Origin of the sequence: Emcibacter nanhaiensis, from assembly GCF_006385175.1 — a bacterium.
Lineage (GTDB): Bacteria > Pseudomonadota > Alphaproteobacteria > Sphingomonadales > Emcibacteraceae > Emcibacter > Emcibacter nanhaiensis.
Window position 1 is genome coordinate 1 of record NZ_VFIY01000006.1, and the last position, 230,686, is coordinate 230,686.

Annotated in this window: 207 protein-coding genes, 1 tRNA gene and 1 riboswitch (1 of these 209 cut by a window edge); of the genes, 157 read left to right on the top strand and 51 right to left on the bottom strand. The window is 56.4% G+C overall.

Annotation, left to right across the window (positions count from 1 at the left end):
• Nucleotide 1 precedes the first annotated feature (1 nt).
• The 28 genes from tuf (at nucleotide 2) to rplQ (ending at nucleotide 15,097) form a co-directional block, all read left to right on the top strand.
• Nucleotides 2–1,192 (top strand): elongation factor Tu, encoded by a 1,191-nt coding sequence (tuf, locus tag FIV46_RS07525; RefSeq protein WP_139937772.1) that lies wholly within the window; start codon nucleotides 2–4, stop codon nucleotides 1,190–1,192.
• 44 nt (nucleotides 1,193–1,236) lie between these two features.
• On the top strand, nucleotides 1,237–1,551 hold the full coding sequence (rpsJ, locus tag FIV46_RS07530) for a 30S ribosomal protein S10 (protein WP_139940487.1): 315 nt from the start codon (nucleotides 1,237–1,239) through the stop codon (nucleotides 1,549–1,551).
• Between the two features lie 5 nt (nucleotides 1,552–1,556).
• Entirely contained in the window at nucleotides 1,557–2,330 is a 774-nt protein-coding gene (gene rplC, locus FIV46_RS07535) for a 50S ribosomal protein L3 (RefSeq protein ID WP_139940082.1), read from the top strand.
• A gap of 6 nt (nucleotides 2,331–2,336) precedes the next feature.
• Entirely contained in the window at nucleotides 2,337–2,957 is a 621-nt protein-coding gene (rplD, locus tag FIV46_RS07540) for a 50S ribosomal protein L4 (protein WP_139940084.1), read from the top strand.
• The gene (locus FIV46_RS07545; RefSeq protein WP_139940086.1) at nucleotides 2,954–3,247 is read left to right on the top strand and encodes a 50S ribosomal protein L23; all 294 of its coding nucleotides are present in this window, start codon (nucleotides 2,954–2,956) and stop codon (nucleotides 3,245–3,247) included. The genes rplD and FIV46_RS07545 overlap by 4 nt, the downstream gene beginning before the upstream one ends.
• Nucleotides 3,248–3,249: 2 nt before the next feature.
• Complete coding sequence (rplB, locus tag FIV46_RS07550; RefSeq protein ID WP_139940088.1) at nucleotides 3,250–4,083, top strand: 50S ribosomal protein L2; 834 nt, start codon at nucleotides 3,250–3,252, stop codon at nucleotides 4,081–4,083.
• Nucleotides 4,084–4,095: 12 nt separating this feature from the next.
• Nucleotides 4,096–4,374 (top strand): 30S ribosomal protein S19, encoded by a 279-nt coding sequence (gene rpsS / locus FIV46_RS07555; RefSeq protein WP_139940090.1) that lies wholly within the window; start codon nucleotides 4,096–4,098, stop codon nucleotides 4,372–4,374.
• Nucleotides 4,375–4,379: 5 nt separating this feature from the next.
• Nucleotides 4,380–4,760 carry a 50S ribosomal protein L22 gene (gene rplV, locus FIV46_RS07560; protein WP_139940092.1) on the top strand — a complete coding sequence of 127 codons (381 nt, stop codon included), beginning with the start codon at nucleotides 4,380–4,382 and terminating at the stop codon, nucleotides 4,758–4,760.
• Nucleotides 4,760–5,461 (top strand): 30S ribosomal protein S3, encoded by a 702-nt coding sequence (gene rpsC / locus FIV46_RS07565; RefSeq protein ID WP_139940094.1) that lies wholly within the window; start codon nucleotides 4,760–4,762, stop codon nucleotides 5,459–5,461. The genes rplV and rpsC overlap by 1 nt, the downstream gene beginning before the upstream one ends.
• 19 nt (nucleotides 5,462–5,480) lie before the next feature.
• Entirely contained in the window at nucleotides 5,481–5,894 is a 414-nt protein-coding gene (rplP, locus tag FIV46_RS07570; protein ID WP_139940096.1) for a 50S ribosomal protein L16, read from the top strand.
• Nucleotides 5,895–5,906: 12 nt separating this feature from the next.
• A complete protein-coding gene (rpmC, locus tag FIV46_RS07575) occupies nucleotides 5,907–6,101 on the top strand; it encodes a 50S ribosomal protein L29 (RefSeq protein ID WP_139940098.1) in 195 nt (64 codons plus the stop codon).
• A gap of 18 nt (nucleotides 6,102–6,119) precedes the next feature.
• On the top strand, nucleotides 6,120–6,353 hold the full coding sequence (rpsQ, locus tag FIV46_RS07580) for a 30S ribosomal protein S17 (protein WP_139940100.1): 234 nt from the start codon (nucleotides 6,120–6,122) through the stop codon (nucleotides 6,351–6,353).
• Nucleotides 6,354–6,401: 48 nt separating this feature from the next.
• On the top strand, nucleotides 6,402–6,770 hold the full coding sequence (gene rplN, locus FIV46_RS07585) for a 50S ribosomal protein L14 (RefSeq protein ID WP_139940102.1): 369 nt from the start codon (nucleotides 6,402–6,404) through the stop codon (nucleotides 6,768–6,770).
• On the top strand, nucleotides 6,770–7,099 hold the full coding sequence (gene rplX, locus FIV46_RS07590) for a 50S ribosomal protein L24 (RefSeq protein ID WP_139940104.1): 330 nt from the start codon (nucleotides 6,770–6,772) through the stop codon (nucleotides 7,097–7,099). Before rplN ends, rplX begins: the two co-directional genes overlap by 1 nt.
• Entirely contained in the window at nucleotides 7,092–7,643 is a 552-nt protein-coding gene (gene rplE, locus FIV46_RS07595; RefSeq protein WP_139940106.1) for a 50S ribosomal protein L5, read from the top strand. Before rplX ends, rplE begins: the two co-directional genes overlap by 8 nt.
• A gap of 25 nt (nucleotides 7,644–7,668) precedes the next feature.
• Nucleotides 7,669–7,974 (top strand): 30S ribosomal protein S14, encoded by a 306-nt coding sequence (gene rpsN, locus FIV46_RS07600; protein WP_139940108.1) that lies wholly within the window; start codon nucleotides 7,669–7,671, stop codon nucleotides 7,972–7,974.
• A gap of 13 nt (nucleotides 7,975–7,987) precedes the next feature.
• Nucleotides 7,988–8,386 (top strand): 30S ribosomal protein S8, encoded by a 399-nt coding sequence (gene rpsH / locus FIV46_RS07605; protein WP_139940110.1) that lies wholly within the window; start codon nucleotides 7,988–7,990, stop codon nucleotides 8,384–8,386.
• Nucleotides 8,387–8,397: 11 nt separating this feature from the next.
• Nucleotides 8,398–8,931, top strand: coding sequence for a 50S ribosomal protein L6 (gene rplF, locus FIV46_RS07610; protein ID WP_139940112.1), 534 nt, complete (start codon nucleotides 8,398–8,400; stop codon nucleotides 8,929–8,931).
• A 12-nt stretch (nucleotides 8,932–8,943) separates the two neighbouring features.
• Nucleotides 8,944–9,309: a 50S ribosomal protein L18 gene (rplR, locus tag FIV46_RS07615; protein WP_139940114.1), complete on the top strand. Its 366-nt coding sequence runs from the start codon at nucleotides 8,944–8,946 to the stop codon at nucleotides 9,307–9,309.
• Nucleotides 9,310–9,324: 15 nt separating this feature from the next.
• Nucleotides 9,325–9,882 carry a 30S ribosomal protein S5 gene (gene rpsE / locus FIV46_RS07620; protein WP_139940116.1) on the top strand — a complete coding sequence of 186 codons (558 nt, stop codon included), beginning with the start codon at nucleotides 9,325–9,327 and terminating at the stop codon, nucleotides 9,880–9,882.
• A 6-nt stretch (nucleotides 9,883–9,888) separates the two neighbouring features.
• Nucleotides 9,889–10,080: a 50S ribosomal protein L30 gene (gene rpmD, locus FIV46_RS07625; protein ID WP_139940118.1), complete on the top strand. Its 192-nt coding sequence runs from the start codon at nucleotides 9,889–9,891 to the stop codon at nucleotides 10,078–10,080.
• A gap of 15 nt (nucleotides 10,081–10,095) precedes the next feature.
• On the top strand, nucleotides 10,096–10,575 hold the full coding sequence (rplO, locus tag FIV46_RS07630) for a 50S ribosomal protein L15 (RefSeq protein WP_139940120.1): 480 nt from the start codon (nucleotides 10,096–10,098) through the stop codon (nucleotides 10,573–10,575).
• Nucleotides 10,576–10,612: 37 nt separating this feature from the next.
• Nucleotides 10,613–11,947, top strand: coding sequence for a preprotein translocase subunit SecY (secY, locus tag FIV46_RS07635; protein WP_139940122.1), 1,335 nt, complete (start codon nucleotides 10,613–10,615; stop codon nucleotides 11,945–11,947).
• A complete protein-coding gene (locus FIV46_RS07640; protein WP_139940124.1) occupies nucleotides 11,944–12,594 on the top strand; it encodes an adenylate kinase in 651 nt (216 codons plus the stop codon). Before secY ends, FIV46_RS07640 begins: the two co-directional genes overlap by 4 nt.
• Before the next feature lie 125 nt (nucleotides 12,595–12,719).
• On the top strand, nucleotides 12,720–13,088 hold the full coding sequence (gene rpsM / locus FIV46_RS07645) for a 30S ribosomal protein S13 (protein WP_139940126.1): 369 nt from the start codon (nucleotides 12,720–12,722) through the stop codon (nucleotides 13,086–13,088).
• A gap of 12 nt (nucleotides 13,089–13,100) precedes the next feature.
• Nucleotides 13,101–13,487, top strand: coding sequence for a 30S ribosomal protein S11 (gene rpsK, locus FIV46_RS07650; RefSeq protein ID WP_139940128.1), 387 nt, complete (start codon nucleotides 13,101–13,103; stop codon nucleotides 13,485–13,487).
• Between the two features lie 73 nt (nucleotides 13,488–13,560).
• Nucleotides 13,561–14,577 carry a DNA-directed RNA polymerase subunit alpha gene (locus FIV46_RS07655; RefSeq protein ID WP_139940130.1) on the top strand — a complete coding sequence of 339 codons (1,017 nt, stop codon included), beginning with the start codon at nucleotides 13,561–13,563 and terminating at the stop codon, nucleotides 14,575–14,577.
• 61 nt (nucleotides 14,578–14,638) lie between these two features.
• Nucleotides 14,639–15,097, top strand: a complete 459-nt coding sequence (rplQ, locus tag FIV46_RS07660) for a 50S ribosomal protein L17 (RefSeq protein WP_139940132.1) — start codon at nucleotides 14,639–14,641, stop codon at nucleotides 15,095–15,097.
• Between the two features lie 55 nt (nucleotides 15,098–15,152).
• On the opposite strand, the gene FIV46_RS07665 is transcribed toward rplQ, so the two are convergent.
• The 3 genes from FIV46_RS07665 to FIV46_RS07675 are packed head-to-tail and all read right to left on the bottom strand — an operon-like array spanning nucleotide 15,153 to nucleotide 18,312.
• On the bottom strand, nucleotides 15,153–16,172 hold the full coding sequence (locus tag FIV46_RS07665) for a M14 family metallopeptidase (protein WP_219845989.1): 1,020 nt from the start codon (nucleotides 16,170–16,172) through the stop codon (nucleotides 15,153–15,155).
• Nucleotides 16,169–17,656, bottom strand: a complete 1,488-nt coding sequence (locus FIV46_RS07670; protein ID WP_139940136.1) for a glutamate-cysteine ligase family protein — start codon at nucleotides 17,654–17,656, stop codon at nucleotides 16,169–16,171. Before FIV46_RS07670 ends, FIV46_RS07665 begins: the two co-directional genes overlap by 4 nt.
• Before the next feature lie 11 nt (nucleotides 17,657–17,667).
• Entirely contained in the window at nucleotides 17,668–18,312 is a 645-nt protein-coding gene (locus FIV46_RS07675) for a trimeric intracellular cation channel family protein (protein ID WP_139940138.1), read from the bottom strand.
• A 168-nt stretch (nucleotides 18,313–18,480) separates the two neighbouring features.
• Between FIV46_RS07675 and FIV46_RS07680 the strand changes: the two genes are divergently transcribed.
• From FIV46_RS07680 to FIV46_RS07695, 4 genes are all read left to right on the top strand, one after another.
• Nucleotides 18,481–18,822: a 5-carboxymethyl-2-hydroxymuconate Delta-isomerase gene (locus FIV46_RS07680; RefSeq protein ID WP_139940140.1), complete on the top strand. Its 342-nt coding sequence runs from the start codon at nucleotides 18,481–18,483 to the stop codon at nucleotides 18,820–18,822.
• Nucleotides 18,823–18,852: 30 nt separating this feature from the next.
• A complete protein-coding gene (locus tag FIV46_RS07685) occupies nucleotides 18,853–20,289 on the top strand; it encodes a DegQ family serine endoprotease (protein ID WP_139940142.1) in 1,437 nt (478 codons plus the stop codon).
• Nucleotides 20,290–20,297: 8 nt separating this feature from the next.
• On the top strand, nucleotides 20,298–21,602 hold the full coding sequence (locus FIV46_RS07690; protein WP_139940144.1) for a replication-associated recombination protein A: 1,305 nt from the start codon (nucleotides 20,298–20,300) through the stop codon (nucleotides 21,600–21,602).
• Between the two features lie 83 nt (nucleotides 21,603–21,685).
• Nucleotides 21,686–22,384 (top strand): alpha/beta hydrolase, encoded by a 699-nt coding sequence (locus tag FIV46_RS07695; RefSeq protein ID WP_181163108.1) that lies wholly within the window; start codon nucleotides 21,686–21,688, stop codon nucleotides 22,382–22,384.
• On the opposite strand, the gene FIV46_RS07700 is transcribed toward FIV46_RS07695, so the two are convergent.
• A complete protein-coding gene (locus tag FIV46_RS07700) occupies nucleotides 22,372–23,565 on the bottom strand; it encodes an SAM-dependent methyltransferase (protein WP_139940147.1) in 1,194 nt (397 codons plus the stop codon). The genes FIV46_RS07695 and FIV46_RS07700 overlap by 13 nt on opposite strands.
• Nucleotides 23,566–23,652: 87 nt before the next feature.
• Between FIV46_RS07700 and FIV46_RS07705 the strand changes: the two genes are divergently transcribed.
• From FIV46_RS07705 to FIV46_RS07725, 5 genes are all read left to right on the top strand, one after another.
• On the top strand, nucleotides 23,653–24,531 hold the full coding sequence (locus FIV46_RS07705; RefSeq protein WP_139940149.1) for a hypothetical protein: 879 nt from the start codon (nucleotides 23,653–23,655) through the stop codon (nucleotides 24,529–24,531).
• A 73-nt stretch (nucleotides 24,532–24,604) separates the two neighbouring features.
• Nucleotides 24,605–24,985: a fluoride efflux transporter CrcB gene (gene crcB, locus FIV46_RS07710; RefSeq protein ID WP_139940151.1), complete on the top strand. Its 381-nt coding sequence runs from the start codon at nucleotides 24,605–24,607 to the stop codon at nucleotides 24,983–24,985.
• Nucleotides 24,986–24,991: 6 nt separating this feature from the next.
• A complete protein-coding gene (locus FIV46_RS07715; RefSeq protein ID WP_139940153.1) occupies nucleotides 24,992–25,990 on the top strand; it encodes an RluA family pseudouridine synthase in 999 nt (332 codons plus the stop codon).
• A complete protein-coding gene (locus FIV46_RS07720) occupies nucleotides 25,987–26,649 on the top strand; it encodes an HAD-IA family hydrolase (RefSeq protein WP_181163109.1) in 663 nt (220 codons plus the stop codon). The genes FIV46_RS07715 and FIV46_RS07720 overlap by 4 nt, the downstream gene beginning before the upstream one ends.
• A gap of 50 nt (nucleotides 26,650–26,699) precedes the next feature.
• A complete protein-coding gene (locus FIV46_RS07725) occupies nucleotides 26,700–27,392 on the top strand; it encodes an ATP12 family chaperone protein (RefSeq protein ID WP_139940157.1) in 693 nt (230 codons plus the stop codon).
• On the opposite strand, the gene nhaA is transcribed toward FIV46_RS07725, so the two are convergent.
• Nucleotides 27,389–28,579, bottom strand: a complete 1,191-nt coding sequence (gene nhaA / locus FIV46_RS07730) for a Na+/H+ antiporter NhaA (protein WP_219846029.1) — start codon at nucleotides 28,577–28,579, stop codon at nucleotides 27,389–27,391. The two genes, FIV46_RS07725 and nhaA, sit on opposite strands and share 4 nt — an antisense overlap.
• A 315-nt stretch (nucleotides 28,580–28,894) precedes the next feature.
• Here nhaA and FIV46_RS07735 point away from each other — a divergent pair, with 315 nt between their 5' ends.
• Nucleotides 28,895–30,418 (top strand): acyl-CoA carboxylase subunit beta, encoded by a 1,524-nt coding sequence (locus FIV46_RS07735; protein ID WP_139940159.1) that lies wholly within the window; start codon nucleotides 28,895–28,897, stop codon nucleotides 30,416–30,418.
• 20 nt (nucleotides 30,419–30,438) lie between these two features.
• Nucleotides 30,439–32,424: an acetyl-CoA carboxylase biotin carboxylase subunit gene (locus FIV46_RS07740; RefSeq protein ID WP_139940161.1), complete on the top strand. Its 1,986-nt coding sequence runs from the start codon at nucleotides 30,439–30,441 to the stop codon at nucleotides 32,422–32,424.
• Between the two features lie 70 nt (nucleotides 32,425–32,494).
• Here the strand turns inward: FIV46_RS07740 and FIV46_RS07745 are convergent, their stop codons facing one another.
• Nucleotides 32,495–33,190 (bottom strand): LPXTG cell wall anchor domain-containing protein, encoded by a 696-nt coding sequence (locus FIV46_RS07745; protein ID WP_139940163.1) that lies wholly within the window; start codon nucleotides 33,188–33,190, stop codon nucleotides 32,495–32,497.
• Between the two features lie 242 nt (nucleotides 33,191–33,432).
• On the opposite strand from FIV46_RS07745, the gene FIV46_RS07750 reads away from it, so the two are divergent.
• Nucleotides 33,433–33,744 carry an acylphosphatase gene (locus FIV46_RS07750; RefSeq protein ID WP_139940165.1) on the top strand — a complete coding sequence of 104 codons (312 nt, stop codon included), beginning with the start codon at nucleotides 33,433–33,435 and terminating at the stop codon, nucleotides 33,742–33,744.
• On the opposite strand, the gene lipB is transcribed toward FIV46_RS07750, so the two are convergent.
• Entirely contained in the window at nucleotides 33,745–34,428 is a 684-nt protein-coding gene (gene lipB, locus FIV46_RS07755) for a lipoyl(octanoyl) transferase LipB (RefSeq protein ID WP_139940491.1), read from the bottom strand.
• Between the two features lie 113 nt (nucleotides 34,429–34,541).
• Here lipB and FIV46_RS07760 point away from each other — a divergent pair, with 113 nt between their 5' ends.
• From FIV46_RS07760 to FIV46_RS07770, 3 genes are all read left to right on the top strand, one after another.
• Complete coding sequence (locus FIV46_RS07760; RefSeq protein ID WP_139940167.1) at nucleotides 34,542–34,781, top strand: FliM/FliN family flagellar motor switch protein; 240 nt, start codon at nucleotides 34,542–34,544, stop codon at nucleotides 34,779–34,781.
• A 175-nt stretch (nucleotides 34,782–34,956) separates the two neighbouring features.
• The gene (locus tag FIV46_RS07765; RefSeq protein WP_219845993.1) at nucleotides 34,957–35,682 is read left to right on the top strand and encodes a phosphoadenylyl-sulfate reductase; all 726 of its coding nucleotides are present in this window, start codon (nucleotides 34,957–34,959) and stop codon (nucleotides 35,680–35,682) included.
• Between the two features lie 97 nt (nucleotides 35,683–35,779).
• Nucleotides 35,780–35,867 (top strand) — tRNA-Leu (locus tag FIV46_RS07770).
• Between the two features lie 106 nt (nucleotides 35,868–35,973).
• Here FIV46_RS07770 and FIV46_RS07775 read toward each other — a convergent pair.
• Nucleotides 35,974–37,026: a LacI family DNA-binding transcriptional regulator gene (locus FIV46_RS07775; protein ID WP_139940169.1), complete on the bottom strand. Its 1,053-nt coding sequence runs from the start codon at nucleotides 37,024–37,026 to the stop codon at nucleotides 35,974–35,976.
• Between the two features lie 306 nt (nucleotides 37,027–37,332).
• Here FIV46_RS07775 and FIV46_RS07780 point away from each other — a divergent pair, with 306 nt between their 5' ends.
• The 3 genes from FIV46_RS07780 to FIV46_RS07790 all read left to right on the top strand — a co-directional run bounded on the left by FIV46_RS07780 (nucleotide 37,333) and on the right by FIV46_RS07790 (nucleotide 43,182).
• Nucleotides 37,333–39,534, top strand: a complete 2,202-nt coding sequence (locus tag FIV46_RS07780) for a TonB-dependent receptor (protein ID WP_181163110.1) — start codon at nucleotides 37,333–37,335, stop codon at nucleotides 39,532–39,534.
• A 270-nt stretch (nucleotides 39,535–39,804) separates the two neighbouring features.
• Nucleotides 39,805–42,768 carry a glycosyl hydrolase gene (locus tag FIV46_RS07785; RefSeq protein WP_181163111.1) on the top strand — a complete coding sequence of 988 codons (2,964 nt, stop codon included), beginning with the start codon at nucleotides 39,805–39,807 and terminating at the stop codon, nucleotides 42,766–42,768.
• Between the two features lie 45 nt (nucleotides 42,769–42,813).
• Nucleotides 42,814–43,182, top strand: coding sequence for an EF-hand domain-containing protein (locus tag FIV46_RS07790; protein WP_139940175.1), 369 nt, complete (start codon nucleotides 42,814–42,816; stop codon nucleotides 43,180–43,182).
• A 78-nt stretch (nucleotides 43,183–43,260) separates the two neighbouring features.
• On the opposite strand, the gene FIV46_RS07795 is transcribed toward FIV46_RS07790, so the two are convergent.
• The 4 genes from FIV46_RS07795 to FIV46_RS07810 all read right to left on the bottom strand — a co-directional run bounded on the left by FIV46_RS07795 (nucleotide 43,261) and on the right by FIV46_RS07810 (nucleotide 47,824).
• Nucleotides 43,261–43,809, bottom strand: a complete 549-nt coding sequence (locus FIV46_RS07795) for a PepSY-associated TM helix domain-containing protein (protein WP_139940177.1) — start codon at nucleotides 43,807–43,809, stop codon at nucleotides 43,261–43,263.
• A gap of 85 nt (nucleotides 43,810–43,894) precedes the next feature.
• Entirely contained in the window at nucleotides 43,895–44,323 is a 429-nt protein-coding gene (gene tnpA, locus FIV46_RS07800) for an IS200/IS605 family transposase (protein ID WP_139940180.1), read from the bottom strand.
• A 116-nt stretch (nucleotides 44,324–44,439) separates the two neighbouring features.
• Nucleotides 44,440–45,264, bottom strand: coding sequence for a nuclear transport factor 2 family protein (locus FIV46_RS07805; protein ID WP_219845995.1), 825 nt, complete (start codon nucleotides 45,262–45,264; stop codon nucleotides 44,440–44,442).
• Nucleotides 45,265–45,964: 700 nt separating this feature from the next.
• Nucleotides 45,965–47,824, bottom strand: a complete 1,860-nt coding sequence (locus FIV46_RS07810; protein WP_219845996.1) for a sigma-54-dependent Fis family transcriptional regulator — start codon at nucleotides 47,822–47,824, stop codon at nucleotides 45,965–45,967.
• 335 nt (nucleotides 47,825–48,159) lie between these two features.
• On the opposite strand from FIV46_RS07810, the gene FIV46_RS07815 reads away from it, so the two are divergent.
• The 10 genes from FIV46_RS07815 (at nucleotide 48,160) to FIV46_RS07860 (ending at nucleotide 59,531) form a co-directional block, all read left to right on the top strand.
• A complete protein-coding gene (locus FIV46_RS07815) occupies nucleotides 48,160–49,260 on the top strand; it encodes a WD40/YVTN/BNR-like repeat-containing protein (protein ID WP_139940182.1) in 1,101 nt (366 codons plus the stop codon).
• A 1-nt stretch (nucleotide 49,261) separates the two neighbouring features.
• Nucleotides 49,262–51,649: an efflux RND transporter permease subunit gene (locus tag FIV46_RS07820; protein WP_139940184.1), complete on the top strand. Its 2,388-nt coding sequence runs from the start codon at nucleotides 49,262–49,264 to the stop codon at nucleotides 51,647–51,649.
• A gap of 33 nt (nucleotides 51,650–51,682) precedes the next feature.
• Complete coding sequence (locus tag FIV46_RS07825) at nucleotides 51,683–53,533, top strand: DUF1302 family protein (RefSeq protein ID WP_139940185.1); 1,851 nt, start codon at nucleotides 51,683–51,685, stop codon at nucleotides 53,531–53,533.
• Nucleotides 53,534–53,554: 21 nt separating this feature from the next.
• Complete coding sequence (locus FIV46_RS07830; protein ID WP_139940187.1) at nucleotides 53,555–54,967, top strand: outer membrane lipoprotein-sorting protein; 1,413 nt, start codon at nucleotides 53,555–53,557, stop codon at nucleotides 54,965–54,967.
• A gap of 38 nt (nucleotides 54,968–55,005) precedes the next feature.
• Nucleotides 55,006–56,505 (top strand): aromatic/alkene/methane monooxygenase hydroxylase/oxygenase subunit alpha, encoded by a 1,500-nt coding sequence (locus FIV46_RS07835; protein WP_139940189.1) that lies wholly within the window; start codon nucleotides 55,006–55,008, stop codon nucleotides 56,503–56,505.
• Nucleotides 56,506–56,520: 15 nt separating this feature from the next.
• Nucleotides 56,521–56,775, top strand: a complete 255-nt coding sequence (locus tag FIV46_RS07840) for a toluene-4-monooxygenase system B family protein (RefSeq protein ID WP_139940191.1) — start codon at nucleotides 56,521–56,523, stop codon at nucleotides 56,773–56,775.
• A 25-nt stretch (nucleotides 56,776–56,800) separates the two neighbouring features.
• Nucleotides 56,801–57,136, top strand: a complete 336-nt coding sequence (locus FIV46_RS07845; protein WP_139940193.1) for a monooxygenase system ferredoxin subunit — start codon at nucleotides 56,801–56,803, stop codon at nucleotides 57,134–57,136.
• A 28-nt stretch (nucleotides 57,137–57,164) separates the two neighbouring features.
• Nucleotides 57,165–57,476, top strand: coding sequence for an MmoB/DmpM family protein (locus tag FIV46_RS07850; protein ID WP_139940195.1), 312 nt, complete (start codon nucleotides 57,165–57,167; stop codon nucleotides 57,474–57,476).
• 180 nt (nucleotides 57,477–57,656) lie between these two features.
• Nucleotides 57,657–58,496 (top strand): ferritin family protein, encoded by an 840-nt coding sequence (locus FIV46_RS07855; RefSeq protein WP_219846000.1) that lies wholly within the window; start codon nucleotides 57,657–57,659, stop codon nucleotides 58,494–58,496.
• A 30-nt stretch (nucleotides 58,497–58,526) separates the two neighbouring features.
• A complete protein-coding gene (locus FIV46_RS07860; protein ID WP_342780417.1) occupies nucleotides 58,527–59,531 on the top strand; it encodes a 2Fe-2S iron-sulfur cluster-binding protein in 1,005 nt (334 codons plus the stop codon).
• 536 nt (nucleotides 59,532–60,067) lie between these two features.
• Here the strand turns inward: FIV46_RS07860 and FIV46_RS18340 are convergent.
• Complete coding sequence (locus tag FIV46_RS18340; protein WP_281280509.1) at nucleotides 60,068–60,202, bottom strand: hypothetical protein; 135 nt, start codon at nucleotides 60,200–60,202, stop codon at nucleotides 60,068–60,070.
• 298 nt (nucleotides 60,203–60,500) lie between these two features.
• Nucleotides 60,501–60,699, top strand: a riboswitch (cobalamin riboswitch).
• A gap of 139 nt (nucleotides 60,700–60,838) precedes the next feature.
• Here FIV46_RS18340 and FIV46_RS07865 point away from each other — a divergent pair.
• From FIV46_RS07865 to cobO, 5 genes are read left to right on the top strand one after another with little or no spacing between them, the layout of a single operon-like run.
• On the top strand, nucleotides 60,839–62,689 hold the full coding sequence (locus FIV46_RS07865) for a TonB-dependent receptor plug domain-containing protein (protein WP_181163113.1): 1,851 nt from the start codon (nucleotides 60,839–60,841) through the stop codon (nucleotides 62,687–62,689).
• A 2-nt stretch (nucleotides 62,690–62,691) separates the two neighbouring features.
• A complete protein-coding gene (locus FIV46_RS07870) occupies nucleotides 62,692–63,564 on the top strand; it encodes an ABC transporter substrate-binding protein (protein WP_139940203.1) in 873 nt (290 codons plus the stop codon).
• Nucleotides 63,561–64,523: an adenosylcobinamide-phosphate synthase CbiB gene (gene cbiB / locus FIV46_RS07875; protein WP_139940205.1), complete on the top strand. Its 963-nt coding sequence runs from the start codon at nucleotides 63,561–63,563 to the stop codon at nucleotides 64,521–64,523. The genes FIV46_RS07870 and cbiB overlap by 4 nt, the downstream gene beginning before the upstream one ends.
• Entirely contained in the window at nucleotides 64,520–65,536 is a 1,017-nt protein-coding gene (locus FIV46_RS07880) for a threonine-phosphate decarboxylase (protein WP_139940207.1), read from the top strand. The genes cbiB and FIV46_RS07880 overlap by 4 nt, the downstream gene beginning before the upstream one ends.
• A gap of 3 nt (nucleotides 65,537–65,539) precedes the next feature.
• Nucleotides 65,540–66,151, top strand: coding sequence for a cob(I)yrinic acid a,c-diamide adenosyltransferase (gene cobO / locus FIV46_RS07885; RefSeq protein ID WP_139940209.1), 612 nt, complete (start codon nucleotides 65,540–65,542; stop codon nucleotides 66,149–66,151).
• On the opposite strand, the gene FIV46_RS07890 is transcribed toward cobO, so the two are convergent.
• From FIV46_RS07890 to cobU, 4 genes are read right to left on the bottom strand one after another with little or no spacing between them, the layout of a single operon-like run.
• Nucleotides 66,148–66,771: a histidine phosphatase family protein gene (locus FIV46_RS07890; RefSeq protein ID WP_139940211.1), complete on the bottom strand. Its 624-nt coding sequence runs from the start codon at nucleotides 66,769–66,771 to the stop codon at nucleotides 66,148–66,150. The genes cobO and FIV46_RS07890 overlap by 4 nt on opposite strands.
• On the bottom strand, nucleotides 66,768–67,568 hold the full coding sequence (gene cobS, locus FIV46_RS07895; RefSeq protein ID WP_139940213.1) for an adenosylcobinamide-GDP ribazoletransferase: 801 nt from the start codon (nucleotides 67,566–67,568) through the stop codon (nucleotides 66,768–66,770). Before cobS ends, FIV46_RS07890 begins: the two co-directional genes overlap by 4 nt.
• Nucleotides 67,565–68,590, bottom strand: coding sequence for a nicotinate-nucleotide--dimethylbenzimidazole phosphoribosyltransferase (gene cobT, locus FIV46_RS07900; RefSeq protein WP_219846001.1), 1,026 nt, complete (start codon nucleotides 68,588–68,590; stop codon nucleotides 67,565–67,567). Before cobT ends, cobS begins: the two co-directional genes overlap by 4 nt.
• Nucleotides 68,587–69,159 (bottom strand): bifunctional adenosylcobinamide kinase/adenosylcobinamide-phosphate guanylyltransferase, encoded by a 573-nt coding sequence (gene cobU, locus FIV46_RS07905; RefSeq protein WP_139940215.1) that lies wholly within the window; start codon nucleotides 69,157–69,159, stop codon nucleotides 68,587–68,589. Before cobU ends, cobT begins: the two co-directional genes overlap by 4 nt.
• Nucleotides 69,160–69,624: 465 nt before the next feature.
• On the opposite strand from cobU, the gene FIV46_RS07910 reads away from it, so the two are divergent.
• From FIV46_RS07910 to FIV46_RS07925, 4 genes are read left to right on the top strand one after another with little or no spacing between them, the layout of a single operon-like run.
• A complete protein-coding gene (locus FIV46_RS07910; protein WP_139940217.1) occupies nucleotides 69,625–71,553 on the top strand; it encodes a TonB-dependent receptor domain-containing protein in 1,929 nt (642 codons plus the stop codon).
• Between the two features lie 3 nt (nucleotides 71,554–71,556).
• The gene (cobN, locus tag FIV46_RS07915; RefSeq protein ID WP_139940219.1) at nucleotides 71,557–75,444 is read left to right on the top strand and encodes a cobaltochelatase subunit CobN; all 3,888 of its coding nucleotides are present in this window, start codon (nucleotides 71,557–71,559) and stop codon (nucleotides 75,442–75,444) included.
• Between the two features lie 27 nt (nucleotides 75,445–75,471).
• On the top strand, nucleotides 75,472–75,951 hold the full coding sequence (locus FIV46_RS07920; RefSeq protein WP_139940501.1) for a MotA/TolQ/ExbB proton channel family protein: 480 nt from the start codon (nucleotides 75,472–75,474) through the stop codon (nucleotides 75,949–75,951).
• On the top strand, nucleotides 75,951–76,268 hold the full coding sequence (locus tag FIV46_RS07925; protein WP_139940221.1) for a DUF2149 domain-containing protein: 318 nt from the start codon (nucleotides 75,951–75,953) through the stop codon (nucleotides 76,266–76,268). Before FIV46_RS07920 ends, FIV46_RS07925 begins: the two co-directional genes overlap by 1 nt.
• 209 nt (nucleotides 76,269–76,477) lie before the next feature.
• On the opposite strand, the gene FIV46_RS07930 is transcribed toward FIV46_RS07925, so the two are convergent.
• The 8 genes from FIV46_RS07930 to eat form a co-directional block, all read right to left on the bottom strand.
• A complete protein-coding gene (locus FIV46_RS07930; RefSeq protein ID WP_139940223.1) occupies nucleotides 76,478–76,801 on the bottom strand; it encodes a 2Fe-2S iron-sulfur cluster-binding protein in 324 nt (107 codons plus the stop codon).
• 46 nt (nucleotides 76,802–76,847) lie between these two features.
• A complete protein-coding gene (locus FIV46_RS07935; protein ID WP_139940225.1) occupies nucleotides 76,848–77,321 on the bottom strand; it encodes a hypothetical protein in 474 nt (157 codons plus the stop codon).
• Nucleotides 77,322–77,449: 128 nt separating this feature from the next.
• Nucleotides 77,450–78,367, bottom strand: a complete 918-nt coding sequence (locus FIV46_RS07940) for a sterol desaturase family protein (RefSeq protein WP_139940227.1) — start codon at nucleotides 78,365–78,367, stop codon at nucleotides 77,450–77,452.
• Nucleotides 78,368–78,488: 121 nt separating this feature from the next.
• Nucleotides 78,489–80,819: a TonB-dependent receptor gene (locus tag FIV46_RS07945; protein WP_181163114.1), complete on the bottom strand. Its 2,331-nt coding sequence runs from the start codon at nucleotides 80,817–80,819 to the stop codon at nucleotides 78,489–78,491.
• A gap of 260 nt (nucleotides 80,820–81,079) precedes the next feature.
• A complete protein-coding gene (locus FIV46_RS07950) occupies nucleotides 81,080–81,946 on the bottom strand; it encodes a phytanoyl-CoA dioxygenase family protein (protein ID WP_139940231.1) in 867 nt (288 codons plus the stop codon).
• A 74-nt stretch (nucleotides 81,947–82,020) separates the two neighbouring features.
• The gene (locus FIV46_RS07955; RefSeq protein WP_181163115.1) at nucleotides 82,021–82,800 is read right to left on the bottom strand and encodes a helix-turn-helix transcriptional regulator; all 780 of its coding nucleotides are present in this window, start codon (nucleotides 82,798–82,800) and stop codon (nucleotides 82,021–82,023) included.
• A gap of 32 nt (nucleotides 82,801–82,832) precedes the next feature.
• On the bottom strand, nucleotides 82,833–83,570 hold the full coding sequence (locus FIV46_RS07960) for a glutamine amidotransferase (RefSeq protein ID WP_139940234.1): 738 nt from the start codon (nucleotides 83,568–83,570) through the stop codon (nucleotides 82,833–82,835).
• Nucleotides 83,567–85,021, bottom strand: a complete 1,455-nt coding sequence (gene eat / locus FIV46_RS07965) for an ethanolamine permease (protein ID WP_139940236.1) — start codon at nucleotides 85,019–85,021, stop codon at nucleotides 83,567–83,569. Before eat ends, FIV46_RS07960 begins: the two co-directional genes overlap by 4 nt.
• Nucleotides 85,022–85,204: 183 nt before the next feature.
• On the opposite strand from eat, the gene FIV46_RS07970 reads away from it, so the two are divergent.
• From FIV46_RS07970 to FIV46_RS08025, 12 genes are all read left to right on the top strand, one after another.
• On the top strand, nucleotides 85,205–85,957 hold the full coding sequence (locus FIV46_RS07970) for an SDR family NAD(P)-dependent oxidoreductase (RefSeq protein ID WP_139940238.1): 753 nt from the start codon (nucleotides 85,205–85,207) through the stop codon (nucleotides 85,955–85,957).
• Between the two features lie 159 nt (nucleotides 85,958–86,116).
• Nucleotides 86,117–87,490, top strand: coding sequence for a glutamine synthetase family protein (locus FIV46_RS07975; RefSeq protein ID WP_139940240.1), 1,374 nt, complete (start codon nucleotides 86,117–86,119; stop codon nucleotides 87,488–87,490).
• Between the two features lie 12 nt (nucleotides 87,491–87,502).
• A complete protein-coding gene (locus FIV46_RS07980) occupies nucleotides 87,503–88,888 on the top strand; it encodes an aldehyde dehydrogenase family protein (protein WP_139940242.1) in 1,386 nt (461 codons plus the stop codon).
• Entirely contained in the window at nucleotides 88,888–89,712 is an 825-nt protein-coding gene (locus FIV46_RS07985; RefSeq protein ID WP_139940244.1) for an N-formylglutamate amidohydrolase, read from the top strand. Before FIV46_RS07980 ends, FIV46_RS07985 begins: the two co-directional genes overlap by 1 nt.
• 34 nt (nucleotides 89,713–89,746) lie before the next feature.
• A complete protein-coding gene (locus FIV46_RS07990) occupies nucleotides 89,747–90,331 on the top strand; it encodes a helix-turn-helix domain-containing protein (protein WP_139940246.1) in 585 nt (194 codons plus the stop codon).
• 369 nt (nucleotides 90,332–90,700) lie between these two features.
• The gene (locus FIV46_RS07995) at nucleotides 90,701–91,534 is read left to right on the top strand and encodes a phytanoyl-CoA dioxygenase family protein (protein ID WP_181163116.1); all 834 of its coding nucleotides are present in this window, start codon (nucleotides 90,701–90,703) and stop codon (nucleotides 91,532–91,534) included.
• A 15-nt stretch (nucleotides 91,535–91,549) separates the two neighbouring features.
• Nucleotides 91,550–92,167, top strand: a complete 618-nt coding sequence (locus FIV46_RS08000; RefSeq protein ID WP_139940250.1) for a glutathione S-transferase family protein — start codon at nucleotides 91,550–91,552, stop codon at nucleotides 92,165–92,167.
• A 32-nt stretch (nucleotides 92,168–92,199) separates the two neighbouring features.
• Nucleotides 92,200–92,601, top strand: coding sequence for a DUF6632 domain-containing protein (locus tag FIV46_RS08005; protein WP_139940252.1), 402 nt, complete (start codon nucleotides 92,200–92,202; stop codon nucleotides 92,599–92,601).
• Entirely contained in the window at nucleotides 92,598–94,085 is a 1,488-nt protein-coding gene (locus tag FIV46_RS08010) for an FAD-dependent oxidoreductase (protein WP_181163117.1), read from the top strand. The genes FIV46_RS08005 and FIV46_RS08010 overlap by 4 nt, the downstream gene beginning before the upstream one ends.
• Nucleotides 94,086–94,178: 93 nt before the next feature.
• Entirely contained in the window at nucleotides 94,179–94,958 is a 780-nt protein-coding gene (locus tag FIV46_RS08015; RefSeq protein WP_139940256.1) for a MerR family transcriptional regulator, read from the top strand.
• A gap of 496 nt (nucleotides 94,959–95,454) precedes the next feature.
• Nucleotides 95,455–97,833, top strand: coding sequence for a TonB-dependent receptor (locus FIV46_RS08020; protein WP_139940258.1), 2,379 nt, complete (start codon nucleotides 95,455–95,457; stop codon nucleotides 97,831–97,833).
• Between the two features lie 87 nt (nucleotides 97,834–97,920).
• Nucleotides 97,921–100,224 carry a molybdopterin-dependent oxidoreductase gene (locus FIV46_RS08025; RefSeq protein WP_139940260.1) on the top strand — a complete coding sequence of 768 codons (2,304 nt, stop codon included), beginning with the start codon at nucleotides 97,921–97,923 and terminating at the stop codon, nucleotides 100,222–100,224.
• Between the two features lie 96 nt (nucleotides 100,225–100,320).
• Here FIV46_RS08025 and FIV46_RS08030 read toward each other — a convergent pair whose 3' ends face one another.
• Both FIV46_RS08030 and FIV46_RS08035 read right to left on the bottom strand, forming a co-directional pair.
• A complete protein-coding gene (locus FIV46_RS08030) occupies nucleotides 100,321–101,097 on the bottom strand; it encodes a glucose 1-dehydrogenase (protein WP_139940262.1) in 777 nt (258 codons plus the stop codon).
• Nucleotides 101,098–101,110: 13 nt separating this feature from the next.
• Nucleotides 101,111–101,944 (bottom strand): alpha/beta fold hydrolase, encoded by an 834-nt coding sequence (locus FIV46_RS08035; protein WP_181163118.1) that lies wholly within the window; start codon nucleotides 101,942–101,944, stop codon nucleotides 101,111–101,113.
• A gap of 349 nt (nucleotides 101,945–102,293) precedes the next feature.
• Between FIV46_RS08035 and FIV46_RS08040 the strand changes: the two genes are divergently transcribed.
• The 14 genes from FIV46_RS08040 to FIV46_RS08105 all read left to right on the top strand — a co-directional run bounded on the left by FIV46_RS08040 (nucleotide 102,294) and on the right by FIV46_RS08105 (nucleotide 122,655).
• Nucleotides 102,294–102,872: a TetR/AcrR family transcriptional regulator gene (locus tag FIV46_RS08040; RefSeq protein ID WP_181163119.1), complete on the top strand. Its 579-nt coding sequence runs from the start codon at nucleotides 102,294–102,296 to the stop codon at nucleotides 102,870–102,872.
• Between the two features lie 61 nt (nucleotides 102,873–102,933).
• The gene (locus FIV46_RS08045) at nucleotides 102,934–104,967 is read left to right on the top strand and encodes a hydantoinase/oxoprolinase family protein (RefSeq protein WP_181163120.1); all 2,034 of its coding nucleotides are present in this window, start codon (nucleotides 102,934–102,936) and stop codon (nucleotides 104,965–104,967) included.
• 1 nt (nucleotide 104,968) lies between these two features.
• Nucleotides 104,969–105,307 carry an acetone carboxylase subunit gamma gene (locus FIV46_RS08050; protein WP_139940270.1) on the top strand — a complete coding sequence of 113 codons (339 nt, stop codon included), beginning with the start codon at nucleotides 104,969–104,971 and terminating at the stop codon, nucleotides 105,305–105,307.
• A 4-nt stretch (nucleotides 105,308–105,311) separates the two neighbouring features.
• Nucleotides 105,312–106,181, top strand: a complete 870-nt coding sequence (locus FIV46_RS08055; RefSeq protein WP_139940272.1) for a hypothetical protein — start codon at nucleotides 105,312–105,314, stop codon at nucleotides 106,179–106,181.
• Nucleotides 106,182–106,198: 17 nt separating this feature from the next.
• Entirely contained in the window at nucleotides 106,199–108,364 is a 2,166-nt protein-coding gene (locus FIV46_RS08060; RefSeq protein WP_139940274.1) for a hydantoinase/oxoprolinase family protein, read from the top strand.
• 19 nt (nucleotides 108,365–108,383) lie between these two features.
• The gene (locus FIV46_RS08065; protein WP_181163121.1) at nucleotides 108,384–110,471 is read left to right on the top strand and encodes a hydantoinase B/oxoprolinase family protein; all 2,088 of its coding nucleotides are present in this window, start codon (nucleotides 108,384–108,386) and stop codon (nucleotides 110,469–110,471) included.
• A 3-nt stretch (nucleotides 110,472–110,474) separates the two neighbouring features.
• Complete coding sequence (locus FIV46_RS08070) at nucleotides 110,475–112,049, top strand: ATP-dependent acyl-CoA ligase (protein WP_139940277.1); 1,575 nt, start codon at nucleotides 110,475–110,477, stop codon at nucleotides 112,047–112,049.
• Complete coding sequence (locus FIV46_RS08075) at nucleotides 112,046–112,462, top strand: Zn-ribbon domain-containing OB-fold protein (protein ID WP_139940279.1); 417 nt, start codon at nucleotides 112,046–112,048, stop codon at nucleotides 112,460–112,462. The genes FIV46_RS08070 and FIV46_RS08075 overlap by 4 nt, the downstream gene beginning before the upstream one ends.
• 4 nt (nucleotides 112,463–112,466) lie before the next feature.
• Nucleotides 112,467–113,606 carry a thiolase family protein gene (locus tag FIV46_RS08080; RefSeq protein WP_139940281.1) on the top strand — a complete coding sequence of 380 codons (1,140 nt, stop codon included), beginning with the start codon at nucleotides 112,467–112,469 and terminating at the stop codon, nucleotides 113,604–113,606.
• A 108-nt stretch (nucleotides 113,607–113,714) separates the two neighbouring features.
• The gene (locus tag FIV46_RS08085; RefSeq protein WP_181163122.1) at nucleotides 113,715–116,036 is read left to right on the top strand and encodes a TonB-dependent receptor; all 2,322 of its coding nucleotides are present in this window, start codon (nucleotides 113,715–113,717) and stop codon (nucleotides 116,034–116,036) included.
• A gap of 421 nt (nucleotides 116,037–116,457) precedes the next feature.
• Nucleotides 116,458–118,044 (top strand): hydantoinase/oxoprolinase N-terminal domain-containing protein, encoded by a 1,587-nt coding sequence (locus FIV46_RS08090; RefSeq protein ID WP_139940285.1) that lies wholly within the window; start codon nucleotides 116,458–116,460, stop codon nucleotides 118,042–118,044.
• Between the two features lie 6 nt (nucleotides 118,045–118,050).
• Nucleotides 118,051–119,139 carry an S-methyl thiohydantoin desulfurase family protein gene (locus FIV46_RS08095; protein ID WP_139940287.1) on the top strand — a complete coding sequence of 363 codons (1,089 nt, stop codon included), beginning with the start codon at nucleotides 118,051–118,053 and terminating at the stop codon, nucleotides 119,137–119,139.
• A 35-nt stretch (nucleotides 119,140–119,174) separates the two neighbouring features.
• On the top strand, nucleotides 119,175–121,316 hold the full coding sequence (locus tag FIV46_RS08100) for a TonB-dependent receptor (RefSeq protein ID WP_181163123.1): 2,142 nt from the start codon (nucleotides 119,175–119,177) through the stop codon (nucleotides 121,314–121,316).
• Between the two features lie 58 nt (nucleotides 121,317–121,374).
• On the top strand, nucleotides 121,375–122,655 hold the full coding sequence (locus FIV46_RS08105) for a purine-cytosine permease family protein (RefSeq protein ID WP_139940291.1): 1,281 nt from the start codon (nucleotides 121,375–121,377) through the stop codon (nucleotides 122,653–122,655).
• Here FIV46_RS08105 and FIV46_RS08110 read toward each other — a convergent pair.
• Both FIV46_RS08110 and FIV46_RS08115 read right to left on the bottom strand, forming a co-directional pair.
• A complete protein-coding gene (locus FIV46_RS08110; protein ID WP_181163124.1) occupies nucleotides 122,600–125,179 on the bottom strand; it encodes a LuxR C-terminal-related transcriptional regulator in 2,580 nt (859 codons plus the stop codon). The two genes, FIV46_RS08105 and FIV46_RS08110, sit on opposite strands and share 56 nt — an antisense overlap.
• A 241-nt stretch (nucleotides 125,180–125,420) precedes the next feature.
• Nucleotides 125,421–126,317 (bottom strand): LysR family transcriptional regulator, encoded by an 897-nt coding sequence (locus FIV46_RS08115; RefSeq protein ID WP_139940294.1) that lies wholly within the window; start codon nucleotides 126,315–126,317, stop codon nucleotides 125,421–125,423.
• 116 nt (nucleotides 126,318–126,433) lie between these two features.
• Between FIV46_RS08115 and kynA the strand changes: the two genes are divergently transcribed.
• From kynA to FIV46_RS08135, 4 genes are read left to right on the top strand one after another with little or no spacing between them, the layout of a single operon-like run.
• Nucleotides 126,434–127,273, top strand: coding sequence for a tryptophan 2,3-dioxygenase (gene kynA / locus FIV46_RS08120; protein WP_139940296.1), 840 nt, complete (start codon nucleotides 126,434–126,436; stop codon nucleotides 127,271–127,273).
• 8 nt (nucleotides 127,274–127,281) lie between these two features.
• The gene (kynB, locus tag FIV46_RS08125; RefSeq protein WP_139940299.1) at nucleotides 127,282–127,938 is read left to right on the top strand and encodes an arylformamidase; all 657 of its coding nucleotides are present in this window, start codon (nucleotides 127,282–127,284) and stop codon (nucleotides 127,936–127,938) included.
• Nucleotides 127,922–129,163: a kynureninase gene (gene kynU / locus FIV46_RS08130; RefSeq protein WP_139940301.1), complete on the top strand. Its 1,242-nt coding sequence runs from the start codon at nucleotides 127,922–127,924 to the stop codon at nucleotides 129,161–129,163. The genes kynB and kynU overlap by 17 nt, the downstream gene beginning before the upstream one ends.
• 52 nt (nucleotides 129,164–129,215) lie before the next feature.
• On the top strand, nucleotides 129,216–130,838 hold the full coding sequence (locus tag FIV46_RS08135; RefSeq protein ID WP_139940303.1) for a benzoate-CoA ligase family protein: 1,623 nt from the start codon (nucleotides 129,216–129,218) through the stop codon (nucleotides 130,836–130,838).
• Nucleotides 130,839–131,030: 192 nt separating this feature from the next.
• Here the strand turns inward: FIV46_RS08135 and FIV46_RS08140 are convergent, their stop codons facing one another.
• The 6 genes from FIV46_RS08140 to FIV46_RS08165 all read right to left on the bottom strand — a co-directional run bounded on the left by FIV46_RS08140 (nucleotide 131,031) and on the right by FIV46_RS08165 (nucleotide 138,018).
• The gene (locus FIV46_RS08140; RefSeq protein WP_139940305.1) at nucleotides 131,031–132,119 is read right to left on the bottom strand and encodes a hypothetical protein; all 1,089 of its coding nucleotides are present in this window, start codon (nucleotides 132,117–132,119) and stop codon (nucleotides 131,031–131,033) included.
• Nucleotides 132,120–132,127: 8 nt separating this feature from the next.
• Entirely contained in the window at nucleotides 132,128–132,778 is a 651-nt protein-coding gene (locus FIV46_RS08145; protein WP_219846005.1) for a C39 family peptidase, read from the bottom strand.
• Between the two features lie 392 nt (nucleotides 132,779–133,170).
• The gene (locus tag FIV46_RS08150) at nucleotides 133,171–133,605 is read right to left on the bottom strand and encodes a hypothetical protein (protein ID WP_139940309.1); all 435 of its coding nucleotides are present in this window, start codon (nucleotides 133,603–133,605) and stop codon (nucleotides 133,171–133,173) included.
• Nucleotides 133,606–133,711: 106 nt separating this feature from the next.
• On the bottom strand, nucleotides 133,712–134,779 hold the full coding sequence (locus tag FIV46_RS08155; protein WP_139940311.1) for a hypothetical protein: 1,068 nt from the start codon (nucleotides 134,777–134,779) through the stop codon (nucleotides 133,712–133,714).
• A gap of 628 nt (nucleotides 134,780–135,407) precedes the next feature.
• Entirely contained in the window at nucleotides 135,408–136,736 is a 1,329-nt protein-coding gene (locus FIV46_RS08160) for a transporter family protein (protein ID WP_139940313.1), read from the bottom strand.
• Between the two features lies 1 nt (nucleotide 136,737).
• Entirely contained in the window at nucleotides 136,738–138,018 is a 1,281-nt protein-coding gene (locus tag FIV46_RS08165) for a sigma-54 dependent transcriptional regulator (protein WP_139940315.1), read from the bottom strand.
• 897 nt (nucleotides 138,019–138,915) lie between these two features.
• Between FIV46_RS08165 and FIV46_RS08170 the strand changes: the two genes are divergently transcribed.
• The 5 genes from FIV46_RS08170 (at nucleotide 138,916) to FIV46_RS08190 (ending at nucleotide 148,650) form a co-directional block, all read left to right on the top strand.
• Nucleotides 138,916–141,663 (top strand): winged helix-turn-helix domain-containing protein, encoded by a 2,748-nt coding sequence (locus FIV46_RS08170; RefSeq protein ID WP_139940317.1) that lies wholly within the window; start codon nucleotides 138,916–138,918, stop codon nucleotides 141,661–141,663.
• A gap of 169 nt (nucleotides 141,664–141,832) precedes the next feature.
• Nucleotides 141,833–143,278: an amidase gene (locus tag FIV46_RS08175; protein WP_139940319.1), complete on the top strand. Its 1,446-nt coding sequence runs from the start codon at nucleotides 141,833–141,835 to the stop codon at nucleotides 143,276–143,278.
• Nucleotides 143,279–144,385 carry a class II histone deacetylase gene (locus tag FIV46_RS08180; protein ID WP_219846007.1) on the top strand — a complete coding sequence of 369 codons (1,107 nt, stop codon included), beginning with the start codon at nucleotides 143,279–143,281 and terminating at the stop codon, nucleotides 144,383–144,385.
• 43 nt (nucleotides 144,386–144,428) lie between these two features.
• Entirely contained in the window at nucleotides 144,429–146,855 is a 2,427-nt protein-coding gene (locus FIV46_RS08185; protein WP_139940321.1) for a TonB-dependent receptor, read from the top strand.
• Nucleotides 146,856–146,916: 61 nt separating this feature from the next.
• On the top strand, nucleotides 146,917–148,650 hold the full coding sequence (locus FIV46_RS08190; protein WP_181163125.1) for an amidohydrolase: 1,734 nt from the start codon (nucleotides 146,917–146,919) through the stop codon (nucleotides 148,648–148,650).
• A 155-nt stretch (nucleotides 148,651–148,805) separates the two neighbouring features.
• Here the strand turns inward: FIV46_RS08190 and FIV46_RS08195 are convergent, their stop codons facing one another.
• A complete protein-coding gene (locus tag FIV46_RS08195; protein WP_139940324.1) occupies nucleotides 148,806–149,663 on the bottom strand; it encodes a LysR family transcriptional regulator in 858 nt (285 codons plus the stop codon).
• A 111-nt stretch (nucleotides 149,664–149,774) separates the two neighbouring features.
• On the opposite strand from FIV46_RS08195, the gene FIV46_RS08200 reads away from it, so the two are divergent.
• Nucleotides 149,775–150,857 (top strand): aromatic ring-hydroxylating dioxygenase subunit alpha, encoded by a 1,083-nt coding sequence (locus FIV46_RS08200; RefSeq protein WP_139940326.1) that lies wholly within the window; start codon nucleotides 149,775–149,777, stop codon nucleotides 150,855–150,857.
• A gap of 9 nt (nucleotides 150,858–150,866) precedes the next feature.
• Here FIV46_RS08200 and FIV46_RS08205 read toward each other — a convergent pair whose 3' ends face one another.
• Nucleotides 150,867–151,649 carry an SDR family oxidoreductase gene (locus FIV46_RS08205; protein ID WP_139940328.1) on the bottom strand — a complete coding sequence of 261 codons (783 nt, stop codon included), beginning with the start codon at nucleotides 151,647–151,649 and terminating at the stop codon, nucleotides 150,867–150,869.
• 268 nt (nucleotides 151,650–151,917) lie between these two features.
• Here FIV46_RS08205 and FIV46_RS08210 point away from each other — a divergent pair, with 268 nt between their 5' ends.
• The 4 genes from FIV46_RS08210 (at nucleotide 151,918) to FIV46_RS08225 (ending at nucleotide 156,279) form a co-directional block, all read left to right on the top strand.
• The gene (locus tag FIV46_RS08210; protein WP_181163127.1) at nucleotides 151,918–152,409 is read left to right on the top strand and encodes an Lrp/AsnC family transcriptional regulator; all 492 of its coding nucleotides are present in this window, start codon (nucleotides 151,918–151,920) and stop codon (nucleotides 152,407–152,409) included.
• Nucleotides 152,406–152,882 carry an Lrp/AsnC family transcriptional regulator gene (locus tag FIV46_RS08215; RefSeq protein ID WP_181163128.1) on the top strand — a complete coding sequence of 159 codons (477 nt, stop codon included), beginning with the start codon at nucleotides 152,406–152,408 and terminating at the stop codon, nucleotides 152,880–152,882. Before FIV46_RS08210 ends, FIV46_RS08215 begins: the two co-directional genes overlap by 4 nt.
• Before the next feature lie 356 nt (nucleotides 152,883–153,238).
• Nucleotides 153,239–155,437, top strand: coding sequence for a TonB-dependent receptor (locus FIV46_RS08220; RefSeq protein ID WP_181163129.1), 2,199 nt, complete (start codon nucleotides 153,239–153,241; stop codon nucleotides 155,435–155,437).
• 83 nt (nucleotides 155,438–155,520) lie between these two features.
• Nucleotides 155,521–156,279, top strand: a complete 759-nt coding sequence (locus FIV46_RS08225; protein ID WP_219846009.1) for an SDR family NAD(P)-dependent oxidoreductase — start codon at nucleotides 155,521–155,523, stop codon at nucleotides 156,277–156,279.
• Nucleotides 156,280–156,282: 3 nt separating this feature from the next.
• On the opposite strand, the gene FIV46_RS08230 is transcribed toward FIV46_RS08225, so the two are convergent.
• Nucleotides 156,283–156,600 (bottom strand): 2Fe-2S iron-sulfur cluster-binding protein, encoded by a 318-nt coding sequence (locus FIV46_RS08230; RefSeq protein ID WP_139940338.1) that lies wholly within the window; start codon nucleotides 156,598–156,600, stop codon nucleotides 156,283–156,285.
• A gap of 195 nt (nucleotides 156,601–156,795) precedes the next feature.
• On the opposite strand from FIV46_RS08230, the gene FIV46_RS08235 reads away from it, so the two are divergent.
• The 22 genes from FIV46_RS08235 (at nucleotide 156,796) to FIV46_RS08340 (ending at nucleotide 178,202) form a co-directional block, all read left to right on the top strand.
• Nucleotides 156,796–158,358, top strand: coding sequence for a FadD3 family acyl-CoA ligase (locus FIV46_RS08235; RefSeq protein ID WP_139940340.1), 1,563 nt, complete (start codon nucleotides 156,796–156,798; stop codon nucleotides 158,356–158,358).
• Nucleotides 158,348–158,800: an Lrp/AsnC family transcriptional regulator gene (locus FIV46_RS08240; RefSeq protein ID WP_139940342.1), complete on the top strand. Its 453-nt coding sequence runs from the start codon at nucleotides 158,348–158,350 to the stop codon at nucleotides 158,798–158,800. Before FIV46_RS08235 ends, FIV46_RS08240 begins: the two co-directional genes overlap by 11 nt.
• A gap of 13 nt (nucleotides 158,801–158,813) precedes the next feature.
• On the top strand, nucleotides 158,814–159,281 hold the full coding sequence (locus FIV46_RS08245; RefSeq protein WP_139940344.1) for an Lrp/AsnC family transcriptional regulator: 468 nt from the start codon (nucleotides 158,814–158,816) through the stop codon (nucleotides 159,279–159,281).
• A gap of 146 nt (nucleotides 159,282–159,427) precedes the next feature.
• Nucleotides 159,428–160,621, top strand: coding sequence for an acyl-CoA dehydrogenase family protein (locus FIV46_RS08250; protein WP_139940346.1), 1,194 nt, complete (start codon nucleotides 159,428–159,430; stop codon nucleotides 160,619–160,621).
• Nucleotides 160,622–160,632: 11 nt separating this feature from the next.
• Nucleotides 160,633–161,475, top strand: a complete 843-nt coding sequence (locus FIV46_RS08255; protein WP_139940348.1) for an alpha/beta fold hydrolase — start codon at nucleotides 160,633–160,635, stop codon at nucleotides 161,473–161,475.
• 39 nt (nucleotides 161,476–161,514) lie between these two features.
• On the top strand, nucleotides 161,515–163,191 hold the full coding sequence (locus FIV46_RS08260; protein WP_181163130.1) for an FAD-binding protein: 1,677 nt from the start codon (nucleotides 161,515–161,517) through the stop codon (nucleotides 163,189–163,191).
• Between the two features lie 215 nt (nucleotides 163,192–163,406).
• Complete coding sequence (locus FIV46_RS08265) at nucleotides 163,407–164,306, top strand: VOC family protein (RefSeq protein WP_181163131.1); 900 nt, start codon at nucleotides 163,407–163,409, stop codon at nucleotides 164,304–164,306.
• A gap of 1 nt (nucleotide 164,307) precedes the next feature.
• Nucleotides 164,308–165,189 carry a CoA transferase subunit A gene (locus tag FIV46_RS08270; RefSeq protein ID WP_139940352.1) on the top strand — a complete coding sequence of 294 codons (882 nt, stop codon included), beginning with the start codon at nucleotides 164,308–164,310 and terminating at the stop codon, nucleotides 165,187–165,189.
• A gap of 24 nt (nucleotides 165,190–165,213) precedes the next feature.
• Nucleotides 165,214–166,002: a CoA-transferase subunit beta gene (locus FIV46_RS08275; protein ID WP_139940354.1), complete on the top strand. Its 789-nt coding sequence runs from the start codon at nucleotides 165,214–165,216 to the stop codon at nucleotides 166,000–166,002.
• Between the two features lies 1 nt (nucleotide 166,003).
• Nucleotides 166,004–166,909 carry an enoyl-CoA hydratase gene (locus FIV46_RS08280; RefSeq protein ID WP_139940356.1) on the top strand — a complete coding sequence of 302 codons (906 nt, stop codon included), beginning with the start codon at nucleotides 166,004–166,006 and terminating at the stop codon, nucleotides 166,907–166,909.
• Nucleotides 166,909–167,994, top strand: a complete 1,086-nt coding sequence (locus FIV46_RS08285) for an NAD(P)H-dependent flavin oxidoreductase (protein WP_139940358.1) — start codon at nucleotides 166,909–166,911, stop codon at nucleotides 167,992–167,994. The genes FIV46_RS08280 and FIV46_RS08285 overlap by 1 nt, the downstream gene beginning before the upstream one ends.
• Entirely contained in the window at nucleotides 167,984–168,733 is a 750-nt protein-coding gene (locus FIV46_RS08290) for an enoyl-CoA hydratase family protein (protein WP_139940360.1), read from the top strand. Before FIV46_RS08285 ends, FIV46_RS08290 begins: the two co-directional genes overlap by 11 nt.
• Nucleotides 168,734–168,735: 2 nt before the next feature.
• Nucleotides 168,736–169,896, top strand: coding sequence for an acyl-CoA dehydrogenase (locus FIV46_RS08295; protein ID WP_139940362.1), 1,161 nt, complete (start codon nucleotides 168,736–168,738; stop codon nucleotides 169,894–169,896).
• 4 nt (nucleotides 169,897–169,900) lie between these two features.
• Nucleotides 169,901–170,935 carry an acyl-CoA dehydrogenase family protein gene (locus tag FIV46_RS08300; protein ID WP_139940364.1) on the top strand — a complete coding sequence of 345 codons (1,035 nt, stop codon included), beginning with the start codon at nucleotides 169,901–169,903 and terminating at the stop codon, nucleotides 170,933–170,935.
• 17 nt (nucleotides 170,936–170,952) lie between these two features.
• Nucleotides 170,953–172,104 carry an acetyl-CoA C-acetyltransferase gene (locus FIV46_RS08305; protein ID WP_139940366.1) on the top strand — a complete coding sequence of 384 codons (1,152 nt, stop codon included), beginning with the start codon at nucleotides 170,953–170,955 and terminating at the stop codon, nucleotides 172,102–172,104.
• Between the two features lie 12 nt (nucleotides 172,105–172,116).
• Nucleotides 172,117–173,025, top strand: a complete 909-nt coding sequence (locus tag FIV46_RS08310; protein WP_139940368.1) for an SDR family oxidoreductase — start codon at nucleotides 172,117–172,119, stop codon at nucleotides 173,023–173,025.
• Nucleotides 173,026–173,028: 3 nt separating this feature from the next.
• Nucleotides 173,029–174,156 carry an acyl-CoA dehydrogenase family protein gene (locus FIV46_RS08315; protein ID WP_139940370.1) on the top strand — a complete coding sequence of 376 codons (1,128 nt, stop codon included), beginning with the start codon at nucleotides 173,029–173,031 and terminating at the stop codon, nucleotides 174,154–174,156.
• 16 nt (nucleotides 174,157–174,172) lie between these two features.
• On the top strand, nucleotides 174,173–175,360 hold the full coding sequence (locus FIV46_RS08320) for an acyl-CoA dehydrogenase family protein (protein ID WP_139940372.1): 1,188 nt from the start codon (nucleotides 174,173–174,175) through the stop codon (nucleotides 175,358–175,360).
• A gap of 10 nt (nucleotides 175,361–175,370) precedes the next feature.
• Nucleotides 175,371–176,150: an SDR family oxidoreductase gene (locus FIV46_RS08325; protein WP_139940374.1), complete on the top strand. Its 780-nt coding sequence runs from the start codon at nucleotides 175,371–175,373 to the stop codon at nucleotides 176,148–176,150.
• Nucleotides 176,151–176,160: 10 nt separating this feature from the next.
• Complete coding sequence (locus FIV46_RS08330; protein WP_139940376.1) at nucleotides 176,161–176,619, top strand: MaoC family dehydratase; 459 nt, start codon at nucleotides 176,161–176,163, stop codon at nucleotides 176,617–176,619.
• 4 nt (nucleotides 176,620–176,623) lie between these two features.
• A complete protein-coding gene (locus FIV46_RS08335) occupies nucleotides 176,624–177,010 on the top strand; it encodes a nuclear transport factor 2 family protein (RefSeq protein ID WP_219846011.1) in 387 nt (128 codons plus the stop codon).
• A 10-nt stretch (nucleotides 177,011–177,020) separates the two neighbouring features.
• Entirely contained in the window at nucleotides 177,021–178,202 is a 1,182-nt protein-coding gene (locus tag FIV46_RS08340; protein ID WP_139940378.1) for an acetyl-CoA C-acyltransferase, read from the top strand.
• Nucleotides 178,203–178,268: 66 nt separating this feature from the next.
• On the opposite strand, the gene FIV46_RS08345 is transcribed toward FIV46_RS08340, so the two are convergent.
• The 3 genes from FIV46_RS08345 to FIV46_RS08355 are packed head-to-tail and all read right to left on the bottom strand — an operon-like array spanning nucleotide 178,269 to nucleotide 181,833.
• Complete coding sequence (locus tag FIV46_RS08345) at nucleotides 178,269–179,240, bottom strand: aromatic ring-hydroxylating oxygenase subunit alpha (RefSeq protein ID WP_139940380.1); 972 nt, start codon at nucleotides 179,238–179,240, stop codon at nucleotides 178,269–178,271.
• Nucleotides 179,241–179,270: 30 nt separating this feature from the next.
• Nucleotides 179,271–180,137: an amidohydrolase family protein gene (locus tag FIV46_RS08350; RefSeq protein ID WP_139940382.1), complete on the bottom strand. Its 867-nt coding sequence runs from the start codon at nucleotides 180,135–180,137 to the stop codon at nucleotides 179,271–179,273.
• 13 nt (nucleotides 180,138–180,150) lie between these two features.
• Complete coding sequence (locus tag FIV46_RS08355; RefSeq protein WP_139940384.1) at nucleotides 180,151–181,833, bottom strand: class I adenylate-forming enzyme family protein; 1,683 nt, start codon at nucleotides 181,831–181,833, stop codon at nucleotides 180,151–180,153.
• Nucleotides 181,834–182,055: 222 nt separating this feature from the next.
• Here FIV46_RS08355 and FIV46_RS08360 point away from each other — a divergent pair, with 222 nt between their 5' ends.
• Nucleotides 182,056–183,267, top strand: a complete 1,212-nt coding sequence (locus FIV46_RS08360) for an NADH:flavin oxidoreductase (RefSeq protein WP_219846013.1) — start codon at nucleotides 182,056–182,058, stop codon at nucleotides 183,265–183,267.
• Here FIV46_RS08360 and FIV46_RS08365 read toward each other — a convergent pair.
• Nucleotides 183,246–184,901: an FAD-binding protein gene (locus FIV46_RS08365; protein ID WP_139940386.1), complete on the bottom strand. Its 1,656-nt coding sequence runs from the start codon at nucleotides 184,899–184,901 to the stop codon at nucleotides 183,246–183,248. The two genes, FIV46_RS08360 and FIV46_RS08365, sit on opposite strands and share 22 nt — an antisense overlap.
• A 125-nt stretch (nucleotides 184,902–185,026) precedes the next feature.
• Between FIV46_RS08365 and FIV46_RS08370 the strand changes: the two genes are divergently transcribed.
• Nucleotides 185,027–185,875, top strand: coding sequence for an SDR family NAD(P)-dependent oxidoreductase (locus FIV46_RS08370; protein ID WP_139940388.1), 849 nt, complete (start codon nucleotides 185,027–185,029; stop codon nucleotides 185,873–185,875).
• Between the two features lie 9 nt (nucleotides 185,876–185,884).
• Nucleotides 185,885–186,760: an SDR family NAD(P)-dependent oxidoreductase gene (locus FIV46_RS08375; RefSeq protein ID WP_139940390.1), complete on the top strand. Its 876-nt coding sequence runs from the start codon at nucleotides 185,885–185,887 to the stop codon at nucleotides 186,758–186,760.
• Nucleotides 186,761–186,762: 2 nt separating this feature from the next.
• Here FIV46_RS08375 and FIV46_RS08380 read toward each other — a convergent pair whose 3' ends face one another.
• Complete coding sequence (locus tag FIV46_RS08380) at nucleotides 186,763–188,130, bottom strand: nuclear transport factor 2 family protein (protein WP_139940392.1); 1,368 nt, start codon at nucleotides 188,128–188,130, stop codon at nucleotides 186,763–186,765.
• A gap of 810 nt (nucleotides 188,131–188,940) precedes the next feature.
• Between FIV46_RS08380 and FIV46_RS08385 the strand changes: the two genes are divergently transcribed.
• The 17 genes from FIV46_RS08385 (at nucleotide 188,941) to FIV46_RS08465 (ending at nucleotide 208,275) form a co-directional block, all read left to right on the top strand.
• Nucleotides 188,941–189,300, top strand: a complete 360-nt coding sequence (locus FIV46_RS08385) for an STAS domain-containing protein (protein WP_181163132.1) — start codon at nucleotides 188,941–188,943, stop codon at nucleotides 189,298–189,300.
• Entirely contained in the window at nucleotides 189,297–189,665 is a 369-nt protein-coding gene (locus FIV46_RS08390) for a response regulator (RefSeq protein WP_139940395.1), read from the top strand. The genes FIV46_RS08385 and FIV46_RS08390 overlap by 4 nt, the downstream gene beginning before the upstream one ends.
• Nucleotides 189,662–191,677 (top strand): chemotaxis protein CheA, encoded by a 2,016-nt coding sequence (locus FIV46_RS08395; RefSeq protein ID WP_139940397.1) that lies wholly within the window; start codon nucleotides 189,662–189,664, stop codon nucleotides 191,675–191,677. Before FIV46_RS08390 ends, FIV46_RS08395 begins: the two co-directional genes overlap by 4 nt.
• A complete protein-coding gene (locus tag FIV46_RS08400) occupies nucleotides 191,674–192,183 on the top strand; it encodes a chemotaxis protein CheW (protein ID WP_219846015.1) in 510 nt (169 codons plus the stop codon). Before FIV46_RS08395 ends, FIV46_RS08400 begins: the two co-directional genes overlap by 4 nt.
• On the top strand, nucleotides 192,184–194,307 hold the full coding sequence (locus FIV46_RS08405; RefSeq protein WP_139940399.1) for a HAMP domain-containing methyl-accepting chemotaxis protein: 2,124 nt from the start codon (nucleotides 192,184–192,186) through the stop codon (nucleotides 194,305–194,307).
• Nucleotides 194,304–194,810, top strand: coding sequence for a chemotaxis protein CheW (locus tag FIV46_RS08410; protein WP_139940401.1), 507 nt, complete (start codon nucleotides 194,304–194,306; stop codon nucleotides 194,808–194,810). Before FIV46_RS08405 ends, FIV46_RS08410 begins: the two co-directional genes overlap by 4 nt.
• A gap of 119 nt (nucleotides 194,811–194,929) precedes the next feature.
• A complete protein-coding gene (locus FIV46_RS08415; RefSeq protein WP_139940403.1) occupies nucleotides 194,930–195,808 on the top strand; it encodes a CheR family methyltransferase in 879 nt (292 codons plus the stop codon).
• Between the two features lie 22 nt (nucleotides 195,809–195,830).
• Nucleotides 195,831–196,955, top strand: a complete 1,125-nt coding sequence (locus FIV46_RS08420; protein WP_139940405.1) for a protein-glutamate methylesterase/protein-glutamine glutaminase — start codon at nucleotides 195,831–195,833, stop codon at nucleotides 196,953–196,955.
• Entirely contained in the window at nucleotides 196,952–198,712 is a 1,761-nt protein-coding gene (locus FIV46_RS08425) for a hypothetical protein (RefSeq protein WP_139940407.1), read from the top strand. The genes FIV46_RS08420 and FIV46_RS08425 overlap by 4 nt, the downstream gene beginning before the upstream one ends.
• Nucleotides 198,713–198,929: 217 nt before the next feature.
• Nucleotides 198,930–199,958 (top strand): AraC family transcriptional regulator, encoded by a 1,029-nt coding sequence (locus tag FIV46_RS08430; protein ID WP_139940409.1) that lies wholly within the window; start codon nucleotides 198,930–198,932, stop codon nucleotides 199,956–199,958.
• A 232-nt stretch (nucleotides 199,959–200,190) separates the two neighbouring features.
• Nucleotides 200,191–201,447 (top strand): TolC family protein, encoded by a 1,257-nt coding sequence (locus tag FIV46_RS08435; RefSeq protein WP_181163133.1) that lies wholly within the window; start codon nucleotides 200,191–200,193, stop codon nucleotides 201,445–201,447.
• Nucleotides 201,444–202,544: an efflux RND transporter periplasmic adaptor subunit gene (locus FIV46_RS08440; protein WP_139940413.1), complete on the top strand. Its 1,101-nt coding sequence runs from the start codon at nucleotides 201,444–201,446 to the stop codon at nucleotides 202,542–202,544. Before FIV46_RS08435 ends, FIV46_RS08440 begins: the two co-directional genes overlap by 4 nt.
• On the top strand, nucleotides 202,544–205,618 hold the full coding sequence (locus tag FIV46_RS08445) for an efflux RND transporter permease subunit (protein ID WP_139940415.1): 3,075 nt from the start codon (nucleotides 202,544–202,546) through the stop codon (nucleotides 205,616–205,618). The genes FIV46_RS08440 and FIV46_RS08445 overlap by 1 nt, the downstream gene beginning before the upstream one ends.
• 2 nt (nucleotides 205,619–205,620) lie before the next feature.
• Nucleotides 205,621–205,932, top strand: a complete 312-nt coding sequence (locus FIV46_RS08450; RefSeq protein WP_139940417.1) for a DUF3240 family protein — start codon at nucleotides 205,621–205,623, stop codon at nucleotides 205,930–205,932.
• A complete protein-coding gene (locus FIV46_RS08455; protein ID WP_139940419.1) occupies nucleotides 205,916–206,281 on the top strand; it encodes a PepSY domain-containing protein in 366 nt (121 codons plus the stop codon). The genes FIV46_RS08450 and FIV46_RS08455 overlap by 17 nt, the downstream gene beginning before the upstream one ends.
• Nucleotides 206,282–206,950, top strand: a complete 669-nt coding sequence (locus FIV46_RS08460) for a response regulator transcription factor (protein ID WP_139940421.1) — start codon at nucleotides 206,282–206,284, stop codon at nucleotides 206,948–206,950.
• Entirely contained in the window at nucleotides 206,947–208,275 is a 1,329-nt protein-coding gene (locus tag FIV46_RS08465; RefSeq protein ID WP_139940423.1) for a sensor histidine kinase, read from the top strand. The genes FIV46_RS08460 and FIV46_RS08465 overlap by 4 nt, the downstream gene beginning before the upstream one ends.
• Before the next feature lie 24 nt (nucleotides 208,276–208,299).
• Here the strand turns inward: FIV46_RS08465 and FIV46_RS08470 are convergent, their stop codons facing one another.
• Together FIV46_RS08470 and FIV46_RS08475 are read right to left on the bottom strand one after the other, a co-directional pair.
• Nucleotides 208,300–209,187 (bottom strand): dimethylarginine dimethylaminohydrolase family protein, encoded by an 888-nt coding sequence (locus FIV46_RS08470; RefSeq protein ID WP_139940424.1) that lies wholly within the window; start codon nucleotides 209,185–209,187, stop codon nucleotides 208,300–208,302.
• Nucleotides 209,184–210,512 carry an APC family permease gene (locus tag FIV46_RS08475; protein ID WP_139940426.1) on the bottom strand — a complete coding sequence of 443 codons (1,329 nt, stop codon included), beginning with the start codon at nucleotides 210,510–210,512 and terminating at the stop codon, nucleotides 209,184–209,186. Before FIV46_RS08475 ends, FIV46_RS08470 begins: the two co-directional genes overlap by 4 nt.
• 152 nt (nucleotides 210,513–210,664) lie before the next feature.
• On the opposite strand from FIV46_RS08475, the gene FIV46_RS08480 reads away from it, so the two are divergent.
• Nucleotides 210,665–211,318: a TetR family transcriptional regulator C-terminal domain-containing protein gene (locus FIV46_RS08480; protein ID WP_139940428.1), complete on the top strand. Its 654-nt coding sequence runs from the start codon at nucleotides 210,665–210,667 to the stop codon at nucleotides 211,316–211,318.
• A gap of 2 nt (nucleotides 211,319–211,320) precedes the next feature.
• On the opposite strand, the gene FIV46_RS08485 is transcribed toward FIV46_RS08480, so the two are convergent.
• The gene (locus tag FIV46_RS08485) at nucleotides 211,321–212,895 is read right to left on the bottom strand and encodes a phytoene desaturase family protein (RefSeq protein WP_139940430.1); all 1,575 of its coding nucleotides are present in this window, start codon (nucleotides 212,893–212,895) and stop codon (nucleotides 211,321–211,323) included.
• A 111-nt stretch (nucleotides 212,896–213,006) separates the two neighbouring features.
• Here FIV46_RS08485 and FIV46_RS08490 point away from each other — a divergent pair, with 111 nt between their 5' ends.
• Complete coding sequence (locus FIV46_RS08490; RefSeq protein WP_181163135.1) at nucleotides 213,007–214,224, top strand: aromatic ring-hydroxylating oxygenase subunit alpha; 1,218 nt, start codon at nucleotides 213,007–213,009, stop codon at nucleotides 214,222–214,224.
• Between the two features lie 30 nt (nucleotides 214,225–214,254).
• A complete protein-coding gene (locus tag FIV46_RS08495) occupies nucleotides 214,255–215,556 on the top strand; it encodes a metal-dependent hydrolase family protein (protein WP_219846017.1) in 1,302 nt (433 codons plus the stop codon).
• A 12-nt stretch (nucleotides 215,557–215,568) separates the two neighbouring features.
• Here the strand turns inward: FIV46_RS08495 and nhaC are convergent, their stop codons facing one another.
• From nhaC to FIV46_RS08515, 4 genes are read right to left on the bottom strand one after another with little or no spacing between them, the layout of a single operon-like run.
• Nucleotides 215,569–217,077: a Na+/H+ antiporter NhaC gene (gene nhaC / locus FIV46_RS08500; RefSeq protein WP_139940434.1), complete on the bottom strand. Its 1,509-nt coding sequence runs from the start codon at nucleotides 217,075–217,077 to the stop codon at nucleotides 215,569–215,571.
• The gene (locus FIV46_RS08505) at nucleotides 217,074–218,105 is read right to left on the bottom strand and encodes a histone deacetylase family protein (RefSeq protein WP_139940436.1); all 1,032 of its coding nucleotides are present in this window, start codon (nucleotides 218,103–218,105) and stop codon (nucleotides 217,074–217,076) included. Before FIV46_RS08505 ends, nhaC begins: the two co-directional genes overlap by 4 nt.
• 15 nt (nucleotides 218,106–218,120) lie before the next feature.
• Entirely contained in the window at nucleotides 218,121–219,449 is a 1,329-nt protein-coding gene (locus FIV46_RS08510; RefSeq protein WP_139940438.1) for an aminotransferase family protein, read from the bottom strand.
• Between the two features lie 13 nt (nucleotides 219,450–219,462).
• Nucleotides 219,463–220,485, bottom strand: a complete 1,023-nt coding sequence (locus FIV46_RS08515) for a LysR family transcriptional regulator (protein ID WP_219846019.1) — start codon at nucleotides 220,483–220,485, stop codon at nucleotides 219,463–219,465.
• Between the two features lie 136 nt (nucleotides 220,486–220,621).
• Here FIV46_RS08515 and kce point away from each other — a divergent pair, with 136 nt between their 5' ends.
• From kce to FIV46_RS08550, 7 genes are read left to right on the top strand one after another with little or no spacing between them, the layout of a single operon-like run.
• Nucleotides 220,622–221,560 carry a 3,5-dioxohexanoate:acetyl-CoA acetone transferase gene (kce, locus tag FIV46_RS08520; protein ID WP_139940440.1) on the top strand — a complete coding sequence of 313 codons (939 nt, stop codon included), beginning with the start codon at nucleotides 220,622–220,624 and terminating at the stop codon, nucleotides 221,558–221,560.
• A complete protein-coding gene (locus tag FIV46_RS08525) occupies nucleotides 221,557–222,024 on the top strand; it encodes a GNAT family N-acetyltransferase (protein ID WP_139940442.1) in 468 nt (155 codons plus the stop codon). The genes kce and FIV46_RS08525 overlap by 4 nt, the downstream gene beginning before the upstream one ends.
• Before the next feature lie 21 nt (nucleotides 222,025–222,045).
• A complete protein-coding gene (locus FIV46_RS08530) occupies nucleotides 222,046–224,595 on the top strand; it encodes a CehA/McbA family metallohydrolase (RefSeq protein ID WP_139940443.1) in 2,550 nt (849 codons plus the stop codon).
• Nucleotides 224,582–226,576: a S9 family peptidase gene (locus FIV46_RS08535; RefSeq protein WP_139940445.1), complete on the top strand. Its 1,995-nt coding sequence runs from the start codon at nucleotides 224,582–224,584 to the stop codon at nucleotides 226,574–226,576. The genes FIV46_RS08530 and FIV46_RS08535 overlap by 14 nt, the downstream gene beginning before the upstream one ends.
• A 1-nt stretch (nucleotide 226,577) precedes the next feature.
• On the top strand, nucleotides 226,578–227,873 hold the full coding sequence (locus tag FIV46_RS08540; RefSeq protein WP_139940447.1) for an APC family permease: 1,296 nt from the start codon (nucleotides 226,578–226,580) through the stop codon (nucleotides 227,871–227,873).
• The gene (locus FIV46_RS08545; protein WP_139940449.1) at nucleotides 227,870–228,277 is read left to right on the top strand and encodes an acyl-CoA thioesterase; all 408 of its coding nucleotides are present in this window, start codon (nucleotides 227,870–227,872) and stop codon (nucleotides 228,275–228,277) included. Before FIV46_RS08540 ends, FIV46_RS08545 begins: the two co-directional genes overlap by 4 nt.
• Before the next feature lie 10 nt (nucleotides 228,278–228,287).
• Complete coding sequence (locus FIV46_RS08550; protein ID WP_139940515.1) at nucleotides 228,288–229,694, top strand: M20/M25/M40 family metallo-hydrolase; 1,407 nt, start codon at nucleotides 228,288–228,290, stop codon at nucleotides 229,692–229,694.
• 55 nt (nucleotides 229,695–229,749) lie between these two features.
• Here FIV46_RS08550 and FIV46_RS08555 read toward each other — a convergent pair whose 3' ends face one another.
• Nucleotides 229,750–230,686 carry the 3' portion of a tetratricopeptide repeat-containing sulfotransferase family protein gene (locus FIV46_RS08555; protein ID WP_139940451.1) on the bottom strand. Its footprint extends 1,076 nt past the window's final position, so the window shows 937 of its 2,013 coding nt (coding positions 1,077–2,013); the start codon falls outside the window, past its right edge; the stop codon is at nucleotides 229,750–229,752.

Below are 230,686 nucleotides of genomic sequence, written 5' to 3' on the forward strand. Positions count from 1 at the left end.
AATGTCAAAAGAAAAGTTTGAACGCACGAAGCCGCACTGCAATATTGGGACTATTGGTCACGTTGACCATGGTAAGACCACACTGACTGCGGCGATCACAAAAGTACTTGCCGATGCCGGTCACGGCAAAGCGGTTGATTTTGCGAACATCGACAAGGCTCCTGAGGAGCGCGAGCGCGGTATTACGATTTCCACGGCCCACGTTGAGTATGAGACGGACAAGCGTCACTATGCTCACGTTGACTGCCCGGGTCATGCTGACTATGTGAAGAACATGATCACCGGTGCGGCGCAGATGGACGGCGCGATTCTTGTTGTGAACGCTGCTGACGGCCCGATGCCGCAGACCCGCGAGCACATTCTTCTGGCCCGTCAGGTTGGCGTTCCGGCCCTGGTTGTATTCCTGAACAAGGTTGACCAGGTTGACGACGAAGAGCTGCTTGAGCTGGTTGAGATGGAAGTTCGCGAACTTCTGAATGAATATGAATTCCCGGGTGACGATATTCCGATCATTGCCGGTTCTGCGCTTGCCGCCCTGGAAGGTCGTGACGACGCCATCGGCAAAGACAAGATCCTGGAACTGATGGACGCTGTTGACGAATATATCCCGCAGCCGGACCGTCCGAAGGACCAGCCGTTCCTGATGCCGATCGAGGACGTGTTCTCCATTTCCGGTCGTGGTACTGTTGTGACCGGCCGTGTTGAGCGCGGTATCATCAATGTGGGCGAGGAAGTTGAGATCGTGGGCATCAAAGACACCACGAAAACAACTGTTACCGGCGTTGAAATGTTCCGCAAGCTGCTGGATAGCGGTGAAGCCGGCGACAACATCGGTGCGCTGCTGCGTGGCGTTGGCCGTGAAGAGGTTGAGCGTGGCCAGGTTCTGGCCAAGCCGGGAACCATTACCCCGCACACCAAGTTCAAAGCCGAGGCTTACATCCTGACCAAGGAAGAGGGCGGTCGTCATACCCCGTTCTTCACCAACTACCGTCCGCAGTTCTACTTCCGTACCACTGACGTGACCGGTATTGTGCATCTTCCGGAAGGCACCGAGATGGTTATGCCGGGCGACAACGTGACCGTTGACGTCGAGCTGATCGCCCCGATCGCCATGGACGAAGGTCTGCGTTTCGCCATCCGTGAAGGCGGTCGTACCGTCGGCGCCGGCGTCGTAGCCTCAATTATCGAATAGTTTCTATCTAGGAGCGCGGGCGTAAGCCCGCGTATTTAATTATGTTGGATTCACAAAACATTCGTATCCGCCTTAAGGCGTTTGACCACCGTGTCCTGGACCAGGCTGCCGGTGAAATCGCCAATACGGCCAAAAGAACTGGCGCCAGCGTACGCGGCCCCATTCCGATGCCGACACGGATTGAGAAATTTACGGTTCTGCGGTCACCGCACGTGAACAAAAAATCACGCGAACAGTTCGAAATGCGCACACACAAGCGCCTTCTCGACATTGTTGAGCCGACACCCCAGACAGTTGACGCGCTGATGAAGCTCGACCTGGCTGCCGGGGTGGAAGTTGAAATCAAACTGCAGGGGTAATGAGCATGCGTTCAGGACTTATTGCAAAGAAAGTTGGCATGTCACGTGTTTTCGGCGAAGGCGGAAAACACGTTCCGGTGACCATTCTGCATGTTGATAACCTTCAGGTTGTTTCTCACAAAACAGCCGAAAAAGACGGTTACAACGCCCTGCAGCTCGGAGCTGGTGCTGCCAAAGTGAAACGGACTTCGCAGCAGATGCGCGGTCATTTCGCCAAAGCCAAGGTTGAGCCGAAAGCAAAGCTGGCCGAATTCCGCATTTCCGATGATGCTTTCATCGAAGTTGGCGCGGAACTGAGCCCGGAACATTTTGTAAACGGCCAGTTGGTTGACGTCGTTGGTACCTCCAAAGGTAAAGGTTTTGCCGGTGGTATGAAACGTCACAACTTCGGTGGTCTGCGTGCTACCCACGGTGTATCCATTTCTCACCGTTCACACGGTTCCACAGGTCAGTGTCAGGACCCGGGCCGCGTGTTCAAAGGCAAGAAAATGGCCGGTCACCTGGGTGACGAGCGCGTAACCGTGCACAACCTTGAAGTAGTTGCTACCGACGCCGACGAAGGTCTGCTCCTGGTTAAAGGTGCAGTGCCCGGTGCCAAAGGCGGCTGGATTTTAGTCAGTGATGCAGTGAAAAAAGCCCTGCCGGAAGACGCCCCGTTCCCGGGTGCCGTTAAATCCGCCGCAGCGCCCGCTGCCGAAGAAGCTCCGGCTGTAGAAGCTCCCGCTGAGGAAGCAGCAGCAGAAGCACCGGCTGAAACTGCAGAAGAGAACAAGGAATAACGACCGATGAAAGCCGATGTATTGAAGCTTGATGCTAAAAAGGCTGGTGACGTCGATCTTGACGACGGCATCTTTGGTCTTCCCGAGCGTGCAGACATTCTGCAGCGTGTTGTTGTGTGGCAGCTGGCCAAGCGCCGCGCCGGTACCCACAAGGTACAGAGCCGCGGTGAAATTACCGGTACCACTAAACGTATCGGCCGCCAGAAAGGCGGCGGTTCCGCCCGTCACGGTTCAGGTAAAGTAAGCCAGTTCCGTGGTGGTGGCCGCGCCTTCGGTCCGGTCGTGCGTTCACACGCCCATGATCTGCCGAAAAAAATTCGCAAACTCGGCCTGAAAACGGCCCTGTCCAGCAAGCTTGCCAACGGCAACCTGATTGTTCTGGACAGTGCGGACCTGAAAGCACCGAAAACCAAGGATCTGGTCAAGGCGCTTGATAAACTGGGTCTGGACAACGCGCTCTTCATTGATGGCGCCGAAGTCAGCGAAAACTTTAAACTCGCCGCTGCAAACATCCCGAACGTGGATGTCCTGCCGAGCCAGGGCGCCAATGTCTATGACATCCTGCGTCGCCAGAAACTGGTTCTGACCAAAGCAGCCGTCGAAAGCCTGACGGAGAGGCTGAAATGACTGAAGTAAAACATTACGATACTATTCTTGGTCCCGTGATCACCGAGAAATCCACTTTGGTTTCAGAGCATAACCAGGTGGTATTCCGGGTGCCGTTGACTGCGACCAAGCCGGAAATCAAAGACGCTGTGGAAGCTCTCTTTGATGTCAAGGTTGAAGCAGTGAACACCATCCGTGTCAAAGGTAAGGTAAAGCGTTTCCGCGGTCATAAAGGTCGCCGGAGCGATTACAAAAAAGCGATGGTTAAACTGGCTGAAGGTCAGTCCATCGACGTGACGACGGGGATCTAACAATGGCTTTGAAAACATTTAATCCGACTACACCCAGCCAGCGTTCGCTGGTCCAGGTGGATCGTTCAGAACTCTGGAAAGGCAAGCCCGTCAAGTCACTGACTGAAGGGCTGACCAAATCAGGTGGACGTAACAACGCAGGTCGTATCACTGCCCGCCGTCGTGGCGGCGGTCACAAGCGCGCTTATCGTCTGGTGGACTTCAAACGTCGCAAATGGGACGTGGAAGCCACTGTACAGCGCCTTGAGTATGACCCGAACCGGACAGCCTTTATCGCGCTGATCGAATATGCTGACGGTGAGCAGGCCTATATCCTGGCGCCGCAGCGTATTGCCGAAGGCGATGTAGTGGTGGCCGGTCAGAAAGTGGATGTGAAACCGGGCAACGCCATGCCGCTGTCTTCCATCCCCGTTGGGTCCATTGTTCATAACGTTGAACTGAAACCGGGCAAGGGCGGCCAGATCGCCCGTTCCGCAGGTTCCTATGTCCAGGTAACCGGCCGTGACCAGGGCTATGTCCTGCTTCGTCTGGCTTCCGGCGAACAGCGTTATGTCCGGGCCGAGTGCATGGCCACTATCGGTGCCGTGTCCAACCCTGACAACCAGAACATCAAACTGGCGAAAGCCGGCCGTAGTCGCTGGCTCGGCAAACGCCCGTCTGTCCGTGGTGTTGCGATGAACCCGATTGACCACCCCCATGGTGGTGGTGAGGGTCGTACCTCCGGTGGTCGTCACCCTGTGACACCCTGGGGTAAACCGACCAAGGGTAAACGCACCCGTAGCAACAAGTCGACAGACCGCTATATTGCGCGGTCCCGTCACGAGCGCAAGAAATAAGGAGACAGACGAATGGCACGTTCAGTATGGAAAGGTCCGTTTGTCGATCTGCATCTTCTCAAGAAGTCAGAGGCTATGGCGGAATCCGGCAAAAACTCACCGATCAAGACCTGGTCTCGTCGGTCGACCATTTTGCCACAATTTGTCGGACAGACTTTTAATGTCCATAACGGCCACAAATTCATCCCGGTCTATGTGACCGAGGATATGGTTGGCCACAAACTTGGTGAATTTGCACCGACCCGTACTTACTACGGTCACGGCGCAGATAAAAAAGCGAAGAAGAGGTAAGGACAGTGGGTAAATCATCAGCACCACGCCGCGTTGCCGAAAACGAAGCCTTGGCAGTAGCCAACATGGTTCGTATCAGCCCCCAGAAACTGAATCTGGTGGCCGGCATCATTCGCGGCCAGAAAGTTGAAAAAGCACTTGCGGACCTGACTTTCTCCAAGCGCCGTATCGCCAAGGATGTCAAAAAAGTTCTGGAGTCAGCTGTTGCTAACGCCGAAAACAACCACGGTCTCGATGTGGACAATCTGGTTGTGGCAGAAGCAAGCGTAGGCAAGGCTCTGGTTATGAAACGCTTCCGTCCGCGGGCCCGTGGTCGTACAGGCAAAATTTTGAAACCGTTCAGCCGGATCCGGATTGTGGTCCGCGAGGTTGAGGAGAGCGAATAATGGGTCAGAAGGTAAATCCGATCGGACTTCGTCTGGGCATCAACCGGACTTGGGACTCCCGCTGGTACGCCGAAGGTGAAGAGTATGGCGATCTGCTGCACGAAGACCTGGCAATCCGCAAATTCGTGATGAACGAACTGAAACAGGCTGCCGTCAGCCGTGTGGTAATCGAGCGTCCGGCTAAAAAAGCCCGGGTGACCATCTATTCCGCACGTCCCGGCGTGATCATCGGCAAAAAAGGCGCAGACATCGAAAAACTGCGCCAGAAAATCGCCGGCATGACCAAAGCCACAGACGTGAGCCTGAATATTGTTGAGATCCGCAAGCCGGAAATCGACGCCCAGCTGGCAGCCGACAATGTGGCCCAGCAGCTGGAGCGCCGTGTCGCTTTCCGTCGCGCCATGAAGCGCGTGATGCAGAGCGCCCAGCGCCTTGGCGCCCAGGGTATCCGGATCAACAGCGCCGGCCGTCTGGGTGGCGCAGAGATTGCCCGTACCGAATGGTATCGTGAAGGCCGTGTGCCGCTGCATACATTCCGCTCCGACATCGATTATGCGGAAAGCAAGGCTTACACACCTTACGGCATCATCGGCATCAAGGTATGGATCTATAAAGGCGATATCATGGAACATGATCCCATGGCCCGTGACAATCGCATTAACGAGCAGCAGAAATCTGCTGGCGGCGGCAAAGGCCGTTAAGGGAAATTGAGGTAAGATTATGCTTCAGCCGAAAAGAACAAAATTTCGTAAAGCCCATAAAGGCCGCATCAAAGGGAATGCCAAAGGCGGTACTTCACTGACTTTTGGCGCCTATGGCCTGAAGGCTCTGCAGCCCGAGCGAATTACAGCCCGTCAGATTGAGGCCGCCCGTCGTGCCATGACCCGTCACATTAAACGTGCCGGTAAAATCTGGATCCGTGTATTCCCGGATGTGCCTGTTTCCTCCAAACCTGCCGAAGTCCGTATGGGTAAAGGTAAAGGTTCTCCGGAATATTGGGCATGCCGTGTTAAACCGGGCCGTATTCTGTTTGAAATGGATGGTGTGCCGCAGGATCTGGCTCGTGAAGCCTTTGATCGTGCTGCTGCCAAACTGCCGATCCAGACGCGTTTTGTCACGCGTCTCGGTGAATAAGGAGAGTTCGTGATGAAAGCGTCAGAACTTCGTGGAAAGTCTATTGAAGAGCTGGAAGGTCAGATTGCCGACCTGAAAAAAGAGCAGTTCAACCTGCGTTTTCAGGGCGCGACTGCTCAGCTGGAAAATACGGCTCGTGTGCGTCAGGTACGTCGGGATATTGCCCGCATCCAGACTGTGGTCAATGAAAAACGTGCCAGCGCGTAATTAAGAAGGTAACTCAACATGCCTAAACGTATTTTGCAAGGTGAAGTGGTAAGCGACAAAAACGACAAAACCGTCGTGGTTCTGGTTGAACGTCGTTTCAAACACCCTCTGCTGAAGAAAGTTGTGCGTAGTTCCAAAAAATATCATGCGCATGACGAAAGCAACAAATGCCAGGTGGGCGACACTGTTCGTATTGAAGAATGTCGTCCGATTTCCAAGAAAAAGTCTTGGAAAGTGGTAGAAGGCGCCTAAATAGCGTCTTTAGTGTGAAGATTATTAAATAGATATTGGAATAGACCAATGATTCAAATGCAAACCAATCTTGACGTTGCCGACAACTCCGGTGCCCGCCGGGTTCAGTGCATCAAGGTGCTCGGTGGTTCCAAACGGAAAACCGCCGGTGTCGGCGATATCATTGTCGTCAGCGTAAAGGAAGCAATTCCGCGCGGACGCGTGAAAAAAGGTCAGGTGCATCGTGCAGTGATTGTGCGTACGGCTAAAGAAGTGAAGCGCCCCGACGGCACTTCCATCCGCTTTGACCGCAACGCCGCTGTTCTGGTTAACAAACAGAACGAACCGATCGGCACACGCATCTTCGGCCCTGTTGTGCGTGAACTGCGTGCTGCTAAACAGATGAAAATCATTTCTCTGGCTCCGGAGGTTCTGTAATGGCGAAAAATGCTAAGTACAAAATCAGGAAGGGCGACGAGGTTGTCGTTCTGACTGGCAAGGACAAAGGCAAAACTGGTGAGATCATCAAGATGCTGCCGTCCGAAGGTCGTGCCGTGGTGCAGGGTGTGAATGTGGTGAAACGCCACACACGTCCGTCCCAGACATCCCAGGGTGGAATTGTTACGAAGGAAGCTTCTATCCACGTCTCCAACCTGGCCCTGAAGGACCCGAAAACCGGCAAACCGACCAAAGTTGGATTTAAAGTTGAAAAAGACGGCACGAAAGTTCGTGTTGCCAAAGCATCAGGGGAGGTCATCAATGACTAATTATACTCCTCGTCTGCGTGAGGTCTATGAGAGCGAAATCAAGGCCAAAATGCAGGAAAAGTTTGCTTACAAAAACGTCATGCAAATGCCGAAGCTGGACAAGATCGTCCTCAATATGGGGGTTGGCGAAGCTGTTGGCGATTCCAAGAAGGTGAAAAAGGCTGTTGAGGAAATGGCCCTGATCGCCGGTCAGCAGCCGGTTACGACACGTGCCAAAAAATCCATCGCCGGTTTTAAAGTGCGTGAAGAAATGCCGCTGGGTTGTAAAGTGACCCTGCGCGGAAACCGCATGTATGAGTTCCTTGATCGCCTGATCCAGGTCGCTCTGCCCCGCGTGCGTGACTTCCGCGGCGTGAACGGCAAAAGCTTCGACGGTCGCGGCAACTATGCCCTGGGCCTGAAGGAGCAGCTGGTATTCCCCGAAATCAGCTATGATCAAGTTGATGACGTTCGGGGTATGGACATCATTATCTGTACGACGGCTGAGACCGATGAAGAAGCGAAAGAGCTTCTGGCCGGTTTCCAGATGCCGTTTTCAAACTGATTGAAACGGCAGGAGGATTTGAATAATGGCTAAAACTAGCGCCGTTGAGAAGAATATGAAAAGGCAGCGTCTTGTCGCAAAATATGCTGCAAAACGCGAAGCCCTGAAAAAAGCCGCGGTGGATCCCGATCTGTCGCCTGAAGAGCAGTTCATGGCCCGCCTGAAGCTGGCCAAACTGCCGCGCAACAGCGCACCGACCCGTGTGCGTAACCGTTGCCAGGTAAATGGTCGTCCGCGCGGCTATCACCGCAAGTTCAAAATGTCTCGTGTTTCCCTCCGTGAACTGGCCTCTGTCGGTCAGCTTCCCGGTGTTGTGAAGTCGAGCTGGTAAGGAGGACTGACAGATGTCTATGAGTGATCCTCTGGCAGATATGCTGACACGTATCCGGAACGGACAGCGTGCGAATAAAAAAGTGATTTCCTCTCCGGCTTCCAAAATGCGTCAGCGCATTCTGGACGTGCTGGAGCGCGAAGGCTACATCCGTGGTTACAGCCGCAATGACGGTGAAAACGGTAAAGCTGAAATCAGCATCGAACTGAAATATCATGAGGGCCTGCCCGTGATCCAGGAAATCAAACGTATTTCCAAACCGGGTCGCCGGGTTTATTCCTCTGTGAACGACCTGCCGCGGGTACGCAACGGTCTTGGTATTTCCATTGTTTCAACCCCTAAGGGTGTTCTTTCCGACGCAGAAGCACGTGCTGAAAATGTCGGCGGCGAGATCATCTGTACAGTATTCTAAGGAGATCCGGTATGTCACGTATTGGTAAGAGACCTGTTGCTGTACCCCAGGGTGTTGAAGCCAACCTCGACGGTCGCGACCTGAAAATCAAAGGCCCGAAAGGTGAACTCGCCATGACCTTCATGGACGAGGTGGATGTGAAACTTGAAGACGGCAACATCACTGTTATGCCGATCGGTCAAACAAAGCGCGCCCGCTCCATGTGGGGCATGCAGCGCACATTGGCCGAAAACCTGGTAACCGGTGTTACCGACGGGTTTTCCAAGGAACTCAAGCTGAATGGTGTTGGTTACCGTGCCGCTGTGCAGGGCAACAACGTCCAGCTTCAGCTGGGTTATAGCCACGATGTTATCTTTCCGATCCCGGAAGGCATCGATGTGAAATGTCCGGATCAGACAACAATCATCATCTCCGGCATTGATAAACAGAAAGTTGGCCAGGTTGCGGCGCAAATTCGTGAATGGCGTAAGCCCGAGCCCTATAAAGGCAAAGGTATCAAATACTCCGACGAATATATCTTCCGCAAAGAAGGCAAGAAGAAATAATAGGTGGTCGTCATGGCAAACAAGACTGAAAAACTTTTTAAACGTCGTCGCCAGCGGGTGCGTACACAGCTCCGCAAGGTGGCAGCAGGGCGGCCCCGTCTTTCCATTCATCGTACCAACCAGCATATCTATGCCCAGGTTATCGATGACGCGAAAGGCGTTACGGTCGCAGCCGCATCCACACTGGATACGGACCTGCGCAGTAAACTTGGTAACGGCAGCAACTCCAATGCCGCTGCCGAAGTAGGAAAATTGATCGCAGACCGCGCCAAAAGCGCCGGTGTTGATCAGGTTGTTTTCGATCGTGGCGGTTTCCTGTACCACGGTCGCGTGAAAGCCCTGGCTGACGCTGCGCGTGAAGCTGGTCTCAATTTCTAAGAGAGGAAAGACAGAATGGCTCGGTCAGAAAGAGAACCCCGTCAGGAACAAAGTGACCTGGTGGAAAAACTTGTCCACATCAACCGTGTGGCAAAAGTTGTCAAAGGTGGTCGCCGCTTCGGTTTTGCCGCCCTGGTAGTTGTCGGCGACGGCAAGGGACGTGTCGGTTTCGGCAAGGGCAAAGCCCGCGAGGTGCCTGAGGCAATTCGCAAGGCAACGGAAGCTGCCAAGAAAAACATGATCCGTGTACCGCTGCGCGAAGGCCGGACACTGCATCACGATATCGAGGGCCGTCACGGCGCCGGTAAAGTGGTGATCCGTTCAGCCCAGCCCGGTACGGGTATCATCGCCGGTGGTCCGATGCGTGCTGTATTCGAGGCCCTGGGTGTACAGGATGTGGTTTCCAAATCCACCGGTACATCCAACCCCTACAACATGGTTCGGGGCACCATCAATGCGCTGACACGTCAGATGTCACCGCGTATGGTTGCCTCCAAACGCAGTAAAAAAGTCAGTGACATCGTTGCCCGTCGCGGCGAAAAGAATGCTGCTGGCGCAGCGGCTACGGAGTAAAGACTGATGGCCACAGAAAAGAAAACTATCAAGGTGACACAGATCGGCAGCCCGATCCGCAGAACCCAAGACCAGCGTGCAACCCTGATCGGCCTCGGCCTGAACAAGATGCACAGGACCCGCGAGCTGGAAGATACGCCGGCCGTGCGTGGCATGATCCGCAAGGTCAGCCACATGGTCAAGGTTGAAGAAGCTTAAGCAAGGTAAGTCATTATGAAACTCAATGAAATTGCCAACAAACCCGGCGCCACAAAAAGCCGCACCCGTGTTGGGCGCGGTATCGGCTCCGGCAAAGGTAAAACCGGCGGTCGTGGCGTAAAAGGCCAGAAATCCCGTTCCGGTGTAGCCGTTAAAGGTTTTGAAGGTGGTCAGATGCCGCTTCATATGCGTCTGCCGAAACGCGGCTTTAACAGCCCGAACCGCAAAACCTTTGTTCCCGTGAATCTGGGTCGCCTGCAGGCTGCCATTGACGCCAAGAAACTGGACGCCAAGAAACCGATCACCATTGACGTGCTGAAAGAAGCCGGCCTGGTGAACGGTATCAAAGACGGTGTTCGTCTTCTGGCCAAAGGTGAGCTGAAGGCTAAAATCCAGATCGAGGTCACTGGTGCTTCCGAAGCTGCTGTCAAAGCAGTTGAAGCAGCCGGCGGTTCTGTTACAGTAGCGGCAGCCGCCGCTCCGGCAGAAGCGTAAGGCTCGATATATAAAGAGGCAACAGGGAATAAAATAGATGGCATCAGCAGCAGAACAACTCGCCGCAAATCTGAATTTCAGCTCCTTTTCCAAGGCCAAGGAACTTCAGAAACGGATTATGTTTGCGCTCGTTGCACTGGTTATCTATCGCCTGGGGACCTATATTCCCCTGCCGGGTATTGACCCTGTTGCCCTTGATCAGATGTTCAACCAGAACCAGGGCGGAATTCTGGGTATGTTGGACCTGTTCGCCGGGGGTGCGTTGCAGCGCATGAGTATTTTTGCGCTCAACATCATGCCCTATATCTCCGCCTCCATTATCATGCAGTTGATGACGTCCATTTCCCCGGCCCTGGGTGAGATGAAGAAGGAAGGCCAGTCCGGCCGCCGCAAGATCAACCAGTATACCCGCTACGGTACAGTACTCCTGACGGCTGTTCAGGCCTATGCCATCGCCGTCGGTCTCGAGGAAAATATTGCCATTGATCCGGGGATCTTCTTCCGCGCCACCACAGTGATTACCCTGGTGGGCGGCACCATGTTCCTGATGTGGCTGGGTGAGCAGATCACCTCCCGCGGCATTGGTAACGGTATTTCCCTGATCATATTCGCCGGTATCGTGGCTCAGCTGCCCCGGGCAATGGCCAGCACACTGGACATGAGCAGTCGCGGCCTGCTGGGCGGTCCGCTTGTGATCGTCGGCCTGATGGTCATGGTCGTAGTCGTGATTGCCTTTATCGTGTTCATGGAGCGTTCACAGCGCCGGGTGCTGATCCAGTATCCGAAGCGCCAGCAGGCCAACCAGGTTGCCAAAGGTGAACAGTCCCATATGCCGCTGAAGCTGAACACCGCCGGGGTTATTCCGCCGATCTTCGCGTCCTCCCTGCTGCTGATGCCGCTGACTGTGGCCGGCTTCCTGGCTGAGGGCGGCCCCGAGTGGATGACCACCGTGACAGCTCAACTGGGCCGTGGCCAGCCGCTTTATATGGCGCTTTACGTGCTCCTGATTGTGTTTTTCTGTTTCTTCTATACGGCGATTGTGTTCAATCCGGAGGAAACAGCCGATAACCTGAAAAAATACGGTGGCTTTATTCCGGGGATTCGCCCGGGTAAGAATACCGCCACCTATCTTGACTATGTTCTGACACGCTTGACCGTCGTCGGATCGGCCTACCTGTGTGCCGTATGCCTTCTACCCGAGATCCTGATCTCCAAATATTCCATTCCGTTCTACTTCGGCGGGACCTCGCTCCTGATCGTGGTGAATGTGACCATGGATACGGTAGGGCAGATTCACAGCCACCTGATGGCACACCAGTATGAGGGCCTGCTGAAAAAATCAAAACTGAGAGGGAAGGGACGCCGCAGATGATTGTTGTATTGTTAGGTCCTCCGGGAGCCGGTAAGGGAACCCAGGCACAGCGTATTATGTCTTCCCGCGGTATTGTCCAGCTTTCCACCGGCGACATGCTGCGCGCCGCCGTTGCCAACCAGACAGAGATTGGCAAGAAAGCCAAGGAATTCATGGATGCGGGTAAACTGGTCACCGACGAAATCGTGATCGGGATTATTGCCGACCGCATCGAGGAAGAAGACTGCAAAAACGGTTTCCTGCTGGATGGCTTCCCGCGGACCGTTGCCCAGGCCGAGGCCCTGGATGATCTTCTGGACAAGAAAGGCCTCAAAGTTGATGCCGTCATCGAGATGAAAGTCGATGACGAAGCTTTGGTTGACCGCATCACCGGACGCTATACCTGCGCCGAATGTAATGCCGGCTACCATGATACGAACCTCAAACCACGAGTTGCTGGCGTGTGTGACAGCTGTGGTTCTACGAATTTCAAACGCCGGGCGGACGACAACCGGGAGACCGTTGTTTCTCGTCTGGAAACCTATCACGCACAGACAGCTCCCCTGCTGCCCTATTACAGCGGCAAGGGTGTGTTGAAAACCATTGACGGGATGGCCGACATTGATGATGTCACCACCCAGATAAATGAAGTATTGGACGCGCTTTAAAAAAAGTGTAAAAGTTTCCTTATTCTAAGGTTGACTGGGCGTCCTTTATACCTATAATCGCGCAACTTCACGGTATACCGGGTGGTTGCCTATCGTTTTGGAATTTTTGATCGGGAGATACGATCGTGGCGCGTATTGCTGGCGTTAACATTCCCACCGGAAAAAGGGTGGAAATCGCTTTGACTTATATCACAGGCATTGGGCACACCTCTGCCAAGGCGATTTGTGACAAACTTGGTATCGCACCGGAAACCCGGGTGAACCAGCTGAGTGACGCGGAAGTCATTAAAATCCGCGAAACCATTGATAGTGACTATACCGTCGAAGGTGATCTTCGTCGTGATGTAGCCATGGACATTAAACGTCTGATGGATCTGGGGTCCTATCGTGGCCTTCGGCATCGTAAGAAACTGCCTGTGCGCGGACAGCGGACAAGCACCAACGCCCGTACCCGCAAGGGTAAAGCGGTCGCGATTGCCGGTAAGAAGAAATAAGGTATTTGAGAAATGGCTACTGAAAAAAGAGTACGTCGCAGAGAGCGGAAAAACATCACCAACGGTGTGGCTCATGTGAACTCCACCTTTAACAATACCATCATCACCATCGCTGATGCGCAGGGAAACACCATTTCCTGGTCCACAGCCGGTGCCATGGGTTTTAAAGGTTCACGTAAATCCACTCCTTATGCCGCCCAGGTTGCTGCCGAAGATGCCGGCAAAAAAGCCCAGGAACACGGCATGAAAACCCTGGAAGTGGAAGTTAAAGGACCTGGTTCAGGTCGTGAATCCGCTCTTCGCGCGCTGCAGGCTATTGGTTTCACCATTACCTCCATTCGTGACGTAACGCCGATTCCGCATAACGGTTGTCGTCCGCCGAAACGGCGCCGGGTTTAATCGGGTTTATGGTCGTCCGGCTTATGCCGGACTGATCTGTATGAAGGTTTATAATTTTTACGGGGACTGAACAGTGATCCAAAATAATTGGCAAGAACTCATTAAGCCGACGAAACTTGACATCAAGCAGGAAGGTGACGAGCGCCGCAAGGCTACCATTGTCGCCGAACCGCTTGAGCGCGGTTTCGGGATGACCCTCGGAAATGCACTGCGTCGCGTTCTGCTGTCTTCCCTGCAGGGTGCAGCGGTGACGTCGATCCATATCGACAACGTCCTTCATGAATTCTCATCCATTCCGGGTGTGCGTGAAGATGTGACGGACATCGTCCTGAACATCAAGAACCTGGCTGTCGGCTTTGAGGGTGAAGGCCCGAAACGCCTGAGCCTGGAAGCAACCGGCCCGGGTGAGGTCACCGCCGGCCAGATTACCGAGATTGCCGATGTCACCATCCACAATCCCGATCTGGTGATCTGCACCCTGGATGATGGTGCCGAACTGCGTATGGAACTGACCATTAACACCGGTAAAGGCTATGTCCCGGCTGTTAACAACCGTCCGGATGACGCCCCGATCGGCCTGATCCCGGTGGACAGCCTGTACAGCCCGGTGCGCAAAGTCAGCTACCGCGTGGAAAACACCCGTGAAGGTCAGATCCTTGACTATGACAAGCTGATCATGACCATCGAAACCGACGGCACCGTGACCCCGGAAGATGCTCTGGCATTCTCTGCCCGCATTCTCCAGGATCAGCTGCAGACCTTCATCAACTTTGAAGAGCCTGAAGATACGTCTGCCGAGAAAGAATCCGAAGAACCGGCCTTCAACCGGAACCTGCTGCGTCGGGTTGACGAGCTTGAACTGTCCGTTCGTTCAGCAAACTGCCTGAAGAACGACAACATCGTCTACATCGGTGACCTGGTCAAGAAAACTGAAGCTGAAATGCTTCGCACACCGAACTTTGGTCGTAAGTCTCTGAACGAGATCAAAGAGGTGCTCTCCACTATGGGGCTGCGTCTGGGTATGGATAACCCGGGCTGGCCGCCGGAGAATATTGACGAACTCGTCAAGAAGATGGAACAGGAATTTTAATTTAGATTAACAGAGAGAAGGACCGGGTCCCTTGTGGATACCCTCCTGAGGAGTAAGTAAGATGCGCCATCGTAGAGCTGGCCGTAAGCTGAACAAAACAAGCTCACATCGTAAAGCGATGTTTGCCAATATGGCTCACGCACTTCTGAAGCATGAGCAGATCGTAACCACTCTGCCGAAAGCCAAGGAACTTGGCCCGATCGTAGAGCGCCTGATTACGCTGGGTAAACGCGGTGACCTGCACGCTCGTCGTCAGGCTGCTTCGCGTCTGCCGCAGATTTCCAAGGCTGTACTTGCCGAAGGCGGCGACATTGATGTCGTAGCCAAGCTGTTCGGTGACCTGGCCGAGCGCTATACTGATCGTAACGGCGGTTACACCCGTATCCTGAAAGCCGGTTTCCGTCATGGTGACGCAGCACCGGTTGCCGTGATCGAACTGGTGGATCGTGACGAAGACGCCAAAGGGCAGGCTTCCGGTCCGGTTATGATCGACGACGAAGGTGAAGAAGAAGCAGCCTAAGCTTCTCTCTCCCTGCAGAATTTGAAAGGGCGGCTCAGCGAGCCGCCTTTTTCGTTTAGGCCTTGACCAGATAAAACAGGCAGTCGCTCAGCGCGATCCGCGGGCGGGTGGTGACCATGAACAGGCGCAGGTCGCAGGCGGTGCAGAACTCGCCGCCGTCAACGTAGAACAGCTCCCGGACCCGGTTTTTCCCGTCATAATCCTGCACCACAAGGCGCTCGAGAATATCTTCTCCGGCCCAGCCCAGCGCCGTGTCTTTGGCGGTTACCCCGAAGTTGTGATGTTCGATATCCCGGTGCAGGGTGAGGTCCGTTTCCGATGATTTTTCGGTGTCATAGTCCAGTGTGGTGCCGGGCAGGGCCTCCAGTCGCATGGGATGGGCGAATAAATCTACCTCAGGAGCTGCCTGAGCCGCGAAAAGGTCATTCTCGGCCGTAAGGTGCCCGATGGCCTTCATGGCCGTCAGATCGGCCTCCAGGTCCCAGCTGCCGCCCGCCTCAAGAGTAATGATGGGGATGCCGAGCTCCACTTCCATCAGTGCGCCCAGCTTGATGCCGGTGTAGATCAGCCGGCAGGACAAACGGGCAGCCAGGGCGCGATGTTTATCTGTCAGGTGCGAGGTGACTGTGAAATCGGGCCCGGAGCCGGACGTGTTATGGATATCCACCACTGCCTCGGGGGCAAGTGAGCGGATCCGGTTGATCACCTGCTCCGCGACCCGGCCTTCAACCCCGTCGAACGGCGGTTTGAAGCAGCGGTTCATATCGGGCCGGTCCGGCAGGTGCCGGTTGCTGAATTCCGGGGTGGTCAGCGCGGCCTCCACCGAACAGACCAGGAAATGCATGGTCACTTCCGGGATGGTCCCGCTCATCAGCCACTGGTACAGGGTCTTGGTGCCGGAGGGTTCATTGCCGTGCAGCAGGGTGGTGACCACCCGGCAGCGGCTGCAGTCCCGGCCGGTGACATCGATCCAGGTCGGTCCGCCCAGATGATTGAGGAAATCCTTGACGCTGTTGCCCAGCTTATCCGCTGGCGGATCGGTCCATATCTTGATCTGGTTATCCTCTTTGGTCACAGGCTGCAGCTCCATTCACTGACCGGGGCGCCGCTTTCCTGCCGTTCCATATAGGCGCGCAGCATGGCCTGGCAGGCTTGGATGCGGGGCAGGTCCTGCTCATATTTTTCCAGCATCTCCAGCTGCCAGCGGGCGCCGGTCATGCGGCTGTCCAGCCGGTCCCGGATGATTGAGACCATGCGGCCGCTGTCCCTATTGTCAACGCCGATGGCCGCCAGTCCTTCTTCCATCAGCGGCAGGAGCTCGGCAATGACCTCGGTGATCGGTACTTCGCGCGGATGGTGCTGGCCTGGTTCCGGCCACAGGATATGGGCATCGAGGCCGTTCTGCGCGGCCCGATAAAAGTTATACTCGGCAAAACGGAACGGCATCGCCGGCAGAATCTCGTTGATGCGGTCCCGCAGCGCCATGGCGACCCCGATGTAAAAGGCGGCATTGGCGGTCATGTCGATCAGCGACGGTCCGGCGGGCAGGGCGCGCATTTCAATCCGCGTATGTCCCCCGGCGGCGGCGGAATAAACCGCCCGGTTCCACGGCCAGGTGGTGCCCATGTGCAGCGACAGTTCCTCCAGTCCGGGGATACCCCCGGCCTCGAACACGGCGTTGGCATCTTCCTCGAACAACAGCGGAATGATGGGCGGGTAGAGACGTACCGTTTCGGCAAACAATTCCCATAATCCCTCCCGGACCCAGCCATGGCCGAAAGTGACCCGGGCGGGCTGGCGCCAGGCGACGGTGTTGCGCTGGCGGCTGTCGATGGACTGCTTGAACAGGGCGATCCGGGTCTCCTGCCACAGCCGATGTCCCAGGAGCAGCGGCGAATTGGCCGCCAGCGCCACCGCCATGGGGGTGATCATCTGGATCGCATTGAAGGTATCGGCAAAGCGGTGCGGTTCCACCCGCATATGGATCTGGAACGAGGTATTGGCCCCCTCCAGAGTCACGTCATGGGAGCTGAGCTCGATCGGGTCCTGGCCGTTGATGTTGACCTCGAAAGCACCGCCGCGGAGCTTGTGCAGGCTGTCGGACAGGCAGCGGAAGCGCGGAATGTCGGTCATGAACTCCGGCAGCAGGTGTTCCGCCCGAAGCGTCGGCAGGATCCCGACCGGCACCAGGCTGCTGTGGAAGGAAGCGGCGGCATCATTGGCTGTTTGCAGGGCACCGGCCATTTCCCGGTGCAGGGTGTCGAACGGGGTGCCGGCGGCTTTGGTCGGCGTGACATTATATTCCAGGTTGAACTGGTTCAGTTCGAGCTGGAACAGGGACTTATCGAGCCGCTCGAGAAGCTCCTTGTTGATGGGGGAAATTTCGCCGTCTTCTTTGGTGATATACATCTCGAACTCGGCGCCGAGAGTCATGTCGCCGTCGCCGAAGCCGGGTTTATCGAGGATATCCCTGAGCAGCAGCAGCTGGTCGTTGAGGCGGTGGGAGAAGTTGTGGAATTCTTCCTCGCTGAAATCGACCTGGGTAAAATTTTTTCCCATCCGGGTTCCCCTTAATTGTTTTCTTCCCGGCCTGCCGCCTGCTTTTCAGCGCGATGCCCCAGGGCGGGCAGGGAGAAGGAATATGTCACCGCCACCAGTCTTACCAGAAGGGTGACCAGGCAGGATATGACCAGGGTCAATTCCGGCGCCACAGCGGCCTTGGTCAGCAGGTAAAAGCTGCTGCCGCCGAGAATGGCAGGGACTGCATAAAGTTCCTTGCGCAACACCAGCGGGATTTCGTTGCACAGGATGTCGCGGATGGCGCCGCCGGCCGCGGCCGTCATGACGCCCATGGTGACGGCGACAATGGCGCTGGAGCCCGCCAGCATGGCCTTCTGGGTGCCGGTGGCGGTAAACAGCGCCAGGCCGCAGGCATCGGCCCAGATCAGCACTTTCATACGGCTTTCCAGCAATCTGGCCCAGAAGGGGGTGATGACAGCGGCGGCGAGGATGACATAGAGGGCGGAGGGGTTTTCCACCCAGAACACCGGCAGGTCGAGCAGCACATCACGGAGCGTGCCGCCGCCGACGGCGGTGACCGTGGCGATCACCAGCAAACCGAAGGGGTCGAGTTCCTGCCTGAGGGCAGCCAGGGCGCCGGATATGGCAAACACAGCCATGCCGACAAGACCGATCCAGTAAATCATTTCTTCCATTGTTTCGCCCTGTTAGTTTTTCGGACCGATTCTGATATAACCATTCGGTACCAGCATAATTCAGGATGCCTGAATTGTATTCAAAAAATCTGACCGGAAGCCCTATCGCATTGATTCATCTTAGGTTAATACGGGGACAGATAAGAATAAAACCAAGGAAACCCTGTAATGCCCCATCTCGTGATTGAATACGCCAGGGAACTGGAGGAAACGGTCTCGCCCCGGCACCTTATCGACCGGGCACGGTCCGGCACCGTGGACTCAGCCCTGTTTCTTGAAGAGGAAATCAAACTTCGCACGCTGGCCTATGATACCTATCAGGTCGGTCACGGCGAGAACCGTTTTATCAATGTGATGGTATATATCCTTGCGGGTCGCACCAACGAGCAAAAATCACATTTGACAAATGCAATCGCAGAACAGCTTGGCACGCTGGGACTCAGCGCCATTGAACTTACGGTGCAGGTTTACGATATAGAGCGTGAGGCCTACAAAAAGGTATTTCTTTAAAGAGCATCGAAACGACAGAGGTAAGGTAAGATGAAACGATCATGTGTCACTCTTCTGGGCGCCATTCTTATGGGGTTGATGATCACCGGCGCGACCCACGGCGCCGATCGCAAAGTGCCCCAGAGCCAGGCCGAAGTGACTCTGTCCTATTCACCGATTGTGAAAAAGGCGGCGCCGGCCGTGGTCAATATCTATACCAAGCGGGTGATCAAAACCCGCAGCCGCTCTCCTTTCTTCGACGATCCGTTTTTCCAGCGCTTTTTCGGCCAGGGACTGGGCGGCATGCCGCGGGAGCGGATTGAACGTTCCCTCGGCTCCGGCGTAATCGTGCGGGAAAACGGCACCATCGTCACCAACCATCATGTGATTGACGGCGCCGACGAAATCGTTGTCGCCCTGTCGGACCGGCGGGAGTTTTCCGCCGAAGTCATTCTCGATGACGCCCAGACCGACCTGGCGGTGCTGAAGATAGACGGCGTCAAGGGCAGGTTGCCCGTTCTGGAATTCGCTGATTCCGACGAGGTTGAAGTCGGGGACCTGGTCCTGGCCATCGGTAATCCTTTCGGTGTCGGCCAGACCGTGACCAGCGGCATTGTCTCGGCCCTGGCGCGGACCCAGCTGCAGCTTTCCAACTATCAGTCTTATATCCAGACCGATGCCGCGGTGAACCCCGGCAACAGCGGCGGGGCGCTGATCGGCATGGATGGCCGCCTGCTGGGCATCAACTCCGCCATTTTCTCCCGCTCCGGCGGTTCCAACGGTATCGGTTTCGCCATTCCGGCCAATATGGTGCATTTCGTCGTCACCTCGGCCCTGTCCGGCGGCAAGGTGGTGCGGCCCTGGTTCGGCGCCAACGGCCAGGCCGTAACCTCCGAGATCGCCGAAAGCCTGGGCCTTGACCGTCCCGGCGGTGTGCTGGTGGATAATATTTACCCCGACGGCCCGGCCGACAAGGCGGGCATCGAGCAGGGTGATGTGATCCTGAGTGTGGACGGCAAGGAAGTGTTTGATCCACAGGCAATCCGCTATCATATCGGGCTCGAGAGAGTCGGTGGTGAAGTGCCGGTGGAAATCCTGCGCGGGGATGATCGTCGTACCGTCATGATGCCTTTGGCGCCGGCGGTCGAGGACCCGCCGCGGGATATTACCGTGCTGGAAGGCAATCATATCTTCACCGGGCTCAAGGTGGCGAACCTGTCCCCGGCCTATGCGGACGAACTTGGTTTGAGTATGTTCGACAAAGGCGTTATTGTACTGTCAGTGGATCGGGTCAGCCCGGTCCGCAGGCTCGGCGTCGTCCGTCCCGGTGATTTTGTTGAGTCCGTTAACGGCAACAAGGTGGAGACCGTGGATCAGTTGCAGGACCTGCTGAATGATGTGGATCGGGACATGAGTTTTGGTATTCGCCGTCAGGGACGCCTGATCGAGTGTGGCGTACGTGGAAACAGCAGTTATTACTGCCGCTAGGAATGTGAATGAGTGATCTGTTTGATGCTGCCGGCCTGGAAGACCAGGCGCCGCACCCGCTGGCGGACCGCCTGCGGCCGGAAAGCCTAGATGAAGTGGTCGGCCAGGGGCATCTGACGGGAGACGACGGCACCCTCAAGCGGATGCTGAAATCCGGGCGGCTGAGCTCCCTCGTGTTCTGGGGACCGCCGGGTACCGGCAAGACCACCATGGCCCGTCTGCTGGCCCGGGAAACCGACCTTTACTTTGAACAGATCAGCGCCGTCTTTTCCGGCGTGGCCGACCTGCGCAAATGTTTCGAAGCGGCGAAACAGCGCCGCAAGTCGGGGCAGGGCACGTTGCTGTTTGTGGATGAAATCCACCGTTTCAACCGGTCCCAGCAGGATGGTTTCCTGCCTTATGTGGAAGACGGCACCATCATTCTGGTGGGCGCGACCACGGAAAATCCCTCCTTCGAGCTTAATGCCGCGCTCCTGAGCCGGGTGCAGGTGCTGACCCTGAACCGGCTTGATGACGAGGCCATGGAGCAGTTGCTCGGCCGGGCGGAAAAACTGATGGAACAGGAGCTGCCCTTAACGGACGAAGCCCGCAGCCTGCTCTACAGTATGGCCGACGGCGACGGGCGCTATTTGCTCAACCTGGCGGAGATACTGTTTAACCTGGAGTTTGACGAGGAACTGGATTCCTCGGCGCTGATGAAGGTGCTGCAGAAGCGGGCGCCGGTTTACGACAAGGACCGGGAAGGGCACTACAACCTGATCTCGGCACTCCATAAGTCCCTGCGCGGGTCCGATACCGATGCGGCGCTGTACTGGACCTGCCGCATGCTGGACGGGGGCGAGGAGCCGCTTTATATCCTCCGGCGCCTGGTGCGCTTTGCAGTGGAGGATATCGGCCTGGCCGACCCGGAAGCCCTGCACCAGACCCTGGCCGCCAAGGACGCTTATGAATTTCTCGGTTCACCGGAGGGCGATCTGGCGGTGATCCAGGCGGTGATTTACCTCGGCACCGCGCCCAAGTCAAATGCCGCCTATAAGGCGCATGGGGCGGCCAAGCGGGCGGCCAAGGCCACCGGCTCGCTCAACCCGCCGATGCATATCCTCAATGCGCCGACCAACCTGATGAAGGATCTGGGCTATGGTGCGGGCTACGAATATGATCACCATACGGAGCACGGATTTTCCGGTCAGAATTATTTCCCGGACGACATGGAGCGGGAGAAATTCTATTCCCCGACCGAGCGCGGCTTTGAACGGGACATCAAGAAGCGCCTGGACTATTGGGCATCGCTCAGGAAAAAGTTGAATAAATGAAGGGGCTTGCGAGAATATATGTATGTGTTTTCTCGCTGTGCCTATCAGCCCTTATTCCTGGTCTGGCCAACGCGGCGGGAGTATTGTCCGAAAATATTCGCATTTCCAGTCAACTCCTCGGATATGAACTACAGTATCGGGTCTATCGGCCGGAAAGGATTACTGCTGACCTCCGTCTGCCCCTGTTGTTTGTGACAGACGGCCAATGGTACCTGGAATATGGCAATATGAAGCAGGTGCTGGACAGGGAAATTGCCGCCGGCCATATCCGGCCTCTGATAGCTGTTTTTGTCGACAGCAGAAATCCCGATAACCTGTCGGAGAACCGACGGTTGAAGGAATTTTTCTGCAACGTCGATTATGCCGGTTTTTTTGCCCGCGAACTTGTTCCCCGGGTCAGCAAGGACTGGCCGGTGAGTTCCCGGCGCGAAGACCGGGTCATCATGGGACTGTCGTTCGGAGCCGTGAATGCGGCCTGTTTCGGCCTGATGTTGAACAATATATTTGCCGGGGTCGCCATGCAGTCTCCGGCCAACGACCAGCATTTAGACGTGCTGCGCGACCTGTACAAGAAAGAAGATCGCAAGCCGGTCCGGATTTTCCTGAGTTTCGGCACACAAAAGGAAGATAATATCGCCGCCGGCCGCAGGTTCAAGCGTACCCTGGCGGCCAAGGGCTATGACCTGACCTACAGGGAGGTGGACGAAGGCCATAACTGGAAAAACTGGGGGCCGTTGATTGACGACGCCCTTCGGACCTTCTTTGTGCCTCAGGAAGACTGAGAGATATAATCCCGGGTCAAAGGGACGGCATCCGGGTGTTTGGCCAGCTGGATCTGGAACACTACATGACCCATGTTGCGGAAGGCGCATTCCGATCCGGCCAGATAAAATTCCCACATGCGATAAAAACGGTCGTCGTACAGGCCGATGATCTTGTCTTTGTTGGCGATACAGGCTTCACGCCAATGGCGCAACGTTTCCGCATAATGCAGGCGCCAGACCTCGATGTCAGTGATATAGAGGCCGGCCTTTTCGATGCAGGGAGCGATTTCAGACAGGGCCGGAGCATAACCGCCGGGAAAGATATATTTCTTGGTGAAGGGGTCAGTGGCGCCCGGCCCATCCGCCCGGCCGATGGTGTGCAGCAGGGCGACACCGTCGTCTTCGAGCAGGTCATGGACTTTGTCAAAGAAGGTCTGGTACTGCAGCAGGCCCACATGCTCGAACATGCCGACCGAGACAATCCGGTCATATTTTTCTTTTACCAGGCGATAGTCCTGCAGGTGGAAATTGACCCGGTCATTGCTGCCTGCACGCCGGCTGGCATAGGCCAGCTGTTCTTCACTGAGGGTGATGCCCGTGACATCGGCGCCGGACAGTTCATTCATGGTCAGGGCGAGCCCGCCCCAGCCGCATCCGATATCAAGTAGTTTGTGGGAACTTTCCAGTAACAGCTTTTTATATATATGTTTTTTCTTGTTAATTTGTGCCTGTTCGAGGCTGTCGTCAGGATGTTCGAAATAGGCGCAGCTGTACTGCCGGTCCGGGTCCAGGAACAGTTCATAAAGCTCGCTGGAGAGATCGTAATGGTGGGCGACATTCTTCTGCGAGCGGCCGACCGGATTAATCTGGTCGAGGAATCTGGTAAAGCGGTCAAGCGGGCTCTTGCCGGTATGATGCAGCTTGTTGCCCTTGCGCCATTCCATATTTTTGGTGGCGAGATACAGCAGGTCATATATGGTGGAGCCGTCCTCCATGGTCAGCATACCGTCCATATAGGCTTCAGCGGCGCCAATATCCGGCTGGAAGAACAGCCGGCCGGCAACCCGGTTGCTTTGGAATCGAACCGTGACTTCCATATCGTCCGATCCGGCAAAGGAGTATTTCTTGCCGGTAGCGTCAATAACGTGAAGAGTCCCGAACCGGATCAGTTTGTTCAACAGAAGTGAAAGCAAGTACATGTTTTTCGTCCCCAAATGCCTAACTGTCAGTTTCCCGTCTGATTTATTGCCGGTATGATGACAGGAATGAATGGAGCTTTCAAGAGTATGCATGAGGATACCACCTATACTGCCGTGGACTGGACCGGCGCCCGGGGAAAGAGACATAGCGGTATTGCTGTCGCAGAACTTTCTGCCGGAGCTTCAACGCCGCGTGAAGTTAAAGCCGGGGCGGGGCGGTGGTCCAGGCAGGCGGTGGCGGACTGGATTCTGGCGCTGGCGGAGCAGCAGCAGCCGACCCTGATCGGGTTCGATTTTTCCTTCGGGCTTCCCCATGTCGATTGCGGAGATTATTTCCCCGGCCTGGACTACAGCTTCGGAACCGCGGCTGATTTCTGGGATTTTGTGGAAGAGAAAACGGCCGGGGAGCCGGATTTCTATGCCGGACCATTAGTGAAGGAACCCGGACTGGAGCAGTATTTCCATAGGCCCGGATTCCGCGGGGAATGCTATGAAAAGCGACTCCGCCGGTGCGAACAGGAAAACCTGACCCAGGGATTCGGCTGGTCGGAAAGCTGTTTTCACCTGATCGGGCCGAGCCAGGTGGGACTGGCCAGCTTTTCGGGCATGCGCATGCTGCGCTATCTGAAACGGAAAAATCCGGAGGTCGCGATCTGGCCGTGGGACCCGTTCAATCCCCACGGTGTCACGGTGATCGAAATTTATGCCCGGGTCTTTCGCATCATGGGCGGCCAGGGATCGCTGAAAATCCGCGACCGCCAGGCCCTGAACGCCGTCCTGGAGAATCTGGGCAGCGGCCCGGTGGGACGGGAATTGGCCAACAAAGACATCACCGACCATCTGACGGACGCCCTGGTAACGGCTGCCGGCCTGAAGAAGATTGCCGGTGATCCCGGGCTCTGGGCGCCGGAAACGGCGACGCCGGAAGCGTTGAGATATGAAGGCTGGACCTTCGGGATCAGATAGAGCCGGACAGGCAAAATCATTGCGCCGCCCGGGAAAATGTGGCATGTCCTGAGCCGGAATAAGGAGAAAAGTTATGTATGCAGTGCTGGCAGTTGCGGCCGGCGGCGCCCTGGGGGCGACATGCCGTTTCCTGGTGGGCAGGCTGATGATGAATCTGATGGGGCCGGGATTTCCCTGGGCGACCCTGACGGTCAACATTGTCGGCTCGTTCGCGATCGGGCTGATCGTGCACCTGCTTGCAGTTCGCTTCCAGCTTTCCCATATATGGCAGATATTCCTGGTCACCGGCGTGCTGGGCGGTTTTACCACCTTCTCCGCATTTTCCCTGGAACTGGGGAATATGCTGCAGCATGACAATCTGTCGCTGGCGGCCCTTTATGGTATTGGCTCAGTGGTTCTCGGACTTTTCGCTGTGTTTGGCGGAATCTGGATGGCCCGATTGATAGCAGGATAAATGACGATGGCGGGTGTTACCCATCGCAAGGTAAAGACGCAGGAACAGGACTGGCGTCTCGATAAATGGTTCAGGGAGAATTATCCCGGGCTGGCCTATGGCCGCCTGTCCAAATTGCTGCGCACCGGGCAGATCCGGCTCGACGGCAAACGGGCCAAGGCCAACAGCCGTCTCGACGCCGGCATGGAAATCCGCATTCCGCCGGTGGATGATGACGCCACGACGATAAAGGACAAGCCGAAAAAAGAACGTCTCACCATTTCCGATGAAGACGCCCAAATGATGCGCAATATGGTCATCTATCAGGATGACAGCGTCATTGTACTGAACAAGGAACCTGGGCTGGCCGTTCAGGGCGGCAGCAAGATCACCCGCCATGTGGACGGTCTTCTGGATGCCCTGCGCGGCGACAAAAAGGAACGGCCGAAACTGGTGCACCGGCTCGACAAGGATACCAGCGGCGTGCTGGTCATTGCCCGCACGGCGGCGGCGGCGAAAAGCCTGACGGAATCCTTCCGCGACCGCAGCACCAACAAGATATACTGGGCGCTGGTCATGGGCCGGCCCGAACTGATGCAGGGCACCGTCAAGGCGCCGCTGGACAAGGAGCCGGGCACCCAGGGCGAACGGATGATGGTGTCGGACAAGGGCAAGAAGGCGATCACCGATTTTGTGGTGATGGACCATGCTCTCAATGAAGTGAGCTGGATCGCGTTCAAGCCGCTGACCGGCCGCACCCACCAGATCAGGGTGCATGCGACGGTGCTGGGCACCCCCATTGTCGGCGACGGCAAATATGGCGGCAAGGAAGCTTTCCTCGATGGGGCGGTGAGCAAAAAACTGCACCTGCATGCCCGGCACCTGGATATCCGTCACCCGGACGGCGGTACTCTGTCGGTCACGGCCGAGCTGCCGCGCCACATGCGGGAGAGCTGGGATATGTTCGGTTTTGATACGGGAGACGAGAGCGATCCCTTTGCAGACGAGGAATGGTCACCGCTATGAAATCTGCCAAAATGAAACTGATTATATTTGATTGCGACGGCACCCTGGTCGACGGCCAGCATATGATCCTGGACAGTATGCGTCATGCGAGTCTTGCCTGCGGAGTCGATTATCCGGGCGACGAACCGGTGCGCCGCATTGTCGGCCTGACCCTGCTCCGGGCGATCGAGGACGTTTTCCCCGACCTGCATATCGACCAGCATATGTCGCTCAAGGACGCTTTTATCGAGCGGTTCCAGCAACTGCGGGCCGAGGACCATGAAGAACCCCTGTTCGAGGACGTGCGGGAGACCCTGGAACATCTGAATGATGACGGCTATCTTCTGGGGGTGGCGACCGGCAAATCCCGCAGGGGGCTGGTTAATACGCTGAAAAACCACGATCTGGAAAAATATTTTATCACCCTCAATACGGCTGATGACGGGCCGGGCAAACCCCATCCGGCCATGCTGCAGAATGCCATGCGGGACGCGGGCGCCGATCCGGAAGAAACGGTGATGGTGGGCGATACCACCTATGATATCCAGATGGCCAAGGCGGCCAGGGTGCAGTCCATAGGCGTGAGCTGGGGCTATCATCCGGAGAAAGAGTTGGCTCAGGCCGGCGCAGACCATATAATAGACCGGATTCTCCATCTTCCCGCCACGCTCAAGAGGTAAGAGGGGAATCTGCCCGACGGGGCAGAGGGGGATTGTCGGAAGGAGAGACAATGAAACGATTTTACAAGCAGGTTGAAGTCGGCGAACAAGACGGCGGCTACGTCATCCTGTTGGACGGACGGACCGTGAAAACACCGGAACGCCGTCTTGCTCTGATGCCGGGCCAGGATCTGGCCGATACCCTGGCCCAGGAGTGGCGCGACCAGGGTGAGGAGATCATTCCCGCAGAGATGCCCATGAACAAATATCTCTATACTGCCATCGACCGGGTCGCGACCCAGCGGCTGGCCCTGATAGAGGAGCTTGTGAATTATGGTGGTAGCGACCAGGTTTGTTACCGGGCCGAACATCCTGTCGAACTGGTTCAACGCCAGGAGGACATCTGGGGCCCGATTGTGGACTGGATGGGCGAACGCATGGGTATCTTCCTGAAGGTGACCAGCGGCATTGTCCCGGTGGAGCAGGACCCGCAGGAAATGGACAAGCTGAAAAACAAGCTGGCAATCGTCAATGAATTCCAGATGGCGTCGCTGTATAACATGACGACCGTGATGGGCTCGGTTTCCCTTGCCTTAGCCCTGTTCCATGACCGGCTGAAACTTGACCAGGCCTGGGCGGCCTCTCAGCTGGACGAAGAATATCAGATCGAACAGTGGGGCCAGGATGCGGAAGCCGAGCAACGCCGCGCCAACATGCGCGAAGAGCTCGGCAACGCCGCCCGCTTTCTGTCGCTGGTGCGCTAGGTCTCTTTTTCTTCGACCTCACCGCTCCAGGCAAGCACCAGATAGCCGCAGACCGCCGACAGCAGGGAACCGGCAATTACGCCGACCCGCAGTTCGGTGCTCAGGTTCGGGCCGGTCTCGAAGGCCAGCGAGCCGATGAACAGGCTCATGGTGAAGCCGATACCGGTCAGCAGGCTGGCGCCATAGAGTTTCAGCCAGCTTGTCTTGTCCGGCAGGCGGGCCAGCCCTGACTTGATAGCGATCCAGCTCAGACCGAAAACGCCCAGCTGCTTGCCGATGAACAGGCCGGCGGCAATGCCCAGCGAGACCGGATGCAGCAGGATCGCGGGGTCGAGCCCCAGCAGCGGCACCCCGGCATTGGCGAAGGCGAACACCGGCAGGATCAGGTAGGCGACCCAGGGGTGCAGCGCATGTTCGAGGGTTACCAGCGGACTGTTGCCACTTTCATCCTTTTGCCGGATCGGGATCGCCAGGGCAATCACCACACCGGCCAGGGTGGCGTGAATGCCGGATTTCAGCACAAACACCCAGAGGAAGGCGCCGACGATCATATAGGCGGCAATGTGCGTGACCCGCAGCCGGTTGAGGATAAACAGGCCGGCAATGGCGGCCGCCGCCAGCACCAGCGACAGGGTTGACAGGTTGCTGGTGTAGAACAGGGCAATAATGATAATGGCGCCCAGGTCGTCAATGATGGCCAGGGCGGTCAGAAAGATTTTCAGGGTAATAGGCACCCGGTTGCCCAGCAGGCCGAGCAGGCCCAGGGCGAAGGCGATATCAGTGGCGGCGGGAATAGCCCAGCCATTCAGGCCCGCGGCAAAGTCTTTGTTAATCCAGGCGTAGATCAGGGACGGCACCGCCATGCCGCCGAGGGCGGCGATGGCCGGCAGCGACAGCTGGCTCATGCTGGACAGGTTGCCGTCGACAATCTCCCGCTTGATTTCCAGCCCCACCAACATGAAGAAAATTGCCATCAGGCCGTCGTTGATCCACAGCAATAGCGGTTTTTCAATGCCAAGTTCGCCAATGCTCACCGCCAGGGGAATTTCCAGCAACTGATCATAATAGGGCGCAAGCGGACTATTGTCGGCCAGAATGGCCAGCGCAGCGGCAACAATCAACAAGATTCCTGCCGCGGATTCCAGCTTGAAAAAGCTTTTTACAATATCAGCGGCAGTATAATAGATGGGCACTTCTGTCTCCTTGTCAGTTTCGGGCTGCGATGATTGTTTATATGCACGGCACACCTGGAAATTAAAGGCTGGATTGGAACGGCTGCAATCCACTGTTCTCGTATATACGACTCCGCCGGGGCTTTAGACCTGTGAACCACGCTATTTTATGCTAAGTTAGGCTAATTTGCCGAGCCCGATGAAAAAAATACTTGCAAAAATCAGCGGTCCGACATAATCAATGTTACTCACGAGTAGAAAAACAGATAAGTATAAAGTTTAACGCTCTACGATAACTGGATAAAATCGCATTGACATAGCGAGGTGATCATGCAGGAAATCCTTGAAGAACTTGAACGCAGGCGGGCCCAGGCGCGGGCCGGGGGCGGTGAACGCCGGGTGGAAGCGCAACATGCCAAGGGCAAACTTACCGCCCGCGAGCGTATCGAGCTACTGGTCGACCCTGACAGCTTCGAGGAATATGACATGTTTATGGAACACCGCTGCGTCGATTTCGGCATGGACCAGCAAAAGGTGGCCGGCGACGGCGTGGTGATCGGCTCCGGCACCATCAACGGCCGCCTGGTTTATGTGTTCAGCCAGGATTTCACGGTGTTTGGCGGCTCATTGTCCGAAGCGCATGCGGAGAAAATGTGCAAGGTCATGGATATGGCCATGACCAACGGGGCACCGGTGATCGGCCTCAATGACTCCGGCGGCGCCCGCATCCAGGAAGGAGTTGCCGCGCTGGCCGGTTATGCGGACGTATTCCAGAAAAACATCATGGCCTCCGGCGTGGTGCCGCAGATTTCCCTGATCATGGGGCCCTGTGCCGGCGGGGCGGTCTACAGCCCGGCCATGACCGACTTTATTTTCATGGTCAAGGACAGCTCCTATATGTTCGTGACCGGCCCGGATGTGGTGAAGACCGTGACCAACGAAGTGGTGACCCAGGAAGAGCTGGGCGGCGCCATCACCCACACCAGCAAATCCAGTGTGGCCGACCTTGCCCTGGAAAACGATCTGGAAGCCATCAAGCAGACCCGGCGCTTCTTTGATTTCCTGCCGCTCAACAGCAAGGAAAAACCGCCGGTGCGTCCCAGCTATGATGATCCCGACCGGATCGAAATGTCCCTGGATACCCTGGTCCCGGCCAATCCCAATAAACCCTACGACATGCACGAGCTGATCCGTAAAGTGGCCGATGAAGGCGACTTTTTCGAGATCCAGCCGGCCTTTGCCAAGAATATCATTACCGGGTTTGGCCGCATCGATGGTCAGACGGTGGGTTTTGTCGCCAACCAGCCGATGGTGCTGGCCGGTTGCCTGGACATTGATGCCAGCCGCAAGGCCGCCCGTTTTGTCCGCTTCTGCGACTGTTTCAACATCCCGATCATCACTTTTGTCGATGTGCCCGGCTTCCTGCCCGGCACCAAACAGGAATATGGCGGGATCATCAAGCATGGCGCCAAGCTGCTGTTTGCCTACGGCGAAGCCACGGTGCCGAAAATCACCGTCATTACCCGCAAAGCCTATGGCGGCGCCTATGACGTGATGGCGTCCAAGCACCTGCGCGGCGATCTGAACTATGCCTGGCCAACGGCCGAGATCGCGGTGATGGGCGCCAAGGGAGCGGTGGAGATCATTTTCCGCGGCGAGCCCGACAAGATCGAGGAAAAGACCAAGGAATATACCGACAAGTTCGCCAACCCCTTTGTGGCGGCCGGGCGCGGCTATATTGACGATGTGGTTCTGCCCCATTCCACAAGACGGCGCGTAGCCCGCGGACTGAAGCTGCTGAAAAACAAGCAGCTCAGCAATCCGTATAAAAAACACGACAATATTCCGCTGTAGGGTTCGGGAGGAAGTAGGAAATGTTTTCAAAGATTCTGATTGCCAACCGCGGTGAAATTGCCTGCCGTGTGATCAAAACCGCCCGCAGGATGGGGATCAAAACCGTGGCGGTCTATTCCGACGCCGATGCCGATGCGCTGCATGTGCTGATGGCGGACGAGAAGGTCCATATCGGTCCGCCGCCGGCTGCGGAAAGTTACCTGATTGCCGACCGCATCATCGACGCCTGCAAGCAAACCGGCGCCGAAGCCGTCCACCCGGGCTATGGCTTCCTGTCCGAGAATGCCGACTTCTGTAACCGGCTCAAGGCAGAAGGCATTGCCTTTATCGGCCCGGGCGTCAAGGCCATCGGCGCCATGGGCGACAAGATTGAATCCAAGAAACTGGCGGCCGAAGCGGGCGTGAATACGGTGCCCGGCTATATGGGCGTGATCAAGGATGCGGACGAGGCGGTGAAAATCGCCGGCGAGATCGGCTATCCGGTGATGATCAAGGCCTCCGCCGGCGGCGGAGGCAAGGGCATGCGGGTGGCGTATAATGACGAGGAAGCCCGGGAAGGCTTTATCTCCGCCACCAACGAAGCCAAATCCAGCTTTGCCGATGACCGGGTGTTCGTGGAAAAATTCATCGAGGAGCCGCGCCACATCGAAATCCAGGTGCTGGGTGACAGCCACGGCAATGTCATTTACCTGGGCGAGCGCGAATGCTCGATCCAGCGCCGTCACCAGAAGGTGATCGAGGAAGCGCCGAGCCCGTTCCTGGACGAAGAAACCCGCAAGGCCATGGGCGAGCAGGCGGTGGCCCTGTCCCATACGGTGGATTACCAGTCCGCAGGCACGGTGGAGTTTATTGTCGATAAGGACCGTAATTTCTATTTCCTGGAAATGAACACCCGCCTGCAGGTGGAGCATCCGGTGACCGAAATGATCACCGGCATCGACTTGGTGGAGCAGATGCTGCGGGTGGCGGCCGGGGAGAAACTGGCCATCACCCAGGACGATGTGAAACTGACCGGCTGGGCCATGGAAAGCCGGATCTATGCCGAAGACCCGCTGCGCGGGTTCCTGCCGTCGATCGGCCGGGTGGCCTATTATGTGCCGCCGGAAGAGACGGATTTCGTCCGGGTGGATACCGGCATTTACGAGGGCGCCGAGATCAGCATGTTCTATGATCCCATGATCGCCAAGCTGGTGACTTACGGCGCCAACCGGGATGATGCGATCCAGCATATGCGCAAGGCCCTGGATGATTATTATATCCGCGGGGTCGGGCACAATATCGCCTTTCTCAGCGACGTAATGAATGCCAAGCGCTTCCAGGAAGGGCACCTGACCACCAATTATATCGCCGAGGAATATCCCGACGGCTTCGAGGGCGGGACCCTGACCGATGAAGCCCGGCTCAATATGGTGGCGGTGGCGATGGTGATCCATGCCATGGAATTCAACCGGGCCCGGAATATTTCCGGGCGCATCGTCGATAATTCTCCGGCCTTTGGGTCCCATTGGGTTGTCGCGGTCGGCAAGCGGGACCATGTCGCCAGTTTCTTTGCCACCGAAGACGGCTGCATGGTCAGTGTCGACGGGGAAAACCTGGTGGTGATCAGCAAATGGGTGCCGGGGCAGAAAGTCTTTGCCGCCGATGTGAACGGCCACGATATCAGTGTCGAAGTGGACTATCTGGATGACGGCTACCGGCTGACCCACGACGGCGCCAGCGAAAAAGTGACCATCTATACCGAGCGGGAAGCGGAGCTGGCGACCATGATGCCGGAAAAACTGCCGCCGGATACCTCGCGGCTGCTGCTGTGCCCGATGCCGGGCCTGGTGGTGTCCGTTAACGTGGAAGTGGGCGATGAGGTCAAGGCCGGCCAGATCCTGGCGGTGGTGGAAGCCATGAAAATGGAAAATAACCTGCGTGCTGAGCGGGACGGGGTGGTGCTCAATGTACCGGCCAAGGCCGGCGCCAGCCTGGCGGTGGACGATGTGATTATCGAATTTGAATAAGACCCCGGTTCAGTCCGGACATAAAAAAGGCGGCCGAAGGCCGCCTTTTGTTGTTGATATCCTTTGAGGCTCAGGCCTTGCGCCGCCGGGCCAGGAACAGGCCGCCGAGCGCCAGGGCCAGCAGACCGCCAAGGGCCGGCTCACTGACGTCCTGATCCCGCAGGAAAGTATTGACGACCAAATCCTCGATGGCAAAACTTTCATCAGTGCCGCCCTGCCAGCCGGCGCCATTGGCATAGAATTCAATTGTTACACTGGAGGCCGTATGGGCAATGCCGTTGAACGCCAGGGCATAGGCGGAATCGGTATAGCTGTTAAAGCCGAGGTTGCTGCCCCAGGTAAGCTGATTGGCGGTACTGGCTGACTGGTCGCCGGTGTCAAAATTGTCATAGGTCTCGCTGTAAATATTGCTGCCGTCCACATCGACATTGAAAATGTCGGGAGCAACACTGGTAAAACTGCCGTCCCAGGAATCAATCACCGCCAGCAGGAAATTCATGCTGAGATAATCATGAACAGGTAAACCGGAAAGAGAGACCGTGATTAAATTATCGGTCCGCATGAAGGTGCCGCTAAAGGTCGAGATGCCGGCATAGCCCTGCACGCCTTCGGCCAGGTTGCCTACCGGGCCGCCGGTAGCAACACTACACCCGCCATAGCAGGTATCGATGCCATCATCCCAGGAAAATACGACTGTCGCACTGGCCATTTGCGCGCTGAAAACAAACGGCAGCAGGCCGATCATGAAGCCAAGAATCTTTTTCATTTGAACCCTCCACACTACAGAAAGAAAAACACAATATTCTAATATGCAAAATTCGGGCCGTTTATCGGTTACCTAATTATATCAAATGGTTAGGCAGGATATTGGTTTGGTGAGGTGAGGAAAAATGTAAAGAATTCCGACAGTTTCCGGGTGCAATTTTACAGTAGAGCTTTTTCAAATTTAGGAGTAAAAATGCTCTTCTGACGAGTTGTTTTTCTGATTTTTTGAGTAGGAACCTGAACATGCTTGAACCGGGTCATATTGCAAGACGGCTGATCATTCACGGCCGGGTCCAGGGAGTCTGGTACCGGGCCTGGACGGTGGAGAATGCGAGCGAACTGGGCCTCGACGGCTGGGTGCGGAACCGGGCCGACGGCACGGTGGAGGCCCTGTTGGTGGGCTCGGAAATGAATGTGCGGGAGATGATCAAACGCTGTTTTCGCGGACCGGACCGGGCCCGGGTCAAAGAGATCGAGGAGTTCCCCGCCAAGGGCATCACCGCCAGCGGTTTCACCCAGAAACCGACCGTCAATCCGGAGGAGCGGCGGGACTGATCACCCTTCGAAAATCTCTTCCCATTTGCGTTTCAGCGCGGCATCCACATCGTCCATTGTGACCGGCAGGCCCAAGTCCACCAGCGAAGTGACGCCATGCTCGGAAATGCCGCAGGGGACGATGCCACTGAAATGCTCGAGCTCCGGCTCCACATTGATGGAAATGCCGTGAAAGGTGACCCAGTTCCTGACCCGGACGCCGATGGCGGCGATCTTGTCTTCCCGGGCGAGGGCGCTGCCGGAAGCGTCGCGGCAAACCCAGACCCCGACCCGGCCTTCGCGCCGCTCGCCGGTGACGTTGAATTCGGCCAAGGTATCGATCATCCATTGCTCCAGGTTGGTGACAAACCGCCGCAGGTCGCGGCCGCGTTTGCGCAGGTCCAGCATGACATAGGCGATGCGCTGCCCCGGCCCGTGGTAGGTATACTGGCCGCCGCGGCCCGCGTCATAAACCGGAAAACGGTCGGGATCGATCAGGTCGCCGGGATCGGCCGAGGTGCCGGCGGTATAAAGGGGAGGGTGCTGCAGCAGCCACACCAGTTCCCGCGCTTTGCCCTCGTAGATTTCCCGCACCCGCCGTTCCATGCGCGCCAGCGCCACGTCATAGGGCACCAGTTCGTCGGTGATTTCCCACTCGATGTCATTGGTAATATCACTGGCTGCGTCAGGGGTTTCTGCGGTCATGCTCATGCCGGGTCTTTTTTGTTAACGGAAAAATAACTATGCTGCGACATGCTTTAATGTCATTATGTTCCTATATCTTGCGAACGGCAAAAAGTGAAGGATTAAGCGTATAAATGTCACAGGCCATTGAAGACGTCGAAGTGGAACTCAGTCTGGTGCTCGGCCAGACCCTGATGCCGATCCGTACCCTCCTGAAACTGGGACGCGGCGCGGTCATCGATCTCGACGGCGACCAGGACCAGCCGGTCAAGCTTTATGCCAACGGGGAATTGATCGCCCGTGGCGAGATCGTCGTCTCCGGCGAGAATATTGCCGTCAATATCACCGAAAGCGTGAAAAGCTACCAGATCTAGACCGTTTTCCCCTTCAGGGCCCGGGCGAGGCAGCCTGTTTTTATATATTAAACACAAAAATATTGTATATAATAAAAAAATACATAAAAACTTGAAAGTTTGATATATAGGTTCTACATATAGCGAAATCTCATGTGGAATTGGGTGCCCCGACCGGGGCGGTTAGGATGTGGTGATGGATGCCGTCGCAATGGATAAGGAAGTATCACAGGACCAGGCGTTTGCGCGCCTGCAGCGCCTGTATGGCGATCTGGAAAACAGCCTGGAGCTTCTGGACGCCATGATCAACCGGGAGTTCAGGGACCGCATTGCCCTGGTCTCTTCCTTCGGCGCCGAGTCCGTTGTGCTGCTGGACCTGGTGGCGCAGGTTAATCCCGCCACGCCGGTGATTTTCCTCAACACGAAGAAGCTGTTTGGTGAAACCCTCAAATACCGCGATACCCTGGTGGAACAACTCGGTCTGACCAATCTGGTCACCATCGAACCGGATGAGGAAGAGGTCAGGGCGGAAGACCATAACGGTCTGTTGTGGACCCGGGATACAGACGCCTGTTGTGATTTGCGCAAGGTGCGTCCGCTGGCCCGGGCCATGAACCAGTTTGACGCCTGGATTACCGGGCGCAAGCGGTTCCAGTCGTCGACCCGGTCGTCCATTCCGCTTGTCGAACTGGACGGCTCCAAGGTCAAGGTCAACCCGCTGGCCTACTGGAGCCAGGAAGAAGTGGACAAGCGGATCGGGGAGCTCGGCCTGCCGGCTCACCCGCTGGTGGCCCAGGGATTTCCCTCCATCGGCTGTATGCCCTGTACCCACCGGGTGGAAGCGGGCCAGGACCGTCGCGCCGGCCGCTGGGCCGGGCAGGACAAGACCGAATGCGGCATCCACATCGGCGCCAATATCTAGGCGAATTATCCTTTACGGGCAAAAGGCGCAAAATATTGCATTTTCCTGTTGCGTCTTGGCCCGCTGTTTGCTACTTCACAGCAACCAGTTTCAGTGTGCGGCCGTGGCGGAATTGGTAGACGCGCAGCGTTGAGGTCGCTGTGGGAGTTAATCCCGTGGAAGTTCGAGTCTTCTCGGCCGCACCAATATTCCTAAAATTTCCCGAATATTCCTATAATTTCCGGTCGTTTTTCATCACAGAAAAGATGCATTTCTCTAGGCTTGTTTTGATTGCAGAATTGAACTGGAAATTTAAGGGCGACTTGCCGGTGACCAGACATGGTCTCCACGAGTACTTCTTTTTACGCCGTCGGGACGCCGTGCGCTTTCCCTGACGATTAATTCACCTTCAACAAACTCCGGGGTATCGTTGCCGGGACGCCCTTCAATGGAGTCAACAAGGTAGGTAATGATCCTGTTGATCATATTGTCGATTGGCTGGGCATAGGTGGTGAGCCCGAATGCAGGCCAGCCCGCAATCTGGACATTATCAAAACCGACAATGGATAGGTCTTTTCCGATCTCGCGGCCGAATTCCTGCCGCGCGGTCTGCAGGGCGGCAAGCGCCATATGATCGTTTGCACAGAATATGGCGTCTATCTCTTTCGAACCTGAGAGAAGCTTTCGGGTGGCCTTGGCAGCACCGTCAAAACTGTAATAGCCGCATTCAATTTGCGGCGGCGTGAATCCAGCAGACACAATCTTGTCGCTGAACGCCTTGCAGCGTTCCACACTGGTTGAACTGTCGTCCATGCCGGAAATGACTGCGAAGAAGCGATGTTCTCCGGCGATCAGGAACTCTGCAATCATCTCTGCCCCTGCCTTATTTGATGCGGCGAGGCCTTTGACCCGCCCCAGGGGATCTACGCTGTTGAACATGACGGTGGGAATGTTGGCGTTCCGGCAGCCTACCGCAACATCGGCCGACAGGCTGCTGGAGGCGAAAACAATGCCGTCAAGGCTGTAACTCAGAATCTCGTTCAGCATGGGATCGAGAGTCTTTTCCCCGTGTGTCAGGAACAGAACAATCCGGTATCCCAGGGCCGCGAAGCGATCAGAGAGTTTCTGAATGACTTCCGGGTAAAACTGGTTGTCCAGATAGGTGACAGCAATGCCGATGAGGTTTGATTTGTTGGTGGTCAGGGATCTGGCTATCGGGTGAGGGCGGTAATTAAGCTGTTCTGCTGCTTCAAGGATGCGGGAACGTGCTTCAAAGGAGACGACCCCGCCATTAAAGACACGGGAGACCGTTGATTTGGAGGCTTTGGCCAGCCTGGCAACATCTGATCCTGTTGGGCGCTTCATCTCTTAATCTCATTCATCGTCGGCATTCTGAAAAAATATACCATGTTCCATTATTCTGGCGCAGTAACCTATGCTTGTATTTAATTGGTATATTCTCCTTCTGTCTCAATAGTATAGCGACGGCCCTGCGGCATTTATACTTATTTTATGGATAACAGCTATTGCAACTATAGTTTTGACCTTGGCCCTTTCATAGTGTCACCATATCTGCTGCAAACTTGGTTGTGGGAGACCAATTTTTTAAAAAACTGGGAGGTACGTATGAAGAAAAATCATTTATTATTCTCTTTAGTGGGAGCGGTCCCAATGCTCTGCGCCAGCCTGTCTTATGCGCAGGAAGAGTTGGAAAGCGAAGATGCGCTGACAATCGACGAGATTGTCGTGACTGCGCAGAAGCGGGCACAGAGCGCCCAGTCCACCCCCATCTCCATGGGAGTGGTCACCGGGGACGAAATCGCAACAAGGGTGCAGAATTCTCTTGATGATGTATTGAGTAATGTTCCGGGCGTGGAAGTCCAGGGCCTGGCCCAGGGCGCGCAGGTCTATATTCGTGGTGTCGGGTCTTCGGTTGATCCGGGATTTGCCGATCCGGCAGTGGCCCTGATGACCGACGGCGTGTACAATGGTCGGACCGAGTCTGTCAACGCTACCGCTTATGATATCGACCGTGTGGAAGTCCTGCGCGGTCCGCAAGGTACGATTTACGGACGAAATGCCTCCGGCGGTTCCGTCAACGTTATTACCCGCAGTCCGATTTTGGGCTCTACCAGCGGCTATGTAAAAGGCCAGGTTGGAAATTATGACGCCTGGCGCGGCGAAGCTGCGCTAAACTTGCCTGTTGGTGAAAAGACGGCAGTACGCTTCGCCGGTTTCCGGGAGAAGCGCGACGGCTATGTCGACGACGGTTCTTATGACGAGGACAGCTGGGGCGTGAGAGGCAAGCTTTATGCCGAGCCAACCGACTGGCTCACCATTCTGGCGAAAGTCGATGTGTTCCGGCAAAAGGGCTATGGCGCCAATACAGTGCCGGTAGAGGGCTCCGCCGGTAACCTGACGTTCCCGCCGCCGTATTTCTTTGCCAACTTCCTGGACGTTGTCGCAGGGCTTGCGCCGCCTGAATTCCGGTTCCCGGACGGATGGCAAAAAGCGGATCCGAACAGCGACCTGTCCAACAACCCGGAACATGTCCCGGGATATATCAAGCGAGAATCCGAGACCTACAGTATCCAGTTCGACGCAAAAGTCGGTCCGGGCGTGTTGACGGTGTTGCCGTCCTATACCCGCAACCGGAACCTGCTGGTCAGTAGTTTCCTGTTTGGGTCCATCCTGCCTGTTGCCGGTCCGACCTATACGATCAATGATAATTACGGAGAACAGGATGCGGTGAGCAAATACACCTCTATCGAGGTGCGATATGCGTCGGACAGTGAGGGACCGCTGGATTATCTGCTTGGGTTTTATTATCTGAATTCTGATAGCGGTGCGCCGCTGGATCCTGTTGTGGCAACCACGACCGGCGGTCAGACCTTGTCGACGACCAATACGTATCAGCCTGGTTCAACCCTCGCGGGATTTGCCCAATTGACCTATTCCGTGACCGACGAATTCCGGGTGACGGGCGGGCTTCGTCTGAGCCGGGATAAGACCAAGCAGGACTATTCCTATGAACTGGAAGGTGTTGCCGGCGCTGATGCAACATACAGAAATACCTCCGACAGCACCCAGTATAAGATCGGGCTGGAATATGATGTTGCGGAAGACGCCATGGTTTATGCCCATGTCGCCACCGGCTTTAAACAGGGGGGAATATCCGTAACCTTCCCGCCGACAAGCTTTGAGCCGGAACATCTGACCTCATACGAAGCCGGGATCAAGAGCCGCTTTATGGACGGACGCGTCCAGTTGAATGCCGCGGCGTTCCGATATGACTATGATAATTATCAGTTCTCCTCATTCCAGACCCTTCAGATCGGTGATTTTGATGCCACGTCCGACTTCCCGGTGGTTCAGAATGCGGACTCCACTCATATCAACGGGGCTGAGGTGCAACTGGACGCCGTGCCTTGGGAGGGCGGTTTGATCAAGGTGGCGGTGACCTACCTCGATGCCGAATATGGTACGGCCATTATCCCGAACAGCCCCTTCTTCAATCAGGGCGACTTTGATCTGGCCGGCAGGCAGATTCAGAACTCTCCCGAATGGGCGGCGGACATTGGCTTTGAGCAGAGTTTCTCGCTGGCGTCAGGAACGGTTACTGTTGGTGTGAACAGCCATCTGACCAAGGGCTATTACACCACGCCGGAACAATATGCAGCGGGAGCCTGGCAGCCGGGCTTCACCAAGACTGACGCCCATGTCAGCTATCACGATGATACAGCCGGCTGGAACGTGAGTGTTGCGGTGAGGAATATCGAAGATGAAATCCAGACAACCTATGTGTTCCCGGCCTATCGCCGCTTTATCTCGGCACCGCGCACCTTCACGGTAAGTGCGGGCTATGAGTTCTAGGTTTCACTACTCCCAAACCTTGGCAATCCGAGTAAATTTGTCGCCGCAGCCGAGGTTCTTAGAGGTGGGCATTTTGCCCACCTCTTTTCTCTGCAAATAATCGTTTGAAGAGGAAAATATTACACTAAAGGGACAAACATGCTCTACGGCTTTTCCAGACGCAATTTCATGAAATTGAGCAGCGCCTCGCTCCTGGCGCTGGGGCCGTTTGTTCCACGGGCACCATCTGCAAATGGGGCCAGTCCAGTCTCCTCTGTCAAGGGAATGCCAGTGTTCCAGCGACCCCGCCTGCGCTGGTGGTGGCCGGGCGGTTATATTGAACCCTCGCAAATTGAAAAAGAAGTCCGCCAGATGGCGGCGGCCGGATTTGGCGGTTTCGAAATCGCCGACGTCAGGGACGGTGTCACCGTCTCCATGGATCCGGAAATATATGGCTGGGGCAGTCCCAGATGGATTGCCGGTGTCGAGCAGGCCCTGGAGACCGCCGTTGAACTGGATATGAAAGTCGATCTCACCATCGGTGCCCATTGGCCTACCGGCGTGCCGGGGGTGACGCCGGATGATGAGGCCGCCGCCAAGGAAATCGTCCATGGTGCGGCTATAGTATCGGGCGGGGATAAATACTCCGGGTCACTTCCTCAGTCCGGTACAGTACCGGCGGGCGTTGAGCAGACAGGAATTCCAGCTACTGTCACCCCAGAACTGATAGCCGTCCAGGCCTACAAAGAACTCAGAACAAATGAACAAGGCGTGGTACTCCTTGAGAGCTCTTCCTTGATCGATCTCACGGATGCGGTTAGGGGCGGCAGCCTGGAATGGACGGCGCCGGATAATGACGTATGGCATATCATCGCTTACTGGATGCGCGGCACCGGCCAGCTGCAGAATATTTTCATTCGCAACCGGGACCTGTCCATGCTGGCGACGCCGACCCCCTATGTGGTGGATATTTTCGGCAAAGCCGGGGCCGAGGCCTGCATCGACTATTGGGAAGGATATCTTCTACCGCCCCGGACCAGGCAGCTGCTGGCCCGTATCGGCGGCAATTTCTTCGAAGATTCCCTGGAGTTGAGTGCGATCCAGCACTGGTCTCCGGAATTGCCGCGGGAATTTGCCACAAGGCGCGGTTATGATATCCAGCCCTTCCTGCCGCTCTTGACGGTTAAGCCCGAGACCAAAATCGGACTGCCGTTCGGGCCGCAAACGAGACCTGTACCGGCCTATGGTTTTGCTGACGTGGATACGGAACTGTTTTTCCATGATTTCGAAAAGACTTTGGGAGAAATGTATCTCGATAACCGCATTCGGCCGTTGCAGGACTGGGCCAACAGCCTGGGCATGGGGTTCCGTGTGCAATGTATCGGTAGCTCGGTGGATTCCGGCAGGGCTGCCGCCTTCGCGACGGTGCCGGAAGGGGACAACAGCTGCACCATGGATGCCTTCCGCGTCCTGGCCGCCGGGCGAGATATCGGCGGGGGAAAATTATTGTCCAGTGAGGCGGCCACCTTTGTCGGCGGCCAGGCGCATATTGCGGACTGGAAGCTGTTGCAGTTTATGGTGCAGCGTGACTTTGCCGGCGGCGTCAACCAGCTTGTGTTGCATGGGCACAGCTATCTGGATGCTCCGGATGCTGGGTGGCCGGGTTTTTCGGCGTTCGGGCGGGCGATCGGTAACGACTGGGGACCGCGTAGCCCACTATGGACTGTGGCGCCCGATGTTTCTTCTTATCTGGCCAATCTCCAGGCCATTTTGCAGAAAGGCAAAAGCGTCTCTGATCTCGCGATCTTGCACCTGGGAGGCGGTGTCGAGGCCGAACTCGCGGATATGAGCCTGGTTTACGCCGGCTACAGCTATCAGTTTTTCAGCGAGGGCCTGCTTGATCACCCCAATGTCTTTGTCCGGGACGGAAAGCTTGCGCCCGACGGACCAGCCTATAAAGCGCTGGTCATTCATAATGCAAAGGCCATGTCACTCGCCACGGCGGAAAAGATTGTGCAGCTTGCGGCGCAAGGGTTGCCGGTCTTGATCGTTGGACAGTTGCCTACTGATGTACCCGGCCTCCTGGGGGAACGAAAAGAGCTGGAGGAAATTTTCAGCCGATTGGTGAAGCATAAGAATGCGGCGCAGCTCAATGACCTATCGGAAGTCGTCCGCTGGCTGAAAAAGCGTCATGTCGCTTCTTCTGTGAAGCTCTCCAGAAAAGCCCGCATCATGCCGGTTCGCCGCCGGGACACGGCAGGGGACTATTATTATCTGCTCAACGATGCGGATGCGGCGGTGGAGCTTTCCATTTCCCTGGCCGGTCGGGGAGAACCCTATCTGCTGGATATGTGCGATGGCAGTACCGAGCCTATCGTCAATTATGTCCGAACCGGAGAGTATGTGGAAATACCGCTCAAGTTTCTCGCCAGTGAGGCCAAGGTTATTGGACTGGTGAAAGACGGCCAAGTTGAGGTCGCTCATCCAAAAGCGCATGTTGTGAAAGGTGACGGGGAGTGGGGTGTTCGGAACGGGGGCCTTTGTTTCAAGGCGTTCACTCCGGGACGGGTGATCGGCCAACTGAGCGATGGCAAACGTTTTGCCCTGGAGGTGCCCGGAATCAGGGAAAATGTCATACCGGACCAATGGTCCCTGCATGTGGATGACTGGCGTCCGGGTGAGGGGCGACTGGAGACAAAGCATCTAAGTTATGAGCTTACACTCGATGCCTTGAAACCGTGGAGTGAAATTCCCGAGCTGCGCAAGGTTTCCGGTATTGGCAGCTATCGGACCATTATCCCTGTCGAAGGGGGCTGGCGGAGTGACGACGGTGCTGTGCTGGACTTCGGAAAGGTCGGTGGGAGCTGTCGCGTGAGCATCAACGGCAAACAGCTTCCACCCGTCAACCAGATGCATCCGAAAGTGGACGTCAGCAACTATCTGCAGCAGGGAAGGAACCTTCTGGAGGTCACGGTGGCGACAACGCTGAACAACAGGCTGCTGGCTGAAGGGATTACCAGCAACTTTGATATCCGACCTGAGGAGGAGAGTGTGGGTGAGGAAGAACCTGCAAACTCCTCGAGCCCGCTTGATCCGCCTACCGGCCGGCAATTCGGAGCGCCGGTTCAGCAATCCGGCCCGATGTCCTTTTTACCGGGAGCCGGTGTGCCGGGCGGACAACGTACAGAAAAGGAATATGGCCTGATCGGGCCTGTAGTTTTGCAATTTTATAAACTAGTCCCGGTTCAGGACTGAATTTCCATAATTTGAAACGCGTGACACCAGGAAAGGAAACAGTAGATGATTAAAAGAATAATGATTGTTGGCTTGATGGCGGGAGTGTCGCCTCTTACGGCCTGTGCAGATGAAGAGACACCGGCCAAAGGCGCGAAACTGGATATCAGACCCTATGTTGAAGCCATTGATGCCAACGGCGACGGTTACATGAGCCACGCGGAATGGCAGAAGGTTGGAGCGCCGCAAAGTTCATTTCAGATGCTGGACAAAGACAAGGACGGAAATGTCACATTCGAGGAAATGGATTCTGAAGCGCCGCCGCCGGGAATAGATGCCAATAAGGACGGCAAGCTGACGCTGCAGGAAATGCTCGACTTTGACAAGATCATGTCGGAGAAGATGAAAAACCAGGCTCCGCCGCCGCCCAGGTGATTTATCTGACGCAGAAGTAAATTAAAAAAGCAGGCTACCCAAGCCTGCTTTTTATTTGAGAAAATAAATGTGTGAGAGCTACTTCCAGAACAGGCCGGATTTGCCGCCCTTTTTGCGCTTCTTGTACATGTCAATATAGAAGAAAAAGCCAGTGCCACTTAAAAGCAACAGGCTGACGCCCAGAAGCACACTGATGATCCTGCCGATCAGGTCGAAGCTATAGCCCGCATGGAGGTTCTGCAGCACCAGATGGTATCCCGCCGGTTTCGGGAGAGGGGGAAGGATCTGCCCGTTTGCCAGGTCGACAGTGACCTTGGGTCCGAAAGGCATGGTTGAGCCGACCGTTGCCGTGGTCCTGTTCTCTGCAAAAGTCAGGGTAATGGCTTCTGCGGAAATATCAGGCCGCTGTTCACGGATGATGTCAGCGGCTTGGACAATCAAGGTCTCCAGCCGGACGTTGTCCGGCAGGTCCTGGCGCGGACGCGGGGCAGGTGGCGCTTCAGTGCCGGGCGGGGCCTGTCCGGTCAGCCACAAGTCCAGTTGCAGGCCGATGCCGGTAATGGCGACGAAAATGAGAACCAGTGAAGCGACCAGCCCGGCCCATCTGTGGTATCTGCGTAATATCATTTTGGATCTCCCGATGTCTGAATAGATACCCCCGGCTAAAGCCGGGGTCCTATTGCTTACGCAGCGTCCGTTTCACGGCCGCCTGTTACAACTCCTGACGGAGTTGTCCTGAATCCTGTTGTCCCTGGAGCTCCACATATCGACGGATTGTTTCTTCATCAAGGCCGATGCTGCTCACGAAATAGCCGGGTGACCATACGATATTCTCGTTCCAATAGACCTTGCCCAGCCAGGGAAAAAACTTGCGCATCTTCGACGACAATTGGCTTTTGAGACGCCCCATCACATCCGCAATACTGTACTTCGGCGGGATCGTCATGAGCATATGGAGATGATCTTCATCAAAGCCAATTGTCTCTATGTTCACCCCCGGCATTTCCCGAAGCAGCCCCGGCAGCGTCTTGCGAATATACGAACAGACACCAGGCTTCAGGATCTTTCGGCGATATTTGCAGACCCAGACGATATGGTACTGAAGACAGTACATGCTATGTGCAGTTTTAATGACTTCCATAGCTGCACAATATCGCCTCAAGGCTCATTCATCCACGGCTAAAGCCGTGGTGTTCTGTCTTCGACCGCATAAAAAAACGACCCGCAATTTTTGCGGGTCGTCTGATCTATCCAGCTTTAGTAGGAAAATGTTTCGCTGAAGGTGTAGTAGGGGTCCGGAATTGGCGGATAAATGATAGAGGTGCGTTCCGGGCTGAAAGTAGGATAGGAATATTTGGGTTTGGTAAAGCCCGGCGGCATGTCTTTCATACGCTCGCCGGCCTGGACCATGACGTCCTCTTTCTTGTCCAGCCAGTTTCCGTTTTCGATGGAAGGTGTGAAGTCATAAGCCATCTGCAGGTGCCAGATTTTCCACACACCGTTTTCCTTAATGAAGTCGGCGCCGTATTTTTCCCAGAAGAAGGTGCCTTTGACGACGGCTTTCCCGTCTTCAATGGCAGTGAAGAGGCCCATACCCGGTGAATACCAGATGCCCTTGGCGGTTTTACCGTCACCGGCAACCTCGATAACCGGTGTGGTATTGGTATGCATGGCCCATTCATGGCCGGCGCCCAGGTTTTCCGGAATATTTTTGATATTGGGATTCACTTCGCTCAGCGCCTTCAGGGCTTTTTCGCGGTTTTTCTGGTTTTCTTCTCCGTAAGCCCGGCGCACGGTTTCCAGGCCGTTCATCACCCACATAGGGCTGGCGAAAGTCGCGGTTTTGGCATTCGGACCGTCTTTGGCTACCCACAGAGCCTCGATTTCTTCCGAATTCAGGCCGGCAGCATGGTAATAGGCATGTTTGCTCATGGTGTTCTGCACTTCCAGCATGGCCAGGGCCCGTTCGGCCGCCGAGATTGTTTTTCTTTCCGCTGCTGTTGACGGTGTTGCGATCATGCTGAACATGAGTGCCATGAGGCACGCCAGCATCGGCAGGCCTGTTTTCCTGTTATATGTCATTATTTACCTCTCCATATTTCTAATTCAGTGGTGCGCGAATTTTCCCGAAAGAAAAACATTTCAGTTCCGGAAAGACAGAAGCCGCAAAATCCCCTCCCTTATTCATTGTGGGACCGCTCCCAATTCGGGGTAAAACAAAAATTTCAAGGTATGCGTCCATGAAAATAATGAATTTCCTGCTCGCAGTCAGGCTTGGTTACCCAAGTTAACTACACACGATTTGCGCGCACCAGGTCAACGCGATTGTATGAATAATATCTATTGACGATATGTGATGCTTGTATAGATGAGTAGATGCCAATCGCTTGGCCAGTTCCATGGTGTAAGGTATTTGACTTTCTGGTATATCATGACGGAGACCTTGTTATCTGAATGTCTACCTTATTGAACTGAGTCTAGAGTGCGCATTAAGTGCGCACTTTCTTTTCTAACATGCTGTCGAATATAGACTTTCCAGTGCCTCTCGGCCGCACCAATCTTCCCAAATTTTTCTGAATATTCCCAACAGCAAGAAACTTTCTGCTAAACGGGCGGAAAAGCAGGGAACTATTAATTGGTCAGGAAATGTAAACAGGCATTTTCAGGACGACAACTTCGGCCCAAACCCTGCCCCACAACCGACGAAATAAAAACTCCTCGCATCCATTTTCCCGGCAGGGTGTCTTGACGCTGGTTAATGCCGTGCGTCTCCTGGCAAGTGTCACCCCTGACTTTTTTCTGTTCTCTTTTTGAGGCGGTAGTCCAGACGCGCTCGGGTGATACGAAGAAGTTTGGCTGCATTGCTCACGTTGTTGCCAGCGGCTTTCATGGCATTATCAACAAGAATATCTTCCATCTCGTCAAGGGAAAGGCTGCTGCCGATGAACCGGCTTGCGATATCCTGTATGTGCTCTTCTTCTATGCTGGTCCGTTCACTGCCGTTACCTTTCTTTTGCCTAAGACTGCCCTCCTCATCCAGGCGGAAAACGGAAGACGTCATTTTCTCGCCATATGTGAAAAGGTGACAGAGATCAATTGAGCCGTTTTCCGGTGCCATGATGACACCGCGTTCGATCACATTCTCAAGTTCCCTGATATTCCCTGGCCAGTCGTAGCTGAGCAGGGCTTCGACGGCTTTGGACGTAAATCCGGTGACATTTTTCATGTGGATTTTGATGAAGCGTTTCAGGAAACTGTCCATCAGCAGGGGGATATCGTCCCGCCGTTCTCGCAGAGGAGGGATGCGGATGGGGAACACATTCAGGCGGAAGAAAAGATCCTCCCGGAAACGTCCTTCGCTTACTTCTTTATGCAGATCGACGTTCGTTGCGGCAATTACTCTCACATTTATACGTTTTGTTGTTGTGCTGCCGACCCGCTCGATTTCTTTTTCCTGCAAGGCGCGCAGAAGCTTTCCCTGGGACGCCAAGCTCAGTGTCCCGGCTTCATCAAGGAAAATCGTACCGTTATTGGCAAGTTCAAATCGGCCGGGGCGAGAGGTTACTGCACCGGTAAAAGCGCCCTTTTCAACCCCGAACAGCTCTGATTCAATAAGGTTTTCAGGTATGGCAGCGCAATTGACGGCAACAAACGGGGCGTCTGCGCGATTGCTGATACGGTAAAGGGTTCTGGCGAACATTTCCTTGCCGACCCCGGTTTCACCAAGGAACAGAACAGTGGCATTAGTTGGCGCCACCCGTGAGAGCATGTGGCAAGCGGCACTGAAACGGGCGGATACTCCCACCATTTCCGTATAGGGGCTGTCGATTTCCTCTTTGCCGGGCAAGGCGTTGACATCGGGCGTATATTCATCCGGAACACGTTCCTTCGGAGTGAGTGGGAGGGAGCTTTTTCTGACCGTGACGGGCTCCATTTCTTCCACTTTTTTGTTCACAAACGGCTGAGGTTTGAAATATTTGAGGTCGTTTTCCGGATTTTCCCATTCACTTGCCGGCTTGCCGATCACTCGGCAGGTTTCATGCCCCAGGGCACTGCACTGCACTTCACGGAACAGGATGGGACGTCCCATTGTCACGCTGGCATACCCGCTGGCATATCCTGTCTGCATCCAGCATACGGGTTCCGAACCGATGCCGTAGTTGTTAATGTGGACCTCGCCTTCAGAGGAGTCACGCCAGACAAATTCGCCATAGAATTTGCCTTTGGTGACATCGATCTCAAGCTTGACGGGCTCGACAATGACTATTCCCTCCAGGGCATGAAGCTGCGGGCCGGCAAGGAATAAATCCATGATGTCATCCTGCTTGCTGCGCACTTTCATGGCAAGCTGCGCATCCCGCGTTCCACAGGTATATCCCATTCTTGTCAACAGGCCCCGTGCTGTCTCGATCCCGAATGCTTCAATCAACTCAATGCGTAAAGCGCCCATGGAATAGGAATCGATCAGGAGCATTCTCCTGTTGTCAAGCCAGATCCGGCCGTCATCGGGCGAGAAGTGAAGCCGTTCGGTGAGGTCGCCGATCTGGGGCAGGAGAGCAGAGGTCTCGGGATCAATCAATGGTCTCGAAGTGTCGACTTTTGAGGCGCTGGAAGCGGACTCTGCTGGGGATGTGTCTGACATTCTTGGTGTCCTTGTTACATTCCGAACTCAGGTTCATATTTTTGTTAATGGTAGGGAGTGAAGTTAATAAAATTATGAACTCTGGTTTTTTCAATGAGATCAAAAAAACTTCAGGCTGGCAATTTATTTTGTTGCTAATTTATCTTCCTTCGCCCTAATGGTTCTATAATGTATTGAAAACAAACAATAAAAAAATGCATAAGAGGTCGGGAATATAATTTTTTTCCAATTATCCGGCTGTATTTACCGTTATTGGCATCTCATTTGCATATTTAGTCCCGGAGGCTGAAAAAGTCATAATATCATAAATACAATATTGTCTGGGAGATAATTGTATGTGTTTGCATATTAAGTTGCAGAGGAGAGTCGAAAGTTTTGGGGGAGTGTTTTTCAGATTTCTTTTCGGGATCGTCCTTCTGTCCTGCTTGCCGGGAAACGTTCTGGCGGAAAATATAGCTTCTGAGCCGGAAGGGGGGCTGCAGAGCCCTGACTACAGGCTAGTGCCGGATAATCTCTATGATGTGGATTTCGATGATTTCCGCCATGGAATAGCCACCGGTTATTATGGAACAATTTTGCAAACCAGTGACGGAGGAAGCCACTGGAACAGGGTAAGATCCGACACTTCTGAGCTGTTGAGGCGCGTAGATATGGTGTCTGAGAACAAGGCTTGGTCAGTGGGGCATCGCGGCGGTATTTTTTATAGCGGGAACGGCGGACGCGACTGGGAGCTGCAGGCCCGTATCGAAGGAATTTTCCTGCGTGATATTTCCTTCTCATCGGAGCGGAACGGATGGGCGGTCGGACATGAAGCCACGATCCTGCACACCCGTGACGGCGGGAAAAGCTGGATTTCTCAGAAATTGAAAGACTATAGCGGCCGCGACCTGCCGCGCCTGAACGCGATTAAGGCTCTGGATGAGAACACTGCGGTGCTGGCCGGGGAATTCGGTGTTGTGGCGATAACCCATGACGGCGGCGAGAACTGGCACATTCTGCCGTCCGGTGTGAAAACCACCCTGACGGCTGTTGCATATGCCGGAGACCGGGCGGTCGCAGTTGGCCTTGATGGGGTTGCCCTCGATATATCCCTCGATGATACAGGACGGATTGTTCCGCTCGAGACCGGTGTGAAACAACATCTGTTTGATCTTGCCTTTGACCGTCAGGGGCGAGGCGTTATCGTCGGGCAGTCCGTTCTGTTGCGGTTTGAGGGAACCCGGGTTTCCCTGATGGAGGCTGAGCCGGATGTGGAACTGCCCTACCGGTGGTTTCATGGTGTCGAGGTATTGCGTGACGGCGCAATTTATGCCGTTGGCCTGCAGGGCAACATGATCAGGGCCCGCTCTTCACAGTCCGGATTCCACCGGATCGCGAGGCTTGGCGACCCGGCTTCCGTGACTTCCGTCGTTTCCCCGGAAAGTGAAGGAGAGTAAGATGGCTGCACAGAAACTGTCCCGTTTTGTCGTTCGTTTCCCGGTTTGGTTCATTGCTGGAATTCTGCTGGTCTCATCCCTGTTGGGCTATTTTGCCTGGTCCGGGCTCTCGCTGAAGGTTGTCCTGGAGGAAATGCTGCCTGTCGGGCGCACGAATGTCCAGCTGATCCAGAAATTCGGCACCCAATTCGGCGGTGCCAATACCACCCTGATTGCCCTGGAAAATGAAAACGGCACCATTTATGACAGGGAATTTCTGGAAAATTATATGAAGATTTCCGATGAGATTTACTTTCATCCGGAAACCATTCGCCATCTCGTTCAGTCTCTGTCGCTGAGGAAGACCAAGGCGGTAACCGGGTCTGGGGGACGTATCCAGATTGATGCCTTGATGTGGGGTCGGGCGCCTGATACGGATGAGAAAATGCAGCTTTTCCGTAGAAACGTGAAAGCGCAATATCAGGGTTTCCTTGTTTCCGATGACGAACGCTCCGCCATGATCGTTGCCGACTTCAAGGATGGCGCCGATTATGAGCAGCTCGTCAATTTCATCGATGACATCCGGGTAGCGGCGGCAGAGGACGGTATCAAGGTTTATGCCGTGGGCCGTCCGATCCTGCTCGGCATCATCTACAGGGCCCTGGACAAAACGCTCCTCATACTTGCCATATCCGTTCTGTTTGTTGCGGCGATTCTGTATGTCTATTTCCAGAATTTGATCGGGGTTTGCGTGCCCATCATCAGCGCAACCATGGCGACATTCTGGGGGCTTGGGGCAATGGGGTATGTGCATTACAATCTTGATCCGTTACTCATTTTGTTGCCGGCATTTATCTTTGCCATTGTCCTGTCTCACAGTGTCCAGTTTATTTCACGGGTGTTCGAGGAGTTTTCCGAACATCACCATATGCGCGATGCAGTCCAGCATGGTCTGGCAAAACTGATGTTCCCGAGCATGGCCGCCATTGTCACCGATGCGGCCGGTTTTACGGTTCTGGTCCTTGTGGGGATTCCGAGCATTCAGGCCCTGGCGGTAATTTGTACGATCTGGCTTCTTGCCATCGGTCCGTCGCTGATCTTTTCTGCGGCCCTGCTCTGCCTGCTGCCGCGGCCCGGCAAATACCGGACTGGCATCCATCTGGTGGAGCGGGTCTGGTCTGCAATGAATCTTGAAAAGCACGCCTTTGCAGTGACGGTTGCTGGACTGCTGGCCCTGGGCGGCGGCCTGTGGGGGTCGGGATATCTGACAATCGGTGATGCCACGGGAAGCCCGATATTGTGGCCCGGGGATCAGTATAACCGCGACAATGAAGCGTTGAACAAAAGTTTCTCCGGCCTTGGAACAGACCTGATGCAGGTCTATATCGAGGGAGGCGACAACACCATGCTTGATCCTGAAGTCTATCATCGAATAGAGGCTCTGGATCGCCATGTCTATGAAACCGTCCCCCAGGCCCGGCCCGCCCAGAGCCTGGTGCCTGTAATCAAGAAAATCAACAGCGTCCTGTACGAGGGCGACCCGAGCTATGAAATTGTTCCGGAAACAACCGAGGAAATAGGGTTCAATATTTACCTGTTCCGTTCAAAGGGCGAGCCGGGGGATTTTGCTGCCTATACCAATCCGGAGTGGCAGATCGGAAATATTACCATTCCGCTTAAGGACCACTCCGGCCAGACAGTGGACAAGGTTATTGCCGAGGTTGCCGGTTTTCTCGGGAAACAGCCGGCGCTTGGGAATGGTGCCAAATTCCTGTTTGCCGGCGGTCAGATTGGCATTGCCAAGGCTGTGAATGATGAAATCAGAGCCTCTAACAATACTGTTCTTATTGCCATTGTCCTTGTCATTACCTTCTGCGTTTTCGTTCTGTATCGCTCGGTTTCAGTAAGTCTGGTCCTGATAGCGAGCTTGGCGGCGGCCAATTTCATTACCTACAGCTTCATGGCTTTCAAGGGGATCGGGCTTAGCCTCAACACACTTCCCCTGACAGCCCTGGGAGTGGGGCTCGGGGTGGATTACGGCATCTATATGCTGGATCGCATCCGGGAGGAGGCCCGCGTACATGACCGCCACTTTGAAGCAGTGCGCGGGGCCATCAGAACATCCGGGAACGCCATCTTTGTTACTGCCATGACCATGGTTCTGCCGCTTATTCCATGGTTCCTGTTTTCGGCCCTGCGATTCCAGGCCGAAATGGGGTTGTTGCTGGGTATGGTGCTGTTTCTGAATATGATCGGGGCGCTGGTTTTTGTCCCCGCCGCCGTTCTTTACCTCAAACCGAAAGCAATCTTCGGTGATCCTGAAAGCGGAAATTTCAAAGAAAAAAAGTCGTCAGAAATTGAAACATCAATGATGAACGACAGCTTTCAGCATCAAAACACAGGGAGTTGATAACGTTAACCTGGGAAGTATAGGGAACTGATAATGAACAAATTACAAAAAAGTCTATTGGGATTGGCAGCCGGTGTGTTTTCGGCCTCGCCTGTAATGGCCTTGGAGGGGGACGACTGGTGGATTGGTGGACGTGTTAAACAGGGCTTTTCCGCAGCCTATGATCTTGAACATCAGGGGCTTGCCTCTGGACCGTCAAATTTTCTTGTTGAAATGAACGGCAACTGGGAGCCGACAAGCAATATAACCATGAAGGCAAGTTTATGGTTGCGGGGCGACTGGTACCCCGATATCGGCAGTGACATCAGACAGGGAGGTATACAGGATTTCACGTCGCCGGGTTTCACTGACCAGTTCGGCTTTAACATCAACGGCGCCGGTTCTGGCTTCCCCGAGGAACCATTTGGCGCCAGTGCCGGCGAAATCCGGGTTCTGGGGAATTTCAACGAGGATATCCTAAGGGAGTTTTCTCTCAAATACCGTGACCCCGAGGGCCGTTTTTCCATGAAAATCGGAAAATTCCAGAGGGGCTGGGGACAGTCCGACGGACTGCGTCTTCTCGATGTTCTGCATGCCCAGGATCTCAGGGAGAGGTTTGTGTTAAGGGATGCCGTGGATACGCGCCTGCCGTCCTGGATGATGACCCTTGATCTGGATTTCCGGCGCATGGGCATCGCCAAACCCTTTGAGGCCATTGGCATGAAGAGGGCCGCCCTGGAACTGATATTCATGCCGGAAGTGCGTCACAGCAGCTTTATCGTCAACAACCCCACATCGTCAAGTTTGGCGTCGGGCGGGATTTTCGGGTTCCCATTCCCGAACCTGATTGACAGCAAATCCGGACTCGGTCTGGGATTCATCGGGGTTAATCTTGCTGACAGGGAAGCGGATAAATTCAGCTTTGAGCATCCCAATATGGGCGCGCGGCTGAAGTTCGAGGCGCTCGATGCCGACTGGACCCTGAACTGGTTTTATGGTCATCAGGAACTGCCCGTCGTGGCCCTGCAGGGTTCGGATTTGGTGATCGGCTCGGCTCTGAATGATGTAAACACCTCAGCCGCTGTCGTTCCGCTGGATCTGGCGACAACCTTGGGCGCGGCGCACGGGCCCGGCGGTTATCTGGATTTCCTGCGCAGTCTGGCGACCGCACCCGGCAGCGTGCCGTTTCCGCTGGCGCCTTTCGGATGCACGGATCCCCTTGTCGGGGCACCGGACTGTTCTTTAAACTTGAATTTCAATCTCGATTACACTTTCCGCAAGAAAATTGTCGGCGGAAGTATGACAAAGGAACTGAGCTGGCTGAAGCTTGGACCCAAGGATGTCTCCCCTGTCATGAGGGCGGAATTTTCCTATGAATTTGACAAGCCTTTCAATATCGCGCGGGTGGTCACCCCCTTTGGCGAGGAGGAAACCGGAACGACGGCGCTGGTGATCGATCCTTCCCAGTCCATTGTGAAGCGGGACCAGTGGTCCGTGATGGTCGGGTTTGACTATTTCCTCTGGCTGCCGTTCTGGAAGGACCAGCGCAGTTCGATTTTCACCAGCTTCCAGTTCTTCAATATCCATACCAACCAGCCGGATGACCTGTTGTACCAGGCTCCTTACTCCGCTTCTGGTGCGCGGGTCCATAAGAACCACAATTACATGACGTTCCTGTGGAGTGTCGGCCTGATGCAGGAAAAGCTGACTCTGGAAGGCCTGAGCATCTGGGATATGGACTTTAAAGGGTTCATCCATCGCCAGAGAGTGGATTTCAACTTCTTCGGGGACAAGATACGGCCGCGTCTGGAATGGATATCCTTTTCCGGAAACCGGGAGCAGGGCGTTGTCGGGCTGTTCAGGAACAGCGATCTGATCGAAGCGTCCGTTACCGTACAATTTTAGAAGAGATATAGGAGAGAGATAATGAAACAAACTACCTTCAGGATGGCGGCAATGGGCGCCCTGGTTTCGGCGCTGAGCCTGACAATGGCGAATGCAGAGGAAAAATGGGTTGAAGACTGGAAAGCCTATGCTGCGCAAACAGGCGAACAGAAACATGCAGAGTGGGTCAAGCTGATTTCCGATCCCGAAGCAGTGAAGCTCGCAAAGGAATGGGCAGAACTCAGAGGGTATACCGCCTCGAGCCTTGTTGCCAAGGCGGATCTTCCGGCGGATCTTAAACCCGGCCTGGTCATCAACAAGGATAATATTTCCCAATACCCGTGGCTCAAGGACTATATGCCCAAGGCCATCATGGACCGCCTGCAGTCAGGCGACTGGTTTCAGTGGAAGGAAATTGTCATTGTCCCCACCAACAGCTACTATATGCAACGGGGCGTGATGGAGGAAACCCGTGAAGCCGTAAAGGAAGGGCGGACGTTCACGGCCACGCCTGAGGGTAATCTTCTGACCGGGGAAGGGAAGCATGCCCTGGCAACCCAAGGCGCCCTGCCATTCATTCACCCAAAAAACGGGCTGGAGCTGAACTGGCAGTTTGTGGCTCATGGCGTGAGCATCGACAATCTGGCATTCAAGCCTGTGAAGTTTGATGTTTGTGACAGTTCGAACAATCTGGAACGTGAATACGAGGGCGCTCTGTGGTGGCAGAAATTCCATGGCCGCAAGGATTATCCTCCGTATGGCTCCGTGCCGAACACCGAAAATATTGTTGAAGGCGGTGGAATGTATTTTCTGAAGCCGTTTGACGTACGCGGCCTGGCGGCAGTGCGCCTGCGGTATGCGGAGGCGGACCGGGACGATGATTTCCGGGTCTTCATTCCCGGACTTCGCCGGACCAGGGTGCTTGCCGGCTCGGATGGTCAGGATCCGATGGCGGCAGGTCTCGAGATTACCTGGGACGAATGGCGCGGATACTGGCTCAAGACGGATCCGAAGTCGTTTGAGTATAATCTTGTGGGGGAGGGCTTTATCCTGGCCCAGCCTGAAACCGGACATGTGTATGACCCGGCAACCCGTTCCGAGAACGGATGCCAGATGGACCGGGTCGAGCTGGAACTGCGGCCGGTCTGGATCCTGGAGATTGATGACAAGGAAGGCAACTATCAGTATTCCAAGCGCCGCATCTATATCGACAAGGAAAACTATTATCTGCAGCATGAGGAGATGTATGACCGTCGCGGCAACTTGTGGCGCGTCTGGGATGATGTCCGCGACTTTGATCCGAAAACGGGACAGGCCATGTGGAAAACTGTTGTGGAATGGAATCCGATCAGCAATCGCCTGACGCATCTGGACATGACATCTTCATGGGGCACGGTGGACGAAGAACCTTCGTCAGCAATATTCGATATTGATCATTTGCGCGATTATCGCTGATCATGACGGAACAAGAAATATAGGGAAAGGACTAGAACATGGCATTACTTAACAGATCGGACTGGTATGACCTTGCCCGGGATACCAACTGGACTCCCAAATATGTGACCGAGGAGGAGCTGTTTCCAAAGGAGATGAGTGACTGTTTCGACATTCCGAGGGATAAATGGTCCACTTATGACGAACCGTATAAAACAACCTACCGGGAATATGTAAAGGTTCAGCGGGAAAAAGATTCAGGGGCCTATTCCGTGAAGGCGGCTCTGGGGCGCATGAAATTCTATGAAGGGGCGGATCCGGGGTGGCTTTCAACCCTTAAGTCGCACTATGGCGCCATTGCCGTCCAGGAATATGCGGCGGGAATGGCCGAAGCAAGAATGGCCCGTTTCGGCAAGGCGCCAGGCATGAGGAACATGGCGACATTCGGCTTGATGGACGAAACCCGCCATGGCCAGATCCAGCTCTATTTTCCCCATGAATATGTCAACAAGGACCGACAATTCGATTGGGCTCACAAGGCCATGCATACAAATGAGTGGGGGGCCATTGCTGCCCGTCACATGTTTGCCGACATGATGAATACCAGGGATGCCGTTTCCGTTGCAATCATGCTGACATTTGCCTTTGAAACGGGCTTCACCAACATGCAGTTCCTGGGGCTGGCAGCGGATGCCGCAGAAGCGGGGGATGTGACCTTTTCCAACCTGATTTCCAGTATCCAGACCGATGAGGCGCGGCATGCTCAGATCGGCGCGCCGGCTCTGAAAATTCTCATCGAGAACGGGTACAAGGAGCAGGCCCAGAAAAAGGTGGATATCGCTTTCTGGCGGTCCTGGCGCCTGTTCACGGTGCTGACCGGTCCGATGATGGACTATTACACGCCGCTGGACAAACGGGAGAAATCCTTCAAGGAGTTCATGGAGGAATGGATCATCGGGCAGTTCGAACGGAACATGCTGGATCTCGGTCTTGATACGCCCTGGTACTGGGATATTTTCCTGGAGGAGCTGAGCGACACCCATCATGGCATGCACATGGGGGTCTGGTACTGGCGTCCGACGGTCTGGTGGAACCCGGCCGCTGGCGTCTCTCCGGATGAGAGGGACTGGCTTGAAGAGAAATACCCGGGCTGGAACGACAGCTGGGGGCAGTGCTGGGACGTGATTACGGAAAACATCAAGCATGGCCGGGAAGATCTCACTTTACCTGAAACCCTGCCGGTTATCTGCAACATGACCAATCTTCCCATTGTCGGCGCGCCCGGCAAACGATGGGGATTCAAGGATTACCACCATACCTATAAGGGCCGCCGGTATCATTTCGGCTCTCTCGTGGATCGCTGGATTTTCGAGCAGGACCCCGAAAGATACGCCGGACACCAGTCCCTGATCGACAGGTTCCTGTCAGGCGCCATTCAGCCCCCCACCATTGAAGGGGCGTTGAAATACATGGGGCTGGGGCCGGAAGAAAGCGGCCGGGATGCCCATGATTATGCCTGGGCCTGGAATTACAACGTAACCAGCAAAGAAGCGGTCTAGAGAGGAGTGGGAAAGATGACGATGGTACCTTTGGTTGTAAATTTTGAAGGTGATTTTGTGCTGCAGCTGGTCCCGGTCGAAAGCAGTTTTACCATGGACCAGGTTGCCGAAGCAGCGGCGCACCATTCCCTGAACCGGCGGGTCAAACCCCGGGAAGGGGGCGTCCTGCGGGTGCGTATCCAGGACGCAGAAGAGCCGGTGGACCGGAGTGATACGGTGGAACAGGCGGGTTTCGAGAATATGGAAACCATCGAAGTTTATTACGAGTGATTTTAAGCTGAAAGAAGAAAGATAGATGCCTTTTACAAAAGTATGTTCCCTCGATGACCTGTGGGAAGGTGAAATGGAAATGTTTGAGGTTGACGGTCACGAAGTCCTCATAATTCATGGGGATGGAGGGTATGTCAGTGCCGTACAGGGCATATGCCCGCATCAGGAAATTCCTCTCGAGGAAGGCACGCTGCAGGGGAAGACTCTGACTTGCCGCGCGCATCTGTGGCAATTTGATGTGGAAGCCGGAGAGGGCATTAACCCGACCGGTTGCAAGCTCGCCATTTACCCGACAGAGGTTCGGGACGACCATATTTATGTGAATGTCGACGGCGTCACGCCATATTTCACTGCGGCATGACAGGCAGTCTATTTCAGGAGAAATATCAATGAGCAGCAATATTAAAGATGCGCATAAACATAATCGGGTCGGACCGATCTTCCGGGCGGGAGAACTGGCCAGTGCGGCCGTCGACGCCTTGGAAGAGGACAATCCTGACAAGAAATTCAATGTCGAAGACCGGTCAGCCTATGTCCGTGTCGAGACCGACCATGAATGTGTCATACGTCGAAAAACGATGGAGGAAATCCTCGGAAGGCCGTTTGACATGCAGGAACTTGAAGTGGTTCTGGCATCCTTCTCGGGCCAGATTGAAGCGGAACAGGAATATATCCGTTTTTATTTTGCGACAAAAATGTAACGGACAAAATTTAGGGAGCAGATCATGACGGAGACAGTGGAAAAAATGAAACCTTTGAAAACCTGGAGCTATTTGAGCAAGAACCGCAGGAGACCTAGTGAGTATGAAATCGTTTCAGCGGGACTGCACTTTAGTACAGATAACCCCGATTGTCCCTGGGAGCTTGACCCGGATATTTTTATGAACCGGTGGTTCCGTCAATACCGGGAAGGAAGCCCGCTCAACCATGATGACTGGGATGGATTTCGTGATCCTGACGAACTGGTTTACCGGACCTATAACATTATTCAGGACGGCCAGGAAAACTATATTGACGGCCTGATCAAAGAATTTGACGATCTCGAGCACGACCAGGGCCTGCAACCGCAATGGGTGGATGTTTTGGCAAAACTGTATACGCCAGGACGTTATCTGATGCACGGTCTGCAAATGGCATCCGCTTATATGACCAAAATAGCGCCGGCCAGTACGATTTCCAACTGTTCTACATTCCAGGCTGCAGACAGCCTCAGGTGGTTGTCGCATCTGGCCTACCGTACCAGGCAGCTTTCACTGGTCTGGCCGGATTACGGATTTGGTGAGAATGAGCGGGATATCTGGGAAAACGCCTCCCATTGGCAGGGTTTTCGCGAGCTTCTTGAGAAAGCACTCATCGCCTATGACTGGGGGGAAACCTTTGTCGCTGTGAATCTGGTGCTGAAGCCTGCGGTGGATGAAGCTTTCCTCCGCCAGTTCGGACATGCTGCGCGCAGGTTTGACGATACCCTGCTGGGTTTCCTGGTTGACGCCCAGTTGGTGGACAGCGAAAGGTCACGTCGATGGACGACCGGTCTGGTGCAGTATATGCAGGAGACAGAGTCCAATCAGGATATCCTTGATGACTGGGTCGAGAAATGGGTGCCTCTGGGAGACGCTGCAATCGACGCTTTTTGTGCTGCGATGCCGGACAGCCCCTCTGCTGCAGATGACGCCAAGCGGGACAGCTGGTCCTTCCGGGCGGGTCTGGGTCTTTCAGCATAAGTCAAGGAGAGAGGCCAAGTGTATAAAATAGTGGTTGAAAATTCCGGTACCTCTTTTGAGTGCGGAGAGGAAGATACTTTGCTTAGGGCAGCCCTGAGGGCAGGGATCGCCTTTCCTTACGAATGCAATGTCGGCCAGTGCGGTAGTTGCCGGTTCGAGGTGTTGGAGGGCGAAGTCCGCTCATTGTGGGCCGAGGCGCCCGCCCTGACACCGCGCGATCATCGGAAGGGCTTAAAGCTCGGCTGTCAGTCCCGGCCCGTATCGGATTGCAGGATTAAGGTTCGTCTTGACCAGAGCTGTCTGCCATTGTTTCAACCACTGGCTCGGGATGCCGAACTCGTGTCAATACGGGATGTCACCCATGATATGCGTGAATTCAGTTTTAAAACAGCAGAGCAGGCAAGATTCGCGCCTGGGCAATATATGCTTTTGCATCTGCCTGGCGTACCCGGACCTCGGGCCTATTCCATGTGTAGCCAGCCAAATGAAGAGGGTGAATGGCGCTTTCTCATAAAAAGAGTGCCGGAAGGAAAGGGCAGCGAATATTTGTTTGATCATATAAGGCCCGGGCAGAAAATTACCCTGGACGGGCCCTATGGACTGGCTTATTTCAGAGAGGATATCGACCGGGAAATTGTTTGCGTTGCCGGCGGGTCGGGCCTTGCTCCTCTTATCTCCATTGCCACAGCGGCAGCCTATCACCCAGCCTTCAAGGAGCGGCGTATAAGGTTCTTTTTTGGAGGGCGGGGGCCTGCGGATATATGCGGTGATGACTATCTGCGCTTGCTGCCGGGTTTCGGGGATCGCATAACTTTTCATTCCTCCATCTCTGTGCCTGAAATGGACCCCAACAATATGTGGGTGGGGCCGGTAGGCTTTATCCATGAATCGGTAGAAGGGTTGCTTGGCGATAAATTACAGGATTATGAGTATTACATCGCCGGACCTCCGCCAATGCTTCAGGCAACCCTGCAGATGCTGGCCATAAAACATAAAGTAAATGTGGAGCACATTCATTTTGATCGGTTTTTTTAATTGATCTTATATTCCTACGCCACAGGGTGTTTTGTGATTTTGAAACTCCCGATCCCTTTCATCCTGCTGGAAACCTGGGGCTTGATGTTATGAAATATCAGGCCCCTTTTTTGCATAAATGCTGTTATGCAGTGGTTCTATTTTTGCTGGGATTTATATTTTACCTTGTATTCTGGATGTAAGGGGACTGTTCACAATTCAACTTCTACAGCCGTTCGGTAAATTGTAGCGGCAGAAGCCTTTTACTTCACGTGGACAGGCTTCAATCTTGGTGCTCCAATTTTTGTCTAAATCCTTTCCCCGCAACCCACTTAAACGCCTCATCATTAAGTGGGTGTTTTTGTTTTAGAATTATTTGGCAGGCCATCGGTGGCGCACCAGGGAACTAGACCCTCTTTATGTTTTTCGATCTGGTGTGAAAAGGGTTTGTGGGATAGAAAGTGCGCAGTTGCTGCGCACTTTTTCAGCTAACATGTTGTAAGACGGACACTTTCCGGTGCCTCTCAGCCGCAACAACGTCCTTTGCCAAGATATGTCTAGATCGTCCTGAGCCGCAATTTGCGGTTTTCCTGCTTCGTGAGGAATCCGGGGAAGAACTGAAGGGTATAGAGCGGATGGTGCGGTTCGCTGTTGGCGTAACTGGAGCGGAGCACTTTTCCGATATGATCCATCACCGGAAACGCCGGCGGCGCGTCCCCTGGTAATCTGTGGAGACTGATTAGTTTCCATCCCTGACGGTCCTCCACTGCCGATCACGGCATTCCCGCATCTTTCATACAGTGGGCCACCTTCTGTTCCGCGCCGCCCCGGCTCAAACAGTGATCTCGAAACTGTCATAACCTTCGCCTCGGACCTGTTCAGAGAAGGCGCGCAGGGTTCTGGTGAAGACATGGCGGGGCCGGCACCACTTGGCACCCATAATGACCAAATAAAATTGCTTCCTTGCATTGCACAATATAGAAACCCTGTGTATAACCCGACGTGGACGGTGCCCCGCGAGGGGGTAAAAGGGAACATGGTGAGGAAAAATCCCCAAGACCATGGCTGTACCCGCAACTGTAACCGGCGAGCTAAAGCCCCGTTTTTTGACCACTGGATAAATATCCGGGAAGGTCGGGCGGAAGTGAGGATCCGGAAGCCAGGAAACCTGCCGTCCGGTCGTCCTTCTGGCCATCGGGTTAATGGATCAGAGCGGTCATCCGTGCAGGCGACACCCGTTGCTTGTGCGGAGTGTCTCTCGACTTCAGAAATACTCCAATCAGCAGAATGAAAACAAATGCCCCGAGGGGCGCTGGAGGAGTATTTATATGTTATCCCAAAGAAGTATCAGAATTTCAACTTTCGCACTTTTGGCCGGTACCGCTGTGTCAACGGCGGCCCTGGCCGAGGATGTCACGGACATTGCCGAGGAAATTGTCGTCACCGCCACCCGTTATGAAAAACCCTTGTCCCGGGTGGGCAGCAGCATAGAGGTGCTGAGCGAAATGGATATCCAAAACCGGCAGAATTATTTCGTGCAGGATATCCTGCAGTCCGTGCCCGGGTTATCGCTGAATGGCAACGGGTCATTTGGCGGTTCGTCCTCGATCCGTATTCGCGGTGCTTCCAGTGAACAGACCGTAATCCTGATTGACGGCGTTCAGGCCAATGATGTCTCCACCCCCGGCGGCAGTTATGATTTTTCCAATCTGGAAGCCAATGGCATTGAGCGGATCGAGGTTCTGAAAGGTCCCCAGTCCATCCTGTATGGCTCTGACGCTATCGGCGGTGTGATCAATATCATCACCCGGGAAGGCGCAGAAGGTTTTGGCGGTTCCCTGACCGCCGAAGGCGGTTCTTATAACACATGGCGCGGCACCGGTCAGATATTGGGCGGCAGTGACAGGCTGAAATTCAGCCTGGGGATCAGCGGCATTGATTCCGACGGCATCTCCAAGGCCGATGAAAACGACGGCAATACCGAAGCCGACGGATACTGGAACTATACCCTGCGCGGCAAGGTCAATGCGGAAATCGCCCCTGACTTCGATACAGAACTTGTTGCCCGTTACGCTAAAAGCCGCAATGAATATGACAGCTGGGGACCGGCCGACGGCGACGAAGTCGGTTATACTGAGGAGTTTCTGATCGGCGGCAAATGGTTTTATGACCTGGACGACGGCAAGTTCCGCAATACCTTCTCTGCCAACTACTCCGAAACAGACCGGGAAAATTTCTCTAATGGTGTTCAAAGCTATCTGGCCGAAGGGACGCGCTGGAATGCCGATTATTTCGGCGTTTATGAGATCGACCCGTCCCTGACCCTGTCTTTCGGTGCCCAGCACGAGGAAACCGCGGCGGAAACGGTGACAGACGAAAAATTCAATATTGACAGCCTGGTCGGTGAAGTAAGCTGGCAAGGACTGGGCGGCCTGACACTGACCGCCGGATTGCGTTATGATGACCATAACCGCTATGGCGACACCACGACGCCTCGTCTCACCGCTTCCTATTACATGGCGGACAGCGGCACCAAGGTCTTTGCCAACTGGGGCGAAGGCTTCAAGGCGCCGAGCGTGTTCCAGCTCACTTATATCTGCACTTTCTGCGGGTTGTCCGAGCCGAACCTTGGACTGCAGCCGGAGGAATCCGAAGGCTGGGAAATCGGCATCGAACAGAATCTGCTTGAGGACCGGCTGTTTGTGGCTGCCACCTGGTTCCACCAGGACATCGATAACATGATCGATTTCTCCTATACGGCCGGCTATGACAACATCGCCCGTGTGGAAACCCAAGGCCTGGAACTGCGCCTCGACGCCCAGGTTCTCGATACCCTGCGCCTCAGCGCCAACTACACCTGGACCGACGCCACCGACGGCGAGACCGGCGAACAGCTGGTCCGCGTACCGGAGCATATGATCTTCGGCCAGCTGGAATGGGAGGCCGTGGAAGGTCTGTATCTGGCCCTCAGCATTACCCATAACAGCGAAGAGACTGATCCCTACGCACCGCCCGTTGACGCCTGGAGCCGGGTCGACTTCCGTGCCAAATACCAGGTGACCGACAGCATCGAGCTGTTCGGCCGGGTGGACAATGTGCTGGATGAGGAATATCAGCAGGTATCCGGTTACGGCACACCGGACCGTTCCTTCTACCTCGGTGTCCGGACAGGGTTCTGATCATGAGACATGTCGCCCTGAAATGTCTGATCTGTTTCGGGGCGGCGCTTCTGTTGTCACAAAATCTTATCGCGGCGGAGGGCCAAAAGCCCACCGTCGTTTCCCTGGATTATTGTTCCGATCAGTATGTGCTGGCACTGGCGGATCGGGACCAGATCCTTGCCCTGTCCAATGAAGCCAGAGACGTGCACAGTTTCTACCGGGAACAGGCTGAGGGGCTGCCGCAGTTTCGTTCCACGTTAGAGGAAATTCTGGCGCTTAAGCCCGACGTGGTTGCCCGCTACTGGGCAGGGTCGGGCTTTCGGGACTATCTGGCCAGCAACGGTTATTATATTGCGTCCGCCGGTTTCGGCTATAGCCGGGAGGCTCTGCTGAATAACATTCGCCTGTTTGGCAGGGCCTTGGGACAGGAAATGCGTGCGGCAGAGAAAGTGGCGGAGCTTAACCGCCGGTTTGACAGACTGGAAAACCTGCCCAGGCGATCGGAACTTGTCCTTTACCTGACTCCCAGCGGTTTTACCGCCGGCAAGGGTACTTATGTCAATGAGTTGCTCAATTTGGCGGGCTTCCGGACCATGGCCGATGAATTCGGTTATTCCGGCTGGCAGCAGACTCCGCTGGAGCTTTTGACCAGTCGAAAGCCAGACCTGATTATTGGCAGTTTTTTTGACATGCAGTCCAACCATAATTCCAGCTGGAGTATCTCAAGACATGGCATGGTCAGGCGCATGCTGTCTGATATACCCACCATTTATGTACCGGGCCGTTATCTGTCGTGCAATGGCATTTTCCTGCCGGAGGCCGCTGACTATATCCTTGAGGAACTGCAAAAGCTGGAAACGGGGACAAAAGACGCGGCGGAGGCGTCCGAATGATCCCGGCGCAGGCGCTTTTCTTTATTTTGGCGCTGGATGCCTTGACCGGCGACCCCGAATGGCTGTATCGGCGCATCCCCCATCCGGCGGTTCTGATGGGGCGTTCCCTGGCCGCTCTTGAGCGTGAGTTCAATCGTTGGGAGACGGCGGGGAAAAGGGAGAATTTCATTCGCGGACTATTTTCTCTGACGGTTTACCTGATGTTCTGGATTCTACTCGCCGTGGCTGTTGAGATTGTCGCCTTTACATTGCTGCCGGTCTGGGGGGGCTGGATCGTGACAGTAGTTCTGGCCAGCACATTGCTGGCGGCGCGCAGCCTGTATGACCATGTGCTGGCGGTGGCGGACAGTCCCGATACCGAAAGCGGCAGACAGACGGTTGCCCGGATTGTCGGCCGGGATGTGGCGCAACTGGATGAAGCCGGGGTGAACCGGGCAGCGGTGGAAAGCCTGGCGGAAAATTTCTCCGATGGTGTCATGGCGCCCGCTTTCTGGTTTCTTGTTGCCGGTTTGCCCGGGCTTGTGGGCTATAAGGCGATCAATACAGCGGACAGCATGATCGGGCACCGATCACCCCGGTATGAAACTTTTGGCAAGGCCGCGGCCCGGCTCGATGACCTGGCGAATTTCCTGCCGGCGCGGCTGACAGCGGTTTTGTTTATAGTAGCGGGCAGGCTGACAAGGCGTTTCGGGCTCCTGGAGGTTTTTGTGAAGACGATGGAGCAGGCGGCAGGGCATCTGTCCCTCAATGCGGGCTGGCCCGAAGCAGCCTTGGGCAATATTTTGTCTTTCCGGCTTGGTGGACCTAGACGTTATGGTGAGGAAGAGGTTGACGGGGCCTATATGGGCACTGGCCGGTATGATCTCATTCGGCAGGATATCAAAGAGGCGCTGAAACTAACCAAGGTCGCCTTTGGAGTGATGGCCGGCGTAGTCTTGAGCGTGGGAGTCTTGTTATGAATCACAGAGTTCACGGCGGCGACCTGCAGCAGGTCCAAAAACACTATCCCGACGCCCCACAGCCCTGGATTGACCTGTCCACCGGGATCAATCCCCATTCCTGGCCATGGCGGGAAAAAATATCCTCCGCGGAACTTGAACAGGCTGTCCGGCGTCTGCCTGGTCAGGCTGACATGGTGTTCTGCCGGGATGCCTGCGCTGACTATCTCGGCGTCGGGGCGGAGAAGATCATTCTCACGCCCGGATCCCAGGCGGCCATAGAACTTTTGCCGCGCTGTTTTGAGACCAATCGGAAAGTGATTGTTCCCGGTCCCACCTACAGCGAGCATCTGCGGTCCTGGTCCGCTGCCGGATTTCAGGTGGAGACTAAGCCCTATGACTGGGACGGTCTGACCGGTCTGCCGGGGGGATCAATTCTTGTCCTGACTCACCCCAATAACCCCGATGGCCAAACGTTCGACACGGAAAAGCTCTATCAGCTGTCCATGCGGCATATTGAGCGGGGTGGTATGGTCATTGTCGACGAAGCCTTTGCCGATATCGATCCCGCACTCAGCCTGCTGACCTTTCCGTTGTCGGACGGTCTGGTGGTTCTGCGTTCGGCTGGCAAATTTTCCGGACTTGCCGGCCTGCGCCTTGGCACGGTTGTGACGTCCGGAACTGTGAGCCAGAGACTGAACAATCTTTGTCAGCTGTGGGAGATTTCCACGCTGACTTTGCGGGTCTTCGGGCATTTCTACCGGGACCTGTCCTGGATTTCAGCAATGCGTGAACAGCTTGCGGGGGAGATGAGAAGGTTGCAGGAACTTCTTGAAAAATATGGGTATTCCATAACGGGCTCAACGTCTCTCTATTGTCTGACAGAGGCGGAGGATGCGGCCGGGAAAGCTGGTAAATTGGCGCAGGCGGGTATTTATGTCCGCACCTTTCCGGATCATCCATCCTGGCTTCGTTTCGGAGTGCCGGGAAGCGAGGAAGCCTGGAACAGGCTTGCACAACAGTTGAGAGGGTGAAGAATGACATCTCAGGATAAAAACGAACAGCACCGCGCAGAAATGAAAAAACAACAGGCCGCTCATCGCAAAAAAATGGCGGGAAAAGAACAGCAGAAACGCGGCCTGCTGATGGTCAATACCGGCTCTGGCAAGGGCAAGACCACGGCCGCTTTCGGCACCATCCTGCGTGCCTTGGGCTGGAGCAGAAAGGTAGGCGTGGTGCAGTTCATCAAGGGAAAATGGAAAACCGGGGAGCGTCTGTTTTTCAAACGCTTCGAGGATATGGTGGATTTCCGGGTGATGGGCGAAGGTTTTACCTGGGATACCCAGGACCGGGAACGGGATATTGCCGCAGCCCGCGCCGCCTGGGAAGTGGGGCTCGACATGATGCGCAGCGGCGACTATGACCTGGTGGTGCTGGATGAACTGAATATTGTCCTGCGGAACGATTATCTGCCGGTTGAGGAAGTAATCAAGGGACTGTTATCCCGGCACAAAGACTGTTCCGTCTTTGTTACCGGCAGGGATGCGCCGCAGGAACTGATCGGGGTCGCTGACCTGGTGACGGAGATGACGAATGTCAAACATCCCTTTGACGCCGGGTTCCAGCCGGTGCGGGGCATTGATTTCTAGACCGCTCCGGTATGGTTGAGCCGCACCAGGCGCCAGTGCCCGCCGTGGAAATCTTTCGGGCTATATTGCAGGTGGGTCAGCGACAGGGTGTCGAGGGCGAAATTCAGGGCCAGGTCAGGCGACAGGCCAAGACAATATCCGAGGATCGCCCGGATGACCCCGGCATGGGTGATGATTACCCGTGGCGTTGACGATCCGGAACCAGTCTGGTCTTTCATAAAGTGGCTCGCCCGCTCACAAACGTCTGTGAAGGCTTCTCCGCCCGGCGGTAGGCTGTGTGCTGCCAACAGCGACCAGTTGTGGGGTGGGAGGCGCTTGATCTTTGGCCAAAGATGATCGAAATCCAGTCCGTACCAGTCGCCGAAATCCTGTTCTGTCAGCTGTGGCGACGAGGTCAGTTCTGCCGACCCGGGTTTTCGCTCCCTGAGCGCATCGGCCGTTTGCCGGGTCCGTTGCAACGGGCTTGAAAACCACTGCGCATGGTCGGGTAGTTGATCCGCCAGCCAGTCGAGAGAGACGGCATCGGACAGGTTCGCCGGTTCGTTACCGGACTTGTAGAGATGTTCCCGGGCGCCCGCAACCGGGGCATGGCGGACCAGATAATAATCGATGATACTCATGACATGAAATGCCCGAAGGAGAGCAGGCCGAGCAATATGGCGATTTCGCTGATCTGCTGGATCGCGCCAAGGATGTCGCCGGTAATACCGCCCACCTGTTTGACGGCGAGTTTTCCCAGACTGTAGGCTACAACAAGGGACAGCAGCAGGCACAGCAGGACGGCCGGCCACCGGAGCAGCAGCAAACCGGGCAGCAGGGCGATTCCGAGTGCCCCTGTGAGCCGGGCCGTTGTCGGCTTTTCCGTTTCGGCGGCGAGCCCGTCCTTGCGGGCGGGAGGGAATAAACGCAGGGCGAGCACAATCATCAGGCGGCTCATAGCACCGCTGACCAGCAACGCTGCGATGGCGCCACTAACACTCATGGCAGCCAGGGCGACCGTCTTGAGGCCTATGGAAATCAGCAGGGCGAGGGCGCCGTATGTACCGACACGGCTGTCGCGCATGATTTCCAGCTTGCGCTCCCGCGTCAGGCCGCCACCAAAACCGTCGGCCACATCGGCCAGCCCGTCTTCGTGAAAAGCGCCGGTGAACGCCATCATGGCCGCCAGGGCCAGCAGGATAGAGACAAGGGGCGGCAGCAGAAGCATCTGGGCGCCCCAGTACATCAATCCGCCAACCGCGGAAACCAGCAAACCGACCAGCGGATAGGCCCAAAGGCTGCGGGAAATATCCGGCGGATGGTCTGATAATTTCTCCCATGATACAGGAAGGCGGGTCAGCACCATGAGGGCCGCCGCTATATCCCGGACCGGGGAGGGGCTTTTATGCTGCTTCTCTTCTTCCGTTGTTCCGGTCATTGCAATGACCTCGACACATGGGCCTCTTCGAAACTGGCCATGCCGTTATAGGTGGCGAGCGAGGCGCGTAGGATCATCAGGGCGACGGCGGCGCCGGACGCTTCCCCCAGCCGCATGTCCAGTTGCAGGATCGGTGATTTGCCGAGTGTCTCGATCAGATGGCGATGACCGGGCTCGACGGACAGATGGGACACCTGGCAGTGATCCAGTATATCCGGGGCGCTTATGGTCAGCGCGGCGGCCGCGGCGGTAGAGATAAACCCGTCCAGCAGGACCGGGGTCCGGTACTGGCGAGCGGCGATTACCGCGCCGGCAATCGCGGCCAGCTCGCGCCCGCCCAGGCAGCGCAGCAGCTCGAAGGAGTCACTGATTTCGGGACTGTGCCGGCGGACGGCTGTTTCCACAACCTCCGCCTTGTGGGCCAGTTTATCTTTCGCAAGCCCGGTGCCGCGGCCGGTCCATTGCCCACTGTCGCCGCCGAACAGCGCCAGCGACAGGGCTGCGGCGGCGGTGGTGTTGCCGATCCCCATTTCTCCCAGCAGCAGGCAATCACAGTCGTCCGGCACGGCGTCGGCACCGGTTTGCAGGGCCCGGCAAAGCTCTTCTTCGCTCATGGCCGGGGCTTTGGTGAAGTCAGCGGTCGGATGGTCGAGATCCAGGCTGATGACCCGCAGTTTTGCACCGGCGGCTATGCAGAGCTGATTGATGGCGGCGCCGCCATTCTCAAAATTCTGCACCATCTGTTTGGTGACTGCCGGCGGATAGGCAGAGATGCCCTGCGCCGTGACACCGTGGTTGCCGGCAAAGACCAGGCAGGATATCTGATTCAGTCGGGGGTGTTCTTTGCCCTGCCACCCGGCCATGAAAATGGAAAGTTCTTCCAGCTTGCCAAGGGATCCCTGCGGTTTGGTCAGACTGTCCTGACGGGTCCGGGCATAGTCCATGCATCTCCTGTCCGGTGCGGGCAGGTTGTCAAGGGCGCGGAAGAACTCTTCGCGGCTGTTGAGAGAAATCTTGCTCACAGCCCTTCTCCCCAAGTGGGCCGGCCGTCCCGCTTCAGGACCATCGGCAGGCCGGCGGCCATGTAAAACACATGGTCCGCAGCCTGGGCTATATGCTGATTGAGGCGTCCGGCCTGGTCGCGGAAGCTCCGGGCCAGGGCATTGTCCGGTACGATGCCGAGCCCGACTTCGTTGCTGATCATGATGGCATTGCCCCGGTGGTGCTGAAGGACCTCCACAAGCTTTTCTGTTTCATCGTCAATATCCAGTTGATGTTCCATCAGATTATTGAGCCACAGGGTCAGGCAGTCAATCAGGACGGTTTCCTGACCTTTCAGCTGTTCGGCGATGGCCAGGGGTTCCTCTATGGTGATCCAGTGAGTGCCGCGATCGTTCTGGTGCTTTGCGATCCTGTCCCGCATTTCCTCGTCTCGAGATTCGGCGGTGGCGAGATAGGTTGGGCGATTGTCCAGAGCCAGCGCCAGCTGTTCGCCGAACCGGCTTTTGCCGGAGCGGGCGCCGCCGATGATGAGGCTGATACCGGAAAAGCGCTCAAGATTGTCGGAAATATTCTGTCTTGAATTGTTCATGATTTGTGAATGGTATTTGTTATTCGTCCCGAGTTGTCCCCACTATATCGGCGACATTATCTGCGGGTAACTGATTTCTTTGGCTTTTTAGAAAAAAAGCAGTCGACCGGATTGGCTGCTGCTTAGTTTCTGTGTGGTGGTCTGGAACTGGTAGCTGTAGTCTACATGCAGGATTCTGGGGGTGTCCGTCCGTCCATGACGCGCGGTCATAAAAACCGCGCACGGGAAGTGCATATTTCATTCTTTCCTCCTGACGCCCATCGCACCATTTCTCAAAAATCTGCTTAACTTTATTCCTTGCAAGGCAAGCCCCTGCAGGGTCCTGTTCCCGCTCGCGCAAGCCTTCCCATTACCGGCTAATCGAAAATAATTCGCAAAAACATCTTGCGCTGACCGGGCGAGTCATAATATGTAACAACATAACAAATGTAACGTTATAACATATTATTTTATCAGGATTTACGCATGTTTATGAATTTCAGGGGCGAGGGGCCATTCCCTTCCATTTTATTTTCTTCATTGTCAGTTTTTACCGCTCTTTCCGGCTCGGCCGCCGCAGAGGAAGCTGTGGAGGAGATTGTCGTCACTGCCACCAGCCACGAACAGTCTCTCCGTACGGCGCCGGCCAGTATATCCGTGGTAGACCGGCAGGATCTGGAACTGCGGTTCGTCGACGACCTGACCGATGCGCTTACAGCGGAGCAGGGGGTGACCGTGACGGCCGTCGGCCAGACCCGCAAGGGCATCAGCCTGCGCGGCATGCCGGTGGAGCATACCCTCTATCTTCTCGACGGTCGGCGCATCAGTTCAACCAACGGGGTGGTCGCCCATTCCGATTTCGAGCTAAGCTGGCTGCCGCCGAGCGCCATTGAACGGATCGAAGTGTTGCGCGGCCCCATGTCGTCGCTCTACGGCTCAGACGCGCTGGGCGGTGTGGTCAATGTCATTACCCGGGTGCCGTCCAGCGAGTTTTCCGGCGAAGTGACCGCCGACGGCACCGTACTGGAACGCGGCGGCGATGGGTCTTCCTATAAATTCGGCGGTTATTTTGCAGGCCCGCTCATCCAGGACAAGCTGTCCTTTACCCTTGCCGGTCAGTTGTTTGACCGCGCCAACCTGCCGACTCCCGAGGATGACGCTGTTTCAGAAGTGGAAAGTCGGGAATCCCTGGCGGGCCGGGCGTCGCTGATCTGGACGCCGGTGGAAGGGCAGCGGGTAGACCTGGTCTACAGCCGCAGCGAGGATGACCGGGTGCGGGATACGGCACGCTATACCAATACGGACGATATTTCCCGGGAACAGATTGCGCTCAGCTACAATGGCAACTGGAGCTGGGGCGATGTGAAATTCAATGCGTACCAGTCTTCCGCCAACCGGGACAACGAGCGCACCAACGGCAGTACGCCGACCCGGTCCCAGGGACTGGAGGATAATGTGGTTGACGGCCACGTGTCCCTGAATGTTATTGACGGCAACCGTTTCACAGTCGGTGGCCAGCTTCGGGAAGAAAAGCTGTTCGATGATGTGGCGTCCGCCAGTGGAGTGACGACAGTTCAGCATAATTCTGTTTTTGTGCAGGATGAGGTTTCTGTGCTGGAAAAACTGTCGCTGGTCGGCGGCATCCGTTTCGATCATCATGATGTCTACGGCTGGGAAAGCAGTCCCCGGCTCTATGCGGTCTATGAGGTAACGGACAATCTGGTCCTGAAGGGCGGTTACGGCGAAGGGTTCCGCGCCCCGTCCCTGACAGAGCTTTCTGCGGATTATCAGGTGCTCGCCGCCGGCGGCCGCTTCTGGGTCTTCGGCAATCCGGCGCTTGATCCCGAGCGCAGCAAAAGCTGGGAAATGAGTGTTCAGTATGACCGGGAAAGCTGGGCCGTCAGCGCCACCCTGTTCCAGAACGATCTGGAAAATCTGGTGCAGAGCGTCTGTGTTTCCGATTGTGGTGTCCGGGGCCGGGAAATCCGCTATTACCAGAATGTGGACGAAGCCCGTATCAAAGGGATCGAACTGTCCCTGACGGTCCGGTTGACCGACGATCTGCAGCTGGACGGCAACTATACCTATCTGGATGCGGAAGATCGGGGAACTGGTAATCCGCTCGAATCCCGTCCGGAGCACAGCGGTAATATTTCCCTCAACTGGCAGTTCATGGAGCAGGGCAACCTGAGGTTCCGTTCCGAATTTGTCGGCCGGCAATATGACAGTTCCGGGGAATATACGCCTACCTATAGCCTGCATCACCTGGATTTTGTCATGCCGCTCAGGGATGGCCTGCTGGTCCGGGCCGGGATAGAGAATATTTTCGATGAACGGCTGGCGGAAAAATCAGATCTGTTCGGCCTGGCCGAACCCGGACGGCAATATCGTTTCGGCGTAACGGCGAGTTTCTGATCCATGCGCGTCTTGTTGTTTTCCCTTTTGGGGCTGCTGGTCTGGGGCGTTTTTGCCCCGGACACGGCCTTTGCCGGCAACTCTAAGCCCGTTCATGTCACGGTGATCACTAATAACTTTGTCTTGCCGTCCAAGATCACGCGCCTCAGGGCCTGGGGACAGGACGCCGGGGTGCAGGTATCGGGCAAATATATCGAAACGGCAGAAGGGAAACCGCAGGACTGGCTCAGTGCCGATCTGGTGATCCTGGATACGCCGCGGGGCGGTGACCGGGCCCGGGTCATGGAGCATATGAAGGAGGCGCTTGAGGGCACAACCACGCCGTGGATTGTGGTAGGCGGGGGCAGGCCATTGTCCGGTAATCTGGACCGGGTGGTGGCCGGACGGTTATCTGCCTACTATGATGCGGGAGGCGAGGAAAATTTTGTCAATATGATGCGCTATATCTCCGCCTGGAAAGGGGGGGCGGATATGGCGTCGATTCCGGCCGCCGTGCCGCTGCCTGCGACCGGATTTTATCATCCGGACGCCCCGGTGCCTTTCGCTACTTTGCAGGCCTATCTGGCCTGGGGCGAGAGGCGTTGGGAGGAGGATGCGCCGGTGATGGCGGTGGCCATTTCTTCCAGCTATCTATCCAATGCTCAGACTAAGGTGCTTGAAGCCGTTGTGGACAAGGTGGAAGCGGCCGGCGGCATCCCCCTGCTGTTCTGGTTTAACTGGCGGCAGCCGGATGGGATTACTTCCATGATTGCCGGGGCCAGTCCGGACATGCTCGTCAACATGACCCATATGCTGTCCGGCGACGCCCGCAAGAAAGAGTTTCTCGACCTTGATGTTCCGGTGGTGATGGGCCTGACCCATCGGGCCGGTACCCCGGCGGACTGGCGTGAAGACCCCCAGGGAGTGGAGATGCGGACGGTGGCCTCCCTGATGGCGACGCCGGAAGGCTGGGGCATGAGCGATCCCCTGGTGCTGGGCGCCGTTGAAGACGGCGACCCGGTGCCGATAGAGGAGCAGCTCGACCTGTTGGTCGGACGGTTCATGAAGATCGCAAGGCTTCGCCACTCCGATCCGCAGGAACGGAAGGTCGCGCTGTTGTTCTGGAACAGCCCCGGCGGCGAGAAGAACCTGTCTGCCTCCAATCTGAATGTGCCGCAGAGTATCGAAAACATCATGTTCGACATGAAGAAAGCAGAATATGAACTTGATATACTTACGGAAAATGAGATTATTGAAAAGGCCCAAGCCATGCTGGGCGGCTACTACCGGCCGGAAACCCTGGACGAGCTGCTGATGAAAGGATGGGCGGTGTCCCTGCCGGTCAGCCGCTACCGGGAGTGGCTTGACGGCCTGCCGGAAAAGATCTCCCGCGAGATGACAGACTACTGGGGGAAGCCGGAAGATCACTGGAGCGTGCGGAAGATTAACGGGGCGCAACAGTTCGTCATTCCCATGGTGCAGACCGGAAAATTCCTGTTCACACCGCAGCCGCCGCGGGCGGACAAGGTCGGGGAAAGCACTCACGACCTGAAACAGCCGCCGGGACATTTTTACATGGCCTTCTATCTCTATCTTCGAGAAATCTTTGGCAGCGATGCGATTATTCATCTCGGTACTCACGGCACCCAGGAATGGACGCCGGGCAAGGACCGCGGACTGTGGGCCCATGACTATCCCAACCTGGCGGTGGGCAATGTGCCGGTCCTTTACCCTTATATTCAGGACAATATCGGCGAGGCGATCCAGGCCAAGCGCCGGGGCCGGGCCGTGACCGTCAGTCACCAGACACCGGCCTTTGCGCCGTCCGGCTTTTATGACGAACTTCTGGATATGCATGACCTGATCCATCAGTACCTACAGCTGGAGGAAGGGGCCGTGCAACAGGAGACGGCGGAGCGCCTGATCGGCTTGGTCAAAGAGTCTTCCCTGGACAAGGAGCTAGGCTGGAGCGAGGAAAAGATCCGGGAGGATTTCGAGGGTTTTATCCCCATTCTGCATGATCATTTGCACCAGCTGGCGCGGACCGCTGTGCCCATGGGCCTGCACAGCTTTGGCGAACCGGCCATCCCGGAACAGCGGATCACCACGGTGCTGCAACAGTCGGGCGACGACTATTACCGCGCCCTCGGCCTCGACCTCAAGGAAATGTTCGGCGACAGTTTTGACGAACTTTACCAGAATGAAGCTTATCTGTTTCTGAAGAAATATGTGGACGGTGTGGCGGATTTCGCCGGGATCGCGGATCCGAACCTGCGCCAAATGATAGAGCAGGCGCTGGCGAACGAGCGGCACCTGGCCGAAGACGGGGAGATGGAGGCACTGCTCTCCGGTCTCAATGGCCGTTTTGTCCGCCCCGGCGTCGGCGGTGACCCGGTGCGTAATCCGCAATCCACCAGCGGCACCAATCTGTATGCCTTTGAGCCGGACAAGGTGCCGGCCAAGGCCGCCTACGAGGCTGCAGGTGAGGCCTTTGAGGAACTGGTGAAAAACTATCGGGCGGAACATGACGGCGCCTGGCCGGACAAGCTGGCCTTTTCACTGTGGTCGTCGGAAACCATCCGCACTCTCGGCATTATGGAGGGACAGGTGATGCATGCCCTTGGTGTGCGGCCGGTTTGGGATGCAGGCGGCCGGGTGGTCGATCTGGAGATCATTCCGGCGGAGGAGCTGGGCCGTCCCCGGGTCGATGCTGTGCTACAGGTGACCAGTGTTTACCGGGATCAGTTCGACGGTATCATGCGGTTGATTGCCGGGGCGATTGAGGAGATTTCCGTGCTGGAGGAAAAGGACAATGCGGTAGCGGTGAACAGCAACAGGATTATCGCTCAGCTTAGAGAAGCGGGAGCATCTGAAGCGGACGCCCGGCGTTACGCCGCCATTCGCATTTTCTCCAATCCTCCCGGCGACTACGGCAGCGGGGTCACGCAGGTGGCCATGGACCCCACAAGCTGGGACGACGACAGTATTCTGGCGGAAACCTTTTTCAACAGCCAGTCCCATGCCTATGGCACCAAAGACTGGGGTACACCGGTGCGGGGCATGGCTCTGTTTGAAAAGCAACTGAGTGGCGTTGATGCGGCGATCCTGTCCCGCTCCACCAACCTGCATGGGTTGTTGTCCACCGATCATCCCTTTGAGTATCTCGGCGGCTTGTCTGCCGCCTCCCGGGCGGTGAACGGGGAAAGTCCCGACCTGATCGTTTCCGATTATCGCGGCAAAAAGCCGAAAATGGCCAAGGCGTCGGCGTTCCTGTCCAATGAACTCCGCGTGCGCTACCAGAACCCGCAGTGGATCGGCGCCATGAAGGAAGAGGGCTATGCCGGCACGGTCAATATGCTGAAGGTGGTCAACAATCTGTTCGGCTGGCAGGTCATGGATGAGAGGATGGTGCGCGACGACCAGTGGCAGGCCATGCATGAAACCTATGTCATGGACAATCGGGACATGGGGCTCAATGAATGGTTCGAGGAGCACAATCCCACGGCCCAGGCCCAGATGATCGAGCGCATGGCCGAAGCCATCCGCAAGGGATACTGGGAGGCCAGCGAACAGACCCGCAGGGAACTGGCGGAACGCTGGCAGGATCTGGTGGCCAATCATCGGGCCGACCGGGGCGCGGACAAGACTGCGGCCTTCCTCGAGGAAATGGCTGTGGGTTTCGGCCTCGGGGCTCCTACAACGGCGTCGGATACTGCACCGGATCAGCCGGCGGCGCAACAGCCCGCCGAGCCGGTGGAAAAGATACGCGGCCGGATCATGGAGCAGGTCCAGCCTGCCGAGCCGGATCCGTTGGCCTGGCTGTTCAATCTTGTGATCTGGCTGGGGCTTTTGTCCATCATTGGCGTAGGCGGTATTCATACCACCCGCCGCCACAAACAATACCAAGTGTAAGATTATTTTGAGTGAGTTTTCCCTATGATGTTTTCCATTGATGCCTTTCTCTACAACATCTCCAGTGTTTTCCTGATCCCGTCGTTGACGCTGATCCTGCTGGCGCTGGTCTATGCCCTTTATGCTTTGGGCAGCCTCATTTCCGAAGCGCTTCTGCGGCGCAAGGGAGCATTCAGGTCCGGTCTTTCCGGTTATGCCCGTGAGGCCGGGATCAACAGCGACGACCTGGAACTCTGGATCATGAAGCGGCTCGAGCTTTTGCGCCTGACGTCGCGGGTCTCACCGCTTCTTGGCCTGGTAGCGACCCTTATCCCCATGGGCCCGGCGTTGCTGGCGCTGACCGAAAATGATGCCTCCACGGTGGGGGAAAATATGGTGGTCGCTTTCGCCGGGGTGACCCTGGCCCTGATCGCCGCCAGCCTGACCTTCGCCGTACTCAATATCCGCCGCCGCTGGCTGCTGGAAGAGCTGCGCCTTATCGAGCGGGAAAGGGAAGGGGTAAACTGATGGCAAACCGTTTCCTGGATATGGAGGATGACGACCCGATCCTGTCGGTGGTCAACCTGGTCGACATGTTTATTGTCATTATCGGTATCCTGATGGTGGTGCTTGTCAAGAACCCCTTCAATCCCTTTTCCAGCGACAACGCCATCCTGGTGGAAAACCCGGGCGAAGAGGACATGCGCATCACCATCAAAGACGGCAAGGAACTGACCCAGTATGAAAGCAGCGGCGAAATCGGTGAAGGTGAGGGGATCAAGGCCGGCACCGCCTACCGCCTGCCGGACGGCCGCATGGTCTATGTGCCGGCGGCCGGCGAATGACTGGAGATCTACAGATTGTCCCGCAACAGTCCACGCAATAGGAAAAGTGCGCAATGGTTGCGCATTTTTCTACCTAAACTATTGTGGGGCGGGTGCGAAAATACGTTCGCATCTCTATGCCCCGGTCCTGTCTCGAAATAGATCTCTACTTCGAGGAGTGGTCAAACCATGCTTCAGGATTGGCGACGGATTAGGCTGGTAGAAACTTGTTACGCCTGTGTCTCAGGAATCCTGACCTGGATGCCGTCCAATTCGGGCGATAGTTTTATCTGGCAACCAAGGCGACTGTTGGGAAGGCGGGGAGAGGCGACGTTGTCAAGCAACTGGTCTTCTGTTTCAGACAGCGGCGGAAGCCTGTCAAGAAAAGAGCTGTCTATATAACAATGGCAGGTGGCGCAGGCGCATGCTCCCCCGCAATCGCCATCTATGCCGTTGATATCATTCTGGGTGGCTGCTTCCATGAGCGATACATCTTCAGCAGCTGAAATTTCCCGTTCAGGTCCCTCGAATTCAATATAAGTCACTTTGATCATTTTCTATAAAACTCCACTTAAACAATCGTACTAAAGGTTTTGGCGGTCAGGGGTACAGTTTTGACAGGGGAAGCTCGGGTGTTTCCTCGCACCAGGCGAGGGACGAGCATTTCCACGCCCCTTCATGCTTCACCAGCTGAAAAGCATTGATGCCCCGGGCAATATGTTCTCCGTCATTGAAGACGGCTTCGTAAACATCGAAAACCTGGGCGACGCTGCCAAACTCCAGGATGGTCATCTTCAGGGAACGTTCATGCAGGGAATAGATGCCGTCGTTCCGGAAGGCTTCGCCAAAGAGGTCGAGGAAGGTGTCGGTGTCGACCAGCCGGACATCCTCACCCTCATCCCAGGCAAAGGTGGCCTCTGGGTGCATAACGGAGCGCATAAGATCTTTATCGAACCAGCCCCCCTTGTCGAACCAGATCGCCTGGTACATCCGTTCAATGAAGGCGTGTATCGCTGTTTCATTTTTCGGAGAACTGACAGCTGAAGCCGCAGCGAGAGTGGCCAGAGAGGCCATACCTGTTCCCAGGGAACCCGCCAGGAAAAACCGGCGGGATAGGGTGGGGAATAACTGAGGAATTGATTTTTTCATTTTTCCATTCCGTTGTCAGAAGTCGGTCAATCCGGTTGAAATGTTTGTTAAATTTATTCTTTATAACCGGTAAGGGGTTTAATCATTTGCCCCAGGATGGACTTGGGCACCGGCGTGTCGGTGCCGACGACGTGAATTTGACGGCCCGGGCGGAAATGGGTTCCGAGCAGCACATCATAGACCATCAGGTTTTCGCCATAGTTGGTATTGCCTTCTTCAATGACGGTGGAATGGTGCCAGCGATGGACCCCCGGGGTATTGAAGATCCAGTCCAGAATGCCGAAACGCATTTCGATGTTACAATGCGACAGGACGCCAACGAACATGGTGAAACAGGTAAACAGGAACATCAGCTCCGCTGGTGCGCCCAGCAGCAAGGGTAGGGGCAGGGCAAGCACGACGGTTTCGATAACATCAATCGTGTGAAATCTTCCCGTATTCAGCCAGTACAGTGAGGTCGCACTGTGATGCACAGCATGGAATCTCCACAAGAAGGGCACTTCGTGAGAAATGCGGTGCGCGGTATAAGATCCGGCTTCCCCGACAAACAGCAACAAGATGAATTGTGCCCAGACCGGCCAGTCAACAGGCCAGATTGATGCGGACGTCAGTGTGGTCGACAGCATGACCAGCTTTGCAATCAGTGCGACCACTGCCGCTTCGACGACGGCGCCAACGACGATATAATTTACGATCGTGTGAAAGATATCATTGCCGATCTGGCCGTCGTTTTTGTTCCAGGAAGGCTCATGGGGCATGACCCGCTCCAGGATGGCGATGCATACGATCAGGACGAAATAGACCGAGAAAAGTGTGAGCACGGGATCAAGGCCCCTGTTGAGACCGGTGATGACAGCGAACATGCAGGAGGCCAGCAGGCCGGGCCATAGAATCCAGGACAGGAGATAACGGATTCCGCTGGACTGGGGGTAGTCTGTAACACGCGCTTCGGTTTCGATAGTGCTGCTCATTTCAGTTAATCCCTATACTAATTTACTTTATCACATGAGGTGGCTGGTTTCCCGGCATCTGCTGTCAGGAAACCCGTCGAGCAAATGCCGGAAAATTTAATATTCGGCTATAAAGCAGCCCCTAGAAGCGGGCGCGCGCCTCGAGACCAATGGTCCGCGGACGGTTGGTCACCAGGCGCTGGCGGCCCGGGGTTTCCGCCGCCAGGGAGCGGCTGTCCGCCAGGTTGGCCCGTTCGTCTGTGACGTTGTCTACGAAGAGGGTCACCTCCCATTCTTCCGTCATGACGCCTGCCCGCAGGTTGAGAGCGGTCCAGGACGGACGAAGTCTCTGGGTGGCTGCGGAAGTTTCGTTGTTGGAGCTGAAGCTGCGGCCATAATAGTTGAAGTCATAGCGCAGCAACCCGTCATATCCGCCACCCACGGGGAAAATATATTCCCCGGTGGAGGAAACGGTCCAGTTGGGCACGCCCTGGATCTTGTCACCCACGGAGACGCCGACGGCACCGGCGGCATCAGTAATTTTCGCGTCGGTATAGCCGACGGCGAATGACATGGTCAGCCCTTCAGCGAGAAGTGCGGATGCTTCCAGTTCGAAGCCTGTGCTTTCCGCCTTGCCCGCATTACCAACATACTGGAAGCCGCAGGCGAGGCGGTTAAGCTGCTGGATATCGTTCCATTTGATGATATAACCGGCGGCATTCACTGATAGACGGTTATCAGCCAGTTTGGATTTTACACCGGCTTCATAGCTCCACAGGGAATCCGAATTAAAGGTTCTGGCATCCTGGGATGTAATGCCCAGGGCAGCGAGTTCGTCACCACAAAGGGCGTCCGAGAGGTTACCGTTGATGCCGCCGATGCGGTATCCTTTGGACGCGCTGGCGTATACATTGACATCCTCGCTGACATCGGCCTGAACGAGAACTTTCGGGTTAAAGCCGTTTTCGGATTGGTTCCCTTCGCTATAGCTAGGTCCGCCGTTGGCGAAACCGTCTGCATCGTTCTCGGCATATGTTTTGGTCTCGTACAAACGACCGCCGGCTGTGACTGACAGCCAGTCATTGAAGTCCATGGTCGCTTCACCAAAGGCCGCATATTCCTCGGTGTTGAAAATATTCCGCGCATAATAGATGAGGTCGTCCGGCGAGATCTCGAAGCCAAGAGCATCGTTCATGCCGACCATATAGCTGTTGGGATAGAAGCGCGTATATTTGTTTTTCTGGTAAAAGACGCCCAGTGTGAACTGGAAGGGACCGTCGAATGACGAGGTATAGCGGGTTTCATGGGCAAATGACGTGAAGTCCTCGCTCTGGCTGATGTCGCTGTACAGTGGATCAATAGGTACAATGGCATTGTTAAACAACCAGTGCAGGAAGCTTGTCATTTCCTCGGTTTCATCCAGGTAGCGGTCGAAATAGGAGGTGGTTGAAACGATTGTCCCCTTGTCAAACTCCCAGTTAACTGTGCCGCTGGCAAGCCACCATTCCTCGTAACCCGGTTCGTCGATATCATAGAAACGATAACGATCCGTATTGCTGGCTTCATAATCTGCAAAGGGCAGGCCGTCCGCATCAGTTTTCTGATACATGAACTTTGGGGTAAATGTCAGGTTGTCGGTGACCTGTGCAAGGCCGATAATCTGGAAACCACGGTAGGTTTCGTCGTCGATATTTTCCTTGGTTTCAAATGCCGGACCGATATTTTCGTGGACGGTCACGCCGTCGCCCGCATCGCCTTCCGTCCAGGTGGGAAGATAATGCTCGTCATAAATACCGGAATTCTCGCCGTAATAGGCGGTAATGCGTGCGGCGAATTTTTCCGGTGCCAGCGGGATGTTGACTGTACCGTCGAGCGCCCAGTTGAGGTCGCCTTCCTTTACGGTCGACAATTTGGCGTGCACATTGCCCTCGGTTTCATCAAGGCTCGGCTGTTTGGTAATCAGCCGGATGGTACCCCCCATAGAACGGGCTCCGTAGAGGGACCCCTGCGGACCTCTCAGAACTTCGATCCGGGAAAGGTCAATGACCCGGGGCTGGATGGAGGCCGGGATTGGTGTATCGTCAATGTAGAAACCCGTTGTCCCGTCACCGAAGATCCCGCGAATGGCGGGGGAGTTGGCAGAGAAGCGGCCATCGGATTCCGCCCCGAACCCCAGGTTCGGCACCCGGACGGCGAAATCCGTGAAGTTGTCTGCGCCCATGCGTTCCAGTTCTACACTTCCGATGGCCGTAACGGAAAGGCCTGCTTCCTGCACCGACTGGGAACGTTTGGAAGCGGTCACGGTAATTTCTTCCAGCATCAGGGTGCTGTCTTCAGCTTCCTGGCCGTGAACTGTAGTTAAACCGCCGGCAGTGGCGATCATGGCTGTGCAGGCAAAAAGTTTGCGGCGCAGCCGTCGGGAGATGTTATATGTGATTGTATGCTTGGTTGAGCAGAATGTTTTTTCATTCATGGACTGTTCCTCTTGTTTTGGCCCTTTATCCCTATGTTCCCGAATGTGTGCCGACATTCATAATTTCACTCGATCTTCATCCGGGTTCACAAATAGTAAATCAAAAATTTTCCTAAATGTCAAAAAATTTCTGAAAGGGAAAATATTTGGATGAGGTGTGAACTGAAACCTGACCTCCCGGTCTGCCGGAGTGGAAAAAACTGGCGGAACCTGTTGCTCTGCCAGTTTACTCTGTCTGTGAAATTATGAAGCCATCCTGATTAATTTTCCCTTGGCCAGACCGGCGGGAATACTTCGCCTGAGAAGGGCTCGCCATCTTTCAGTTCAATCTGGGGCAGGGTTTCAAGAATGGAGCGATTCTCCATGAAGGTTCCCGGCCGGGCGTCAAAGACAGCGTCATCGCCCAGGTATCGAAGGGCGAGGCCACGCCGCCTTCCGGTTTTGGATCGGTTGCCGGAGGCATAGTGCAGGGTGAGGGGATGATGGATCAGGACATCGCCCGGCTCCAGCGTCCAGCTGAGTATTTCATGCTGATCCCTTTCTGCCTCGATATCGGGAAGGGGCTCAAGCCCCGCTTTCTCATAGATTTTTCCAAAATCCGAATCTTTTGAAAAAACATGTGGTGCATAGAGCTTGCCCCATTTGTGGGAGCCTTTTACATAGACCACAACGCCGCTTTCTTCATCCGCCCGGTCGAAGGGGACCCAGACGGACAAAATCTGGTTTCCGCGAACGGGCCAATAGGATAGATCCTGATGCCAGGGTGTGGGCTCCTCGGTATTCGGTTCCTTGACCAGCAACTGGTCGTAAAAAAACTTCAGCGCGCCGGAATGCATGACCCGGGCGGCCAGTTCAGGCAGCGGAGAATCTTTCATAAAGGCTTTGAAAACAGGATCTCGCCACCAGATGAAAAAATCACCATAGTAGCGTCCGCGTTTTCCTTCTGGCGTATATTCCCGGGACGCAGGCCCGGGGCTTTCAAGGATGCGCTCAATGGCATCTCTCATCAATTCCACCCAGTCTTCCGGCAGGACGTTTCTGATCACTGCCGCCCCGTCTCGTTCATAGGCTTGAATTTCTTCGTCGCTGATGGCCCTGGGCAGACCGCTTGTTAATGTTCTGGTCATGAGTCTTGGTCCCTTTTATGATTTTCCCGTCATTTTAGGGCACGGCAACGGAATATGTCTGTCATTCGGTAGTACTACAGGCCGCTGGAACCCATTTTTCCGAGGCAGAGGGCGAACAGTTCGTTGAGGCTGGATATATTAAGTTTGGCATAGGCCCTTTGCAGGAGCGTAGCGACAGTTGGGGTCTTGATCCCAAGGTCAAGGGCAACACCTTCCCGGGTCTGGCCCCGCAGGATTCTCGCACAAACTTCTATCTCGCGTTTGCTGAGGGAGTGCCCCAGGCTTCCCACCAGCATTTCAAGCTGCTCAACGGGGGGAACTGTGGTGCTTTTCCAGGCCGCAGGCGGTCGAAGGTCCAGATGTTTCCGGATGAAGGAAAAAAGGAACCTGGATATCTGTCCAAGTCTGTCGACTTCATCAGGTTGGAAATAGCTGCTGGAAATATCTCGGTATAGATTGAATGTAAACCAGCCCTGGCTGCTGTGATCCAGAAGAGACAGGCGATCCAGCAAACCGTGCTTCTGGTATATCTCAGATCTGTAGGCCGGGTTTTCAATATCCTCGGCATGCGTCTGAACCAGCAGGGGTGAGGCGGGGTGTTCCTTCTTGCTGCCGAGCAGTTTCAAATTCGGATCATACTGGTAAAAATGGGATTTCTCGTAAAGGGCGGCCAGTTTCGACGTTATCCCGCTGTTATTGCGACTGATGCCGTCAACCATTTGGGGCACCCAGCGGGCATCGAATATATAGAGGGTCAGGTGATCGGTGTGGACAATCTCCTCCAGCACTTTGCTCAGGCAGGAGAGGAAATTTTCCTGTCCCAGCGCGCTGACAAGCTGTCCGAGATCCAGCATTTCCTTTTCTGACCAGAGCGGCTGCATGGCTTCTATACTCGCCCGAAAGCGATGTCCCGGAACCTCTGCAGCAACGCCGGGCCTTCAGGTGTGTCCTGTAGGCCGGCCAGTATGCGGTCCGGTTCATAACCATTGGTGAGGAGATTTTCTTTGTCCGTCATCAATAGAGTCCTGATCAATTCCACCGAAATTTCCGGGTGAAACTGAATGCTCCAGGCCATGGGACCGAAACGGACGGCATGATAATTTTCATGGGCATTGCGGGCCAGGACTTCGGCGCCTTCGGGAAGCTCGAGAATCGATTCATAGTGATGAACCTGAAAAAGGGGTTCATCCGACAGCAAGCTGAACAGAGGATCGTCTTTCCTTGCGGCAGAAAATTCTACACTGACTGTTCCGGCTTCCAGCCCGTTGGGGTTCGGGCCGATTTTGCCGCCAAGCGCATGGGCAAGCAACTGATGACCGAAGCAGACCCCCAGTGTCGGGACCTTCTTTTTGATAGCGTCCTGCAGCCAGGGACCGATATCGATCATCCAGGCACTCGGGCAGGACAGCATGAGCGGAGAACCGGTGATGAGAATGCCGGCGTAATCCTGCGGATCCGTATTCGGCAATTCCCCCTCATGAAGGCGGAGGATCAGGGAATTCTGGTCGTCAAGGCCTGTCGGGGTGAGGAAGATATCTCCCATGTCACCGAACCTATCAAGGATCTCTGGCGTTGAATCCGGCAGTCCGCCGGTTTGCAGGATCAGCAGTTGTTTTTCCGTCATCGCATCTCGCCCCCATCCAGTTCTGAAGTTGCGGCCCGCATGGTTTCAAATTCCTCCTCGGGGGCCTGGGCAACCAGATGGTGCCTGCTGTAAAACCAGAAATAAAGCATAAACGCGCCAAGGCAGAGAAGGGCGGTAATCGACCAGACAATACTCAGGGAGATGCAGACAATAAAGGCGAGGCAGGCCAGAAGGAAGCCGATGCCCGAGGTCACAAGGCCGCCGGGGGTTTTGTAAGGCCGCTTGAGATTCCGTTCCCTGAGGCGCAGGGAGATATGGGCCGCCAGCATCAGCAAATAGGATAGAGTGGCGCTGAAGACGACGATGACAATAATCTGATCGGTCGCACGGGTCAGCGTCAGGCCGATGGCGATGGCGCCCGGGACAAGAATGGCCATATAGGGCGCTTTACGTTTGTTCGTGACCGAAAGGAAGCGCGGAAGATAGCCAGCCCGGGACAAGGCAAAAACCTGGCGCGAGTAGGCAAAGATGAGGGAGAAAAAGCTGGCCGTAATCCCGACCAGGGCAGAGATGTTGATTATATATCGCAACGGATGATCCGGGCCGTAGACCCGGGTGAACGCGATCATCAGCGGATCTGCCCCTTCGACCAGCGTGCCGGAACCGGCTGCGCCGGGGGCTGAGAGCAGGATCAAAACCGCAAAGGCCATCAGGATGGTGACCGCTGCGATCAGGCCTTTCGGGACGTCCTTCCTGGGGTTTTCGGCTTCTTCCGATGCAAGGGGTATTCCTTCGACGGCCAGAAACATGGCGATGGCAAAGGGAAAGCCGGCCCAGATCCCCAGATATCCCTGGGGAAGGAAATCAGAGGCGCCCCAGGCGTCGGCCACCGGCAGGTCGATAATATTCTGCCAGTCGAAACTGGGCAGCATCAGAATGATGAAGCTGACAAGCCCCAGTGTTGCCAGTGCCGCCAGCAGCATGAGCAGCCGCATTGATTCCTTGGCACCCGCCAGATGGACAAGGAAAAAGATGCCATAAAGCGGCAGCAGGACGACCAAACCGTCAATGCCGGTCAGCGACGCGAAATAGCCTTCAAAGAAGAGCGCAACGCCGGCCGTGACAAAAGTATATTCAAAAACCACGGCCATACCGGTCAGAAAACCGAGGGACGGCCCGAAGGCCCGGCGTGCGAATCCGTATCCTCCACCGGCAGTGGGAATGATGGAAGACAGTTCAGCCAGCGAAAAAGTCAGGCAGAAATACATAAGCGCCATCAGGACAAGGGCGATGAAGAGCCCGCCCCAGCCGGCAAGGCCAATACCATAGTTCCAGGCTGCAAATTCGCCTGCGATCACACAGGAAACACCAAGTGCTGCGAGTTGGACCCAACTTGCGCCACCTTTTGCAAGGGAGCGGTCATCCATATAGGTGGCGGGCGCCATTTCATAATCGGCGTCGTGCACATGTAGCGTTTTCTCCTGGGACATCTGGTTCTCCTGCAGATGGAAATATATTCAACCTATATAGCGAAGATTTTATAAAAAGTAAAAAGTTTCCGTAAAATAAAAAAGTTGACAAATAAGAAAATACGCCAAATAATCTCCCCAATGATTTCGTCGAGCCGGGCAGATCGCACCGGTGGTTTTATAAATGGAAAAGGTATTGACAAGATGAGTGAATTCAAAGGCAAGGTGGCGTTTATCACTGGCGCAGGCGGTGGAATGGGACTGGCTATTTCCCGACAGTTTCTTAACCATGGCGGTCAGGCAATATTGATTGATGTAAAGGATGAACCCGCAGAGCTTGCCGAATTTTCCGGAAACTATGTTTATGTCCAGGGCGATCTGACTGATGAGGCGACTGTTGAGAAAGCCATGGGGCTTTCAGAAAGCACCTACGGCCGGCTGGATTATCTTGTCAATGTGGCCGGTGTTCTGTGGTTTGACCGGGATAAATCCGTATTGGACATCGATATGGACGTCTGGGACCAGGTTTTTAACATCAACCTGCGATCCATGGCGCTGACCATTCGTCATGCCGTGCCGGTCATGCGCAAAAGCAATGGCGGGGCCATGGTCCATTTTTCCACGATCCAGTGTTTGCGTGGCGATTCCAGTCCCCAGGATGCCTATAGCGCCTCGAAGGCGGGTGTAGGCGCCCTGTCCAAATCAGCCGCGATGCAGTTTGCGGCGGACGGTATCCGGTCCAACGTTATTTATCCCGGCGTGGCCATGACTCCCATGCAGGCCCGCTGGGAAGGTAATGATGAAATCCAGGAAGCCGTTGGCAACGCCATTCCGCTGGGACGTATGGGCGTGGCGGATGATATGGCGAATGCCTGTCTGTTCCTGCTGTCCGACAAGGCCTCCTACATCACCGGAACCGACCTGATTGTGGATGGCGGCATCTCGGCAAAACTCTAGGGGAACTGATGATCGGGAATTTCTGAGGGACGGGATGGTTTACGGCTATGATAGTATTGAAACATCCGGTCCTCAGAGCCTGCTGCAGGAATTGACAGCTGTCTACAGATTTAGGGCCGACGGGAAACGATGTCGTGCTTCTAATGGAGAATTAATGTGATGGTCGAATTGCCAAAAAATCCCACCGATGAACAGTTGTGTGCTTTTATCAAAGACAGCGATCTGGAATATGCAACGGTAGGCTTTGTGGATTTTCAGGGCGCCGTGCGGGCGAAATATGTGTCCCGCAAGAAACTCGAGAGCGCTCTGGAAGAGATGGCCTTTCCGCTGATCTCGCTGGTGCTTGATCCGACGGATGCCATTCTTTTCGCCCCCAACCTGGCTGATCCTGACTCAGGGTTCAGTGACCGTCCGGCACGGCTTGTTTCGCAGACGGCGTGCCTTTTGCCTTGGGAACGGGAGGGGCGGAACCTTTTCATCCTGGCCGAATTTACCGGCGAAGGCGAGCTATATTGCCCGCGGGGCCTGTATCGCCGGGTCTATGACAAGTCGGTTTCGCTGGGTTTCCAGCCCTGTCATTCCCTGGAGTATGAATTTACCCTGTTCAACGAGACGTCCCAGTCTGCTTTCGATAAGGGATACCGGGATTTGCAGGTGGCAACGCCCCATAAATCCTACTATTCCCTGGTGCGTCAGGGGACCCAGTCGGAATTCTATAATCAACTCATGGACATGGCGGCCTTAACCGGTATTTCCCTGGAAAGCCTGCATGAAGAAATGGGGCCGGGATTCATGGAGGCGGCCCTGCAATATGGGGCCGGAGTGGATGTCGCCGATAGTGCGGTACTGTTTCGGACCTTCGCCAAGATTATTGCACAACGCAATGACATGCTGATGAGTTTCATGGCCCGCTGGTCCAACGATGCAGACGGGCAGAGCGGCCATGTCCACATGTCGCTGGCAGACCTGGAGGGGCAGCCGCTTTTCCATGATGACGGCGATGCGGACAAAATGAGCCAGACCATGAAATATTTCATTGGCGGCCTGCAGGCGGCCATGGGGGATTTCCTGTTGATGTTTGCCCCGAATATCAACTCCTTCAAAAGGCTGGTGCCGGGAATCTTCGCGCCTATTTCGGCGGAGTGGGGAATTGAAAACAGAACCTGCGCCATTCGGGCAATCCCGGGCAAGCCGAAATCTTCCCGCATCGAGTGCCGTACCCCGGGGGCTGACTCTAACCCCTATCTTTCCCTGGCCGGTGTTTTGGCAGCCGGGCTCTATGGCATTGAGAACAGGATCGAGCCCAGTCAACCGACTAAAGGGAATGCCTATGAGGCCGAGGTGCCGGAAGCGCTCAGGCTGCCGGGAAGTTTTGCCGAAGCGATTGAGAGATTTAGGGGGTCTTCCGTTGCCCGCAGCTATTTTGGCGACATGTTCGTGGACGCTTATGCGGATACCCGTGCAGAGCAGTTGCACCAATTTGCCGCCATGGTGACGGACCGCGAATTGGAACGTTTTTTTGAATTAGTTTAAAGGAGAAATAAGTTGAGTGATTTTCAGATCGTATCTCCGGTAGACGGCAGTATTTATGCCAACTGCCGCTATGCGGAGCGTGGCGAGATTATGAAAGCCGTCGAGGCTGGAAAAGAGGCCTTTAAAAGCTGGAAGGTCACCCCCTTCGACGAGCGTGTCGACGTTATCCGCAACTTTGTCGCCGAGGTGGTGAAGCGCCGGGAGAAACTGGCCGAGCTGGTGACCTGGCAAATGGGGCGCCCTTTCTGGCAGGCGGATGAGGCCGGTCGTCTTGAAGTGGTCGCCGATGTGCTGGTGGAGAACGCGCGCGAGGTGCTGAAGCCGGTCAATGAAAAAAGCGACCCGGATGTCAAAAGGGTTATTGAGCCGGAACCGCTGGGTGTGTGTCTTTCCATTTGCGCCTGGAACTATCCGGTGGCCATGACGGCCAGCCTGATCCTGGCACCGCTGCTCATGGGCAATGTGGTCATTTTCAAACATGCTCCCCAGACGGCGCTGATTGCCGATGTTTTCGGGGAAGCGGCGAAAGCTTCCGGCATGCCGGAAGGTATTTTCCAGACCATGCACATGGCCCATGCCGATGCCGAAGCACTGATCGGTTCAGGAGAACTGGGCCTGGTGCAGTTCATCGGTTCAGCTCGCGGCGGTCATGCCGTCTATGATGCAGGCCGGGGCACATTTACCCAGTATGGACTGGAGCTTGGTGGCAAGGATCCGGTATATCTGCGCTCCGATGTACAGATCGACAGGATTATGGGAGACCTCCTCGAAGGTTGTTACGGCAACGCCGGTCAGTCCTGCTGTTCCGTGGAGCGCATCTATGTGCACAAGGATCTTTACGGCCGCTTTGTCGATGCGTTCACCGAGGCGACCGCCGGTGTTACACTTGGGCATCCGATTGAGGAAAAGACCTTTATCGGACCGCTTGTTTCCGCGACTGCTGCGAACAGGGTCAAGGGACTCGTGAGTGAAGCTGTCGGCAAGGGAGCCAAGGCGCTTCTGCCGTCCGGAAAGTCTCCGCTGGTGGGAGATGGCACCGCCTATATGGAACCCCAGATCCTGGTCGATGTCGATCATTCCATGGCCATCATGAAAGAAGAAACCTTTGGTCCGGTGATGCCGGTGATGTCGGTGGAAAGTGATGAAGAGGCTGTGGCTCTGATGAATGACAGCCAGTACGGCCTTACGGCAGCGATCTGGTCCAATGATATTGACCGGGCTGTTGCCCTTGGCCACCAGGTGGAAAGCGGTACCTTCTATGTCAACCGCTGCGACCATGCCGACCTCTATCTGCCGTTCGGCGGGGTAAAGGAATCCGGCATCGGCAGGTCCTACGGCCTGAAAGGTCTCGAGGAACTGGTAACCACCCGGTCATTCCACATCAGGACCCTTGGCTGATGCCATTTCGGAGCCTGACAGAAGAGCAAATCACGGAGTTTTCCTCGGCCGGGGTTCAGGCCCTGCCGGGGAAAAGAAACCCTGAGTTTGTCCTCGTCTGTGAACATGCCAGTTGCCATGTGCCCTATCCCTGGCAGTCCCTTGGGCTCGAGCAACACAGGCTGGAACAGCATATCGGCTGGGACATCGGGGCGGCAGCCGTCACGGAAAGGCTCTCTTCACTGCTTTCCGTGCCGGCCTTTCTTGCCGGCTATTCCCGATTGTTTGTGGAATGTAACCGTATGCCTCATGCGGATGATTTTGTCGCTCCCCATTCCGACGGGATTGAAATTCCGGGGAATTCCAGGGTGTGCGACCACGAGAGGGTGGTGCGCCACAGGATTGCCTTTGAACCCTTCCGCAACGCGGTTAGCGGTTATCTGGACGGAGAGATGGACCCGCAGCATCGTCCGGTCATGGTGTCCGTGCATAGTTTTACGCCGTCCATGAACGGCGCGGATCGTCCCTGGCCGATCGGTGTCCTGTGGAAAGGCTGCAATGGTTATGCTGAGCGGGTGGCCGACGAGTTCGCCCTGCGGGAAGTGGTGCCGGTGGGGCGAAACGAACCCTATGATCCGGAAGGCTGTGAGAATCTGTTGATCGATCATTTTGCACAGCCAAGAAATCTGGACTATGTTGTCCTGGAAATCCGAAATGACTTGATTGTCAACGATATTGATGCAAGTTATTGGGCGTCTCTTGCTGCAGAAGCGCTTGTTTCTGCACGATTAAAACACGCGAACCAAGCCACGGGACAGCCTGTGAATGTCATGAAAACGCAATAGGCGGAAATGCCGGAAAACCAATTTGGAATGACTGATGAAGGATAAGGATACATCGACAGCTGCCGACATCACACTCGGGAAGCGCTTGCGGGAATATCGCAAGTCGCATGGACTTCGTCTTGCGGATCTGGGTAAAAAGCTGGGGATGAGCGTTTCTGCCATTTCAAAAATTGAAAACGGGAAAATGTCCCTCAATTTCAATTCCGTACTCAGGATTGCGGAAGAACTTTCTATTCCCATTGCCAGTCTGGTCGGACCTGAAACGGACAAGCTGCTGGGTGGCCGGCGGGCCATCACCCGGAACGGGGAAGGGCATTTGTTTAGCCATGACCGTTGGGATATGGAAACCCTGTGCGACGACATGACGCAAAAACAGAATGTCTTTTGGCGTATGCGTGTCAAATGCAGGAACCTGGAAGACTATGGTGAGTTTTCCACACATCCCGGTGAAGAGTTTCTGTATATTCTGGAAGGGGAAATGGATCTCTATACAGAGCTCTACAAACCGGTTCGTCTGAAAGAAGGCGACAGCATCTGCTTTGACGGCATGACCCCGCATGCCTACATCGCGGTCAGTGACAAGGATCCTCTTGTTCTGATGTCCAATACGATCGGGTAACTGAGTTCCCTGTTGTCTTCTGTCAGATAGTTATTTCCCGAGCGCGTCAAGAACCTTCATCCCGATTTTCACGGCAATTATACCACGGCGTTTTCCAGCGGGGAGGCGCCGTCCTTTATCATTCCCATTTGCTGCGGCCACTCCTGCCTTCAGCTTGTTGACATTCCGCATCGGAACAAACTTGAGTTTCGTCACAGCATTGACAGATTAAAAAATGTGTAGTAATGCTACACAAAATATTGAAACCCAATATAGCGCTGTCTGATGCCCGCTCAAGGGGAATGACAACGTTTTGTTAAATCGCCAGAACAAATGATCGTTTGCAGAGTGTGGACGTAGCAGAATAGATGAGGGAGTCAGGAGATAATGATGAAAGTCAGAAAAATTACCCGGGAGGAAATCGAGGCCTACCAGAGGGATGGAGCAGTTTATTTGCCGAACCTGCTGGACCAGGATGGGGTCAAAAAACTTCTGGAAGCTACCGACGACCGTGAGCGCGCGGTTGGCGACTACAGAACCGAACTTGCCCCGGATAGTCGTTTCTTCGAAGAACGGTTCATTTATGACAAGGTGCCGGTGATGAAGGAATATGTGGAGGAATCCGGCCTTGCTGAACTGGCGGGCCTGGCCATGGGAGCGGAAAAGGCGCGTATCCTGTTTGACCACCTGTTTGTCTGCGAACCGAATACGCCGGTCGATTATTACTGGCATCAGGATATTTCCTACTGGCCGATCGACGGGGATCAGATCTGCTCGATCTGGCTTACGCTCACCGATTGCAATGTGGACAGCAGCAGCCTGCAGATTGTCAAGGGAAGTGATAAAGAAGGGGTTTACCCCATCCGCCAGTTCGGTGAAGGGGATCTTGGCGATGAAGCCCGGCAAAATTACAATCCGGAGGCCATTCCGGAGTATCACAAGCAGGCCGAGAAATATGATATCCTGGCGCCGGACATGAAGGCCGGGGATGCGCTGCTGTTCAATGCTAAAGTGATGCACAGTTCTGCAGGCAACAGGACCCCGAACATGCGCCGGGCCGCCTATTCCATACGCTATATCGGCGACGATGTGGTCTGGTATCCACGGCCGGCCTTCCATCGCGAGGCGCTTACTCCCGAAGGGGATCTCAAGCCGGGTGACCCGTTTGTGGGCAAGAAATTTCCCGTACTCTGGGAACGGCCGCATGCGGATCAGGCCGAATAGGGGGTAAGCAGGACCATGAAATTCTTTTCCTATAAAACTGCCCCCAATGTCAGGAAGGTCATGATTTATCTCCGCGAAAGAGGGATTGAACCTCCTTTCGAGACCGTTGAGGTGGATATCATGAACGGCGAGCAAAATACGCCTGAGTTCCGGGCGATCAATCCTCTTGGCAAAGTGCCTGCGCTCCAACTTGATGACGGCAGCTTCATTACTGAAAGCCTGCCGATTGTGGAATATTTGCAGGAAACCATTCCCGGTGGCCGACCTGTTCTTGGTGAAACGCCCGGGGAGAGAGCGAAAATCCGCTCTATCGAGCGTTATATCGAGATGGAAATCACCGGCACCATGGGCATCATGGCTCATAACATGATGCCGCTTTACACGGCGCGTTTCGGCGCAAGCCCGGAGGTGGTGGAATACGCCCGCCGCCGTCAGGCCATGGCGCTGGGGTTCCTCGATAACTATATCGCGGACAGGTCCTTCGTCTATGGCGACGGTCCTACTCTGGCCGACATCAGCCTGTTTGTAACACTGGAATCCGCCTTTCTCGTTAATGCAGACGTCGATCCCAAATATGAGAATATCATCCGCTGTTACGAGAACTTCAAAAACCGTCCGAGCGTGGCGCTGTAACCGCCGATAACCATACAACAAGGGAGCATGTCATGATACTTTACAACGGACCCGACAAACGCCTGCGCAGATATTCCATTTTCATGGTTGTCCTGGCGATCTTTTTCCTGGCGCCGCTCGTGGCGGAACACACTTGGGAGGCCGGCATGGTGTGGCAGGATGGACGTACCAATGAATCTGTCCCGATGATGCTGAAGGCCATGTATCTCTCGCTCTCCATTTGTGTTTTTATGGGGGCGAAGGACCCGGTCCGGAACGCTATCATTATTGACTACAGCATGATTTCCAGCCTGATCCACGGTCTGGTGATGCTCTATTATTCTATTATTCTGGAATGGGAGCGGACGCATCTTTATGGCGACGTGCTGATGCTGCTGGTTCTGGCCGTGGTGCTGTTCTTCTACCATCCCCGGAAGATTGCCCGAAGCTCATGAGCGATCCCCATCCTGTTGTTGTCATCGGCAGCGGATTTGCCGGCAGCATTGTTGCCTCGCGACTGGTGAAAGCGGGGCAAAAGGTACTGCTGCTCGAGCGGGGACCCTGGCGCAATACGGCTGCTGTGCGCAGCGCCGGGATTTCTGACCCGGCGCCGCTGCCCCACGGGGCGCGGTTCTGCACCCATATTCTGCGACGCATCAATCGGGAGGGGCTGCCGGGCGGCGGCCTGACCCTCAACCGGCGCGGCATGTATGAAGTTTTCTCGGCAAAGCATATCGATGTCGCCTGCACGTCCCAGGTGGGCGGCAGCAGTCATGTCTATGGCGCCTTGCACAAGCGGCCGCAGGACCCCGCTTTTTGGGACGGTCATCATGACAAAATCAGTGCCGCACAGATGGAAGGCTATTACCAGTCGGTGCTCGCGGAACTTGGCAGCGCGCCGGTGTCTGTTGATGCCGGTGGGCCTAACCTTTTTGCCAAACGTTTTGCGGATAATCCCCATTTCATCACTGACCAGCAATCTCTCGATATTGACATGGGGCTGAGGGGTGGTCTGGGGACTATACCGGCAGAAGAACTGTCCGGGGAGGGGTTGCTCGGCTCCGCACGCGGGATCAAGCGGACGGCGGATGAAGCCTGGCTTCTGCCGGCACTCCGGAACGGGCTTGTTGTACGGGACATGTGTGAAGTCGAAAGCATATTCAGGCAGGAAGACGGGGAGGCGGTTTCCTATCGTCTTGACGTTCGAAACCATAAAGGGAAAAAACGGGACTCTATCGTTGCTTCCCGGGTGATTCTGGCGGCGGGAACCCTTAACACCCTGAGGCTTCTGCTCCTGAGCCGGGACCGGTTCGGCGGTCTTGACCGCATGCCGCGACTAGGGTTCGGGTTTGGCGGCAATGGCGACTATTCCGCCTATTGGGGGCATGGGGCTGGTAATGCGGATTTGAGCGAGGGGCTGCCGACCCGCGGCAGGATCCTGCTCCGTGATGCTGGCCTGTGGCGTTCCTCCCGGCCGTGGCCGACGATTGTAGAGGGCGCGCTTCCATACAGCAGGCTTCTTCCCTGGCTTCCGCTGTTGAAGGCAAAGATCCGGCGGGGAACATTGCTGGCAGGTCTCGGACCTGATGACATGTCGGGGCGCATATTTCTGCACAAGGGAAAATTCAGAATTGACTTTGATCCCGCGGAAAGCCGGATTTACAAGGATCTCAGGCAGGCCTTCGACCTGATTGAAGACCTGAGTGGTCACAGACTGACCCACTTCCCGAAAGTTTCTACCGTGCATCCGATGGGTGGGGCTGCACTTGGTTCCTCACCGGAAAAAGGCGTTGTCGATGACGCCGGAGAAATCTACGGTCATCCCGGGGTGCATGTCGCAGATGCGTCGGTGATGCCGGCCTCGCTGGGGGCCCCGCCGTCCATTTCCATCGCCGCTTGGGCCAATAATGTTGCAGACAAGATTATATCCCTGTGCTAGTTTTCCACAAGCCTTTGGCATAATTAAGGGAATTTATAGGTCCAGCCTGACGGCACCCTTTGCGGTTCAAAAAGCTGGCCTCGCGGAGAAGCTGTGAAAAAAGGGACTTCAAACCAGCCTGAGACTGACGACAAGCCGACATTGCGTATGCGCGACCTGATCCGGGATAGCGGCCTGCCCCGAGAAACCATTCATTATTACATCAATGAAGGTCTCCTGCCGCCTGCCTATAAGGTCAAGAAAAATTCCGCCTTTTATGGTCCCGAGCATCTGGAGCGGCTGCAACAAATCAGAATCCTGAGAGAAGAACGCTTTCTGCCCATCAAGGCGATCAAGGCGATCTATGCCCAGAAGCCGCAATCGAAATTCAGTGATGAACAGCTTGACTATTTCCGACACCTTCGACTCCGCTTTCCGGATTCTGTCAATCCCGGCGCAGAGAAATACATTCCCCTTTCAAGCCTGGCATCACAGAAGCTTTCCGACCAGGAACTGGCTGATTTTGTGAAACAGGGACTGGTGGATGTTGTCGAGCAGGATGGCGAGCAGATGGTGACCAAAGAGGATGCGGTTGTGCTCGAAACCTGGGTACAGTTCAACAAGCTGGGTTTTACCCGGGAAAAAGGTTACAGCCCGAGCCTTCTCAATCTCTGGGATAAGGCGATCGAGGAAATGGTATCTGACGAATTCTCCTTCATCGCGCCGGTCATTCTGGACCGGGAAGGGGAGGATGTGGTTGATTTCGGTGCCCGGGTGATCGATTCCATTGAGCGGCTGATCCAGGCGCTGCATGTCAAGAAGGCCCGTAAACTCTTTTCCACTCTAGAGTTTGATGAGAGTGGAATAGATGCTGAAGTGCGAAAAGACCAGTAGGTCTCCTGCCGGTTAATTTCCAAAGAACGTAACATAATCAATGTGATAAGCCTCCGTCTGTTTCATGGGGAGGGCGCTGGCCTGTTGTCTGTACTGTATTTTCCGTTTGCCAATTTGATCACGCAAAATCATTGACAAAGCAAAAATGAATAGTAATACTACACATAATAATTGTTAGATGATTCAGGGCAACATGGTGTGGGTTCCATGTAGATTTCGAACCGGCGTAATAGCTGGATATTTTTCCGTCTATAAATAGAACGAACGATCGATCGAAATATTTCCTGGGAAATCTAAAACCGTTTCACAATTTCGGCAGGCAGCCTTTATTGCTGAAATTTTGTGATCGAAATGGGAATGGTTCTTGCCGCTGACTGTAGTGGCGAGATCAGTGTCCACCGCATGAAGGGCATCCTGTAGGGAGGAAAATCATGCACGTGTTCCCTGTCGTCAAGAGCAGGGGCGCAATATAGGGAATATAATAAAGGAGACAGTCATGAAACTGATGACCAAGGGACGCCGAAATGTGAATTTGAGTACGGCCATGGTGGCAGTGCTGCTGGGGCAGACGGCTTTTGCCGCCACGGAGGAAGAGACAAGTCAGGGGATCGTCACCCTTGAAGAAATAACGGTGACGGCGCGGAAACGGGAGGAAAGTCTGCAGGATACCCCATTGTCCGTCAGCGCTTTTACCACTGTGGGCCTTGAAAAGCGCGGCATGACCAATCTGGCTGACCTGTCCGCCTATACACCTAATATCAATATCAATAATGGCCTGGTTACCGGCGGCAGCACCAACGCAGCAGTGTTCGTGCGTGGCGTGGGGCAAAGGGACTTTATTTTTCCGACCGATCCGGGTGTGGGGATATATGTGGACGGTGTTTATATTGCCCGCAGTTTCGGGGGCATGCTGGACCTGGCCGATGTGGAGCGGATCGAGGTGTTGCGCGGGCCTCAGGGATCCCTGTACGGGAAGAACACTATCGGTGGCGCCATCAACGTGACGACGACACGCCCGCGGGGGGAGCTGGAGGGCCGGATCAAGGCAACCACTGGAAGCCGCAACCGGATTGACGTGGAAGGCAATATCAATTTCCCCATCGCTGAAGATAAACTGTACGGAAAAATCGCCGCTGCCACTAAAAACCAGGACGGTTATGATGTGCGTCAGACCGATGGACTGGATATGGGAAATACCAATCTGGATGCGATCCGGGGAGGTCTGAACTGGCTGGCCAGCGACAATGTGGAAGTTTATCTGTCCGTTGACGCCACCAGGGTGCGCCAGAATGGCGCGCCGGGAACCATTCTTGAAACCTTTGATGATCCGACCGGACTTTATGCGATTTACAATGCTTTGGCCGTGCCCATGTGGAATGCTATTCTGGGCCTCCCGTCCGACAGCCTCTTTGATGACCGCTGGGTGACGGATGATCCGCCGTCAGCCTCCAACGGCACGGGGCCGAGCGAAGACAATGTGGACACCTGGGGCGCAACCGCGACCGTCGACTGGGAGATTTCCGATAATCTTATGTTCAAGTCGATCACCGGTTATCGGGAAATGGATGCTATCATAAAAGTGGATATGGATTATACGCCCTATCCTGTTGTGCATACCGATGAAGAACAGCACCAGAAACAGTTCAGTCAGGAGTTTCAGTTGAGCGGGACTGCCGTTGACGGAAAGCTTGAGTGGCTTCTCGGGGGCTATTATTTCAATGAACAGGCGAATGATGTTAACCAGACCTATATGACGTCAGGACTTTTTGATGCGCTCGAAGCCCTGCCGGCGGCCCTTATTCCTCTGGCGGCGGGTGTCACCTGTCCGGCAGCTTTTCCGGCTCCCTGCGCCGGCGGGGTGGGTAATCCCTATAACACATTGTTCGATCTCGACGTGCATCCGACCACCTCTCTGGATACGGACAACTGGGCCGCTTTCCTGCATTTGACTTATGATCTGACCAGCAAGCTCAGCCTGACTCTCGGCGGTCGCTATTCCTATGAGAAAAAGGTTTATTTCATCGACTCCTATTATCCCAATTCCGGCAGGATCGCCAACCCGCCGACCACGGACAAGCAGACCTGGTCCAAATTTACACCCAAGGTGGGGCTTGACTATCACGTCAATGACGATGTGCTGCTCTATGCTTCCTTCTCCAAGGGCTTCAAGTCTGGCGGCTGGAACCCGCGTCCGCTGGACCCGCTGGAATTCAAACCCTATGGACAGGAAAACCTGACCGCCTATGAAATGGGGGTGAAATCCCGGCTGCTTGACAACCGCATGACCCTGAACGTGGCCGGTTTCTATAGCCAGTACAATGACCTGCAGCTGTCCATCAACTCGGTCAATCCGGCCAACGGCAGTCTGTTGTTGACCGTGGCCAACGCCGGTGATGTGGATATCTGGGGGATCGAGGCGGAAATCGTTGCCCGTCCAACGCCGGAACTGAACCTGAACCTGGGTCTCGGATATCTGGACAACAAATATACCTATCTGGCGGATTCCGTGGGCTATTCCAAGGATAATGAATTGCCGCTGTCTTCGAAATGGATGATCAACGCCGGAGCGGAATATGAAATCCCGCTGGGTGACGGGATGGGATCCCTGACCCTGCGCGGCGATCTCAATTATCGCAGCAAGTTCTTCCACAACCCGCAGAATACCCCGGAAATTGCCCAGGACGGTTATGTGCTGGTCAATGCCCGGCTGACCTGGCGGGATGAAGGGGAAAACTGGCAGGTTGCCGTATTCGGTACCAACATCACCGATGAGAAATATATCACATCGGCGGAAAATGTGCCGTCCTTCGGGTTCCGTAATGCGGTTTATGGCCGCCCTGCCGAATGGGGCCTGTCCGTATCCCGGAGCTTCTGAGCCCCGGGGGGGGGGATCAAAAAGGGAGAGGTGCCGGTTTCCCGGCGTCTCTTCCCGTGTTACCTATAATTATCAGAGGATCTGGATGTGAAAACCTATCAGACGGCTACGCACTGGGGCGCTTACAGGATTGGGGTCGAGGACGGCAGGATCAGCCATGTGGAACCTGCATCATATGATCCGGACCCTTCCGCCATCGGCCGGTCACTGGCGGAGTCCTGCGGACACAGGGTCCGGATCGCTCAACCCATGGTCCGGGAAGGGTGGCTCAGGGATACCAGGGATCATTACCGCGAGGGCCGCGGGAAAGATGCCTTTATTCCCGTTTCCTGGGAACGGGCCCTTGACCTGGTGGCAGGCGAACTAATCCGGGTCCGGGAGGATCATGGCAATGCCTCCATCTTTGCCGGTGCTTACGGCTGGGCGAGTGCGGGCAGGTTTCATCACGCCCAGAGCCAGATGCGCCGGTTTCTCAACATGTTTGGCGGTCATACCAATACTGTTAACACCTATTCCTTTGCCGCTGCGGAGGTGGTGGTGCCCCATATCGTCGGCTCCTTTTACGAGGTGCTGTTCGCCGGCACGACGGTCGACAATGTTGCCGGGCACGGTGAGCTGGTGGTTGCATTTGGTGGCTGGCCCCTGAAAAATTCTCAGGTCAACGCGGGCGGCGTCAGCCGCCATGAAGTCAGGGGCGCCCAGAAAAAATGCAAGGATGCCGGTGTGGAGTTCGTCTATGTCGGGCCAAACCGTGACGACATGGCAGAGTTTCTCGATGCGGAATGGGTGCAATTGAGACCGACCACCGACACAGCGGTCATGCTTGGCCTGGCCCATACCTTGCTGGTGGAGGGGCTTTATGACAGCAGTTTTGTCTACTCCCATTGCGTCGGGTTTGACAGGTTCAGGGACTATCTTCTCGGTGTCGAGGACGGGGAAGCCAAAACCGCGGAATGGGCGTCCGGGATTTCCGGGGTTCCGGCGGGACAGATCATAAAACTCGCCCGGCGTATGGCGTCAAGCCGGACGCTGATTACCGCAAGCTGGTCCATGCAGCGCGCAGAACATGGTGAGCAGCCATACTGGATGCTGATTGTTCTGGCTGCCATGCTCGGCCAGATCGGTCTGCCCGGCGCGGGTTTTGGTTTCGGCCATGCTGCGGCGGAAGGTATCGGCACCCGTTGGGATCATCCGATCCGCCCCGCCGCCCTGCCGGTGCCGGAGAACCCGGTGCGGGAAGTCTTTCCGGTGTCGCGTATTGCCGACCTTCTGCTCAACCCCGGCGGACGGTGCGATTATGACGGGAAGGCGCTGACTTTCCCGGATACCCGGCTGGTCTATTGGTGCGGCGGCAACCCGTTCCATCATCACCAGGACCTGAATCGGCTACTTGAGGCATGGCGCCGGCCGGAAACCATAATCGTGCATGAGCCCTGGTGGACATCGACTGCGCGTCATTCTGATATTGTCCTGCCATGTACATCCACATTGGAGCGCAATGATTTTACTCTTGGTCATTGTGACTGGTCATTGCAGGCGATGCAGAAGGTGATTGATCCCGTCGCCCAGTCGCGGAACGAATATGATATCTTTGCCGATCTTGCGGACCGGCTGGGCTTCAGGGAACGTTTCACCGAAGGACGGGATGAAGACGCCTGGCTCAGATGGTTTTATGACCGGACTGTGGAAAGCGCCGCAGCCGTAGGTGTAAACATGCCTGGTTTTGAGGCGTTCTGGGAGCAGGGGTCATGTGATCTGCCGGCTTTTGAGAATCCTTCCGTGCTGTTTGCCGCCTTCCGAGCGGACCCGGATAAGCATCCCTTGGCGACACCCTCCGGCAAGATCGAGATTTATTCGGAAACCATCGCTTCCTTTGGTTATGATGATTGCCCGCCCCATCCCATGTGGATTGAACCGCAGGAATGGCTGGGCTCGGACATGACCCGCAAGTATCCCTGTCATCTGCTTACCAATCAGCCTAAAGACAAGCTGCACAGTCAGCTTGATTTTGCGGTCAACAGCCGGGATATCAAGATCAAGGGGCGCGCCCCGGTCTGGATCAACCCTGTGGATGCTGCAGCCCGGAATATCCGGAGCGGCGACATCGTCCGGGTTTATAACGACAGGGGAAGTTGCCTTGCCGGTGCGCTGGTCACCGAGGATGTGCAGGAAAGGGTTGTGATCATCCCGACCGGGGCCTGGTACGATCCTGAAACACCGGGGCAGGTGGGGGCCATGGATGTTCACGGCAACCCCAATATTCTGACTCGTGATGCGGGAACCTCGAAACTGTCCCAGGGGCCGGTGGCCCAGAGCTGCCTTGTGGATCTGGAGCTTTTTGACGGCCCGTTGCCGGAGATCAGGGTGCACCAGCCCCCGGCGACGGTCTGATCAGGTAATATCTCCCCAAAAGCAGTGATGATATGTCTGTAGACTGGGAGAGAAATCAGCAAACTCGACAAACTGGTTTCTCTCCTTTTTTTATTTTTAGATCGCAGTATAGCCGCCGTCGATGACGAATTCCGCGCCGGTGGCGAAACTGGATTCGTCGCTGGCCAGATAGAGCACAGCCGTAGCGATTTCATAGGGATTGCCGATGCGACCGATGGGATGCAGGGCGGAAAAGGCGGCTTCTGCTTCTGCCGCGGTCATACCAGTGGCTTTTTCCGCCATCTCCATGCCGGAGGCTGTTTTGATCAGTCCGGGGTGCACGGTATTGATGCGGATGTTGTAGCCCTTCTGACCACAATGAACGGCCGCACTCTTGCTGAACAATTTGACCCCGGCCTTGGCTGCGGAATAGGCCACCAGATTGGGGGAGCCGACCAGGCCGCCGACGGACGACAGGTTGATGATCGAGCCGCCACCGGTTTCCTTCATGCTTTTCACCGCCTTCTGGGTGCCGAGGAAGGTACTGTCCATGTTGAGGGAAATGATCTTGCGCCAGTCTTCCAGCGACAGCGTTTCCAGATCGTTATAGGTGCCGCCGCCGGCATTGTTGACCAGCACGTCCAGCCTGCCAAATTTATCGAGCAGGGTGTCAAAGACCTTGTTCCATTCTGCTTCGTCGGTGACATCATGCCTCATGAACAGGGCAGTCCTGCCTTCCAGGGTCAATTCAGTGGCCAGTTTTTCGCCACCGACTTCATCAATGTCGGTCAGGAAGACCGTGGCCCCTTCTTCTGCCAGCAGGCGGACCATTGCTTCGCCGAGGCCATTGGCTCCGCCGGTGACAAGGCATATTTTCCCGTCTACGCGTCCCATATTTTCAACTCCTTCAGTTTTTCAAAAATTCGAGAATGACATCCTGTTCTACAAGTTTGTCCATCAGGCTGACATGACCTCCGGTTCTATCAAGCAGGCTACATTTCGGTCCCCGTTCCGCCATCATGCGCGCTTCCTCATCAGGCACGATGGAATGGGCGCCGCGGATCAGAATGGTTTTCGCGGCGACCTGGTCGTAATAATTCCAGAGATCGAAATCCTCGGGGTGTTCGGCGAACTGGACAGCCAGCCGGGGGTCGTAATGATAGGTAAACCGGCCGTCGTCGGTCCGGCGTGCATAACTACGGATCAGGTCGTGCCATTTCTGTTCGGTGAGTTCAAGACCCATTTTGCTCAGGAAATTGCGGACTTTGCCAGCGAACTCCTGGAACCTGTCAAAAACGGGAGGGGAGGAGAGCCCTTTGGCCAAGGCCTTGCGGAAATTTTCATCAAGTCCCACACCCACGTCATTCAGGACGAGATGGCTGATTTCGAGACCGTTGTCACGCGCCGCAAGGACAATGCCTAGCCCGCCGCCTTTCGACGAGCCGATCCAGCGCAGAGAGGATTTACCGAGCTGCCGGAACAGGTCTTCGGCGACATCGGCATAAAAGCCGAGGCTGGTGTCGCGGTCTTCCTTGGCCCAGTCGGACAAGCCGCAACACAGCGAATCCGGACAGATGACGTGATAGGTATCCGACAGGCGGGCGGCCAGCTCCCGGTGATCTTCGCAGGTGCCGGTGACCCCGTGCCAGATGACGACGGTATCGCGACTGGAGTCGCCCCATTCCATAAAATGAATGTTTCTTTCCTGGCAGGTCAGGAAGCGTGATTCTGGAGAAGCCATTAGTTTCATTATCTCCCGGAAAAATAAGTGAAATTTTGCATTATCAGTTTTTGATTAAAATAGAACAGTCGTTCCAATAATGTATGAAACATAGTGAAAAAAAATTCTTTATGCAAGAATAAATATTTTCAGGTAATTTTTTCAAAACCTTGAAAACAAAAGGAAAAAATAAACAAAAATCAACTAGAACGATCGATCTATTTTTCTGTTGACAGGCGTAGAATTTCATGTTCAATTAACTAGAACGATCGATCTAATCATGTCGAACGTTCGTTATTTTTTATTTGCTCTGACCAAAGAGAAAAGCGTAAGGTTCCAGTTTGAGTGAACTTCAGGGGAGAGCATGAAAATGTCAGAAAATACAAAACGTAGGGATGAGCTTTTGGAAACGGCTATCGACTTATTCTCCGAACGGGGATATGTGGGGACATCCATCCGCGACATTGCCAAGGCAATTAACCGGAGCGTGTCCAACGTCTATCACTATTTCGAGAATAAAGAAGAATTGTGGCTGGCGATCCTGGAATATTCCGTAAAGGGACTTCCGGAAAAGCTGCGTGCCGTGGCCCATGGCGACGGTGAGCCTCTGGAACGGTTCGAGCGGATGCTCCGGACCCATCTGGCGGCATCAACGCTTCACCAGCGGGAATCCAAAATCTTTTTCATCGATGAAGAACGGCTTTCTCCGCAAGGGAAGGAAATCAACCGGCGTATCCAGAAGGAAATCCTGGATATCTATGTTGAACAGCTTCGTCTTTTGCAGTCACACGGTGTGATCAAGACCAAACATCCCAAGATACTGGCATTCAACATGCTCGGCACAATCAACTGGTACCTGCGCTGGTACGACCCGGAAGGCGGCCTGAGCAAAGAAGAGATTCATGAAGAGATAATCAGGTTCGTCATGCACGGCATGTGCGGATCCTGACGGTAACACTTGGCGCAGTGCGCCCGCAAGCGGGAGCATTGTGGATTTAATGGGAGTACTCATGGGGTATACAATAGATATTGATACCGGCGGTACCTTCACGGACGGATTTCTGGTTCGGGACGGGGATGCAAGAACGGTCAAAGTACCGACAACGCCGCATGATCTGACGATCTGCTTTCTGGAGTGTATCGCGGCCGGGGCGAAGGCCTATGGCGTGTCCACCGAAGACCTGCTGTATGATACGGATATCATCCGTTTTTCCAACACCATCGGCACCAACTCCATCATCCAGCGGGACGGGGCCAAGATCGGCCTGATCGTCTCCGGCGGCATGGAAGAGCTGGCGCCGACAGAGGATGCGGAGGGAAAATCCCCGCTGGTGGCGCCCGACATGGTGCTGTCCCTGACAGAAGAAACGGATGCCGCCGGCAATGTGGTCAAGGCCCCGCGCGACGGAGAAATCCTGATGGCGGCCCAGGCCCTGATTGACCGGGGGGCGCGCGGACTGGTGGTCTCCTTCGCCAACAGCGAACTGAACCCGGCTAATGAACAGCTGGTACGCAAGGTGATCAAGCGCGAGTATCCTCGCGACTACCTGGGCTCCGTTTCTGTTTTCCTGTCCTCCGACATTTCAACCCGGGCCGGGAAGACAGAGCGCCTGAACAGCGCCGTGCTCAACGCCTATATCCATTCCAAACTGGCGCGCCTGCTGTACAAGGCGGGTGAGGACCTGCGTCAGCGGCATTATCGCAAGACCCTGTTTATCGGGCATAACAATGCTTCGGTCGCCCGTGTTGCAAAGACCCGCGCCATCAATACCTATAACTCCGGACCGGCGGCCGGTCTGCTTGGCGCTCGTGAAATCGGTGCGCTCTATGGCATTAACAACCTGATTTCCACCGATATGGGCGGCACGTCATTTGATATCGGTTATGTAAAAGACGGCCAGGCCAGTTACGCCCTGGAGCCCGATGTGGAGGGGTTTCCCTGTAACCTGCCGATGATGTCCATCCTGGCGCTGGGGACCGGCGGCGGCTCCATTGCCCATATTGAAGACGGTGAACTGAAAGTGGGGCCGCAGTCTGCTGGCGCTCTGCCGGGACCAGCCTGTTTCAATCTCGGTGGTTCCAAACCGACCGTGACCGACGCCAACCTGATACTGGGCGTGCTGGACCCTGACTTTTTCCTCGGCGGTTCCATGAAACTGGATGTGGTAAAGGCCCGTGACGTCATCGGCCGTACTATTGCTGAGCCATTGGGAATTTCAGTTGAAGAAGCCGCCTGGCGGATCAAGCAGACTGTCGACCGGGCCATGGGGGCGGCCATCTCCAAAGTGGCTGAAAATTTCGACGACGGCGTGGAGCCGGTCGTGGTGGCCTATGGCGGCGCCGGTGGGCTTCATGCCTGTGACATTGCGGCGGCTTCATCTGTCAGGAAGATCATTATGACGCCTTTCTCGGCGGTATCTTCCGCTTATTCATCTTCGCTGATGGATGCGGGGCATCTCTACTACCGGCGCGCTGGTGTGACCTTGTCGCCTGACGCGGCCGGAGAGACAATTGACCGGGCTGTGGAGGCCATGTGGCAGGAGGCGGTAAAGGATATGCGCGGTGAGGGCTTCGATGAAAGCGAACTCTCTACCGAACTGCAGCTTTTTGTTCGGCCGGCTGGCGGCGACAGGGAAACCATGATTGCCGTAGAGGCAGGATTTTACAAGGATGCTGCTGGTTTTGACGACGTCATTACCCGGGCAATCCAGGCGTTGCAGGATGACGGGATTTCAGTTGACGGCGACATTGAACTGACCACTGTCGCTCTGATGGCCCAGGCGGAAGTGCCGCACTACCGGCTGCCGGAATTGCCGGAGATTGCCAACGATGTGGAAGCTGCGGTCAAGTCGAAACGCCAGCTTTATTCCGGTCAATCCGGCGACTATGTGGACTGCCCGATCTACGACCGGGACCGGCTTGGGCGCGATGCCGTCATTGCCGGTCCGGGGCTGGTGGAATCCGAAAAGACCACCATCCTGGTCCCGGAAGGCTGGAAAATGACGGTCGACAAATTCAACAACGCTATTCTCGAGGAGGTTTGAAATGGACAAGATACGTATCACGGAATGCCTCGATATTGATCTGGAGAAGGAGCAATGGTGTTGCAACCGCTGCGGTCACGAACTTTATGCCGCGCGGGACAATTACAAAAAAGGCTGTTTGGTCGCCGAGCGGGACATGAAGGAAGTACATCCTCCCATGACCGACGATGCGACTTACAGCTTCATGCCTGATCCTGACTATTGCCGGCTGGTCGAGTTCTACTGCCCCAGTTGCGGGACCATGCTGGAAAACGAATATCTTCCGCCGGGACATCCGCTCACTCACGAGATCGAGCTGGATATCGACGCCCTGAAAGCCAAATACGCAAACGAAAGGTGAGATGATGACAAAAGCTTATCTGTCAGCCTTTCTGGCCGGGCAGGTGTCGGATGGAAGAGCCCTTCTTTCTGCTGCCGAACTTTTGGCAGCCCGGGTCGGCGGTCTGAGTTACAGCGATATGACCGCCGATCCGGCCCTATGGGGCAGCAGCCTGGTCAAGGCCACGCGCCTGCTCGGGCTCAGTGGTCTGATCCTGGGGTTTGATCCCGCGCTTGCCGCCGCAGCGGCGGTAAAGGACGATCCGCTGGAAGGAACAGGTTTTGGAATAGCTGTGGAGGCCTTCAGCCGCCTGGTGCAGACGGAACAGGAGCATATCGGCTGCATTGCTGCCATGGCCGGACCGTTGTCGCTGGCGCAGGCGATCCATGGTGACGGCTTTCCTGATCATTTGGCCGACCTGAAACAAGTGACGGTGTCCATGGCGGAAGCTTTCTGCAAGTCCCGTCCCGATCTGCTGCTGTTCCGGGAAGGAGCAGCTCTGTTCGAGGGAGGGATGGGAACGCCCCAACGCAAGGCCTTTAATACGCTCAAGAACATGGCGTCCTATTTCAGTGTGCCGGTCGGCATTTTTGTCGAAGGCTATGACAGCGCCGATCTGCCGTCGCTGGCAAAGCTGAAAGTGCCGTTCATCCTGCTCGGCGCGGACAGGGATGGCAACGCGCCGGAGGTCGATGCCGTCAGGGATCTGGCGTTTGATGTGCAGGGGATCGGTGTGCCGCTGCCCTTCGAGCAGACGGACCGGGCGCGAGAGCTGGCCGGAGAATACGCCAGTCAGCTGGGTGATGTGAACTATCTCTATACCGCAATGAATGAACTTACTCCGGAGACGGATCTGGAGGCCGTATTGGCCCTGGTCGGTGATCTCAACGGATAAAATATCGGGAACATACAATGGATAAAATGGTTTCAGACTCAGGGAAATACAGCGTCGGGATAGACGTCGGGGGGACCTTTACAGACTTTTTCTGTATCAGCAGGGACGGCGAAGCCCATACCTGCAAAACACCGACGACGCATTACGATTTGTCTGTCGGCTTCATGAAAGGCATGGGCCTGTTGGCGCGCCAGCAAAGACTGAAGATTGGTGACTTTCTCAGCGATGTGAATTCCGTGCGCTATTCCACCACGGTCGGTACCAATGCTTTGATCGAACGCACCGGGCCGAAACTCGGGCTGATCACCACGGCTGGATTTGAAGACACCATCTATGTCGGGCGTGCCCGCAGCTGGGCCGATGGCCTCGGCTGGCAGGAAGGCCGTGATCAGGCCCGGATCCAGAAGCCGGAGCCGCTGATCAAGCACGATATGGTGGTCGGTGTTCGCGAACGTATTGACTATGCCGGCAAAGTGATTGCCCCGCTGAAGAAAGAAGAAATTCTGGAAAAACTTCAGCTGCTGGTGGATCGCGGCGCTCAGGGGTTTGTGGTCTCCTTGCTGTGGTCCTTCGTCAATCCGGAACATGAACGGTTGATCAAGGAAGTGATTGAGGAGGAATATCCCGAGGACTACCTCGGCTCCATGCCCGTGATCCTGTCCTCCGATATCTCACCGACCGCCGGGGAATATACCCGCACCATGACCACGGTCGTGAACGGTTATATCCACGGGGTGATGGCCGATGAGCTGAACAAGCTCGGTAATGAACTGCGCGACGGTGGCTACAAGAAGCCGCTGACCCTGGTGCACAACACCGGCGGTACCAAGAAAGCCTCCCGTACCCGGGCGGTGCTCACTCACAATGCGGGTCCGGTCGCCGGGCTGCACGGCTCAGCTGTATTGGGCCAGATGTCCGGGGATGAAAATATCGTCTTTACCGACATGGGCGGCACCTCCTTTGACATCGGCCTGATTGAGGATGGCGAAATCAAGGCCCATGACTTCATTCCGGTGATCGACCGCTGGCGGACCAATATTCCGGCCATTGAGGTCAAATCCATCGGCGCCGGTGGCGGCTCCATCGCCTGGATCAACGAACTGATGGACAACGCCCTGGAAATCGGCCCGCAGTCCGCCGGCTCCATGCCCGGACCGGTCTGTTACGATCAGGGCGGCACCGAGCCGACGGTGACCGACGCCGATCTGGTACTGGGACTGTATAATCCGGACAATTATCTCGGCGGGGAAATGTTCCTGGATGTGGATCTTGCCCGTGAGGCCATTCAGGAAAAGATCGCCGGCCCGCTCGGCATTTCCGTCGAGGAAGCCGCCTGGCGTATTCGCACCCTTGTGGATGCCCGTATGGGACAGGAAGTGTTCAACGAGGTGGCCCTCAAGGGGCATGACCCGCGCACTTTTGTGGTGCTGGCCTGTGGTGGCGCCGGCGGGGCGCACGCCTGTGGGTTCGGACCTTATATCGGGGCGAAAAAGATCATTGCGCCGCGTCAATCCTCCGTGTTCGGGGCGTATGGCGCCTCCACCATGCAGATCAAGGAAATCTGGGACAAGTCCCGGTCCCTGAAACTGTTCAACTGGGGCACACAGTCCTACTTGTCTGATCTTGATGCTTTCAACAGTGTGACCCGGGAACTCAAGGATCTGGCGACCCGGGACCTGAAACTGGAGGGCTATGGTGAGAGCCAGATGGAATTCCAGCTGGAACTGAACATGCGCTACGGCAGCCAGTATAACATGACCAAGGTGCGGACCGACAAGATCGAACTCACAAGCGTTGATGACGTACAGGCGATCTGTGAGGAATTCACCCGCCAGTATGGCGAGATCTACTCACCGGAAGCCACTTTTCCGTCCGGCGGCATCAATGTGGAAAATTTTGCACTGACCGCAGCCGTCAAACCAACGGACAACCCCATTGCGCCGGGTGAGATGGCGAGTCCGGAGCCTGATGCAGGGGCATTAACCGAAAAACGGCCGGTCTACTGGTCGCCGGAGGACGGCTTTGTCGAAACTCCGGTTTATGACTATGCCGGCCTGATGCCGGGTAACGAGATCATGGGACCGGTCATTATTGAATCGCCGGAAACCACCTATGTGGTCGCCCCGGGCTGGCGCTTCAGTATGGACGCCTGGCGTAACTGCGTCATGGAACAAGTTTCTTAAAATATCAGGGAGAATTACAATGCTATCAATGTCATACGGACGCGACACGGAAATCGTGCATCACCTTCGCCCTGAGCCGATGACGGCTGAGGAAGCCGCCGCCCAGAACCAAATCGACGATGTGGAGTTTGAGATTTTCAAACACAAGATGCATATGATCGGCTTGGAGGGCAAGGAAAACACCATGCGTCTCGGGGCTTCCAGCGCCATGCGTTTTGGTGATGTAGCTTTTGGAATCTTTACCGCACAGGGCGACCTGTCCATTTGTGCCACGGGGATTTATCACCATGCCGTTCTTGGCCAGCTGCCGCTGAAATATATCGTCAAGCACTGGGTTAAGGAGCCCTCTGTTGGTGTCAGCGACGGAGACAGTTTCTTCTATAACGATCCCTTTTATGGCGGTGTGCATAACGCTGACATGGGACTGGCTGTACCGGTCTTCCATGAGGGAAAATTGCTGTGTTTTGTCGGCGCCGCGGTGCATACCGGTGAATGCGGCGGCTCGGAACCCGGTGGAACGGTGACGGCTGCCAAAAGCAAGTATGATGAGGGCCTGCTCTGTCCGCCGATCAAGATTGGCGAGAATTATCAGCTCAAGGAAGATCTGCTCAACATGTTCGCGGCCATGAACCGCGACCCCCGCACCATGATCCTCGACATCAAGGCACGCCTGGCGGCAACCCGTATCGCCCAGCGCCGTATCCTGGAAGTGGTTGAGGAAAAGGGGGTCGACTTTTTCCTCGGTTCCCTGCGCAAGGTGCTGGCGGTGACCGGTGAGGCGGCAAAGAAAAAGGTCGCCAAGCTCAATGACGGTATCTATCGCCAGCCCCGTTTTCTGGATACGCTGGGGGAGGAAAACGGCCTTCTCAAGGTTGATCTGACCATCATCAAGAAGGGCGACAAGATTACCATGAATCTGGAACACAGCTCGCCGCTGGTGCCGGATACGCCCGCCAACAGTTATTTCCAGGGCATTATCGGTCTCTCGATGGTGTATTTCTGCGGCTGGCTGTTCCATGATTTACCCTCGAACAATGGTCTGCTGGAAGCCATTGACTGGGAGTTTCCGGATAACAGCTTCATCAATGCCAAGGGCGATGTGGCGACCTCGATCGCGCCGCTGGTGCAGATCACCTTTACCCACGGCATGTTCCAGTGCGGCGCTCGTATGACCTATTCATCCGATCCGTCCCGGTCGGTGGCCTGCTGGTTCAGCGGCTTCTCCATTCCCATGTTCGCCGGGCTTAACCAGTTTGGTGAGCCGGTGGCTGACATCACGCCGGAAATCAACGCCACTGGCTGCGGCGCGCGCTTCGATATGGACGGGGTGAATGCCGCCGGCGCCTTCTTTGCCACCATGGCGGACTGTTCCGATGTGGAAACCACCGAGGCAGGCAATCCGATCATGTACAGCTTCCGCAATTATTTCAACAACAGCTACGGCCACGGGAAATTCCGTGGCGGCGCCGGCGTGGGCTATGGCCTGATCGTTCATGATACCCAGAATTTCATGCTGGGGTCCCATGGCGGTGGTTCCAAGTTCCCGACCACCCAGGGGCTGTTTGGCGGCTACGGCCTGCCGACCCTGTTCCTGCGCAAGGTCAAGGGCAGCAACTTCAAGGAGTTGTTGTCCCACAGCGACCAGCGTTTGCCGCACAGCCTTGCCGATATTTTTGAGGACGGTAATCCGGAAGAGGGCGCCATGGAGCATGATAATATCAGCATGGTGGTCGAGCCGGCCTTTGACGGCGACACCATGTATGCCTATGCCGGTGGGGGCGCCGGGTATGGCGATGTGCTGGAGCGTGAACCGGAAGGCGTGCTGAAGGATCTGGCTGACGGCCTGGTGTCCCACTGGGCGGCCCGCAATGTTTATCATGTGGTTTATGATGAAGAGAGCCTGCGTCTCGATGAGGACGGTACCCGGAAAGCCCGGGATGAGGTGCGCCGAAACCGGATCAGGGGCGGCAAGAGTTATGATGACTTTATGACTGAATGGTCTAAACAGGCTCCGCCGCAGCATATCCTGAAATATTACGGCGACTATCCAATCCCGAATACGACAATGACCGAAGCAAAACCGGTCCTGCAGAAGCTGGCAAGCTGACCCATGACGATCGAGTTTGAACATCGCACCGTTCATGGTGTTGTCGAACAGCTTGCCCGGGAACGGGAAGGGGAAAGCTTTCTCTTCTTCGAGGACGACAGCTGGACTTACGGGGAGATCAACGCTGCCGCTGACCGGGTTGCGGCGGGGCTGTCCGGGCTGGGCATCGGAAAGAACACGAAGGTCGCCATCATGATGACCAACCGGCCGGAGTTTCTGTTCAGCTGGTTTGGCCTGTGCAAGCTGGGGGCTGTCGAGGTGCCGGTCAATACTGCGCACAAGGGTCAGCTATTGTCCTATATGATCAACCAGGCGGATTGCGAAGCGATCATCATGGAAGCCTGTTTTGCCGATCAACTGCGCCCGGTGCTCGGGGAGCTCGAGACCGTAAAAAAGGTAATTGTCCTCGGCGGCCCGGTAGGCGACCTCGGCGATAATGTGCAGGACTATGATCGGCTGGTCGACAATGACGGGACGTTCGATGCGCCGCTTGTCCTGCCGTCTGATCCCTGCGCTATGATGTTTACCTCCGGTACCACAGGCCCGTCCAAGGGGGCGGTGGTGCCGCATAATTACCAGCTTGTCATGGCGGAAATTATCTGCGGTATGGGGGAGTATACTTCCCAAGATCGGCTGTATAACGCCCTGCCGCTGTTTCACGGCAATGCCCAGACCCTGTCCACCATGCCGGCCCTGATTAGCGGCGCCAGTATGGTGCTGAAGAACCGTTTTTCCGCCAGTGCTTTCTGGGATGATGTGCGGAAGTATGGCTGCACCGAATTCAACTATATCGGCGGCATTCTTGCGATCCTGCTCAAGGCGGACCCGCGGCCGGATGATGCGGACAACCCGCTTCGGGTTCTGGTCGGGGCAGGGGCCAACAAGCAGGTGTTCGAGGAGTTTGAAAAACGCTTTAATGTCAAGCTTGTCGAAGGCTACGGCATGAGCGAGATCGGCGCGCCGCTCAACACCAGTCTCAAGGATCGCAGGCCCGGCAGTTGTGGCACAGTCAATCCTGGTTACCAGGTCAAGCTGGTGGACGATGACGGTAACGAAGTGGGGCCCGATGAACCGGGCGAGCTCCTGATCCGGCCGCTCCATTCCCACGCCATGATGCTGGAATATTACAGGATGCCGGAAAAGACCGTCGAAGCCTGGCAGGATCTGTGGTTCCATACCGGGGATTATCTGCAGCGGGACGAAGACGGCTACTATTATTTCGTGGATCGCAAGAAGGATGCGCTCCGGCGGCGGGGGGAGAATATTTCCTCCTTTGAAGTGGAGCGTACCATCAACAGTCATGAAAAGGTGATGGAATCCGCGGCCATTGCGGCCAAATCAGAACTCGGAGAAGACGAAGTCATGGTTTGCGTGGTTCTGAAACCGGGTCAATCACTGACTGCAGAAGAGCTGGTTTCCTACTGTGAGGAACAGATGGCGTATTTCATGGTGCCGCGTTATGTGAGGTTTATGGACAAGTTGCCCAAGACCCCCACCGAACGGGTGCAGAAGTTCCGTCTGCGTGATGAGGGCGTGACAGCTGATACATATGACCGGGAAAGGGAGAAAGTGGCATGACCGAACAACATAATCTGCCGCCGGTCATGGAAGGTGTGTTTACCAACGATGTAAATCCCCAGTTGCTGGGCGGTCATTGCCCTGCCTGCGGCCATTTTCATTATCCTTTCCAGGATTACTGTCCGCAGTGTCTGCAAAAAATGGAGCGCAGGAAAATCGGATCGCAGGGTGCTATTCAGAGTGTCACTTCTGTGCGGACCAAGCCGCCGATGGGACTGCCGCAGCCCTATACCGTCGCCTGGGTCGACCTTGAGGAAACGCCGCTGCGGATTTTCGCCCTGATCGATCCCGCGACTGCGGATCGGGCTAAAATCGGTAGCCCGGTATCCCTGAAAATTCTGCCGCTCGGCGTCAATCTCGCCAAGGAACCCTGCCTCAGACCCTGTTTCAGCGTCATCGGACACGGGGAGTAATCACATGGTTTATGTAATCGGGACATCTACGACTTCTTTTGAGCAGCATCTAGAACGATCGATCGTTTCACTTGGTATGGAGGCGCTGATCGGGGCTCTCAAGGATGCCGGGATATCCAAGGACAGGATCGAGAGCTGTTATTTCGCCAATGCACTGGCGCCGATCCTGTTCGGCGATACCACGGTCGGCCAGAATGTCATGGCGGCCGCCGGGATTAACGAGATCCCGGTGGTGAATGTGGAGAATGCCTGCACGTCCGGCTCGACGGCCTTCTATCTGGCGGTCAACGCGATAAAGGCGGGGGAATGCGATATTGCCCTTGTGATGGGCGCAGAAAAAATGTGTGTGCCGGGCTTTGGTCTGATCAACAGCGGGGCGACGGAACTGGATACCCTGCTCGGTATGGTAACGCCGGCAACCTTTGCTCTCAGGGCCAAGCGCCATATGCATGAATATGGCACCACCATGGAGCAGCTTGCAGCCGTGACCGTGAAAAATCGCGGGCACGCTGCGCTAAACCCCGGTGCGCGCTTGCGCAAACCGGAAACGGTGGAGCAGGTGCTGGCCTCGCCCATGATTGCCGATCCATTGACGCGCTCCCAATGCTGCCCCATCGCCGACGGGGCCTCTGCCCTGATCCTGGCCAGTGACCGGGTGGCCGCCGAGTTTGACCGTACCATCAAGGTGGAGGCGGTAGTTCTTGCCTCGGGGATCTACGACGAGAAGCAGGATCTGGCCCGCTGGAAGACCGACTATCTGACAGCCGAGAAAGCCTATGCCAAAGCCGGGATCGGGCCGGAAGACATCGATCTCGTCGAGTGTCACGACGCCTTCAGCATATCGGAAATTCTTCATTACGAGGCGCTCGGGCTCTGTGCGCCGGGAGAGGGCGGCCACTTTGTCGAAAGCGGTCAGGCCGGACTCGGCGGACGGGTGCCGGTGAATGTATCCGGCGGACTGCTCAGTCGCGGCCACCCCATTGCGGCCACCGGAGTCGCACAGATTTCGGAGCTTGTGACGCAATTGCGCCATGAAGCCGGAAAACGGCAGGTGGAGGACTGCCGGACAGCGCTGGCCCATTGCATGGGCGGCGACAAGGCAGGGGATACCAAGTCCTGCACCATAGTTCTTTTGTCCAGATGACAGGAACGAATTCGGGAAGACAAATTATAAGAGGAGACAATGATGAAACAGACATATCGAGGAAACGCATTTAACAGAAGGGCCCGGCTGGCTCTAGGAACGGCACTGGTGGCGTTGAGCGTCGGACAGTATGCCGTGGCGCAGGATGACGTCGCTGCAGATGAGGAGATTGTGACCCTCGAGGAAATTACTGTGACTGCCCGGAAGCGGACGGAAAGCCTGCAGGATACGCCGATTTCGGTCACAGCCTTCAGCACAAGCAGCATGGAGGCCAGGTCGCTGGTCAATCTGCAGAGCCTGTCCAATGTAACGCCTAATGTGGATATCAACCACGGCCGTGGCGATGGTGGTAGCTCGAACGCTGCCGTCTTTATCCGCGGTGTGGGCCAGAATGACTTTATCTTCCCGACAGATCCCGGTGTAGGTATCTATGTGGATGGGGTTTATGTTGCGCGCAGTGTCGGCGGCATGCTTGATCTTGCCGACATCGAGCGGGTTGAAATTCTGCGCGGCCCGCAGGGTACGCTCTATGGCAAGAACACCATTGGCGGCGCCATCAATGTGACCACCACGCGTCCGCGCGGCGACCTGGAAGGACGCATCAAGGCGACTACCGGCAGCCGTAACCGTATTGATGTGGAAGGAAATATCAACTTCCCCATCGCCGAGGACAAGCTCTACGGCAAGATCGCGGCGGCGACCAAAAACCAGGATGGTTACAGCAAGCGGGTCTCTGACGGGCTCGACCTGGGCGATACCAATCTGGATACTTTCCGGGCCGGCCTGAACTGGCTCGCCTCTGACGATGTGGAAGTCTATCTGTCGTTTGACGGCACCAAAATCCGCCAGAATGGTACTCCGGGAACCCTGCTGGGGACCTTTGATGATCCGAGCGGTCTCTATGCCCTGTACAATGGTGTGGCTGCGGCCATGGTGGCGGCGGAGCTCGGGCTTCCGGCCGGAAGCCTGTTTGATGATCGCTGGGTGACGGGCGACCCCTATCTGTCCAACGGCACCGGTCCGACCCAGGACAGCGTCGATACCTGGGGCGGCACCCTGACCGTTGACTGGCAGGCCGGGGACAATCTGGCGGTTCGCTCCGTGACCGGCTACCGGGAGATGGATGCCACCATCCAGGTGGATATGGATTACACCCCGTTCCCGATTGTTCATACCGACGAGGAACAGCACCAGAAACAGTTCAGCCAGGAAATTCAGCTCAGCGGCACCGCCATGGACGGACGGCTGAACTGGCTGCTGGGGGGGTATTACTTCAACGAGGATATTAACGACGTCAACACCACCTATCTGGGCTCCGGTCTTTTTGATGCCCTGGAAGCATTGCCGGCGGCCCTTATTCCGCTGGTGCCGGGCTTTACTTGTCCGGCGGCATTCCCGGCGCCCTGTGCCGGCGGTGCCGGAAACCCCTATAACACTGTGTTTGACCTGGATGTTCACCCGATTACAGCGCTGGACACAGATAACTGGGCGGCCTTTGCCCATCTGACCTATGACCTGACCGACCAGTTGAGCCTGACCCTTGGCGGTCGCTATTCCTGGGAGAAGAAAGTCTATTTCATCGACTCCGTCTTCCCCAATTCCGGCAAGATCGCCACACCGCCGACAACCGACGAGCAGAGCTGGTCCAAATTCACTCCCAAGGTGGGGCTTGACTATCACGTCAATGACGATGTGCTGCTCTATGCTTCCTTCTCCAAGGGCTTCAAGTCTGGCGGCTGGAACCCGCGTCCGCTGGACCCGCTGGAATTCAAACCCTATGGTCAGGAAAACCTGACAGCGTATGAGCTTGGCGTCAAATCCCGGCTGTTTGACAACCGGATGACCCTGAATGTGGCCACTTTCTTCAGTCAGTATAATGACCTGCAGCTGTCCTCCAACTCGGTCAATCCCAACACAGGCGGCCTGTTACTGACCGTGGATAATGCCGGCGATGTGGAAATCTGGGGAGTGGAAGCGGAAGTGGTCGCCCGTCCGACTGCCAATCTGGACCTTAACCTTGGTGTCGGTTATATGGACAATAAATACACCTATCTGGCAGAGTCTGTCGGCTACTCCTCCGACAATAAGCTGCCCCAGGCCCCGAAATGGACGCTCAATGCCGGTGCCCAGTATCGCTTTGACCTGGGTGACATGGGCAGCCTGACGCTACGCGGCGATCTGATGCATCGTGGCAGTTTCTATAACGATCCCTTTAACACGCCGGAGATCAAGCAGGATGCCTATACACTGCTGAACGCCCGGCTGACCTGGGAAGATGCCAGCGAACTGTGGCAGGTTGCCGCATTCGGCACAAATATTACCGACGAGGTCTATGTGACCAGCTCGGAATCTGTCCCCTCATTCGGTTTCCGCAACGCGGTTTACGGTCGTCCGGCAGAATGGGGTGTCTCTATCTCCCGTTCCTTCTAGGAACCGGAAAGTCTTCCAACTTCAGGTGCGGCCTCGGCCGCACTTTTTTTTGTGACCGGCAGGGATAAAAATTTGAGCAGCGAAAAATGCGCAAAAGTTGCGCACTTCTTCCTTTATCCTGTTGAATTATAGGCAAGTACCAGTGCCTCTCGGCCGCACCAACATTCCTAAAAACACTCCAGAGTTTTCCAGACTGTTCTTTCTCCGACAGGGAGTATCCGTCTATTCGTGTATCGGGTTCCCGCAGGGGGTAAATGGTGTTTGTTGTATAATTACTACATAAAATAGTGGGTATTACTCCGAATGCCAAATTTATAGAACCTACCGAAAATATCATAAAACCTACCTTTTTGATCCGTTGATGTAAGGGGCAAGTCTTTTAAAGAATAGAAAAAACGAGTTCAGGAAGGAAACAGACACAATGCGTATTGGTGTAGATGTGGGGGGGACCAACACAGATGCAGTGCTTCTGAAAGGAAAGGAAGTACTCGCCTGGTGCAAGATGCCGACGACTCTGGATGTCGGAGACGGTATCATTGCTGCGATCAGCAAGGTGATGGCAGATGCGACAGTATCCGCAGATCAAATCCACTGCGTGATGATCGGCACGACCCATTTTACCAATGCCTTTGTCGAGCGGAAAAAGTTGCTGCCTGTCGGTGTGCTGCGCATCTGCCTGCCGGCGGCCCAGGCGCTGCCGCCCTTGCTCGACTGGCCGCAGGATATTGCCGAAACGGTCGGGGACAACATCAAGCTTATCCGGGGCGGTTATCAATACGATGGCCGGGTGAATGTGCCCCTGGATGAAGAGGCGGTGATTGCTGCGGCCGAGGACTTCAAGTCAAAAGGCATTCGCACTGTAGCCATTACGGCGCTCTTTTCCTCCGTTAACGGCGATATGGAAGAGCGGGCCGCAGAGCTCCTGAAAGAACATATGGGGGAGGTGAGCCTTTCCCTGTCTCACACCATCGGCCGGATCGGTATCCTGGAGCGGGAAAATGCCACCATCATGAATGCGTCGCTTGCCGAACTGGCGCGCGACGTGGTGGCGTCTTTCCACCAGGCCTTGGTTAAACTCAACATCAAGGCGCCTTTCTATGTCAGCCAGAACGATGGCACCCTGATGAACGCAGAGTTCGTCGAGAAATATCCGGTGATGACTTTTGCCTCCGGCCCCACCAACAGCATGCGCGGCGCAGCCTATCTGTCCGGGGTCAAGAACGCCATTGTCGCGGATATCGGCGGCACCACGACCGATGTGGGTATGCTGATCAACGGGTATCCGCGGGAATCATCCGTGACCGCCGATATCGGCGGGGTGCGCACAAACTTTCGTATGCCTGACATCCTGGCGGTCGGACTGGGCGGCGGCAGTCTGGTGCGTGAGGAAGATGACGGAACGGTTCGGGTCGGGCCTCAGTCGGTCGGCTACCGCCTTCTCGAGGAAGGCCTGGTTTTTGGCGGGGACACCCTGACCAGCAGCGATATTGCCGTGGCGGCGGGATATGCGGAGATGGGCGATCCGGCGGGCATCAGGGGGCTGGATGCCGGTCTGGTGTCGAAGGCGGTGGATGAAATCCATCGCATTGTAGAAACTGCGGTGGACCGGATGAAAACCAGCGGCGAGCCGGTGCCTTTGATCCTTGTCGGGGGCGGTTCCGTACTGATCAGTCGGGATATTCCCGGGACCAGCGATACCATTATCCCTGAAAATGCATCCGTGGCCAATGCGATCGGCGCGGCCATCGCCCAGATCGGCGGGGAAATCGACAAAGTCTTTTCCTATGAAAATCTTGGCCGGGACGCCACCATCGCCCGGGCACGGGAGGAGGCCACAGAACAGGCAGTCGCTGCCGGTGCCGAGCGGGAAACTGTTGAAATTGTGGATATCGAGGAGGTGCCGCTGGCTTATGTGCCGGGAGGCGCCGTCCGCCTGCGCGTCAAGGCGGTGGGCGAACTGGACCTTGAATTTCTGAACAAGTCGTCCGCAAAGGCGGAAAAGGAGTAACGGGCAATGGAAATCAGACTCGAAGACATGGAAGACTTTGCCCGCGGCGCCGCTTTTCTGGGTACCGGCGGAGGAGGCGATCCCTATATCGGTCGGCTTCTCGCTGAAAATGCGATCAAACAGTATGGCGCGCCAAAAGTCATAACAGCAGATGAACTGGATGATGACGCCAATGTGCTGACTGCGGCTATGCTGGGCTCGCCGCCGGTGCTGCTGGAAAAAGGATGCAGCGGGGAAGACCTGGATCTTGCCATCAACCGGCTGGAAGAAAAGCTCGGGCGAAAGGCGGACGCCATTATGCCCATAGAAATTGGCGGTGTAAATTCCACCCTGCCGATCATGGCGGCGGCCCGTCTGGGACTTCCGCTTGTCGATGCGGATGGTATGGGGCGCGCTTTCCCGGAAATCCAGATGGTCACCTTCAGCGTATACGGCTGTTCGGCGACGCCGCTGGTGATCACCGATGAGCATCTTAACAGCGTTGTGGTGGAAACCCATGATGCTAAGCGGGCAGAGGACTTTGTCCGCGCCGTGGCGATCCAGATGGGGCTCAGTGTGATGATTTCCGCCTATCCGCTGACCGGAAAGCAGGTCAAGGACTATGCCGTGCATGGGACCATGTCGCTGGCGCTCGGCATCGGGCAGGCAATCCGCGAGGGACGCCTGAAGGAAAATCCGGTGGATCGCCTGATCGATTATCTCAGGACGACGCCCTACTACAATCACGCCAAGGTTCTGTTCGACGGCAAGGTCACCGACCTGAAGCGGGAAACCACCCGCGGGTTCGCCATCGGCCACTGCCATCTCGAGGCGCTGGATAACTCCGGCAGGAAGATGGAAGTAACCTTCCAGAATGAACATCTTGTCGCCCGGGAAAACGGGGAAATCCGGGCCATTGTACCGGATCTGATCTGCATGATTGACCGGGAAACGGCAGAGCCGGTGCCGGTCGAACATTTGCGCTACGGACAGCGACTGAAGGTAATCGGCACATCCGCCGCCCCGATCATGCGCACGCCGGAAGCGCTCGAAGTCTTCGGTCCGCACAAGTTCGGGCTGGATGCGGAATTTACCCCCATTGAAGAACTGAAATGAGTATAAACAATCAAACCCAAAAGGGAGCATACACCATGCTGAATAAAACTGTTCAAGGACTGATCGCCTCCACGGCGCTTTCAATGACTTTAATTGCGCCGAATGTTACTGCGGCACAGGAAAGTGCAGACACGATGGTTCTGGATGAAATCGTCGTCACGTCCCGTAAAAGGGAGGAAAATCTGCAGGCGGTGCCGGATTCCGTGACCGCCTTCAGTGCGGCGACCATTGAAGACGCCGGCATCGATACGGTCGAGGATTTCATCAACCTGACCCCGAACATTAACATTCGCGAGACCTTCCGCGCCGGGGTAACCTTTCTGACCATCCGCGGTATCACCACCGGTCAGCAGGGCTGGGCGCCGGTGACTTACGTGGTTGACGGGGTGCAGGCCGGATCGCTCGACGCCATCAACCAGGGCGCCCTGACCGATGTGGAGCGGATCGAGGTTCTGAAGGGACCGCAGGGCGCGCTGTATGGTGCGGGCGCCATCGCCGGGGCCATCAACGTGGTGACCAAGAAGCCGACCAACGACATGGAATATTCCGCCAAGGCGTCCTACGGTAATGGCAATGATGTGAAACTGTCCGGCGCCGTTTCCGGTCCGATTGTAGAGGACAAGGTTCTGTTCCGCATTGGCGGTTACTATCGCAACACTGACGGCCTGATCGAGAGTACCGACGGGGTCGGTCTGGATTTTGAAGAGCAGGCTTCTATCAAAGGCCGCCTGATTTTTGACTTTGACAATCTGACCATTGATCTGCGCGGGTCCTACTCCGACATCACTGCGGGGGCCGCCGACCAGGAACTGGTGTCCAGTGCCGACCTGATTGACGAATTCGACACTGCCGCCGCACCCGGCCCGGCACGCGGTATCGTTGGCGAGGAAAACCGGGATATGACGGAATTCTCCGCCAAGATCGACTGGGAGACCGAACTCGGTACTCTTACTTCCGTGACCGGCTATAGCGATATCAACCAGAATCTCTTCGGCTCCACCAGCTTTGACAAGCCGCCGGCATTCTCCATCCTCGGCTTTCCCGTGGGCGGGGTCGGGGATCCCTTTGCTGACGGCTATCAGTATCTGGAAGACAATATTGAAAGCTTTACCCAGGATGTCCGCTTTACCTCGGATTCCGATCAGCGGCTGCGCTGGATGGTTGGCGCTTCCTACCTGGATCGCCAGATTGTCAACGTGCTGGATATCGGGGCTGTGCTGGCAGGTGGCGGAGACATCCAGGACAATCTGCTGTCGTTCGCCTATATGCCCGACGTACGAAATGACGAGGCCTGGGGCGTCTACGGGCAGGTCAACTATGATATCACCGAAAAACTGGAGCTGACGGCGGCCCTGCGGTATGACAAGGACAGCTTTGACACCACCCGCTACAGCGATGCAACGCTGGAAACGCCTGTCTCCCTGTCCGGCGACCCCGCCGATCTCACCCAGGAGGCCACTAATGACAAGTGGCAGCCCAAAGTACAGCTGGCCTATAGCTGGACTGACGATATCATGACCTATGTGACTTATGCGGAAGGGTTCCGTTTCGGTTTCTACAACACCGGCAACCTGACGGCGCCGGAAAGCACCAAAAACTATGAAGTCGGTTTCAAAACCACGCTTGCCGGTGGTCGGGTGCGCCTGAATGGGGCGATTTTCCATATCGACTATTCCAACCAGCAACTGACTACGGTGATCAACACGCCGCCGTTCCGTCAGACCACCAACATTCCGGAATCCAACATCAATGGCGGTGAACTGGAGTTCGTGGCCCTGGTGGCCGAAGGCCTGGAACTGAGCGGTGGCCTCGGGATTACCGATGCCAAAATCAAGGATGCAGGTCGTTCACCGGGAACCCCGGATTATTCGGTAAACCTGTCAGCGAGCTACTCACGCCCGATCACTGACAAATGGGACGTCAACGCCCGTGTCGATTACCGGCGCCAGGGAAGCTATCTGATCCTGGACGGCACCGGAACAACCAACGAAGTGGGCGAAAAGGACTATGTGAACGTCCGCCTGAAGTTCCAGACCGACAACTGGTCAATCGGGGCATTCGCCGACAACTTGTTTGACGAGCGCCAGGCCGAGGATTTCGGTTTTGTCGGGACCGGTTACGTCCGCTCCAACAGCCTGCCGAGATCCTACGGTGTTGAACTGACAGCAAGCTTCTGACCCAAATAACCCCGGTATCCCTTCCAGATGCCGGGGTTTTCGATTCCAGGAAAATCATATGAGTGAGAGTGACCTGCTGGATGCCCATGGCGCGGAAATAACCGTTGCCCGGAACCAGCTTGTAGACGGCTGGCATGTGGCGATGATCATCGTCGGAGTGACCATCACCCTGCCGGCTTTTCTTGTGGGCGCGAGCATAATGTCCTCTGTCGGCACACGGACCGGTCTGGCCGCTATTTTGACCGGGGATCTGATTATTTCCCTTGTCGGCATGGCGGCCATGTATATTGCGGTGACCCGCAGGCAAAGCACCTATCAAATTCTGGACGCCTCCTTTGGACCGCTCGGCAGCCGGATTATCAGTTTTGTCATCGCGCTCACTCTGCTGGGGTGGTTTGGCGTTACCGTCGCCTTTTTCGCCGAGGCGGTTGCCAAGGCGTTTCTCGAACTGACGGGGATTTATCTGCCGGTACAATTGTGTATCGTTGCCGGATGTCTGCTGATGACGTCGACGACCATCTACGGTTTTCGCGCGATGGACCTGCTCAGCAAATTTACCGTGCCGCTGATGTTTGTCATTCTGCTGGGCGGTGTGGTCGCTATCGCTTCGGATTACAGTTTCCGGGATATCTGGTTCGCCGAACCGTCAGGTGCGCCGGCGGCATTCGGGGAAATGGTTTCAATGGTTGTCGGCGCCCTTATGGTCGGCGTTACAATTGTGCCGGACCTCGCGCGGTTTATCCGTCGTCCCGGCCAGGTCGTCACCGCATCCGGGGGCGGATATGGCATTGCCTCAAGCCTTGTGCTGGTGCTTGCGGGCCTTCCCGTGTTGATGACGGGTCAGGTCAGCCTGATCGACAACATGTTTGCCGTGGGCTTTGGCATTCCGGCGCTGGTGATGATGATCTTTGCCAGCTGGACCACCAATGTCAGCAATCTTTATTCTAGCTGCCTTGGCCTCAGCCAGGCGATACCCGCTTTTACCGGCAAACGGCTGGCAGTGGTGGCTGGTACAATAGGCGGCCTGTTCGCCCTGTCCGGTATTATGACGCATCTGATCGGTTTTCTGGTTTTCCTGGGGATTTTCATCCCGCCGGTCGCAGGAATTTATATATCCCAATTTTTGGTTCGGCTGCCCCGGACGGTAAAGAGCGTCTCCCCCGTTGCCATGCTGACATGGGGCTTGTCTGCCGGGATCAGTTTCTTCCTGGCCCGCGCGCAGATGTCGCTGACTTTCGTGCCGGCGCTGGATTCCCTGCTTCTCGCCATGTTGTTTTACGCGCTTATTTCAAAAGCAACTGGCGCTTTGCTTCGACAACGGCCAGACGCCGGTTTTTGACATCCAGTTTCTTGAACAGGTTTTTAAGGTGGAACCTCACCGTATTCTCGGACACGTCGAGGTTGCGGGCGATGATTTTATCTGAATGGCCTTCGGCAATTTGTTCCAGCATCTGGTTTTCCCGGCGTGTCAGGATGATTTTGTCATTGGCGGGAGCGGTTTCCTCAACGCAGGAAAGTATATATCTGGCGTGATCCCTTTCAGCGGCTTTGGCGTCTTCGCAATAGGCCGACAGCAGGGGCAGAACAAAGGATGCTTCATCCAGCATGAACCTCAGCAGGCCCTTCTGGCGCACAAAGCTCAAAACCTTGTCCAGTTCCCGGAAGGCGGGCTGCTTCTGACCGCTTTCAAAACCGGCAATTGCGAGAAAAAGGCGGTACTTCTGTTCTGTCTGGGGGTGGCGGTCGCGACGGGCTTTCTGAATCAGTCGGCGCAGTTCCGGAATGGCTTCGTCATAACGCTTCTCAGCGATCAGCAGGCGCACCAGGGCCTGGAGTACGCCATATTTTTCCCGTGCGGAAAATTCTTCGCCGTGGTTTCGGCGATATTCCTCAAAGGTCAGATTGTTCTGCTGAATAAGTTTTCGTGCCTTGCTGACCAGGTCGGACCGGCACAGATATCCCGCTTTGTTGGCGACGACCAAACGATTGAGGCGCTTCAGTCCTTCCCTTTTGATGTATTTTGATGACTCATCGGCCAGGCTGAGGCAAGCCTCCAGGCCTTTTGTCAGAAAGGCGAGGGCGGTGGATACAGTATAGCCGGAAGCATAGATTTCATACCAGGCTTCGCCGTTTTCCAACCGGTGATTGATATCCTTCAACAGCCGGGCGGCGCTGTTCAACTCGTTTCTTTCATAGTGTAATTCGGCCCGCAGAATGCTGGACACAAGGCGCATGTCCTTGTCGTCGATGAAATATTTTCTTTGGTTGTTCTGGACCTTGGTCAGGTAATCCTGTGCTTCGTCCAGTTCTCCCTCTGCCAGGGCCACGCTGGCCATGTGAATATAGATATAGACTTCTCCGAAGACGGAGTTGTATTTCTGGAAATGGGCAACGGCTTGGGCGCCGACGGATTTTGCCGTTTCATAGTCCCCTTTCTGCAGGCTGGAAATACAGACGACGGTCTGTGCGAAGCCGATCTGGACCTTGTCGATCAGGTCTGAATTGTTGATATAGTCGCCGATCTGGTCGGTGACCTGTTCGGTCAGGGGGGTGCCGTCATAGACGGAGAGTGTGGAGGAAATTACCACCAGGTCATAGGCCAGCTCGGTGGTGGGTGCGGTTCCGCTTTCCTCGATTTGTCGGGTGACCTGGTCAAAGATGTGGCGGCCGTCGTTCAGGTGGCCGTCTTTCAGGCAGACAAGGGCCTTGGCCAGATGCAGCCGGGGATGGTCTCGATAGACCTCTTCCGGCAGCAGGGCGACGGCTTGTCGGATACGGGACATACCCTCCTTGTTCCACAACATGACCCCCCCGGCTTTTTCAACGGCTATGGCGCCGATTTCTGGTGTGCCGGCTTTCAGGGAATGTTTGATGGCCTGGATGATGTCCCCGGTGTCGCTATACATCATCGCTGCCTTGCGGTGAATTTCCCTGAAATGTGCAGGGTTTGTCTCTTCAAGATGAGAGATCAGGGCCTCACGTAATAAGGGGTGTATCCGATAACTATTTTCTGCTGGACCACTGATGTAAAGGAACTGGCCGTCAAGACTGTTCAACGTGCCCAATAGAGCCAGGACGTCGCCTTCCGGCCGCATGTCCTGCAGGATATCCCGATCAATATTTTCGAAGATACAGAAATCCAGCAAAAGGCCTTTTTGCAGGGAAGAAAGCGGTGAAAATACGGTTTCGATAATATAGTCGCGCGTGTTTTTCTCTGCCCCGCTATAGGATGTCAGGGCCTGGGACGGGTCGCTGTTTTCCGCAAGGATGTTTCTTACCAATTGAACTGCCGCGGGCCAGCCCTCCAGTTTTTCGGCAACCCGGGCGATATCCTTCCGTTCCAGGTAACCATCCAGGAATTCCTCGATTTCGAAGGGTGTGAATTTGAGGTCGTTGCCGGAAATTTCCGTGACCTGCCCCTGAAGCTTGAGCCTGGATAATGGCAGGTCTCCACAGTGCCGGCCTGCGAGTACAAGATGCAGGTTGTCCGGCATATAAAGCAGAACAGGATCCAGTATCTGCTCTATGCATTGTTCCGGCAGGTTTTCCACGCCGTCGAGTATGAGCACAATCCGCTCGTCATAGTTTCTTATCGCGGAAAGAAGAACACCGATGGTGACGGTTGGTTTCGTGTTGTCGCTGAAGCCTTCCGGTTGAAGCCGGCTGATCTCTTCATACAAACCGGCCTCTGCCAGGGAATAGGCCAGGTAAAGGGCGAATAGGCCCGGGTCGCTATCCTGTTCGTCAAGATTCAGCCACCCTGCGGCAATTCCGTCTGCCTGAAGATCCCCGTACCAGTCCCCGAGAAGCGTTGACTTTCCATATCCGGCAGGCCCAATGACAAGGGAAAGTTTTTTATTCAATCCCTGATTCAGAATACGGCAGAGTTCCTTCCGATGCAGGACGGGTAAGGATTGCTGTGCAGCACAGGTTTTGGAGTGGAGCAGCCAGGCAGGGAAGAATGCGTTATCGGCTTGGGTTTCGGCCATTTGTGAATATGTTTTCTGTTACGGATACATGTAATGGAGCAGTATAGCAACAGAGCCCGTGGAAGGCGATACCCAAAGGCAGGCGGGATGTACTACATCTGATCCACGGGAAAGACTATTTACGAATCGATTCCTGTAGGAGTCTCATCAATTCTTCCTCCATCGACGCATTTCTGCTTTTCGGCTTGAAAAGAGCGTACCAGGCGACCGGTTTTGGGTCACTCAGAATAGGGAGCAGGCGCAGCCCCAGTCGCCTTGCCTGGTTGCCAATAGCCAGTTCAGGTAAAATTGTCACGGCTTCGCCTGTCAAAAGGATTTCGGTCAAGGCCTGCGTTCTGCCCGCGCTGATCACGCGTTTGGGCAACAGGTTTAATGGTCTGAAAATGGTCTCATATTCCCTGCCTTTTTCAGGATAAGTATGATGGGTGACATAGGTATAGTTTATGATGTCCCTGGGATCGGCTACATTATTGTGAGTCAGGGGGTGGCCCGAAGCCATCACTGCGACAAGTCTGTCATCGGTCAGCTTGAGGCATTTGATGTCCGGCCGTTCAACGGGGGTCGCCGTCAGGACCATATCAGCGCTGTTGGTTGCGAGCAATGCGGCCGGATCTTCCGACGTCTCAGCCACGATTTCAGCCGTGCAGTTTGGGTGCCGTGCTTCCAGGGATTTCAGAAAACCTGGAAACCAACCAAAACCGGCATAGCAGGCCGCGCCGATGCGGATGATTGTGTCAACGCCTCTGCAGAGCTGCTCGATGTCTTTCTCGGCACTTTCGAGTTCGGACAGTATATTTGCCGCGGCGCCTAACAATCGCCGGCCAGCCTGGGTCAGGGCAATCGAATGGCCTTCGCGCCGGAAAAGTGAGGCGCCGGCGCGTCTCTCGGCTTCTTTCATCCTGTGGCTTACGGCTGATTGACCAAGCCCTAATTCCCGCGCCGTCGCCGAGACGTTTCCTGTCATGCCCAGGCTTTTGATCATCGCGATATGATGCAGCCCCAATCGTATCATGGGTGTGTCCTTTATTATGAAAAAAATTCATTATATTGTTAAAATTAATTAAATGCACTCAAGTTATTTTACCGCTAGGATCCTGTCAACAGAGAGCGATATAGGCAGGAATGAGTATGAAAGAGTTTTCAGATAACAGAGACCTGGCCAGCGAAGCTATTCACTGGGACCAGGATATCAGCTATGGCGGGTATCTTGATCTTGACCGTTTGCTGGACAGTCAGAACTTGCGGACAGACAGCCACGACGAGATGATGTTTATTATTATACATCAGGCCTCTGAGTTGTGGATGAAGCTCTGTATTCATGAAATTGGTGCCGCCATGAGGGAGGTTTCCAGGGATAACCTCGGGGCTTCATTCAAGATGCTGGCGCGCGTGTCCCGCATCCAGGCGCAGCTTCGTCAAAGCTGGGACGTATTGTCGACTATGACGCCTTCCGATTACCTGAGTTTCCGGGACGGTCTGGGGCAAAGTTCGGGCTTTCAGTCCTTCCAGTACCGGGAAATAGAATATGCCCTCGGCAATAAGAATGCGGCGCTGATGGAAGTTCACCGAGGCATGCCCGAACGTTACCACCGGTTGAAGTCTGTCCTCGAAGCGCCGAGTTTCTATGATCTGTGCCTGCAGGTTTTAGACCGCAACGGTTTTGATATTCCGGCAGGCCATCTTGATCGGGACTGGGCATTGCCTTACGAACCGCACCAGGCCGTAGAGGATGCCTGGGCCAAGGTTTATGCCGACCCTGAAAAATATTGGTCCTTGTATGAGCTGGCCGAGAAGCTGGTGGACCTGGAGCATAATTTTCAGATGTGGCGGTTCAGTCATATGAAAACAGTGGAGCGCATCATCGGCTTCCGCCATGGAACAGGTGGCACCAGTGGGGTCGCCTTTCTGAAAAAGGCGCTGGATCTGCGGTTCTTCCCGGAACTCTGGACCGTGCGGACCGGACTCTAGGTTTTGTTATGACGGATATTATTGATATTAGTCAGACCCTGGGGCAGGGACTGCCTGTTTGGCCGGGCGATACGGCATTTGAAAGCAAACCAGTCTGGCAAATTGATGGCGACTGTCCTGTGACGGTGTCAAAACTGACCCTGTCAACACACAGCGGCAGCCACGCGGATGCACCGTGTCACTATGATCCAGAGGGGGCCGATATGGCTGCGGTCGACGTGCAGGCATACATAGGGCCTTGTCTGATCGTTGATGTGTCCGGCCAAAAGGGGCCGGTAATGTGGGAACATGTCGCTGAGGATCTGGAGAGTATTTCCGGTCCGCTCGAGCGGGTTCTGTTTCGCACCTTCCGGACCTTTCCGCATGACCACTGGCGCAGCGATTTTCGTGCGATCGATGCCGGCCTGATTACAGCGCTGGTGGCGCGGGGCTGTCTGCTGATCGGCACCGATGCGCCGTCGCTGGATCCTGAAGAGTCAAAAGAATTGCCCGCTCACAACGCTGTCCGCGAGGCGGGCATGGCAATACTTGAAGGGCTTGTTCTGGATCAGGTCATGCCGGGGACCTACGAATTGATTGCGCCGCCGTTGAAAATTGAGAAGGCAGATGCCAGCCCTGTGCGCGCCTTGTTAAGAAAGATTGGAAAAAATGAAAACACTGAATGATTTTAATGCCCATGACCTGGACCGACAGGATCCACTGGCCAGGTTCCGTGACCGTTTTGAGATGCCCCAGGGTGTCATTTATATGAACGGTAACAGCCTGGGACCGCTTACCCGTGATGCCAGGGAGCGGATGGCGCGCACCGTCAGCGAGGAATGGGGGGAAGATCTGATCAGGGGCTGGAATACCGCCGGCTGGTATGATCTGGCGCGCCGGGTCGGCGACAAAATCGGCCGCCTGATTGGCGCGGATGCCGGGGAAACGGTAATGTGCGACAGCACCTCCGTCAACCTTTTCAAGGCTGTGTCATCGGCCCTGGACCTGCGGCCCGGGCGGACAAAAATTGTGACCGAGGCCGGTAATTTCCCAACCGATCTGTATATGCTGGACGGGATCAACCGATTCAGTGCAGAAAAATATGACATTCAGATTCTGCCGCGCGATCAAATCGCTGACGCCATCGATGAAGAGACCGCCGTCGTGGTCTTGACCCATGTGCATTATGTAACCGGAGAGATTTTCCCGCTGCGGGAACTGACCGCCCGCGCGCATGAGATGGGGGCGCTGACAGTGTGGGATCTCAGTCATTCGGTCGGGGCGGTGGACGTCAGGCTGAACGACTGGGGCGCGGATTTTGCGGTTGGCTGCGGCTACAAACACTTGAATGGCGGGCCGGGTGCCCCGGCCTTTCTGTTCGCGGCACGACGGTATCATGAAACAATGCGGCAGCCCCTGAGTGGCTGGTTCAGTCACAAGTCCCCCTTCGCATTCCGGGACGATTTTGAGCCGACGGTCGGGGCCGGACGCATGCTGTGCGGGACGACCGGTGTTTTGGGGGGCTCGGCGCTGGAAGCTGCGGTCGATTTAATGCTGGAAAGCGACCAGGCGGAACGTCTTGAGAAAATGAAATTGCTCAGCCGCTATTTCCAGTTGCTGGTGGGTGAGCGCTGTCAGGGTCTGGGCCTCGACTGTGTTTCGCCTGACGACGTGGAGAAGCGTGGCGCCCACCTGTCGTACCGGCATGAAAATGCCTATGCGGTAATGCAAAACCTGATTGCCCGCGGGGTCATTGGCGATTTCAGGGCCCCGGACCAGATGCGATTCGGCTTTTCTCCCCTGTTCATGAGTTTTAGCGATATAAAGAATGCAGTGGATATCCTCGCAGATATTCTTGGGCGTGGGTCCTGGCAGGCGGCAGAATATCAGACCAGGAACGCAGTTACCTGACCCCTGAAAGGTCCAGAATGAAGTGCAATATTCGGGAAAAAAGGCAGTTAAAATGACGTATCAATTGGGACCATCCGGACATGAGGACACTTTCGCGCGGGATAATCTGCCGCCACCAGACCAGCAGCCGGAGTTTTTGCTGGACGGGTTTACCTATCCTGAATGGCTGAATGCGGGGGTTGAACTTACCGACCGCATGGTCGAGAAGGGATTTGGCGACCATATCGCCCTGATCGGCAACGGACGGGTGCGCACCTACAAGGAACTGGCGGACTGGACCAACCGCATCGCCCACGCCCTTGTGGAGGACTATGGCATCAAGCCGGGAAACCGGGTCATGATCCGCTCCGCCAACAATCCGGCCATGGTGGCCTGCTGGCTGGCGGCAACCAAGGCCGGAGCGGTGGTGGTCAACACCATGCCGATGCTGCGTGCCGCTGAGCTGGCGAAGATCGTCGACAAGGCTCGGATTGAATTTGCCCTTTGTGATACGCGCCTGCTGGAGGAACTGGAAAGTTGTGCGGGCGAGAGCCAATATCTCAACACAGTGGTTGGTTTCGACGGCACCGCCAACCATGAGGCGGAACTGGACCGGGCCGCGCTGAACAAACCGGTCCGGTTTGAGGCGGTTCGCACGGGGCGGGATGATGTGGCCCTGCTGGGCTTTACCTCCGGCACGACCGGCATGCCAAAGGCGACCATGCATTTTCACCGCGATCTGCTGATCATTGCTGACGGCTACGCGCAAGAGGTTCTGCAGGTAAAGCCTTCGGATGTCTTTGCCGGCTCGCCGCCGCTGGCGTTCACATTCGGTCTCGGCGGCCTGGCGGTTTTTCCACTTCGCTTCGGGGCTGCCGCGGCCTTGTTGGAGAACGCCAGCCCGCCCAACCTGATCGAGATCATTCAAAAATACCGCGTCACCATCTGTTTTACGGCGCCGACGGCCTACAAAGTGATGCTGGAGGCAATGGAAGAGGGCGTGGACCTGTCCACACTTCGCTGTGCGGTGTCTGCCGGCGAAACGCTGCCGGCGCCGGTGTTTAACGCCTGGAAAGAGAAAACCGGCAAGCCGCTGCTGGACGGGATCGGGGCGACCGAGATGTTGCATATTTTCCTGACCAATCGGTTCGAAGACGCCCGCCCTGGCTGTACCGGAAAACCGGTCTCCGGTTATGAGGTTCGTGTGGTGGACGATGGCATGAACGACGTTCCGGACGGAGAGGCGGGAAGGTTGGCTGTGCGCGGTCCGACCGGCTGCCGCTATCTGGCCGATGAGCGGCAGAAAGACTACGTGCAGGACGGGTGGAACCTGACCGGCGACAGCTTTATCAGGGATGCGGAAGGCTATTTCCATTTTGCGGCGCGTTCGGACGACATGATTATTTCGGCTGGCTATAACATTGCAGGGCCGGAAGTTGAAGCCGCGCTGCTGGGGCATGCCGCCGTCGCCGAATGCGCGGTGATCGGTGTGGCGGATGAAGATCGCGGCCAGCTGGTAAAGGCCTTTGTGGTGCTGGCGCCGGGACAGACGGCAAGTGCAGATCTGGCCAAAACGCTGCAGGATCATGTGAAGGCCACCATTGCCCCCTATAAATACCCGAGGGCGGTGGAATTTATTGAGGCGCTACCCAAGACGCCGAGCGGAAAAATCCAGCGTTTTGCCCTGCGGCGGTGACGATCGACGATCTTCCGCCGTTACCTGGCACAGCTGCAACGTCTATTTGAAAAGTGCGAAAATGCTGCGCACTTTTCTTGTTGACCCACTGGGATATAGGGTTTTTCCGGTACATTTCGGCCGCACCATTCTCTTCTCCCGGAAATTTTATTCCGGTCATTTCCAAGAGTCTGTCACCAGACGAATTCGAATTCAGTGACGCAGACTGAACAGGCTGATCTGGCGTGCCAGCTGTGTGATATCTTTCTGAACCCGGGCGATATCCTTGATCTTGGAAACATTTTCAAGCGTTATGTTCAAGGTAACGGTCTGTTGGATGTTGGCATTGTTGAGCCGGTTGGTCAGGAGCGTGATGTGTTCTCCACTGGTCTGGTGAATAATTTCCGCCATGGAGTCGGGAACAGAAGGGGCGCTCTCTGCAGCGGTGGCGGAGGATGGTGCCGGGGTGGATGTGACTGTGGCACTGGCAACATCGGAATCGGCAACGGATTCCGCAGCGCCGGTTTGGGGCACGGTTGTGGCTGTTGTGGTCGCAGCTGTCGGTGCTGCATCATTCGTTGTAACAGGGGTCTCGGTGGTGCTGAGCTCGGGGCCGCGTGTTTTTACTTCGTTCAGGGGAAAATCCGCTGATACGGTCTCGGCTTGTGGCGCTTGGTTGCTGGTTGCGGGGACAACTGATGCAACGGTGGCGGACGCGGCCGGCACGGCTTCCGCAGCGGCGGAATTATCGATGTCATAGCCGGAGTTCCCGCTGAGAGAAAGGGTGGCGGGCGCCGGATCCATTGCCGAGGCGGACGTATTGCTGGTTTCTGCCGGCGAATCATTGATTGCGGCGTTGGTCTCGGTCTGGATATCCTCGATCATGCTGTTGGTCATATTTTGCGCCAGATTCTTGATCTCGCTTCCGAGATGAACAAGGCCGTTTTTAGAATCGAGGGAATAATTGGTGGAGACTTCCAGGAAGCCATCAATTGTCGTTTTGATGGAAACGCCCACATCTACTTCGAGACCCGCCACGGAGAAGCCGCCCCTTTGCTTCTCGAGCGTTTCATCTTTCAGAGGAGAAAGGTCACCGAAGGCGTCATTATCATTCCCGGCACGGGCTCTCTCGATCCAGTTGATCTGTCCCCCGTTGCCGGTCAGGAGAGCTTCCGGCGACACGGCGATCAAGGAGATCGAAAGCATCAGGCGCCGGGCAAATTGCCGGCTGATCCCGTGATTGCCGGGTGCAGCTGAGGAATATTGTTCCCTGATCGTAAGTCTGTGTGTTTTAGACAGCATGGTGACACCTAAAAGCTGTTAAGGGTTCCTGTTAGATGGACGGAGAAACTGGCCAGGCTCTGGCGACTGAGCGCGCTTCCGAAGGGCGCTTTGCTGCGGACTTTCCAGTCTCTTTCAAGATTGAAATGCTTGCGCCCCTGACTTACTTGGGAGCGGACGACGAAGATAATGCCGTTCCAGCTGTTGAGAAAATCTTCCCGGGACCAGACCCGCACCCCAAGGGCTGGATCGCCGACCAGCACTTCCTGGTCGGACAATCCCTTGACAATCACAAAATGTTTGTAGCCGTTGGTGTTGATGAGAACAATGGCTGGCACGCGCGCTTTTTCCAGCCTTTCAAGGCCAACCCGGAAGCCATCCGAGTTGTACCCGACGCTGGCGAGGTATTTCTTCATGTCGAGGAGGGAAAAGCCATAGCGGCGGATGCGCGCCTGGTCGCCTTCCTCGAACATTTTTGTAAACACGCTGTTTTCCGAAACCGGGTGGTTGTAATGGAAGGTCAGGAGTGACGCCAGGGCGGCGGAGCCGCAGCTGAAATCATATTGTTGTTTGATCACCGTCTGGAACCGCGCTTCTTTGAGGCTGACCACTTTGACGCGCGCCGGCCCGCCAAGGGGCGAGGGGATAAAGATGGTTCCCGCATTCGCCGGGGCAGTCAACAACGGTATTATGAAGCCAATGAGAAAAGCTGCCAGGATCAGGACCGCAGTCAGATGCCGCCGGTCCAGAAATTTTTGGCTATTTTGGCTATTTTGGCCTTTTGCGGACCGGTTGAGATGCCGGCACTGCCCCGTCAGATATGCAGGCGCGAGTGCCAGGGGCGGGAGAATATGCGGCAGAATATTGTTTGCACTGACCTGTTTCCCGGCCTGTTTCCGGGCCTGTTTCCCGGCCTGTTTGTGCGCGTTTATGGATATGTCAGTAATCCTGTTTGCCAGCTTTCGCATTGTTCTGTCTATCTTCATTAGGTTTTGGGCCAATTGTTCGGTACAAAAACTACGATAGGAATGTCCGGGTCAGTCCGATGGAGTTTGTCCGGGACGGCTGGACGTTACTTGACGAAAATATTGATCAGCATGTTACTCTGGAAATTTACGTTGTTTCCGGTGTTGAACATCAGGGTATTTATGCCGCCAATGTCGTTGAGATTGAGGTCCTGGATCTTCCCGGTTTCCACATTGCCGTCGACGCTGTTGCCGATCAGGGATGAGGAATTGGTTGCCAGATTGATCCCGACATCACCGAACGAAGTCTCCGTGCCTCCGCTATATTGTGACATTTCCCCGGGCGATATGCTTTGCCATCCGGAAAATTCATCCTGCTGAAGGGATGAGTCATTCATGGCTGTAGTTCCGGCGGCTTCCTTGTCATTTTCATCTTGGGCCCAACTGTGGCATTGAAAACTGCAGGTCAGGATGCTGCCGATCAACAGTGCGACCAGGCGAGGCCGCGCAATGATCATTTTTCTTTCGAACACAAAAGCCATTACCTTAACCTCAATTTTGGTTGTTGTGGGAAGAGGAGTCATATCAGCGGACTGGCCGCTGATATGATTTGGGTTTACGGATGCACCTTCACTGTCGCTGCAGTGATTAGTTGGTGGTGCTGCTTCCCATATCCACCTTGGCACTGATGGAAATATTGTTGGTCTGTGAAGCGACACCCGTGTTCTGGTTGATCTGGGTAATGCCCCGGGCATTTGAGATGCTGGTCTCGGAAATATCACCGGTTGTCAGGGTGACCTCCGCTTTCCGGGCCGGATCATAGACCAGATAGTTGCCGGATACAGAACTGGACAAGGCGTTCAAATTCACAGCAACGTCACCCATGGTGATGTCCAGGTCTAATCCGTCGTCATCACTATTGTCGGTATAGCTGTTGTCAATGTTGCCGTCATTGTCAATGCCATCATCATCGCTGTTGTCGTCGGTGGACATGGCAAAGTTGTGGCTCTTGTCGATGGTGCCGTCATTGTCGAAACCATCATCGTCGCTGTTGTCATCTTTTGAGTAAGATTTCGTGTTGCTGTTGTCGATGGTGCCGTCATTGTCAAAGCCATCATCATCGCTGTTGTCGTCGGTGTTGCCAATGTTCACCGGCGCATCAATGTCGTTTACGTCGTCATCGCTGTTGTCATCTTTTGCATAAGATTTCGTGTAGCTGTTGTCGATGGTGCCGTCATTGTCAAGGCCATCATCATCGCTGTTGTCGTCGGTTGACATGGCGAAGTTGTGGCTCTTGTCGATGGTGCCGTCATTGTCAAGACCGTCATCGTCGCTGTTATCGTCGGTTGTTTCGGTCTTGGTGTAGGTCTTGGTGTAGCTGTTGTCGACAGTGCCGTCATTGTCAAAACCGTCGTCGTCGCTGTTGTCATCAGTTGTCGATGAATTGTTGGCCACGTTGTCCAAATCCAGTTTGTCTGTATCTGAACTGTTGCCGCCATCACCGGACTGGGATCCCAGTGCGGACGCGTTGGTGCCCGCTGACTGGCCATCATCCACGGCGTTAGCGCCCGCTGCCTGGTTGTTGCCGCCGGTGGTTGCCGCTTGTGATGATTCATCGGCATCAGAGTTCTGTTCGGGTTCGGCATATGCAATATTAGCCAAGCCTATGATACAGGCGATGGCAGAAATGCTGCCCAATAGTTTCAGTCTGTTCATAATATACTCCATGTCATAGTTGAAATGTGTAATCCGGCTCGGCAGTAAATACTGAGCCCCTCGCTCACGATGGGGCCATGGCCGCCATCCTGTTCTTAATAAGCAACAAGTATGCCAAAGAATAATTTGCATGTAACATATTGTAATATAAGGAAGATTATTGGAGATGCAGGAGGTTCGACCGGTGCCGGATACGGGGCGTCTTCCCAGGCTGATAAAACTGTAAACCTGGTGTTACATTCTCACAATTTCGGCAGTTTATTTTTTGCAGCAACCTGTCTGCATGAAGGGGTGTGAAGGGAAAAGACGGCTTAATCCTGCCAACTGTGTTGTAACTCTTTGCCGGTACTGGATAAATAAATTTAGGTTATTCTTATATAATTTTACGGCAGCCCGGAAGGTACATGCGGCCAAGGCGAAAAGTGTAACTCTCCGGCGACATCGCCGGAGGACGGCGCGGAATGACTGTTCTTGGACAAGGAAAATGGATGCCGGCGCACGACCGGACAAAGCCACCTGAAAAAGGCCGGTGTCCAAAACCGCCCCGTGTGCAGGTAAAAAAAAGCCCGGGAGACCGGGCGTTGAAGTTTGGGGGGAGGAAAGGAAAACAATATGGCTGGTTCTGGCATCATTCAAACAGCATGACCGAGAACGGCATGCGCAGAGTGAATTCCACATCCGGAGAATCGTCGGTTACCCCTACAGCCACATTCATGCTCAGGCCGGTACGATCGCCAAGCCCCAGGGACATGCCGAGCAACAATGAACCAACCTGGAAATCCCGGGAATTTGTGAAATCTCCGTTGATTTCCGTTTCGGTACCAAAGATATAATTATGCTGGTAACCGAAACTCATGGACATGGTTTCGTTGAGGGCAAACCCCACGCCGAAGTTGCCGGTAATGGAATCCCCGGGGTCAATATGACCGATCAGGGTGTTGCCACTCTGATAATTAACATCACGCCCCATGTTCCAGACATAACCAAAGTTTGTGAAGAACACAGCCGGGTCGGCCTGGTAGATCATGGTCAGGCTGGGTTCAAGACTCCAGAAGCCTGAACCGGTAGCCAGTTCGGTTTCAAGGCCGTCTTCGTCCCGGCTGACATCGAAAGGCCCGGTGCCGGTGGTGGACTTGGCGCGCATATTGGCAATAAAGTAGGGCCAGTTGTCATGGCCGTTGTTGAGCTGGTACTGCAGGCCGAACTCAATATCGCCCAGTCCCTTGCCGGTAAGGTCCTGTAAGGTGGTAGAACTGCCGTCATTGTCATTCTGCTCGCTGACAATCGTCGACTCCACCCGGTCATCGCGATAAATCAGCGGCACCTTGGCAGAGAGTTCGAGCCGGTTGGTCAGCCCGTATCGGAAACCGAACTGGCCGGAGACATAGTTGCGGCTGGTTTCTGTTGCCTCAATAACCCCGATCAGAACAGAATCGACAAACTCAACCCCCTGGAAAAAGAAGCGATTGCTGGAGGTATGGGAAGCTGACAGGGTTGGCTCTATGGTCAGTTGTCCTTTTGGTGTCAATACCCCGCCGACATCGGCAATGACGGTAATTTCCTGTTGCGGCCGTGACTCCTCAGGTGGTCGTGTGGCGGCGTCTGCCGGGGCCGCTTCCACATTGTTGGCTGTGGCCGTTTGTCGGGCGGTACTGCTTTGTTTCTCGACAGTCTGGGGCTGTTCCTGCGGGGCCTGCTGCGCGGGAGGTTGTTCCGCGCGGGCCTGTTCGCCGGTTGACTGGCCGGCCAATTGGTCGAGGCGTTGTTTTTGAAGTTGCAGTTCCCTCTGTTGCTGTTCAAGAAGGCGTGCCTGCGCCTGGATCTGTTGTGCCTGGGATTCCAGGATTTTTCTCAGTTCAGCAATGTCGGTCTGCTGGGTTTCCTGAGCCATGCCGGCTTGTGCCAGCACACCGCTGAAAATGACGGCTATACCCGTCATGGAATTCCGGCTATTCATCTTACTTCTCCCCTTGTGAGACAGTTTCTCCATTTACAGGTTTCGGAATGTCAAGCCGTTTCATCAGGCGATAGAGTGAGACACGGGAAACCTGCAGCTCCTCGGCCGCCTTTGAAATATTGAAGTTGTTACGCACGAGCCTGGCATGAATAAAACGGCGGTCAAAATCTGCCCGGGCCTCGGCCAGGGAACTTGCCATGTCCCTGACATCCTCCAGGGTTTCCCCCAAACCCAGGTTTTCCGGCTGGATAAAACGGGTTTTGGCAAGGATGGTCGCCCTGCGTATGGCGTTTATCAGTTCACGCACATTTCCGGGCCAGGCATATTTGTTCATCAGTTCATAGGAAGCGGCCGTGAAAGAAAGTTTTGGCTTGTTGTAGGTCGTCCTGAATTTCTCAAGATAATGGTCTGCCAGCAGGCGAATATCTTCACAACGTTCCCGCAAGGGAGGGACGTGAAACGAAAGCACATTCAGACGATAAAAGAGATCTTCCCGAAATTGCCCATTTTCAATGGCATCATACAAATTGACATTGGTGGCAGCGATAATGCGGGCATTGATTTTAATGTTTTTCAGGCCACCAACCCGCTCAAAGCTCGAGTTCTGGAGAAAACGCAGGAAGCGGCTCTGCAGGTCGATTGGCATGTCACCAATCTCGTCGAGAAACAAGGTTCCGTTGTCAGCCAGTTCCACTTTGCCGATCTTGCGGCTCAGTGCGCCGGTAAAGGCGCCGACTTCATGACCAAACAGTTCTGATTCAATCAGGGAGGCGGGAAGGGCGGCACAATTTATCGCCACAAAGGGGCGGTTACGGAATGGTGAATGCTTATGGATGGTCAGCGCAATAGCTTCTTTGCCGGTGCCGCTTTCACCGGTGATCAGGATGGGACTGTCGACCCGGCTGATACGATTAATTGTGCTGTATATTTTCTGCATCGGCGCGGATGTTCCGATCAGGTGACCATAGCCTTTGGCAGTCTGCTTGAGTGGCAGGAGCGGGGAGTTGCGTTCCAATGCAACCAGCCCCTGGATATGGCCGAGACAATAGAGCAAGCGGGATTTGTCTGCCGGAAGGGAGTGGAAATCATAGATCAATCCCTGACGAAGCAGGTATCCCAGTCTTTCCCACACAACCGGATTCTTGCCGGCAAGGGCGATCAGGCGTAAATGCGGCCATTTGTTTACGAGACGGGAGAGTTTCTGATCCGAATAGAAGAGCTCGTCACTCTCAGCTTTGGCATCAATGAGGACGGCGGCACACTCATCACCCTTGCGGCTCATTTTTTCCAGCTGCTGGACTATATCGTGGAATGACTGGCTGCACACAATATTATAGTCGTGTTCAGCCAACCAGTTGCACAGGTCAGAGAATTCATGCTTGTGGCGTCTGGAATACAGAATTATCTGGTTTGGAAAAGCTTCCTCGTTTAAACGCTCAAGGGCCTTTCCATTCCCGGTTTGCCAAAAATTATTTTCTACATTTCTGCTTTTTAGCTCAAGAAACATTATACCATCCCCTCTAAGGATTTGGACGCTGTTCCCTGGAACTGCCTTGGGGGTCACGGGCGCCAGCCTCCGGGCTGGACCCTACCTCATTTTGAACCCTGATTTGTTTTGTTAGACACCCTGTTTTTATTGTACGGCTGCGGGCCACTCTCTGAGTTAAACTGTACTACAAAATAACAGAATACTTCGTGAATCTTTTCTGACGCCGCCCTATCTTCTGTCCGGAGAAATATTAGCAGGGCGTTAAAAACAAGAAAAAAGGAAAAAGACCTGCGTCAAGGAAAAGTCCCGCTAACAGGATTTCTTTTCTTCTTTGTCGTCATGCCTGTGGATACGCTGATTTGTATCGCAGAATAGTTAGGGTCAGGCCTGTTAACGCTGGCTTTTTATACTATCAATTAGATACTGGAACATAAATTAGAAGTTCTACATGATATATTTTTTTTTATTTTTTTCAACAGGTTTTGAAAATTATTGCCTATAGAACATAGTGTTGAAGGCCCTTTGCAGGGATCCGGACGAGAAGGAGGCCATAAGCTTCTTGCCGGAGCGTTTTCACACAGAATTAGCTGAAATACCCAACTAAAGAACAAGTTTACATTGGAAGTCTTTTGGAACTACCCTTAGGGAGTACTGAAAGTAAACCAAAGTAACGGCTGTTCCGTTTGAAAAATGATTACCGACCTGATCATAACCAAGCTACATCCTCCAGGGAGCCGGGCTGACCGCATTAGCAGGCCCCAGCTGGAAAATCTTTTTGACCGGGAAGGATTCCGCAAGGTTACGCTGCTGTCTGCCGGTGCCGGGTTTGGTAAAACAACCCTGATGGCAAGCTGGTTTCACAAGATGAAGGCACGGGGGGTTGCCGCGGCGTGGGTCAGTCTGGACAGCCGGGACCAGGACCTGGGACAGTTCCTGAACTATCTGATTGCGGCCCTGAAAGTCGCCGGGGCGGTGAAGGGAGACAATGCGGAAAGCATCCTGCAAAACAAACTGGACAACCGCTATTTCGCGGCCCTCGGCGCCCTGATCAATGAGCTTGCCACGGCTCAGCAAGAGGTTGTGCTGTTCCTTGATGACTATCATCTGGCAGACGGCAGGGAGGTCAGCCAGTTGATGGAGAGCTTTATCAGTCTGGCGCCGGCGGGATTTCATTTTGTAATTTCCAGCCGAACCAAACCGCAGCTGCCCCTGGCCAGCCTCAAGGTCCAGGACCAGGTGGTTGTGTTGTCCGAGCAGGACCTGAGGTTTTCAGATGGTGAAACTGCTGAGTTTCTCAAGGAAATAAAGGGACTGGATATTTCCAGAAATGATCTCGATCATCTTGTCCGTTCCACAGAAGGGTGGGTCGCCGGGTTGCAATTGATCGCCCTGGCGCTACGGGACAATCTTCTGGAGAAAAATTTCCTGCAACAATTCTCCGGCAGCAGCCGGGACGTCGTCGACTTCCTCACCACAAATGTACTGGCCAACCAGCCGCCGCATGTGCGGGAATTCATGCTTGTCACTTCTGTTCTGGAACGGTTTAACGCAGAAATCGCTGAGCAACTGACCGGCGGGCAGGATGTTCAGGGCACCATCGAATATCTCGAAGACAATAATCTGTTTATCTTTCCCCTGGACCAGAACCGGGGCTGGTATCGGTATCACCAGCTTTTCAGGGAATTTCTGCTCAGTCAATTGAAACGCAGCCATCGGGACCGGATCCCGGAACTCAAGAGAAAAGCAGCCCAGTGGTTTGCCGATGCCGGATTGATCGTCGAGGCTGTGACGCTGGCCCATGAAAGTGGCGATTCAGATTACCTGGCGGAACTGGTGGAAATACACGCCGATACCATCCGGCGCCGCGGTCACATGCCGCTGATGCTCGACTGGTGCAAGAAGATCCCGGAGGATCTTGCCCGGACCCGTCCCCAAATTCCCATCTACGAGGGATATGCCCTGTTTCATATGAGGCGTCCGATCGAAGCCGCCGGTGCGGCTTACCGGGTGGAGAAAGCGATTGAGGAGGCGGAAAAGAGGAACCTCTTTTCACCGGAGGAACTTAATATCTGGCGCCAGGATATCAAGGTGATCAAGACCGGTGTGGCAATTGCAGCGGACGATGTGGTCGAGGCGGAAAAACTGGCCTCGGTGACACTGGAAGTTGATGGCCCCCAGGCGGGATTCCTGAAGGGGGCCATGAATAACATGCTGGGCTATGCCTGTACCTCGCTGAACAAGTTTGACAAGGCCAGGATGGCGCTGGACAAGGCGCGCGAAGCCCACACCACAGTCCGATCCGTCTATGGCGTAGTCTATGCCGACTGTTTCACCGGTATTCTGGAAATGGCGCAGGGTAATCTGCGCCGGGCCTATGACTGTTTTGTCCATGCCGAACAGACGGTTGCCGGAGACAATCTCCCCAATTCGCCGGCCATCGCTGTCAGCCGTCTTTATCAGGGACTGGCCTTCTACGAGTGGGGCAGGCTGGAAGATGCCCTTCGACTGATTACGGAAAATATCGAGCTGGTGGAGGAATGTGGACAGGCCGAGGCGCCGATCATGGGGTATGCGATCCTGGCCCGGCTCTACCGGGCGCTCGACCGGCCAGAAGATATCTATGTTCCGCTGGAACAGGCCGCCAGGATTTGCCAGCAGGACAAGCTGCACCGGCTGCATGTCCTGACCGAATATGACTATATTCAGCAGCTGATCCTGGATGACAGGATTACAGAGGCGCTGGAGAGAGCCCGACGAACCGGTATCGATCTGGCGTCCCTGGACGAAGATTTCGCAATCGGGGAATGGGACCGGATCAAATGCGTGCGTTCCCTGACCAAGGCCAGACTGCTGATGGCGGCAGGAAACGCCGGACAGGCCATATCCCTGCTGCAACATCTCGAGGAACTGGCAAATAAAGTGGGACGCACCCGGCGCCTTCTGGAGATCAGGATATTGCTCGCCCTTGCTCTGGATGCTGCAGGGAACAGGGAAGAGGCGCTGGAGTATCTGCGCAGTGCGGTACTGTTGGGCCAGCCGGAAAGATATGTTCGGGCCTTTGCCGATGAAGGTTCTGCGGTTGCGCCGTTGCTCAGGGCACTTTTACACCGCAACGATATGATTGATCCGTCGGTTGGTGAGTATGTCTCAGAACTGGCAACTGTTTGCGGTCCGGAGGATCTTGGCCGTTCTCCAATGCTGCCTTCTGCAGTCAAAGCCTCTCCAGTTGATAAACGCTATATCCTGGAACCGCTTAGCGAACGGGAACTTGATGTGCTTCGCCTGCTGTCCATGGGCTATTCCAACCAGAAAATCGGCAAGGAACTCTCCATTGCCGAGAATACGGTGAAATGGCATATCAAGAATCTGTTCGAGAAACTCGACGTGAAAAATCGTACCTCCGCCGTTCTGGCAGCACAAGATCTCGAGTTGATCTAGGGTCTAACTAAATATTTTATAAGAACTTTTCTTCGCCCCTACTTTCGGGTGGGGGAAGTTTTTTTAGCTGTTCCCTACTTTCGTGTCGGGCGCAATGCCCGGTTCCGGGATAGTTTTAGCTGAAACGGGTTGCCCGGCAGTTATTCGGGCAGGTATCAGGGACCAGTGAATGAAACTTTCGGAATATGCAGAATTTGACGGGCTTGGACTAGCTGACCTGGTGAGAACCGGCCAGGTTTCCGCTCAGGAACTTGCCCATGCCGCCAGAAAGGCTATTGATCTTGTCAATCCGCAACTAAATGCAGTGGTGGAGGTATTCGAGGATGCCCCGAAAGCCGGCACTGATATGCCGGACGGACCGTTCCGGGGCGTGCCCTTTCTGATCAAGGATGCCGTGCTGCATGCCGAAGGGCGCAAGTGCGAAATGGGATCCCGGCTGGGAGAAGGCCTGGTTTTGCCCCATGACAGTGACCTGATGAAACGTTTCCGCGCTGCGGGGTTTAATACCATTGGCCGCACCTCTGTGCCGGAAATGGCCTTCAATGTGGCCACGGAATCCCTGCTGCACGGTCCCTGTCGTAATCCCTGGAATACCGGTGTGATTACCGGCGGCTCCAGCGGCGGCGCCGCTTCAGCGGTGGCGGCCGGGATTGTCCCCATTGCCCACGCCAATGACGGTGGTGGCTCCACCCGAATTCCTGCTTCCTGTTGCGGCTTGGTCGGCCTCAAGCCGACACGTGGCCGGGTGCCGATCGGACCCGACGCAGGTGATGGCCTGAATGGTCTCGGGATTGAACTGGCCGTGACCCGGACCGTGCGTGATACCGCAGCAATCCTTGATGCGGTGGAAGGCCCGGCGAGCGGGGATCCTTACGTCATTCCGCGGCCGGAAAAACCCTATCTGGATTTGATCGGGCGGCCGCCGGAAAAGCTGAAGGTCGCCTATGCAACGGTACCGCATTCCGGGGTCAATGTTGATCCCGAGGTTTCGTCCAGTCTCAAAAAGACAGCGGTGACCCTGGCGTCCCTGGGTCATGATGTGGAGGAAGCAAGCCCACCTCTGGACCATGACGCCTATCTTGATGCCACCATGAAAATCTGGTGCGGCAATATCGCCAACTGGATCGACCAACTGGCCATGGCCACCGGTCGCACGGTGTCGCTGGATACGCTGGAAAGCGCCACACTCGCCTGTTACGAAAAGGGAAAAGGCCTGTCGGCGACGGAGCTTTTGGGGGCATTTGACGTGATGAATATTGTCACCAGGACAGTTGCGCCTTTCTTTGAAGACTATGACATCATGCTGACCCCGACCGTGGCGCTGCTGCCGCAGCCGATCGGCACCTATGACGCCAACAAACCCGGCTGGACCGCGGAAGGCTGGGTTGACAATATTTTCGGCTTTGCCGCCTTCACCAGTCTCTACAATATGACCGGCCAGCCGGCCATCTCACTGCCGCTGCACTGGAGCAGCAATGGCCTGCCCATCGGTCATCAGTTTGTTGCGCCTTACGGCCGCGAAGACCTGTTGCTGCAACTGGCCGGACAGCTTGAGGAAGAAGTGCCGTGGGCGGCGCGCTATCCATCCTGCAGCGTTTGGAAAATGGAGAACTAAATGACACGCAAAACCGGCTTTGTCTGGCATGAAATCTATATGTGGCACGATACAGGCACCCATGCGGGTGTGCTGCCGGCCGGTAATCCGATCCAGCCGGGCACCCATGCGGAAAGCCCGGAAACCAAACGGCGTTTCAAGAACCTGCTGGAAGTGTCCGGTCTGTACGAACAGTTGCTGCAGATTGCGCCGCGCCCGGCCACGGATGAGGAAATTCTCCGGGTGCATACCCCGGATTATATTGACCGGCTGAAAGCGGAGAGTGCCTCACCGCGCGGTGGCGATGGCGGTATGCTGACCCCGTTCGGGCCTGGCAGCTACGAGATTGCCGCCCTGTCCGCCGGCGGGGTGATTGCCGCAGTGGATGCGGTGCTGGACGGCAAGGCAGATAACGCTTATGCCCTGGTGCGCCCGCCGGGGCATCATGCGGAACCGGATATGGGAATGGGGTTCTGCCTGCTGGCCAATGCGGCCATTGCCGGGCGTCATGCCCTGGAAGCGCGCGGCCTCGAGCGCATCGCCTATGTGGACTGGGATGTGCATCACGGCAACGGTACGCAAAAAGTTTTCTGGGAAGACCCGCAGGCCCTGACCATTTCCATCCATCAGGACCGGAATTTTCCGCCGGACAGCGGCTTTATGAGCGATATCGGCGGGGGCGCCGGGGAGGGCTACAACATCAATGTGCCGCTTCCGGCGGGCAGCGGGGTCGGTGCCTATGAAGCCACTTTCGAGCGGGTAGTGCTGCCGGCGCTCCGGGCCTTCAAGCCGGATCTGATTTTTGTGCCCAGCGGTTTTGACGCCGGCGCCCATGACCCGCTCGGGCGCATGATGATGCACGGGGAGGGTTACCGCTCCCTGACCAACAAGCTGCTTACCGTTGCAGATGAGCTGTGTGACGGCCGGATCGTGATGAGCCACGAAGGTGGCTATAACGCCCCGACGGTGCCCTTTTTCGGATTGGCCGTCATGGAGGCCCTGAGCGGTATCAAGACAGAGGTGGAAGACCCGTTCATGCCGTTGTTCAGTGGAATGGGCGGGCAGGAACTGCAGCCGCACCAGGAGCAGCTGATCAGCGAAGCCGAGAGGCTGATTGAGCGGTTGTAATCATAATATCGATCAAGATAATAATGGAGAAAGGGAAGGAACTATGAGCATACAGAAAAATATTAAGTCCTCCAGCCGCAGGGCATTACTGCTGTCCACGGCCGTCAGTGCCGCGGCGGTATTGCCGGCCCCGGCCTATTCCGCGGATATGATGCTGGAAGAGGTCGTCGTGACAGCGCAGAAGCGGGAACAGGGCATCAATGACGTGGGCATCACGGTCAATGCCTTCACCGGTGACATGCTGCAGGAACGCGGCGTCGCCAGCGCCGAGGATATCGCCATCCTGACGCCGGGGCTGACGGTCAATGAAACGGCCGCCACCGGTGTGCCGCTCTATACCATTCGCGGCATCGGCTTCCAGGATTATTCCACCGCGGCGTCCTCGACAGTCGGTCTTTACTTTGACGAAGTGGCGATGCCTTATGCCGTGATGACCCGCGGGCTTCTGTTTGACATGGAACGGGTCGAGGTCCTGAAGGGACCGCAGGGCGATCTTTACGGCCGCAATACGACTGCCGGCCAGATCAACTTTATCAGCAAAAAGCCCACCGAAGAGTTCGGCGCCGGGATGACGGCCGGCTACAGCAGCTTTGAAACCCTGGACCTGGAGGGCCATGTCAATGTGCCTGTGGTTGACCGGATCAATGCCCGCCTGGCCTTTAAGACCACCCAGTCCGGCGAGGGCTGGCAGGAAAGCCTGACCAGGGACGACAAGCTAGGCAAGAAAAATGTCTATGCCGTCCGCGGCCTGGTGGATTTTGAGCTGAGCGACAGCGCCAGCCTGCTGATCAATGTGCACTATACCGACGACCAGTCCGACAACAAGGCCAATACGACCTACGACGGCACGCTCATCGGCCTCGGTGAATTTGCCGCACCCTATCTGCAGTTGTTCCCCTATGTGGTCAGCGGAGACACGCCGCCCTGGTATTCCACTGGCGACAACCGGGCAGCGGACTGGACAAATTCCTACACGGATCCCGATGGCAATAGCTATGATATCCGGCCGAAACGCGACAACCAGCTTTTCGGTACCTCGGCAAAGCTGAACTGGGATATTTCCGATGACATTACGCTGACCTCGATTGTCGGCTATGACAAGTTCGACCGGGTGGAAGCCAACGACTGGGACGGCTCTGCCGCCAATGATTCCAGTAACATCAACACCACGGACCTGGAGGTTTTCTCTGCCGAGGTGCGCCTGACCGGTCAGACCGACAAACTGCTGTGGATTGCCGGCGCCTATTACTCCGAAGACGAGATGGATGAACTCTACAACTATTTCATGTCTGACTCGGTTTACGGCAATGGCGCCGTGCCGTTCGGGGTGTCGCCTTTCATGTTTGCGCCGATCCTGCAGCTGCACACGCGCTATAACCAGAAGACAGACTCCCAGGCTCTGTTTGGTCATGTGGAATATAATTTCACCGACAAGCTGCGCGTGACCGTAGGGGCGCGCTATACGGAAGAGGACCGCAGCTGGTCCGGCTGTACTTTTGATGCCGGTGACGGCTCCCTGGCGGGCTTCCTGAACTTTGCCTTCGGGGCAAACCTCTCCCCGGGGGATTGCGGGACCATTGACGATGATCCGAACTCCCCCAATTATATCTTTGCCGCGGCGGATCCCAATGACGCTTTCCATGTCTATGAGGAAACCATCGAAACCAACAAATGGATGTGGAAATTCGGCCTGGATTATGCTGTCAATGACGACATGCTGCTGTATGCCACCGTATCCCGGGGCTTCAAATCCGGCGGTTTCAACGGGGCGAACTCCAACACAACCCAGCAGTTGAAAGCCTATGGCGCCGAAGAGGTGACCTCTTACGAAGCCGGCCTGAAATCGACCCTGCTGGAAGGGGCCATGCAGCTGAACCTGTCCGGCTTCTATTACGACTATAAAAACAAGCAGGAGCAGGACCGGGCGGTGACGTTCGTCGGTCTGATCAGCGGCCTGACCAATGTACCCAAATCGGAAATTTACGGGGCGGAACTGGACCTGCAGTGGATGCCGGCTGACGGCTGGTATGTCACGTTCGGGGCGGCCTACCTGAAATCCAAAATTCTCGAATGGGAAACAACCGCCGATTCAAGTGCCTGGCCGGTTCGGGTGACGGAGGATTCTTCCGGTCAGGAACTTGCCATGACCCCCAGGTGGCAGTTGAATGCCTCCGTCGAGTATGAATGGCAGCTGTCCACTGACCTGATGATGAAGCTGGGGGGGGATGTCAGCTACAAGGATGACACCACCGGCGGCGTTCAGCCCTCTGACGCGACAGACGCTTATGCCCTGGTCAACCTGCGGGCCAGCCTGACCAGCATACAGGACAACTGGAGCGTGATGGTCTGGAGCAAGAACCTGTTCGACGAATATTATTATCCGGCCGCCTACCAGGGCGGGAATGGTCCCTACGTTCGTAGTGTGGGAATGCCGCGTACCATCGGCGTTTCCATTTCCTACGACTTCTGATTTCTCCCTTGCCTACTGGGCTGCAGCACAAGCTGCAGCCCCTTTTTACAGGAGAGGTATAATGACAATACTCAAACAACATAATCTGGGGCTGATCGGCGGCCTGGTGCTGACGGTCCTATCGGGTTCAACCGCCCTGGCGGGCGAGGCGGCCGACAAGATCTTCTTTAACGGTCATATCTATACCGTGGAGCAGGAACAGCCCTGGGCGGAAGCGGTGGCGATTACAGACGGCAGGTTCGTGGCCGTCGGCACAGACGCTGAAATCAGAAAGCTGGCGGGTAAAAACACCGAAATGGTTGACCTGGAAGGCAGGATGGCGATGCCGGGCCTGAATGACGGGCACAGTCATCCCACCGACGGGGCGATTGCCAATCTGTTCAGCTGCAAGTTTGAATTCACTGCCACACCGGAGGAGATCGCCGAAATCCTTCAGGAGTGCGTCAGGCGCAACCCGGACTCCGACTGGATTGTCGGCGGACGCTGGGACAGCAACTTTTTTGAGAATTACGATATTCCGTCCCCGCGTGAATGGCTGGATCAATATTCCGGCGGCAAGGCGGTCTATTTCAGTGACGATTCCGGTCATAATGGCTGGGCCAACAGCAAGGCCCTGGAACTGGTCGGCATGACCAAGGAGACCCCGGACCCCAAGGGCGGCACCATTGTGCGCGATCCTGCCACCGGCGAACCCAGCGGTGTGCTGCTGGAAGAAGCGCAGATTTTGATGGAGAGCCAGCTTCCCGATTGGTCCGGGAAACAATACCGGGCTGCCGTTATAGAAATGGCGCGGATCGCCAACGGCTACGGCATAACCGGGATCAAGGACGCCAACGCCCGCGAGCCGATCCTCAAGGCCTATCATGATGTTGACCAGGCCGGTGAGCTGAATATTCGCGTGGCGGCGGCCATTTCCACGCCCTACGGCCATCGCGAAGTGCCACTGGACTATGAAAGGATTTCCCGGCTGCAGAAGGAATATGCGTCCGACCGTGTGAATACCTGGTTCGTGAAGCTGTTCGACGACGGGGTACCGACCGTTTCACGTACCGCCGCCATGCTGGAACCCTATATCCACGACGATCATTTTCCGGAAAACTACCGCGGCCAGCTGCACCTCAGTGAAGACGTGATGACGGCGGATGTGGCGGAACTGGAAAAGCGGGGCTTCACGGTCAAAATCCACACCGCCGGCGACCGGTCGGTGCAGACAGCGCTCAATGCCATTGAGCGGGCTCATGAAATCAGCGGACGCTCCGACCTCCGGCATGAGCTCGCCCATTCGGAATTTATCTCCGCGGAGGATCTGCCCCGCTACAAGGCGCTGAATGTGGTGGCTGACCTGTCGCCCTATCTCTGGCATCCATCGCCGATCGTGCAGTCGATCTTCGATGCGGTGGGGGAGGAAAGATCCCGCAAGAACCTGTGGCATATCCGCGATCTCCTCGAGGCCGGGGCGCCGGTGCTGGCCGGGTCCGACTGGCCGGCCGCGGTGCCGTCCATGGACCCCTGGATTGCGATCGAGGCCATGATCACCCGCAAGGACCCTTACGGGAAAACCCCGGGGGTTCTGGGACCGGACCAGGCAATTACCCTGGCACAGGCGCTACATATATTTACGGTCGATGGCGCCAGGGCGCTCAAACTTGAAAAGGTGAGCGGCTCGATTGCGCCCGGTAAATCAGCAGATCTGATCGTCCTGAACCAGAATTTGTTTGAGATTCCGGCGGAGGATATTGCTGAAACCAAAGTGGAAATGGTGGTCCTTGCCGGCAACACGGTATTGAACAGGTAGATCTGTTTTCAGTTGTTATCAGAAGTTTCACTCAAGCGGAAGGAAGTGCGCAAATACTGCGCACTTCTTCTTCTAACTAACCATATCAGTTTGACCTTCCGGTGCCTCTCGGCCGCGCCAATCTCTTCTTTTCCAGTTTTATAAAGGTGCTTCTGTCAGCGCCTGTGAGCGCTTTTGAGCATTTGCCTGAGTTCCGTGCCGAGATAGTCGATAATCATTGAAATGTTGTTGCTAACCGGAAAACCTGCGCGGTGGAGCAGCCAGAGCTCACTGCCCCAGCGGGGTTCCGGTTCCTCGATCCGAACCAGGTTCGGGATCTTATCGGCCAGGAAAGTCCAGAGCCAGGCGGAGCCCATGCCGGCGAGGAACGCCTGTTTCATCTGCGGCCAGTTGTTTACCCGGACGCCGGCCCCATCTTCGGAACTGTTGGCGGCCGTCCATTGACCCGGCAGGGAAATTTCCATTTCATGGCCCCACAGGAGGCGTTTCTCCGGATTTGTTCCCTTGCAGCAATAGCGGGCTTGATGGACGGTGCCAATATGCAGTCCCTCCGTTCTGCGGGGGCGCTTGTCAATCAGGGCGATGGCGAGGTCGGCCTTGCGCTGGGTAATCGCCTCAATCGGGTCAAGTTGTCCCATCACCTCGAGGGAGACTGCCGGATGCCGGCTTTGGAAATGCTCGAACAGTTCCAGAAACTCCACACCGATTGACGCGCTGCTGGCAATGCGAATGGTGGCTTCAGCAACGATATTCTGGCTCACTTCCAGGCGCATTTTATCCATTTCGGCTTCCATGTGACTTGCGGCCTTAAGCAGAAAATTTCCCGCTTTTGTGGGTTCCGGACCGGCGGGCGTATAGCGATAAAGCTCCGCGCCAATGGCCTTTTCCAAGGCAGAGACCCGTCGTCCGACTGTCGTGCGATCAATGCCGAGTTCCTTGGCTGCGGCGGAGTAGGAGCCGGACCTGACAGCCGTCAAAAAAATATATAAATCATTCCAGTTCATTCCGTGCATTATTGCACGGTCACTGTGCAATTCAAGATTTTGTTGGAAAATTGTATGCTTCCCCTTCGTTTATTGGGAAAGAGCAAACAAATTTGTGCATTTGATAAAGGAGGCCTCAACATGGCTAAAACCGAAGACTATGGACTGGGAGAATATGTATTTCCTCGTGGCTGGTTCATGATTGCTCCGGCAGCGGAAGCGACTACCGTCCCGAAGGAAGTGCGCTTCTTTGGCGAGGATATGGTGCTGTATCGCGGCGAGAGTGGGACGCCGCATCTGGTGGAAGCCTATTGCCCCCATATGGGCGCGCATCTGGCGAGGAATACAACTTCCTACGTGGTGCATGACGGCGAACATGTTCAGGGTGAGTCCATCCGCTGTCCGTTTCACGGCTGGCGTTTCGGGCCGGACGGCCAGTGCGATGATATTCCCTATGCGGAAGGATTTATTCCCAAGGCGGCCTGCATCAGGACCTATCCCGTTGTTGAGCGGGCGGGCATTATCTGGATGTGGCATGATCCGGAACAAAAGGAACCTGATTTCCCATTGCCGGGCTTTGGCGGGCACTGGGATGAGCCGGGCTGGGTGCACTGGAAAATTGACCATATGGGGGATCTGAACTCTCATCCCATTGAGATTGTGGATAACATGGCGGATGTGGCCCATTTTATTCCGATCCACGGGTCCAGCAATATCTCCTATTTTGCCAACGAATTTATAGATCACATTGTTCATCAGTATTTCTCTGCCGGTCACCGGACGCTTGTTTCTGAAGAAGATCAGGACCTGACACTGGATACCTGGTATGAAGGCCCGTCAATTCTGCAGTCAGAGATGGCCGGGGACTACCCGTCCTTTATCATGATTGCGCATACTCCCATCGAAGACGGACTGACCAGGGTGTGGCATGGTTTGATGGTGAAGGTGAACGATGGCTCGAAACCAATTACGGAAGAAGATCGGGCAGCAGCACTACAATATCAGGAAGCCAGTCGTCTGGCTTTGGCGCAGGATGTCGAAATCTGGCAGTACAAGCGGGCCTGCACCAGGCCGATGGTGTTGAAGTTTGACGGACCGTTTGCGAGACTGCGGAAATGGTACGGACAGTTCTATAATCAGCGGTCAGAGGCTGGAGAAGTCCACAAAAAGGTCAACGGCCTTGTCGCGACGGTGGACAAACGGAAGAAGGATCAGGTGGCCTGATCACCGGTTTCATTCTGGTCCGTCTTGTTCGGTACGGAACTGATTGGCAAGCACCCGATGGACCGGCGGTTCCCCGCCGCCGGTGACTTCAAGGGAGGCGCCGCTGACATAGGAGGCGGCGCTTGAGGCCAGGAACAGGCAGGCGGAGGCAATGTCTCGCGGTGTTCCGAAGCGTTTTAGCGGCAGGCTGTCGGCGATTCTGTCAATACCGTCCCGGCCTTCGTAATGATCTCCCGCGGCCTCGGTCTGCATCAGGCCTGCGATGATACAATTTACCCTGATTTCAGGTCCCCATTCCTGGGCTAGTGATTGCGTCAGGTTGATCAGTCCCGCCTTTGCTGCGCCATAGGCGGCGGTGCCCGGCGACGGGCGGATGCCGGAGACGCTGGCGATATTGATGATGGAGCCGCCACTGGCGCGCAGGGAGGCATGGGCTTTCTGGCTGAAAATGAGCGGCGCGATCAGATTGAGCCGGATTACCGACTCTGAAAAGCGCGGTGAGGCGCTGGCCGCCTCTACTTCCGGACTACCGCCGGCATTGTTGACCAGGATATCAAGCCGTCCGGTTTCCTCCAAAATATGATCGATGACGGATTGCACCTGTTCCTCGTTGCGGACGTCGGCTTGGACGAACCGGGCGGGCCGGCCATGATATTCCGGCAGGCTGTCCGGGGCTGACCGGCCGCAGACATATACTTCCGCGCCGTCGCGCAGGAAAGCGGCGGCAATTCCCCTGCCGATGCCGCGCGTACCGCCGGTTATGACTACAGTTTTTTTCGCGAATTCCGACATTTGCCTCTTCCCGTTCTGGGTGTTTACATAAAAAGCGTCATTTTCATTACGCAAACAATTTTTCACAAAAGGTTCGATTTGTCCATAAGCGTAAATAAAAAATAAAAATATACGCAAAGTGTCAGTGGGGGCGTGAAATAATAATGATGTCACCGGTTGAGTCGAAAAAAATAGCCAATGGGGAGAGGTCGGGTTATTGTAGGCTCCGAATAATTCCGGTTCTTTTGGGGAGGCGGAAAACAAACAGTAAAAACAGAAGGGTATGCGAGTGACTGCAGATCATTCTCGAATAACACTGGACGGATTGCCCGGTCTGGATGAACTGGATAAGAAAATCGTCATGCTTCTGCGCGAAGACGGTCGCATGTCGGTCCAGGAAATGGCGAGCCGTAGCGGGGCAACTCCTGCCACCATTCGTTCACGCATGACAAAGATGGAGGATGCGGGAATGCTCCGGGTGGTGGCGGTCACGGATTTTGCCGCTGCCGGCTTTGAGCTCCTGCTGGCCATCGGTATCGTGGTCGACAGCCGGCCGGCCCGGGATATTGCCAACGAGCTTGTCCAGTTGGATGATGTCTTTTCTGTAACCCTGACGACAGGGGAATATGACATCGAAATTCTGGTGGCAGCCCGAAACTTCTCCGATCTTTCGGTCTTTCTTCAGGAAAAAGTGGCGGCGATACCTGGGATTGCCAGGTTATCCCCCGGAATGGCGATGGACGTGCTGAAATATCAATCTGAATGGACTCCCGAATTATGAAAAAGCGCGAAATAGACGACGTGGATCGCAAGATCCTGGAACACCTGTCACGGGACGCCAGAATGAGCAATCGGGAAATCGCCTCCCATATCGGGGTGACCGAAGGAACGGTGCGTGGCCGGATCAAGCAGCTGCAGAAAGAGAAAATCATCAAGATCACCGCGGTCATGAGTACGCCGCAGCAGGCCAGCAACTATATCATGGCCTATATGGGAATCCGGGCGGACCTCAATCGACTCAAAGAGGTGGCTGAACAGATTGCCGAGTTCGAATTTGTGCGCTTTGCCGCCACCATGCTCGGCCGATACGATATTCTTGCCTTTGTGGTGGTGTCTTCCGGGAACGAGCTTCTGGACGTGGTCAACGATCAGGTCATGCGGGTCGACGGTGTTCGCCACGTGGAAACCACATTGGCAGTGCAGTCCCTGAAATATGACTATCGTTGGGGTCGGATCGTCGACCGGGAAGATTGAGTCTGATGTGCCAGGGGGAGCACGGCGATGCAAAGGCCTCGCGAAGCACTTACATTATTATTTTGTCGGAAAACGGGCTGAAGCTTTCTGCTTCGGCCCTTTTCCGTTCGCCCGTCTTGCAGCCGGGAGGTCGGGATTTGTCTGCCATGTAATGCCGTTATAAATGGCGGCCTGGGGTGCGTATATAATTGCTAAGTCAACACGAGATTTATCCATTGCGTATTTAATACATATAAATATTACGAAAATACTTGATCATGTGATTTCTATTGTATAGAGTGCGTGATCATAAGGCGGAGAAACCCGACCGGGAGAAGATGATCGGGTCCGCGGAGGTAATTCGGGAGGATATATTGATGAAATATTTCAAGAACAGAGAGCAGGCAGTTCAGTTGATGATGTCGACCATCATCGCTTCAGGGGTTTTTGCCGGTACAGCAATCGGGGCAAAGGCGGCGGAGGATGCCGACGGCGGTTTGGTGCTCGAAGAGATTGTTGTGACCGCGCAGAAACGAGAGCAGAATCTTCAGGAAACGCCGATTTCGCTGGCGGCCTTTGACCGGGATGCCCTGGAAATGCAGTCGATCGAGGATATCAGCGATGTAAGCATGCATACCCCGAACCTGCAGATTGCGCCGTCACCGGGCGGGAATGCCGGCGCCACGGTCGCCATTCGCGGTGCAACGACAGTGAACCCAGCTGTGACCTGGGAGCCGGCCGTGGGGATCTATTTCGACGGTGTCTTTGTGGCCAAGAATGTGGGTGGCTTGTTTGATGTGGCCGAACTGGAGCGGATCGAGGTTCTGCGCGGACCGCAGGGTGCCCTGTATGGGAAAAACACCACAGGCGGCGCGATCAACCTGATCACCCGCAAGCCTTCCGGCGAACTGGGTGGGTTTGTCAAGGGAGGTGCCGGCAACTACGGTTCCTATGAATTCGGAGCCTCTGTTGACCTGCCCAAGATTGCTGACCTGGTAAGTCTCAATATTGCCTATAGCAAAAGGGAACATGACGGCTTCTATACAAATCTGGCCGCAGCATTACCCGGTGCAAACCCGCTGTTAAGGGATGAATTTAATGCATTTGACGCGGAAGCGCTTCGTGTCGCCGCTTTGTTTGAGTTTTCTGAAAGTTTCAGTGCCTATTACACTTTCGACTGGTCCCAGCGGGACAATACCCCCGCTTTCGGGCAGTTTGAACTGGGTGAGCTGAGCCCTACCTACGAAATTCTTGGCCCCGGAGAACTGAAGCGTTTGGATGAGGGGGCTCTCGACGGCACATTGTTTGATACCTCCAAATCCCAGGGACATGCCCTGCACCTGACCTGGGATATCAATGATAACATGACTTTGAAATCCATCACCGGTTACCGCGAGATGCAGTTTCATGACATGAACGACTACGACGGCTTTCCTATTACCGGCTTTCATGCGGAACGCGATGTGGATCATTCCCAGACGTCGCAGGAATTCCAGCTGGTGGGGAATATGGAAAGCCTGAACTATGTGTTGGGTCTGTTCTATTTCAATGAAAAGGCGGATGCCATCAATCCCTATGATTTTGGCTTTGGTATTCCGGTCCGAAACTTCTATGGCGTGGAAAGTAATTCCTACGCCGCCTTCGGTCAGGTGGACTGGGCTATTGACGATCGATGGACATTTACTGTGGGTGCCCGCTACACCAAGGAAGACAAGGACGCCTATATCCGGCATCCGGACGGCTATTATATCTATGCCGATACTTTCGAGTTCGAAGGCAGTGATACATGGAACAATTTCTCGCCGTCAGCAACCATCAGCTACAAGCTGGATGAAGATGTGAATTTCTACGCCAAGGTGGCGCGCGGCTGGAAAGCCGGCGGATTTAACGGTGAGGCTGCTTCTGCCGCCGTCGCCATGGTGCCCTATGACGAAGAGACGCTGACATCCTATGAAATCGGTATGAAGGCCCGCTGGATGGATGGCCGGGTGCAGACCAATATTGCCGGTTTCTATAACAAGGTGAATGACCTGCAGCTGTCCAACTTCCTTGGCGCCTATTCCCAGATCGAGAATGCCGGTGAGGCCTCCGTGAAGGGGATCGAGTTCGAAGGTATTTTCCTGGTCACGGAATCCCTGACAGCTTTCCTGAACTATGGTTACATGAAGGGGGATTACCAGGACTTCTCTGTCGGGGGCGTGCAGCATAAGGATACGGCCAAATTCCCCTATACGCCGAAGAATAAAATCTCCATTGGTCTCGAGCATTCTGTTGACCTGGGTTTCGGGGAGTTGCGCAGCCGGGTGGATTACAGCTGGACAGATGAACAATATTTCTTCCATGAGGAAGCATCCGCTTTACTCACCAAGGCTGAGTCCTATGACCTTCTGAATGCGCGTATCGCGCTTCTCGTGCCACTGGACGACAAACGCAGCGTGGAGCTTAGTGTCTGGGGTAAAAACCTGACGGATACGGAATATCGTCTGCATGGTATTCCGATCACGTCCAACTTCTATGCCATCAACTATTATGGCGATCCCCGGACGTACGGTTTCGGTGCCAAGATCATTTTCTAGAGGGTGACCTCGGGAGTTAAATTCGAAGGCCGGCCAGGTTTCATCGGCCGGCCTTCAGTTTGAGCAGGATGAAAGGAAGGGGAATGTTTCCACAGGGAGTAGCGGTCGTCATTGGCGGCAGTGGCGGCGCGGGACGGGAGATCTGTATCAAGCTGGCACAGGCAGGTACTGATATTCTGTTTACCTACAACAGTAATAAACGGCGGGCGGACGAACTGGCCGCGGAGCTCGCCGGGACCGGTGTGCGGGTAGCGTGTGATCAGCTGGATGTGCGTAATGAAGGGTCGGTTGCGGCTTTTTTTAGCAGGGCATCTGAAGACTTTGGGCGCATCCACACCGTGGTGATGGCCGCGGGGTATAACATTCCGCAGCTGTTGATCGGTGAACTGACCACGGAGCTCTGGCGCGATGTGATCGACCAGGATCTCAATGGATTCTTCAATATATTGCATCATTCGCTGCCGGCGATGCGCCGGGAAGGGGGCTCCTATGTGCATATCAGTTCAGCCGGTCTGTTGAAGTGGCCGGAAAAGGATGTCCTGTCCGTGGCGCCCAAAGCGGCGATCGAATCCCTGATCCAGGGGGTGGCCAAGGAAGAAGGAAAAAACAATATTCGCGCCAACAGCGTGCTGCTGGGCGTGATTGAGACCGGTATTTTCTTACGTCTTCGGGATGAGGGGGTATTTGACCAGGCCTGGACCGATGCCGTGATCAGCGGGCTCGCGCTCAAGCATTTCGGCAAGCCGGAGGATGTTGCCGAAGCGGTGCTGTACCTCGCGTCCGATCGGGCGTCCTATGTCACCGGCCAGACCATTTCGGTGGCCGGCGGATATGGGATCTAGGGGTTAATCTTCCTCGGCTACGGTCAGAGTAAGACCGTCCAGATCGGGGGTCAGGGGGATCTGGCAGGACAGACGGCTGGTCGGGGTGCGATGTTCTGAATCGGCCAGGAGCTCCTGTTCATTCTCATCGGTGAGCGGCAGCTTTGCAAACCACTCAGGGGACAGATGGACATGGCAGGTGGCGCAGCTGCACACCCCGCCGCAAATGGCGTCGATACCCTCGACGGCCGCGTCGCGCAGGGCGTCCATGAGGCTGGCGCCTTCCTGCGCAGACAGGGTGACCTGGCTTCCGTCTCGATTGGTGACATGCAGTTTAATCATGGTTTGTCCCTCGTTTATAAAAAGTGCACTTCAGGTTTGAGTTTGGGAAAAGTTCGCAAAATATATAAACCCGATCCACATCAATACATAATTCGTAAAAATATACAAATAATAATACTAAAATAAATAGATTGCGTGCCGAGGGCGTGTTAAAAGCGGAACCAAAAAGTGAATCTGGAAATAAGAGAAGAGGACATGAATACCATACCATCCATTGTTGTCCGGGCTGCGGAAATATATGGAACGGCTTGCGCATTGGAAGAAGCCGGTCGTGTGCTGACCTTTGCCGACCTTGAGCTGCAGATGGATCGCGCCGCGGCGGCTTTTCTCCGCGCGGGTCTTGAGCCCGGTGACCGGGTGGCGATCTGGGCGCCGAACAGCGGTGACTGGATTATGGCGGCCCTGGGGGTGATGGCTGCCGGCGGCGCCATCGTGCCGCTCAATACCCGGATGAAGGGCGAGGAGGCGGCTTATATCCTGAACAAGAGCCGGGCAAGCTTCCTGGCCACCGTGTCCGGTTTTCTGGATATTGATTATCCGGCGTTGTTGGAAGGCTGCGACCTGCCGCACCTGAAAGAGATTATTCTTTTGGACGGGAAAAGCGACGTGTTGACGGTCACCCCGTGGTCTCAATTCCTGGAGGCAGGGCAGGGAGTTTCCGCGGCTGCGGTCGCGGCTCGCCGTGCGGCGGTGACTGAAGAGGATGTCAGTGACATCATCTTCACTTCCGGTACCACCGGTAAGCCCAAGGGGGTGCCGCTGTCCCATGGTCAGACCGTGACCATGTTTGATGTCTGGTGCGATCATGTGGGCTTGCGGGAAGGGGATCGGTATCTGATCGTCAATCCGTTCTTCCATACCTTCGGCTACAAGGCCGGCTGGCTTGCTTGTTTGCTGCGCGGGGCGACCATTTTGCCCCAGGCGGTGTTTGATGTGCCCGTTATTCTCGAGCGGGTGGCCCGGGAAAAAATCTCAGTCCTGCCCGGCCCGCCCACCCTATATCAGTCCTTGTTGTCTGATCCGGCGCTGGAGACGGCGGATATTTCCAGCCTGCGGCTGGCGGTGACCGGCGCGGCGGTGATTCCTGTCCAGTTGATCGAGGATATCCGCGCCCGTCTTAGTATTGCTACGGTGGTGACGGCCTATGGCCTGACCGAGGCCTGCGGACTGGTGACCATGTGCTATCCCGATGATCCGGTGGAGAAAATCGCCGGCACCTCCGGCCGGCCGGTGGCGGGCGTGGAAGTGCGTCTCGTTGACGATGAGGGGCGGGAGGTGGCCCAGGGCGATCCCGGGGAAATTCTTGTCCGGGGCTATACGGTGATGAAGGGCTATTTCGAGGATGAGGAGGCCACCGCGAGTACCCTGACCGGTGACGGCTGGCTCAGGACCGGCGATATTGGAATTATGGACGAGCAAGGTTATCTGAAAATCACCGACCGAAAAAAAGACATGCTGATTATTGGCGGCTTCAACTGCTATCCGGCCGAGGTGGAGAACATCATGTTGGGGAATCCGGATATTGTCCAGGTGGCGGTGGTCGGCAAGCCGGATCAGCGCATGGGAGAGGTGCCGGTTGCTTTTGTCGTATCGAAGGAAAAAGGCCAGACAGAAGAGGAAATTGTGCGCTGGTGCCGTCTCAATATGGCCAACTACAAGGTGCCGCGGGAGATTCATTTTGTTGACTCCCTGCCTCTTAATGCAGCGGGTAAAGTGCAGAAATTTGCCCTTCGGGAAAGGCTGACTGATGCAACTTGACGATCTCGACCGGCAGATTATTGAGCTTCTGCAGCAGGACGGGCGCCTGACCAGTCAGGATCTTGCCCGTCAGCTCGATGTCACTGCAGTGACTATCCGCAATCGTGTCAAGCGACTGGAAGATGACAACATGATGCGGGTGGTCGCCGTGACCGATTTTTCCGCCGCCGGTTTCGAGGCGTTGATCGCCGTCGGGGTCGAGGTCCAGAACCGAAGTGCCGAAGAGGTGGCGCGAGAGCTTGCCCGCTTCGAACAGGTTTTTTCCGTCAGTCTGGTGTCCGGGACCCAGGATATTGAAATGCTGGTGGTGGCAGAGGATTTTGAGGCGTTGCAGAAATTCATGGGAGAGGAGCTGTCCCGGGTGGCGGGTATCAGTAACCTGAGTCCCGCCCTGGCTCTCGATGTCATGAAATTTCAGTTCAACGCGGCGCCATTGTCATGAGGGATGAGGTGTAATGTCAAAAAAGCTTGATGACCTTGATCAGCAGATCCTGGAATATCTCTCCCGTGATGCGACAATCTCCAATCGCAAACTGGCGACGACTTTGGGGGTCACCGAGGGGACGGTGCGTGGTCGCATCAAACGCCTTCAGGAAGACAAGATGATCCGCATTACTGCGGTGACGGATATTGCCCGGTATGAAAAAACGGTTCTCGCCTATATAGGCGTCCATACGGAACATACCCGGGTTGTGGAGGTCGCCAGACTGCTGGCGGCGCAGCCGGAAATCAGGTTTGTTGCGAGCATGCTCGGCCGCTTCAATATTCTGGCGATGACCAGGATTGAGGAGCCGGAGCAGCTGGTGGACCTGGTCAATAATTCGATTGCCACTATACCCGGGGTCAAGCATGTGGAGACCTCCCTGGGGCTTAAATTCATCAAATATGACTATCGTTGGGGGCGTATCCTGGATAACGATTAAAGCCCTTCGTGCAGTTATAACGACAATAAATTATAAAAATCGTAAAAAAATATAATGAAAAATACGAATATAAGTTTACATGACCCTATGGTTATGACAGTATACGCAAAATAGATGTATAATATTGGTTGTGCGTGAAGGTGATGATGGAACAGGATACAGATCAGGAAAAACTTCGGGAAACAATGGTGGCGAAAGCGCGGGCGATGATACCTGCTTTACAGGAGCGTTCGGCTGCCGCCAATCGGAACCAGACCCTCCCGGCAGATACTATTCAGGAATTTCAGGACGCCGGATTCTTCAAGGTTCTCCAGCCCAGACGCTATGGCGGCTTCGAAATGGATCCGCAGGTGTTCTTTGATATCCAGTTGACCCTGGCGGAAGGTTGTATGTCCAGCGCCTGGGTTTACGGCGTGGTGGCGGTTCATGCCTTCCAGCTGGCACTGTTTGATGACCGGGCACAGCAGGATGTCTGGGGTGAGGATAATTCGACCCTGATGTCGTCTTCCTATCAGCCGGTGGGCAAGGTGGAGCGGGTTGAGGGCGGGTTCCAGCTTTCCGGTCATTGGTCCTTTTCCTCCGGCAGCGAGCATTGCGACTGGGTGCTGCTCGGGGCAATGGTGCCGCCGGAAAAGGAAGGCGAGGCACCGGATATGCGCACCTTCCTGGTGCCGAAAAGCGATTACCGGATTGTCCGCAACTGGGATGTGTTCGGTCTGCAGGGCACCGGCAGTCATGACATTATTGTCGAAGGCGCGTTCGTGCCGGACTATCGCACCCACCGGTCTGCCGACGGCTTTAGCTGCGACAACCCGGGCAACAAGGTCAACACCGGGCCGGTTTACCGGATTCCCTGGGCGCAGATTTTTGTCCGCGCTGTGGCGTCTTCGGCCATTGGCGCCACCCAGGGGGCGCTGAACAGTTTCCTCGAGATCGCCGCGGCGCGCATCTCTTCCAACACCGGTCAGAAAACGGTGGATGATCCCGATGCCCAGCAGGCGGTGGCTGCCGCTATGCGCCGCATCGACGAACTCAAACTGATCCTGTACCGCAATCTGGACCATATGACCGACAAGGTGAAGGCGGGCGAGGAAATCGCCATCGAGGACCGGGTTCGCTTCCGGCTGGATTCCGCCCAGGTGCTGAGCAAATGTATCGAGGTAGTTGATCCGCTCCAGACCCTGTGCGGGGCCCGGGGGATCTTTTTCGGCAAACCGATTGTGCAGTATTTTCTGGACCTGCATGCCGGCCGGTCCCACGTGGCCAACGAGCCGACGCGTTATCTGAATAATCTTGGCGGTATGTATCTCGGCCATCAAAACAGGGACTTCTTTATCTAGGGAGAAGGTAAATGGGAGAGGTAGAAAGGGGCGCTCCGCCGGTGGCCAACAGGGCGGACGTCGGAAACGCTATCGAGCTTCACTATCATGACCTGGGGTCCGGCCCCACCGTGATCTTTATTCACGGCAGCGGACCCGGCGCTTCCGGCTACAGCAATTTCAAGCTCAATTATCCGGAATTTGTTAAAGCCGGATACAGGGTTATTGTGCCTGACCTGATCGGTTATGGCTACAGCAGCAAGCCCACAGACCAGCCCTACAGCCTTGATCTGTTTGCCGATACCCTCAAGGGGCTGATCGATCATCTCGGGATCACGTCCTGTGTGTTGGTCGGCAATTCCCTTGGCGGGGCCATCGCCCTGAAACTGGCGGTGGACTTCCCGGGGCTGGTGAAAGGCATGATCATGATGGCGCCCGGCGGGATCGAGGAACTGCCGGATTATTTCGCCATGCCGGGCATCCAGAAAATGATGAGCGACTTTTCCTCCGGTGCGCTGGATTTTAACGGCATGAAGGGGCTGCTTCAGCTTCTGGTCCATAATCCGAAGCATGTCACTGATGAGCTGGTGGCGGAGCGTCTGGCCATTGTCGAGACCCAGCCCAGGGAAGTGCTGTCCACCATGCAGATACCAAACCGGGCGGACCGGATACCGGGTGTGAAATGCCCGGTTCTCGGTTTCTGGGGCATGGATGACCAATTCTGTCCGGCCAGCGGCGCCCAGCGCTATCTCGACAATTGTGAGACGGTGCGCTTTACCCTGATCAACAAGTGCGGTCACTGGGTGATGGTGGAATATGCCGGCCTGTTTAACCGGGCCTCGGTGGAATTTCTGCAGGAACTGGATCTCGCCTGATATAGTGAGGCGAACAACAATAAAAAGAAGGGGCGAAGAATGCCGGACCGGGAGAATGAGATTTCCTGCGATGTGCTGGTGGTGGGCACCGGGGCAGGGGCATTGACCGCGGCCATTGCCGCCCATGATGCCGGGGCGCAGGTGCTGATCGTGGAAAAAAGCGACCAGTATGGCGGCACCTCGGCCACGTCCGGCGGCGGCATCTGGATCCCCAATAATCATCATTTGTTTGAAGAAGGCGGCGACGACAGTCTGGACGACGCCCGGGCCTATATGGCGGTCATGGTCGGCAATGCGGTGTCCTCAGATCGTATCGATGCCTATCTGGATCAGGCGCCGAGAATGGTCAGATATCTGGAGGATCATACCCAGGCCCGATTTGCCGCCATGCCCTATCCCGATTATTTTCCGGAACAGAAAGGCGGCAAGCGCGGCTATCGCACGCTGGAACCGTTACCGACCCACGCGAAGATTTTGGGTGCGGAATTCGCAAACCTGCGCCCGCCGCACAAACAGGTCACGGTTTTGGGGCGGATCTGCATCACCATGAAGGAAGGCCGGGCCATGCTGACCCAGGCCAAAGGCTCCATGCTGCTGGCTGTGAAGCTGATGCTGAAATACTGGCTGGATATACCCGGCCGGTTGCAGGGCAGGCGGGACCGGCGCCTCACTATGGGCGGGGCCCTGGTGGCACGCCTCCGGGCGTCGCTCTTGGATCGTAAGGTGCCACTGCTGCTTTCCTCTCCCCTGACCGAATTGGTCTACGACCAGGACCGTGTGATCGGCGCCGTCATTGAACAGGATGGCCAAAAGAAAACGATCACGGTGCGCAAGGGGGTGATCCTCGGCGCCGGCGGTTTTGAGCATAACCAGGCGCTCCGGGAAAAATTCCTGCCCAAACCAAGCAGCAGAAACTGGACCGCAGGCAATGTGCACAATACCGGCGATACCCTTGTGGCGGCTATGGATATCGGGGCGAAAACCGATCTGATGGACTCCGCCTGGTGGGCGCCCAGCATCAAGGTGCCGGGAGATGATCGGGCCTATATCCTGTTTGCCGAGCGCTCGCTGCCCGGCAATGTGATTGTCAACAAGGCCGGCGAGCGGTTTGCCAATGAAGCTTTTCCCTATCTGGAATCCGGCTATGCCATGTACCAGGCCGACAGCATCCCGTCTTTCTGCGTCTTTGATGCCACCTTTCGCCATAAATACCCTTTCGGCCCCTTGATGCCGGCCAGTGTGCAGAGCGACGACAAGTTGCCGTCGCGTATCTGTGACCTGCTCTTCAAGGCGGACAGTATTGAGGAACTGGCGGAGCGGATGGGAGTGGATGCCGCCGGGCTCCGGAAAACCATCGAGAAAAACAATCAATATGCCGCAACCGGCCGTGATCCGGACTATGCCCGCGGCGACAGTTTCTATGATCAATATTACGGCGACAGCCATTCGGGCAAAAATCCCTGCATTGCCGCCATCGAGAAGGCGCCTTTTTACGGCATCGAAGTCTTCCCAGGCGATATCGGCACCAAGGGCGGCCTGCTGACCGATGCAACTGCCCGGGTCCTTGCCGAAGACGGGTCGGTGATCGAGGGGCTTTATGCCATCGGCAATACCTCCTCCTCGGTGATGGGCCGCTCCTATCCCGGCGCCGGTTCCACCATCGGGCCGGCCATGACTTTCGGCTTTATTGCCGGGCATCATGCGGCCGGGAGCTAGTGCCGCTATGTCTTGATACGCACAAATATGATTATTTCTTATAAAAATATCTTATTGCGTAAAAAAAGATCAAAAAAAATACTAAAAAAGTTGATATGAGGGTTTTTCTATCCTATATTGCGAAAAGAAAGTCACGCTTCGCGGTGTGACTGACTGGGAGTGCGCCCGGCATCAGCCTATTGCAACAGATGCCGATAAAAATGGAGAGACTAAATATGGCGGTCAAATGCCTTGGCTATCTTGCCCTGCAGGTGAAGGATAAAAAGGAAATTGAAAAACTGGCCTGCACCATTATGGGGATGCAGAAAGTGGCGGGACCGTCTGTGGGGGCGGAGAATGATTACTACCGGATCGACCAGCGGGCACACCGCTTGATCGTCATGCCGGGAGAGGAAGACAAGCTCTATTGTGCCGGCTGGCAGGTGGCCGATAGCGCGGCTCTCGAGGAAGTGCGGGACAAGCTTTCGGCCCGAGACATGAAATGGGAAGAGCTCAGTGAAAAAGACTGTGCTGTGCGCGGTGTCGATGAGGGGCTGGCCTTCCTGGATCCGGCGGCAAACCGGCATGATGTCTGTGTCGGGGAGCTTGAGGCCGATGACCCCTTCCAATCACCTGTCGGCGTTTCCCGTTTTATCACCGGCGACATGGGTATGGGGCATGTGGTCCTGCCGGCTCCCGCGTTCGAGGAAACTTTTGAGTTTCTCAGGGAAGTGCTTGGCTTCGAGCTGTCCGACGAGCTTCCGGTGCCGATGGGGGCGGGCGGGCCGGTGCTGCGGGTGCGGTTCATGCACTGCGCCAATCCGCGCCATCACAGCCTGGCGATCTTTGAAGGCCAACATCCGGCCGGTTGCGTGCACTGGATGTTGGAAGTGCCCGATTTGGATACGGTCGGACTGGCGATGGATCGGGCGGAACAGCAAGGAATGCCGCTGTTCGCCACCCTCGGCCGTCATACCAACGACAATATGCTGTCGGTCTATTTCATGTCGCCGGGCGGTATCGGCGTGGAATATGGCTGCGACGGCCTGCAGATGGACTGGAAGGACTGGAAGCCCACGATCCTCGAAAGCGGCGATCTCTGGGGCCATCAGTATGCGATGATGAAAGACCTGTAACATGCTTGATAAAACCATGACCATCTCCGGCATCGTGGACCGGATGCGTTCCGGCATGACCCTTGGGATTGCCGGCTGGGGCGGACGTCGCAAACCCATGGCGATCATTCGCGAAATGCTGCGCCGGGACGAGTTGAAGGACCTGACCATTGTTGCTTATGGCGGCGCTGATGTGGGACTGCTGGCCAGCGCCGGGAAAATCAAGAAGCTGGTGTTCGGCTTTGTCTCCCTCGATGCGATCCCGCTCGAAGCACACTTTCGCAAGGCGCGGCAGGCCGGGGCATTCGAGATCCTGGAACTGGACGAGGGTATGCTGCAGCTGGGATTGAAAGCGGCGGCGAGCCGGGTGCCGTTCCTGCCGACCCGGGTCGGGCTCGGCACCGATATCCTGACCCATGCGCCGGAGATCAAAACCATCACCTCACCCTATGCGGACGGGGAGACCCTTGTGGCCATGCCGGCCCTGAAGCTGGATATGGCCATTGCCCATGTCAACAAGGCAGACAAGCTCGGCAACAGCTGGATTTACGGCCCGGATCCCTTTTTTGACGAATGGTTCTGCCGGGCGGCGACAGAAAGCTATCTCAGCTGTGAAGAGCTGGTGGAAACTTCGGAGTTCAACGATCCGGCCATGGCAGTGAAAATGCCGATCGAGCGCTCCCTGGTGGCGGGGGTCGCAGAGGCGGCGGGTGGTGCTCACCCGAGCTCCTGCGCCCCCGACTACGGCATCGATGTGGCCCACCTCAAGGATTATTCAAAGACCGCCAAAGAAGGCTTCGACGGCTATCTCGACAGTTTCGTCCATGGTCAGGATCAGGACAGCTACCTCAAGGCGGTGGGCGGCATCGAGGCGGTGCGCAAGCTGCCGTTACCGATTTTTTAGGGCGCAGGGAAAGGATTAGCAGACATGAGTTACAGTCTTGCAGAATTATGCATTTGCGCCGGGGCGGAAGCTTTCCGCCATGACGGGGAAAAGATGGCGACCCTGATCGGGGTGGTGCCGCGCCTGGCCGGCGGCCTGGCCAAGCTTACTTTCAATCCCGGCCTGATGATGACCGAGGGCGAGGCCTATCTGGTCAGCGAACCGGTGCCGCTCGGCCCGCGCGGCGACTATCAGCCCAAGATCGAAGGCCTCATGACCTATGAGCGGGTATTTGACATCGTCTACCGCGGCGACCGCCATTGTTTTGTCGGACCGGTGCAGGTGGACCGTTATGGCCAGATGAATATATCGGTGATCGGCGGTACTTACGAGCAGCCCAAGGTCGCCCTGCTCGGCGCGCGCGGCTTTCCCGGCAATACCATCAACAATATCAACAGCATGTTTGTGCCCAAGCACAATACCAAGGCCTTTGTTGATGGCGAGGTGGATATGGTCAGTTCCGTGGGTTACAACCCCACCCGCTGGCCGGACGGCAAAAAACCGCCCTATCTGGAGCTGCGCCATATTATCACCGACCTCTGTGTGATGGACTTCGGCGGCGCGGACAATGCGATCCGGGTGATCAGCCTGCACCCGGGGGTGAGCTTTGACGAGGTGCAGGACAACACCGGCTTCCCGCTGGAAAAGATCGACGGGCTGGGCGACACCCCGGCGCCGACCGAGGATCAGCTGGAGCTGATCAGGAAACTCGATCCCCATAACCTGCGGGCCACTGTGTTCGAGGGCAACCCGCCCGGCGACAGGAGGGCATGACATGACCGACGACCTGACAGATCCGGTACAGGCGGACATCACTTATGAAACGGAAGAGCCGGTGCTGTACCGGACCGAGGGACCGCTGGCGTATATCACCCTCAACCGGCCGCAGTTTCATAACGTGCAGAATTCCCAGATGACCTATGCCCTGGACGATGCCTTCCAGCGCGCCACCGATGACGACGAGATCAAGGTGATTATCCTGAAATCGGACGCCAAGCATTTCTCCGCCGGGCATGACATCGGCACGCCGGGGCGGGATTTCGACAAAAGCTTCGATCGCCGCCTGATGTGGTACGACCATGCCAACAAACCGGGCGCGGAAAAGGCCTTTATCCGGGAGCAGGAAGTCTATCTCGGCATGTGCCGGCGCTGGCGCGACATCCCCAAACCGACCATCGCCCAGGTGCACGGCGCCTGCATTGCCGGTGGCCTGATGCTGGCCTGGGTCTGCGACCTGATTGTCGCGTCGGACGATGCTTTTTTCCAGGATCCGGTGTTGCAGATGGGCTTTCCCGGGGTGGAATATTTCGCCCACAGTTTTGAACTGAACGCCCGGATTGCCAAGGAGTTCCTGTTCCTCGGCGAGCGCATGCCGGCGAGCCGCGCCTATGAGATGGGCATGGTCAATAAGGTGGTGCCGCGGGCGGAGCTGGAAGACTGTGTGAAGCAGATGGCGGAGAAGATCGCCGCCCAGCCGCGGCTCGGCCTGCTGCTCACCAAGCAGGCCATCAACCATATGGAAGATCTGCAGGGCAAGCGCACCGGCATGGATGCGGTCTTTGCCATGCATCATTTCGCCCATGCCCAGAACCAGCTGGTGAAGGGCGATTATATCGCCGGCTTTGACGGCAAGAGCATGGCCAAAGCCAATAAGGACAAGGAAGAGGGCGGGGATAAGTAATGAGCGCCTTTGAGACAGCTCTTACCGAAAAGCTTGGCTGCCGCCATCCGGTGATCCAGACCGCTATGGGTTGGGTCTCGTCACCGGATCTGGTGGTGGCCACCTCGGAGGCTGGTGGCTTCGGTTTCCTGGCCGGGGCGGTGATGACGCCGGCGGAAGTGGAGGCCGGGATCAGGGACATCAAGGCCCGGACCGACAAGCTGTTCGGCGTCAATTTCCATATGTTCCAGCCGGGCGCCAAAGAGATTGTCGAGATCATCCTGTCCCATAGTGACCGGGTGCGGGCCATTTCCTACGGCCGTGGTCCGGACGGGGCGACAGTCAAGCGCTTCAAAGAGGCCGGGGTGCTGTGCATACCCACCGTGGGCGCGGTGCGTCATGCGGTCAAGGCGGTCAAGCAGGGCGCCGACATGGTGGTGATCCAGGGCGGCGAAGGCGGCGGCCATACCGGCGCCGTGCCGACCACGCTGCTGCTGCCGCAGGTGCTGGATGCGGTGGATGTGCCGGTGATCGCCGCCGGCGGCTTCCGCGACGGACGCGGCCTCGCGGCGGCGCTGGCCTTCGGCGCGGCGGGTATCGCCATGGGCACGAGATTCTTGCTGACGCAGGAAAGCCCGGTGCCGGTTCAAACGAAAGAGAGATATCTGCAGGCGGGGGTCGACCAGATCCCGGTCTCTAGGCAGGTGGACGGCATACCGCAGCGCATGGTGATGAACCGGGTGCTGGCCGATCTGGAAGGGGCGAGCAAACCGGGCCTGCTGCTGCGCGGTATCCGCAATGCCCTGGCCTTCAAGAAACTGACCAATGCCAGCCTGACCGCCATGCTGAAGTCCGCTTGGAACATGGCGAAAAAGACCGACATGACCATGGGGCAGGTGATGATGTCCGGTAGTGCCCCGGTGCTGATCCAGCGCGCCATGGTCCAGGGCCATCCGGATGAGGGCGTTCTGCCCTCCGGACAGGTGGCGGGACTGATTGAAGATATTCCCACGGTTGCGGAACTGATCGGCGGGATCATGGGCGATGCGGAACAGAGGATCTCAAGCCTCTGTGGTGACAAAGAGGGACAGGGACATGCCGATTAATGTGAATATCCATGACGGGATCGGGGAGATTATTTTCGACCATCCGCCGGTCAATGCCTTTGACAGCAAGCTGTGGCTGGAGCTGCCGGAACTCGTGACCAACACCGCTTCAAACCCGGAAGTGAAAGTGGTGCTGATCCGGGCCGAGGGCAAGGGCTTCCAGGCCGGGGTGGACATCAAGGAACTGCAGGCCAAGCCGGATATGATCCCGCTGGTCAACCGGGGTAATTTCCTGACCGGTCAGGCCATTCACACCGCAGAGGTGCCGGTGGTCTGCGCCGTGCACGGCTTCATCATGGGCGGCGGCGTCATTATCTGCGGTGCGTCCGACACTATCATTGCCTCTGATGATGCTTTTTTCGCCCTGCCGGAAATCGACCGCGGGGCCATGGGCGGGGCGTCCCATCTGTCACGCATGCTGCCGCTGTACAAGGTGCGCGCGGCCTTCTTCACCGGCAGCAACATCACGGCCGAGGAAATGTACCGCCTGGGCGCGGTCGAAAAGGTGGTGCCGCGGGACAGGCTCTATGACGAGGCGCTCGCCTTCTGCCGGGTGATCGCCTCCAAGAGCCGCAAGGCCCTGACCATCGCCAAGGAAGCCTTGAACGGCATCGAAGCGGCCGATGTGGACCGCAACTACCGCTGGGAACAGGGCTTTACCCTGGAAATGTATATGGAAGAAGACAGCCAGAAAGCCCGTGACGCCTTCGTCGAGGGCGGCAAGAAGGCGGACTTCTGATCATGGCGCTGGACTATACCGATAAGCAAAAGGCGTTCCGGGCCGAGGTACGGGCCTGGCTCAAAGAGCATGTGCCGGCCAAACCGCTGCCGTCCTTTGACACCAGGGAAGGCTTCGAGGCGCACCGCGAATGGGAAGCGACCCTGAACCAAGGCAATTATGGCATGGTGACCTGGCCCACCGAGTATGGCGGGCGCGGCGCGGACCTGATCGACTGGCTGATTTTCGAGGAAGAATATTACGGGGCGGGCGCGCCTCTCAGGGTGAACCAGAACGGCATCTTCCTGCTCGGGCCGACCCTGATGGAGTTTGGGACTGACGACCAAAAGGCCCGTTTCCTGCCGCGCATGGCTTCCGGTGAAGAGATCTGGGCCCAGGGCTGGTCCGAACCGGGCGCGGGCTCAGACATGGCGGCGATCCGCACCAAGGCGATCCGCGACGGCGATCAGTATGTGATCAATGGCCAGAAAACCTGGTCGACCCGGGCGGCTTACGCCGACTGGTGCTTCGGCCTGTTCCGCACCGATCCGGACAGCAGCCGTCATCATGGCCTGAGCTTCATCCTTCTGCCGCTCGATGCGGAGGGCATCACCATCCGGCCGATCCCCCAGCTCAATGGCCAGACCGGTTTTGCGGAAATCTTTTTCGACGATGTGCGGGTGCCGGTGGAAAACCGGCTCGCCGGTGAAGGCGACGGCTGGAAAGTGGCCATGGCCACAGCCGGGTTCGAGCGCGGGCTGATGCTGCGCAGTCCGGCCCGCTACCAGATGGCGGCGAAACGGCTGGTTGAACTTTACCGCAAACATGCGGGCCGGATGCCGGGCAGTGTGCGCCGCCGGGTGCTGGATGCCTGGCTGGAGGCGGAGGCCTATTGCCTGTCCACCTACCAGACCGCCTCGCGCCTGATGGCGGGCGGGTCCATCGGGTCCGAAGCCAGCCTCAACAAGATATTCTGGTCCGAACTGGACCGATCGTTGCACCGGACGGCAGTGATGATCCTCGGCGCGACAGCTGACCTGATGCCTCACGCCCCGGGCGGTGAAGACAACGGTAACTGGCTCGACGGTTATCTGTTCTCGCTGGCGGGACCGATCTACGCCGGCTCCAACGAGATCCAGCGCAACATTATCGCCGAGCGCCTGCTTGGCCTGCCGAGGGGATAGGGCCATGGAATTTATCTTCACCCAGGACCAGCTCGATTTTCAGGAGGCCGTCAAAGGCTTCCTCGCCGGGGAATGCGACGTTGCCCATCTGCGCAAGATGGTGGAACAGGGCAAGACTTTTTCCGAAGATCGCTGGCAGCAGATGGCGGAGATGGGCCTGATGGGCCTGATACTGCCGGAGGAAGTTGGCGGGCTTGGCCTCACGATCCGGGACTATATTCTGATCGCCGAGGAATGCGGCTATGCCGCCCTGCCGGAGCCGCTGCTGGAAACGGCGGTTGTGACAGCGCCGTTGCTGGCAGCCCTGGGCGGGCAGGAAGAATTTCTGCAAGAGGTTTGTAGCGGTGAGGCGATCATCGCTCTCAAGGACAGCCGTTCACCGGTGATTACCAACGGGGATCGGGCGAAGGCAGTTCTGAGCTATGACGGCTCGGCGATCCGGTTAGATAACACACCTGCTCTGCAGGCGAGTGAAAGTATTGATCCGCTGCGGCCGGTGTTTCTCTGTGAAGCTAATGGGGTCACGATTTCCGAGGGGGAAAATGCCGTAAGGCTGTGGCAGGCGGCGCTTGAGCGTTCAAGCCTGGTGGCTGCCGCCCAGCTGTATGGACTCGGACGGCGCATGGTGGACATGGCGGTGGACTATGCCAGGGACCGCCAGCAGTTCGGCAAACCGATTGGCTCCTTCCAGGCGGTCAAACATCACCTGTCGTCGGTCATGGTGGCGCTGGAATTTGCCCGCCCACTGATTCACCGGGCGGCTTTCAGCCTGGCGGATGGTGATCCGCTGGCAACTGTTCATGTGGCCCAGGCCAAGCTCAAGGCCGGGGAGGCGGCGCTTCAGGCGACGGAAAGCGCCCATCAGGTGCATGGCGCCATGGGCTACACTTATGAGGTGGACCTGCATCTCTGGATGAAGCGGGTTTGGGCGCTCAATGCCGCGGCCGGAGACCTGTTGTTTTTAGAGGATCAACTTGAAAATACTGTGCTGGACGGCGACCTGCCGCTCGGGCCGGGCGCCACCTTTGGTGCAGCATAAAGTTTGGGAGAGAATAAGTGAGTGAAGCCTATATCGTTGATGCGGTGCGCACGCCGGTGGGGCGGCGCAAGGGATCGCTGGCCCATGTGCATTCGGCTGATCTCGGCGCGGTGCCGCTGAAGGCGTTAATGGACCGTACCGGGGTCGATCCGTCAGCCGTGGAAGATGTGATCTACGGCTGCTGCGACACGGTCGGCAGTCAGGCGGGCGATATCGCCCGCACCTGCTGGCTGGTGGCCGGACTGCCGGACCATGTCCCCGGCACCACCATCGATCGCCAGTGCGGCTCGTCCCAGCAGGCGGTGCATTTCGCCGCGCAGGCGGTGATGAGCGGGACCCAGGATCTGGTGGTGGCCGGCGGGGTGCAGAATATGACCCAGATTCCGATCAGTTATGCCATGCTGGCGGCCCAGCCGCTGGGCATGGCCGACCCGTTTACCGGCTCGCCCGGCTGGGTCAAACGCTACGGCCCGGACCAGCTGTCCCAGTTTAACTCCGCCCGGATGATTGCGGAAAAATGGAACATCTCCCGCGAGGAAATGGAACGCTTTGCATTGGAAAGCCACATACGTGCCGCCCGCGCTCAGGACGAGGGTCGCTTTGAGGGTGAGATTACCTCTGTCGGCGACTTCAAAGCCGATGAAACCATTCGCCGTGACACCACGCTGGAGAAGATGGCTGAACTTGAACCATTGGATGAAGGAAGTCCGATAACAGCAGGTATTGCAAGCCAGATTTCGGATGCATCAGCCGCATTGTTGATTGCCTCCGAGCAGGCCGTCAAAGATCATAACCTGACGCCGCGGGCGCGCATTCATCATATCAGTGTGCGGGCCGACGATCCGGTCTGGATGCTGACCGCTCCCGCTCCGGCCACGGAATATGCCCTCAAAAAATGCGGCATGACAATGCAGGACGTTGACCTGGTGGAAATCAACGAAGCCTTTGCTTCGGTGGTGTTGTCCTGGGCGAAGGATATGGACGCCGATCTCTCCAAGGTGAATGTGAACGGCGGGGCGATTGCGCTTGGCCATCCGCTCGGCGCGACCGGAGCGCGGCTGATGACGACTTTGCTGAATGAGCTGGAACGGACCGGCGGGCGCTACGGGATGCAGACCATGTGTGAAGGTGGTGGCCAGGCCAACGTCACCATTATTGAACGACTGTAAGGGAACACTGTGATGAGTGGAATTTGTGAGGGACGGGTAGTTCTGGTAACCGGCGCGGGCCGCGGGCTCGGCCGGGAATATGCCTTGGAGCTGGCCCGGCAGGGCGCCAAAGTGGTGGTCAACGACCTGGGCGTCAGCAACCAGGGTGAAGGTGGAGAAAACACCCCCGCAGAGCAGGTGGTCGCGGAGATCGCCGCGCTGGGTGGTGAGGCCGTCGCCAACTTCGGCGATGTGTCCGACATGACCTCCGCCGGGGACATGATCAAGCAGGCGCTGGATACCTTTGGTGACCTTCATGCCGTGGTCAACAACGCCGGTATCGTGCGCGACCGCATGTTTGTCTCCGCGACCGAGGATGAATGGGACGCCACCATGAAGGTGCATCTAAAGGGCCATTTCGCAGTCGCCTCCAATGCCGTGGCCTACTGGCGCGGCAAGGCCAAAGAGACCGGCTCCACCGTGGATGCCCGCATCATCAATACCACCTCCGGCGCGGGGTTGCAGGGCTCCATCGGTCAGAGCGCCTATTCGACGGCCAAAGGGGGCATTGCCGCTTTGACCCTGGTGCAGGCGGCGGAACTGGCGCGCTATGGCATTACCGCCAATGCGCTGGCTCCGGCAGCCCGCACCCGCATGACCGAAGCGGCCTTTGGCGACGCCATGGCGGCACCGGAAGACGGCTTTGATGAAAATGATCCGGCCAACTGCGCCCCGATTGTCGCCTGGCTGGCGAGCCCGGAAAGCGCCGGGGTGACCGGGCAGGTGTTCGAAATCAAGGGTGGCATGATCATGCTGGAAGACGGCTGGCGCGAAGGGCCATCCGTGGATATCCATGCCCGCTGGAAGCCGGAAGATGTCACCGAAGCGGTCAAGGGCCTTCTGGAACAGGCCATGCCGGCCCGCAAAGTCTGGGGAAGCTGAATCATGAATTTTACTTTTTCCGAAGAACAGAATCTGATCCGGGAAACCGCCCGCGGTTTCCTGGAGGAAATCTCTCCCTCGACCGCAGTGCGCCAGTGGATGGAGAGCGACAAAGGCTATGATGACGGCATCTGGCAGCAGCTGGCCGAGGACATGGGCTGGGCGGCGCTGGCGATCCCTGAAGACTACGATGGCCTTGGCCTCGGCTATGTGGAACTGGCTATCATTATGGAGGAATGTGGCTACCGCCTGACCGGTTCGCCGCTGTTCGCCACCATCTGCCAGGCGGCCCAGGCGCTGATCCATGGCGGCACCGAGGCGCAGAAGCAGGCCCATCTGCCGGCCATCGCCGCCGGCCAGACCACGGCCACGCTGGCCTTTGGTAATGGGGGAAGTTTCGGGCTTGACGATATTACCCTCAGCTACCGCGAAGAAGGCGACGGCTTTATGCTGAACGGCACCGCCGGGCAGGTCATTGACGGCGCCAGCGCCGACCTGATTATCACGGTGGCCCGCAAAGAGGGGAGCGCTGACGAAAGCGGCGTGCGGCTGTTTGTTCTGCCCCGCGAAACGACAGGTCTTTCTGCGACCACCCTCAAAACCATGGACCAGACCCGGCGTCTCACCCGTCTGGAATTTGCCAATGTGACTGTCGGGTCCGATACGTCACTTGAAGGCGGCTGGGATTGTTTTTTAAAGACCTGCCGTATCGCTTCCATCATGCTGGCGGCAGAACAGCTTGGTGTGTCCCGCTGGTGCCTGGACGCTGCGGTGACCTATGCCATGGACCGCATGCAGTTCGGCCGGGCCATCGGATCGTTCCAGGCGATCAAGCATAAATGCGCCGACATGATGGTGCGGGTGGAAAGCGGCATTTCCGGCCTTTATTACGCCGCCTGTGTCATTGATGCGGATACCGATGAACTGGCCGAGGCCTCCCCCATCGCCAAGGCGACCTTGTGCAGTGACGCCATGAAGAACGCCGCCGAATGCCTGCAGATCCACGGCGGCATCGGCATTACCTGGGAAGCCGACGTGCATCTTTATTTCAAACGCGCCCGGGCTGGAGAGTCCCAGCTCGGCGCACCGGCCTGGCACCGGGAGCAGATGGCTCTCGCCATGGACTTGTGAGTGGAGGGAGAGGACAATGGATCTGAATTTTTCACCAGAAGAAAATGCCTTCCGCGCCGAAATCAGGAGCTGGCTTGCGGAACATTTGAACGGCGAATTTGCCCATATCAGGGGCCTTGGCGGCACTGGTGAGCAACTGGAAGGCTTTGAGGAACGCATCAAATGGGAACAGTTCCTCGGCCAATCCGGCTGGGCGGCCATCGGCTGGCCCAAAGCGTTCGGCGGTCGCGGTGCGAGCCTGATGGAACAGGTGATCTTTGCCGAGGAATATGCCCGGGCCGGGGCGCCGGGACGGCTGACCCATATCGGTCTGGAACTGGCGGCGCCGACCATCATGGCTTTTGGCAGTGACGAACAGAAAGCACGCTTCCTGCCGAAAATCCGTGATGCCGAGGAACTCTGGTGCCAGGGTTTTTCCGAGCCCGGGGCCGGATCGGACCTGTCCAACATCCGTACCAAGGCGCGGCGCGAGGGCGATGAATGGGTGATTGAGGGGCAGAAAATCTGGACCAGCCACGCCCAGCATTCCGACTGGTGTTTCCTGTTGTGCCGGACCGAGGAAGGATCTAGGAATCACAAGGGCTTATCCTTCCTTCTTGTACCAATGGATCAGCCGGGTATTGACGTGCGGCCGATCAAGCAGCTGACCGGGGATGCTGAATTCAACGAGGTCTTTTTTGACGGTGCCCGCACCAAGGCTGACCTGGTGGTGGGCGGCGAGGGCAACGGCTGGAAGGTGGCCATGGCGACGCTGACTTTCGAGCGCGGGGTCTCGACCCTGGCGCAGCAGGCCAACTTCCGCAATGAACTGGACGAGATCATTGCGCTGGCCAAAGCCAACGATACCGCGAAAGACCCCATCATCCGCCAGCGTCTGGCCGAAGCAGAAATGGGCCTTCGGGTGCAGCGTTACAATGCTCTGCGCACCCTGACTAATGCGGAAAGCGGCACTTTCAGCCGCGAGGGCTATATCGCCAAAATCTTCTGGGCCAGCTGGCACCGGGAGCTCGGCAAGCTGGCCATGGATATCATGGGGCCGGAGGCGGAACTGATCAGCCAGGACCATGACTACAAGATGAAGCGGCTGCAGAACCTGTTCCTGTTCAGCCGCTCCGACACCATCTATGCCGGCACCAACCAGGTGCAGCGGAACATCATTGCCGAACGGGCGCTGATGATGCCCAAGGAACCCCGCGGGGCGTAAGGAGAGAGATATGACGACCATTCCCCCCTATGTGCCGGGCCACAATCTGCTGGAAGGCAAAAACGTACTGGTGACTGCCGCGGCGGGCACCGGGATCGGCTTTGCCGCCGCCAAGAAGGCGATCGAGGAAGGCGCGCGCCTGTTCATCAGCGACATTCACGAGGGCCGCCTGCAAAAAGCCGTGGAAACCATTGAAGCGGAAACCGGCCAGCGCCCGGGTAGCAAACTCTGTAATGTGACACAGGAAGAGGAGGTCCAGGGTCTGATTGAGGCCGCCGTGGCCGAGATGGGCCATGTGGACGTGCTGATCAATAATGCCGGGCTCGGCGGCTCAGCACCGCTGGTCGACATGAGTGACGACCAGTGGAACATGGTGCTGGATGTGACCCTCAACGGCACCTTTCGCATGACCCGGGCCATGCTGCGCCATATGTACGGGCGGGGCAGTGGCGCCATTATCAACAACGCTTCCGTTCTCGGCTGGCGGGCGCAGAAGGAGCAGGCCCACTATGCCGCGGCCAAGGCCGGTGTCATGGCGCTCACCCGGTGCAGCGCAGTGGAAGCGGCGGAACATGGCGTGCGCATCAATGCGGTGGCACCGTCCATTGCCATGCATGCCTTTCTCAGCAAGGTGACTACTGACGAGCTTCTCGCGCAACTGACCGAGCGCGAAGCTTTCGGCCGGGCGGCGGAAGTGTGGGAAGTGGCCAACGTGATGATGTTCCTCGCCAGCGACTATTCCAGCTATATGACCGGCGAAGTGCTTTCCGTGTCCAGCCAGCACGCCTGAGGAGGAGATCATGACACGCGTTTTCAAGAGCCCTCACGAGCTGGCCGGCGCGGTCGGTGAAACTCTGGGTGCCAGCGACAGCCTGGTCATAGACCAAGACCGTATAAATATGTTTGCCGACGCCACCGGCGATCACCAGTGGATCCATGTGGATCCGGCACGGGCCAAGGACGGGCCGTTTGGCTGCACCATCGCTCACGGTTTCCTGACCCTGTCGCTGGTCAACATGTTCCTGCCCCAGATCGTCGAAGTGCAGGGCATTTCCATGGGCGTCAACTATGGCTGCGACCGGGTGCGTTTTCCGGCACCGGTCAAGGTCGGCTCCAGCGTGCGCGGGGTTGGCGAGCTGATCGCGGTCGAGGAAGTGAAGGGCGGTGTCCAGGCCACGATCCGGGTGACGGTGGAAATCGAGGGCGAGGACCGGCCCGCCTGTGTGGTCGATACCATCAGCCGCTTTTATCCGGGGTAGGGCTATGTCGGACATCATCGAAGTCGCAGAACAACGCAGCAAAGTTGTCGAGGCCTATATCCAGGCCTTTGAAGACCGGAATGCGGAGGCTGTCATGGCGCTCTATGCCGACGAGGCAACCGTTGAAGACCCCTATGGTACGGAGCCGATAAAGGGCCGGGACGCGATTTATGCCTTTTATCAGAAGGCCATGGACCTCAACGCCCGGCTTTCCCTGGACGGCCCGGTGCGGGTCGCCGGAGATATTGCCGCCTTTCCGTTCACTGTGCGTGTCACTGTTGATGGGAAACGGCAACAGCTTGAGGTCATCGACACTTTCCGCTTTGACCGGCAAGGAAAAATCATTGAAATGCGGGCCTTCTGGGGGCCGCTGAATAGCCAGGAAATATAAGGAAATATCTATGAGAGAAGCCGTCATCGTATCAACTGCCCGGACCCCGATCGGCAAGGCCTACCGCGGCGCCTATAACGATACCGAGGCCCCGGCGCTGACCGGCCATGTGGTGCGCGAAGCGGTGCGCCGGGCCGGGCTTGAGGGGCACGAGGTAGAGGACTGCATTATTGGCGCCGCCGCCCAGCAGGGCACCCAGGCCTATAACCTTGGCCGCTTGACAGCGGCAACGGCGGGTCTGCCCAATACAGTGGCGGGCATGACCCTGGACCGGCAATGCTCCAGCGGCATGATGGCCATTGCCACGGCAGCCAAGCAAGTAATCCACGATGACATGCCCATTGTGGTTGCCGGCGGAGTGGAAAGCATTTCCCTGGTGCAGAACAAGCACAAGAATACCTACCGGTCCGTGTCCAAAGCTGTGCTGGAGAGTAGCCCGCATATGTATATGCCGATGATCGAGACCGCCGAAGTGGTGGCCAAGCGTTATGGCATCGACCGGGAGGCGCAGGACGCCTACAGCTTCCAGTCCCAGCAGCGCACCGCCGCGGCCCAGGAGGCGGGCAAGTTCGATGACGAGATCATACCGCTCACCACCAGCATGATTGTAGTGGACAGGGAAACCAAGGAGACTTCCACACAAGAAGTAACGCTGGAAAAGGACGAGGGTAACCGGCCGTCGACGACACTCGACAGTCTGGCGGGCCTCAATCCGGTGATGGACGGCGGCTGCATTACCGCCGGCAATGCGAGCCAGCTGTCCGACGGGGCTTCCGCCGCCGTGGTGATGGAAGCGACGCTGGCTGAACAGCGCGGGCTTGAGCCGCTCGGCGCCTATCGCGGTATTGCCGTAGCCGGGGTCAGCCCTGACGAAATGGGCATCGGCCCCGTCTATGCGGTGCCGAAACTGCTCGAGCGTCACGGTCTCGAGATGGACGACATTGGCCTGTGGGAACTGAATGAGGCCTTTGCCGTACAGGTGCTTTACTGCCGGGACCAGCTCGGCATCCCCGACGAGATTCTCAATGTGAATGGCGGGGCTATTTCCGTCGGCCATCCCTTTGGCATGTCCGGGGCGAGGATGGTTGGGCACAGCCTGATTGAGGGCAAGCGCCGCGGCGCCAAATATGTGGTGGTGACCATGTGTGTCGGCGGCGGCATGGGCGCAGCAGGCTTGTTTGAAGTCTACTGATTTTTCTCAAAAGAAAACCACCGGCCCGGAAGCCGGTGGTGCACAGTTACAGGGGGCTGCCTGAAATCAGGCGGCCCCTTCGACGAAGAACTGGCTGTACCATTTGCGCAGATCCATGATCGGACCGTCACCATCGCACAGGCGGATGGTTTTGAGGTGGATCTTGTTGTCCCAGATCGGCTTGTCTTCCTCAAACTGTTTGATGACCTCCTGGATAAAGGCTTTGGAAACGCCTGCCTTGAAGGTTTCGGCATCTTCTTTCTTCTGCCAGAAGGAAAAGCGCACGTGCACCTTGTCCCGGGCGATGGGGGTGAGGCTCGAGAGCAGGAAAGTATCGGCAATGCCGCTGAAGCGATTCCAGGCCTCGCCCGGTCCGCGGTTGAAATTCTCAATCTTGCCCGGTACCACGCCCTTGGGGGTCTGCATTGGGGCGTCGATAAAACCACTGCGCATAGGGCCGTCCACCTTGATGTCCCAGTCGGTGGGGAACTCGCTGGTGCCGTGGACATATTTGAAATGGGCGACATCGGCGGCGTTCTCCGCCATGTCCAGCGGGTGAGTATTGACGATCCATTCCTTGCGGCCGAATTCCGCCCATTCGCTGCTGGTGGTTTCCTCATGGGGTGTCATATCCCACATCGGGGCAGCATCTTCCGGATGGTACCACATCCACACCATGCCGTTGACTTCGGCGGTGGGCCAGACTTTCATGCAGGGCTTTCTGACCTGGGGCGGGATCTTTTTGGCATAGGGGATATTCACCACCTTGCCGTCACCGTCATATTCCCAGGCATGGAACGGGCAGGCCAGATTGTTGCCGATCACCTTGCCGCCGCCGAGATGGGCGCCCATATGTTCGCAATAGGCGTCGAGCGCCCGCGGCGCGCCATCCTCGCCCCGGAACAGGACAACATCCTGATCAAAATAGGTCAGCGAATGCACGCCATTGGGGCCCAGTTCCTCGCTGTAACAGACCCCGAACCAGCCATAGGGCATGGGATTGGGAAATCTGATTCCATCTAATGGTCTTTTTGCCATGTCTCTTCTCCAGTCTCTCTACCAGTCTCTTTAATTGTCCAGTTTGAATACCCTGAGCGCATTTTCGCGCAGGAATTTGGGCCACACCTCGTCCTTGAACGGCACCTCGGGCATGTCGCGGAAAATCCGGTCCAGCGACAGGCCCATGGGGAAATAGCCCGCATACATGATCTTGTCCGCACCCCGGCTGTTGGCGTAATCGATGATCGCCCTGGGATAGTGTTTCGGGGCGAAGGCGCTGGTCGAATAGTAAAGGTTGGGGTATTTCAGCATCAGCTTGACCGCCAGCTCTTCCCAGGGTTCGCCGCCGTGGCGCATGACGAATTTCAGTTCCGGGAAAAACCAGCAGACCTCGTCAATCAGCTCCACCTTCTGCGGCTCCATGGGCAGGCGCGGGCCGGGCACGCCGACACAGCAGACGAAGGGGATATCCAGGTCCACACAGGCAGCGTAGATCGGATACCATTTCTTGTCGTTGATCGGCACCTGGGGACACATGCCGGACGGAAACGCGGTTACCGCCTTGATATCATACTCTTTCTTCAGCCGCCGGATGTTGCGCACTTCTTCCATGCCCAGGTTGGGATTGGGGCTGTAGTCGAAAAAGAACCGGTCCTTGTGATGCTTGAAGGCATGCTGGATTTCCGGCTGCTCCTCGACCAGGCCGACCATGGCCCGCTCGATATTGTGTTTGTCCATCTGGGCGATGGTATAGGCGACAAAATCTTCCTGCTGGCCGGTCTGGGGAATGTCCTTGAACATATACTGTGCCGGCATTTCAAACATCTTGCGGCTTTCCTCGTCCAGGATCAGCGGCTTGATGAAATCATACCAGCCGGAGCGGTCTTCGCTCGCCGGAATGCCCATCATCAGGTCGATTATCTTGATGTCTTGCATGGCTCTTCCTGTCCTAAAGGCCCAGCTGTTTCAGCAGGTCCGGTTTGATGATTTTACCCAGCGCCGTGCGCGGGAATGGCTGATCGGTAAAAATGACCTGCTTAGGCACCTTGAAATGGGCCAGGTGGGCGGCAACATAGTCCTGAACGTCGCTTTCGCTGAGCGAACTTCCTGGTGAGGGGATGATGGCGACGGCGGGAATTTCGCCGAGCCTGTCGTCCGGCAGGCCGAAGGCAGCCACTTCGCGGATCTGGTCATGTTCCTGCAGCAGGTGCTCCAGCTCGGCGCAGGAAATATTTTCGCCGCCGCTCAGCACCATGTCCTTGATGCGGCCGGTGATAAAGATGAAGCCTTCCTTATCCACATAGCCGAAGTCGCCGGAATGCAGCCAGCCATCCTGCATCATCGCAGCAGTGGCCTCTGGATCATCCCAGTAGCCGTCAAAGGCGGCCGCACTCCTGATCAGGATTTCCCCGCATTCGCCGGTCGGTAGGTTGTGTCCCTGGTCGTCAATGACCCGGATCTGGACACTGGGCAGGATCCGTCCTGCGGACAGGGCCCGGTTCAGGTAATCATCGCCGGTGTTGGTGGCGATGGTGCCGCCAACTTCGGTCATACCATAGCCGGTGCCGAGCACGGTGCGGGGAAAGGCGGCCTGCAGGCGCGCCACCCCATCCGGGGTTTCCGGGGCGCCGCCGATACCAAGGGCCACCAGGCTGTCCAGATTGTGGTTGTTGCGGTCGGGATGATGCAGCACATCCCACATCATGGCCGGCACGCCGGACAGGGAGGTGATGCCTTCTTTTTCCACCAGCGACAGGACCTCGCCCACATCCCATTTGGGCACCATGATGATCCGTCCACCGATCTGCAGGTTCATCAGGAAGACGGCGTGGGACGCGGCCACATGGAACAGGGGGAAGGCCAGCAGGGCCGTAGGCTGGAAATCCATAGTGGGGTCCGGTGTGATCCCGGCTTTGAGCATTTTCTGGTAAATGGCGCCGCCGACCATATAGCCGCTGAAGGCAAGATTTTTCAGGGACTGGGCGATGGCGCCATGCCGGAACAGGGCGCCGCGGGCGTTGCCGGTGGTGCCTGAGGTAAACATGATCAGCGCCGGATCATCAGTAGACGGGCAAGGGGTCGGCCAGTTGTCTCCGTCTTCCACCTCTTTCAGAAGTGTGTGATAGCCAGGATAGCCGGCAACTTGGTCTTGATCGGTGCCGCCGACAATTAAATCGCATTTGACCGGGCCTTCGCCGAGCAGCCGGTCAAGACGGCGCGGATCAATGAACACCAGTTTCGGGCTGACGTGGTTGAGCGCCTGTTGCAGTTCCTCGCCGCGGCCCCAGCTGTTAACCGCCACGGCAATGGCGCCAAGCCCGGTCACGGCCGCAAAGGCGGTCAGCCACTGCGGGTTATTCTGCATGATGATAGCAACCCGGTCGCCGGGGCTGACAGCATATCTTTCCTGCAGGAGGTGGGCGAGCTCCCTCACTTCGCCGAAAAATTCACCGTAGCTGTAACGCTTGCCCTCAAAGACAAGGAAGGGGCGGTCGCCGTAGGCGGCAGCATGATCATAGAGATGCCGCAGGCTGGGCCAGACTTTTTTGAAAGCCGGGCCGCTATAGCCATCCTGTTCAATTCGGGTGATTTCATAATCCCCGCCGGGGCCGAAGATATCCGGCTCACTCATGCGATTGCCTCCCTGGGTCGCTGTTGTTTAAACTGTGACCCTGCCTGTAGCAGGATTGTTTTACGCAATCTTATAGGTGTTAGGGGTGATTATCAATAAAAAAACAAAAAATAAGTCATTAAAATACTTAAAAACGTAATTATAATTGAAAAATATTACGCAACTTGATAATAAGGTGCCATATGGAAGACAAGACGGCGGATATCACGGGAGGATCGGGTCGTGGAAATTTTTGAAAGCTGGACCTTGGCCGGCAAGACATTGCGCAATCGTATTATTAAAACCGCCACGTTCGAGGGTATGTGCCCCGGCGGCAAAGTGACTGACCGCCTGATAGAATTTCATCGCCGCCATGCCGAGGGCGGGGTGGCGATCTCAACCGTGGCTTACGGCGCCGTGTCCCGCGATGCGCGCACCTTTAATGACCAGATTGTCCTGGAAGAGGAGAATTTCGACGATCTTTGTCGTCTGACGGCGGCGATTCGTAACGAGGGGGCCATTGCTTCGATCCAGCTGGCCCATGCCGGTGGTTTTACCCAGGCCTCGGGGCGCTCAAGCTGGGTCTCCAAGGGGCCGAGCGGCGGGCTCAATACCTATGGCATGATGTCCGGTTATCCGATTGCCGTGCCCATGTCTTATGCGGACATGGACCGTACAGTTGAAGACTATGGCCGGGCCGCGGCACTGGCCAAGCGGGCCGGGTTCGAGGCGCTGGAAATTCACATGGGGCACGGCTATATGATTTCCCAGTTCCTCAGCCCCGCCACCAACAAGCGCAAGGATGAATATGGCGGCAGTCTGGAGAACCGGCTGCGCCTGCCGTTGCGGATTGTGAAGGCGGTACGGGACGCGGTGGGCGAGGATTTCCCGCTGCTGGCCAAAACCAACTTGTCCGACGGTTTCAAGACCGGTCTGCAGATCGACGAGGCGGTGGAGATCGCCCGGGCGCTGGAGGCGGCCGGGATCAATGCCCTGGTCATGTCCGGCGGCTTTGTTTCCAAAACGCCCATGTATCTGTTCCGGGGCGACAGCCCGCTTGCGGAAATGGTGGCGGCGGAGAAGAACCTTATCCGCAAATGGATGCTGAAGCTGGGCGGGGCGCAGGTGTTCCGGCCCATGAAATTCGAGGAAAATTATTTCCGCGACCAGGCGCTGAAAGTGAGGGCGGCGGTGGACATGCCGCTGGTGCTGCTGGGCGGTGTGCGCACCAGGGAGAATATGGAAGAGGCGCTCGGCGACGGTTTCCAGGCCGTGGCCATGGGCCGGCCATTGCTGCATAATCCGGACCTGCCCAACCAGATCAAATCCGGCATGGTGGGCAACGGCTACTGCACCAACTGTAATCTTTGTGTCGGCAAGATGGATACGCCTGAGGGAGTCCATTGCGTGCTGACCGGGGAGCCGATGGGTATTCAGGTGACGCCTGCGGCGTGAGCCCCGGCGCGACGGCCGGAAAAGACGCAGTCGGCGACGGACAATCCGCTCACATAGGCATTTGAGGCAATACCGACGGCCGTGCGACCGGCCGCGTAAAGACCTTTGATCTCGGTGCCGTCTTCTCGCAGCACCTCACCGGTCTCCTCGTTAACCTGGAGGCCGCCCAGCGTCAGGGTCGGGCAGGGCAGCACCTTGTTGTCCAGCGACACGTCAATGGCATAATAGGGCCCCTTGCTCATATCCTGCATATCCGTGACCGGTTTGCCGAAGTCATCCTCCTTCTCGCCCCGGACGGTGGCATTGTAGTTTTCCAGGGTCTCGCGCACTGTGGCCGGATCCATGCCGACCTTCACCGCCAGCTCCTCGATGGTTTTTCCCTTGTTCGCCTTGAACATCATACTGATGAAGGCGGGAATATACTGGAAGGCCCGGGCCCGCCACGGCAGGATCTGTCTCAGTGCCCGCCATTTCAATGTGCTGTTGATGATCAGGGTCGTCCGCCCGTCGGCCCTGAGGCACATGGCGTCGCCGATGGCGGCCCCATAGAGGGTCTCATCCACATATCGCGCCCCTTGATCATTGACAATCATACCGGTGGCCCAGGCATGGGGCGGGTTGATGAAGCGCCAGGCGGTAATGCGGTCCATGTTTCCGGTTGCCCCACCAACCGACTGGCCGAGCGCAATGCCGCTGCCATTGCAGCCCGAGGTGCCGAGCGCCAGTCCTTTCAGGTAACGGGGGGCATGGGCCCTCACCATGTCCCGGTTCATGACAAAACCGCCACTGCTCAGGATCACGCCCTTGCGGGCCTGCAGGAACAGGGGCTGGGCGTGACTGTCAGCGATGGCCTCGGCCTTGCGTCGGTATTTTGCCGCAAGACCAGGGGCATAAAGGTGCCAGTTGTCGGCGCGTCGGGAATATTTGATATAGTCTTTTTCAGCTTTGCTGTTTGCCGGAAGTTTCCGAATCTCCACACCAATGACCTGTCCGTCCCGCTCCTGTATCAATCTCACCGCCTCCGCTTGCAGGTAGGGTGTAACGCCGCGGGCAAGGGCGCTATCGCGTAATGGTGCGTAGAAATCCGGATGACCGGTGGCCCGAAGGCGAAACCCGCCATAGGCGATGTGGCCGCGCGGCGCGGGTCGGGCGAGTTTGGCGTAGCGGGGATTGAGTTCCGATCCGGAATGGTAAAGGTGGATGCCGCTTGGCGGGTAGGAGGTCTTTTTCAGGGTGCAGCTGGATTTGAACCTAACGCCATGTTTTTCAAGCCATCTGATACTGTCGGCGCTGCCGTCGCAAAAGCGCTGGAGTGTTGGGTCGCCGACAATGCCGCTGGTTTCCGCCTTCAGGTACTTGAACATATCTTCCGGGGTGTCTTCCACTCCGGCTTCCTGCTGGATATGCGTGCCGCCGCCGGCATAAATCACATTGCCGCAGATGGCGGTGGCGCCGCCGCCGGAAAAGCGGTCGACAATGGCCACGTCCGCCCCCTGGTCCCGGGCCTCCAGGGCGGCGGTCACACCGGCGCCACCGAAGCCGACAATGAGGACATCGTGGGTCTGGTCCCATTTGAGATCCGCCGGACTGCGCAATTTCAGGGGCTCATTTATGCGGTCATGGGTATATTTCATCTTAATACTGCCTGAAAAATCAAAATAACTCCCATGAAAATACTAAAAAACGTAAAACATGTATATAATTATTACGCATATAGTGATATAGATGAGGGGGTAAGCTATAAAACTGGAGGAAAGTCATGCAGGAATGGACGGGGAAGCTGGCGGTCATCACCGGGGCGGCAAGCGGTATTGGCAAGGGGTTGGCGGAAAAGGCGGCCGCTCTGGGAATGAACCTGGTGCTGGCTGATCTGGACAATTCCGGCTTGTCGCAATTGCAGCAGGAGCTGACCGCCGCCCATGATATCAGGGTGGAAATGCTGCGCACCGACGTCTCCCGCCCTGATGACCTGCAGGCCCTCGCGGAGCTGGCCTTCGGGAGGTTCGGCTCTGTAGACCTGCTGTTCAACAATGCCGGGGTGATGATGACCGGCATGACCTGGGAGCATAACCTCAGGGACTGGAACTGGGTGATGGGGGTCAATCTCAACGGCGTCGTCAACGGCATCAGCAGTTTCCTGCCGCGCATGATGGCGCAGGGGACGCCGGCGCGGATCATCAATACCGGCTCCATTGCCGGGTTCCTGCCGTCACCGACCACCTCAATCTATTCCGCCAGCAAACGGGCGGTGATCAGCCTCAGCGAAACCCTGCAGTTTGAACTGGAGATGGCGCGCTCCAAGGTGCGGGTCTCGGTGATTTGCCCCGGCGCGGTGGCGACACAGATTGCCGACGCGGACCGTAACCGGCCCGAGGCAGAGCGACCGGTGGAAGATGCGACGAAGAAAGCCATGAAGGAGCAGTTGCGCCAGGGCATTGCCGCCAGCGGCATGGATCCGGCGGAACTGGCGGATATGGTGTTCGCCGCCATCGCCGGGGACAAATTCTGGATTATGCCCCATCCGGGCTACCTGCCACGGATCAGGGAAGAGGCTGACGCGATCGCAAGACTGGAAAACCCGGTCTATACGCCGCTGGTGGATATGTAGGAGGAAGTTATGGAAGCACCATCTGTCGCCCTGGTCACGGGCGCCAGCCGCGGCGCCGGGCGCGGCATTGCCCTCGCCCTGGGCGAAAAAGGCATGACCGTTTACGTCACCGGCCGCAGCGAGACCGAAGGATCTGCGCTTGGCTGGGACGGGACGCCGCTACCGGGCACTATTCACCAAACCGCCGAGGAAATTACTGCGGCTGGCGGCAAGGGTATTGCAGTCGCCTGCGATCACAGTGATGACGATCAGGTGGCAGCTTTATTTGAACGGATCGCCCGGGAGGAAGAGGGGCTCGATATCCTGTTCAACAGCGCCACCTACATGCATCCGCAGCTGATCGAGGATAAGCCCTTTTATGAGAAGGAGCTGGCGGCGGTGGAGATCCTCAATGTGGGATTGCGCTCCGCCTATGTAGCGAGCTGGCACGCGGCGCGTCTGATGGTGCCGCGGGGACGGGGCCTGATTGCGTTCGGCTCGTCGTTCGGGGCCACCTGCTATATGCATGGGCCCGGCTATGGCGCCCAGAAGGCGGGCCTCGACAAATTCGCCCATGACATGGCGGTGGATCTGGACGGCACCGGCGTGCGCACCGTTTCCATCTGGATGGGGCCGTTGCTCACCGAACGGGCGAGGATCGCCGCCGAACTTCATCCCGAGCTCTATCGGGAGTTTCATGCGATGGCAGAAACGCCGGAGTTCACCGGCCGCATTGTTCATGCCCTTGCCAGTGATCCCGAGGGGGGAGAGCTGAGCGGCCAGACGTTGATCGGGGCGGAAATCTGTAACCGCTACGGTATTACTGACCGCGACGGCAGGGTGCCGCCGTCCCATCGGGATATGCTGGGCGCGCCTTTGAATTTCAGTCCGGCGATCGTCAGGTAAATTTAGCCGAGCGGCAGGGAAACCTCCCGCACTTCCATCCAGTCGACGATGAGGCTGCGGCGCCTGAAAAGCCAGTTCCCGTCCTTTTGCTCGAAACGATCCTGATAGCGGATGTTCCAGGTCATGACCCGGTCCGGCTTGCCCTTCTCAGGAAACAGGATGTGGTTCGCCGTGCAATAGGTTTCGGCGATACCGGAATCCCCGGAGATTTCGCCAAGCTGCTGCGAAACCACATGCTGGGTCTTGAGATAATACTGGCCGAGCGCATCGGTGATGCCGAGGACGTCTTTCCGTCCTTCAAGCCTGAAGCCCGGTCCTTCAATGATCACATCATCGGTGATCACACTATCGAGGAGTTTGGCATCTTTGCTGTCGACCGCCCGGGCGTAAATGTCTGCGAGCCGGTGGAAGTCCGGGATATCCGCTGCATCCGGGCCGAGTGTCACCGGTTCGATGGTGCCCAGTTGTCGGTCCAGGTCAGCCACCAGATCGGCGATTGTGGCGGCAATATCATGGCGCCGGTAACCAAGCAGGCGGGCCTGTTCCGGATCGGGCTCATAGGAAATGATGTTGCCGCGGCCCTGGATGATGGCATAGTCGGGCAGCATCGGGTGTTCCTCGTCCAGGGAGGGGACCTCCACTTTGTTGCCGACGGCATCGAAAAAGATCTTGAAATAGTCGGCAAAGGACAGGTTTTCGTCACCGAGCAGATAGGAGGTGCCGCCGACCCCGCGCTCCAGCGCGCCTGAGATTGCTTCGGACAGGGAGTTCGTCGAGATAAAATTGGTCGCCCCGGCCGGGCCGAACGGCTTGATCTGGGGATAGAGATTGCGCGCGTAGCCGATATAGGCGGCAAACATGTCATTCTTCATGCCTTCCGGGCAACCGACCACGAAGGGGGCATTCAGGCTCATCGCCCGGAAGCTGTCGTCGGAAAGGGCGCAGACGCCCTGGTCAGCAAGATAGCGGGAGCGCACATAAGCGTCGCTTTCAATCTTTTCCGGCAAGACCTGCGGATAAAAGCTGCCGATATGGATAAAGGTGGAAACCCCGGAGTTCTTGGCGAGCGCAGCGAAGGCCGGTACCAGTTCGCCATTGGCCCACAGGAAGTGGGTATCAGCTTCGGCGTCCAGGGGGACATGGCGCAAATCGCTTCCGGCGGCAAAGACAATAGCATCGAAACCGCGAAGGTCCGCTTCGCGATAGCTGCCCTCCAGATAGTTGCCCGCCAACCAGTCAAGCTTTTCAAGACCTGTTCCGGGCTTTGGGGGATTGCGCGAAGAGATAACGACGTCATGGCCTTCAGACTGCAGATGCAGTGCAGCGTGTCCGCCAATGGGCCCCGTGCCGCCGATGATCAGGATTTTCATGCTGTTTTCCCCGGCTTGGTCATTTTTTGTTTTCCTTACCTTATATTGCTTTGGCGCTGTTGGCTTTGCACGCTATTTGTTCGCATTCTCGGATATTGATGCGGTCCATTTATTTGGGTTTGGAGGGCCTCCCTCAAAGCGACGCTTGTATTTTCTATTTCTACAGGAGTTATCACAAAAAATACGAAAAAGACAATAAATATATTATTTATATTATATTAAGCGTAAAATATATCAATATACAGTACGCATAATGTTTTTTGAGGCCGGTGAGGTTTGGCCCAAGTCTCAGGTGACCTGGATGTATCCAGAGCTATAGGGCAGTGTTTTCGCGTCAGGCGGCGCAGGAAATAATCTGCCCGTTGCGTTTTGAGCGGTATAGGCAATATTGTCGGGCCGAATTCGCTGTTGATGTTGATAACCCTCGAGCCACCCCGGATAGTCGTGAGGTCCGCTTTGCCGGATTGACCGGTCCACATCGCTTTTAACTGATATCAGGCGGATATTTTTTCTTCAATCCTGAACCGGGAAATCCCTTGTGAGGGACCTTCCTGAAGCCCTGTTTTATCCACTTCCCGCATCACATATCCAGATTGCGCGCATAAAGTGTTGTCCGGCATCTTCATAAATAAATTTTTAAGGAATTGAGCAAAAAAATAGCTGGTATGCATTATTAGAAAAATAAAAAATAATTAACTAACATGCAGAAATAAAAAGAAAAATCCATTCATGCCGTCAGGTTAAAGATATAAAAATGCAGAATGGAAAAAAGATTGTTTTAGATCGAATAAGTAGTAGGGCAGAAGTATCGTGAGTGTGCGAAAAGAGGCTATAGTTACAATTGAAGGCACTTTGGGTGTCAAAGATTCTAAAGATATTGGCCAGCGCCTATATGAGGCACTCGATAAGCACGAATGTGTCACCATTGATGTGCATGAGCAGGCAGAGTGCAGCATCGGCATAGTGCAGATCATAATCTCGGCGCAGCGTACAGCGCGCCATCTTGGCCGCGAGCTCAGACTCGCCGACACGCCATCCCCTGCATTTAAAACAATTCTCATCCGGGCGGGGTTGCTCTCGCCCGATGGGGGTGCCCGTACGGAAGAGGAACAATTCTGGGTTTCCTCTGCTGCTGAATTGGACAGAGAATTGGACGGAGTGACATCATGAGCAAGACGATTTTAACCATCGACGATTCCGCGTCGATCCGCCAGTTGATTTCCCTGACCCTGGGCGGGGCTGGCTATAATGTTATCGAAGCAGAAGACGGTGCGGAAGGGTTTGAGAAAGCCAAAAGCAATTCTGTCAATGCGGTGATCACGGATCTCAACATGCCTGTGATGAATGGTATCGAGTTCATCCGCAAATTCCGCGGCGACCCGTCCAGCACCGGCGTGCCGGTTCTCTTTCTCACCACGGAATCCTCTGATGACGTGAAACGAGAGGCGAAGGAAGCCGGCGCAACTGGATGGATTACCAAGCCTTTCAATCAGGAACAGCTCCTTGCCGTAATTAAAAAGGTCGTTGGCGCATGACAACTCCCGATCCCACAGAGGTATTTCTTCAGGAAGCGCGCGAACTGCTCGATACTCTGGAACAGGCACTTCTTGATCTTGAACAGTCACCGGACAACCGCGATTTGGTCGACAGCGCCTTTCGGGCCCTGCATACCATCAAAGGGTCCGGCTCAATGTTTGGTTTCGATGACGTCGCGGGCTTTGTGCACGAATTTGAGACGGCTTTTGACCGTGTTCGCAAAGGAGAGGTTGCTCCTTCTGCAGGTCTCATCGCTGTGGCGCTTTCTGCCAAGGATCATGTGCACCGGCTGATTGAGGAACCTGACCGGCATGTGGCGGCAGGGGAACCCATCCTCAAGGCGCTGCGTCAGATTGTTGAATGCGGAAACGAGGAGGAAATATCGGAAGATATTGCCGCGGAACAACCCGGGGAGATGGAGACCGGCCTTCAAACCTGGCATATTGTTTTCCGCTTGCCGGCAGATGCCCTGGCGCTGGGGACGGACCCCCTGTTGCTGTTGGATGAGCTCCGCGAACTCGGCAGCTGTGAGATCATGGCATTGACGGACGGCGTTCCGCTGCTGGATGAGATTGACCCCGAGATCTGCCATCTTGCCTGGGACGTGACCCTGACCACAAGCCAGCCGCGTCAGGCCATTGAAGATGTTTTCATGTTTATTCTGGATGACATGGAGCTGACCATCGAGCACGTTACCGGACAGGAAACGTCGCTGGGCGCTGGTGAGGGACAGGTGATGCGGGATGATGCCGCCACCGCTGAGGTTGCCCAGGCGAATGCGGCACTCCGGAAGGAGGGCAGCAACGGGGCGGTTGAGAAAACCGTTTCCTCCCTGCGGGTTCCTGCCGAACGACTGGACGAACTCATGGACCGGGTGGGTGAACTGGTGATTGCCCAGGCCCGCCTGTCGCAGATTGCCGTAACCAGCGAAGACCTTACTCTCAAGGCGGTTGCCGAAGAGCTTGAACGCCTGTCCTCTGGCCTGCGTGACACAACGATGGGAATTCGTATGGTGCCCATCGGGACGTTGTTCGGTCGCTTCAAGCGCCTGATTTTTGATCTGTCGCGTGAGCTCGACAAGGAAATTGAATTTCTTACCTCCGGCGAGGAAACCGAGCTGGACAAAACCGTCATCGAACGCCTCGCCGATCCGCTGGTTCATATCATTCGCAATGCCGTGGACCATGGTCTGGAGGCGCCGGAGAAACGCACACAAGCCGGTAAAGCCGCCCGAGGTACCGTTCGTCTTGCTGCCGTTCATTCCGGTGCGGAAGTGGCTATTTCCATTATTGATGACGGCGCCGGACTGGATGCAGCACGCATTCGCGCCAAGGCGGTGGATGCAGGACTGATTGAGGAAGATGCGCAGATCCCGGATCAGGAGCTGTACCAGTATATTTTCCACCCCGGCTTCTCGACCGCGGCTGAAGTCACGTCTTTGTCGGGCCGGGGCGTAGGCATGGATGTCGTCAAGCGTACCATGGATGCCCTGCGCGGCAGTATTGACGTGGCCTCGACCCCTGGTGAAGGGACGACGGTGACCCTTCGGCTGCCGCTGACGCTGGCGATCATTGACGGCATGCTCGTGCGGGTCGGGAATGCGCGCTATTCCATCCCGCTGTCAACCGTTGAAGAATGCGTCGAATTGCCCGCCTCTGCAGAGGCCGGCGACACGGGCCGCAATTTCCTTAATATCAGGGGCAGTCTTGTGCCGTTCCTGCGACTGCGCGAACTGTTCAACGTTGATGTGCCGCCGGACCTCCATCAAAAAGTTGTAGTGGTTTCTTCCGGTGACTTCCGCGTTGGTCTCGTCGTTGATCAGATCATTGAAAACAGTCAAACCGTTATCAAGTCGTTGAGCAAGTTTCATGCAGATGTGGAGACCTTTTCCGGGGCGACAATATTGGGCGACGGTACAGTGGCCCTGATCCTTGACGTTGGACATCTGGTGAGTTTTGGCCAGACCTTTGAAAGTCGATTTCGCACAGACAATGCGGGGAGGGCGGCATGACAGCGATGAATGAGAGCCAGGTTGCAGATACTGCCATGACAGCGCTGACTGTCGGCTTGCAGGGAGAAATCTTTGCTATTGAAGCGGAGAGCGTGCGGGAAATCCTGGACGTGGTGCCGATCACGGAAGTGCCCAATGCCCGGGCCTTTGTTGGCGGTCTTATCAATGTGCGTGGCCGCGTGGTGCCGCTGGCTGACCTGCGGGTGATGTTCAACATGGACCGGCCGCCGCCGGACGAGGACACCCGCATTGTGGTTATTGAAATTGATCTGGACGGCGAACCCACCATCACCGGGATTCTTGCTGACAAGGTTCACGATGTTACGGATATCGATGCGATCTCCGTTGAAGAAGCGCCGAAAGTCGGGATGCGCTGGCGTCCCGAGTTTATCCGAGGAATCGGTAAACGCGGTGAAGATTTTATCATAATCCCAGACATGGGGCGAATATTTGGCGAAAAAGTGGGCGATACAATGGCCCCGAGTTCGGATGAAAGGACTGAGTAAATGAGACTTACACTGAAGGTTAAACTGGGGGCGGTGTTTGCCACCATTGTCGTGCTTTCGGCCGGCGGCATGCTTCTTGGCATCAATAACCTTGGAAGCATCAAGGATAGTTATGACGGTGTGATCAACAACCAGATCGCCCGCATCAGGCTGATCAACCAGCTTGATGCGACCGCCGTGCGCATCGACAGGGACGAAAAGGATATCGTTCTTGCTTCGGATGAGGAGACCGTCAACAAAGTTGCCGTCTCCATCGAACAGAGAAAGTCAGAGGTCGATGATCTCTATACAAAAGTTTACGCGCTTTCCGGGGCGGAAGGCCGTGCCAACCTTGATGCTTTCAAGAAACAATGGAACAAGTTCCTGGAGAGCGATCTCAAAGTACAGAAACAGGCCCGGCTGCAATCCGCCGAAAAGGCGCGCCGCCTGGCGCAGGGCGACACCCGGAAAACCTACGATGCTGTCCTGAATAAAGTGAACGCGCTTGAAGAACATCTTCAGGCAAATGTAACAAAATCCAGGGACAGTGGTGCAATGCAACGGTATGTGGCCGTCTCTGATGTTACCGATTTCGTGCTGCGTGTTCGCGCAAATATGCTCAACGTGCTGGTATATCTGAATGATCCGGCGCAGCAGGAGCGGTTCGCGGAGATCGCCAATACGCGCATTTCTGAGCTTAATATGCAGATTGCAAAGGCTGAGGGACTGCTGACAGGGACTGACCTGGCTGCCCTTCGTGAGGTCAAGATGGCTGTTGACGCCTGGACGCCGCTGGTCAAGGAGACAGTGGCCAAGGGTGTGGAAAATGGCAGCTACTATGCCGGTGTTGCCGGTACTGAAGGTGCGCAATATCGTCGCGAGGCATTCAATATCCTCGGTGACATGACGGTTCGCATGCGTGAAGCGATCGTACAGGCGCAAGCCGACAATGCTGCCGCTTATGACTCCGCGCGCACATTCATGCTGGGTCTGCTGATCGCCATATCATTGATCGCGGCTATCTCAGCGACCTGGATCGTGCTGAATATTTCCCGCGCGGTGACCAGTGCGGTGAATCTTGCCCGCTCCGTCGCTGACGGGGACCTGAACGCCGTTGCGGAAGTCAAGTCCAATGATGAAATCAAAGACCTGATTGATGCCTTGAACTCAATGGTGGCAAAGCTGAAAAATATCGTCGGCGAGGTGACCGGTGCAACCCGCAATGTTGCAGCCGGCAGCCAGGAAATGGCCGCCGCAGCCGAACAGCTGAGCCAGGGTGCGACCGAACAGTCATCTTCAACAGAAGAAGCCTCTTCCTCTGTTGAACAGATGGCGGCCAACATCAAGCAGAATGCGGACAATTCCGGGCAGACTGAAGAAATTGCCCGCACCGCAGCAGTTGATGCCGAGAAATCTGGGTCGGCTGTGGCCGATGCGGTCAAGGCCATGGAGACCATTGCAGAGAAAATCCTGATCGTGCAGGAAATTGCCCGCCAGACCGACCTGCTGGCCCTCAATGCGGCTGTGGAAGCAGCCCGCGCGGGTGAACATGGCCGCGGCTTTGCGGTCGTGGCCTCCGAGGTCCGCAAACTGGCGGAAAGAAGTGCAGCCGCTGCCGAGGAAATCTCGGGTCTTTCCGGTGATACAGTAAAGGCAGCCCAGAGCGCAGGCGAGATGCTGTCCAAGCTGGTGCCGGATATCCAGAAGACCGCCGAGCTGATCTCCGAAATTTCTGCGGCCAGCAACGAACAGAATGCGGGGGCAAGCCAGATCAACGCCGCGATCCAGCAGCTTGACAAGGTCACCCAGCAGAATACGTCAGCAGCCGAGGAAATGTCCTCGACAGCTGAAGAGCTGGCCAGCCAGGCAGAGCAGATGCAGCAGACCATCAGCTTCTTCAAGCTGGATGAAAATGAGATGCGAGGCACTCGTTCGACCCCTGCCAGCCGCCGTCAGGCTGCTGTCTCCCCACATGCCGCACAACTCGACCATCTGGCTGAACAGCTGCGCCATGGCTTCCCGACCGGAAGGGGGACCGCGAGTGATCGTGGTGAGGCAGCTTCCACAGGTGGCTTTGCTTTGGACATGGGGGATGGCAAAGATGCGCTTGATGGCGAATTCACCCGCACGAAAGGCGTGGCATGAGCAGGGACGTCGCCATAACGGATGCGGCCCAGTATGTAACCCTCGGTATCGCGAGCGAATTGCTCGCGGTGCCGGTGGAACGGGTGCAGGAGATCCTGGAATCGCGGCAGGTCAGTCGCCTGCCGCATGCGCCTGAAAGCCTGCTGGGGCTGATTGACGTCAGGGGCATGAGCGTACCGGTTGTCGATCTGAGGCTGAAGCTTGGCTTTCCCCAGTCGGAAGATACGCACGACACCCGGATTGTGGTGTTGTTTGTTGAAATGAACGGACGGCAACTGACATTTGGGCTCAAGGCCGACCGGGTGTTCGAGGTTACGGTGCTGGACAGCAGTGAACTTGAAGCGTCGCCGGAAGTCGGGATGGAATGGCAATCTGAATGTATTGCCGGCATAGGCCGCCGTAACGGCAACTTCGTCACTGTACTCGATCTGGACAGCCTGTTCGACGGCGCCGAGGCATCGTTTGGCGTCCTGACTGAAACAGACAATGCGGAAGTTGCCTGACCCTGTCGATGCGTAATGGCGTTTGCCATTCGCTCCCATGTCCGGGAGAGGCAGGGAACAGTACCAGCAAGGAGTAAGGTCGGACCCTTTTATCAGGCCGGCTGACAGAGGAACATCTTATGGGGCACGTCGAAACGAGTGCAAAGGCTGCGACGGAAGCGAAAAATCGCCTGTCCGATGAGACCTACATGCGCATCGCCAGCATTATAAACAAGCATTCCGGCATCAAGCTACCGCCAGCCAAGCGTCTTATGGTGGAAGGTCGTTTGCGAAAGCGCGCGCAGATCTGTGGTCACAACAGTCTGGACGACTATTGCAGTTATCTGTTTGAAAACGGTGGGTTGGACGACGAGTTTGTTCACCTGGTAGATGCAATTACCACCAACAAGACGGACTTTTTCCGGGAGCCGGATCACTTTACACTGCTCAGGAACAGCCTCCTTCAGTCGTTAATCGGTCTGCGTCGGAGCGGCGCCAGAGCCAAGCTGAAAATATGGAGCGCGGCAAGTTCCAATGGTGCGGAAGCCTATACCATCGCGATGGTAATGGCGGAGGAAATGGCCCGGCATGGAAATATGGAGTTTTCTATTCTTGGAACCGATATTTCCTCGGCGATGGTCACCGCTGCGCGGCGGGCAATCTATCCGACCGAGATGATCACCCCTGTATCGGAAGAGCTGCAGGAAAAATATATTATGCGGGCTCGAATTCCGGAGCGGCAGGGCCAGGTTCGCATCGTCCCTGAATTGCGGCGTCGGGTGCGCTTTGAACTCCTGAACCTGATGAATGAGTCTTACGCCTATGATCGCGACGTGGACGTGATTTTTCTGCGCAACGTATTGATTTATTTCGATAAACCGACACAGGAGGCGGTGACATGCCGAATGATGGAGCATTTGCGGCCCGGAGGCTACCTCTTTCTCGGCCATTCTGAGTCTATGATTGGGACCAATCTCAGGCTGCATCAAGTGGCGCCGGCGGTGTTCCAGAAGGTTTAAAATCCAGAGGGTGAAAAGCGATATGGCAAATAGTTCTTTCCATTCCGCAAAAAACAGGAAAATCCGGGTGCTGATCGTGGACGATTCAGCGACCGTGCGTCAATGCCTCAGCGAGATTATTGCCAGCGACCCCAATCTGGAGGTCATGGCAACCGCGTCGGACCCTTATGTGGCAGCGGAGCGTATCCGGAAAGAAATTCCTGACGTTATGTTCCTCGATATTCAGATGCCGCGCATGGACGGCCTGACGTTTTTGCGCAAGATCATGGCGCAACGGCCCATTCCTGTTGTGATCTGTTCGACATTGACTGAAGAGGGGTCAGCAGCCTTTCTGCAGGCTCTGGAAGCCGGGGCGGTTGATGTCATTACCAAGCCCCGTGTCGATACGGCTCATGCCCTGAGTGAAAGCCGGACCATGATTTGTGATGTGGCGCATGCTGCTGCTCAGGCGCGACTGCCGCGACACCGACGGGCGCTGGAACCGGTCAAGGTTGAGCCCAAGCTGACTGCCGACGCCATTCTGCCGTCCAGCCGCTTTCGCCGGACAGCAACAGCCGTTAGCAATCAGATTGTCTGTATCGGCGCGTCCACAGGCGGAACCGAAGCCCTGCGCGTCATTCTGACGGCGCTGCCCGCCAACTGTCCGGGCATCGTTGTCGTCCAGCATATGCCCGAGAAATTCACTGCAGCGTTTGCCAAACGTCTCGACGGCATATGCGCCGTAAGGGTCAAGGAAGCCGAGACCGGGGATTTAATCCTGCCCGGACAAGTGCTGATCGCCCCCGGCAACCAGCACATGCTTATCGAACGAGTGGGGGGGAATTTCCGGTCTGTCATCAAGGGAGGACCGCAAGTTTCGAGACACCGTCCTTCTGTTGATGTGCTTTTCCGCTCTGCCGCACAACAGGCCGGGCCCAATGCGTTGGGCATTCTCCTGACCGGGATGGGAGATGATGGTGCCAATGGTCTTCTGGAGATGAAAACGGCCGGTGCACAGACGGTGGCTCAGGATGAAGAAAGCTGCGTCGTTTTCGGTATGCCTAAGGAAGCGATCGAGCGGGGGGCGGCCGATAGAGTTGTCGGACTCGACCGGATTGCCCATGTGATTATGGGAGCCGCCGTCGGGCAGTCAGGATGCGCGTCATGATGCCAGCTGCCATTCCAGATACGTCTTTCCAGCCTTTGTCTGCCGGCGTGCAGGAAACCTGCACAAAGATTGAGGAGCGGCTTGCAGCCTCCCGGTCTGTCATTGAACAGGATTTCTCGGATATGGGAGCCAGGCTCGCCGACAGTGCGCGACTGTTGAACGAGATTTCGGCAACCCACGCCAACACGGCGGCTACCCTGGAAAGCGAGGAGTTCAAGCGGGCCATATCCCAACTCAGGGGAATCCGCGACAAAATACTCGAAATGATCCAGCCGGTGGCAGACAGCCACGATTACCTGGGGCATCTGGCAAATATGGCTGCAGCCATCTCCAAGCCCATTTCAAACCTGTGCAGGACTGTCAAGACAATCGGAATCGTCGCTGTCAACGCCCGGATTTCGGCGGCAAGCCTGAATGCCGGTAAAGAAGACTTCGAAGTTTTCACCATGGGCATGACAAAGCTGGCTCTGAGCGCGGCAGACGCGGTCCAGGCGCTTTCGACATCATATGATGAAATGAGCAGCAGCCTGGCAATGGCCCGTACCGCCAATGCCGACCTCTCTGCCCGACAAAGCAGCAGCGTGAATCAGATACTGACCCGGCTCAACAGTCATCTGGAGGTGCTTGAGGAACAAAACGCCCGCGCCGCTACTAAATCTGTCGAATATGCGCAACTCCTTCGCCAAATAACCAGTCGCATCGGCGCTGCTGTTTCCGCACTTCAGATCGGCGACACCACACGCCAGCGGATTGAGCATGTAGAGCAGGCCCTGGCCACGTTGCGTACACATGAGAATGACAGTCATGATGGCGGCGGGCAGGAGGCGATTATCGCTGTGGTATGCAGTCTGCAGGTTGAGCAACTGGAGGATGCGGTTTCTGAATATGATGGCCGGATCGCTGACCTTATTGCGACCTTGCGGGCGCTGACCAGTGATGCCTCGGTTCTGGTTCGGGAAAGTGATAATAGCGCCGACAGTCTGCTGTCCTCCGGCGGGACGGCTCTCGCTGATCTGGTGGACGACCTGCATCGTCTTCATGCTTTGTTTGCGGAGGTCCGGGACACCAGGGCAGGCCTGGCAGATGTTGCCGAAAAGGTCATGCGAACCTTTTCCGTCATGACCACCCATATCGATGCCGTCCACAAGATTGAAGAAGACATGCGGCTGGTCAGCCTGAATACAACAATCCAGTGCGGACGACTGGGGACGGAAGGGCGCACCTTGAGCGTCATTGCCCAGGAGTTGCACGGCTTGACAGGGGAAACGGTGACCGCCGCCAGCGCCATTATGGAAATTCTTGCTGATGCGGATGGCATGATCAAAGAAACAGTGGCAGAAGAGGAAGGCTCTGAAGGGCTTGATCTTGAGACGGTGGAGACAGAGGCGTCATCTGCCACGGAGGTGCTTGAAGCCATCGTAAGCCGTACCCATGAAGCCGTAACCAATGTGGGACGTCAGGCACCGCATGCAATCGGCCTGATTGAGGAGACGGTAAATAGTGTGATTTTGCGTCAGGAGCTCAGCGGGAACTGGCGCTGGGCAAAAGGCGAACTTGAGGCGTTGTCCGCAACAAATATCGAGTGGGCGGGTACTCCTGCCGCGCTTAACCTCCTGTCAGAGTTACGCGCTCGCTATACGATGGATAGCGAGCGGAATGTCCATGATCGTCTGCTGGGGGAACCCTCCGACGTGGCATCTGGTGACCCGGGGAATGCTACCGCCCTGGAAATTGATGTGGAAGACTTGTTATTTTGAAAAAGATGATTATATAACACTATATAAATGTACTAATTATATATAATAAAACAGATATTTATATAATAAATTAGAATAATTCTATCATTTATGCTTTCTGCCGTGACGTGATTTTTGCGCAGGTAATCCGGATGAAAAGCGGCATTTAATACCCCGGACTGATTGGAGTCTGACTTCATCCCAAGAGCAATATTCAATTGTTGTAAGTTGCGAACTTATGGAAATTTTGAACAATATTTTGTCTAGCTCCAGCAGCTCCTTACCCTTCTATGGGCCACCTGAGCAGGGCGGGCAGGGAGTAGAGACTGTTCGATCTTTTTTTCATTCTTATATTCCCTGTTTGACGATAGACACATTGCAGCCACAAAAGCAGTTCACCTGGCGGGTTGACCGGGCTGCGACCGATAGCGTCGGTACCTGGAGATCGCGCTACAGCCATGATTGCGCTGCGCGGATGGAATGTGAGGAAGATATGCTTTTCATACTCTTTCCTCTGGTTGGGGCTGTTGAACTGGTTTCCGGGGGGCGTGAAACTGCTGTCGCAACACCGGGAAAAGCGTCTCTGATTTCAGTGAAGAACGTGGAGGAAGTCAGACTATATAGCAAAGAGGCTTACGCCCATGTGTCGCTCCAGTTTAATGCCGGCATGGTTTCCCGGACGCTGAATTCGATGTTTGGTCAGGGCTCGTTGAGCCAACTTGCCCTTGAGCCCAACGTCGATCTGTCTTTGCCTGCCGGACAAACCCTCAAGTCGCTGGCTGAAACAATTGTATCAGGCATGTACGGAGCCGGCGTGGTCAGGAAGTCGGCCCAGATGAGTGAGCTACTGGCGGACTCGATGTTACGCTTGATATTCGAGAATGTTCCTCACAGACTTAGCGGCAAATTGGAAAACAATGCCGCCGGCATTGCGCCGCGTCATGTGAAGGCAGCAATGGACTTTATGCAAGCCAATCTGCACTCCCCGCTGAGCGTTAGCGATATTGCGCAGCAGGTTGGCGTGAGCGTACGGTCATTGCAGGAGGGCTTTCGCAGGTTTATGGACATAACGCCAACAAGTTACCTGTGTCAGATCAGGCTGGAAGCGGTTCATGCGGAATTGTCGTCGGCTGAAAACAGGCTTCCAATTTACGAAGTTGCAACGAAATGGGGGTTTTCCCATCTCGGTCGGTTTTCCGCTCTTTATCGCAAGACATACGGCCGGCTTCCGTCGGAGACTATCAGTCAGGCCCACCGCTCTGCTTGACCTGAATAGGTTTGTTCCCCTGTAGCAGGAGATTGGCAGCAAAGGGCTGCATAGAGTGCGCCTGCGGCGCGCAATTTTTTATCTAACCTGCTGTTTTTTGCTGACATTCCGGTGCCTCCCGGCGGCACTATTTCTCATCATGTTTGTCATTTTCCAAAAAATAGATGTAGATTTTCAGTTTCGTTTCAGCTTGGTCTGTTAGGGAAGGCTCATGGTTTATCGGAGCACTAACATGCAGTTGAATCTGAAACTTATTGGCGCGGCTTTCTGGTTTCTGCTTCTTATGGGGCCGGGTGCGGCTTTTGCTGAAGAGCATGAAGGCGAGCATGTCAAACTGGTCCCGGACCAGGCCCTTTCACTGGGTGAGGTAATTGACCGGGCTGCAGAGCTGGCCCCGGATCGTTTTATGGTCGACGCCCGGAACAAGACCGGCAAGGCCTATGGTCGCAAGGCGTCGAGCTTCTTTGCCGGCGCCCCCGAAATATCCGTGCATCACCAGAATGATTTCCTGATCTCGGACCAGGGGCTTCGGGAATGGGAGGGCCGGCTGGATCTTCCCATCTGGATGCCGGGGGAAAAACGGGCCTGGAAAGACCGGGCCCGGGCGGCAGGGTCTGAGGCGGATGCCTTTCGCAACCAGCTGGTCTGGGCTGTCGCCGGCGAAGTCCGCGACCTGGTCTGGCAGGTGAAGCTTGCCGAAGCCTCGCTTGACGAGAGCCGGGCAGCACTGGAGACAGCGGAAAAGCTTCTGGACGATGTGGAAAAACGCATCAGGGCCGGCGACCTTCCCAAGAACACTGTTCTCCTCGCCCGCCAGGAACTGGCCGGCCGCCGCATCGCCATCAAGGGTGCGGAACGGGACTATGTGGACAGTGCCATGATGTACAAGACTTATACCGGCCTCGACCGGATCCCAACCAATATTGCCGAACAGAGACAGGAAGTCGAGGATGACTATGCCGTCCCGCCGGTGATCTATGCCCGGCGACAGATGGACTATTACCAGGCGGAATATGACAGCGAGCGGGCAAGCTGGTCCAGTTCACCCACCATTACCGTGGGCGTGAAACGGGAGCGCGGCGGTTATGACGACCGTTCCATCGATTCCGTCAGCTTCGGGCTGACGGTCCCCCTGGGGAGTGCGACTCATTCGGCCCCGCGCCGGGCCGAGGCAGCTGAGAAGCTGGCCAACGCCGAGCGTGAACTGGCCATGGCCATGCGGGAACAAAAACTTGCCCTGCATGAAGCGGAACATGAACTGGAAGTGTGCCTGATCCAACAGGAGATCACTGACGAACATTTCCGCATGGCTTCCGAAAACCTGCGTCTTGCCGAGCGGGCCTTCGAGCTTGGCGAGAGCGACCTCATGGACCTGCTCAGGGTCCGGGAACAATATTTTCAGTCCTCCGGTGTTCACAGCCGACAGAAACTGCAATGCAGTCTCGGCGTGGCCCGCTATAATCAGACCAAGGGGATTCTTCCGCAATGATCAGACTGTTGAGTATCGCCACCGTTGCCGCAGCACTGGCTTACAATCCTGTAATGGCCGAGGAGACTATCTCACTCGATCATGCGCGATTGAAACCGCTCGGTATTGAAACCGCAACACCCGAACCGGTCGACACCACCTGGAGTATAGCCTGGCCGGCAAAAGTGGTCATTCCCAATAACCGCATTGAAATCGTCACTTCGCTTTATCCGGGGCTGGTCAAGGCCCTGCATGTGGCAGAAGGCGACCGGGTAGCAGCCGGCGATAAGCTGGCAGATATTGCGAGCCCCGCTTTCCTCGAGGCCCAACAGGATTATCTGGATGCCCTGGCGGCGCTGGAGATGGAGCGTAAAAATTTCGCCCGGGACAAGATGCTGCTTGAGGAAGGCATTATTTCTGAAAAACGCTTTCAGGCGGCCAGGGTTTCCCTGAGCCAGGCGGAAAACGGTTATGCCCGGCAAAAGCAGGCGCTGCTGTTCGCCGGCATGGATGCCGCCCGGGTGGCAGAACTGGACCGGACGCGCCGGATTAGTCCGACACTGGAGCTCAGGACCTCGCTTGACGGGACCGTACTTGAACAGATGGTGCGCACGGGCGAGCCTGTTGACGAGGCGACCGCTCTTTACAGTATCGGCCGCACCGATGTGCTGTGGCTGGAAATTCATGTCCCCGTCAGCCGTATGGGGCGGGTCAGTACGGGTGCCCGGGCGCGGCTTGAGGACACGGATGTGGAGGGCAAGGTGATTTCCATCGGCCGAATGATCCATGACGAGGACCAGGGTGTGCTGGTCAGGGCCTCTGTCACGGAAAAGACGGACAGATTGCTTCCCGGCCAGTTTGTGACCGTCAAGCTGGAACAGAAATTTTCCAACGGCAATGGCTACCGGGTGCCGCGGCAGGCGATTTTCCGGGATGCTGAGGGGGCCTATCTGTTTCGCCAGATCAGTGGCGGCTTTGCCCTGCTGCCGGTCGACATCATAGCCGAAGAGCAGGATGCTGTGGTGATCCGGGCGGATATTGCCAAGGGTGATCGCGTGGCTGTCAGCGGCATCAGCGTGCTTAAGGGGATCTGGCAGGGTCTGGGGAGCGACGAATAATGCTGAAAAAGCTGATACAGTTTTCCCTGACCCAGCGCCTGATGATTTTGCTGGTCAGTTTGTTGCTGGTCGGTGGCGGCTGGTCGGCGTTCCGGGCCACGCCCATTGACGCCTTTCCGGATGTCTCCACCACCCAGGTCAAGATCATCCTCAAAGCCCCGGGCATGACACCCGAGGAAGTGGAATCCCGCATTACCGCCCCGGTGGAGGTGGAAATGCTGGGACTGCCCAACCAGAGCATTCTGCGCTCGATCACCAAATATGCCCTGACCGACATTACCATCGATTTTGAGGAAGGGACCGATATTTACTGGGCCCGGCAGCAGGTGTCCGAACGCCTTGGCGCCATTATGGAGGACCTGCCCGACGGGGTGAGCGGCGGTATCGCGCCCATGACCACGCCGCTGGGCGAAATGTTCATGTTCAGCATTGAAGGTGACGGCATGAGCCTGATGGAAAAACGCTCCCTGCTGGACTGGGTGATCCGCCCGGCGCTGCGGACAGTACCCGGGGTGGCCGACGTCAATGCCCTTGGCGGTCTGGTGCGCAGTTTCGAGGTGGTGCCGGACAACAAGGCACTGTCGGCCCATCGTATTCCCCTGTCCGACCTGATTGACGCGCTGGAGCGCAACAATCGCAACGACGGCGCAGGGCGTCTGGACGAAGGGGAAGAAGTGCTTCTCGTCCGGACCGGCGGCAGCATCAACACCCTGGAAGATGTGGAAAATATCGTGGTCAAGGCTCATGCCACCGAACCGATCCGGGTGCGGGATCTGGCGACGGTCCAATTGGGCGCCATAACCCGTTACGGCGGCGTCACCGCCAACGGCACGGGAGAAACTGTGGAAGGGCTGGTGCTGGGTCTGAGGGGCGCCAATGCCCAGGATGTGGTGGAAGGGGCGCGGGAGCGGCTTGCCGCCATCGAACCGAGCCTGCCGGAAGGCGTGAGCCTCAATATCTTTTACGATCGCGGCAAGCTGATCGACAAGGCCATCACCTCCGTCTCCAAGGCGCTGATGGAAGCCATCGTTCTGGTGCTGATCCTGCTGGTGGTGTTTCTGGGGGATCTGAGGGCAGCACTTACCGTGGCCCTGATCCTGCCACTGGCGGCACTGGCGACCTTTATCCTGATGAACCGGTTCGGCATGTCGGCCAACCTGATGAGCCTCGGCGGACTGGCCATTGCCATCGGCATGCTGGTGGATGCGGCCGTGGTGGTGGTGGAGAATATCGTGACCCACCTGAGCCATAAAAAGGATGGTCGGCAGCCGCGCCTGCATATCATTTACCGGGCGGTGAGCGAAGTCTCCCTGCCGATGGCGTCGGGGATTTTCATCATTATCATTGTGTTCCTGCCGCTGTTGTCCCTGCAGGGACTGGAAGGGAAACTGTTCGTACCGGTGGCGCTGACCATTGTCTCCGCCCTGTCGGCTTCCCTGATCCTGTCTCTGACGGTGATTCCGGTGATTGCCTCCTTCCTGTCCTTCAAGACGGAGCATGAGGAAACCTGGCTGGTGCGCAAGCTGCAGAAAGGCTACAAGCCTCTGCTGGCCTGGGCGCTGGAAAATACCAAATCTGTTGCCGTCATCTCGGCGGCGCTGCTGCTTGCCGCGGCAGTGACCTATACCCAGGTCGGCAAGACCTTCATGCCGGTGATGGACGAGGGCGATATCATCCTGCAGGCGGAAAAACTGCCCTCGATCTCCCTTGAGCAATCGCTGGAAATTGACGTCCTGACGCAAAGGAAACTGATGGCGGAAGTGCCGGAAGTGATCGGCTATGTCTCCCGCGCCGGCTCGGATGAACTCGGTCTTGATCCGATGGGATTGAACGAAACAGACGGCTTTCTGGTCCTCAAGCCGCGGGAGGAATGGAGTGTCGACAGCAAGGATGAGCTGATTGAAAAGATCCAGGAAGTGATCAAGGACATTCCCGGCGTCGGCTTCAACTTTACCCAGCCGATTGACATGCGGGTGTCGGAAATGCTGACCGGGGTGCGCGGCGATATTGCCATCAAGATCTTCGGCGAGGACCAGGACCAGCTCAACCGGATCGGCGAACAGATTGTGGGCCTGATGAACGGCATCGACGGCGCCGGCAATATTTACAAGCCGGCCAATGACGGCGCCCAGTATCTGCAACTGACCGTCGACCGGCTGGCGGCAGGACGGCTGGGGCTTAATGTGGATGACCTGACCCGGGCGCTCCGGGCCCAGGTCGAGGGCATCACCATCGGCACGGTCTACGAAGGCGCCCGGCGTACACCGTTGCTGGTGCGCGGGGCCGCTGATCTGCGCGACAATCCGGCCCGCTTCAGCAACCTGACTTTGCCATTGCCCGACGGCCGCAACATCCCGCTCACCCAGGTGGCAAAGATCGAGCGTATCGAAGGACCGGTATCGATCAAGCGCGAAAAGGGCTCCCGTATGGTGGTGGTGATCGGCAATGTGAAGGGCCGCGACCTGGTTGGCTTTGTTGACGAGGCCAAACAGCTTGTGGCGGAAAGACTGTCACTGCCGAGCGGCTATTATCTGGAATGGGGCGGGCAGTTTGAAAACCAGCAGCGCGCCTCCAAGCGACTGGCGCTGGTGGTGCCGGTGGCGCTCGGCCTGATCTTCCTGCTGCTGTTTTCCACCTTCCGCTCGGTGCGCCAGGCCTTGCTGGTGCTCAGCAATATTCCCTTTGCCGTGACCGGCGGCATTATCGCCCTGTGGCTCAGTGGTGAATATCTGTCGGTGCCGGCGTCGGTGGGCTTTATCGCCCTGCTGGGGATTGCGGTGCTCAACGGGGTGGTGATGGTGACTTATTTCAATCAGCTTAAGGAGATGGGCCGGAGCATGCATGAGATCATCACCGAGGGCGCCAGCCGCCGTCTGCGTCCCGTGTTGATGACGGCCAGTATTGCCGCTTTCGGGCTGGTGCCGCTCTTGCTGGCTACCGGCCCCGGTTCGGAAATCCAGCGCCCGCTGGCGATAGTGGTGATCGGCGGGCTGTTTACTTCAACCCTGCTGACGCTGGTGCTGTTGCCGATCCTTTATCGTCGATTTGCCTTTGCCGAAACCAAGGGAGTCTAATAATGTCTCTTTGCCTTCTGACTGTCATCACACCCGTAACGCTTGAGGATACATTTGTCGACTGGCTCATGGACCACTCACAAATTGACGGTTTTACCAGCATACCGGTCTCGGGCCACGGCGCGTCAGAAAGCCGGATGACACTGGCGGAAAGGGTTTCGGCCCGGTCGCGTCGGGTCATGTTCCAGCTCCATCTCGAGCAGGCGGCGGCGGAGCAGGTGCTTGCCGACATTAAGAGCGGCTTTGCAGGCACCGACCTGCATTACGTGCTGTCCCCGATACTGGAGGCGGGTCATCTTGAACAGAATGATTAGAAAATGCTTTTCCCTGACCGGCCTGTGGCTGGTGCTGTCACTGGCGCCCTTGGGGGTGAGCGGTGCCGTATATGCCTTGTCAGAACCGGAAGAATTATACCGGTCCCATCACCTCAGTCCGGAACAACTGATTAAACTCCAGCAGGAGGGGGACATCCTCAGCCTGGAGGAAATCATCAGATTATTGAAGCGCAGTGGAGACGACCGGTTGCTTGAAGTGGAACTTCTGGAACGAAAAGGCTATCTTTTCTATAAGGTAGAGATTCTCGAAAAGTCGGGAATTGTCAAAAAATACATGCTGGATGCCCGAACCGGACAACCGGTCACCCGACATGATCAGGGAGAATGAATGCGTCTGCTGCTGGTGGAAGATGATCCGAAACTAGGTCCGCAACTGCAGAAGGATCTGCAGAACCGCGGCTATGCGGTGGACCTGACGGCGTCGGGCGAAGAGGCTGAATTTATGGGGGCAGAGGTTCCCTACGGCATCATTATCCTGGATCTGGGTCTGCCTGACAGGTCGGGTATCGAGGTTTTGAAAGCCTGGCGCCGGGAAAATATGACGGTGCCGGTTCTGATCCTGACCGCCCGGGACAGCTGGCAGGAAAAGGTCGAGGGGTTTCAGGCCGGGGCCGATGATTATCTGGCCAAACCTTTTCATTTCGAGGAACTTGTGGAGCGGCTCGGGGCGCTGATCCGCCGGGCCAGCGGTCTCGCGTCGCGGACGCTGGAGGCCGAGGGTTTTGTGCTGGACCAGGACAATCAGGCGGTGGTCCTGGCGGATGGAAGTTCCCATGTCCTGACCGGGACCGAATATCGGCTGCTGCATTATCTGATGCTGAACCCGGGTAAGATATTGTCCAAAACCACTCTGACGGAACATGTCTATGAGTTCGATGCCGACAAGGACAGCAATGTGATCGAGGTCTATATCCGCCGGTTGCGGCGCATTCTGCCTGACGGGCTGATCCGCACCCTGAGAGGGCAGGGCTATATTTTCGGGGGAGGAGGCAGATGAAGAGTCTCCGGGACCGCCTGACCCTCAATGTACTGATCACCTCGATCCTGTTTTTCGTCTTCATGATCGCTTTCAATATCTATTTTTTCAACCGGTTCGGAGAGAATTTTGTCAAAGCCCGTCTCGAACATGATATGGAGGCGCTGCTGACGGCACTGGAAGTTAATCCGGAAACTGGTGACCTCACCCTGGATGACCGTGCTGTCAATCCCATATTCAAACAACCCTATTCCGGCCATTATTTTCGCATCGATGCCGGCGTCCAGACCTTTCTGTCCCGTTCGCTGTGGGACTATCAGATGCAGCCTCACCATCATGAGCTTGGCACCCTGGATGTGCACCATATTCCCGGCCCCCAGGGGCAGTCGCTGCTGCTTCTGGAGGGAAGTTACCGGATTGAAGGAAAAGATGTCCTGATTTCGGTGACGGAAGATTATTCCCCCATCAGTGACAACCTCACCATGCTTGGCCTGTTGATTACGTCGCTCGGCGCGGGAATCATCATTGTGCTCAGTTTTATGCAGCGCTGGATGGTGGTTCGCGGGCTCAGCCCGCTGACGGAAGCCCGCCAGGAACTGAGTAATCTGGAAAAAGGCAAAGCTCCCCTGCTGAAAGAGGAGGTGCCGGAGGAAATCAAGCCGCTGGTTCAGGAAATCAATCAGCTTCTCGTGCTGGCGGACAACCGCATCAAGCGGTCCGCGACGGCCATCGGCAATCTGGCCCATAGCCTGAAAACGCCGCTTTCGCTGCTTGAGCAGATGCTCAGCAGTGCGGACAACAGCCTCGATGAGTCCAGACGGAAGGATATGAAAAAGGCCCTGGAGGATATTCGTTTTTACCTGGACAGCGAACTCAGGAAAGCCCGCATCATCGGCACGCCGACCCGGGGACAGAAAATATCTGTGTTCCAGTATGTGTCGCCGTTGGTTGAAACCCTGAAAAAGGTATATTTCACCAGAGGCCTCAAGTTTGATATCCACCTGCAACATTATGCGGTTTTTACCGGCGACAGCCATGACCTGATGGAGCTGGTGGGCAACCTGATGGACAATGCCTGCAAATGGGCGGAGAAAACAGTCAGGCTTCACATCCGGCAACCGGAAGACGATGTCCTGGTGATTGAGGTCAGCGACGACGGTCCGGGTGGAACGCCGGAAGTTTTCTCGATGCTGGAGAAGCGGGGTATCCGGCGCGATGAATCCGGTGACGGCCACGGGCTCGGCCTCTCCATTGTGCGGGAGATTGTCGACCTTTATGGCGCAGAAATCGAATTTTCCCGCTCGCCGGATCTTGGCGGTCTGAGGGTCAGGATAATATTTTCCTGAACCGGGGTGCCGGTATTCTGCGGCCTATTCTTTCGCCAATGAAGAGGGACAGCGGTCGAGGGGGCGGGTCAGGCAGGTCGGGCCGCCTTCGCCCTTGCGGCTGATTTCATCACCCTTGTAGGTCTGTACCCGGCAGCCGGCTTCCTCGAGGCGTTTTTTTGTCTCCGGCAGTCTGTCCAGCATCACAAGGTCCCTGGGCCCGAGGGCCAGCACGTTGCAGCCCATGGGAAGGAATTCCTCCTCCGGCACGTCCACAAAGCCGATGCCCCTGCCTTCCAGCCAGGTGAGGAAACTTTCCGGCATCAGCGGCCTGTAGATCAGGGCCAGATCCCGGTCCAGCGGGGAGATCATGCTCATCAGGTGAAACACATCCTCGGCATCATCCGGGGCGGGCAGGGGGACCACATGGACCTCCGTGTCTTCCCCGAGAAGGGATTTAAGCTGCCTGATGCCCTCGTCATTGGTACGGGGGCCGCGGCCTACGGCGCAGGTAGTTTCATCAAGCCAGATAAAATCCCCACCCTCCATGGTGCCGGGCGCGGAAATTTCACCCAGAATCTTCTCTCCGGCCTGTTCCAGGACGCGGGCGTTGACGGCCGGTTCGCCGCGCCGGCTGGCGCGTCCCATATGGCACAGGATCAGGCCGCCCGGCGTTGCCAGAAGGGCGTCCCGGGTATAGATGGCATCCAGGGTCAGGGCTTCCCCGCCGGGCAGGTCGATAATCGAGGCCCCGCCTTGGGCAAGTATGTCCCGGAAGGCGTCATATTCCTTCACCGCATCGCTGTAGTCAGGCCTGGAATGGAAGCGCAGTGCCTGCCACTGGCTGGTGATTTTATCGTCATTTTCAAAAGAGGCGGCAGGCGGTCTGATGGCGATGCGCCTGATCTTTCCATACTCATTGAAGCCCGTCATTCAGCGACTTCCCCCTGGGTTTCTTCTGTGACATGGACATGCAGCCAGGCATAGACGGGCATCCCCGCCAGCAGCAGAATAAAGCCCCAGAAGACCGTTTCATATCCCGATCCGGCAATGACCCAGGTTGTGTAAACAAAGGCGGCCAGGGAGAGAAGGGTGGTTTGCAGGGGGGCGGCCTTGCCCACTTTCCTGAGCAACACCAGCTCCGCTACAGCTGAAAAGGCATAGGGGATCAGGACCGACAGGGTGGAAAGAAGCAGCAGGAATTCAAAAGCCCCGCGCAATCCCTTGGTATAGTTCAGGAGCAATAGCACGGTGGCAAGGAGGCCCAGCACAATGAGGGAAAAAAGCGGCGTTCCATTTCTGGACATCTTGGCAAAGCTGAGCGGGAATAATTTATCCCGGGCCGCGGCCATCGGGGTCTGGGCCCCTACCAGGACCATGGCGTTCAGGGCGCCAACCATGGAAATCATGGCGCCTATGGCGACAAATTTTGCACCAAAGGGGCCCATCACTGCCGTCGCGGCGTCAGAAAACGGGCTTGTGGAGGTGGCCAGAACTTCAGCCGGAACCACCAGCATGACCCCAAAGGTGGAAACCAGATATACAAGAGTGACGGTTACGGCGCCCCAGAACAGAACCCTGGGAATGGTCTTTTCCGGCTCGATGACATCCTCGGCGGGAATGGTGGCGCATTCGATGCCGACAAAGGCCCACATGGTCAGGATTGCCGCCGCTGACAGGGCTGAAAGGGGATTTCCGCCAGTCGGGTTCACTTCGGGCATATAATCCACGCCCTGATGGAAAAATCCCAACCCGCCAATCAGGAGGAGAGGCAGTATTTTCAGGATTGTGGTAATCAACTGGAAGCTGCTGGATTCCTGCACTCCCTTAATGTTCAGGGCGACGAAAGCCCAGACAAGGCTTAAGCTGACCGCGAGGGACCCTAAGGGGTCGGCGGCAAGTCCCGGGACAAAAACATCCAGATAGCCAACAAAGCCAACAGCCACTGCCGCCACTGCCGTCCAGATGGAAAGGGAATATCCCCACATGGTGAGGAAGGCGGCAAAGTCACCAAGCCCCTCCCGGGCATAGGCGTAGGGACCGCCGACTTTGGGAATGACCTTGGTCAGGCGTGACAACATCAGGGCAATCAGTAATGTCCCGCCGCCGGTAACGAGGATGCTCATCAGGCCCAGTCCGCCGAAAGGTGCCAGCAGGGCGGGCATCATGAATATGCCGGACCCGATCATCATGCCGACCCCCAAGGCCCAGGTCCGCCAGAAACCCATACAAGGCTTTGGGGTAACATTTTCTGCCATTTGCGATCCTCCTTTTGACTCAGTATATGTAGAATATTGTACAATTGTACAGGATCAATTTCGCCAGGCTGGTCTGTTGGTGGAGAATGATGCTTTGCGCCGACCTGTCAGGTTGCTATAAACGATAAATTGAAACACTGTCTGGGTGGAAGATGAAAAAGGAAAAAAGTATCTACAAGGTTGACCCTAAGACCGGGGACAAGAAACAGCTTTTCATAGATGCGACCATCTGTGCCCTGGCGGAATATGGGTACAAGGGCACCACAGTGCGCAAAATTGCGGAAATCGCCAAGGTGGCGCCCGGGCTGTTGACCCATTATTACAGCGGCAAGGAAGTCCTGATTGCCGAAAGCTATAAATATCTGGCCTATAAGTTCCTGGACCTGTTCCGGGAAAGGGTTGCTGAACATAAGGACAATCCGCTGGAGGCGTTGAATATTTTTTTCCTGAAAACCTTCGAGCGGGGAAATATGGATCCCCGGCTGCTGAGGATTTGGCTGTCCTTCTGGTCACTCACCCTGTTGCGCAGGGACCTTGGCCATATTCATCGGGAAACCTATCAACAGTATATCGAAGCGATAGAAGAAATGTTGAGTAAGGCCTATGAACTGGCCGGCCGGCAACTGGAACGGCAGAAAGTTCGCCATCAGGCCATTGGCGTCAATGCGCTGCTGGACGGCCTGTGGCTGGAATGGTGTCTCAACCCGGATACTTTCTCCCGCGAAGACGGGTTGAGCATTGTCTATGATTTTGTCGAAAGTGCCACTGGTCTTGTCCTGGAAAAGGATTTGTCCCGTCTCGACTGATCTCAGTTATCCCGGATGATTTCCCTGGCCGCATTATGACCCGGCGCCCCGGTGACGCCGCCGCCCGGATGGGTGCCTGATCCGCACATATACAGCCCCTTGATCGGGGAGCGGTAGTTGCCATTGCCAAGCAGGGGGCGGGCGCTGAACATTTGGTCCAGGGTCAGGTTGCCGTGCATGATGTCGCCGCCGACCAGGCCAAAGGTGCGCTCCAGGTCAAGTGGGCTGTTGATCTGGCGGCCAAGGATGCTGGCCTTGAAGCCGGGCGCGAATTTTTCCACCTGATTGATGATGGTGTCGGCGGCTTCCTCCCGGTGCTTGTCCCAGTCCACATTGGGATCGAACTGCTGGCAGAACAGGCTCGCCACATGCTGTCCCGGGGGAGCGAGGCTGTCGTCCAGAGTGGACGGGATCAGCATTTCGACGATCGGTTCCCGGGACCAGCCGTGGTCCATGGCGTCACGGTACGCCCGATCCAGATAAGCCATGGTCGGGGCAATGACGATGCCGCCGGTCAGGTGATCCGGGGTCGCCCGGGCCTGTTTTTCCAGGCAGGTAAAGCGCGGCAGTTCGGACAGCGCCACATTCATGCGGAAGGTGCCGGACCCGTTTTTGTAATGTTTCATGCGGCGGCTGAAATCTTCCGGCAGATCGCCGGCGGCAACCATTTTGTTGTAGAGCAGGGATGGATTGACGTTCGCAGCGATAATATCGGCATGCAATTCTTCGCCGCTCTCAAGCCGCACACCGCGGGCCTTGCCGTCTTCCACGATCACGTCCGCCACCGGACTGCCGGTGCTGATTTCAACGCCTTTTGCCCGGGCGGCGCTGGCCATGGCCTGGGTAATGGCGCCCATGCCGCCGATGGCGTGGCCCCAGACCCCTTTCTTGCCGTTCACTTCCCCAAAGGCATGATGCATCAGCACATAGGCGGACCCGGGGGTTTTGCTGTCCGCATAGTTGCCGACCACGCCGTCGAAGGCGAAGGCGCCCTTGACATAGTCGTTCTCGAAATAGAGATCGAGGAAGTCGGCGACGCTTTTGGTGAAGATGTCGAGGACAATGCGCTCATCCTCGAGGGAAAGTTTCCTGAGGCGGTTACCCATCTTGAGCGCGCCGAAAATGTCCCGCAGTCCGCCGCCCACATTGGGCGGGGTTTCCAGCAGGAAGTCCCGGATCAGGTCGGCGACCATCTCGATATCCCGGAAATAGCGGTCCAATGCCTCGGCGTCATTCCTGGAAAAGAGGGCGATTTCCTGCTTGAGGTTTTCGCCGCCGACGACAAAGGAAAGATAGTTGCCGTCCTCGTGCGGCCACAGGTTATTGACCCGGCGCTCAACGATCTTCAGGCCATGGTCATGCAGCTTCAGGTCATTGATCACTTTGGGATTGAGCAGGCTGACTGTATAGGAGGCGACGGAGTTTTTGAAGCCGGGGTGGAATTCCTCGGTCACCGCGGCGCCGCCGACCACATCCCGGCGTTCCAGAACGCGTGTCTTGATGCCGGCATCAGCCAGATAGTTGGCGCAAACCAGTCCGTTATGTCCGCCGCCGATGATGAGTGCCGTTTTTGTCATAAAAAGTCCTAGCCAGAAAAACAAATTCAGTTATTATTGGTATTGTACAACTGTACAATAATGTCAACAGACAAATGGAATTTGAGTTTTAAAGTGCAAAGGAAGTCGGGCATGGCGGCCGCAGAATGGAACGGGGACAATCGGACAATCGAACAGCTGATCGAAGACTATCAGCCGGGCTATTCGATGGAGCAACAGTTCTACCGGGACCCGGAAATCTACCAGCGGGAAATCGAGAATATTTTCCTGAAACACTGGATTCTGGCGGGGCATGTCAGCCAGATCCCCAACGCCGGGGACTTTTTCCTGTTCGAGATGGACAGGGAATCGGTCATCGTCATCCGCACCCGGGACGGCGAGGTCAGGGCCCACCTCAATGTCTGCCGCCACCGGGGATCGCATATCTGCCTGGAAAAGCAAGGCAACGCCAAGCTGCTGACCTGTCCCTATCACGCGTGGTCCTTTGATCTGGATGGCAATCTGGTTTCGGCGCGGCTGATGGCGGAGGATTTCGATAAATCGCAAAACGGCCTGCATGCCGCCAAAGTAGAACTGGTCGGGGGCCTGATATTTATCAGCCTGTCCGACAATCCGCCGTCGCTCGCCACCATGCGCAAGGACCTTGGCGATGTGTTCGACACTTTCGGCTTCGATCACATGAAGCTTGCCGCCAGCAAGACTTTTCCCATCGCCGCCAACTGGAAGCTCGCGGTGGAAAACTACCAGGAATGTTATCACTGCACGCCGTCGCATCAGGAATATGCCAAGATTCATGCTTTGGCCCTGGCGCCGGAAAAATTCGCCGAGCTCAAGGAGGATTATCTCGCCGCCAGCGACGGTTCTGTTCGCCAGGAAGAATCCTCCTGCTATTTTGATCGGGCGAAGCCCGGCGACGAAGGTTATCAGTATGGCCGCAATCCTTTGCTCAAGGGGATGAAAAGCGGTGCACTTGGCGGGGAGGCGGTGGCGCCGCTGCTTGGTAAACTCAAGCGACATGACGGTGCGGCGTCGGAGTTCATGGTCGGTCCCCTGAGCTTCTTCCTGATCTACAACGACCATATGGTCGGCTACCGCTTCGTGCCCAATTCCCATGAGACCTGCAGCTGTGACGTCTTCTGGTTTGTGCGCGACGACGCGGTGGAAGGCCGGGACTATGATCTGGAAAAGCTGACCTGGCTGTGGGACATCACCACCCAGTCCGACGAGGAAATCATTGTCAATAACCAGAAGGGCGTTGATTCCCATTTCTACCGGCCTGGCCGGCTGTCCAAGATGGAATATTTTGAGCAGAGCTTTCTGAACTGGTATCTTGCGGCTTTGAAGGGATGACCGTCAATTCGAGTAAAAAAGGGGTATGAAATGTTGCGGAATTTTCTGATGACTTCCCTGCTTCTGCTGATCGCCGCCTGCGGTCAGGGGGAACAGCAAAGCAAAATGGCCGATGTCGGTCTGGTCTATGTCCATGCCGGTCACCTGATTGACGTGGAACAAGGCATGGTGCTGGATGACCGGCTGATTGTCATCAAGGGAGAGCGCATCATCGATGTCAAACCATGGACCGAAGAAGCTGCACTTTCCGACGTCATCGACTGGTCGGCGTATACGGTGATGCCGGGCATGATCGACGGCCATACCCATCTGGTCGGCGATATCCAGTCAGAAGACGTGCTTGCCCCCCTGAAAATTTCCTTTGACGAAGATGTGGCGATGGGAGAGGTCAACGCGCTCAAAACCCTTGAGGCCGGTTTCACGACGGTCATTGATGTGGGAGTCTACCAGGTCTTCACCGACGTGGCCCTGCGGGACAAGATCAACAGTGGCGAGGTGCCGGGGCCGCGCATGATGGTGGCCGGCGCCTATATCACCAAACCCTGGGGCGGCGGTGAAGTGGTTGGCAAAGACGCCGGTGTGGATATTCCTCCACAATTTAGGGCCGGAGTGGTCACCAGTCCGGAGGAAGTACGCGAAAAGGTGCGCTATCTGCTGGACGGCGGGGCGGATTTCATCAAGTTGATTGCAACCGGGGCGGTTCTGACCGTGGGCACTGAGCCCGGTGAACCCGAACTTAGTGAAGAAGAAATGCGGGCCGCAGTGGAAGAAGCGGCGAAAAGGGGCAAATATGTGACCGCCCATGCCCATGGGGCGGAAGGGATCAAAATGGCGGTCCGCGCCGGGGTGCGCTCGATCCAGCATGGCTCTCTCGCGGATGAGGAAGCGCTGCAGATGATGAAGGAGCACGGCACCTGGCTGGTGGCCGATATCTATAACGGTGACTATATCAACGACGTAGGCACCCGGGAAGGCTGGCCGGAAGAAACCATGCGCAAGAACAGGGAAACCACGGACACCCAGCGGGCCGTTTTCCGCCGCGCGGTGGAGCTCGGTGTTAACATCGCTTACGGCACCGACAGCGGAGTCTATCCTCACGGCGATAATGCCAAGCAGATGCCTTACATGGTGCGCTATGGCCTCTCTCCCATGCAGGCGATCCAGTCCGCCACCATCTGGGGCGCACGTTCCATGTCCCTGGAAAAGGATGTCGGTTCGATCGCGCCCGGGAAATATGCGGACATGATCGCGGTTAGCAACGAGGTGCTTGAGGACGTCAGCGTCCTGGAGCATGTGGATGCAGTAATGAAAGGCGGAAAACTGGTTCCCTAGAATCCGCTTTCCCTAGTTATTGACCTGCTCGGTGTTGACGGCTTCGAGAATCTCTTCCTCAAGTTCCTCTACCAGCGGCGTGATCCGGATATTGAACAGGCCATAGAGGATGGCAATTGCCGGGTTGAACAGGTTGAGGAAGGCATAGGGCAGATAGGCGAAGGTGGGCACGCCCAGGGTCGTCGCCATGAAGGCCCCGCAGGTATTCCAGGGCACCAGCGCCGATGTCATGGTGCCGGCGTCCTCCAGTGTCCGCGACAGGTTTTCCGGGGCGAGGCCGCGGCGGCGGAATTCCATCTGGTACATGCGGCCCGGCAGGACGATGGAAATATACTGGTCCGCGGCAATGATATTCATGCCGATCGAGGTGAAGACGGTGGTGATCACCAGCGAGCCGGTGCTGTTTACGCCTTTAAGCGCAGCCTGCACAATCCGGCCCAACAGCCCGGTGTGCTCCATGGCGCCGCCGAAACACATGGCGGAAATAATCAGCCAGACCGTATTCAGCATACTGCTCATGCCGCCACGGGACAGCAGGCGGTCGAGAACCTCGTCGCCGATGCTGGATTGATAGCCGGTGGAAACGGCAACCCACAGCCCCTTTACGATTGCAAGTCCGTTGGAGATTTCCTCACCTGAGCTGCCGAAAGCGATGGTGGCATCGGTCTGGTAAAAGGCGGCAACCAGGCCCCCGGCGATGGCGCCGATGGTGATGGTGGGGAGGGCGGGTACCTTGGCGATGGAAAGGCCAAGCAGCAGAAGAAGGGGCAGGAATACGGGCAGGCCGAGCCGGTAATTCTGTTCCAGCAGGGTTCGCGCTGCATCAATGGCGCCGGTATCGGTTACAATTGCCGCATTCTGCCAGCCAAGCCAGGTGAAGAGCAACAGAGACAGGATAAAGGACGGTGTGGTGGTCCAGAACATATGCCGGATATGCACGAACAGGTCGGCGCCGACCATGGCCGGGGCCAGGTTGGTGCTGTCCGACAGGGGCGACATCTTGTCGCCGAAATAGGCGCCGGAGATTACCGCGCCGGCGGTGATTTCGATGGAAAGGCCCAGGATATGGGCGATGCCGATCAGGGCAAGGCCGACTGTTGCTGCGGTGGTCCAGGAACTGCCGATGGAGACCGCGACAAGGGAACAGACCACCATGGTGGCGGGATAGAACCAGGCCGGATCAAGCACGCCGAGGCCGAGGTGAATGATCGCCGGGGCGGTGCCGGACAGCATCCAGGCCCCGATCAGGGAGCCGATCATCAGCAGGATCAGGCAGGCGTGCATGGCCAGCATGATGCCCTCGATGATAGAGGTCTCCAGTTCCTTCCAGCTTTGACCGCGCAGGACGCCGATCAGACAGGCGACCCCGGCGGCCAGCATCAGGCCGATCTGGTTGGGGCCGGAGGAGGCGCCGTCGCCGAAGATATAGACCGCGCCGCCCAGCAGGCCCATGAGGAAGAGGAGCGGGATCAGGGCAAGCCACAGGGGAATGCTTTCCGCTTTGACAGTGGTGGGGATCATTTGCCGCCCTCCCTGAAGCCGTTGAGGAAACTTGCCAGGTTAAGGCCCAGTTCGTCACAGAGATAGCCGCCTTCCTGGATGATAACCGTGGGTCCGGGGAGACGTTCGGCGATCGCCCTGCCGATTTTGCCGAACCCTTCGGTGCTGACACCAAGCCCGGCGAAGGGATCACTTTCGAAGGCATCGAGGCCGAGGGCGATGACCACGGCCTCGGGGGCAAAGGCCGCGAGGCGGTCCAGCGCCTTGTCGAGGGCGGCCAGATAGTCGTCGTCCCTGGTGCCGCGGGGCAGGGGGAAGTTGAGGTTATAGCCAAGGCCCGGACCTTCGCCACGCTCGGACGCATGACCCCAGAAAAACGGATAGAAGCGGATCGGGTCGGCATGCAGAGAAACGGTCAGCACATCATTGCGGCGATAGAAAATATCCTGGGTGCCGTTGCCATGGTGCAGGTCCACATCCAGGATGGCGACGGAGGAATATTTCCGGCGCAAATTCTGGGCGGCAATGGCGGTGTTGTTGAGGTAGCAGAAACCACCGGCCAGATCCGCACCGGCATGATGTCCCGGCGGGCGACAGAGGGCGTAGGCGGATTTCTCCCCGGCCAGCAGCAGTTCGCTGGCGTGGATTGCCGACCAGGCGCTGTGCAGGGCGCTTTCCCAGGTATCCCCGGTGATCGGGGCGCTGGCGTCCGCCATATGGTATCCGGCCTGGGCCACGACTGACGCCGGATAAGCGCCGTCGCGGTTGGTGGGATGGATGTTGGGGGTGATTTCAGCAGCGGCTCCGGGTATGCGTTGCCAGCGTTTATAAGCGTTCTGCAGGAAGTCCAGATATTCCGGGGTATGAATGCGGGCGATCGGGCCGAGGCCGTAGTCCTTCGGCGTGACCATTTCCAGACCCAGGTCGTCGGCGCCTTCCAGCAGTTTGTCAATCCGGCCCGGCATTTCCGGGTTTTTCTCCCTGACTCCGTTGACCAGGAAGCTTTCCGGATAATGTTTGTGCTGTGGGGCGGAAAAGACGCATTTCATGGGGTGGTCCCTTTTCTAGCGGGGCAGGTTCAGGATCGTCGCCAATTCATCAAGGCTGTCATCAAGGATGGCCAGGATGTCGGCGATCTGCTCGGAGGTGGTGATCATCGGCGGACAGACCAGGAAATGGTCGCCCTCGACGCCGCCGCGGGAGCGGCGGGAATAGATGATCAGGCCGCGCTCATAGGCAATGTTCACAAGCTGGCTGAAGGCATTGAGGTTGCGGTCCAGCGGGGTCATGGTTTCCCGGTCGCTGACCAGTTCAAAGGCGGTCAGCAGGCCCTTACCGCGCACATCGCCGATAAAGGGGTATTTGTCCATCAGCCGGCCAAGCCCGGCCAGCAGCTCGCCGCCCACTTTTGTGGTGTTTTCCATCATGTTGTGGCGGAAGATTTCCTCGATCACGGCAAGTCCCGCAGCACAGGCGATGGGATTGCCGGCATAGGTATAGCCGTGCTGGAACCCTCCGGCGTCAAGGATCTTATCGACGATATGCTGTTTTGCTGTCATGGCGCCAAGCGGCACGTAGCCGGCGCCGAAGCCCTTGGCTGTGGCGATGATGTCCGGGTTGATGTTCCAGTGTTCGCAGGCGAGGAATTTTCCGGTGCGGCCGACACCGGTCATGACCTCGTCATAGATCAGCAGGATACCGAACTTATCACAGATTTCCCGGATGCGGCCGTAATAGCTTTCGGGGGCGACAAGGGCGCCGGTCGAGGCGCCGCCAACCGGCTCCATGATAAAAGCGAGCACGCTGTCGGGGCCTTCCTCGATGATCCGGTCGCGCAGCATGTCCGCATAGCGCAGGCCACGTTCCTCGTCACTGAGATTGTCCCGGTCCAGGTAGCAGCGCGGCGCCGGAATCTTCGGCATCGCCGTGACCATCGGTTTGAACGGCGCATTCAGCGGTTCATAGGAGGTGAGCGCCAGCGCCCCGAGGGTTGCACCGTGATAGGAGGGCGAGCGCGAGATGATCTTCCAGCGGCTGTCCTGTCCGCTGACAAAGGCATATTGCCGGGCCAGTTTGACGGCGCTTTCCACAGATTCCGAGCCGCCGGACACAAAAAACACCTTGTCATGTCCCTCGGGACTGAGTTCGGCGACCTTTGCCGCCAGGTCTTCCGCCGGGGCGTTTTCGAAATGCAGGCGATAGCCAAAGGTGGATTTGTCCATCTGCGCCCGCATGGCGGCGAGGACGTGGGGATTGCTGTGACCGATATTGGACACCATGGCGCCGCTGGAGCCGTCAATGTAGCGTTTGCCGTTGACATCCCACATGTAGATACCTTCCGCCCGGTCGAGAAGCGGACGGCGGTCACGGGTTTGATAAAACAGATGCGACATCTTGTGATGAACCCTAAAGAGGTTGAGGATAAGGGGTGTTGCCGTAGGTGCGCTCGGCCAGCGGGGTCTCCCGGACATTCCGGTCCAGCAGCTTGAGAAATTCTTTTTCTGCGGCATTCAGGACGGCGCGGGGATTTTGCAGGGTGTAGACGTCGACCGCCGGGGCTTTTTCCACCGGCAGCAGCGGCCACAGCCGTCCCATCAGGATATCCCGTTCCACCACATGGATGGGCAGCGGACCGATCCCGAGCCCGGCCATGATCATGCGCCGGACCTCTTCCAGATTGTTGGAGACGCCGGTAACCGCATCACTCAGCTGAGCCTGCCCCCGCAACACTGCAATCGGATGAAGGACATCGCCGAGCCGGTCGGTATAGAAGGTCACCCGCTGCTCGCCCCTGAGATCGGCAAGGGTGATGTTCTTGCGCCCGAAAAGGGGATGGTTGCGGCCGCAGAAAAAACCGAAATGCTCACGATAGAACAGCCTGGCGTCCAGACCTTCCATCTTGTCCCGGATCAGGCAGATGCCCAGGGTGCCTTCCTTGGCCTGGATCGCCTCGATCACCTCCTGGCTGCCTTTGACGGAGATGGAAAAGGTCGCTTTGGGATTGTTTTCATGGAAGCTGCGCAGCGTGTCGTCCAGCAGCGGCGTGATCACATGGCTGGTCATCAGGATCTTGATATGGCCGCGCACGTTGTCGTGGACATCCTGGATGATATTGGGCAGGCGTCCGACGGTGCCGAACATTTCCTTGCATTCCTGGAACAGGGCTTCGCCGTGGTGGGTGAGGGCAAAACTGCGCGGACCGCGTTCAGCAAGCTGGCACCCCAGGGTCTCTTCCAGGCGCCGGAGGGCGTTGCTGACGGACGGCTGCTTCTGGTTCAGTTGCCGGGCCGCCCGGGTAATGCTCTGTTCCTGGGCGATGACCATGAAGGTGCGCAGCAAATTCCAGTCCAGATCCCAGGCGATGGTATTCAGTCCGGTGCCGCCTGAATCCGGTTGTTCCGGTTCCGGCATGTCATTCTCATCAAACATAATATCATTCAGTAAAACTATAATTGATTTTCTATTTATTGTTTATAAGAATGTAATCTCGAAATCATTATTCGGCAAGATGAAAAATTTACGGCTGCTGCGGAGGCCGCTGCTTGCCACCGTGAAAGAGATACGAATGGGAAGAAAAGTCGTCATTACCTGTGCCGTTACCGGTTCCATATACACGCCAACGATGAGTCCGCATCTGCCCGTGACCGGATCAGAGATTGCCAGGGCGTCTATTGATGCCGCGGAAGCCGGGGCCGCCATTATTCATCTACATGCCCGTGATCCGGAGAATGGCAAGCCGAGTGCTGACCTGGCCCATTTTTACGGTTTTATTCCCCGGATTCATCAGGCCTGCGATGCGGTGCTCAATATTTCCACCGGCGGCAGTTCGGTAATGAGCCTCGATGAACGGCTGGCGCCGGCGCGGGCAATCAAACCGGAAATGTGCTCACTGAACATGGGGTCCATGAACTTCGGTATTTTTACACTCAAGAAAAGATACAAGGACTGGAAACACGAGTGGGAGCCGGCTCTGCTGGATGCGACCAAGCATACAACCTTCCGAAATACCTACGAGGATATTGAGACCATACTTTCGGAATTGGGACAGGGGGACGGCGCCCGGTTCGAATTTGAGTGCTATGATCTCGGCCATATTGAAACTCTCGCTTTTTACCTCCGCCAGGGATTGGTCAAACCGCCGCTGTACGTGCAGTTTGTCCTCGGCGTCATGGGCGGCGTTGGCGCATCGCCGGAGAACCTTATGGCCATGAAGGCCTCGGCGGACCGGTTACTGGGCGACAACTACCAGTTTTCCGTCCTTGCCGCGGGTGCCCACCAGATCCCGCTGGCGACCATGGGAGTTATCCTGGGCGGTAATGTGCGGGTCGGGCTGGAGGATAGCCTGACCGTGCCGCCGGGCAGATTGGCTGAGAGCAATGCGGAGCAGGTGCGGGCAATCCGCACCGTGATTGAGGCCCTGGGGCACGAGGTGGCCACGCCGGAGGATGTGCGCAGCGGGCTTGGCCTCAAGGGCCGGGACCAGATCAAGGCGCATGCGTCATGACGGAAATTACCTACAGACTGGCGGCAAGCGGGGATGCAGGCGTGTTATATGACATGCTGCGCCTGCTCGCCCATGACCTGGGTAAGGAACATGAGTTTTCCGGGTCGAGGGAAGCGCTGCTGAAATACGGCTTTTCCGAAACGCCTGCCTTCGAGGCGATCATTGCCTGGCGGGGGGAGGAGCCGCTGGGCTTCATTTTGTATTTTTACGAATTTTCCACCTGGCGCGGCGCGCCCGGGATCTACGTCCAGGATCTCTATGTAAAGCAAGAGGCCCGGGGGCTCGGGCTTGGTCATCGTCTCACCTGTGCGGCGATGGCGCTCGCTAAGAAGCGGGAGGCGGTCTATATGCGCCTGATGGTGCACGGGGACAATCAGGCCGGTTTCGGATTTTACAACGCCATTGGCTTCAAGGCCGTGGAGGGCGAAACCGTTATGCTCCTGGAGATGAAGGATATTGACTGAGAGGCATCAGAGGTGGCGAAAATGAAGTTTGTAAGCGGGGTTGCCTGTGCGTTTCTGCTGCTCCTGAGCCAGGCAGCGGCCGAGGGAGTGACGGAACGAGTACCGGTTCTGTCCCATATTTCACATCCCCATACCTATTACTGGCGCGAACTCTATATGCCGCAACTGACCAGCGGCCCCTCCGGCGCGACCTGGTCGCCGGACGGCAAGTCGGTCATTTACAGTATGCAGGGCTCGCTGTGGCGTCAGGACATCGGCAGCGATACCGCCCGGCAACTGACGGCGGGGCCCGGATACGACTATCAGCCGGACTGGTCGCCGGATGGGCGCCATGTGGTTTTCACCCGTCATCACCATGACGCCCTCAATCTTTACCTGCTTGACCTGGAAAGCGGCCGGGAAATTCCCCTGACCGCGGAAAACTCCGTCAATGTGGAGCCGCGCTGGAGCCCGGACGGTAGCAAGCTGGCCTTTGTCTCCAGCCGGCAGGGCGGATTTTTCGGCATCTATGTGGCTGAGGTATCGGGTGAAAAACTATCCCGTCTCCGCCCCTTGGTGACGGGCCATGTCAGCAAGCGCGACAGATATTATTATTCCCAGGAAGACCACGCGATTAATCCGTCCTGGTCGCCGGACGGCAGGACCATCTATTATGTCTCCAATCCGGAGACCGCCTGGGGCACAGGCGGGATCTGGGCCGTCGAGGTGAAGAACCCCAATAAACGCAGGCTGATTGTCAATGAAGAGACAAGCTGGTCCGCCCATCCGGAAATGGCCGGGGACGGCAAGAGGCTGCTGTTTAGCAGTTATGCACGCCGCCAGTGGCATCAGCTGTGGCTGACCACGCCGCAGGGACTTTCGCCGTTGCCGCTGACCTTTGGCGACTACGACCTGCAGAATGCGCGCTGGTCGCCCGATGACCGGCAGCTGCTCTATACCAGTAACGAAACCGGCGGCCTTACCCTGTGGCGGCACACGGTGATCGGCGGCGCCCGGGAACAGATTGTCGCCCGCCAGAAAATCTATAAGAAACCCGTGACCGAGCTTGCGATCTCGCTGACGGACGAAACCGGCGCACCACTTTATGGCCGGCTGATGGTTCTGGCGTCCGACGGACGGCATTACGGTCCGGATGACGCCAGGATGCATGCAGATGATTATATTGATGTGAAGCGCTCTGATCAGGAAAACCATTATTTCCATTGCTTCGGCTCCTGTACGCTGATGGTGCCGGAAGGGGAGCTTTCCATCATGGCCTCATCCGGCTTCACTCATGAAATGGCGGATCAGACGATCAAGGTTTCGGGCAAGCGGCAGGAAATGAAACTGGCCCTTGCGTCCCTTGCTCTGCCGGAAAAATACGGCAAATTCATCAGCGCCGATATGCATGTACATATCAATTACGGCGGCAAATACCGCCAGACCCTTGAGACATTCGCCAGGGAAGCCAGAGCCGAGGATATGGACGTGATTTATAACCTGCTGGTGAACAAGGAGCAGCGCATCCCCGACATCAGCATGTTCAAGACCACTTCGGACACCATAGAGGGGGTGACCATCTACCAGGCGCAGGAATTTCACACCAGTTACTGGGGGCACCTGAGTTTTCTCCATCTGGGCGACCATCTGGTGACCCCGGACTTCGCCAGCTATCGCCATACGGCGCTGGCTTCACCCTATCCCAGCAATGCGGTGGTGGCAGACCTGGCGCGGGAGCAGGGGGCGGTGACCGGCTATGTTCATCCCTTTGATGAGGCGCCTGATCCCGCCGCGAAGGGCCGCTTGAGCCACAGCCTGCCGCTGGATGTGGTCAACGGGAAGACGGACTTCATGGAAGTGGTTGGCTTTTCCAACCATCAGGAAACGGCAAAGGTCTGGTATAGATTCCTCAATCTCGGCTACCGGCTGCCGGCGGGCGCCGGGACCGACGCCATGACCAACTATGCCTCGCTGCGTGGTCCGGTGGGACTGAACCGCGCCTATCTGCAGGCCAGGGCGGATGATCCGGCCTCGCTCAAGCAGGCGATCAGGCTGGGGCATGGATATGTCACCGACGGCCCCAATGTGGGAGTGTTGGTCAAGGGCGGCGACCGGGACGGTGCGGTGGGACCGGGTCATGAAATCCGCTTCGGGGAACAGGGCGGCACGATCCGGGTGGAATTTTCCCTGAGGTCGCCGGTGCCGGTGGAACGGCTGGAGCTTGTGCAGAATGGAAAGGTCATTTATCAGGCCGATCTGGCGGACGATCCCTTTAATGCGGATATGACCCTGAACCTGCCGGTGAAGGAAAGCGGCTGGTTATTGCTCCGCGCCGTGAACGAAAAATCCCACCCCATGATCCAGGATCTTTATACCTATGCCACCACCAACCCGGTGTGGCTGACAGTTGAAAACAAACCGCAATACGCAGCGGAGGACGCCCGCTATTTTCTGGACTGGATCGCAAAAATAGAAGAGCATCTCGCTACACGCGGGGAAGACTTCAATGCCGACTGGGAGAAGGACGCTATTATGAAAGATATCAGCGCTGCCAAAAAGGCGCTCGAGGAGAAAATAAATGCTGCACCATAAAAAACTCTTTCTTGTTGCCGCCCTGGTCGCCGGATCGTTCCAGACGGCCGTCGCGGCGAACAGGCTTTTTCAGATTGAAGATTTTCATAACATCCAGGACGTCAGCGCACCGGCGCTTTCTCCCGATGGCAGCAAGGTGGTCTATTCAGTCAGCAGCAACAACCTGAAGATCGATGCCGCCACAAGCGACATCTGGCTGGTTCCCTACAAGGGCGGCAAGCCAAAAAATCTCACAAAAACTAAAAAGAAGAGTGAATGGGACCCCCGGTTCAGCCCGGACGGGCGCCATATTGTATTTCTGGGGGAGGATAAGAAAGACGGCAGCAGCCAGCTTTTCCTGATGAAGGCAAAGGGAGGGTCAGTAAAACAAATCAGTCATGTGGACGGCGGCATCAATGAATATGACTGGTCCCCCGACGGCAAGCATATTGTCTTTACCGCCTTTGTCGGCGGCGGAAAACCGAATGAGGCCGGCACGCCCGCGCCGATTGTGATCGACCGCTTCCAGTTCAAGGAGGATTGGGTCGGATACCTGGCCGGCGCCCGCCGGCATATCCACATTCTGGACGTGGCCAGTGGGAAAGCAACCCAGATCACCTTCGGCGAGCAGGATCACTGGCTGCCGATGTGGTCTCCCGACGGGAAATGGATCGCCTATGTGTCCAAGGACCGGGGCGATGCGGACCGTAACATGGATTCCGACGTCTTCATCATGAAGCCGGAAAAGGACGGCGAGAAAAAGCGCATCAGCACGTTCAAAGGGACCGATGTTGATCCCTACTGGGTGTCCCCGCCGGAATGGTCGCCGGACAGCAAAAAGCTTCTGTGGCTGGCCAGCGGGGAAAGCAAATGGATTTACTATGCCCCGTGGCAGATAATGATCGGCGATATCGAAAGCGGCGAAGTGCGCCCGCTGGCCCATATCGACCGCTGTTTCTATGTCCCCAAATGGTCGAAGGACGGCACCTCCGTCTACGCCCTTGTGGAACTGGACCGGACAACCCCGATGGCGAAAATAGATGTGGCGAGCGGTGAGATCACCTATCTCAGCGAAGGTGATATTTTCGGCCTGTCCTTTGATGTGGCGGGCGACGACCATGTGGTCGTGCAGCAGGCAGACGACAACACCCCCTTTGAGCTGGTGGCGGTGGATGGGAAAGACCGTGTCCTGACCCGGCATAACGCCTGGCTTGATGACTACAAGCTTGCCACAACTAAGGAATTTGACTTCGAGAGCGACGGCCATGAAATCGGCGGGCTGATCGTCTATCCGCCTGATTATGACAGCAGCAAGGCCTATCCGGCCATTTTCCGGCTGCATGGCGGTCCGGTTTATCAATTCTCCCATGAATTCATGTATGACTGGCAAATTTATGCCGCAGAAGGCTATATCGTGGTCGGCATCAATCCGCGCGGGTCCTCCGGCCAGGGGTTTGACTTTTCCAAGGCCATTTACGCCGACTGGGGCAATGTGGATTCCCGGGATATCATCGCCGGGGCGCATTATCTGGCGGACAAGGGAATTGTCGATATCGACCGGCTTGGCACCGGCGGCTGGAGCTATGGCGGCATGCTGACCAACTATGTGATCGCGACCGATACCCTGTTCAAGGCGGCCGTCAGTGGGGCCGGGACGGCCAACATGTTCGGCACCTACGGCGACGACCAGTACAGCCGGGAATATGAACTTGAACTCGGCACGCCGTGGGAAAATTTCGACGCCTACAAGCGGGTCAGCTTCCCGTTCCTCAATGCGGACCGGATCACGACGCCGACCCTCTACCAGTGTGCCGGCCTGGATTACAATGTGCCCTGCATCGGGGCGGAACAGATGTATCAGGCCCTGCGCTCCACGGGGGTGGAGACCCGGTTTGTGATTTATCCGGATCAGCATCACGGTATTGTCATCCCCAGCTACCTGGAGGACCGGATGCGCCGGAACCTGGCCTGGTATGACAAACACCTGAAGCCGGGCGAATAATATGAAACGTGAACTGGGCCTTGCCGGTGTGGTTGTTACGGTTGTCGGCTATGTGATCGGCGCGTCGATTTTTGTCCTGCCCGGTCAACTGGCCGGCGCCACCGGTCCGGCCGTGGTTCTGGCTTACGGTCTGGCGGCGGTGATTGCGGTCTTCTCCTGTATCGTCGCCGCCCAGCTCGGCAGCGTCTTCCCGAAAACCGGGGCCGGTTATGTGGCCATCGCCCGGCTGGTCTCTCCCATGGGCGGCTTTGTCACCATCTGGCTGATGCTGGCGGTCTATATCCTCGCCATTGCCCTGATCGCCAGCGGTTTTGCCGACTATTTCACCCGGCTTTTTCCCGCCGTCAATAGCACCGTCGCCGCTTATGGCGTAGTCCTGTTTTTCGGGATCATCAACTTGGGCGGGGCACGCCGCCTGGTGAACCTGCAGACCCTTCTGGTGCTGATTTTCATGGTCGCCCTGGTGGCGGTTTCCCTGGGCGGGATCGCGGCGGTCAAGGCGGAAAATATCACACCGTTCCTGCCGCTCGGCATGAAGCCGGTGATGCAGGCGGTCGTGCCCGCCTTTTTCTCCTATGGCGGATTTATGGTGGTGATGGAGCTTGCCGGTGAAATCCGCAAGCCCGCCCGCACCATTCCGTTTGGTCTGTTGCTCAGCTTTGTCGTGGTGCTCGTCACCTATCTCTGCCTGTCGCTGGCGCTGGTGGGGTCCATTCCCTGGCAAACCCTGGCCACCCTCAGGGCGCCGGTCAGTCATCTGGCGGAAATCCTGTTCGGGGAATGGGGCGGCACCTTTGTCGCCATTGCCGCAGTGGGGGCCGCCGCCACCTCGGTCAATGCCCTGATCCTGGTGGCGTCGCGCGATATCATTGCCCTGGCTGAGGCCGGCATTTTTTCCGAAAAACTCCGGGACGGTGACGGCGGGGAAAGCCGGGCCCGAAACAGCGTGATCCTGGTCGTCTTCTTTTCCGTCGTCGCGCTCATGCTGGGGCAGACGGTGATGGAATATGCGGTCTGGGTGTCCGGAGTGACCCTGCTGTACCAAGTGATCATCGGTGTGGCGATGTTGAGAATTCTCGCCCGCGAACCGGAGGCCTATGCCGCCGCCGGGTTCAAGCTTGGGAAGGCAGGGCTTCTTGCCGGCGGGGTCGGCGTGATCCTCATCTCCGGGCTGTTTCTCTATTTTGTGCTTGAAGGCAGCGAACTGAGGATTTTTGCCGCTCTGGCATATCTGATAACTGGGATTTCCTATTATCTGCTGCGTAAAAGAAAAGTCGGCATCGAGGGCTGGGTATGATCGAAACGTACAAAGGTGTTGTCCATCCCGTCCTGTGCGATGTCATGGGGCACATGACGACGCGGCATTATGCCGCCGCCTTTGACGATGCAAGTTACCATCTTGCCCATGCCTGCAACCTGCCGGTCGATGACAAAAACGGGTTTGTGGATCTGGAACTGACTCTAAAGTTCCTGGCTGAATTACGTACCGGCGATATTTTTGTTATCCGCAGTGCCATCACCGGGATCGGCAATTCCTCCTTCGGCGCCCGGCATAAAATGGTCAATTGCATGAACAATAGCGTTGCCGCCGTTCAGGAGGCGACCTACGCCTGTTTCGATCTTGTGAAAAGAAAGTCTGTCCCGCTCCCCGACGCGTTCCGGGAAAGGGCTGAAAGCTTGTTGATTTCAGAATCTGATTAGGAAGTAAATGATGAAAAAAATTCTGACGGCTATTTTGGGAACAGTCCTGGCTGCAGGGCAACTGGCTACTTCTGTTTGTGCGGCTCCCCAAGAAAGCCAGCCGTTTCAGGACAAGGCCCTGGAAATGCTGAAAACAACCGTTGCGATCCGGTCAGTGGAAGGATCGGGACTGGTGAAAGATGTCGCGGAATATGTGGCCGGTGAATTCCGCAAGGCAGGTTTCCCGGAACAGGATATTCACCTCCTGCCGATCGGTGATACGGTCGCCCTGGTGGTGCGCCTGCGCGGGGATGGTCGCCTGGGTAAAAAACCTATCCTGCTTTCCGCTCATATGGACGTTGTCGATGCCCTGCCGGAGGATTGGGAGCGGGATCCCTTCACCCTGATCGAGGAAAACGGCTATTATTTCGGCCGGGGCTCCAGTGACAATAAATTCGGCCTGTCGGTGCTGTCCGCTACCCTGATGCGTCTCAGGGCGGAGGGATATGTGCCGGGCCGGGACCTGGTGCTTGCTCTATCCGGCGATGAAGAGAGCCTGATGGCGACAACCCGCGCCCTGGCCACCACCTACCGCAATCTTATCGACGCGGAGTTTGCCCTGGTTGCCGATGGCGGCGGCGGGCAACTGAATGAAGACGGGGTGGCTGTCTCATACACGGTGGACAGTGCCGAAAAAACCTATGCCACCTTCGAGATGAAGGCGACAAACCCCGGCGGGCACAGTTCGCTGCCGCGCCGGGACAACGCCATCAAGGATCTGTCCGACGCCCTGAACCGGATATTCGCCTTCGAGTTTCCGGTGATGTCCAGTGAACTGACGCGGGCCTATTTCTCCAGGACGGCCCCCCTGGTCGGGGGAGAGGTCGGCGACGCTATGGAGCGCTTTGCCGAAAACCCCGATGACGGGGAAGCTGTGGCTCTGCTGCGCAGCCGCCCTGAATATGTGGGTTCCACGGGCACCACCTGTGTGCCGACCATGCTGCGCGGAGGGCATGCGGAAAATGCGCTGCCCCAGTCTGCCGTCGCCACCATCAACTGCCGGATTTTCCCCGGTGTTGGCGTGCAGAAAACCCTTGAAGCCCTGAAACAGGTTGTCGGCAATGATGCGCTGGAATGGACGGTGCTGGACGAGCCGCTGGAAAGTGATGCGTCTCCCATCCGCGACGATGTGTTCACGGCGATCACCAACGGGGTGCATGCATCCTATCCCGGCCTGCCGATCATTCCCCATATGGCGTCCGGCGCGTCCGATGCCCTGCATTTCCGGGCCGTTGGCATCCCAAGCTATACCTTTTCAGGTATCTTCATGAAATCTTCCGATGAATATGCCCATGGCCTGAATGAACGGGTGCCGGTGGCAACCCTGCCGGTGGCGATGAAAATGTGGCATTCCATACTGACCGAACTTACCCAATAACAAGCAGTCAGGCAGAGCGAAAAAGGGGCCTCCGGGCCCCTTTTTTGCGTTCTTTTCAGTCGATGGGATAACGGTCCAGCACCGGGCCCAGGGCGTCCTTCAGGGGATCGAGCCAGGGTTCAAAATTGCGCCACTGCTCGAGCCCGCCCTTGTAGATGGGCTGGCGGACCTGTTCCGCGCTAGGCGTGCGGACCGCCCGGTCGGTTTCATAGAACTTCAGGCAGGAGTCTTCGAACTCCAGACCGCAATAGTCCAGTAACGCCCGGATCTGGTTTTCCGTATCCGCCACCATCTCTTCATATTGCACACGGTGAATTCTGCCGGGAAGGACCTCGTCCCAGTGATCCATCAGCTTCACATAATCCCGATAATAGTAGCCGATGTCCTGCAGGTCATAGGTGAAGGTCTGGCCGCGGGCGAAAAGCTGTTTGAAGCCGGCGAAACATCCGCCCATGGGATGCCGGCGGGCGTCGATGATCTTGGCATTGGGCAGGATCGAGTGGATCAGGCCGATATGCTGGAAATTATTCGGCATCTTGTCGATGAAACAGGGGGCCTCCGTGTTGCGCTGGATGCTGGAGGTTTCCAGGTAGCTTTCCCCCATTTCGCGGAAGGTTTCTTCGTCATGTTCGCGCATGATTTCCGGATAGTCGGACGCCGACTTGATCCGTTTTTTTCCGCCAAGTTTTCTGGACAGCGCGATGATGTCTACAAGCTCTGTCGTCCCTTCCACCTGTGAATGGCTGGCCAGGATCTGCTCGAGCAATGTCGAACCGGCGCGCGGCAGGCCGACGATGAAAATCGGGTCCGGGGCAGGGCTGCCCCAGCCCTGCCGGGCCGCAAAATACTCCCGGTCAAAACACTTGATCTGGCGCACCGTGTCATAAATGTTGATCTTGGCGTCATAGGGGTGGCCGAGACGCCTTATACCGTTGCCGCGCTTGTAATATTTGAAGGCGTTTTCATAGTCTTTCCGGTCTTCAAAGGCCTTG

Bases quoted from the DNA above. Each gene is read 5' to 3' on its own strand.
- FIV46_RS07740 (WP_139940161.1), top strand. From the start codon at position 30,439: ATGTTTTCAAAGATTCTGATTGCCAACCGCGGTGAAATTGCCTGCCGT.
- FIV46_RS08290 (WP_139940360.1), top strand. From the start codon at position 167,984: ATGCCGATTAATGTGAATATCCATGACGGGATCGGGGAGATTATTTTC.
- FIV46_RS08020 (WP_139940258.1), top strand. From the start codon at position 95,455: ATGAAACTGATGACCAAGGGACGCCGAAATGTGAATTTGAGTACGGCC.
- FIV46_RS08430 (WP_139940409.1), top strand. From the start codon at position 198,930: ATGGAAATTTTGAACAATATTTTGTCTAGCTCCAGCAGCTCCTTACCC.
- FIV46_RS08475 (WP_139940426.1), bottom strand. From the start codon at position 210,512: ATGGCAGAAAATGTTACCCCAAAGCCTTGTATGGGTTTCTGGCGGACC.
- FIV46_RS08510 (WP_139940438.1), bottom strand. From the start codon at position 219,449: ATGTCGCATCTGTTTTATCAAACCCGTGACCGCCGTCCGCTTCTCGAC.
- FIV46_RS08485 (WP_139940430.1), bottom strand. From the start codon at position 212,895: ATGACAAAAACGGCACTCATCATCGGCGGCGGACATAACGGACTGGTT.
- FIV46_RS08400 (WP_219846015.1), top strand. From the start codon at position 191,674: ATGACAGCGATGAATGAGAGCCAGGTTGCAGATACTGCCATGACAGCG.
- rplX (WP_139940104.1), top strand. From the start codon at position 6,770: ATGGCGAAAAATGCTAAGTACAAAATCAGGAAGGGCGACGAGGTTGTC.
- cobN (WP_139940219.1), top strand. From the start codon at position 71,557: ATGCGCGTCTTGTTGTTTTCCCTTTTGGGGCTGCTGGTCTGGGGCGTT.
- FIV46_RS07870 (WP_139940203.1), top strand. From the start codon at position 62,692: ATGAGACATGTCGCCCTGAAATGTCTGATCTGTTTCGGGGCGGCGCTT.
- FIV46_RS07690 (WP_139940144.1), top strand. From the start codon at position 20,298: ATGAGTGATCTGTTTGATGCTGCCGGCCTGGAAGACCAGGCGCCGCAC.
- FIV46_RS08530 (WP_139940443.1), top strand. From the start codon at position 222,046: ATGAAGTTTGTAAGCGGGGTTGCCTGTGCGTTTCTGCTGCTCCTGAGC.
- FIV46_RS07790 (WP_139940175.1), top strand. From the start codon at position 42,814: ATGATTAAAAGAATAATGATTGTTGGCTTGATGGCGGGAGTGTCGCCT.
- FIV46_RS08100 (WP_181163123.1), top strand. From the start codon at position 119,175: ATGCTGAATAAAACTGTTCAAGGACTGATCGCCTCCACGGCGCTTTCA.
- FIV46_RS07765 (WP_219845993.1), top strand. From the start codon at position 34,957: ATGGATGCCGTCGCAATGGATAAGGAAGTATCACAGGACCAGGCGTTT.
- rpsC (WP_139940094.1), top strand. From the start codon at position 4,760: ATGGGTCAGAAGGTAAATCCGATCGGACTTCGTCTGGGCATCAACCGG.
- FIV46_RS08410 (WP_139940401.1), top strand. From the start codon at position 194,304: ATGAGCAGGGACGTCGCCATAACGGATGCGGCCCAGTATGTAACCCTC.
- FIV46_RS08070 (WP_139940277.1), top strand. From the start codon at position 110,475: ATGACGATCGAGTTTGAACATCGCACCGTTCATGGTGTTGTCGAACAG.
- FIV46_RS07940 (WP_139940227.1), bottom strand. From the start codon at position 78,367: ATGAGCAGCACTATCGAAACCGAAGCGCGTGTTACAGACTACCCCCAG.
- FIV46_RS07835 (WP_139940189.1), top strand. From the start codon at position 55,006: ATGGCATTACTTAACAGATCGGACTGGTATGACCTTGCCCGGGATACC.
- FIV46_RS08075 (WP_139940279.1), top strand. From the start codon at position 112,046: ATGACCGAACAACATAATCTGCCGCCGGTCATGGAAGGTGTGTTTACC.
- FIV46_RS08415 (WP_139940403.1), top strand. From the start codon at position 194,930: ATGGGGCACGTCGAAACGAGTGCAAAGGCTGCGACGGAAGCGAAAAAT.
- FIV46_RS08235 (WP_139940340.1), top strand. From the start codon at position 156,796: ATGAATACCATACCATCCATTGTTGTCCGGGCTGCGGAAATATATGGA.
- FIV46_RS07685 (WP_139940142.1), top strand. From the start codon at position 18,853: ATGAAACGATCATGTGTCACTCTTCTGGGCGCCATTCTTATGGGGTTG.
- tuf (WP_139937772.1), top strand. From the start codon at position 2: ATGTCAAAAGAAAAGTTTGAACGCACGAAGCCGCACTGCAATATTGGG.
- FIV46_RS08265 (WP_181163131.1), top strand. From the start codon at position 163,407: ATGGCGGTCAAATGCCTTGGCTATCTTGCCCTGCAGGTGAAGGATAAA.
- FIV46_RS08260 (WP_181163130.1), top strand. From the start codon at position 161,515: ATGCCGGACCGGGAGAATGAGATTTCCTGCGATGTGCTGGTGGTGGGC.
- kce (WP_139940440.1), top strand. From the start codon at position 220,622: ATGGGAAGAAAAGTCGTCATTACCTGTGCCGTTACCGGTTCCATATAC.
- FIV46_RS07880 (WP_139940207.1), top strand. From the start codon at position 64,520: ATGAATCACAGAGTTCACGGCGGCGACCTGCAGCAGGTCCAAAAACAC.
- FIV46_RS08525 (WP_139940442.1), top strand. From the start codon at position 221,557: ATGACGGAAATTACCTACAGACTGGCGGCAAGCGGGGATGCAGGCGTG.
- rpmC (WP_139940098.1), top strand. From the start codon at position 5,907: ATGAAAGCGTCAGAACTTCGTGGAAAGTCTATTGAAGAGCTGGAAGGT.
- FIV46_RS07545 (WP_139940086.1), top strand. From the start codon at position 2,954: ATGACTGAAGTAAAACATTACGATACTATTCTTGGTCCCGTGATCACC.
- FIV46_RS08105 (WP_139940291.1), top strand. From the start codon at position 121,375: ATGAGTGAGAGTGACCTGCTGGATGCCCATGGCGCGGAAATAACCGTT.
- FIV46_RS07910 (WP_139940217.1), top strand. From the start codon at position 69,625: ATGTTTATGAATTTCAGGGGCGAGGGGCCATTCCCTTCCATTTTATTT.
- FIV46_RS08160 (WP_139940313.1), bottom strand. From the start codon at position 136,736: ATGAATAGCCGGAATTCCATGACGGGTATAGCCGTCATTTTCAGCGGT.
- FIV46_RS08175 (WP_139940319.1), top strand. From the start codon at position 141,833: ATGAAACTTTCGGAATATGCAGAATTTGACGGGCTTGGACTAGCTGAC.
- rpsQ (WP_139940100.1), top strand. From the start codon at position 6,120: ATGCCTAAACGTATTTTGCAAGGTGAAGTGGTAAGCGACAAAAACGAC.
- FIV46_RS08450 (WP_139940417.1), top strand. From the start codon at position 205,621: ATGTCTCTTTGCCTTCTGACTGTCATCACACCCGTAACGCTTGAGGAT.
- cbiB (WP_139940205.1), top strand. From the start codon at position 63,561: ATGATCCCGGCGCAGGCGCTTTTCTTTATTTTGGCGCTGGATGCCTTG.
- FIV46_RS07830 (WP_139940187.1), top strand. From the start codon at position 53,555: ATGAAACAAACTACCTTCAGGATGGCGGCAATGGGCGCCCTGGTTTCG.
- kynU (WP_139940301.1), top strand. From the start codon at position 127,922: ATGAAAACACTGAATGATTTTAATGCCCATGACCTGGACCGACAGGAT.
- rplQ (WP_139940132.1), top strand. From the start codon at position 14,639: ATGCGCCATCGTAGAGCTGGCCGTAAGCTGAACAAAACAAGCTCACAT.
- FIV46_RS07855 (WP_219846000.1), top strand. From the start codon at position 57,657: ATGAACCGGTGGTTCCGTCAATACCGGGAAGGAAGCCCGCTCAACCAT.
- FIV46_RS07960 (WP_139940234.1), bottom strand. From the start codon at position 83,570: ATGACGGAAAAACAACTGCTGATCCTGCAAACCGGCGGACTGCCGGAT.
- FIV46_RS08375 (WP_139940390.1), top strand. From the start codon at position 185,885: ATGGAAGCACCATCTGTCGCCCTGGTCACGGGCGCCAGCCGCGGCGCC.
- FIV46_RS08470 (WP_139940424.1), bottom strand. From the start codon at position 209,187: ATGACGGGCTTCAATGAGTATGGAAAGATCAGGCGCATCGCCATCAGA.
- FIV46_RS07920 (WP_139940501.1), top strand. From the start codon at position 75,472: ATGTTTTCCATTGATGCCTTTCTCTACAACATCTCCAGTGTTTTCCTG.
- FIV46_RS07845 (WP_139940193.1), top strand. From the start codon at position 56,801: ATGCCTTTTACAAAAGTATGTTCCCTCGATGACCTGTGGGAAGGTGAA.
- FIV46_RS08515 (WP_219846019.1), bottom strand. From the start codon at position 220,485: ATGTTTGATGAGAATGACATGCCGGAACCGGAACAACCGGATTCAGGC.
- FIV46_RS07850 (WP_139940195.1), top strand. From the start codon at position 57,165: ATGAGCAGCAATATTAAAGATGCGCATAAACATAATCGGGTCGGACCG.
- FIV46_RS08495 (WP_219846017.1), top strand. From the start codon at position 214,255: ATGTTGCGGAATTTTCTGATGACTTCCCTGCTTCTGCTGATCGCCGCC.
- FIV46_RS08505 (WP_139940436.1), bottom strand. From the start codon at position 218,105: ATGAAATGCGTCTTTTCCGCCCCACAGCACAAACATTATCCGGAAAGC.
- FIV46_RS07725 (WP_139940157.1), top strand. From the start codon at position 26,700: ATGAAACGATTTTACAAGCAGGTTGAAGTCGGCGAACAAGACGGCGGC.
- FIV46_RS07675 (WP_139940138.1), bottom strand. From the start codon at position 18,312: ATGGAAGAAATGATTTACTGGATCGGTCTTGTCGGCATGGCTGTGTTT.
- rplP (WP_139940096.1), top strand. From the start codon at position 5,481: ATGCTTCAGCCGAAAAGAACAAAATTTCGTAAAGCCCATAAAGGCCGC.
- FIV46_RS08270 (WP_139940352.1), top strand. From the start codon at position 164,308: ATGCTTGATAAAACCATGACCATCTCCGGCATCGTGGACCGGATGCGT.
- FIV46_RS08380 (WP_139940392.1), bottom strand. From the start codon at position 188,130: ATGAAAATCCTGATCATCGGCGGCACGGGGCCCATTGGCGGACACGCT.
- rpsN (WP_139940108.1), top strand. From the start codon at position 7,669: ATGGCTAAAACTAGCGCCGTTGAGAAGAATATGAAAAGGCAGCGTCTT.
- FIV46_RS08030 (WP_139940262.1), bottom strand. From the start codon at position 101,097: ATGGGACGCGTAGACGGGAAAATATGCCTTGTCACCGGCGGAGCCAAT.
- FIV46_RS07700 (WP_139940147.1), bottom strand. From the start codon at position 23,565: ATGTACTTGCTTTCACTTCTGTTGAACAAACTGATCCGGTTCGGGACT.
- FIV46_RS07955 (WP_181163115.1), bottom strand. From the start codon at position 82,800: ATGCTGGATCTCGGACAGCTTGTCAGCGCGCTGGGACAGGAAAATTTC.
- lipB (WP_139940491.1), bottom strand. From the start codon at position 34,428: ATGACCGCAGAAACCCCTGACGCAGCCAGTGATATTACCAATGACATC.
- FIV46_RS08220 (WP_181163129.1), top strand. From the start codon at position 153,239: ATGAAATATTTCAAGAACAGAGAGCAGGCAGTTCAGTTGATGATGTCG.
- FIV46_RS08005 (WP_139940252.1), top strand. From the start codon at position 92,200: ATGATACTTTACAACGGACCCGACAAACGCCTGCGCAGATATTCCATT.
- FIV46_RS08080 (WP_139940281.1), top strand. From the start codon at position 112,467: ATGGTTTATGTAATCGGGACATCTACGACTTCTTTTGAGCAGCATCTA.
- FIV46_RS08545 (WP_139940449.1), top strand. From the start codon at position 227,870: ATGATCGAAACGTACAAAGGTGTTGTCCATCCCGTCCTGTGCGATGTC.
- FIV46_RS08150 (WP_139940309.1), bottom strand. From the start codon at position 133,605: ATGGCTTTTGTGTTCGAAAGAAAAATGATCATTGCGCGGCCTCGCCTG.
- secY (WP_139940122.1), top strand. From the start codon at position 10,613: ATGGCATCAGCAGCAGAACAACTCGCCGCAAATCTGAATTTCAGCTCC.
- rpsE (WP_139940116.1), top strand. From the start codon at position 9,325: ATGGCTCGGTCAGAAAGAGAACCCCGTCAGGAACAAAGTGACCTGGTG.
- FIV46_RS07990 (WP_139940246.1), top strand. From the start codon at position 89,747: ATGAAGGATAAGGATACATCGACAGCTGCCGACATCACACTCGGGAAG.
- FIV46_RS07840 (WP_139940191.1), top strand. From the start codon at position 56,521: ATGACGATGGTACCTTTGGTTGTAAATTTTGAAGGTGATTTTGTGCTG.
- FIV46_RS08540 (WP_139940447.1), top strand. From the start codon at position 226,578: ATGAAACGTGAACTGGGCCTTGCCGGTGTGGTTGTTACGGTTGTCGGC.
- FIV46_RS07975 (WP_139940240.1), top strand. From the start codon at position 86,117: ATGGTCGAATTGCCAAAAAATCCCACCGATGAACAGTTGTGTGCTTTT.
- FIV46_RS08250 (WP_139940346.1), top strand. From the start codon at position 159,428: ATGGAACAGGATACAGATCAGGAAAAACTTCGGGAAACAATGGTGGCG.
- rpsH (WP_139940110.1), top strand. From the start codon at position 7,988: ATGTCTATGAGTGATCCTCTGGCAGATATGCTGACACGTATCCGGAAC.
- rplR (WP_139940114.1), top strand. From the start codon at position 8,944: ATGGCAAACAAGACTGAAAAACTTTTTAAACGTCGTCGCCAGCGGGTG.
- tnpA (WP_139940180.1), bottom strand. From the start codon at position 44,323: ATGGAAGTCATTAAAACTGCACATAGCATGTACTGTCTTCAGTACCAT.
- FIV46_RS07780 (WP_181163110.1), top strand. From the start codon at position 37,333: ATGCTCTGCGCCAGCCTGTCTTATGCGCAGGAAGAGTTGGAAAGCGAA.
- FIV46_RS08180 (WP_219846007.1), top strand. From the start codon at position 143,279: ATGACACGCAAAACCGGCTTTGTCTGGCATGAAATCTATATGTGGCAC.
- cobS (WP_139940213.1), bottom strand. From the start codon at position 67,568: ATGACCGGAACAACGGAAGAAGAGAAGCAGCATAAAAGCCCCTCCCCG.
- FIV46_RS08435 (WP_181163133.1), top strand. From the start codon at position 200,191: ATGCAGTTGAATCTGAAACTTATTGGCGCGGCTTTCTGGTTTCTGCTT.
- FIV46_RS07925 (WP_139940221.1), top strand. From the start codon at position 75,951: ATGGCAAACCGTTTCCTGGATATGGAGGATGACGACCCGATCCTGTCG.
- rplN (WP_139940102.1), top strand. From the start codon at position 6,402: ATGATTCAAATGCAAACCAATCTTGACGTTGCCGACAACTCCGGTGCC.
- FIV46_RS08045 (WP_181163120.1), top strand. From the start codon at position 102,934: ATGGGGTATACAATAGATATTGATACCGGCGGTACCTTCACGGACGGA.
- FIV46_RS08135 (WP_139940303.1), top strand. From the start codon at position 129,216: ATGACGTATCAATTGGGACCATCCGGACATGAGGACACTTTCGCGCGG.
- rplF (WP_139940112.1), top strand. From the start codon at position 8,398: ATGTCACGTATTGGTAAGAGACCTGTTGCTGTACCCCAGGGTGTTGAA.
- FIV46_RS08050 (WP_139940270.1), top strand. From the start codon at position 104,969: ATGGACAAGATACGTATCACGGAATGCCTCGATATTGATCTGGAGAAG.
- nhaC (WP_139940434.1), bottom strand. From the start codon at position 217,077: ATGATCCCCACCACTGTCAAAGCGGAAAGCATTCCCCTGTGGCTTGCC.
- rplC (WP_139940082.1), top strand. From the start codon at position 1,557: ATGCGTTCAGGACTTATTGCAAAGAAAGTTGGCATGTCACGTGTTTTC.
- FIV46_RS07775 (WP_139940169.1), bottom strand. From the start codon at position 37,026: ATGAAGCGCCCAACAGGATCAGATGTTGCCAGGCTGGCCAAAGCCTCC.
- rplB (WP_139940088.1), top strand. From the start codon at position 3,250: ATGGCTTTGAAAACATTTAATCCGACTACACCCAGCCAGCGTTCGCTG.
- FIV46_RS08140 (WP_139940305.1), bottom strand. From the start codon at position 132,119: ATGCTGTCTAAAACACACAGACTTACGATCAGGGAACAATATTCCTCA.
- FIV46_RS08335 (WP_219846011.1), top strand. From the start codon at position 176,624: ATGTCGGACATCATCGAAGTCGCAGAACAACGCAGCAAAGTTGTCGAG.
- FIV46_RS08365 (WP_139940386.1), bottom strand. From the start codon at position 184,901: ATGAAATATACCCATGACCGCATAAATGAGCCCCTGAAATTGCGCAGT.
- FIV46_RS07865 (WP_181163113.1), top strand. From the start codon at position 60,839: ATGTTATCCCAAAGAAGTATCAGAATTTCAACTTTCGCACTTTTGGCC.
- FIV46_RS08115 (WP_139940294.1), bottom strand. From the start codon at position 126,317: ATGATACGATTGGGGCTGCATCATATCGCGATGATCAAAAGCCTGGGC.
- FIV46_RS08490 (WP_181163135.1), top strand. From the start codon at position 213,007: ATGGCGGCCGCAGAATGGAACGGGGACAATCGGACAATCGAACAGCTG.
- FIV46_RS08355 (WP_139940384.1), bottom strand. From the start codon at position 181,833: ATGAGTGAGCCGGATATCTTCGGCCCCGGCGGGGATTATGAAATCACC.
- FIV46_RS08280 (WP_139940356.1), top strand. From the start codon at position 166,004: ATGACCGACGACCTGACAGATCCGGTACAGGCGGACATCACTTATGAA.
- FIV46_RS08000 (WP_139940250.1), top strand. From the start codon at position 91,550: ATGAAATTCTTTTCCTATAAAACTGCCCCCAATGTCAGGAAGGTCATG.
- FIV46_RS08090 (WP_139940285.1), top strand. From the start codon at position 116,458: ATGCGTATTGGTGTAGATGTGGGGGGGACCAACACAGATGCAGTGCTT.
- FIV46_RS08440 (WP_139940413.1), top strand. From the start codon at position 201,444: ATGATCAGACTGTTGAGTATCGCCACCGTTGCCGCAGCACTGGCTTAC.
- FIV46_RS08205 (WP_139940328.1), bottom strand. From the start codon at position 151,649: ATGTCGGAATTCGCGAAAAAAACTGTAGTCATAACCGGCGGTACGCGC.
- FIV46_RS08480 (WP_139940428.1), top strand. From the start codon at position 210,665: ATGAAAAAGGAAAAAAGTATCTACAAGGTTGACCCTAAGACCGGGGAC.
- FIV46_RS07750 (WP_139940165.1), top strand. From the start codon at position 33,433: ATGCTTGAACCGGGTCATATTGCAAGACGGCTGATCATTCACGGCCGG.
- FIV46_RS08330 (WP_139940376.1), top strand. From the start codon at position 176,161: ATGACACGCGTTTTCAAGAGCCCTCACGAGCTGGCCGGCGCGGTCGGT.
- FIV46_RS08010 (WP_181163117.1), top strand. From the start codon at position 92,598: ATGAGCGATCCCCATCCTGTTGTTGTCATCGGCAGCGGATTTGCCGGC.
- FIV46_RS08295 (WP_139940362.1), top strand. From the start codon at position 168,736: ATGGCGCTGGACTATACCGATAAGCAAAAGGCGTTCCGGGCCGAGGTA.
- FIV46_RS07670 (WP_139940136.1), bottom strand. From the start codon at position 17,656: ATGGGAAAAAATTTTACCCAGGTCGATTTCAGCGAGGAAGAATTCCAC.
- FIV46_RS07720 (WP_181163109.1), top strand. From the start codon at position 25,987: ATGAAATCTGCCAAAATGAAACTGATTATATTTGATTGCGACGGCACC.
- FIV46_RS08420 (WP_139940405.1), top strand. From the start codon at position 195,831: ATGGCAAATAGTTCTTTCCATTCCGCAAAAAACAGGAAAATCCGGGTG.
- FIV46_RS08320 (WP_139940372.1), top strand. From the start codon at position 174,173: ATGGATCTGAATTTTTCACCAGAAGAAAATGCCTTCCGCGCCGAAATC.
- cobO (WP_139940209.1), top strand. From the start codon at position 65,540: ATGACATCTCAGGATAAAAACGAACAGCACCGCGCAGAAATGAAAAAA.
- FIV46_RS08255 (WP_139940348.1), top strand. From the start codon at position 160,633: ATGGGAGAGGTAGAAAGGGGCGCTCCGCCGGTGGCCAACAGGGCGGAC.
- rplE (WP_139940106.1), top strand. From the start codon at position 7,092: ATGACTAATTATACTCCTCGTCTGCGTGAGGTCTATGAGAGCGAAATC.
- kynA (WP_139940296.1), top strand. From the start codon at position 126,434: ATGAAAGAGTTTTCAGATAACAGAGACCTGGCCAGCGAAGCTATTCAC.
- FIV46_RS08095 (WP_139940287.1), top strand. From the start codon at position 118,051: ATGGAAATCAGACTCGAAGACATGGAAGACTTTGCCCGCGGCGCCGCT.
- rpmD (WP_139940118.1), top strand. From the start codon at position 9,889: ATGGCCACAGAAAAGAAAACTATCAAGGTGACACAGATCGGCAGCCCG.
- FIV46_RS08230 (WP_139940338.1), bottom strand. From the start codon at position 156,600: ATGATTAAACTGCATGTCACCAATCGAGACGGAAGCCAGGTCACCCTG.
- FIV46_RS08065 (WP_181163121.1), top strand. From the start codon at position 108,384: ATGCTATCAATGTCATACGGACGCGACACGGAAATCGTGCATCACCTT.
- FIV46_RS07735 (WP_139940159.1), top strand. From the start codon at position 28,895: ATGCAGGAAATCCTTGAAGAACTTGAACGCAGGCGGGCCCAGGCGCGG.
- FIV46_RS08170 (WP_139940317.1), top strand. From the start codon at position 138,916: ATGATTACCGACCTGATCATAACCAAGCTACATCCTCCAGGGAGCCGG.
- FIV46_RS08390 (WP_139940395.1), top strand. From the start codon at position 189,297: ATGAGCAAGACGATTTTAACCATCGACGATTCCGCGTCGATCCGCCAG.
- FIV46_RS07745 (WP_139940163.1), bottom strand. From the start codon at position 33,190: ATGAAAAAGATTCTTGGCTTCATGATCGGCCTGCTGCCGTTTGTTTTC.
- FIV46_RS07995 (WP_181163116.1), top strand. From the start codon at position 90,701: ATGAAAGTCAGAAAAATTACCCGGGAGGAAATCGAGGCCTACCAGAGG.
- FIV46_RS08200 (WP_139940326.1), top strand. From the start codon at position 149,775: ATGGCTAAAACCGAAGACTATGGACTGGGAGAATATGTATTTCCTCGT.
- FIV46_RS07705 (WP_139940149.1), top strand. From the start codon at position 23,653: ATGCATGAGGATACCACCTATACTGCCGTGGACTGGACCGGCGCCCGG.
- FIV46_RS07935 (WP_139940225.1), bottom strand. From the start codon at position 77,321: ATGGCCTCTCTGGCCACTCTCGCTGCGGCTTCAGCTGTCAGTTCTCCG.
- FIV46_RS08060 (WP_139940274.1), top strand. From the start codon at position 106,199: ATGGATAAAATGGTTTCAGACTCAGGGAAATACAGCGTCGGGATAGAC.
- FIV46_RS07930 (WP_139940223.1), bottom strand. From the start codon at position 76,801: ATGATCAAAGTGACTTATATTGAATTCGAGGGACCTGAACGGGAAATT.
- FIV46_RS08405 (WP_139940399.1), top strand. From the start codon at position 192,184: ATGAGACTTACACTGAAGGTTAAACTGGGGGCGGTGTTTGCCACCATT.
- FIV46_RS07950 (WP_139940231.1), bottom strand. From the start codon at position 81,946: ATGACCAGAACATTAACAAGCGGTCTGCCCAGGGCCATCAGCGACGAA.
- FIV46_RS08185 (WP_139940321.1), top strand. From the start codon at position 144,429: ATGAGCATACAGAAAAATATTAAGTCCTCCAGCCGCAGGGCATTACTG.
- FIV46_RS07680 (WP_139940140.1), top strand. From the start codon at position 18,481: ATGCCCCATCTCGTGATTGAATACGCCAGGGAACTGGAGGAAACGGTC.
- kynB (WP_139940299.1), top strand. From the start codon at position 127,282: ATGACGGATATTATTGATATTAGTCAGACCCTGGGGCAGGGACTGCCT.
- FIV46_RS07890 (WP_139940211.1), bottom strand. From the start codon at position 66,771: ATGAGTATCATCGATTATTATCTGGTCCGCCATGCCCCGGTTGCGGGC.
- FIV46_RS08195 (WP_139940324.1), bottom strand. From the start codon at position 149,663: ATGCACGGAATGAACTGGAATGATTTATATATTTTTTTGACGGCTGTC.
- FIV46_RS08350 (WP_139940382.1), bottom strand. From the start codon at position 180,137: ATGCAAGACATCAAGATAATCGACCTGATGATGGGCATTCCGGCGAGC.
- FIV46_RS07985 (WP_139940244.1), top strand. From the start codon at position 88,888: ATGCCATTTCGGAGCCTGACAGAAGAGCAAATCACGGAGTTTTCCTCG.
- cobU (WP_139940215.1), bottom strand. From the start codon at position 69,159: ATGAACAATTCAAGACAGAATATTTCCGACAATCTTGAGCGCTTTTCC.
- FIV46_RS08190 (WP_181163125.1), top strand. From the start codon at position 146,917: ATGACAATACTCAAACAACATAATCTGGGGCTGATCGGCGGCCTGGTG.
- FIV46_RS08535 (WP_139940445.1), top strand. From the start codon at position 224,582: ATGCTGCACCATAAAAAACTCTTTCTTGTTGCCGCCCTGGTCGCCGGA.
- FIV46_RS08425 (WP_139940407.1), top strand. From the start codon at position 196,952: ATGATGCCAGCTGCCATTCCAGATACGTCTTTCCAGCCTTTGTCTGCC.
- FIV46_RS08370 (WP_139940388.1), top strand. From the start codon at position 185,027: ATGCAGGAATGGACGGGGAAGCTGGCGGTCATCACCGGGGCGGCAAGC.
- FIV46_RS08300 (WP_139940364.1), top strand. From the start codon at position 169,901: ATGGAATTTATCTTCACCCAGGACCAGCTCGATTTTCAGGAGGCCGTC.
- FIV46_RS07970 (WP_139940238.1), top strand. From the start codon at position 85,205: ATGAGTGAATTCAAAGGCAAGGTGGCGTTTATCACTGGCGCAGGCGGT.
- FIV46_RS08315 (WP_139940370.1), top strand. From the start codon at position 173,029: ATGAATTTTACTTTTTCCGAAGAACAGAATCTGATCCGGGAAACCGCC.
- eat (WP_139940236.1), bottom strand. From the start codon at position 85,021: ATGTCCCAGGAGAAAACGCTACATGTGCACGACGCCGATTATGAAATG.
- FIV46_RS08240 (WP_139940342.1), top strand. From the start codon at position 158,348: ATGCAACTTGACGATCTCGACCGGCAGATTATTGAGCTTCTGCAGCAG.
- rplO (WP_139940120.1), top strand. From the start codon at position 10,096: ATGAAACTCAATGAAATTGCCAACAAACCCGGCGCCACAAAAAGCCGC.
- FIV46_RS08325 (WP_139940374.1), top strand. From the start codon at position 175,371: ATGACGACCATTCCCCCCTATGTGCCGGGCCACAATCTGCTGGAAGGC.
- FIV46_RS07795 (WP_139940177.1), bottom strand. From the start codon at position 43,809: ATGATATTACGCAGATACCACAGATGGGCCGGGCTGGTCGCTTCACTG.
- FIV46_RS08395 (WP_139940397.1), top strand. From the start codon at position 189,662: ATGACAACTCCCGATCCCACAGAGGTATTTCTTCAGGAAGCGCGCGAA.
- FIV46_RS07820 (WP_139940184.1), top strand. From the start codon at position 49,262: ATGGCTGCACAGAAACTGTCCCGTTTTGTCGTTCGTTTCCCGGTTTGG.
- FIV46_RS18340 (WP_281280509.1), bottom strand. From the start codon at position 60,202: ATGGATCATATCGGAAAAGTGCTCCGCTCCAGTTACGCCAACAGCGAA.
- FIV46_RS08340 (WP_139940378.1), top strand. From the start codon at position 177,021: ATGAGAGAAGCCGTCATCGTATCAACTGCCCGGACCCCGATCGGCAAG.
- FIV46_RS07815 (WP_139940182.1), top strand. From the start codon at position 48,160: ATGTGTTTGCATATTAAGTTGCAGAGGAGAGTCGAAAGTTTTGGGGGA.
- FIV46_RS07945 (WP_181163114.1), bottom strand. From the start codon at position 80,819: ATGAATGAAAAAACATTCTGCTCAACCAAGCATACAATCACATATAAC.
- FIV46_RS08165 (WP_139940315.1), bottom strand. From the start codon at position 138,018: ATGAGCCGCAAGGGTGATGAGTGTGCCGCCGTCCTCATTGATGCCAAA.
- rpsK (WP_139940128.1), top strand. From the start codon at position 13,101: ATGGCTACTGAAAAAAGAGTACGTCGCAGAGAGCGGAAAAACATCACC.
- FIV46_RS08445 (WP_139940415.1), top strand. From the start codon at position 202,544: ATGCTGAAAAAGCTGATACAGTTTTCCCTGACCCAGCGCCTGATGATT.
- FIV46_RS08055 (WP_139940272.1), top strand. From the start codon at position 105,312: ATGACAAAAGCTTATCTGTCAGCCTTTCTGGCCGGGCAGGTGTCGGAT.
- FIV46_RS08460 (WP_139940421.1), top strand. From the start codon at position 206,282: ATGCGTCTGCTGCTGGTGGAAGATGATCCGAAACTAGGTCCGCAACTG.
- rplD (WP_139940084.1), top strand. From the start codon at position 2,337: ATGAAAGCCGATGTATTGAAGCTTGATGCTAAAAAGGCTGGTGACGTC.
- FIV46_RS08345 (WP_139940380.1), bottom strand. From the start codon at position 179,240: ATGGCAAAAAGACCATTAGATGGAATCAGATTTCCCAATCCCATGCCC.
- FIV46_RS08550 (WP_139940515.1), top strand. From the start codon at position 228,288: ATGAAAAAAATTCTGACGGCTATTTTGGGAACAGTCCTGGCTGCAGGG.
- FIV46_RS08275 (WP_139940354.1), top strand. From the start codon at position 165,214: ATGAGTTACAGTCTTGCAGAATTATGCATTTGCGCCGGGGCGGAAGCT.
- FIV46_RS08035 (WP_181163118.1), bottom strand. From the start codon at position 101,944: ATGGCTTCTCCAGAATCACGCTTCCTGACCTGCCAGGAAAGAAACATT.
- FIV46_RS07805 (WP_219845995.1), bottom strand. From the start codon at position 45,264: ATGACATATAACAGGAAAACAGGCCTGCCGATGCTGGCGTGCCTCATG.
- crcB (WP_139940151.1), top strand. From the start codon at position 24,605: ATGTATGCAGTGCTGGCAGTTGCGGCCGGCGGCGCCCTGGGGGCGACA.
- FIV46_RS07760 (WP_139940167.1), top strand. From the start codon at position 34,542: ATGTCACAGGCCATTGAAGACGTCGAAGTGGAACTCAGTCTGGTGCTC.
- FIV46_RS08310 (WP_139940368.1), top strand. From the start codon at position 172,117: ATGAGTGGAATTTGTGAGGGACGGGTAGTTCTGGTAACCGGCGCGGGC.
- FIV46_RS07810 (WP_219845996.1), bottom strand. From the start codon at position 47,824: ATGTCAGACACATCCCCAGCAGAGTCCGCTTCCAGCGCCTCAAAAGTC.
- FIV46_RS08465 (WP_139940423.1), top strand. From the start codon at position 206,947: ATGAAGAGTCTCCGGGACCGCCTGACCCTCAATGTACTGATCACCTCG.
- FIV46_RS08040 (WP_181163119.1), top strand. From the start codon at position 102,294: ATGTCAGAAAATACAAAACGTAGGGATGAGCTTTTGGAAACGGCTATC.
- FIV46_RS07825 (WP_139940185.1), top strand. From the start codon at position 51,683: ATGAACAAATTACAAAAAAGTCTATTGGGATTGGCAGCCGGTGTGTTT.
- FIV46_RS08225 (WP_219846009.1), top strand. From the start codon at position 155,521: ATGTTTCCACAGGGAGTAGCGGTCGTCATTGGCGGCAGTGGCGGCGCG.
- FIV46_RS08155 (WP_139940311.1), bottom strand. From the start codon at position 134,779: ATGAACAGACTGAAACTATTGGGCAGCATTTCTGCCATCGCCTGTATC.
- FIV46_RS08245 (WP_139940344.1), top strand. From the start codon at position 158,814: ATGTCAAAAAAGCTTGATGACCTTGATCAGCAGATCCTGGAATATCTC.
- FIV46_RS07715 (WP_139940153.1), top strand. From the start codon at position 24,992: ATGGCGGGTGTTACCCATCGCAAGGTAAAGACGCAGGAACAGGACTGG.
- FIV46_RS08285 (WP_139940358.1), top strand. From the start codon at position 166,909: ATGAGCGCCTTTGAGACAGCTCTTACCGAAAAGCTTGGCTGCCGCCAT.
- FIV46_RS07640 (WP_139940124.1), top strand. From the start codon at position 11,944: ATGATTGTTGTATTGTTAGGTCCTCCGGGAGCCGGTAAGGGAACCCAG.
- rpsS (WP_139940090.1), top strand. From the start codon at position 4,096: ATGGCACGTTCAGTATGGAAAGGTCCGTTTGTCGATCTGCATCTTCTC.
- FIV46_RS08215 (WP_181163128.1), top strand. From the start codon at position 152,406: ATGAAAAAGCGCGAAATAGACGACGTGGATCGCAAGATCCTGGAACAC.